This window comes from Paracoccus sp. pheM1 (assembly GCF_018499825.1).
GTDB classification, from domain to species: domain Bacteria; phylum Pseudomonadota; class Alphaproteobacteria; order Rhodobacterales; family Rhodobacteraceae; genus Paracoccus; species Paracoccus versutus.
In genome coordinates this window covers 1885638-2106570 of the sequence record NZ_JAGXCX010000001.1, presented here as the reverse complement: position 1 = coordinate 2106570, position 220933 = coordinate 1885638, and the positions used below count along the sequence as shown (strand labels likewise).

Annotated in this window: 219 protein-coding genes, 2 tRNA genes and 3 pseudogenes (2 of these 224 only partly in view); 136 read left to right on the top strand and 88 right to left on the bottom strand. The window is 68.9% G+C overall.

Annotated features, from left to right (window positions below):
- Positions 1-665, bottom strand: the 5' portion of a protein-coding gene (locus tag KF941_RS10760; RefSeq protein ID WP_114535040.1) for a complex I NDUFA9 subunit family protein. It extends 328 nt beyond the left edge of the window; 665 of the gene's 993 nt are visible here — the first part of the coding sequence; it begins with the start codon at positions 663-665; its stop codon lies beyond the left edge, outside the window.
- A 578-nt stretch (positions 666-1243) separates the two neighbouring features.
- Between KF941_RS10760 and KF941_RS10755 the strand changes: the two genes are divergently transcribed.
- Positions 1244-1328, top strand: a tRNA-Leu gene (locus KF941_RS10755).
- Positions 1329-1536: 208 nt separating this feature from the next.
- Positions 1537-1977 (top strand): NUDIX hydrolase, encoded by a 441-nt coding sequence (locus tag KF941_RS10750; protein WP_214273313.1) that lies wholly within the window; start codon positions 1537-1539, stop codon positions 1975-1977.
- An 11-nt stretch (positions 1978-1988) separates the two neighbouring features.
- Here the strand turns inward: KF941_RS10750 and KF941_RS10745 are convergent, their stop codons facing one another.
- Positions 1989-3260 carry a fused response regulator/phosphatase gene (locus tag KF941_RS10745; RefSeq protein WP_036751898.1) on the bottom strand — a complete coding sequence of 424 codons (1272 nt, stop codon included), beginning with the start codon at positions 3258-3260 and terminating at the stop codon, positions 1989-1991.
- 119 nt (positions 3261-3379) lie between these two features.
- On the opposite strand from KF941_RS10745, the gene KF941_RS10740 reads away from it, so the two are divergent.
- Entirely contained in the window at positions 3380-3730 is a 351-nt protein-coding gene (locus KF941_RS10740) for an Hpt domain-containing protein (RefSeq protein ID WP_036751896.1), read from the top strand.
- 7 nt (positions 3731-3737) lie between these two features.
- Here KF941_RS10740 and ilvA read toward each other — a convergent pair whose 3' ends face one another.
- Together ilvA and KF941_RS10730 are read right to left on the bottom strand one after the other, a co-directional pair.
- Complete coding sequence (gene ilvA, locus KF941_RS10735; protein WP_072461072.1) at positions 3738-4976, bottom strand: threonine ammonia-lyase IlvA; 1239 nt, start codon at positions 4974-4976, stop codon at positions 3738-3740.
- 78 nt (positions 4977-5054) lie between these two features.
- Complete coding sequence (locus tag KF941_RS10730) at positions 5055-5897, bottom strand: hypothetical protein (RefSeq protein WP_214273312.1); 843 nt, start codon at positions 5895-5897, stop codon at positions 5055-5057.
- Positions 5898-5947: 50 nt separating this feature from the next.
- On the opposite strand from KF941_RS10730, the gene KF941_RS10725 reads away from it, so the two are divergent.
- Positions 5948-7174 carry an argininosuccinate synthase gene (locus tag KF941_RS10725; RefSeq protein ID WP_036751889.1) on the top strand — a complete coding sequence of 409 codons (1227 nt, stop codon included), beginning with the start codon at positions 5948-5950 and terminating at the stop codon, positions 7172-7174.
- A gap of 50 nt (positions 7175-7224) precedes the next feature.
- Positions 7225-7758 (top strand): molybdopterin adenylyltransferase, encoded by a 534-nt coding sequence (mog, locus tag KF941_RS10720; protein ID WP_240540281.1) that lies wholly within the window; start codon positions 7225-7227, stop codon positions 7756-7758.
- Here mog and KF941_RS10715 read toward each other — a convergent pair.
- From KF941_RS10715 to KF941_RS10700, 4 genes are all read right to left on the bottom strand, one after another.
- Positions 7748-8347, bottom strand: coding sequence for a nucleoside/nucleotide kinase family protein (locus KF941_RS10715; protein WP_214273310.1), 600 nt, complete (start codon positions 8345-8347; stop codon positions 7748-7750). The genes mog and KF941_RS10715 overlap by 11 nt on opposite strands.
- 61 nt (positions 8348-8408) lie before the next feature.
- Positions 8409-9203, bottom strand: coding sequence for an ATP-binding cassette domain-containing protein (locus tag KF941_RS10710; RefSeq protein ID WP_208021261.1), 795 nt, complete (start codon positions 9201-9203; stop codon positions 8409-8411).
- Positions 9200-10273, bottom strand: a complete 1074-nt coding sequence (locus tag KF941_RS10705; protein ID WP_036751880.1) for an ABC transporter permease — start codon at positions 10271-10273, stop codon at positions 9200-9202. The genes KF941_RS10710 and KF941_RS10705 overlap by 4 nt, the downstream gene beginning before the upstream one ends.
- A gap of 90 nt (positions 10274-10363) precedes the next feature.
- Positions 10364-11383: a sugar ABC transporter substrate-binding protein gene (locus KF941_RS10700; RefSeq protein ID WP_036751878.1), complete on the bottom strand. Its 1020-nt coding sequence runs from the start codon at positions 11381-11383 to the stop codon at positions 10364-10366.
- 118 nt (positions 11384-11501) lie between these two features.
- Here KF941_RS10700 and KF941_RS10695 point away from each other — a divergent pair, with 118 nt between their 5' ends.
- The 3 genes from KF941_RS10695 to KF941_RS10685 are packed head-to-tail and all read left to right on the top strand — an operon-like array spanning position 11502 to position 13969.
- Positions 11502-12692 (top strand): ROK family transcriptional regulator, encoded by a 1191-nt coding sequence (locus KF941_RS10695; RefSeq protein ID WP_214273309.1) that lies wholly within the window; start codon positions 11502-11504, stop codon positions 12690-12692.
- 18 nt (positions 12693-12710) lie between these two features.
- Positions 12711-13625 carry a DnaJ C-terminal domain-containing protein gene (locus KF941_RS10690; RefSeq protein WP_072461067.1) on the top strand — a complete coding sequence of 305 codons (915 nt, stop codon included), beginning with the start codon at positions 12711-12713 and terminating at the stop codon, positions 13623-13625.
- Complete coding sequence (locus KF941_RS10685) at positions 13622-13969, top strand: hypothetical protein (RefSeq protein ID WP_036751871.1); 348 nt, start codon at positions 13622-13624, stop codon at positions 13967-13969. The genes KF941_RS10690 and KF941_RS10685 overlap by 4 nt, the downstream gene beginning before the upstream one ends.
- On the opposite strand, the gene KF941_RS10680 is transcribed toward KF941_RS10685, so the two are convergent.
- From KF941_RS10680 to ccmI, 3 genes are read right to left on the bottom strand one after another with little or no spacing between them, the layout of a single operon-like run.
- Positions 13966-14148 (bottom strand): DUF1289 domain-containing protein, encoded by a 183-nt coding sequence (locus KF941_RS10680; RefSeq protein ID WP_214273308.1) that lies wholly within the window; start codon positions 14146-14148, stop codon positions 13966-13968. The two genes, KF941_RS10685 and KF941_RS10680, sit on opposite strands and share 4 nt — an antisense overlap.
- Positions 14145-14621, bottom strand: a complete 477-nt coding sequence (gene ruvX, locus KF941_RS10675) for a Holliday junction resolvase RuvX (protein WP_036751867.1) — start codon at positions 14619-14621, stop codon at positions 14145-14147. Before ruvX ends, KF941_RS10680 begins: the two co-directional genes overlap by 4 nt.
- A complete protein-coding gene (ccmI, locus tag KF941_RS10670; RefSeq protein ID WP_214273307.1) occupies positions 14618-15865 on the bottom strand; it encodes a c-type cytochrome biogenesis protein CcmI in 1248 nt (415 codons plus the stop codon). Before ccmI ends, ruvX begins: the two co-directional genes overlap by 4 nt.
- Positions 15866-16068: 203 nt before the next feature.
- On the opposite strand from ccmI, the gene KF941_RS10665 reads away from it, so the two are divergent.
- The 8 genes from KF941_RS10665 to KF941_RS10630 all read left to right on the top strand — a co-directional run bounded on the left by KF941_RS10665 (position 16069) and on the right by KF941_RS10630 (position 23646).
- Positions 16069-17340 (top strand): sarcosine oxidase subunit beta family protein, encoded by a 1272-nt coding sequence (locus KF941_RS10665; RefSeq protein WP_036750370.1) that lies wholly within the window; start codon positions 16069-16071, stop codon positions 17338-17340.
- 157 nt (positions 17341-17497) lie between these two features.
- A complete protein-coding gene (locus KF941_RS10660; RefSeq protein ID WP_036750368.1) occupies positions 17498-17752 on the top strand; it encodes a hypothetical protein in 255 nt (84 codons plus the stop codon).
- Between the two features lie 301 nt (positions 17753-18053).
- Positions 18054-18419: a sarcosine oxidase subunit delta gene (locus KF941_RS10655; protein WP_214273306.1), complete on the top strand. Its 366-nt coding sequence runs from the start codon at positions 18054-18056 to the stop codon at positions 18417-18419.
- Positions 18416-21349 carry a sarcosine oxidase subunit alpha family protein gene (locus KF941_RS10650; RefSeq protein WP_214273305.1) on the top strand — a complete coding sequence of 978 codons (2934 nt, stop codon included), beginning with the start codon at positions 18416-18418 and terminating at the stop codon, positions 21347-21349. The genes KF941_RS10655 and KF941_RS10650 overlap by 4 nt, the downstream gene beginning before the upstream one ends.
- On the top strand, positions 21342-21860 hold the full coding sequence (locus KF941_RS10645; protein WP_214273304.1) for a sarcosine oxidase subunit gamma family protein: 519 nt from the start codon (positions 21342-21344) through the stop codon (positions 21858-21860). The genes KF941_RS10650 and KF941_RS10645 overlap by 8 nt, the downstream gene beginning before the upstream one ends.
- Positions 21861-21918: 58 nt before the next feature.
- The gene (locus KF941_RS10640; protein WP_036750353.1) at positions 21919-22371 is read left to right on the top strand and encodes a hypothetical protein; all 453 of its coding nucleotides are present in this window, start codon (positions 21919-21921) and stop codon (positions 22369-22371) included.
- Between the two features lie 107 nt (positions 22372-22478).
- Positions 22479-23078, top strand: a complete 600-nt coding sequence (locus KF941_RS10635) for a superoxide dismutase (protein WP_214273303.1) — start codon at positions 22479-22481, stop codon at positions 23076-23078.
- A gap of 121 nt (positions 23079-23199) precedes the next feature.
- A complete protein-coding gene (locus KF941_RS10630) occupies positions 23200-23646 on the top strand; it encodes a copper chaperone PCu(A)C (protein ID WP_214273302.1) in 447 nt (148 codons plus the stop codon).
- Here KF941_RS10630 and KF941_RS10625 read toward each other — a convergent pair.
- Together KF941_RS10625 and KF941_RS10620 are read right to left on the bottom strand one after the other, a co-directional pair.
- Positions 23643-24284 carry an arylesterase gene (locus KF941_RS10625; RefSeq protein ID WP_072461059.1) on the bottom strand — a complete coding sequence of 214 codons (642 nt, stop codon included), beginning with the start codon at positions 24282-24284 and terminating at the stop codon, positions 23643-23645. The genes KF941_RS10630 and KF941_RS10625 overlap by 4 nt on opposite strands.
- On the bottom strand, positions 24281-26704 hold the full coding sequence (locus KF941_RS10620; RefSeq protein ID WP_214273301.1) for a heavy metal translocating P-type ATPase: 2424 nt from the start codon (positions 26702-26704) through the stop codon (positions 24281-24283). The genes KF941_RS10625 and KF941_RS10620 overlap by 4 nt, the downstream gene beginning before the upstream one ends.
- 428 nt (positions 26705-27132) lie before the next feature.
- On the opposite strand from KF941_RS10620, the gene KF941_RS10615 reads away from it, so the two are divergent.
- Both KF941_RS10615 and mnmH read left to right on the top strand, forming a co-directional pair.
- Complete coding sequence (locus KF941_RS10615) at positions 27133-27717, top strand: L,D-transpeptidase (protein WP_072461056.1); 585 nt, start codon at positions 27133-27135, stop codon at positions 27715-27717.
- Complete coding sequence (mnmH, locus tag KF941_RS10610) at positions 27718-28815, top strand: tRNA 2-selenouridine(34) synthase MnmH (RefSeq protein ID WP_214273300.1); 1098 nt, start codon at positions 27718-27720, stop codon at positions 28813-28815.
- 18 nt (positions 28816-28833) lie between these two features.
- Here mnmH and KF941_RS10605 read toward each other — a convergent pair whose 3' ends face one another.
- From KF941_RS10605 to KF941_RS10565, 9 genes are all read right to left on the bottom strand, one after another.
- Positions 28834-29637 carry a purine-nucleoside phosphorylase gene (locus tag KF941_RS10605; RefSeq protein WP_036750335.1) on the bottom strand — a complete coding sequence of 268 codons (804 nt, stop codon included), beginning with the start codon at positions 29635-29637 and terminating at the stop codon, positions 28834-28836.
- A complete protein-coding gene (locus KF941_RS10600; protein WP_036750333.1) occupies positions 29621-30586 on the bottom strand; it encodes an ABC transporter permease in 966 nt (321 codons plus the stop codon). The genes KF941_RS10605 and KF941_RS10600 overlap by 17 nt, the downstream gene beginning before the upstream one ends.
- Positions 30586-31680, bottom strand: coding sequence for an ABC transporter permease (locus KF941_RS10595; RefSeq protein ID WP_214273299.1), 1095 nt, complete (start codon positions 31678-31680; stop codon positions 30586-30588). Before KF941_RS10595 ends, KF941_RS10600 begins: the two co-directional genes overlap by 1 nt.
- Before the next feature lie 61 nt (positions 31681-31741).
- Positions 31742-33313 carry an ABC transporter ATP-binding protein gene (locus KF941_RS10590; RefSeq protein ID WP_214273298.1) on the bottom strand — a complete coding sequence of 524 codons (1572 nt, stop codon included), beginning with the start codon at positions 33311-33313 and terminating at the stop codon, positions 31742-31744.
- Positions 33314-34300, bottom strand: coding sequence for a BMP family ABC transporter substrate-binding protein (locus tag KF941_RS10585; protein WP_036750325.1), 987 nt, complete (start codon positions 34298-34300; stop codon positions 33314-33316).
- Between the two features lie 91 nt (positions 34301-34391).
- Positions 34392-34793: a GNAT family N-acetyltransferase gene (locus tag KF941_RS10580; protein ID WP_116223041.1), complete on the bottom strand. Its 402-nt coding sequence runs from the start codon at positions 34791-34793 to the stop codon at positions 34392-34394.
- Positions 34790-35383: a tRNA (adenosine(37)-N6)-threonylcarbamoyltransferase complex dimerization subunit type 1 TsaB gene (gene tsaB, locus KF941_RS10575; protein WP_214273297.1), complete on the bottom strand. Its 594-nt coding sequence runs from the start codon at positions 35381-35383 to the stop codon at positions 34790-34792. The genes KF941_RS10580 and tsaB overlap by 4 nt, the downstream gene beginning before the upstream one ends.
- Entirely contained in the window at positions 35376-35930 is a 555-nt protein-coding gene (locus KF941_RS10570; protein WP_036750316.1) for a NifU family protein, read from the bottom strand. Before KF941_RS10570 ends, tsaB begins: the two co-directional genes overlap by 8 nt.
- Positions 35931-36115: 185 nt before the next feature.
- The gene (locus KF941_RS10565; protein WP_036750313.1) at positions 36116-36571 is read right to left on the bottom strand and encodes a universal stress protein; all 456 of its coding nucleotides are present in this window, start codon (positions 36569-36571) and stop codon (positions 36116-36118) included.
- A 157-nt stretch (positions 36572-36728) separates the two neighbouring features.
- Between KF941_RS10565 and KF941_RS10560 the strand changes: the two genes are divergently transcribed.
- Both KF941_RS10560 and KF941_RS10555 read left to right on the top strand, forming a co-directional pair.
- Positions 36729-37478 carry a sugar transferase gene (locus KF941_RS10560; RefSeq protein WP_083538983.1) on the top strand — a complete coding sequence of 250 codons (750 nt, stop codon included), beginning with the start codon at positions 36729-36731 and terminating at the stop codon, positions 37476-37478.
- Positions 37479-37600: 122 nt separating this feature from the next.
- Positions 37601-38539 (top strand): NAD-dependent epimerase/dehydratase family protein, encoded by a 939-nt coding sequence (locus tag KF941_RS10555; RefSeq protein ID WP_214273296.1) that lies wholly within the window; start codon positions 37601-37603, stop codon positions 38537-38539.
- A 775-nt stretch (positions 38540-39314) separates the two neighbouring features.
- On the opposite strand, the gene truA is transcribed toward KF941_RS10555, so the two are convergent.
- The 3 genes from truA to KF941_RS10540 form a co-directional block, all read right to left on the bottom strand.
- Positions 39315-40121, bottom strand: a complete 807-nt coding sequence (truA, locus tag KF941_RS10550; protein WP_214273295.1) for a tRNA pseudouridine(38-40) synthase TruA — start codon at positions 40119-40121, stop codon at positions 39315-39317.
- A gap of 2 nt (positions 40122-40123) precedes the next feature.
- Positions 40124-41107: a 5-bromo-4-chloroindolyl phosphate hydrolysis family protein gene (locus KF941_RS10545; protein ID WP_214273294.1), complete on the bottom strand. Its 984-nt coding sequence runs from the start codon at positions 41105-41107 to the stop codon at positions 40124-40126.
- 297 nt (positions 41108-41404) lie between these two features.
- Positions 41405-41478, bottom strand: a tRNA-Gly gene (locus tag KF941_RS10540).
- Positions 41479-41564: 86 nt separating this feature from the next.
- On the opposite strand from KF941_RS10540, the gene KF941_RS10535 reads away from it, so the two are divergent.
- On the top strand, positions 41565-43013 hold the full coding sequence (locus tag KF941_RS10535; RefSeq protein WP_116171003.1) for a TrkH family potassium uptake protein: 1449 nt from the start codon (positions 41565-41567) through the stop codon (positions 43011-43013).
- On the opposite strand, the gene KF941_RS10530 is transcribed toward KF941_RS10535, so the two are convergent.
- Positions 43010-44449 (bottom strand): peptidoglycan-binding domain-containing protein, encoded by a 1440-nt coding sequence (locus KF941_RS10530; protein WP_240540280.1) that lies wholly within the window; start codon positions 44447-44449, stop codon positions 43010-43012. The genes KF941_RS10535 and KF941_RS10530 overlap by 4 nt on opposite strands.
- Before the next feature lie 86 nt (positions 44450-44535).
- On the opposite strand from KF941_RS10530, the gene KF941_RS10525 reads away from it, so the two are divergent.
- The 8 genes from KF941_RS10525 (at position 44536) to glmM (ending at position 54756) form a co-directional block, all read left to right on the top strand.
- Positions 44536-45486: a glycine--tRNA ligase subunit alpha gene (locus tag KF941_RS10525; protein WP_114535166.1), complete on the top strand. Its 951-nt coding sequence runs from the start codon at positions 44536-44538 to the stop codon at positions 45484-45486.
- Entirely contained in the window at positions 45483-45965 is a 483-nt protein-coding gene (locus KF941_RS10520) for a DUF6446 family protein (protein ID WP_011746884.1), read from the top strand. Before KF941_RS10525 ends, KF941_RS10520 begins: the two co-directional genes overlap by 4 nt.
- On the top strand, positions 45965-48022 hold the full coding sequence (glyS, locus tag KF941_RS10515) for a glycine--tRNA ligase subunit beta (protein ID WP_214273292.1): 2058 nt from the start codon (positions 45965-45967) through the stop codon (positions 48020-48022). Before KF941_RS10520 ends, glyS begins: the two co-directional genes overlap by 1 nt.
- Before the next feature lie 160 nt (positions 48023-48182).
- Entirely contained in the window at positions 48183-50744 is a 2562-nt protein-coding gene (locus tag KF941_RS10510) for a putative PEP-binding protein (protein ID WP_214273290.1), read from the top strand.
- Between the two features lie 308 nt (positions 50745-51052).
- Positions 51053-51511, top strand: a complete 459-nt coding sequence (locus KF941_RS10505) for a cell wall hydrolase (RefSeq protein ID WP_240540279.1) — start codon at positions 51053-51055, stop codon at positions 51509-51511.
- A 91-nt stretch (positions 51512-51602) separates the two neighbouring features.
- Positions 51603-52385, top strand: a complete 783-nt coding sequence (locus KF941_RS10500; protein WP_214273289.1) for a dihydroneopterin aldolase — start codon at positions 51603-51605, stop codon at positions 52383-52385.
- A gap of 45 nt (positions 52386-52430) precedes the next feature.
- Positions 52431-53393, top strand: coding sequence for a dihydropteroate synthase (gene folP / locus KF941_RS10495; protein ID WP_214273288.1), 963 nt, complete (start codon positions 52431-52433; stop codon positions 53391-53393).
- A 19-nt stretch (positions 53394-53412) separates the two neighbouring features.
- Positions 53413-54756 carry a phosphoglucosamine mutase gene (glmM, locus tag KF941_RS10490; protein WP_114535118.1) on the top strand — a complete coding sequence of 448 codons (1344 nt, stop codon included), beginning with the start codon at positions 53413-53415 and terminating at the stop codon, positions 54754-54756.
- Positions 54757-54936: 180 nt separating this feature from the next.
- Here glmM and KF941_RS10485 read toward each other — a convergent pair whose 3' ends face one another.
- The gene (locus tag KF941_RS10485; protein ID WP_346428997.1) at positions 54937-56115 is read right to left on the bottom strand and encodes an FAD-dependent oxidoreductase; all 1179 of its coding nucleotides are present in this window, start codon (positions 56113-56115) and stop codon (positions 54937-54939) included.
- Positions 56102-56524: an RNA polymerase-binding protein DksA gene (dksA, locus tag KF941_RS10480; RefSeq protein ID WP_036750287.1), complete on the bottom strand. Its 423-nt coding sequence runs from the start codon at positions 56522-56524 to the stop codon at positions 56102-56104. The genes KF941_RS10485 and dksA overlap by 14 nt, the downstream gene beginning before the upstream one ends.
- Before the next feature lie 161 nt (positions 56525-56685).
- Between dksA and KF941_RS10475 the strand changes: the two genes are divergently transcribed.
- Positions 56686-57525, top strand: coding sequence for a MoxR family ATPase (locus KF941_RS10475; RefSeq protein ID WP_036750285.1), 840 nt, complete (start codon positions 56686-56688; stop codon positions 57523-57525).
- A complete protein-coding gene (locus tag KF941_RS10470) occupies positions 57522-57962 on the top strand; it encodes a GNAT family N-acetyltransferase (protein ID WP_214273285.1) in 441 nt (146 codons plus the stop codon). Before KF941_RS10475 ends, KF941_RS10470 begins: the two co-directional genes overlap by 4 nt.
- 48 nt (positions 57963-58010) lie before the next feature.
- Here the strand turns inward: KF941_RS10470 and KF941_RS10465 are convergent, their stop codons facing one another.
- The 11 genes from KF941_RS10465 to mdh all read right to left on the bottom strand — a co-directional run bounded on the left by KF941_RS10465 (position 58011) and on the right by mdh (position 70761).
- The gene (locus KF941_RS10465) at positions 58011-58505 is read right to left on the bottom strand and encodes a lytic transglycosylase domain-containing protein (RefSeq protein WP_036750279.1); all 495 of its coding nucleotides are present in this window, start codon (positions 58503-58505) and stop codon (positions 58011-58013) included.
- A gap of 147 nt (positions 58506-58652) precedes the next feature.
- Positions 58653-60047 (bottom strand): dihydrolipoyl dehydrogenase, encoded by a 1395-nt coding sequence (gene lpdA, locus KF941_RS10460; protein ID WP_114535120.1) that lies wholly within the window; start codon positions 60045-60047, stop codon positions 58653-58655.
- Between the two features lie 50 nt (positions 60048-60097).
- On the bottom strand, positions 60098-60490 hold the full coding sequence (locus KF941_RS10455) for an MAPEG family protein (protein ID WP_036750274.1): 393 nt from the start codon (positions 60488-60490) through the stop codon (positions 60098-60100).
- On the bottom strand, positions 60490-60747 hold the full coding sequence (locus tag KF941_RS10450) for a hypothetical protein (RefSeq protein ID WP_036750271.1): 258 nt from the start codon (positions 60745-60747) through the stop codon (positions 60490-60492). The genes KF941_RS10455 and KF941_RS10450 overlap by 1 nt, the downstream gene beginning before the upstream one ends.
- Before the next feature lie 144 nt (positions 60748-60891).
- Positions 60892-62433 (bottom strand): 2-oxoglutarate dehydrogenase complex dihydrolipoyllysine-residue succinyltransferase, encoded by a 1542-nt coding sequence (odhB, locus tag KF941_RS10445; protein ID WP_072461037.1) that lies wholly within the window; start codon positions 62431-62433, stop codon positions 60892-60894.
- A 1-nt stretch (position 62434) separates the two neighbouring features.
- Positions 62435-65401, bottom strand: a complete 2967-nt coding sequence (locus KF941_RS10440; RefSeq protein WP_036750265.1) for a 2-oxoglutarate dehydrogenase E1 component — start codon at positions 65399-65401, stop codon at positions 62435-62437.
- A gap of 20 nt (positions 65402-65421) precedes the next feature.
- Positions 65422-66585 carry a glycosyltransferase family 2 protein gene (locus KF941_RS10435; protein ID WP_214273284.1) on the bottom strand — a complete coding sequence of 388 codons (1164 nt, stop codon included), beginning with the start codon at positions 66583-66585 and terminating at the stop codon, positions 65422-65424.
- A 178-nt stretch (positions 66586-66763) separates the two neighbouring features.
- Positions 66764-67648 (bottom strand): succinate--CoA ligase subunit alpha, encoded by an 885-nt coding sequence (sucD, locus tag KF941_RS10430; RefSeq protein ID WP_214273283.1) that lies wholly within the window; start codon positions 67646-67648, stop codon positions 66764-66766.
- 45 nt (positions 67649-67693) lie between these two features.
- Positions 67694-68239: a hypothetical protein gene (locus tag KF941_RS10425; protein WP_139293895.1), complete on the bottom strand. Its 546-nt coding sequence runs from the start codon at positions 68237-68239 to the stop codon at positions 67694-67696.
- Positions 68239-69432 carry an ADP-forming succinate--CoA ligase subunit beta gene (gene sucC, locus KF941_RS10420; protein ID WP_036750254.1) on the bottom strand — a complete coding sequence of 398 codons (1194 nt, stop codon included), beginning with the start codon at positions 69430-69432 and terminating at the stop codon, positions 68239-68241. The genes KF941_RS10425 and sucC overlap by 1 nt, the downstream gene beginning before the upstream one ends.
- A gap of 366 nt (positions 69433-69798) precedes the next feature.
- The gene (gene mdh, locus KF941_RS10415; protein WP_036750251.1) at positions 69799-70761 is read right to left on the bottom strand and encodes a malate dehydrogenase; all 963 of its coding nucleotides are present in this window, start codon (positions 70759-70761) and stop codon (positions 69799-69801) included.
- A 187-nt stretch (positions 70762-70948) separates the two neighbouring features.
- Between mdh and KF941_RS10410 the strand changes: the two genes are divergently transcribed.
- From KF941_RS10410 to KF941_RS10350, 13 genes are all read left to right on the top strand, one after another.
- A complete protein-coding gene (locus tag KF941_RS10410; RefSeq protein ID WP_072461034.1) occupies positions 70949-71683 on the top strand; it encodes a sulfite exporter TauE/SafE family protein in 735 nt (244 codons plus the stop codon).
- An 80-nt stretch (positions 71684-71763) separates the two neighbouring features.
- Positions 71764-72603 carry a CoA ester lyase gene (locus KF941_RS10405; protein ID WP_072461033.1) on the top strand — a complete coding sequence of 280 codons (840 nt, stop codon included), beginning with the start codon at positions 71764-71766 and terminating at the stop codon, positions 72601-72603.
- Between the two features lie 45 nt (positions 72604-72648).
- Complete coding sequence (locus KF941_RS10400) at positions 72649-73191, top strand: NnrU family protein (protein WP_072461032.1); 543 nt, start codon at positions 72649-72651, stop codon at positions 73189-73191.
- A gap of 1 nt (position 73192) precedes the next feature.
- Positions 73193-73399 carry a DUF1737 domain-containing protein gene (locus tag KF941_RS10395; RefSeq protein WP_036750239.1) on the top strand — a complete coding sequence of 69 codons (207 nt, stop codon included), beginning with the start codon at positions 73193-73195 and terminating at the stop codon, positions 73397-73399.
- Between the two features lie 9 nt (positions 73400-73408).
- Positions 73409-74443 (top strand): MaoC family dehydratase, encoded by a 1035-nt coding sequence (locus KF941_RS10390; protein ID WP_214273282.1) that lies wholly within the window; start codon positions 73409-73411, stop codon positions 74441-74443.
- Positions 74444-74756: 313 nt separating this feature from the next.
- A complete protein-coding gene (gene sdhC, locus KF941_RS10385; protein WP_036750387.1) occupies positions 74757-75149 on the top strand; it encodes a succinate dehydrogenase, cytochrome b556 subunit in 393 nt (130 codons plus the stop codon).
- Positions 75150-75164: 15 nt separating this feature from the next.
- Positions 75165-75554: a succinate dehydrogenase, hydrophobic membrane anchor protein gene (gene sdhD, locus KF941_RS10380; protein ID WP_036750234.1), complete on the top strand. Its 390-nt coding sequence runs from the start codon at positions 75165-75167 to the stop codon at positions 75552-75554.
- Between the two features lie 9 nt (positions 75555-75563).
- On the top strand, positions 75564-77366 hold the full coding sequence (sdhA, locus tag KF941_RS10375) for a succinate dehydrogenase flavoprotein subunit (RefSeq protein ID WP_072461029.1): 1803 nt from the start codon (positions 75564-75566) through the stop codon (positions 77364-77366).
- On the top strand, positions 77366-77731 hold the full coding sequence (locus tag KF941_RS10370; RefSeq protein WP_036750228.1) for a hypothetical protein: 366 nt from the start codon (positions 77366-77368) through the stop codon (positions 77729-77731). Before sdhA ends, KF941_RS10370 begins: the two co-directional genes overlap by 1 nt.
- Positions 77731-78057, top strand: a complete 327-nt coding sequence (locus tag KF941_RS10365) for a hypothetical protein (RefSeq protein ID WP_052095694.1) — start codon at positions 77731-77733, stop codon at positions 78055-78057. Before KF941_RS10370 ends, KF941_RS10365 begins: the two co-directional genes overlap by 1 nt.
- 70 nt (positions 78058-78127) lie before the next feature.
- Positions 78128-78907: a succinate dehydrogenase iron-sulfur subunit gene (locus KF941_RS10360; RefSeq protein ID WP_036750226.1), complete on the top strand. Its 780-nt coding sequence runs from the start codon at positions 78128-78130 to the stop codon at positions 78905-78907.
- A 131-nt stretch (positions 78908-79038) separates the two neighbouring features.
- Positions 79039-79200 carry a hypothetical protein gene (locus KF941_RS10355; RefSeq protein WP_214273281.1) on the top strand — a complete coding sequence of 54 codons (162 nt, stop codon included), beginning with the start codon at positions 79039-79041 and terminating at the stop codon, positions 79198-79200.
- A gap of 200 nt (positions 79201-79400) precedes the next feature.
- A complete protein-coding gene (locus tag KF941_RS10350; RefSeq protein WP_036750223.1) occupies positions 79401-80234 on the top strand; it encodes a DUF1989 domain-containing protein in 834 nt (277 codons plus the stop codon).
- Here KF941_RS10350 and KF941_RS10345 read toward each other — a convergent pair.
- Positions 80231-80923 carry a metal-dependent hydrolase gene (locus KF941_RS10345; RefSeq protein WP_214273280.1) on the bottom strand — a complete coding sequence of 231 codons (693 nt, stop codon included), beginning with the start codon at positions 80921-80923 and terminating at the stop codon, positions 80231-80233. The genes KF941_RS10350 and KF941_RS10345 overlap by 4 nt on opposite strands.
- 143 nt (positions 80924-81066) lie before the next feature.
- Between KF941_RS10345 and gatC the strand changes: the two genes are divergently transcribed.
- From gatC to KF941_RS10325, 4 genes are read left to right on the top strand one after another with little or no spacing between them, the layout of a single operon-like run.
- The gene (gene gatC / locus KF941_RS10340) at positions 81067-81354 is read left to right on the top strand and encodes an Asp-tRNA(Asn)/Glu-tRNA(Gln) amidotransferase subunit GatC (RefSeq protein ID WP_010393062.1); all 288 of its coding nucleotides are present in this window, start codon (positions 81067-81069) and stop codon (positions 81352-81354) included.
- Positions 81351-82832, top strand: a complete 1482-nt coding sequence (gatA, locus tag KF941_RS10335; protein WP_214273279.1) for an Asp-tRNA(Asn)/Glu-tRNA(Gln) amidotransferase subunit GatA — start codon at positions 81351-81353, stop codon at positions 82830-82832. The genes gatC and gatA overlap by 4 nt, the downstream gene beginning before the upstream one ends.
- 20 nt (positions 82833-82852) lie before the next feature.
- On the top strand, positions 82853-83425 hold the full coding sequence (locus KF941_RS10330; protein ID WP_240540278.1) for a hypothetical protein: 573 nt from the start codon (positions 82853-82855) through the stop codon (positions 83423-83425).
- Positions 83422-84144, top strand: coding sequence for an N-acetylmuramoyl-L-alanine amidase (locus tag KF941_RS10325; RefSeq protein ID WP_214273278.1), 723 nt, complete (start codon positions 83422-83424; stop codon positions 84142-84144). The genes KF941_RS10330 and KF941_RS10325 overlap by 4 nt, the downstream gene beginning before the upstream one ends.
- Here the strand turns inward: KF941_RS10325 and rlmJ are convergent.
- The gene (gene rlmJ, locus KF941_RS10320) at positions 84141-84908 is read right to left on the bottom strand and encodes a 23S rRNA (adenine(2030)-N(6))-methyltransferase RlmJ (RefSeq protein ID WP_072461026.1); all 768 of its coding nucleotides are present in this window, start codon (positions 84906-84908) and stop codon (positions 84141-84143) included. The genes KF941_RS10325 and rlmJ overlap by 4 nt on opposite strands.
- Before the next feature lie 545 nt (positions 84909-85453).
- Positions 85454-85684: a DUF1127 domain-containing protein gene (locus tag KF941_RS10315; RefSeq protein ID WP_036750211.1), complete on the bottom strand. Its 231-nt coding sequence runs from the start codon at positions 85682-85684 to the stop codon at positions 85454-85456.
- A gap of 328 nt (positions 85685-86012) precedes the next feature.
- Here KF941_RS10315 and KF941_RS10310 point away from each other — a divergent pair, with 328 nt between their 5' ends.
- From KF941_RS10310 to murD, 9 genes are all read left to right on the top strand, one after another.
- Positions 86013-87116, top strand: coding sequence for an Mrp/NBP35 family ATP-binding protein (locus KF941_RS10310; RefSeq protein ID WP_214273277.1), 1104 nt, complete (start codon positions 86013-86015; stop codon positions 87114-87116).
- 639 nt (positions 87117-87755) lie between these two features.
- Positions 87756-88265, top strand: coding sequence for a division/cell wall cluster transcriptional repressor MraZ (mraZ, locus tag KF941_RS10305; RefSeq protein WP_036750205.1), 510 nt, complete (start codon positions 87756-87758; stop codon positions 88263-88265).
- 3 nt (positions 88266-88268) lie between these two features.
- Positions 88269-89237, top strand: a complete 969-nt coding sequence (gene rsmH, locus KF941_RS10300; protein WP_114535134.1) for a 16S rRNA (cytosine(1402)-N(4))-methyltransferase RsmH — start codon at positions 88269-88271, stop codon at positions 89235-89237.
- Positions 89237-89626 carry a cell division protein FtsL gene (locus tag KF941_RS10295; RefSeq protein WP_036750200.1) on the top strand — a complete coding sequence of 130 codons (390 nt, stop codon included), beginning with the start codon at positions 89237-89239 and terminating at the stop codon, positions 89624-89626. Before rsmH ends, KF941_RS10295 begins: the two co-directional genes overlap by 1 nt.
- On the top strand, positions 89623-91428 hold the full coding sequence (locus KF941_RS10290) for a penicillin-binding protein 2 (protein ID WP_214273276.1): 1806 nt from the start codon (positions 89623-89625) through the stop codon (positions 91426-91428). The genes KF941_RS10295 and KF941_RS10290 overlap by 4 nt, the downstream gene beginning before the upstream one ends.
- 14 nt (positions 91429-91442) lie before the next feature.
- Positions 91443-92927, top strand: a complete 1485-nt coding sequence (locus tag KF941_RS10285; protein WP_175562305.1) for a UDP-N-acetylmuramoyl-L-alanyl-D-glutamate--2,6-diaminopimelate ligase — start codon at positions 91443-91445, stop codon at positions 92925-92927.
- Positions 92924-94309 carry a UDP-N-acetylmuramoyl-tripeptide--D-alanyl-D-alanine ligase gene (murF, locus tag KF941_RS10280; RefSeq protein WP_214273275.1) on the top strand — a complete coding sequence of 462 codons (1386 nt, stop codon included), beginning with the start codon at positions 92924-92926 and terminating at the stop codon, positions 94307-94309. Before KF941_RS10285 ends, murF begins: the two co-directional genes overlap by 4 nt.
- The gene (gene mraY, locus KF941_RS10275) at positions 94309-95391 is read left to right on the top strand and encodes a phospho-N-acetylmuramoyl-pentapeptide-transferase (protein WP_036750191.1); all 1083 of its coding nucleotides are present in this window, start codon (positions 94309-94311) and stop codon (positions 95389-95391) included. Before murF ends, mraY begins: the two co-directional genes overlap by 1 nt.
- Positions 95392-95472: 81 nt before the next feature.
- Positions 95473-96873 carry a UDP-N-acetylmuramoyl-L-alanine--D-glutamate ligase gene (murD, locus tag KF941_RS10270; RefSeq protein WP_214273274.1) on the top strand — a complete coding sequence of 467 codons (1401 nt, stop codon included), beginning with the start codon at positions 95473-95475 and terminating at the stop codon, positions 96871-96873.
- A gap of 138 nt (positions 96874-97011) precedes the next feature.
- On the opposite strand, the gene KF941_RS10265 is transcribed toward murD, so the two are convergent.
- Positions 97012-98160, bottom strand: coding sequence for an outer membrane protein transport protein (locus KF941_RS10265; RefSeq protein ID WP_036750186.1), 1149 nt, complete (start codon positions 98158-98160; stop codon positions 97012-97014).
- 169 nt (positions 98161-98329) lie between these two features.
- Between KF941_RS10265 and KF941_RS10260 the strand changes: the two genes are divergently transcribed.
- From KF941_RS10260 to KF941_RS10240, 5 genes are all read left to right on the top strand, one after another.
- Positions 98330-99301, top strand: a complete 972-nt coding sequence (locus KF941_RS10260) for a tellurium resistance protein (RefSeq protein WP_214273273.1) — start codon at positions 98330-98332, stop codon at positions 99299-99301.
- A gap of 69 nt (positions 99302-99370) precedes the next feature.
- A complete protein-coding gene (gene guaB / locus KF941_RS10255) occupies positions 99371-100819 on the top strand; it encodes an IMP dehydrogenase (RefSeq protein ID WP_036750180.1) in 1449 nt (482 codons plus the stop codon).
- Between the two features lie 96 nt (positions 100820-100915).
- Positions 100916-101722 (top strand): hypothetical protein, encoded by an 807-nt coding sequence (locus KF941_RS10250; protein ID WP_214273272.1) that lies wholly within the window; start codon positions 100916-100918, stop codon positions 101720-101722.
- A 66-nt stretch (positions 101723-101788) separates the two neighbouring features.
- Entirely contained in the window at positions 101789-102940 is a 1152-nt protein-coding gene (locus KF941_RS10245) for an RsmB/NOP family class I SAM-dependent RNA methyltransferase (protein ID WP_214273271.1), read from the top strand.
- Between the two features lie 57 nt (positions 102941-102997).
- On the top strand, positions 102998-105040 hold the full coding sequence (locus tag KF941_RS10240) for a PAS domain-containing hybrid sensor histidine kinase/response regulator (RefSeq protein ID WP_214273270.1): 2043 nt from the start codon (positions 102998-103000) through the stop codon (positions 105038-105040).
- Between the two features lie 21 nt (positions 105041-105061).
- Here the strand turns inward: KF941_RS10240 and KF941_RS10235 are convergent, their stop codons facing one another.
- Complete coding sequence (locus tag KF941_RS10235; RefSeq protein WP_036750169.1) at positions 105062-105646, bottom strand: hypothetical protein; 585 nt, start codon at positions 105644-105646, stop codon at positions 105062-105064.
- Positions 105647-105886: 240 nt separating this feature from the next.
- On the opposite strand from KF941_RS10235, the gene recA reads away from it, so the two are divergent.
- The 5 genes and pseudogenes from recA to KF941_RS10210 all read left to right on the top strand — a co-directional run.
- A complete protein-coding gene (gene recA / locus KF941_RS10230; protein WP_036750166.1) occupies positions 105887-106957 on the top strand; it encodes a recombinase RecA in 1071 nt (356 codons plus the stop codon).
- Between the two features lie 230 nt (positions 106958-107187).
- Positions 107188-109845 (top strand): alanine--tRNA ligase, encoded by a 2658-nt coding sequence (alaS, locus tag KF941_RS10225; RefSeq protein WP_214273269.1) that lies wholly within the window; start codon positions 107188-107190, stop codon positions 109843-109845.
- Entirely contained in the window at positions 109842-110132 is a 291-nt protein-coding gene (locus KF941_RS10220; protein WP_036750161.1) for a DUF1330 domain-containing protein, read from the top strand. Before alaS ends, KF941_RS10220 begins: the two co-directional genes overlap by 4 nt.
- Before the next feature lie 950 nt (positions 110133-111082).
- A pseudogene (locus KF941_RS10215) lies at positions 111083-111250 on the top strand (transposase); the annotation flags it as partial.
- 351 nt (positions 111251-111601) lie between these two features.
- A pseudogene (locus tag KF941_RS10210) lies at positions 111602-111742 on the top strand (IS5/IS1182 family transposase); the annotation flags it as partial.
- A 59-nt stretch (positions 111743-111801) separates the two neighbouring features.
- Here the strand turns inward: KF941_RS10210 and glmS are convergent.
- Both glmS and glmU read right to left on the bottom strand, forming a co-directional pair.
- Positions 111802-113619 (bottom strand): glutamine--fructose-6-phosphate transaminase (isomerizing), encoded by a 1818-nt coding sequence (gene glmS, locus KF941_RS10205; protein ID WP_214273268.1) that lies wholly within the window; start codon positions 113617-113619, stop codon positions 111802-111804.
- A 1-nt stretch (position 113620) separates the two neighbouring features.
- A complete protein-coding gene (gene glmU, locus KF941_RS10200; protein ID WP_214273267.1) occupies positions 113621-114961 on the bottom strand; it encodes a bifunctional UDP-N-acetylglucosamine diphosphorylase/glucosamine-1-phosphate N-acetyltransferase GlmU in 1341 nt (446 codons plus the stop codon).
- Positions 114962-115065: 104 nt separating this feature from the next.
- Here glmU and KF941_RS10195 point away from each other — a divergent pair, with 104 nt between their 5' ends.
- The gene (locus KF941_RS10195) at positions 115066-115740 is read left to right on the top strand and encodes an HAD-IA family hydrolase (protein ID WP_214273266.1); all 675 of its coding nucleotides are present in this window, start codon (positions 115066-115068) and stop codon (positions 115738-115740) included.
- A 43-nt stretch (positions 115741-115783) separates the two neighbouring features.
- Here KF941_RS10195 and bfr read toward each other — a convergent pair whose 3' ends face one another.
- Entirely contained in the window at positions 115784-116269 is a 486-nt protein-coding gene (gene bfr, locus KF941_RS10190) for a bacterioferritin (protein WP_036750146.1), read from the bottom strand.
- Positions 116217-116507 carry a (2Fe-2S)-binding protein gene (locus KF941_RS10185; RefSeq protein WP_072461009.1) on the bottom strand — a complete coding sequence of 97 codons (291 nt, stop codon included), beginning with the start codon at positions 116505-116507 and terminating at the stop codon, positions 116217-116219. The genes bfr and KF941_RS10185 overlap by 53 nt, the downstream gene beginning before the upstream one ends.
- Positions 116508-116627: 120 nt before the next feature.
- On the opposite strand from KF941_RS10185, the gene queA reads away from it, so the two are divergent.
- From queA to lpdA (KF941_RS10165), 4 genes are read left to right on the top strand one after another with little or no spacing between them, the layout of a single operon-like run.
- Positions 116628-117683: a tRNA preQ1(34) S-adenosylmethionine ribosyltransferase-isomerase QueA gene (gene queA / locus KF941_RS10180; RefSeq protein ID WP_214273265.1), complete on the top strand. Its 1056-nt coding sequence runs from the start codon at positions 116628-116630 to the stop codon at positions 117681-117683.
- Positions 117683-118927, top strand: coding sequence for an MFS transporter (locus KF941_RS10175; protein ID WP_214273264.1), 1245 nt, complete (start codon positions 117683-117685; stop codon positions 118925-118927). The genes queA and KF941_RS10175 overlap by 1 nt, the downstream gene beginning before the upstream one ends.
- 57 nt (positions 118928-118984) lie before the next feature.
- Entirely contained in the window at positions 118985-119566 is a 582-nt protein-coding gene (locus KF941_RS10170) for a DUF924 family protein (RefSeq protein WP_214273263.1), read from the top strand.
- A 45-nt stretch (positions 119567-119611) separates the two neighbouring features.
- Entirely contained in the window at positions 119612-121003 is a 1392-nt protein-coding gene (gene lpdA / locus KF941_RS10165) for a dihydrolipoyl dehydrogenase (RefSeq protein ID WP_036750134.1), read from the top strand.
- 87 nt (positions 121004-121090) lie between these two features.
- Here lpdA (KF941_RS10165) and KF941_RS10160 read toward each other — a convergent pair whose 3' ends face one another.
- The 5 genes from KF941_RS10160 to KF941_RS10140 form a co-directional block, all read right to left on the bottom strand.
- Positions 121091-122260, bottom strand: coding sequence for a M20 aminoacylase family protein (locus KF941_RS10160; RefSeq protein ID WP_214273262.1), 1170 nt, complete (start codon positions 122258-122260; stop codon positions 121091-121093).
- A 173-nt stretch (positions 122261-122433) separates the two neighbouring features.
- A complete protein-coding gene (locus KF941_RS10155; RefSeq protein WP_214273261.1) occupies positions 122434-124629 on the bottom strand; it encodes a TonB-dependent siderophore receptor in 2196 nt (731 codons plus the stop codon).
- Positions 124630-125110: 481 nt separating this feature from the next.
- Positions 125111-125752: a thiamine diphosphokinase gene (locus tag KF941_RS10150; protein WP_036750125.1), complete on the bottom strand. Its 642-nt coding sequence runs from the start codon at positions 125750-125752 to the stop codon at positions 125111-125113.
- Positions 125749-125961, bottom strand: coding sequence for a DUF2842 domain-containing protein (locus KF941_RS10145; RefSeq protein WP_011746949.1), 213 nt, complete (start codon positions 125959-125961; stop codon positions 125749-125751). The genes KF941_RS10150 and KF941_RS10145 overlap by 4 nt, the downstream gene beginning before the upstream one ends.
- 12 nt (positions 125962-125973) lie before the next feature.
- On the bottom strand, positions 125974-127266 hold the full coding sequence (locus KF941_RS10140) for an adenylosuccinate synthase (protein ID WP_036750121.1): 1293 nt from the start codon (positions 127264-127266) through the stop codon (positions 125974-125976).
- A gap of 291 nt (positions 127267-127557) precedes the next feature.
- Here KF941_RS10140 and KF941_RS10135 point away from each other — a divergent pair, with 291 nt between their 5' ends.
- On the top strand, positions 127558-127779 hold the full coding sequence (locus KF941_RS10135) for a hypothetical protein (protein ID WP_036750118.1): 222 nt from the start codon (positions 127558-127560) through the stop codon (positions 127777-127779).
- 62 nt (positions 127780-127841) lie between these two features.
- On the opposite strand, the gene KF941_RS10130 is transcribed toward KF941_RS10135, so the two are convergent.
- Positions 127842-128825, bottom strand: a complete 984-nt coding sequence (locus tag KF941_RS10130; RefSeq protein WP_214273260.1) for a P1 family peptidase — start codon at positions 128823-128825, stop codon at positions 127842-127844.
- A 139-nt stretch (positions 128826-128964) separates the two neighbouring features.
- On the opposite strand from KF941_RS10130, the gene msrA reads away from it, so the two are divergent.
- Together msrA and KF941_RS10120 are read left to right on the top strand one after the other, a co-directional pair.
- Positions 128965-129549: a peptide-methionine (S)-S-oxide reductase MsrA gene (gene msrA, locus KF941_RS10125; protein ID WP_214273259.1), complete on the top strand. Its 585-nt coding sequence runs from the start codon at positions 128965-128967 to the stop codon at positions 129547-129549.
- Entirely contained in the window at positions 129550-130419 is an 870-nt protein-coding gene (locus tag KF941_RS10120; protein WP_214273258.1) for a 50S ribosomal protein L11 methyltransferase, read from the top strand.
- A gap of 126 nt (positions 130420-130545) precedes the next feature.
- On the opposite strand, the gene KF941_RS10115 is transcribed toward KF941_RS10120, so the two are convergent.
- The gene (locus KF941_RS10115) at positions 130546-130740 is read right to left on the bottom strand and encodes a DUF1127 domain-containing protein (protein ID WP_036750106.1); all 195 of its coding nucleotides are present in this window, start codon (positions 130738-130740) and stop codon (positions 130546-130548) included.
- A 239-nt stretch (positions 130741-130979) separates the two neighbouring features.
- Entirely contained in the window at positions 130980-131699 is a 720-nt protein-coding gene (locus tag KF941_RS10110; protein WP_214273257.1) for a 16S rRNA (uracil(1498)-N(3))-methyltransferase, read from the bottom strand.
- A gap of 16 nt (positions 131700-131715) precedes the next feature.
- On the opposite strand from KF941_RS10110, the gene ubiA reads away from it, so the two are divergent.
- From ubiA to KF941_RS10095, 3 genes are all read left to right on the top strand, one after another.
- Complete coding sequence (ubiA, locus tag KF941_RS10105; RefSeq protein WP_214273256.1) at positions 131716-132687, top strand: 4-hydroxybenzoate octaprenyltransferase; 972 nt, start codon at positions 131716-131718, stop codon at positions 132685-132687.
- Positions 132688-132749: 62 nt separating this feature from the next.
- Entirely contained in the window at positions 132750-135011 is a 2262-nt protein-coding gene (locus KF941_RS10100; protein ID WP_240540276.1) for an OmpA family protein, read from the top strand.
- A gap of 30 nt (positions 135012-135041) precedes the next feature.
- Positions 135042-135368, top strand: a complete 327-nt coding sequence (locus KF941_RS10095; protein WP_036760896.1) for a hypothetical protein — start codon at positions 135042-135044, stop codon at positions 135366-135368.
- On the opposite strand, the gene KF941_RS10090 is transcribed toward KF941_RS10095, so the two are convergent.
- From KF941_RS10090 to KF941_RS10070, 5 genes are all read right to left on the bottom strand, one after another.
- The gene (locus KF941_RS10090) at positions 135365-135520 is read right to left on the bottom strand and encodes a hypothetical protein (RefSeq protein ID WP_214273254.1); all 156 of its coding nucleotides are present in this window, start codon (positions 135518-135520) and stop codon (positions 135365-135367) included. The genes KF941_RS10095 and KF941_RS10090 overlap by 4 nt on opposite strands.
- A gap of 154 nt (positions 135521-135674) precedes the next feature.
- Positions 135675-136859 carry an amino acid aminotransferase gene (locus KF941_RS10085; RefSeq protein WP_116222976.1) on the bottom strand — a complete coding sequence of 395 codons (1185 nt, stop codon included), beginning with the start codon at positions 136857-136859 and terminating at the stop codon, positions 135675-135677.
- On the bottom strand, positions 136859-137713 hold the full coding sequence (gene sseA, locus KF941_RS10080; protein WP_214273253.1) for a 3-mercaptopyruvate sulfurtransferase: 855 nt from the start codon (positions 137711-137713) through the stop codon (positions 136859-136861). The genes KF941_RS10085 and sseA overlap by 1 nt, the downstream gene beginning before the upstream one ends.
- 65 nt (positions 137714-137778) lie before the next feature.
- Positions 137779-138249 (bottom strand): SsrA-binding protein SmpB, encoded by a 471-nt coding sequence (gene smpB / locus KF941_RS10075; protein WP_036760902.1) that lies wholly within the window; start codon positions 138247-138249, stop codon positions 137779-137781.
- A 48-nt stretch (positions 138250-138297) separates the two neighbouring features.
- On the bottom strand, positions 138298-138765 hold the full coding sequence (locus KF941_RS10070) for a low molecular weight protein-tyrosine-phosphatase (protein WP_214273252.1): 468 nt from the start codon (positions 138763-138765) through the stop codon (positions 138298-138300).
- 88 nt (positions 138766-138853) lie between these two features.
- On the opposite strand from KF941_RS10070, the gene KF941_RS10065 reads away from it, so the two are divergent.
- Complete coding sequence (locus tag KF941_RS10065; RefSeq protein WP_214273251.1) at positions 138854-140515, top strand: thiamine pyrophosphate-binding protein; 1662 nt, start codon at positions 138854-138856, stop codon at positions 140513-140515.
- Between the two features lie 276 nt (positions 140516-140791).
- Here the strand turns inward: KF941_RS10065 and KF941_RS10060 are convergent, their stop codons facing one another.
- From KF941_RS10060 to KF941_RS10035, 6 genes are all read right to left on the bottom strand, one after another.
- Positions 140792-142216 carry an inorganic phosphate transporter gene (locus KF941_RS10060; protein ID WP_072460991.1) on the bottom strand — a complete coding sequence of 475 codons (1425 nt, stop codon included), beginning with the start codon at positions 142214-142216 and terminating at the stop codon, positions 140792-140794.
- Entirely contained in the window at positions 142213-142680 is a 468-nt protein-coding gene (locus KF941_RS10055) for an NUDIX hydrolase (RefSeq protein ID WP_072460990.1), read from the bottom strand. The genes KF941_RS10060 and KF941_RS10055 overlap by 4 nt, the downstream gene beginning before the upstream one ends.
- Positions 142677-143108, bottom strand: coding sequence for an alternative ribosome rescue aminoacyl-tRNA hydrolase ArfB (arfB, locus tag KF941_RS10050; RefSeq protein WP_036760911.1), 432 nt, complete (start codon positions 143106-143108; stop codon positions 142677-142679). Before arfB ends, KF941_RS10055 begins: the two co-directional genes overlap by 4 nt.
- Positions 143109-143174: 66 nt before the next feature.
- Positions 143175-145226, bottom strand: a complete 2052-nt coding sequence (gene pbpC / locus KF941_RS10045; RefSeq protein ID WP_240540275.1) for a penicillin-binding protein 1C — start codon at positions 145224-145226, stop codon at positions 143175-143177.
- 84 nt (positions 145227-145310) lie between these two features.
- Positions 145311-146417 (bottom strand): TIGR01620 family protein, encoded by a 1107-nt coding sequence (locus KF941_RS10040; RefSeq protein ID WP_072460987.1) that lies wholly within the window; start codon positions 146415-146417, stop codon positions 145311-145313.
- A gap of 9 nt (positions 146418-146426) precedes the next feature.
- Positions 146427-147794 (bottom strand): YcjX family protein, encoded by a 1368-nt coding sequence (locus KF941_RS10035; protein ID WP_072460986.1) that lies wholly within the window; start codon positions 147792-147794, stop codon positions 146427-146429.
- Between the two features lie 98 nt (positions 147795-147892).
- Between KF941_RS10035 and hrpB the strand changes: the two genes are divergently transcribed.
- Positions 147893-150304 carry an ATP-dependent helicase HrpB gene (hrpB, locus tag KF941_RS10030; RefSeq protein ID WP_072460985.1) on the top strand — a complete coding sequence of 804 codons (2412 nt, stop codon included), beginning with the start codon at positions 147893-147895 and terminating at the stop codon, positions 150302-150304.
- Positions 150305-150344: 40 nt separating this feature from the next.
- Here hrpB and KF941_RS10025 read toward each other — a convergent pair whose 3' ends face one another.
- From KF941_RS10025 to def (KF941_RS09995), 7 genes are all read right to left on the bottom strand, one after another.
- Positions 150345-150893, bottom strand: a complete 549-nt coding sequence (locus tag KF941_RS10025) for a DUF308 domain-containing protein (RefSeq protein ID WP_214273250.1) — start codon at positions 150891-150893, stop codon at positions 150345-150347.
- Positions 150894-151087: 194 nt separating this feature from the next.
- Positions 151088-151981, bottom strand: a complete 894-nt coding sequence (gene fmt, locus KF941_RS10020) for a methionyl-tRNA formyltransferase (RefSeq protein ID WP_214273249.1) — start codon at positions 151979-151981, stop codon at positions 151088-151090.
- Positions 151982-152005: 24 nt separating this feature from the next.
- Entirely contained in the window at positions 152006-152884 is an 879-nt protein-coding gene (locus KF941_RS10015; RefSeq protein WP_214273248.1) for a dienelactone hydrolase family protein, read from the bottom strand.
- A complete protein-coding gene (locus tag KF941_RS10010; RefSeq protein ID WP_072460982.1) occupies positions 152869-154506 on the bottom strand; it encodes an alpha/beta-hydrolase family protein in 1638 nt (545 codons plus the stop codon). The genes KF941_RS10015 and KF941_RS10010 overlap by 16 nt, the downstream gene beginning before the upstream one ends.
- 851 nt (positions 154507-155357) lie before the next feature.
- Positions 155358-155858, bottom strand: a complete 501-nt coding sequence (gene def / locus KF941_RS10005; RefSeq protein WP_214273247.1) for a peptide deformylase — start codon at positions 155856-155858, stop codon at positions 155358-155360.
- Positions 155859-156083: 225 nt separating this feature from the next.
- Positions 156084-156641 carry a peptide deformylase gene (locus tag KF941_RS10000; RefSeq protein WP_214273246.1) on the bottom strand — a complete coding sequence of 186 codons (558 nt, stop codon included), beginning with the start codon at positions 156639-156641 and terminating at the stop codon, positions 156084-156086.
- The gene (def, locus tag KF941_RS09995; protein ID WP_214273245.1) at positions 156634-157155 is read right to left on the bottom strand and encodes a peptide deformylase; all 522 of its coding nucleotides are present in this window, start codon (positions 157153-157155) and stop codon (positions 156634-156636) included. The genes KF941_RS10000 and def (KF941_RS09995) overlap by 8 nt, the downstream gene beginning before the upstream one ends.
- Before the next feature lie 91 nt (positions 157156-157246).
- Here def (KF941_RS09995) and KF941_RS09990 point away from each other — a divergent pair, with 91 nt between their 5' ends.
- From KF941_RS09990 to KF941_RS09965, 6 genes are all read left to right on the top strand, one after another.
- The gene (locus KF941_RS09990) at positions 157247-158431 is read left to right on the top strand and encodes a MalY/PatB family protein (protein WP_214273244.1); all 1185 of its coding nucleotides are present in this window, start codon (positions 157247-157249) and stop codon (positions 158429-158431) included.
- Positions 158428-159078 carry a L,D-transpeptidase family protein gene (locus KF941_RS09985; protein ID WP_214273243.1) on the top strand — a complete coding sequence of 217 codons (651 nt, stop codon included), beginning with the start codon at positions 158428-158430 and terminating at the stop codon, positions 159076-159078. The genes KF941_RS09990 and KF941_RS09985 overlap by 4 nt, the downstream gene beginning before the upstream one ends.
- 56 nt (positions 159079-159134) lie before the next feature.
- A complete protein-coding gene (locus KF941_RS09980; RefSeq protein WP_116222963.1) occupies positions 159135-160511 on the top strand; it encodes an MATE family efflux transporter in 1377 nt (458 codons plus the stop codon).
- Positions 160512-160542: 31 nt separating this feature from the next.
- On the top strand, positions 160543-160779 hold the full coding sequence (locus KF941_RS09975) for an Lrp/AsnC ligand binding domain-containing protein (RefSeq protein WP_028713408.1): 237 nt from the start codon (positions 160543-160545) through the stop codon (positions 160777-160779).
- A gap of 134 nt (positions 160780-160913) precedes the next feature.
- Positions 160914-162275 carry a transposase gene (locus tag KF941_RS09970; RefSeq protein WP_214272908.1) on the top strand — a complete coding sequence of 454 codons (1362 nt, stop codon included), beginning with the start codon at positions 160914-160916 and terminating at the stop codon, positions 162273-162275.
- Positions 162276-162408: 133 nt separating this feature from the next.
- A complete protein-coding gene (locus KF941_RS09965) occupies positions 162409-163512 on the top strand; it encodes a pyridoxal phosphate-dependent aminotransferase (RefSeq protein ID WP_214273242.1) in 1104 nt (367 codons plus the stop codon).
- A 49-nt stretch (positions 163513-163561) separates the two neighbouring features.
- Here KF941_RS09965 and KF941_RS09960 read toward each other — a convergent pair whose 3' ends face one another.
- Positions 163562-164044, bottom strand: a complete 483-nt coding sequence (locus KF941_RS09960; RefSeq protein ID WP_036760216.1) for an Lrp/AsnC family transcriptional regulator — start codon at positions 164042-164044, stop codon at positions 163562-163564.
- Positions 164045-164166: 122 nt separating this feature from the next.
- Between KF941_RS09960 and KF941_RS09955 the strand changes: the two genes are divergently transcribed.
- The 8 genes from KF941_RS09955 (at position 164167) to ggt (ending at position 172794) form a co-directional block, all read left to right on the top strand.
- Positions 164167-164493, top strand: coding sequence for a DUF2849 domain-containing protein (locus KF941_RS09955; RefSeq protein ID WP_072460978.1), 327 nt, complete (start codon positions 164167-164169; stop codon positions 164491-164493).
- Entirely contained in the window at positions 164486-166150 is a 1665-nt protein-coding gene (locus KF941_RS09950; RefSeq protein ID WP_036760212.1) for a nitrite/sulfite reductase, read from the top strand. The genes KF941_RS09955 and KF941_RS09950 overlap by 8 nt, the downstream gene beginning before the upstream one ends.
- Positions 166143-166874 carry a phosphoadenylyl-sulfate reductase gene (locus KF941_RS09945; RefSeq protein ID WP_036760210.1) on the top strand — a complete coding sequence of 244 codons (732 nt, stop codon included), beginning with the start codon at positions 166143-166145 and terminating at the stop codon, positions 166872-166874. Before KF941_RS09950 ends, KF941_RS09945 begins: the two co-directional genes overlap by 8 nt.
- Positions 166871-167242: a DUF934 domain-containing protein gene (locus tag KF941_RS09940; protein ID WP_036760208.1), complete on the top strand. Its 372-nt coding sequence runs from the start codon at positions 166871-166873 to the stop codon at positions 167240-167242. The genes KF941_RS09945 and KF941_RS09940 overlap by 4 nt, the downstream gene beginning before the upstream one ends.
- Before the next feature lie 55 nt (positions 167243-167297).
- Positions 167298-168134 (top strand): ferredoxin--NADP reductase, encoded by an 837-nt coding sequence (locus tag KF941_RS09935; protein WP_214273241.1) that lies wholly within the window; start codon positions 167298-167300, stop codon positions 168132-168134.
- 158 nt (positions 168135-168292) lie between these two features.
- Positions 168293-170848, top strand: a complete 2556-nt coding sequence (gene topA, locus KF941_RS09930) for a type I DNA topoisomerase (protein ID WP_214273240.1) — start codon at positions 168293-168295, stop codon at positions 170846-170848.
- A gap of 32 nt (positions 170849-170880) precedes the next feature.
- A complete protein-coding gene (locus KF941_RS09925) occupies positions 170881-171042 on the top strand; it encodes a hypothetical protein (RefSeq protein WP_214273239.1) in 162 nt (53 codons plus the stop codon).
- Between the two features lie 12 nt (positions 171043-171054).
- Positions 171055-172794 (top strand): gamma-glutamyltransferase, encoded by a 1740-nt coding sequence (ggt, locus tag KF941_RS09920; RefSeq protein WP_214273238.1) that lies wholly within the window; start codon positions 171055-171057, stop codon positions 172792-172794.
- On the opposite strand, the gene KF941_RS09915 is transcribed toward ggt, so the two are convergent.
- A complete protein-coding gene (locus KF941_RS09915) occupies positions 172788-173138 on the bottom strand; it encodes a DUF488 domain-containing protein (RefSeq protein WP_036751410.1) in 351 nt (116 codons plus the stop codon). The two genes, ggt and KF941_RS09915, sit on opposite strands and share 7 nt — an antisense overlap.
- Positions 173139-173520: 382 nt before the next feature.
- Here KF941_RS09915 and KF941_RS09910 point away from each other — a divergent pair, with 382 nt between their 5' ends.
- The 26 genes and pseudogenes from KF941_RS09910 to aroA all read left to right on the top strand — a co-directional run bounded on the left by KF941_RS09910 (position 173521) and on the right by aroA (position 196538).
- Entirely contained in the window at positions 173521-173886 is a 366-nt protein-coding gene (locus KF941_RS09910; protein WP_036751408.1) for an NADH-quinone oxidoreductase subunit A, read from the top strand.
- Positions 173877-174410, top strand: a complete 534-nt coding sequence (locus KF941_RS09905; RefSeq protein WP_024843170.1) for an NADH-quinone oxidoreductase subunit B — start codon at positions 173877-173879, stop codon at positions 174408-174410. The genes KF941_RS09910 and KF941_RS09905 overlap by 10 nt, the downstream gene beginning before the upstream one ends.
- A 3-nt stretch (positions 174411-174413) precedes the next feature.
- Positions 174414-175040: an NADH-quinone oxidoreductase subunit C gene (locus tag KF941_RS09900; protein WP_036751406.1), complete on the top strand. Its 627-nt coding sequence runs from the start codon at positions 174414-174416 to the stop codon at positions 175038-175040.
- Positions 175041-175092: 52 nt separating this feature from the next.
- Positions 175093-176331 (top strand): NADH-quinone oxidoreductase subunit D, encoded by a 1239-nt coding sequence (locus tag KF941_RS09895; RefSeq protein ID WP_214273237.1) that lies wholly within the window; start codon positions 175093-175095, stop codon positions 176329-176331.
- Positions 176331-177029 (top strand): annotated as a pseudogene (nuoE, locus tag KF941_RS09890) (NADH-quinone oxidoreductase subunit NuoE); the annotation flags it as partial. The gene KF941_RS09895 and the pseudogene nuoE, both read left to right, overlap by 1 nt.
- A 45-nt stretch (positions 177030-177074) precedes the next feature.
- Positions 177075-177722, top strand: coding sequence for a hypothetical protein (locus KF941_RS09885; RefSeq protein WP_214273236.1), 648 nt, complete (start codon positions 177075-177077; stop codon positions 177720-177722).
- The gene (locus KF941_RS09880; protein WP_214273235.1) at positions 177722-177985 is read left to right on the top strand and encodes a DUF5337 domain-containing protein; all 264 of its coding nucleotides are present in this window, start codon (positions 177722-177724) and stop codon (positions 177983-177985) included. The genes KF941_RS09885 and KF941_RS09880 overlap by 1 nt, the downstream gene beginning before the upstream one ends.
- Before the next feature lie 4 nt (positions 177986-177989).
- Positions 177990-179285 carry an NADH-quinone oxidoreductase subunit NuoF gene (gene nuoF, locus KF941_RS09875; RefSeq protein WP_214273234.1) on the top strand — a complete coding sequence of 432 codons (1296 nt, stop codon included), beginning with the start codon at positions 177990-177992 and terminating at the stop codon, positions 179283-179285.
- A 171-nt stretch (positions 179286-179456) separates the two neighbouring features.
- Entirely contained in the window at positions 179457-179855 is a 399-nt protein-coding gene (locus tag KF941_RS09870; protein ID WP_072460972.1) for a DUF5333 domain-containing protein, read from the top strand.
- Positions 179856-179863: 8 nt separating this feature from the next.
- Positions 179864-180004 carry a hypothetical protein gene (locus KF941_RS09865; RefSeq protein WP_166435605.1) on the top strand — a complete coding sequence of 47 codons (141 nt, stop codon included), beginning with the start codon at positions 179864-179866 and terminating at the stop codon, positions 180002-180004.
- A 130-nt stretch (positions 180005-180134) separates the two neighbouring features.
- A complete protein-coding gene (gene nuoG / locus KF941_RS09860; protein ID WP_214273233.1) occupies positions 180135-182153 on the top strand; it encodes an NADH-quinone oxidoreductase subunit NuoG in 2019 nt (672 codons plus the stop codon).
- Positions 182154-182158: 5 nt separating this feature from the next.
- The gene (locus KF941_RS09855) at positions 182159-182926 is read left to right on the top strand and encodes a hypothetical protein (protein ID WP_036751444.1); all 768 of its coding nucleotides are present in this window, start codon (positions 182159-182161) and stop codon (positions 182924-182926) included.
- An 18-nt stretch (positions 182927-182944) separates the two neighbouring features.
- Positions 182945-183982 (top strand): NADH-quinone oxidoreductase subunit NuoH, encoded by a 1038-nt coding sequence (nuoH, locus tag KF941_RS09850; RefSeq protein ID WP_036751391.1) that lies wholly within the window; start codon positions 182945-182947, stop codon positions 183980-183982.
- Between the two features lie 3 nt (positions 183983-183985).
- Complete coding sequence (locus KF941_RS09845) at positions 183986-184168, top strand: hypothetical protein (protein ID WP_036751389.1); 183 nt, start codon at positions 183986-183988, stop codon at positions 184166-184168.
- Entirely contained in the window at positions 184168-184659 is a 492-nt protein-coding gene (nuoI, locus tag KF941_RS09840) for an NADH-quinone oxidoreductase subunit NuoI (RefSeq protein ID WP_011748524.1), read from the top strand. The genes KF941_RS09845 and nuoI overlap by 1 nt, the downstream gene beginning before the upstream one ends.
- The gene (locus tag KF941_RS09835; RefSeq protein ID WP_214273232.1) at positions 184656-185060 is read left to right on the top strand and encodes a carboxymuconolactone decarboxylase family protein; all 405 of its coding nucleotides are present in this window, start codon (positions 184656-184658) and stop codon (positions 185058-185060) included. Before nuoI ends, KF941_RS09835 begins: the two co-directional genes overlap by 4 nt.
- Complete coding sequence (locus KF941_RS09830; RefSeq protein ID WP_036751385.1) at positions 185057-185659, top strand: NADH-quinone oxidoreductase subunit J; 603 nt, start codon at positions 185057-185059, stop codon at positions 185657-185659. The genes KF941_RS09835 and KF941_RS09830 overlap by 4 nt, the downstream gene beginning before the upstream one ends.
- A gap of 99 nt (positions 185660-185758) precedes the next feature.
- Positions 185759-186064 (top strand): NADH-quinone oxidoreductase subunit NuoK, encoded by a 306-nt coding sequence (nuoK, locus tag KF941_RS09825; RefSeq protein ID WP_214273231.1) that lies wholly within the window; start codon positions 185759-185761, stop codon positions 186062-186064.
- A 6-nt stretch (positions 186065-186070) separates the two neighbouring features.
- Positions 186071-188170 (top strand): NADH-quinone oxidoreductase subunit L, encoded by a 2100-nt coding sequence (nuoL, locus tag KF941_RS09820; RefSeq protein ID WP_116222954.1) that lies wholly within the window; start codon positions 186071-186073, stop codon positions 188168-188170.
- Between the two features lies 1 nt (position 188171).
- A complete protein-coding gene (locus KF941_RS09815; protein ID WP_036751381.1) occupies positions 188172-189713 on the top strand; it encodes an NADH-quinone oxidoreductase subunit M in 1542 nt (513 codons plus the stop codon).
- Between the two features lie 9 nt (positions 189714-189722).
- On the top strand, positions 189723-191222 hold the full coding sequence (gene nuoN, locus KF941_RS09810; RefSeq protein ID WP_114534816.1) for an NADH-quinone oxidoreductase subunit NuoN: 1500 nt from the start codon (positions 189723-189725) through the stop codon (positions 191220-191222).
- On the top strand, positions 191215-191973 hold the full coding sequence (locus KF941_RS09805) for a biotin--[acetyl-CoA-carboxylase] ligase (protein WP_214273230.1): 759 nt from the start codon (positions 191215-191217) through the stop codon (positions 191971-191973). Before nuoN ends, KF941_RS09805 begins: the two co-directional genes overlap by 8 nt.
- Positions 191974-191978: 5 nt before the next feature.
- Positions 191979-192758: a type III pantothenate kinase gene (locus tag KF941_RS09800; RefSeq protein WP_214273229.1), complete on the top strand. Its 780-nt coding sequence runs from the start codon at positions 191979-191981 to the stop codon at positions 192756-192758.
- Entirely contained in the window at positions 192751-194427 is a 1677-nt protein-coding gene (locus KF941_RS09795) for a ribonuclease J (RefSeq protein WP_072460967.1), read from the top strand. Before KF941_RS09800 ends, KF941_RS09795 begins: the two co-directional genes overlap by 8 nt.
- Positions 194428-194447: 20 nt before the next feature.
- Positions 194448-195149 (top strand): tRNA (guanine(46)-N(7))-methyltransferase TrmB, encoded by a 702-nt coding sequence (locus KF941_RS09790; RefSeq protein WP_214273228.1) that lies wholly within the window; start codon positions 194448-194450, stop codon positions 195147-195149.
- Between the two features lie 57 nt (positions 195150-195206).
- Positions 195207-196538 (top strand): 3-phosphoshikimate 1-carboxyvinyltransferase, encoded by a 1332-nt coding sequence (gene aroA, locus KF941_RS09785; RefSeq protein WP_036751442.1) that lies wholly within the window; start codon positions 195207-195209, stop codon positions 196536-196538.
- Between the two features lie 146 nt (positions 196539-196684).
- Here aroA and KF941_RS09780 read toward each other — a convergent pair whose 3' ends face one another.
- The gene (locus KF941_RS09780; protein ID WP_036751369.1) at positions 196685-198589 is read right to left on the bottom strand and encodes a propionyl-CoA synthetase; all 1905 of its coding nucleotides are present in this window, start codon (positions 198587-198589) and stop codon (positions 196685-196687) included.
- 243 nt (positions 198590-198832) lie between these two features.
- On the bottom strand, positions 198833-201112 hold the full coding sequence (locus KF941_RS09775) for an NADP-dependent malic enzyme (RefSeq protein WP_116222950.1): 2280 nt from the start codon (positions 201110-201112) through the stop codon (positions 198833-198835).
- A 173-nt stretch (positions 201113-201285) separates the two neighbouring features.
- On the opposite strand from KF941_RS09775, the gene KF941_RS09770 reads away from it, so the two are divergent.
- From KF941_RS09770 to KF941_RS28345, 6 genes are all read left to right on the top strand, one after another.
- Positions 201286-201681, top strand: coding sequence for a cytidine deaminase (locus KF941_RS09770; protein ID WP_036751365.1), 396 nt, complete (start codon positions 201286-201288; stop codon positions 201679-201681).
- A complete protein-coding gene (locus KF941_RS09765) occupies positions 201678-202967 on the top strand; it encodes a thymidine phosphorylase (RefSeq protein ID WP_214273227.1) in 1290 nt (429 codons plus the stop codon). Before KF941_RS09770 ends, KF941_RS09765 begins: the two co-directional genes overlap by 4 nt.
- A complete protein-coding gene (locus KF941_RS09760; protein WP_214273226.1) occupies positions 202964-204148 on the top strand; it encodes a phosphopentomutase in 1185 nt (394 codons plus the stop codon). The genes KF941_RS09765 and KF941_RS09760 overlap by 4 nt, the downstream gene beginning before the upstream one ends.
- Positions 204145-205113: an adenosine deaminase gene (locus KF941_RS09755; protein WP_214273225.1), complete on the top strand. Its 969-nt coding sequence runs from the start codon at positions 204145-204147 to the stop codon at positions 205111-205113. Before KF941_RS09760 ends, KF941_RS09755 begins: the two co-directional genes overlap by 4 nt.
- Positions 205110-205745, top strand: a complete 636-nt coding sequence (gene upp / locus KF941_RS09750; RefSeq protein ID WP_036751358.1) for a uracil phosphoribosyltransferase — start codon at positions 205110-205112, stop codon at positions 205743-205745. Before KF941_RS09755 ends, upp begins: the two co-directional genes overlap by 4 nt.
- A gap of 69 nt (positions 205746-205814) precedes the next feature.
- The gene (locus tag KF941_RS28345; protein ID WP_214273224.1) at positions 205815-206870 is read left to right on the top strand and encodes an SPOR domain-containing protein; all 1056 of its coding nucleotides are present in this window, start codon (positions 205815-205817) and stop codon (positions 206868-206870) included.
- Positions 206871-206877: 7 nt separating this feature from the next.
- Here KF941_RS28345 and KF941_RS09740 read toward each other — a convergent pair whose 3' ends face one another.
- From KF941_RS09740 to KF941_RS09730, 3 genes are all read right to left on the bottom strand, one after another.
- A complete protein-coding gene (locus KF941_RS09740) occupies positions 206878-207897 on the bottom strand; it encodes a hypothetical protein (RefSeq protein ID WP_072460959.1) in 1020 nt (339 codons plus the stop codon).
- Between the two features lie 354 nt (positions 207898-208251).
- Positions 208252-209157 carry an RNA polymerase sigma factor RpoH gene (gene rpoH / locus KF941_RS09735; protein WP_036751355.1) on the bottom strand — a complete coding sequence of 302 codons (906 nt, stop codon included), beginning with the start codon at positions 209155-209157 and terminating at the stop codon, positions 208252-208254.
- Between the two features lie 66 nt (positions 209158-209223).
- The gene (locus KF941_RS09730; RefSeq protein ID WP_083538975.1) at positions 209224-210249 is read right to left on the bottom strand and encodes a pseudouridine synthase; all 1026 of its coding nucleotides are present in this window, start codon (positions 210247-210249) and stop codon (positions 209224-209226) included.
- Between KF941_RS09730 and KF941_RS09725 the strand changes: the two genes are divergently transcribed.
- A complete protein-coding gene (locus KF941_RS09725) occupies positions 210248-210553 on the top strand; it encodes a DUF6476 family protein (protein ID WP_240540274.1) in 306 nt (101 codons plus the stop codon). The genes KF941_RS09730 and KF941_RS09725 overlap by 2 nt on opposite strands.
- On the opposite strand, the gene KF941_RS09720 is transcribed toward KF941_RS09725, so the two are convergent.
- Positions 210544-210837 carry an accessory factor UbiK family protein gene (locus KF941_RS09720; RefSeq protein WP_036751352.1) on the bottom strand — a complete coding sequence of 98 codons (294 nt, stop codon included), beginning with the start codon at positions 210835-210837 and terminating at the stop codon, positions 210544-210546. The two genes, KF941_RS09725 and KF941_RS09720, sit on opposite strands and share 10 nt — an antisense overlap.
- A gap of 126 nt (positions 210838-210963) precedes the next feature.
- On the opposite strand from KF941_RS09720, the gene lgt reads away from it, so the two are divergent.
- Genes lgt through pgeF form a run of 3 tightly spaced genes read left to right on the top strand, consistent with a single transcriptional unit; the run spans position 210964 to position 213663 of the window.
- Entirely contained in the window at positions 210964-211854 is an 891-nt protein-coding gene (gene lgt / locus KF941_RS09715) for a prolipoprotein diacylglyceryl transferase (protein WP_214273223.1), read from the top strand.
- Positions 211851-212915 (top strand): SAM-dependent methyltransferase, encoded by a 1065-nt coding sequence (locus tag KF941_RS09710; protein ID WP_214273222.1) that lies wholly within the window; start codon positions 211851-211853, stop codon positions 212913-212915. Before lgt ends, KF941_RS09710 begins: the two co-directional genes overlap by 4 nt.
- Entirely contained in the window at positions 212899-213663 is a 765-nt protein-coding gene (gene pgeF / locus KF941_RS09705; protein WP_214273221.1) for a peptidoglycan editing factor PgeF, read from the top strand. Before KF941_RS09710 ends, pgeF begins: the two co-directional genes overlap by 17 nt.
- Before the next feature lie 52 nt (positions 213664-213715).
- Here the strand turns inward: pgeF and KF941_RS09700 are convergent, their stop codons facing one another.
- A complete protein-coding gene (locus KF941_RS09700; protein ID WP_214273220.1) occupies positions 213716-213925 on the bottom strand; it encodes a hypothetical protein in 210 nt (69 codons plus the stop codon).
- A gap of 257 nt (positions 213926-214182) precedes the next feature.
- Between KF941_RS09700 and KF941_RS09695 the strand changes: the two genes are divergently transcribed.
- Entirely contained in the window at positions 214183-214806 is a 624-nt protein-coding gene (locus KF941_RS09695; RefSeq protein ID WP_214273219.1) for a recombinase family protein, read from the top strand.
- On the opposite strand, the gene KF941_RS09690 is transcribed toward KF941_RS09695, so the two are convergent.
- Complete coding sequence (locus tag KF941_RS09690) at positions 214803-215303, bottom strand: Lrp/AsnC family transcriptional regulator (RefSeq protein ID WP_036751341.1); 501 nt, start codon at positions 215301-215303, stop codon at positions 214803-214805. The two genes, KF941_RS09695 and KF941_RS09690, sit on opposite strands and share 4 nt — an antisense overlap.
- 163 nt (positions 215304-215466) lie before the next feature.
- On the opposite strand from KF941_RS09690, the gene trxB reads away from it, so the two are divergent.
- On the top strand, positions 215467-216483 hold the full coding sequence (gene trxB, locus KF941_RS09685; RefSeq protein ID WP_072460956.1) for a thioredoxin-disulfide reductase: 1017 nt from the start codon (positions 215467-215469) through the stop codon (positions 216481-216483).
- Positions 216483-217301 carry a transcription antiterminator BlgG gene (locus KF941_RS09680; RefSeq protein ID WP_214273218.1) on the top strand — a complete coding sequence of 273 codons (819 nt, stop codon included), beginning with the start codon at positions 216483-216485 and terminating at the stop codon, positions 217299-217301. The genes trxB and KF941_RS09680 overlap by 1 nt, the downstream gene beginning before the upstream one ends.
- Before the next feature lie 127 nt (positions 217302-217428).
- Here KF941_RS09680 and KF941_RS09675 read toward each other — a convergent pair whose 3' ends face one another.
- The 3 genes from KF941_RS09675 to KF941_RS09665 form a co-directional block, all read right to left on the bottom strand.
- Positions 217429-217656 (bottom strand): DUF1150 domain-containing protein, encoded by a 228-nt coding sequence (locus KF941_RS09675; RefSeq protein WP_036751337.1) that lies wholly within the window; start codon positions 217654-217656, stop codon positions 217429-217431.
- Positions 217657-217669: 13 nt separating this feature from the next.
- Positions 217670-218080 (bottom strand): Hsp20 family protein, encoded by a 411-nt coding sequence (locus tag KF941_RS09670; protein WP_072460954.1) that lies wholly within the window; start codon positions 218078-218080, stop codon positions 217670-217672.
- Between the two features lie 120 nt (positions 218081-218200).
- Positions 218201-218791 carry a hypothetical protein gene (locus tag KF941_RS09665; RefSeq protein ID WP_036751333.1) on the bottom strand — a complete coding sequence of 197 codons (591 nt, stop codon included), beginning with the start codon at positions 218789-218791 and terminating at the stop codon, positions 218201-218203.
- Positions 218792-218954: 163 nt separating this feature from the next.
- Here KF941_RS09665 and KF941_RS09660 point away from each other — a divergent pair, with 163 nt between their 5' ends.
- Genes KF941_RS09660 through KF941_RS09650 form a run of 3 tightly spaced genes read left to right on the top strand, consistent with a single transcriptional unit; the run spans position 218955 to position 220771 of the window.
- Positions 218955-219173 carry a DUF465 domain-containing protein gene (locus tag KF941_RS09660; RefSeq protein ID WP_036751331.1) on the top strand — a complete coding sequence of 73 codons (219 nt, stop codon included), beginning with the start codon at positions 218955-218957 and terminating at the stop codon, positions 219171-219173.
- A gap of 52 nt (positions 219174-219225) precedes the next feature.
- The gene (gene purE / locus KF941_RS09655; protein WP_214273217.1) at positions 219226-219735 is read left to right on the top strand and encodes a 5-(carboxyamino)imidazole ribonucleotide mutase; all 510 of its coding nucleotides are present in this window, start codon (positions 219226-219228) and stop codon (positions 219733-219735) included.
- Positions 219728-220771: a 5-(carboxyamino)imidazole ribonucleotide synthase gene (locus KF941_RS09650; RefSeq protein WP_036751329.1), complete on the top strand. Its 1044-nt coding sequence runs from the start codon at positions 219728-219730 to the stop codon at positions 220769-220771. Before purE ends, KF941_RS09650 begins: the two co-directional genes overlap by 8 nt.
- On the opposite strand, the gene cobD is transcribed toward KF941_RS09650, so the two are convergent.
- Positions 220755-220933 carry the 3' portion of a threonine-phosphate decarboxylase CobD gene (gene cobD / locus KF941_RS09645; protein ID WP_214273216.1) on the bottom strand. 799 nt of this gene lie beyond the right edge of the window, so only the last 179 of its 978 coding nucleotides appear in the window; the start codon falls outside the window, past its right edge; the stop codon is at positions 220755-220757. The two genes, KF941_RS09650 and cobD, sit on opposite strands and share 17 nt — an antisense overlap.

The window sequence follows — 220933 nt, the reverse complement described above, 5'->3', positions numbered from 1 at the left end:
CGCATGGTCAGCACATCGGGGCCGCCCAGCTCATAGATGCCGGGCCGGGCCTGTCCCGCGGCCGCCATGGCGGCGGCCTGGGCCACGTCCTCGACATAGACCGGCTGCATCGGCGTCCTGGCGCCCGGCACCAGCAGGATCGGTCCCAGCCGGGTCATCGAGGCGATGCGGTTGTAGAAATGATCGTCCGGCCCGAACATGACCGAGGGGCGCAGGATCACCGCATCGGGGCGATGCGCCAGCACCGCGGCCTCGCCCCGGCCCTTGGAGGCGGCATAGCGGCTGTCCGAATCCGGGTCCGCGCCGATGGCCGAGACATGCACGAAATGCCGGACGCCGGTTTCGGCGGCGATGCGGGCGATGCGGCCCGCGGCTTCTTCGTGGATGGCGTCGAAGGTGTTCCTGCCTTCGCGCACCATGATGCCGACGCAGTTGATCACCGCATCCGCATCGGCCATGCAGGCGGTCACGGACAGGTCGTCGCGGACGTTGCAGGGCACCGGCTCGACCTGGCCGGGCGCGCCATAGGTGCGCACCACGCCGGCTTCGTTCGGGCGGCGGACGGCGACGCGGATGCGCCAGCCCTGGGCGGCCATGATCCGTGCGATCTGCCGGCCCAGGAATCCAGACCCGCCATAAATGGTGACAAGCTTGGCTGCGGACATGCGGCGCTCCCTTCGTGCGTGCTTGATCGTTCAATACCCAAGCCTTCCGCCAGCGGCAAGCCGTGGCCGCCGGCCTGCGACGATCGGGTCCGCCTTGCCGGCCTGTCCCGGCGTGCGCCGCGCCCCTTCTACGGCCGGGCGAGGGCGGCAAACGGGGTGGCATGAAAGACCTGTCAGGTTGCACTATGGAGGAGGTGCGGCCTCGCTGCCGCGGCCGCTCGCGCAAGGTAGTCGCCATGGGGTCATGGCGACCGACATGGGCAGCCCCTGCTCTCGGTCGCCTGGGCGGGGCTGTGTGGATGACTTCGACCGCGGGAGGATCGAGCGGGTCTGTATAAGGCGAAGGGGGTGGTTCATGCCGGGCCATCCGGCTGAAGGGGGCCGGGGCCGCCTGGCCGGGGCGCGGCTTTCCGGCGCCGCCAGCCCATGGACTGCGGCCCAGAACAAGGCCAGGGCGAGGGCCTGGGCGAGGGCGTGAAACGGGGGCGTGAAAAAGATTTGCGGCCGGGCGCAGATTTTTGTCGATCCCCCGTTGACACCCCCTGCGGCTGGGCTTAATCACCCGGCTCACGCGACCTGCCCAGGTGGCGGAATTGGTAGACGCGCACGGTTCAGGTCCGTGTGCCGCAAGGCGTGGAGGTTCGAGTCCTCTCCTGGGCACCATGAACAAAAGCCGCGCAAGCCCTTGGGTTTGCGCGGCTTTTGCTTTGCGCGGCAGGGGCCCTTTCGGGCGGGCCTTGCCGCCGGTGGCGCGGTTGCATGAGTATTTGGGGAACGAAGAAGCCATGCGGAGCCGCGAAGGGCGTCGCCATGGCCTTCCCGGCCAGGAAGGGTGCCGGCAGGGCGCCGTGGGGAAAGGAAAGCAAGCCGCATGATACCGCGTTTCGGATCGCCGCCGGGGCGTCGTGCCTATCGCCTGCGTCCGGGGGCCTATGGCCTGCTGATCCGCGACGGTGCGGCGCTGCTGACCTTCCAGCAGGCGCCGCAGCCGGAGTTCCAGCTGCCCGGCGGCGGCATCGACCCCGGCGAATCGCCGCTGGCCGCGCTGCATCGCGAGGTGCGCGAGGAGACCGGCTGGAGCATCGGCAATCTGCGCCGCTTCGGCGCCTACCGGCGCTTTTGCCATATGCCGGATTACGGGTTCTGGGCGGAAAAGCTCTGCACCCTCTGGCTGGCGCGTCCGGTGGCGCGGCTGGGCGCCCCCGCCGAACCGGGGCATGAGGCGCATTGGGTGCCCCTGCGGCAGGTCGTGGAACTGTTGCCCGATCCGGGCTCGCGCGCCCTGGTGCGGGCGGCGTTGCGGCGGATCTGAGCCGCGCCTGCTCAGCCCCATGGGTGGTCGCCGTTCCTCTGCCGCTCGACCAGCACGGCCGAGATGTCGTCGCTGCGCCGGCCGCCGGCGTAATGCGCCGCCGACCAGCAGATCGATTCCAGCAGCGCATCGCCGCGCAGCGTCGCATTGGTGCGCAGGATGGCGTTCAGTCCCTCCTCGCCCAGGGGTTCGCCGCGCGCGTTCTCGCTTTCGGTCAGCCCGTCCGAGCTGATGAACAGCCTGTCGCCGGGGCCGAGCGCCAGTTGCACCTCGTCATATGCGGCATCGGGAAAGACCCCCACGGGCAGGCCGCCGCCGCCGATCCGCTCGATGCGGCCGTCGGCGTGTTGCAGCACCGGATGGGGGTGGCCCGCCTGCACCAGCCGCAGTTGGCCGGTCAGGAAGTCCAGGTCGGCATAGACCATGGTGAAATAGGATTCGATGCGCAATTCCTCGATCATCAGCGTGTTCAGGTGGCGCAGGACTTCGGCCGGGGGGCGGGCGTCGTAAAGGCCCAGATCGGTGATGCGCAGCGCGATGTTCTGGTCCGTTCCGCCCGAAAGCAGCGCCGCCAGCCGGGCGCAAAGCAGCGCCGAGGCCACGCCATGGCCCGCCACGTCCAGCGCGAACAGCCCGATGCGGCGGGCGTTGATCGGGAAGAAGCCGACCAGGTCGCCGCCGATATGGCCGGCCGGGCGCATCAGCAGCGAGAGGTCGAAATCGCCGTAGCGGCCATGGCGTTCCCGCACCAGCCCCTGCTGAAGGCGCTGTGCCTCGCGCAGGTCGCGGTCGATCGCGGCCTGGGTTTCGCGCAGCTGGGCCAGGGTGGCGCTGAGCTGGGCATTGGCGCTGCGCAGGCTTTCCTCCATGCGCAGAATGCGTTCGCTGGCGGAAAGCCGCGCCAGCAGTTCGGCGCCCGAGACCGGCTTGGTCAGGAATTCGTCGGCGCCGGCGCGCAGCCCCTGGGCGATGTCCTTCTTGTCGTTGCGCGAGGTCAGCAGGATGAAATAGCCATAGCGGTCCGACTGCATCTCGCGGAAGCGGCGGCAGAATTCCAGCCCGCTTTGCCCCGGCATCATCCAGTCCGAGATCACGATGTCCGGCCGCCGTTCCAGGCAGATGCGCATCGCCTCGTCGCCGCTGGCCGCCTCGACCACCTGGTAGCCGGCGCGGATGAGCTGCACCGCCAGGGTCCGCCTTTGCGCCCGGCTGTCGTCGACAAGCAGCACCAGCCGCATGCTGTGCGGTATCGTCGTCGCGGCCTGGGGATCGAGGATCATCATGCGCCAGGGTCTAGACCACGGGGTCTGAATGTTCCGTTAATCCAGACAATTTTCGCGATTAACACGTCATAGATGAAATTGCTGTTATGAAGGCCGGGTGATTCTTCCGAGGGTTGTCCATGCTGGATTGGAACCGTATCAACGAACTGCGCGGGGAGGTCGGCGATGACGAATTCCAGCTGATCCTGGAGCTGTTTCTGGACGAGGTGGAAGGCGTCATCATGCGCCTGTCGCGCCGGGACGTGCTGCAGCTGGAAACCGACCTGCATTTCCTGAAGGGATGTGCCTGGAACCTGGGCTTTACCGATTTCGGCAATCTTTGTGACGCGGGCGAACGCAAGGCGGCCGGCGGCCGGGCGGCCGAGGTCGATGTCGAATCGCTTCTGGCCAGCTATTCCGCGTCGAAACAGGCGCTGATGCGGCAACTGGACGCGGCGCTGCGCCCCGACAGGCGGGCGCGCCTTGCCTGAGCGCCGGTCAGATCAGGAATTCCGCCAGCACCGGGTCGCGGGTGATGTCGCGATAGCCGATCCCCGCCGCCTCCAGCCTTTCGCACAGCCGGGCGAGGTTTTCCGGCGCGGTGGTCTCGATGCCGATCAGGACCGAGCCGAAGTTGCGCGCCGATTTCTTCAGGTATTCGAAGCGGGCGATATCGTCCTCGGGGCCAAGCAGCTGCAGGAAGTCGCGCAGCGCGCCGGGCCGCTGCGGCATGCGCAGGATGAAATAGCGCTTGAGCCCCGAGAAACGCTGGGCGCGTTCCTTGACCTCGGGCAGGCGTTCGAAGTCGAAATTCCCGCCCGAGCAGATGCAGACCACCCGCTTGCCGGCGAGATCCGGGATGTCGCGCAGCACGTCCACCGCCAGCGCCCCGGCCGGTTCCAGCACGATGCCCTCGATGTTCAGCATCTCGAGCATGGTGGCGCAGATGCGATCCTCGGGCGCGGTATGGACGCGCTCGGCGTCGAAACCGGCAAGCGCGGCAAAGGGCAGGTCGCCGATCCGCGCCACGGCGGCGCCATCGACGAAATTGTCCACGGCGGGCAGGGTCACGGGGGCGCCGGCCAGCAGCGCCTCGCGCAGGCTGGCGCCGCCCTCCGGCTCGGCGAATTCGGCGCGGGTGCCGGGGCCCAGTTCGGCCAGCAGCCGGGTGACGCCGGCGGCCAGCCCGCCGCCGCCGACCGGCAGGACGACGACATCCGGCGCCCCGCCCAGCTGCTCGAGCAGTTCCAGCCCCACCGTGGCCTGCCCCTCGATGATGTCCGGGTCGTCGAAGGGCGACAGGAAGGTGGCGCCCTGCGCGCGGGCGAAATCCTGTGCCGCGGCCAGCGTCTGGTCGAAATAATCCCCGGTCAGCACGATCTCGATGGCGCCATTGCCGAAGATGCGGGTCTTGTCGATCTTTTGCCGGGGCGTGGTGACGGGCATGAAGATCGTGCCGCGGGTGCCGAAATGGCGGCAGGCATAGGCCATGCCCTGCGCGTGGTTGCCGGCGCTGGCGCAGACGAAATGCCCCTGCGGCCCGGCGCCGATCTTGCGCATGGCGTTGAAGGCGCCGCGCAGCTTGTAGCTGCGCACCGGCGTCAGGTCTTCGCGTTTCAGCCAGATCTCGGCACCGTATTTCGCCGAAAGGTGGTCGTTCTTCTGCAAGGGCGTCGGCTCGAAAAGGTCGCGCAGCGCGATCCCGGCCTGGCGGACAGAGGCGGCAAAGTTTTCCATGACCGGCGAATGGCGCGAAAAGCGGCGGTTGGCAAGTGGGGATGGCTTGCCGCCCTGGGCGATGCCCGCCCGCCCTGGCTAGCGGGCGGCGTCCATCTCGCAGGGCAGGACGACGGGCTGCGCGGTATCGGGCATCCAGGCAAGCACCTGCGTATCGGAAAGGAAGGTGACGGCAAGGGGCCGGGACGGCATGGAAGGGAACGCGCATCGGTAGCTTTCCTGCCCATCCAGCGCGCGGACGGTGCCGGGCAGGTCGGGCATGATCGCCAGCGATGATGCCAGCGGCATCGCGATCATCGCGCTGAGCGGCAAGACAAAGGCCATCGACCGCAGGGCTGCGCCGCCGCCCCCCGTCAGCATTTGCAAGGTAAACAGCCCGAACAGCAGCAGCATGAGCAGCGCCCCGACCCCGGCGAAGGTCAGCCAAAGGCTCATGACCGCGGTCAGCACGTCCAGGCTCATCGGAAAGGCGTCGGGCGAAACCCCGAAACTGTGCGCCAGGATGTCGCGCGCGCCCAGCCGGGCAAGCATGGCCATGCCAAGCGGAATGGCGATGGTCAGCCCCAGCCTGAAACCGGGCCAGCGCTGCAGGCTGCCCATGATCGCGATGGCCCAGCCCAGCACCGCGATGCCGAAGGCCAGCGTCAGCACGGCAAGGGCGACGGGATCATGCCAGGCGGGCAGCGGCTCGACCAGCAGCGGCGGCAGGAAAAGGACCGCGGCGATGATCGCGCTGAGCCACCAGCAATCGCGAAAGACGCGCCGCAGCAGCGCGCCCGCCTGGTCCATGAAGGCATCGCGCGCCCGCCGCAGCCTGCGCCGGCACAGGATGACCCTGCTCCGGGCCCCGTGCCGAAATCCCCCCGGTTTGCCGGAAAAGCCCTGCCTGCGGTTGGGCCGCGCCCCGCTCTTGTCGGTCATCGGAAAACATCCTATTGCAACATCAACTCAAAAAACGGGGGCCATATCGCATGTCCGACGCGCCGAAGAAAGTCGTCCTTGCCTATTCGGGCGGGCTCGACACCTCGATCATCCTGAAATGGCTGCAGACCGAATATGGCTGCGAGGTCATCACCTTCACCGCCGACCTGGGCCAGGGCGAGGAGCTGGAGCCGGCGCGCCAGAAGGCCGAACTGCTGGGCATCAAGCCGGAAAACATCCATATCGTCGACGTGCGCGAGGAATTCGTGCGCGATTTCGTCTTCCCGATGTTCCGCGCCAATGCGGTCTACGAGGGGCTTTACCTGCTGGGCACCTCGATCGCCCGCCCGCTGATCTCCAAGCACCTGGTGGAAATCGCGCATCGCCACGGTGCCGATGCCGTGGCCCATGGCGCCACCGGCAAGGGTAACGACCAGGTCCGGTTCGAACTGTCGGCCTATGCGCTCGACCCCTCGATCAAGGTGATCGCGCCCTGGCGGGAATGGGATCTGACCTCGCGCACCCGGCTGATCGAATTCGCCGAAGAACACCAGATCCCGATCGCCAGGGACAAGCGCGGCGAGGCGCCCTTCTCGGTCGATGCCAACCTGCTGCACACCAGCAGCGAGGGCAAGGCGCTGGAAAACCCCGCCGAGGAAGCGCCCGACTACGTCTACCAGCGCACCGTCAGCCCCGAGGACGCGCCCGACCAGCCCGAATACATCGAGATCGGCTTCGAGCGGGGCGACGCGGTCTCGATCAACGGCGAGGCGCTGTCGCCCGCCACCATCCTGACCGCGCTGAACGAATACGGCCGCAGGCACGGCATCGGCCGGCTCGACTTCGTGGAAAACCGCTTCGTCGGCATGAAGTCGCGCGGCATCTACGAGACCCCCGGCGGCACCATCCTGCTCGAGGCGCATCGCGGCATCGAACAGATCACGCTGGACAGCGGCGCCGGCCATCTCAAGGATTCGATCATGCCGCGCTATGCCGAACTGATCTACAACGGCTTCTGGTTCAGCCCCGAGCGCGAGATGCTGCAGGCGCTGATCGACAAGAGCCAGGAACATGTGACCGGCACCGTGCGGCTGAAGCTCTACAAGGGCAGCGTCCACACGGTCGGCCGCTGGTCGGACCATTCGCTCTACAGCGAAAAGCACGTCACCTTCGAGGACGATGCCGGCGCCTATGACCAGAAGGACGCGGCGGGCTTCATCCGGCTCAATGCGCTGCGGCTGAAGCTGGTGGCGAACCGCAACGCCAGGTTCAAGTAAGACCCACCGGCCGCGGGCAGCCCCCCGCGGCCTTTTTCATGAGGCCCGCCATGTCCCGTCCCGCCCATATCGCCATCGTCACCGTCTCGGATCGCGCCGCCAGCGGCGAATACGAGGACAAGGGCGGTCCGGGGGCCGAGGACTGGCTGCGCGCCACCATCACCTCGCCCATGGACATCACGCGCCGCATCATCCCCGACGGGCGCGAGATCGTCGCCGAATGCCTGCGCGACCTGGCCGACGACCAGGGCGCCGACCTGATCCTGATCACCGGCGGCACTGGCCCCGCGCCGCGCGACCAGACGCCCGAGGCCATGGCCGACGTGATCGAAAAGGAATTGCCCGGCTTTGGCGAGGAAATGCGCCGCGCCAGCCTGCGCGAGGTGCCGACCGCCATCCTGTCGCGCCAGACCGCGGGCATCCGCGGCGCCTCGCTCATGATCACCCTGCCGGGCAAGCCCTCGGCCATCGCCACCTGCCTCGACGCGGTTTTCGCGGCGGTGCCCTATTGCCTCGACCTGATCGGCGCGGCCTGGATCGAAACCGACCCCGGCCGCATCAAGGCGTTCCGGCCTAAGAAATAGGCTCGGGCCGGACCCGCAGATCGGCGGGCAGCGATTCGCGCAGCACCAGTTCGGCATTGCCAAGGTCGTTCTCCAGATGCGCCATCACCTCGGCGGGCGAACGCCCCAGCCCCTGCCAGCGCGCGGTCAGGCGCCGGCGCAGCTCCTCGATCGGCACGTCCAGCATGACCGACAGATCCCAAAGCCCGGCCAGTTCGCGCCAGGGCGCGCGGTCCAGCAGCAGGTAGTTGCCCTCGACCACCACCAGCCGATGCCCCGCCTCGACGCGGCCGGCGCCGGCGATGGCCAGGTCCAGGCCGCGGTCGAAGACCGGATGGACCACCTCGCCCCCCGCCTTCAGTCGCCGCACCAGCGCGACGAAACCCGCCGCGTCAAAGGTCTCGGGCGCGCCCTTGCATCCGCGCAGCCCGCCCGCCTCCAGCAGCCGGTTGTCCAGGTGGAACCCGTCCATCGGCACCAGAACCGCATCGTCCAGCCCGGCCACCAGCTGCGCGGCCAGGGTCGATTTCCCCGATCCGGGCGCACCCAGGATGGCCACGATCCGCCGGCCAGGGCCCAGCCTTGCCACAAGGTCCAGTATTTCTTCCATGCAAAAATATCCTGGGGGGAGTCCGAAGGACGGGGGGCAAAGCCCCCCGCAGCCGCGCCGTTCAGGCCGCCGTCGCCACCTCGTCCGGCACCTTCGCCCCGGTCATGAAGGCCACCGCGTCCGACATGGAATAGTCGTCCGGCCGGATCACGCAAAGCCGCCGGCCCAGCCGGTGGATATGGATGCGGTCCGCCACCTCGAAGACATGCGGCATGTTGTGCGAGATCAGGATGATCGGGATCCCGCGCGAGCGCACGTCGCGGATCAGCTCCAGCACGCGCCGGCTTTCCTTGACGCCAAGCGCTGCCGTCGGCTCGTCCAGGATCACCACCTTGGAGCCGAAGGCGGCGGCGCGCGCCACCGCCACGCCCTGGCGCTGGCCGCCCGACAGCGTCTCGACCGCCTGGTTGATGTTCTGGATCGTCATCAGCCCCAGCTCGGTCAGCTTCTCGCGGGCGAATTTCTCCATCGCCGGCCGGTCCAGCTTGCGCAGCCACTTGCCCATGATGCCGGGCTTGCGCAGCTCGCGCCCCATGAACATGTTGTCGGCGATGGACAGGGCCGGCGACATGGCCAGCGTCTGGTAGACGCATTCGATGCCATAGCCGCGCGCATCCAGCGGGCTGGCAAAGCGCACCGGCTTGCCCTCCAGCGTGATCTCGCCCTCGTCGGGCTGGACCGCGCCCGACAGCGCCTTGATCAGCGAGGACTTGCCCGCGCCGTTGTCGCCGATGACGGCCAGGATCTCGCCCGGCATCAGGTCGAAGTCGCAATGGTCCAGCGCGGTGACCTTGCCGTAGCGTTTCACCAGCCCGCGGGCTTTCAGAAGCGGTTCCCCGGAAATGTTCGCGTTCATGCCGATGCCTTTCTGATCCATTGATCCACCGCCACGGCGAGGATGATGAGCAGGCCGATGAGGAAGAAGGTCCATTGCGGATCGGTGCCGACCATCTTCAGCCCCATCTCGAACACGCCGACGATCAGCGCGCCGAAGAACATGCCGACGATGGATCCGCGGCCGCCGAAGAGGCTGATCCCCCCGATCACCACCGCGGTGATGGACTGGATATTGCCCAGCTGCCCGGTCGAGGCCGAGGGCGAGACCGAACCGAAGCGGCCGATCATCACCCAGCCCGCGATGGCGCAGAAGAACCCGGCCAGCGCATAGACCTGGATCAGCACCCGCCGGGTGCGCACGCCGGCCAGTTCCGCCGCATCCGGGTCGTCGCCCACCGCATAGACATGCCGGCCCCAGGCGGTATGGCGCAGGACGTAGGCCAGGATGGCGACCAGCGCGACCATCAGGAACACCGCGTAAAGGATCTTCACCCCGCCGGGCTGGATGGAATAGCCCCAGAATTGCAGCGCCGGCGCCTCGGCGGCGATGGCCGACGAGCGGATGGTCTCGTTCGCGGAATAGATGTAGTTCGCCGCCAGGATGATCTGCCAGGTGCCCAGCGTCACGATGAAGGGCGGCAGCTTGATGCGGGCGACCAGCCAGCCGTTGGCAAAGCCCATGGCGGTGCCCGCCGCCAGCCCCAGCGCGATCGCGACCGGCGCCGGGATGCCATAGCGGAATGTGAACTGCCCCATCAGCACCGAGGAAAACACCGCGATGGCGCCGACCGACAGGTCGATCCCGGCGGTCAGCACCACCAGCGACTGCGCGCAGCCCAGGATGCCGACGATGGCGATCTGCTGCAGGATGGTGGACAGCGTCACTGCCTTGAAGAAGTTCGGCGACAGCAGGCCAAAGACGATGATCGCCGCGACCAGCACGATCATCGGCACGGCCGAGGGCGTCATGTGCAGCCAGTGCTGCAGGCGCTTCAGGGCGGTTTTCTGTTCGTGGAACTCGGCAACCTTGTCCGAGGCGCCTTGCAGGCCCTCCTCGTAGCCGGCGGCCGTCTTGGTGTCGGATGACATGGACGGTCTCCCCCCTTGCAAGACGCCGTGCAGGGCGCCGCTGCCTGTGGTCAGGGCGAGGTTTCCCCCGCCCTGCGGTTCAGTCGAGGCTCAGCCCCAGCAAAGCTCGGCGCCGCGGGCCGAGTCGATGGATTCGATGCCCTCGGCCGGCTTGTCGGTCACCAGTTGCACGCCGGTATCGGTGAAATCCTTGCCCTCGGTCGGCACGGGCTTGGTGCCGTCCTTGGCGAAGGCGGCGATGGCCTCGATGCCCTGCGACGCCATGTCCAGCGGATATTGCTGCGAGGTGGCGCCGATCACGCCGTCCTTGACGTTCTGCACGCCGGGACAGCCGCCATCGACCGAGACGATCAGCACGTCGCCTTCGCGCCCGACGGCCTTCAGCGCCTCATAGGCGCCGGCGGCGGCCGGTTCGTTGATGGTATAGACCAGGTTGATGTCGGGATCCTTGGCCAGCAGCGTCTCCATCGCCTTCAGCCCGCCTTCCTCGTTGCCCGAGGTGACTTCGTGGCCGACGATGCGCGGGTCGGTCTCGTCGCCCCATTTCTCGGGGTCGCCCAGCTCGATGCCGAAGCCCTGCAGGAAGCCCTGGTCGCGCAGCACGTCGACCGAGGGCTGCGAGATCGCCAGGTCCAGAAGTGCGATCTTGGCCTCGGCCGCCGCATCGCCCATGGTGGCCTTGGCCCATTGGCCGATCAGCTCGCCGGCCTTGAAATTGTCGGTGGCGAAGGTCGCGTCCGCCGCATCGACCGGGTCCAGCGGCGTGTCCAGCGCGATGACCAGCAGCCCGGCATCGCGCGCCGCCTGGAGGGAATCGACGATGGCCTTGGTGTCCGAGGCGGTGATCAGGATGCCCTTGGCGCCGTCCGCGATGCAGGCCTCGACCGCCGAGACCTGGCTTTCGTGGTCGCCGTCGATGCGGCCGGCATAGGATTTCAGCTCAAGCCCCAGCTCGGCGGCCTTGGCCTGCGCGCCTTCCTTCATCTTCACGAAGAAGGGGTTGGTGTCGGTCTTGGTGATCAGGCAGGCGCTGTCGGCCTGCGCCATGCCGGCGATCAGGGTCAGGGCCGTGCCCGCCAGCGCCGCGCGCAGCAGTTTGGTCTTGGTCATGATGTCCTTCCTCCTCTGGGCGGGTCTGACCGCCGCCTCCTGTAAAAGGCTGCCGAAGAAACGGGGGCTTGTCAATAAATCAATTTCGTTGATTTAATAGGGGAGGGAGGAAGCGACCATGCCGAACACCAATCCGGCGGCGACGCCGCAGGGGGTCCGCAGCCAGAACGAGCGGCTGATCCTGTGGCTGATTCGCCGCAACGGACCGATGCCGCGCGCCGCGCTGGCCCAGGCCACGGGCCTGTCTGCGCAGGCCGTCACCAACATCACGCGCGAGCTGATCGCCGCGGGCCTGCTGGATGCGGGGGGCGAGCGGCGGCGCGGCAAGGTCGGCCAGCCGCTACTGCCGCTGGCCCTGGCGCCGGAGGGGGCGCTGTTTCTGGGCCTCAAGGTCGGGCGCCGGGTGGCCGAGCTGGTGCTGGTCGATTTCGCCGGGGGCATCCGGCAGATCCGGGTGCTGCCCCATGCCTATCCGCAGCCCGACGCGATTCGCGACTTCGCCGTCGCCGGCGCGGCCGAGATCCTGGCCGAATTGACCCAAGCGCAGCGCGCGCGGCTTTCGGGCATGGGCATCGCCAGCCCCTTCTACCTGTGGGACTGGGCCGAGGAGATGGCCCCCTGGCGCGGCCGCGACCTGCGCGCCGAACTGGCGCAGGCGCTGGACCTGCCGGTCTGGCTGGAGAATGATGGCTCCTGCGCCTGCGGGGCCGAGATGATGTTCGGCACCCAGGAATTGCCGCAGGATTTCCTGTATTTCTATGTCGCGCATTTCGCCGGCGGCGGCGTGGTGCTGGACGGGCGGCTGCGGCTGGGGCCGTCGCGCAACGCGGGGGCGATGGGCTCCTATCCGGTGCCGGGGGGGCGGCAGGTGCTGGACGTGGCCTCGATTTCCGTGCTGGAATCGGCCCTGGGGGGCGACCTGCCGCTGGACGATGCGGCCTGGGATCTGCCGGCCGGTATCGTCCGGGAATGGCTGGACGAATCGGCGCGGGTGCTGTCCCATGCGGCTCTGGGGGCGGTGGCGGTGCTGGACCTGCCGCTGGTGGTGATCGACGGCGCCATGCCGGCCGCGCTGCGGGCCGGGCTGGTGCAGGCGACCGCGGCCAGCCTGGTCGGGATGCGCCACCACGGCGTCACCCTGCCCGAGGTGCGCGCCGGAACCCTGGGCCGCCGGGCCCGCACGCTGGGGGCGGCCGCGCTGCCGCTGGGGGCGGGCTTCTTGCCGGGCGGCAGTTTCTCGGCCCCGCGGCCGGGCCGGAACGGGCATGAAACCCAGGGTGCGCCTGCGCGTTCCCGTGACGACAGGTGAAGAAAGGAAGCCGCGGCCATGGCCGACGATCCATACAAGGCGCTGGGGCTGGGCAAGAACGCCAGCCAGGACGACATCAAGCGGGCCTATCGCCGGATCGCCAAGACCGACCACCCGGACCTCAATCCCGATCCTGCCGCGCATGAACGCTTCAAGGCCGCCTCTTCCGCCTATGACCTGCTGAAAGACCCCGAGCAGCGCGCCCGCTTCGACCGCGGCGAGATCGACGCCCAGGGGCAGGAGCAGCCGCAGCGGCATTACTATCGCGAATATGCCGAATCGGGCGACAACCCCTATCGCCAGCCGCATGGGTTCGACGATCTGTCGGACGTGTTCTCGGACCTGTTCGGCGGCCGTGCCGGCGGCGGCGGCGGCCGGCGCGGCGGGGCGCGCAGCTTCGACATGCGCGGCCCCGACCAGCGTTTCACCCTGGAGATCGACTTCATGACCGCGGCCCGCGGCGGTTCGACCCGGATCACCATGCCCGACGGCAGCGTGCTGGAGGTCAAGATCCCCGAGGGCGCGCATGACGGCCAGGTCATCCGCCTGCGCGGCAAGGGCGGTCCCGGCATGGGCAATGGCGAGCCGGGCGACGCGCTGCTCACGCTGATCGTGGCCGAGGATCCCGACTGGAAGCGCGACGGCAACGACGTCGAGACCACGCTGCCCATCACCATCGACGAGGCCGTGCTGGGCGGCAAGGTCGAGGCGCAGACCATCGACGGCCCGGTGATGCTGACCGTCCCGCGCGGCGCCAGCTCCGGCCAGAAGCTGCGGCTGAAGGGCCGCGGCATCAGGGGCGCGGACGGGCGGCGCGGCGACCAGCATGTCGTGCTGAAGATCGTGATGCCGCCCAGGGTCGACGACGAATTGGCCCGCTTCATCGAAGAGTGGCGCCAGAACCATGCCTATGATCCGAGGAGGGGAAAATGACCCAGCCCCATCATACCCTGGCCGAGACGCTGGAGGCGATCAGCGACCTGACGCCCGAGCAGCTGGAGCGCTATATCCGCGCCGGCGTGGTCGTGCCGGTGCAATCCGAACAGGGTCCGCTGTTTCGCGACATCGACCTGGCGCGGCTGAGCCTGGTCGTCGACCTGGCCGAGGGCTATCACCTGGACGAAGAGGCGCTGGCCCTGGTGCTGTCGCTGGTCGACCAGTTGCACGGGCTCAGGGGCGACATGCGGGCGATCCTGGACGCGGTGGCGCGCGAGCCGGTCGAGACGCGGGTGCGGCTCAAGGCCGCGATCCGCGAGGTGCGGGTGGTGACGCGCTAGTCCGCCCTGCCGCAGGCGGGCAGGGCGCGGGAGGGCAGCTCGGCCATGATCGCCAGCCGCTCGGCCTCGGTCATGCGGCCCCAGCCGGCGATCTCGTCGATGCTGCGCAGGCAGCCGGTGCAAAGCCGGCTTGCCGGCTCGATCCGGCAGATGTTGACGCAAGGCGTCGAGGGCTTCATCCGCCGGCCCCCAGGAAGCGCAGCCGATCCAGCGCGCCTTGCAGGATATAGCCGGCCGCGACCTGGTCGATGACCTCGGCGCGGCGCTTGCGCGAGGTGTCGCCCTCGAGCAGCGCGCGTTCGGCGGCGACGGTCGACAGCCGCTCGTCCCAGAAGGTGATCGGCAGCGGTGTCAGCCGTTCCAGGTTGCGGGCAAAGGCGCGGGTCGATTGCGCCCGCGGCCCCTCGCTGCCGTCCATGTTGCGCGGCAGGCCCAGCACCAGCCCGACCAGCGCCCGGTCGGCGGCGATCTGCAGCAGCGCCTGCGCATCGACGGTGAACTTCGTGCGCCGGATCACCGTCAGCGGCGAGGCGACGCTGCGCAGCCCGTCGCTGACCGCGACGCCGATGGTCTTGGTGCCCAGGTCCAGCCCGGCGACGGCGCCGGTGCGGGGCAGGGCTGCGGCGAAGCTCTCGACGTTCTCGCAGATCATTCCAGCCCGGCCTGTTTTGCCGCCGCCTCGATCACCTCCAGCGCCGCGGCATCGCCGGCGAACTGCTTGCGCGCCTCGCCCAGGATGTCGCCGGCATGGTCCTTTTGCCCGATCACCGGCAGGGACGAGATCAGCCGCGCCCATTCCTCGGGCGTGCCGCCCTGGGTCGCCAGTCGGGTCTCCAGCCCCTTGACCATGCCCTCGACCATCTGCTGGCGCTCTTCGGCGGTCATTTCCTCGGCCGCGGCCATGGTGTCGGCATCCGGGCCGGGCATCGCGGGCAGGCTGGGCATGCCCGGCGTGCCCGAGGCGGCGGGTTCCGGCGGGGTATAGTCCGGGTGGCCGGCAAACCAGGCCAGATCCTGGATCGAGCCGCGGATCGGCGCGATCCAGGGCGCGTCCTCGGGGCCTTCGGCCAGCAGCCGGGCCCAGACCGGAAACGCCTGGTCGGGCCGGCCGTTCTGCAGGTGCAGCAGCCCGGCCATGAAGCGCGCCTGCGGATTGCGGGCATCGCGCGCCAGGGCTTGGGCCACGGTATCCTCGGCCTCGCGGGTGATGATGCCGCCCGCCGCCTCGATCGTCAGCCCGGCCAGCCGCGCCAGATCCTCGGCGCTGGCCTTGTCGCCGCGCAGGGCAACCAGCCGGCGCTGCGCATCCTTGGCGGCGACGAGGTTGCCCAGCCGCTCCTCGTGCTCGGCCAGAAGCTCCAGCCCGCGCGGGTCGTTGGGGTTCTTCATGACCGCCTCGCGCAGCCGCTCGATCAAGGCGACATAGTCGGCATCGGGCTCGGGGCGGGCGGGGCGGGGGGCCTGCGCCTCGGCCTCGGCCTGGCTGGGGCGGGTGTCGTAAAGCTCCTGCGCCTGGGCGATGCGCTGCGCGATGGGGGCGTCGGGCCGGTCGGGCTGGCCCAGGCGCTGGTAGGTCAGGAAGGCCCCGCCCAGCAGCACGGCCAGCAACGCCAGCGCCGCCCAGCCGCCGGCGCTGCGCCGGGTGGTTCCGGCGCGTTCCAGCGCGCGGTCGGCGGCCAGCACCTTGCGCCCGATCTCGACCCGCAGCCGCTCGGCATCCGCCGCGTCGATCACGCCGCGCTCCAGATCGCGCTCGACCTCGCGCAGCTGGTCGCGATAGATTCGCAGGTCATAGGCGGCGGCGGGCTCGGCCGCCTCGCCCTGCCGGCGCAGAAGCGGCGCGGCGATGGCCACGGCCACCACCCCCGCCAGCGCGGCGCAGATGATCCAGAACATCGGCTTCCTCTCTTTGGCTGGTCCGGTGATAGCGGTTTTCCGCTGGCCGAGAAAGTCAAAGCCCTGCGACAAATCGCGAACTGGACCGCGGGACATCTGCGCCGACCCCTGACGCAATTCGACAATCGCCCCGTCGCAACGCGGCTTGCCCGAAAACCGCCCTCGCTTCACTCTGCATGGATCGAGTCGCAAGAGGTTCCCCCATGCCCGCATCTGCAAGTTCCAGCACCGGCCGCTATTCGGTCTTTGCCATCGCGAAAGAGGCGATGCGGCTGCATACCGGCTGGAAACGCGCCTGGGCCAGCCCCGAGCCCAGGAAGAAATACCAGGTCGTCATCGTCGGCGCCGGCGGCCACGGCCTGGCCACCGCCTATTACCTGGGCAAGAATTTCGGCATCACCGATGTCGCGGTGATCGAAAAGGGCTGGCTGGGCGGCGGCAACACCGGCCGCAACACCACCATCATCCGGTCGAACTACCTGCAAGACCCGTCGGCGGCGATCTATGACAAGGCGCTGAAGCTTTATGAAAACCTGTCGCAGGATCTGAACTACAACATCATGTTCAGCCCGCGCGGCCTTCTGATGCTGGCGCAGACCGAGCATGAGGTGCGCGGCTACAAGCGCACCGTCTATGCCAACCAGCTGCAGGGCGTGGCGACCGAATGGGTCAGCCCCAAGCGCATCAAGGACATGCTGCCGATCATCAATATCGAGGGGCCGCGCTATCCGGTCCTGGGCGGGCTTTACCAGGAACGCGGCGGCACCGCCCGCCACGACGCCGTGGCCTGGGGCTATGCCCGCGCCTGCTCGGCCATGGGCATGCATATCATCCAGAACTGCGAAGTGACCGGCATCGAGACCGAAAACGGCCAGGTCAGGGCGGTGAACACCGGCAAGGGCCGGATCGAATGCGACAAGCTGGCGCTGATCGCCGCCGGCCACAGCTCGGTCCTGGCCGAGATGGCGGGCTTCCGCCTGCCCATCGAATCGCTGGCGCTGCAGGCGCTGGTGAGCGAGCCGATCAAGCCCTGCTGCGACCTGGTCATCATGGCCAACACCGTCCACGGCTACCTGTCGCAATCCGACAAGGGCGAGATGGTGATCGGCGGCGGCACCGACGGCTTCAACAACTACACCCAGCGCGGCTCCTGGCACCATGTCGAGGAAACCGTCCGCGCGCTGATCGAGACCTTCCCGATGCTGTCGCGGCTCAAGATGCTGCGGCAATGGGGCGGGATCGTCGACATGACCGGCGACCGCTCGCCCATCCTGTCGGCCACGCCGGTCGGCAACATCTTCGTCAACTGCGGCTGGGGCACCGGCGGCTTCAAGGCCATCCCCGGCTCGGGCTGGGCCATGGCGGAACTGGTGGCCAAGGGCCAGCCGGGCCCGCTGGCCGCCGATTTCGGGCTGAACCGCTTCGTCCAGGGCCGCTTCATCGACGAAAGCGTCGCCGCGGGGGTGGCGCATTGATGCGCAGCGCGGGCATGATCCTGCCGGCGCATGCGGTTTTTGGGCCGATTTTTGCCCAAGTGCCGGTTGCGGCGGAAAATTTTTCGCAAGGGTTGGGAAACTGTTCCTCGTCTGGTGAATTGTTGGATTACGTCACCATGACCAAGGAGTTTTCTTCATGGCCGAACAGAACAAGAGCAACCTCTGGCTCATCGTCGGCGTCGTCGTCGTCGTGCTGGTCGTCATTTACTGGTTCGTGTCTTCAGGCACCGAGCCAACCGCGACCGAGCCGCCGACCGCACCGGCCGTCTCGTCCGAACCCGCACCGGTCGATGACGGCGCCGTCTCGGTCGAGCCGCCGGCCGATGCTGCTCCGGCCGATCCCGCTGCTCCCGCCCCGGCCGAGCCTGCCACCCCGGCTCCGGCCAACTAAGGCGCCCCTTTCGGCGCCTTCGGGCGCCCTCTCTCTCCAGGGCCGGGGGGCGATTTGCCCCTCGGCTTCTGGCCATGCCGTGTTCGGCGGCCGCGCGGGCTGCCCCGGCGATGGCCTGCTGCGCCCAAGCGCGGCGCACCCGCGCCCCCTCTCTGCAAGCCGCAAAGCCCGCGCCGCCGCGCCGGGCATTGCCGGCTGCGCGCCCTTCATCGACCTTTCGCTTTCCATTGCCGCCATGCGCGCCCGGCCGACCCCCTGGGCGCCGGCCCGCCTGCGCGTCCTGCCGCCCAAGGAGTGATCCATGCTGACCCTGACCTGTCCCTATTGCGGCGTCGCGGCCGAGGAAACCGAGCTGCAGCCCGGCGGCGAGGCGCATCTGAAGCGCTTCGGCCCCGGCTCGTCCGATGCCGAGTTCGAGGCCTATCTGTTCGCCCGCAAGAACCCCAAGGGCGTGCATTTCGAGCGCTGGCGCCATGCCTATGGCTGCGGCAAGTGGTTCATGGCGGCGCGTGACACCGCCACGCTGCAGGTCTTTGGCACCTACAGCGCCCAGACCCCGCATCCCACGCCCGAGATCGTCGCCGCAGTCCAGGCCGCCCGCCCGGATTGGCAGCCCGACTGGACGCCCGCCACCGCCGAAACCCCCGCCGAAAGCCTGAACGCATGACCCAGACCGGACCCTTCCGCCTGCCGCGCGGCGGCCGCCTGATCGACCGCGCCTATCAACTGCCCTTCCGCTTCGACGGCCGCCAGATGCGCGGGGTCGCGGGCGACACGCTGGCGTCCGCCCTGCTGGCGAACGGCCAGCTGATGATGGGCCGCAGCTTCAAGTATCACCGCCCGCGCGGCCCGATCGCCTCGGGCGCGGAAGAGCCGAACGCGCTGCTGGGCCTTGGCCAGGGCGGCCGGTTCGAGCCGAACCAGCGCGCCACCACCACGCCGCTGGTCGGCGGCATGGCCACCACCAGCCAGAACTGCTGGCCCAGCCTGAACGCCGACATCGGCGCGATCAACAACTGGATGTATCGCTTTTTCCCGGCGGGCTTCTATTACAAGACCTTCATGCATCCGCGCCCGTTCTGGAAGCATGTGTTCGAGCCGATCATCCGCCGCTCGGCCGGCCTGGGCAAGGCGCCGACCGAGGCCGACCCGGACAAGTACGAACAGGCCTATGCCCATGTGGACGTGGTGGTCGTCGGCGGCGGCATCGCCGGGCTGACCGCCGCCCGCGACGCGGGCCGCGAGGGCAAATCGGTCTGGCTGGTCGAGCAGACGCCGCATTTCGGCGGCCGCACCCCCACCGACCATGCCGAGGGCCAGGCCCGCGTCGAGGCGCTGCTGGCCGAGCTGCGGGGGATGGCCAATGTCACCCTGCGCCGCTCGACCCAGGCGACCGGGCTTTACGACCATGGTTATCTGCTGGTGCGGGAATCGCTGGCCGACCACGACCCGAACGCCGGCATTCCGCGCCAGCGCCTGTGGCGCCTCCGCGCGGGCCATGTGATCGTCGCCACCGGCGCGCTGGAGCGGCCGCTGAGCTTTGCCGGCAACGATGTGCCGGGCGTGATCCTGGCCTCGGCCGTGCGGGATTACATCGACAATTACGGCGTGGCGCCGGGCCGCCGGATCGTCGTCGTCACCAATAACGACGATGCCTATCGCACCGCGCTGGTGGCGCTGGATGCGGGGCTGGAAGTCGCCGTGGTGATCGACGCGCGCAGCACGGCCGAGGGCGCGCTGCCCGCGGCGGTCCGCGCCCGCGGCGTGCGCGTCCTGACCGGCAGCGCCGTTGCCGGCATCAAGGGCGGCCAGGCGGTCGAGGCGGTCAAGATCTGCGCCCATTCCGGTTCGGGCCAAGTGACCGAGACCGTGGATGCCGATTGCGTCGCCATGTCCGGCGGCTGGTCGCCGGTGGTCCACCTGTGGAGCCATTGCGGCGGCAAGCTGAACTGGTCCGACGCGCAGTCGATGTTCGCGCCCGATCCGAACCGCCCCCCGACCGGGGCCGACGGCAAGGCGATGGCCAGTTGCGTGGGGGCGGCGGCAGGCGACCTGCTGGTCTCGGAGTTGACCGGGGCGCAGGCCGAGGCGGCGACCATGCCGGTCTGGGTCATGCCGGCCCACGCCACGCGCAAGATGAAGTTCAAGATGTGGCTCGACTTCCAGAACGACGTGAAGGTCTCGGATGTCGAACTGGCCGCGCAGGAAGGCTATCACAGCGTCGAGCATACCAAGCGCTATACCACGCTGGGCATGGCGACCGACCAGGGCAAGGTCAGCAACATCAACGGCTTGGCCGTGCTGTCCAATGCGCTGAACCAGCCGATCCCGGCCACGGGCACGACGACCTTCCGCCCGCCCTATACGCCGCTGACGCTGGGCACCATCGCCGGCGAGGCGCGGGGCGAGATCTTCCAGCCCTTGCGCAAGACGCCGATGCATGGCTGGCACGAGGCGCAGGGCGCCTTCTTCGAGCCGGTGGGCCATTGGCGCCGCCCCTATTGCTACCCCAAGGGCGGCGAAAGCCATGGCGACGCGGTGGCGCGCGAGATCCGCGCGGTGCGCGCCTCGGTCGGCACGCTCGACGCCTCGACCCTGGGCAAGATCATCGTCAAGGGGCCGGATGCGGGCAAGTTCCTCGACATGATGTATACCGGCATGATGTCCACCCTGCCGGTCGGCAAGTGCCGCTATGGCCTGATCTGCAACGAGAACGGCTTCCTCATCGACGACGGCGTGGCCGCGCGGCTCAGCGAGGACACCTGGCTGGTCCACACCACCACCGGCGGCGCCGACCGCATGCACGGTCATTTCGAGGACTGGCTGCAATGCGAATGGTGGGACTGGAAGGTCTATACCGCCAACGTCACCGAGCAATGGGCGCAGGTCGCCGTGGTCGGTCCCAAGGCCCGCGTGCTGCTGGAACGGCTGGGCGGCCAGATCGACCTGTCGCCCGAGGCGCTGCCCTTCATGGGCTGGATCGAGGGCGAGATCGCCGGCATCCCGGCGCGGGTCTATCGCATCAGCTTCTCGGGCGAGCTTTCCTTCGAGGTGGCGGTGCCCGCGAACCGCGGCCTGGAGCTTTGGGAAAAGCTGCATGAGGCCGGGCGCGACCTGAACATCACCCCCTACGGCACCGAGGCCATGCACGTCATGCGCGCCGAAAAGGGCTTCATCATGATCGGCGACGAAACCGACGGCACGGTGATCCCGCAGGATCTGGGCATGTCCTGGGCGATCAGCAAGAAAAAGACCGATTATATCGGCAAGCGCGCGCAAGAGCGCAGCTTCATGACCGATCCCGGCCGCTGGAAGCTGGTGGGCCTGGAAAGCGTGGACGGGCGGGTGCTGCCCGACGGGGTCTATGCGGTGGCCGACGGGGTGAACCCGAACGGGCAGCGCAACACCCAGGGCCGCGTGACCTCGACCTACATGTCGCCGACGCTCGACCGGCCCATCGCCATGGGCCTGGTGCGGCAGGGGCCGGACCGCATGGGCGAGGTGCTGGAATTCCCCGTCGCGGGTCAGGAAAGCTACAAGGCGCGGATCGTCGATCCGGTCTTCTATGACAAGGAAGGGAGCCGGGCGAATGGCTGAGGCACTGGCGAAGATCTCTCAGGTGCAGGACTGGGGCATGATCCAGATCCGCGCCGACCTGGCGCGGGCGGGCGATGCCATCGCCGGGGCGGCAGGGGTCGCGCTGCCCGAACAGGGCCGCATCACCACCGACGGCAGCCGTTCGCTTGGCTGGATGTCGCCGGACGAGCTGCTGCTGATCCTGCCGCGGGCCGAGACGGCCGAGGCGCTGGCCGCGTTGCAGGACGCGCTTGCGACCGAGCACGCGCTGGCGCTGGATGTCAGCGACATGCGCGCGGTGTTCCGCATCCAGGGCGCCCGCGCGCTGGACGTGCTGATGAAGCTGTGCCCGACCGACCTGGCGGCCATGCCCGCGGACGGGCTGCGCCGCACCCGCGCGGCCCAGGTCGCCTGCGGCATCTGGCGCGAGCCGGGCGGCTATGTGCTGATCGGCTTCCGCTCGGTCACCGACTATCTGCGCGGCATCCTGACCGGCGCGGCGGCGCCGGGCACGCAGCTTAGCCCGCGCTAGGACTTGTAGCCGCGGCCGGGCGGCGTATGGATGGGGTGAAAGCCACCCGGTTGATTCCATGCGCCCCGCCCTGCCTCTGCCCATTCTTCTGGCCGGCCTGATTTTGCCGGTTCCCGCCGCCATGGCGCAGGACTGGGGGCAAGAGCCGCCGGTGGTGATGATGTGCCAGATCATCGACCACAGCGGCACCGGCTGGGTGCCCGAGTTCATCATGATGACCCGCCAGACCTCCGGCCCGCGCCAGGGCCGGATCGAGGTTTTCGACCCGATCCTGCAACGCATCCTCGGCCAGCCGATCGAGGCCAGGATCACCGCCGACGACCGCACCAGCCGCACCTATGGCTGGGCGCTGGCCGGGGTGCGCAATGCCTCGGGGCAGCGGACCGAGCGGCTGGACTACCGGCTGACGGTGCAAAAGGCCGATGGCAGCGCGCGGGTGACGGCGACGGCGCTTGGCTATGACAATGTCATGACCGGGACCGGGGCCTGCGGCTCGCCCGGCGGGGGATAGGGCAGGAACCCGCGCCGCCTTGAAGGCGTTTAGCGGCCGACAGGGCTTTTCCCCGACTGGCTCCTGTGCCAGAACACAATCCGAAACCGTTGGAAAGGAAATCGAAAATGGCCTTCACGCTTCCCGATCTTCCCTATGCTCACGACGCGCTGGCCGCTGGCGGCATGTCCAAGGAGACGCTGGAATACCACCACGACAAGCACCACAAGGCCTATGTCGACAAGCTGAACGAGCTGATCGCCGGCACCGAATGGGAAGGCAAGAGCCTCGAGGACATCGTCAAGGGCACCTACCAGTCGGGGGCCGTGGCGCAGAACGGCATCTTCAACAACGCCAGCCAGCATTGGAACCATGCCCAGTTCTGGGAAATGATGGGTCCGAACCCCGGCGCCATTCCGGGCGAGCTGGAAAAGGCCCTGGCCGAAGCCTTCGGTTCGGTGGACGAGTTCAAGAAGAAATTCGCCGAGGCCGGCGTCGGCCAGTTCGGCTCGGGCTGGGCCTGGCTGGTCAAGGACAAGGACGGCAGCCTCAAGGTCACGAAGACCGAGAACGGGGTGAACCCGCTCTGCTTCGGCCAGACCGCGCTGCTGGGCTGCGACGTGTGGGAACACAGCTATTACATCGACTTCCGCAACGCGCGGCCGAAATACCTGGAAAACTTCCTCGACAAGCTGGTGAACTGGGAAAACGTGGCCTCGCGCCTCTGACCCCGGCAAGACGCCGCATCAAGGCCCGCCCCGTTCGGCGGGCCTTTTCCATGGCGGGCGGAATCGGGTTGCGGCGGGGCGCATCCGGCGCCAGGCTTTGCCCGATGCGCAAGGAGACGAGATGAAACCGCTGCTGCCCGCCCTTTGCCTGGCCCTGATCCCCCTTGCCGCGCCGGCCCAGGATGCGGCGCTGGTCGTCCGCGACGGCTATGCCCGCGCCGCCAATCCGCGCTCCGGCGCCGCCTTCATGGTGATCGAGAATCGCGGCACCGAGGCCTGCACGCTTTCCTCGGTCGCCTCGGACGCGGCCGAGCGGGTCGAATTGCATACCCATCGCGACGAGGGCGGCGTGATGCGGATGGTCAAGGCGGATCCGATCCGCATTCCCGCCGGCGAGTGGCACGCGCTGGCGCGGGGTGGCGATCATGTGATGCTGATGGGGTTGAAGCAACCGCTTGCGGATGGCGACCAGCTGGCGCTGACGCTGGATTTCGGCCCCTGCGGCAGGGTCGAAACCCGCCTGCCGGTGGATAACGGGCGCATGCCGGCCCCCGCTGCGGGGCATTAGCGCCGGCCTTCGGCCTTTTCGATCAGCGCCTCGACCTTGGGGCCCAGCGATTGCACGATCAGCCCGACGCCTTCGGCCGAGGCATGCAGCCCGTCGGCTTGCAGCATGGTCCTGTAGCCTTCGTCCGGCAGGTCGAAAAGCGGCTGATACAGGTTCTCCATCAGCAGCGCGTCGTGCTGCGCGGCCATGCGCGGCCAGATCCCGGCCCAGTCGCGGCTCAGCGGCTCGTCATGGTCGGGCGAGGCGATGCCGACCAGCAGCAGCGGCCGGCCGGTCTTGCCGGCCTGGCCCAGGATCGAATCCAGGTTGTCCTCGACCATGGCGGGGGAAAAGCCCATCAGCAGGTCGTTGCCGCCCAGCTCGACGATCACCGCGTCGGGCTTGTGGCGGGCCAGCGAATAGCCGATCCGCACCCGCCCGCCGGCGGTGGTGTCGCCCGAAAGCCCGCCGTTCAGCACCAGAACGTCATGGCCGCGCGCCCTTAGCCAGTCCTGCAATTGCGGCACCAGCCCGTGCTTGCGCGGCAGGCCGTAGCCCTCGGTCAGGCTGTCGCCGAAGGCCAGGATGCGCAGCGGCGTCGCCGCCGCCATCGGTGCGGCCGCAAGGGCCAGGATCAGGACAAGGGCTTTCAGCTTCATGCGGCACGCCTCAATCGCAACGCGTTACTGACCACGAAGACCGAGGACAGCGCCATCGCCCCGGCCCCCAGCATGGGTGACATCTGCGGCCCGCCAAAGGGCACCAGCGCCCCCATGGCCACGGGAATCAGGGCCACATTGTAACCGAAGGCCCAGAACAGATTCTGCCGGATATTGCGCATGACGCTGCGTGACAGGCGGATGGCCCGCGCCACGCCCATCGGATCGCCGCCGACCAGCACCACCTCGGCCGATTCGATGGCGACGTCGGTGCCGGTGCCGATGGCGATGCCGGTTTCGGCCGCGGCCAGCGCCGGGGCGTCGTTGATGCCGTCGCCGACAAAGACCGTGCCCGGCCCCATCTCGCGGATGGCGGCCAGCTTGCCCTCGGGCAGCACGCCCGCAGTCACGCGGTCGATGCCCAGCTTGCGGCCCACCGCCTCGGCCGTGGCCTGCACGTCGCCCGAGATCATCTCGGTTTGCAGGCCGAGCGCGTGCAGCTCGGCCACGGTCTGGGCCGCCTCGGGGCGGATCGGATCGGCCAGCGCCATGGCGGCGGCGTGCCGGCCGTCCACGGCCAGATGCACCGGGGTCGCGCCATTCGCCGCCCAGCCCTCGGCTGCGGCGATCAGGGCGGGGGCGGCGGGAATGCCCGCCTCGGCCAGCGCGGCGGCATTGCCGATCAGCAGCGCGCGCCCCTCGACCCGCGCCGAAAGCCCGCGCCCGGCATTGGCCGCGACCGCCTCGGCCGGGGGCAGGTCCAGCCCCTTGTCCCGCGCGGCGCCGACGATGGCGGCGGCCAGCGGATGCTCGGAACGCGACTCGGCCGCGGCGGCAAGGCGCAGGGCGTCCAGGGGGCCGATGTCCTCGGCCTCGATGGCGGTCAGGGCGGGGGCGCCCTGGGTCAGCGTGCCGGTCTTGTCGAAGCCGACGATGCGCGCCTCGGCCAGCCTTTGCAGCGCGTCGCCGCGCCGGAACAGCACGCCCAGCTCGGCCCCGCGCCCGGTGCCGACCATGATCGAGACCGGCACCGCCAGCCCCATGGCGCAGGGGCAGGCGATGATCAGGACCGAGATCGCCGCAACCAGTGCCTGTCCCAGCGCGCCGGTGAAGATCATCCACAGCACGAAGGTCAGCAGCGCCAGCCCCATCACCAGCGGCACGAAGACCGCGGTGATGCGGTCGACCAGTGCCTGCACCGGCAGCTTGGTGGCCTGCGCGTCCTCGACCATGCGGATGATGCGGGCGAGCACCGTGTCGCCGCCGGTCGCGGTCACGCGATAGGCCAGCGCCGCATTGCCGTTCACCGTGCCGCCGGTCACGGGATCGCCGGGCTGCTTGGCGACCGGCACCGGCTCGCCCGTCAGCATGGATTCGTCCACCGCGCCGCTGCCCTCGGTCAGCACGCCGTCCACCGCCACCCGCTCGCCGGGGCGCAGATGCACGATGTCGCCGGGGCGCAGCTCGGCCACCGGGACTTCCACGATCTGGCCGCCGCGTTCCACATGGGCGCTGTCGGGCGCAAGTTCGATCAGCCGGCGGATGGCGTCGCCGGCCTGGCCCTTGGCGCGCGCCTCGAGCCAGCGGCCCAGCAGGATCAGCGTCACGATGACGGCGGCGGCCTCGAAATAGACATGCACCGAATCCGGCGGCAGCACGCCCGGCGCAAAGGTCGCCACCGTCGAATAGAGCCAGGCCGCCGAGGCGCCAAGCGCGACCAGGCTGTTCATCTCGGGCGCGCGGCGCATCAGCGCCGGAAAGCCGATGCGGAAGAACATCCGCCCCGGCCCGGCCAGGACCGCCGTGGTCAGCAGGAACTCCAGCACCCACAGCGTGCGCTGGCCAAGCGCCATGTGCAGCCAATGGTGGAAGGCCGGGAAGGCATGGCCGCCCATCTCGGCGACAAAGACCGGCAGGGTCAGCGCAAGGGCGATCAGGAAGTTGCGCTTCAGCGCCGCCGCGTCGCCGCCATGGTCGTGCATGTGATGGCCGGCCTCGGCCTGCACCTGCGCCGGATAGCCCTTGGCGGTCACGGTATCGGCCAGCGCCTGCGGCGCGACGGCGGGGGAATGGCGGATGGTGGCGCTGGCGGTGGCCAGGTTCACCTGCGCCGAATCCACGCCGGGCAGCGCGGCCAGCGCCTTTTCGACCCGGCCCACGCAAGAGGCGCAGCTCATGCCCTCGATGCTCAGGCGGGTTTCAAGCGGCTCGGCCGGGTAGCCGGCGCTTGCCAGCGCCTCGACGGCGCGGGGCAGGGCCTCCGGCGCAGCCAGGCGGAAATGCGCCCGGCCGGTGGCCAGGTTGACCCGCGGCTCCTCGACGCCCGGCACGGCGGCCAGCGCCTTTTCGACGCGGGTCACGCAAGAGGCGCAGCTCATGCCCGAGACGGTCAGCTCGGCATCGTTTGGGTGATGTTTCATCGTTTTGTCCTGTCAGAATGGCGGAAAAGACGCGATTCAGACAGGATGGGGCGGGGCCTGCGGATGTTGCGGCACGTGGTTCAGGCCGGGCTGCCGGGGCGGCCCCTCGCCCGGCGCGGGGCGCCAGCGCAGCGGGTGGCCGTCGCCCGCCAGCACGGGGCGGGCCAGGCGCGGACGGGCCGCGACATGGCAGCGGCAACCGCGACCGCCCCGGCCCCGGCACAGATGCGGGGCGCGCGTGGGCGCGCGGCGCGGCGGGCGGCGGATGGAGGCACAGGTCGCGCAGGTCATGGCGGGGCGGTCCTTTCCCGATGCAAGCTAGGCACGTTTGCCGCGCGTTTCAACCGCGTCACGGCGCTTTGAGTTGATCCCGGACGCCCAAGCGGTTAGGCGCATGGTCAAGAAACGCAAGGATTCAGGACGGACAGATGAACCGCAGACAGATGCTGATGGCTGCCTTGCCGCTGGTGGCCGCGCCTTCGCTGGTTTTCGCACAGGGACAGGCGCAGCCGGCGGCGCTGACCACCCAGGCCGAGCCCAAGCGCGACCCCTATGCCCCGACCGAGGTCTCGATCCGCAACGATTTCGAGGTCGGCAGCATCGTCGTGGTCTCGAAGGACTTCTTCCTCTACCACGTCGTCGCTCCGGGCCGGGCGGTGCGCTATGGCGTCGCCGTCGGCAAGGCCGAGCTGGTCTGGAAGGGCCGCGCCACCGTCGGGCGCAAGACCGAATGGCCCAGCTGGACGCCGACGCCGGCGATGATCAAGCGCAATCCCGGCCAATATGCCCGCTGGGCCGACGGCATGCCGGGCGGCCCCGGCAACCCGCTGGGCGCGCGGGCGCTGTATCTTTACGACGCCAAGGGCAACGACACCTCGATCCGCATCCACGGCACGACCGAGCCCAATTCGATCGGCCGCGCCGTCTCGAACGGCTGCATCCGCATGCGCAACGAGGCGGTGATGGACCTGTTCGAGCAGGTGCCGATCGGAACCCCCGTCTACGTCTACTAAGTGGACATCCGCCTGACATCGCTGTCGGACCCGGCGCTGTCCGGGTTCGATACCGTCATCGATACGCGCTCGCCCTCGGAATATGCCGAGGATCACCTGCCGGGCGCGATCAACCTGCCGGTGCTGTCCGACGAGGAGCGCGCGCAGGTCGGCACGATCTACAAGCAGGTCTCGCCCTTCGACGCCCGCAAGCTGGGCGGCGCCATGGTCGCCGCCAATGCCGCGCGCCATATCGCCGGGCCGCTGGCGGGGCTGGGCGGCGCCTGGCGGCCGCTGGTCTATTGCTGGCGCGGCGGCCAGCGCTCGGGCGCCTTTGCCGGCATCCTGTCGCAGATCGGCTGGCGCGTCGGGCGGCTCGAGGGCGGCTACAAGGCCTGGCGGGCGCTGGTGGTGGCGGGCGTGGCGGCGCCCGTCGCCGCGCCGGTGCTGGTGCTGGACGGCAATACCGGCAGCGCCAAGACCGAGATCCTGGCGCGCCTTGCCGCGCGCGGCCATCAGGTCGTCGACCTGGAGGGGCTGGCGAACCACCGCGGCAGCCTGTTCGGCGCCATGCCGGGCGGCCAGCCGTCGCAGAAGCGCTTCGAAAGCCGCCTTGCCATGGCGCTGGAGGCGCTGGACCCCGCCCGGCCGCTGCTGGTCGAGGCCGAAAGCTCGCGCATCGGCGATCTGAACCTGCCGCGCGGCATCTGGCAGGCGATCACCGCGGCGCCGCGCATCCGCCTGGCCGTGCCGGTCGAGGCCCGCGCCGCCTATACCGCCCGCGCCTATGCCGAGACCTGCGCCGACCCCGAGGCGGTGGCACGGATCGTGGGCCTGTTGCGCCCGCTGCACCCGGCCGACCGGATCGAGGGCTGGCTGCGCATGATCGACGCGGCCGACTGGAGCGGGTTGGCCGAGGGGCTGATGCGCGACCATTACGACCCGCGCTATGAAAAGCACCGCGCGCGTCATGACGACGGGCGCGGGCCGGTGGTGGCGCTGGACGGGCTGGAAGACCTGGAAGCCGCCGCTTCGGCGGTCGAGGCGGCGCTGGCCGGGCTTGACCCTGCCATGCCGGCGCCGGTGGCGCGGCCGGCGGCCTCCGGCGGGGATATTTGAACACGAAAGAAGCCGGGGTCAGGTGCCCTGGGCGAGAAAGCGGCGCAGGATGCGTTCCAGCTTGGCCGCGCCCAGGGGGGCCATGGCCTTGGTGTGTTCATGGCTGATCGATTCGTCCGAGAGCCCCGCGCCCATATTGGTGATGACCGAGACGGCGGCGCAGCGCAGGCCGAGGAAGCGCGCCAGGATCACCTCGGGCACGGTGGACATGCCGACCGCATCGGCGCCCAGGATGCGGGCGGCGCGGATTTCGGCCGGGGTTTCGAACGAAGGCCCCGAGAACCAGCAATAGACCCCCTCGGGCAGCGCGATCCCCTCGGCCTCGGCGGCGGCTTTCAGCCCGGCGCGGATGCCTGGGTCATGGGCTTCGGTCATCGGCACGAAGCGCGCCTCGGACGGCTCGCCGATCAGTGGGTTGGTACCGGCGAAGGCGATGTGGTCCGACAGCAGCATCAGCGAGCCCGGCGGCATCGCGGCGCGCAGGCTGCCGGCCGCATTGGTCAGGATCAACCGTTCTGTGCCGAGCGCCTTGAGCACCTCGAGCGCGGGGCGCATGACATCGGCGCGGCCGGATTCGTAGTAATGCGCCCGCCCGCCGAGGACCGCGACGCGCCGGCCCTCCAGCGCTCCGACGACCAGTTGCGGCACATGGCCCGACACCCCGGCATGGGGAAAGCCCGGCAGGTCGGAATAGGGAATGGCCACGCCCTCGACCGCTGCCGCCAGATGCCCGAGGCCGGAGCCGAGGACCAGCCCGTATTCCGGCGGCGCCGCGCCGGCGCGGTCGCGGATCAGGCGGGCGAGTTCAGCGTTCCTTGACATAGGGCTCTCCTCCCGCACGCGGCGGTATGGCGCGGCCGACGAAACCGGCCAGGATGACGACGGTCAGGATATAGGGCAGGGCGTTCATGAACATCGAAGGCACGGTGACGAAACCCAGATCCAGGTTCGGAAAACGGTTCGCCACCGCCTCGAGCAGGCCGAAGAGGAAGGTCGCCCCCAGCGCCCCCCAGGGCCGCCACTTGGCAAAGATCAGCGCCGCCAGCGCGATGAAGCCGCGCCCGGCGGTCATTTCCTTGACGAAACCGGCCGAGATGCCGGTGGCGAGATAGGCCCCGGCGATGCCGCAAAGCACCCCGCAGATCATCACCGCGGCAAAGCGCAGCCGGACGACCGAGACGCCGGCGGTATCGACCGAGGCCGGGTTCTCGCCCACGGCGCGCAGCCGCAAGCCGAAGCGGGTGCGGTAAAGCACCCACCAGGTCAGCGGCACCATGGCGAAGGCGACATAGACCAGGACGGTGTGGCCCGAGACCAGCTCGGCATAGATCGGCCCGATCACCGGCACCGGGCGCAGGCTGTCGGCGAAGGGCAGGGTGATCTCGCCGAAGCGCGCCGCGCCGGAAAGCGAGGGCGTGCGCCCGCCCAGCCCGAAGATCTTCTGTCCCAGCAGCACCGTCAGCCCCGAGGCGAGGAAGTTGATCGCCACGCCCGAGATCAGCTGGTTGCCGCGAAAGCCGATCGAGGCCACCCCGTGCAGCCCGGCCATGGCCGCCGCGCCGGCGATGCCCGCCAGCAGCCCCAGCCAGGCGCTGCCGGTGGCATAGGCGACCGAGGCCGAGGCAAAGGCCGCCATCAGCATCTTGCCCTCGAGCCCGATGTCGAAGACCCCTGCGCGTTCCGAATAAAGCCCGGCCAGGCAGGCCAGCAGCAGGGGCGTCATCAGCCGCACCGCCGAATCGAGGATCTGGATCAGCGTCGCGAAATCCATCACGCCCCCTTTCGGCGCAGCGCCGCGAACATCCGCTCCAGCGGCATGCGCACCATGTTGTCGAGCGCTCCGGTGAACAGGATCACCAGCGCCTGGATGACCACGATCAGCTCGCGCGGGATCGAGGTCCACAGCGCCAGCTCGCCCCCGCCCTGGTAGAGGAAACCGAAGAGCAGCGCCGCCAGCAGCACGCCAAGGGGATGGTTGCGCCCCATCAGCGCCACGGCGATGCCGATGAAGCCGGCGCCCTCGACCGCGTTCAGCACCAGCCGCTCGGCCTCGCCCATGACGTTGTTCACCGCCATCAGCCCGGCCAGCGCGCCCGAGACCAGCATGGCCAGCACGGTGATGCGCACGGGCGAGATGCCGGCGTAAAGCGCGGCGGGCTCGGACTTGCCGAAGGCGCGGATCTCATAGCCCAGCCGCGTGCGCCAGATCAGCAGCCAGACCAGCAGGCAGGCGGCGATGGCCAGAAAGAAGGTGACGTTGGCGGGGGTGTTGCGGCCCCATTCGACGCCCAGCCCCAGCGCCATCTCGGAAAGCTTCGGCAGATGCGCCGCCTCGGGGAAACGGGCCGAGGCCGGATCCATGCTGCCCACCGGCCGCAGCACGTTCACCAGCATATAGTTCAGGGCCGCGGCGGCGATGAAGTTGAACATGATGGTGGTGATGACGATATGGCTGCCGCGCCGGGCCTGCAACCAGGCCGGGACCAGCGCCCAAAGCGCGCCGAACAGCGCTGCCCCCATGGCCGCCGCCGGCAGCGCCAGCGCCCAATGCGGCCAGGGCAGCGCCAGTACCACCAGCGCCACGCCCAAGCCCCCCATGGCGGCCTGCCCCTCGCCGCCGATGTTGAACAGCCCCGCATGATAGGCAACCATCACCGCCAGGCCGGTAAAGACGAAATTCGTCGTGTAATACAGGGTGAAGCCCCAGCCATAGCTGGACCCCAGCGCGCCCTGCACCATCACCTTCAGCGCCTCGGCCGGGCTTTCGCCGATGGCCAGGATCACCAGCGCCGAGATGGCAAAGGCCAGCACCAGCGAGATCAGCGGCGTCAGGATCACATCCGCCCATTTCGGCATTCGCTCCATCAGCCTGCCTCTCCCGGCTTTCTCCGTTTTCCAAATACCCCCGCCGGAGGCATGCGACGCCTCATCCCGCACCGCCGCCGGCATCGGCGCGCGCCGGTTCCACCCCGGCCATCAGGCAGCCCAGGTCGCCGGTCGTCGCCTCGGCGGGCAGCCGCTCGCCCATGATGCGGCCGTCGAACATCACCAGGATGCGGTCGGACAGCGCCATGATCTCGTCCAGCTCGACCGAGACCAGCAGCATCGCGCGGCCGGCGTCGCGCAAGGCGACGATGCGCTTGTGGATGAATTCGATGGCGCCGATGTCCACCCCGCGCGTCGGCTGGCCGATCAGCAGCAGCTCGGGGTTGCGCTCGACCTCGCGTGCCACCACGATCTTCTGCTGGTTGCCGCCCGAGAAGCTTTTTGCCGCAAGGTCCGGGTTCGGCGGGCGGATGTCGAAACGCTGGATCTTGCCCATCGCATCGGCGCGGATGGCGGCATTGTCCATCAACGGGCCGCGCTGGAACTCCGGCGCATGGTGATAGCCGAAGGCGATGTTTTCCCAGGCGGTGAAATCCATGATCAGCCCCTCGGCCTGCCGGTCCTCGGGGACATGGCCGATGCCGGCGCGGCGGCGGGCGCGGCCGTCGGCCCCCGGACCCTGCAGCGGCAGGGGCCGGCCGCCAAGCCGGATCTCGCCCTGCAGCCTTGCCCCCGCCTCGGGAAAGCCGCCCAGGATCTCCAGCAGCTGCGTCTGGCCGTTGCCGGCGACGCCGGCGATGCCCAGGATCTCGCCGGCGCGGATCTCCAGGTCGATGCCGCGCAGCCGCTCGACGCCCTCGGCATCGACCATGCGCAGGCCCCGCACTTCCAGGACCGGGGCGCCGGGCCGGGCGGGGGGCTTGTCCACCCGCAGCAGCACCTTGCGGCCCACCATCAGCTCGGCCAGCTCGGCCGGGCCGGTCTCGGCGGTCCTGACCGAGGCCACCATCTCGCCCCGCCGCATGACCGAGACATTGTCGGTGATCTCCATGATCTCGCGCAGCTTGTGGGTGATCAGGATGATGGTCTTGCCCTCGTCCTTGAGCCCGCGCAGGATGCGAAACAGGTGGTCGGCCTCGGCGGGGGTCAGCACGCCCGTCGGCTCGTCCAGGATCAGGATGTCGGCCCGGCGATACAGCGCCTTCAGGATCTCGACCCGCTGCTGGTGGCCGACCGACAACTCCTCGACCAGCGCGTCGGGATCGACCTGCAAGCCGTATTCGGCCGCCAGCCGCTTCAGCTCGCCGCGCGCCCGCGACAGCGAGGGGCGCAGCAGGCGGCCGTCCTCGGCGCCCAGGACCACGTTTTCCAGCACGGTGAAGTTCTGCACCAGCTTGAAATGCTGGAACACCATGCCGATGCCGGCGCGGATCGCGGCCTGGCTGTCGGCGATGGCGACGGGCTTGCCGCCGACCAGGATCTCGCCCGCATCCGGGCGATAGAAGCCGTAGAGGATCGACATCAGCGTCGACTTGCCGGCGCCGTTCTCGCCGATGATGCCGTGGATGGTGCCGCGCGGCACCACCAGGTCGATGCCCTTGTTGGCCTGCACCGGCCCGAAAGCCTTGGAGATCCCGCGCAATTCGATCGCCGGGGCGGGCGTGGCCGTCATTCACTGCACCGGGCAGGTGTTGTCGGCCATGTAGTCGTGAACCGTGATCTCGCCCGCCTCGATGGCCTTGGCGGCGGTATCGATGGCGCCGGCGATCTCGTCCGAGATCAGCGGCTTGTTGTTCTCGTCCATGGCCAGCGACACCCCGCCCGAGGCCAGGTCCATGACCCTCACGCCCGGCTCGACCTCGGTCCCGGCCTTGAAGGCCTCGTAGACGGAATTGTCCACGCCCTTGACCATCGAGGTCAGCACCTTGCCCGGATGCAGGTGGTTCTGGTTGCTGTCCACGCCGATCGACAGCACGCCGGCATCCGCCGCCGCCTGCAACACGCCGATGCCGGTGCCGCCCGCCGCGGCATAGACCACGTCCGCGCCTTGCGAGACCTGCGCCTTCAGCAACTCGCTGCCCTTCACCGGGTCGTTCCAGGCCGCCGGCGTGGTGCCGGTATAGTTGATGATCAGCGTGCCGTCCGGCCGGGTGGCCTTGAAGCCCTGGGCATAGCCGCATTCGAACTTGTGGATCAGCGGGATGTCCATGCCGCCGATGAAGCCGACCGTGCCCGATTTCGACGCCAGCGCCGCCGCGACGCCGGCCAGGTACGAGCCCTGCTCTTCGGTAAAGACCACGGATTGCACGTTGGGCTGCTCGACCACCATGTCGATGATGACGAATTTCGTGTCGGGATAGTCCGGCGCGATCTTGGCCAGCACCTCGCCAAAGGCAAAGCCGGTCATCACGATGGGATTGGCCCCGGATTGGGCCAGCCGGCGCAGGGCCTGTTCGCGCTGCGCCTCGGATTGCATCTCCAGTTCCTTGTAGGTGCCGCCGGTCTCGGCCTTCCAGCGCTCGGCCCCGTTATAGGCGGCCTCGTTGAAGGATTTGTCGAACTTGCCGCCGAGGTCGAAGATCAGCGCCGGATCGGCCAGGGCCGCGACGGGCAGCAGGGTCAGGCAGGCGCCGGCGAGCAGGGATTTCATCAGGGACATGTCGGACCTCAGGACGGTTTGCGGGCGAGTCGGCCCAGGATTGTCGGATTAGGGCGCATGGGCCGGAATCCGTCAACAATCTTGTCTGGGGTCAGAGCGCCTGCCGCATCAGCACCGCATCCAGTCCGGGGGCGTAATAATTCCGCCGCTTTCCAAGGGTTTCCCAGCCCGCGCCGGCATAAAGCGCGATGGCGGCCGCGTTGTCCGCGGCGACTTCCAGGAAGGCTTCGCGCGCGCCCCGCGTCCGTGACGTCGCGGCGAATTCGGCCAGCAGCGCCGAGGCCAGCCCGCGGCGGCGCGCCTCGGGCGCGATGGCCAGCGTCAGCAGCTCGGCCTCGTCGGCGATGGCACGGCCCAGCAGGAAGCCCTGCGGCCGGGTCAGCAGGAAATTCGGCGGGCCGGCCAGCAGCGCCTGGAACTCGGCCGCCGTCCAGGGCCGCGGATGCGCGGCAAAGCAGCGGCCATGCAGCGCTGCCAGATCCTCGGGCGTCATGACAGGATCAGCGGGCCGCGGTCGCGCGCCGGCGCGGCATCGGCCGGGCGCAGATAGATCGGCGCCGGGCGCGGCAGGTCCGGCTGGTCGCGCCGTGCGGCGGCGATGCGGGCGATGGCTTCGGCCAGCGGCATGGCCGCGGGCAGCGGCGCGGGGCCGGGCGGCAATTCATGCGCGGGGGCCTGTTGCGGCCGGGTGGCGGCGCCGGTGCCGAAATCCTGCCAGATCACCTCGCCCATGCGCGAGGGCACGGCGACGCGGCAGGGGCGGGGCAGGCCATGCGCGGCCGCCTCGGTCACGCTGACGCCGACGGCGGGGATGCCCAGCGACAGAGCCAGCCCGCGCGCCGCCGCCACCGATATGCGGATGCCGGTGAAATTGCCCGGCCCGATGCCGCAGCCGATGACGGAAAGGTCGCGCCAGCCGACGCCCGCCTCGGCCAGCACCTGGCCAAGCAGCGGAAACAGCCGCTCGGCCTGGCCGCGGGCCATGTCCTCGTGACGCTGGACCAGCAGGCGGTCGCCTTGCAGCAAAGCGGCCGCGCAATGCGCGGCCGATGTGTCGAAGCCCAGCGAGAGCGGCTCAGCCAACGGGACGGACCTCGGTCACTTCCGGGATGTAGTGGCGCAGCAGGTTCTCGATCCCCATCTTCAGCGTCAGCGTGGACGAGGGGCAGCCGGCGCAGGCGCCTTGCATGTGCAGGTAGACCACGCCGCGGTCGAAGCCGTGGAAGGTGATGTCGCCGCCGTCCTGTGCCACGGCCGGGCGCACGCGGGTATCCAGCAGCTCCTTGATCTGGCTGACGATTTCCGCATCCGGTCCGTCCTGGTCGTTATGGCCGCCGGCGGATGCGCCCTCGATGGCCGGGGCGCCGGACTGGTAATGCTCCATGATCGCGCCCAGGACCGAGGGCTTCAGGTGGTCCCAGACCGCGTCGTCGGCCTTGGTCACGGTCACGAAATCCGAGCCGAGGAAGACCCCGGTCACGCCCGGCACGGCAAAGATGCGGCGCGCCAGCGGGCTGGTGGCCGCGGCTTCGGCTGCGGGGAAATCGGCGGTGCCGCTGCCCAGGACGGTTTCGCCCGGCAGGAATTTCAGCGTCGCGGGGTTCGGGGTGGTTTCGGTCTGGATGAACATGGCGCGGGGCTCCTTTGAGGCGGATATGGGGATCGAAGGGCGGACAAGTCAAGTCGGAGGCCGCCCCCATCCCCGCCGGGCGGCCTTGAAAATGCGGCGCAAACCATCGGCGCATGACCCAGGGCCGCGGCCGGGGGGGCGGCGGCATTCGCCAGGTGCCGCGACCATCCGCCGCAGCAGGCGGCTCAGGTGATCTGTTCCAGCCGCTCGCGCGAGATGTCGCCGGGCACGATGGTGACGGGGCAGGGCAGGTTCGCCACCTCGCGCATCAGCCGCGTGACCAGCGGCCCCGGCCCCGCGCTTTCGGTCGAGGCGGCCAGCACCACCACGCCGATCTCGGGGTCGTCGTGGATCTGGGCCAGAAGCTCGGCGCCCGGCTCGCCCTCGCGCACCACCAGCTCGGGCTCGATGCCGGGGCGGTCGCGCATCCATTTGGCGAAGACCTCGTAATGCGCCTCGATCCGCTCATAGGCTTCGGCGCGCATCACGTCGGCGACGCCCATGCCGTGCTGGATGGCCGTGGTGGGGATGACCGCCAGCACCTGCACCCCGCCTCCGGTCTTTGCCGCGCGCAGGGCGGCATAGCGGATGGCGTTCAGGCATTCGCGGGAATCGTCCAGAACCACCAGAAATTTCCGCATGAATCCCGCCCCGGTTGCCTTGGAATGAGCAAAGACTGGCCGAAAGGACACGCTTGCGCAAGTCCGGCACAGTTTTCGCCCTTGCGCTCATTCAAAATTAACGAGTGCTATGGTAGGCGGGAGAAGTAGCCACAGCGCCAAAACGCGGGACGGAATTGTGACGATTCACCAGGACTGGGAAAAAGCCGATATCGCACGGCTCGCCACAGTGGCCCAAGCCGAGATGTCGTGGTTCAAGGACCAGGCGCATGCGCCCGCCATGGCCACCATGCCCCTGTCGAAGCGGGTCTTCGACATCACCCTGGCGCTGGTGGCCCTGGTGCCGCTGTCCATCGTCATGGCGGTCTTTGCCCTGATCCTGCTGGTCTTGCAGGGGCGGCCGATCTTTTATGCGGCGCCGCGGATGGCGGCGCCGGGGCGGACCTTCACCCATCTCAAGTTCCGCACCATGCTGTGCCAGCAGGACGATTTCGGCGTCACCGGCGCGCACAAGGCCTGGCGCATCACGCCGCTCGGCCATTTCATGCGCCGCACCCGCATCGACGAATTGCCGCAGCTGTTCAACATCCTCAAGGGCGACATGAGCTTTGTCGGTCCGCGCCCGACCATCCGCGAATATGTCGAACGCTATCCCGCGGTCTATGGCCAGGTGCTGAAAAGCCGGCCCGGCGTCACCGGGCTGGCGACGCTGATCTATCACCGGCACGAGGACCGCATCCTGCGCCGCTGCAAGAGCGCCGAGGCAACCGAGGCCGCCTATGCCCGGCGCTGCCTGCCGACCAAGCTCAAGATCGACCTGATCTACCAGAAGAACCGGACGCTGGCGCTGGACCTTTGGATCATCTGGCGCACCGTGCTGATCGTGCTTTACAAGGACGAGCGGCCTCGCCGCCGCGGCCGCAAGTAAGGCCCCCGGCGATTTTTCCGATGCGCGCGGATCCCCCGCCCCCGCCGGGCGTTATGGCGGTATATCCATCCTAGGCCTACAGGATTCTGACGCCACCGGCGCGGAAACGGAAAGGGAAATGCTTGCAGCGTAAGGCTCTCGTCACCGGAGGGGCAGGGTTCATCGGCAGCCACCTCGTCGACCGGCTGCTGGCCGCCGGAGAGGAGGTCGTCGTCCTGGACGATCTCTCCAGCGGCAGGATGGACAATCTGCCCGCGGAGGTGCGGCTGGTCCGGGGCGACGTCTGCGATGCCGATCTGGTCGGCAGGCTGCTGGCCGGGGTGGACTGCATCTTTCACCTTGCCGCGCGGGTTTCGGTGCAGCTTTGCATCACCGACTGGATGGCCGCGCATCGCGTCAACCTGGGCGGCACCATGGCCGTGCTGCACGCCGCGCACCGGGCCGGCAACATTCCCGTGGTCCATGCCTCGTCCGCGGCGGTCTATGGCAACCGCGCCGGCGCCACCTGCCGCGAAAGCGACCTGCCCCTGCCGATTTCGCCCTATGCCGCCGACAAGCTGGCCGCCGAGCATCAGGCCGGCGCCATGGCGGCGGTGAACGGTCTTTCTTCGGTCGGGCTGCGGTTCTTCAACGTCTATGGCCCGCGCCAGGACGCGGCCTCGCCCTATGCCGGGGTGATTTCGCGATTCTGCGCCAACCGGCTGGCGGACCGGCCGCATGTGATCTTTGGCGACGGGCAGCAGAGCCGGGATTTCATCTATGTCGCCGATGTGGTCGAGGGCCTGCTTTGCGCCCGCGACCTGGCCGGGAGGGCGCCGGGCGCCCAGGTCTTCAACCTCTGCACCGGGGTCGAAACCACGCTGCTGGATCTGGTGCGCCAGATCGACGCGGTCGCGGGGCGGGGGGCCAGCGCCATCGAACACGCGCCGGCGCCCCCCGGCGACATCCGCGCCTCTTGCGGCTGTCCGCAGGCCGCGCGCGACCGGCTGGGCTTCGTCGCCGCCACGGACATGCGATCGGGGCTGGACATGCTTTGGGACAGGCTGGGTCCGGCTGGCTAGAGGGCATCTGCATCTGAGGATGCCCACCTTGCCCGAACTCTGTTTCAGGATCGAGAAACGGTGCGATCTTGAGCAGGCGAGCCTTGATCGATGGGCAATGGGGGGCGGATTGAACCACCTCTGCCGGGCAAGGCGGGTGACCGGGCCGGCAGCGGGGCTGACAACCGGCTCCCGCATCGACGCGGTTCTGCGGCTGGCGCGTCACGTGGCGCGGCGTGACCTGCCGCCGGAGCCGGGGCGCTGGAGGGGTGCTTGCCCCGATTCCGCCGCGGGCCTCGCGCCAGGGTGTGGGGTTGTCTTTTCAAGGAGTTGAAAGCCGATCTCCGTCGATCGATGCCCCGATCTCAAGGGTCCATGCCGATGCGATCTCGCAGATGGTGCCGTGGCGGGCTGACCACGAGAGTTCATGCCGCGGTGGATGCACCCTGCCCGGCAAGGTTCCCAGTGACGCCTGGGCATGGCGCCGGTAGCCCGCAGGCCAAGGGATTGCTCTGCGGCCTGGCCGGCCCCTGCCAAGCCATCGCCGATGCCGGATGCGGCAGGGATTTGCCGGATGCGGCAGGGATTCCTGCGCCGGTTCATTTTTGGCGATCTGCGCGCCACCGCAGCCGGGCCGGAAGGCACCCCCCGGCCGGAGTCTCCGTAAGAAGCGCCGCACGGTGGCATGTTTTCTTAAACCGGATCAAACCCTTCCGCCGCATCGCGCCCCGCTGCGAGGAAACCGTCGCCTCGTCAAAGGCATTCCCCGACAGCGCCGGCGCAATCGCATGGTTTCCTAAATGAAGGCGCCGGCTTGGTTCAGCGCCTCGGGGAAGGGCGGGGTGCCATAGCCGACCCCGGTCAGGTAAAGCCCCTGCGGCGGGCAGACCGGCCCGCAGGCGGCGCGGTCGCGGGCGACCAGCGCCTCGGCCACGCGTCCGGGCGGCCAGGCGCCGGCGCCGACCCGCTCCAGCGTGCCGACGATCGAGCGCACCTGGTTGTGCAGGAAGGACCGCGCCCGCAGGGTGAAGCGGTATTCGCGGCCCTGCGGGATCGGGGTTTCCTGGATGGTCAGCTCGTCCAGCGTCTTCACCGGGCTCTGCGCCTGGCACATGGTCGAGCGGAAGGTGGTGAAGTCGTGCCGGCCCAGCAGATGCGCCGCGCCCGCGCGCATGGCGGCCAGGTCCAGGGGGTGCTGCACCTGCCAGGCGCGGCCGCGGTCATGGGTCAGCGGCGCGCGGCGCGCGACCAGCCGGAACAGGTAGCGCCGCTCATGCGCCGAGAAGCGGGCGTGGAAGTCGTCCGCCACCCGTGCCGCGGCCAGCACGGCGACGGGGGCGGGCTTCAGGTGCCAGTTCAGCGCCTCGGACAGCCGGAAGGGATCCCAGTCGCGCTGCAGGTCGGCATGCGCGACCTGGCCGGTGGCATGGACCCCGGCATCGGTGCGCCCCGCCGCGGCGATCCGCGCCCCGGCCGTGAAACCGGGATCGAGCCGGCCGAGCGCCGCCTCGATGGCGCCCTGCACGCTGGGCCGGTCGGCCTGGGCCTGCCAGCCGGCAAAGGGGCTGCCGTCATATTCGATCAACAGGGCGAAACGGGGCATGGCTAGCGGCGCGGCTTGTCGGATTCGCGCGGGATCAGCAGGTCGTCGAGCGTCATCGAGCGCGGCAATTCGGCGGGCTCGGCCGGTTCGGCGGGCGCGGGCCGGGGCCGCACGCCTTCCCGTGCCAGCCGGTCGCGCAACACGCCGATCTCGATGTCCAGGTCGCTGCGGCCGCCTTCCAGCAGCTTGGCGCTGCGGGCGGCGAACTCGGTTTCCAGGTCGTCCAGCAGCGTCTCGTAATCCCGGCGCGCGCGCGGGTCGCGGGTCTGGGCGTAGAGGTCGGCGAACTTGACCGTCGCGTCGCGCGCGCCTTGCAGGTAGACGCTGAGATAGCGGCGCAGGGCGGCGATGGTGTCGGGATTGTCCTCGACATGGGCGAAGAGTTCGCGCGCGGTGGCGGCGAACATGCCGACGCGGGCCTCGAGCCGGCGGTCGCCGCTGCGCAGGATGGCGTCCTGCATGGCCTTCAGATGCGCCTCGCCCTCGGCGACGATGCGTTGGGCGCGGTCCTGGCGGACGCCGTCGATGCCCTCCATGCCCTTGTCGCGCATCGGGTCGCCGCCGAAGGCGAGCCAGTGCAGCATGGCCCCGGCGACGCCGATCACCCCGGCGCCGGCCTCGGCCCCCGGCACATAGGCGCCCAGGGCAAGGCCGAGCCCGGTCAGGATGCCGCCGAAGAGCTTGCGCGGGATCGCCGGGCGGCGGGCGATGCGGCGGGCGTCATAGGCGGCCTCGGCCTGCAGCCCCTGGCGTGTCATCCACATGCCCGAGGCGATGGTGCCGAAGGCGATCAGGTGCAGGGCAAGCCCGGCCGGATCCTGCCAGAAGGCGCTGATGAGAAAGGGGGCCGCCATGATCGTGACCCAGCGCGTGCGCGATTCCAGCGGATGCCGGATCTCGCCCGGTGCGGGGCGCGCGGGCGGGCGCGGGCCGGTGCCGTCCGGCCGGGGCTGCGGCGAGAAGCGGCCGCCGAAACGCCTTGCCATCGCCGCGCCCTCAGCCCGCGCCCAGGAAGGAGGCATAGAGCGTCAGGCCCATCAGCAGAAAGAAGGACAGGCGCTGCATGGCTTTCCGGGACATGGGCTTCCTTTCGGCGCGTCGGGCAATGTTGCCCGCAGGATATAGGGCCTTGCGGGCGGGAACGGAAGGGCGCGGCGGTCGGGGGGCTCTGCCCCCCGCGCCTCATGCGCCCCTCGATGGGGCGCGTGAGGCGCTCCCCCCGGAGTATTTGGAAAACGGAGAAAGCCGGTTTCGGGCGGGCGGTGCGGCATGCGGGGAAGGGGTGGAGCGGGTGATGGGAATCGAACCCACGTATTCAGCTTGGAAGGCTGCTGCTCTACCATTGAGCTACACCCGCGTCGCGCCTTTCTATAGGGGGTGGCGCGGGTTCGTGCAAGCGTCGCGCGCTTGACGCCTGCGGGGCGGCGGGGCAAGCAGGGCGGCATGATCGATATCCGTCCCGTGGCCAATATCGTCGGCAAGGTCGTCGTCACGCTGGGGACGGCGATGGCGCTGCCCATGCTGGTCGATTGGTGGCATGGAGACCCGCATTGGCTGATCTTCCTGGAATGCGGCATCCTGACCATGCTGGCCGGCGGGCTGGTGGCGCTGTCCACGCGGCAAAAGGACAAGTCGCTGACCATCCAGCAGGTGTTCCTGCTGACCGCGATGCTGTGGCTGGTGGTGCCGGTGGCCGGTGCGCTGCCCTTCATGCTGGGCGCGCCGCAGGCCGGCTTCACCGACGCCTATTTCGAGGCCATGTCGGGCGTCACCACCACCGGCACCACCGCATTCCCCGACCTCGACAACCTGCCCAAGGGCACCAACCTGTGGCGGGCCTTCCTGAACTGGGCGGGGGGGCTGGGGATCATCGTCGTCGCCATGATCTTCCTGCCGGTGATGAAGGTCGGCGGCATGCAGTTCTTTCGCTCGGAAGGCTTCGACACGCTGGGCAAGATCCTGCCCCGCGCCTTCGACATCGCGCGCGAGATGACCGGGGTCTACATCGCCATGACCGCAAGCTGCATGGTGGTCTATATCCTGCTGGGCATGAAGGGCTTCGATGCGCTGGTGCTGGCGCTGTCCACCTGTTCCACAGGGGGCTTTTCCAATTACGACGCCAGTTTCGCGCCCTTCATCGGGCCGGCGGAATATGCCGCCGCCTTCTTCATGATCCTGGCCTCGATCCCCTTTATCCGCATGGTGCAGCTGATCCGCGGCTCGGCCGAGCCGATCTGGCGCGACATCCAGGTCCGCGCCTATCTGCGCTGGACCTTCTATGCCATCGCGCTGGTGGTGCTGTACCGGCTGTTGTGGCTCGAGGCGAAGAACCCCTTCGACGTGATCCGCGAGACCACGTTCAACGTCGTCTCGACCTTTTCGGGCACCGGCTTCGCCTCGACCGACGTGACGCAATGGGGGCATTTCCCCTTTGTCGTGCTGATCGTGGTCGGGCTGATCGGCGGCTGCACCGGCTCGACCTCGTGTTCGGTCAAGGTGTTCCGCTATCTGGTGCTGTTCCAGGCGGTCAGGGCGCAGCTCAAGCGCATGCAGTCGCCGCACCGGGTGTTTCCGCTGCTTTATGGCGGCCGCCCGCTGGAAGAGGACGTGGTCGATTCGGTGATGGCCTTCTTTACCCTGTTCATCCTCAGCTTCGGCCTGCTGATCGTCGGGCTGGCGCTGACCGGGCTGCATCCGCGCACGGCGCTGACCGCGGCCTGGACCGCCATCGCCAATGTCGGCGTGGTCTGGGGGCCGGAGCTGACGCCCGAGGGGGCGGTGACGAATTTTCCCACCGCCTCGAAATGGCTGATGATCTGGGGGATGTATCTGGGCCGGCTGGAGCTGATCTCGGTGCTGGTGCTGCTGCTGCCGCGGTTCTGGCGCGGCTAGTCCTGCGCGATCGCCGGGGCGATGGCGGGCGCCTCGGGCCGGGCCTCGGTGGCGCCGGGGGCGAAGCGGGCCAGGTTGTCCGAGATCTCGGCCGCCAGCCGGTGCTGGTCCTCGGGGTCCGAGATCGGCCAGATCAGCACGAAGCCCTGCACCCGGCCGTCGACCACCCGGCCTTCGGCATGGCCGATATGGGTCTGGTTGCGCCCGTCCAGCGTGACGCTGCCGCGTTCCACCTTGCGCTCGGGCGCCGGCACCCAGCCGAGCGCGGTGACGAGGCCGGCGAGGTCCAGCATCTCCTGCTGGCCGCCGGGCTGCGAGAACAGGATCAGCGCCGCGCCCGAGCCGTCCTTGGGCCCATAGATCGACAGCGCGCGCTCGGCCCGGTCGAATTGCAGCTTCTCCATCGGCGCGGGCAGCATCAGGCCGGTATGGGCGTCGCGCAGCTCGGCCAGGCCCATCTCGGCCCGCCAGGCTTCGCGGCGGCGGATCAGCTCGGCCATGGCGGTCGCGGTATCGGGCGAGGCGCGCAGGCGCACGATTTCCTCGGCGATGGCGGCGCGGGTCTTGGGGCCGTCCTTGCCGTCGATGCCCCCGTCGTAATGGCCTGCCCAACGCAGGGCGCGCTGGATCTCCTCTAGCGGCGGCATGGGCACCGGCGCCGCGTCCGGGGCAGGGGGGGCGCCCAGGTCCGGCACCTTGCCGATGATCGCGATCTCGCCCATCTCCTCGCCCGGCGCGAGGAAGGCGTCCTTGGGCACCGCGCCCGCATCCCGGAACGCCTGAAGCCAGGCGGTGCCGGTCGCCCGGTCCATCGGGCCAAAGCCGATGGTCAGCCGGCCGCCCGGCAGGGTCCACAGCCCGGCCTCGGGCAGGGTCTCGCGCCATTTCGCCAGCAATTCCTCGGCCCGCGCGCGGTCGGTGGTGGATTCGAGGCGCAGGAAGAACTGCTCGGGCGCGGGTTCGGGCTCTGCCAAGGCGCCGGCATCGGCGGTCGGGGCCGCATCCTCGCCGGGGACGGGCTCGTCCCCTGCGGCCGCGGGCTGGGCCTGGGGGAAGGTCGAGGCATTGCCGCCGGGCGTCGTCGCCTGGGGATCGGCGGGGGGTTCGGCGGGCGCTGCGTCGCCGATCCGGGTCAGCTCGCGCCCCTCGGCGGCGGCCAGGAAGCTGTCGCCCGGCACCTTGCGCTGCTGCTTCAGCTGTTCCAGCCGCGCCGCCGCCTCTTCGCGCGGCATCGGGCCAAGCGCGATCCCGACCCAGCCGTCAGCCAGCGGGAACGTCACGACATCGGGGAACTCCGCGCCCCAGTTCCGGGCGGTGGCGGCCGCGGCTTCCGTGCCGCGCTTGGCCTCGATGCGGATCACTACGTCCTCGGCCTGCGCCGCAAAGCCCAGAGACAGCGGCAGAGCCGCACCGATGACGAATGCAAAGCGCCGCATGGGCATGTCCCTCTCATTGACCCTGCGCCGCCCTCTGCCTAGAAGGCGGCAGACATTTCCTGCCAGTTATGCCGAAGGAAGCCCCGATGACCAGCCCAAAGGACAATCAGACGGCGAAACCCGTCTGCTTCCAGGACGTGATCCTGCGCCTGCAATCCTATTGGGCTGCACAGGGCTGCGCGGTGCTGCAACCCTATGACATGGAGGTCGGCGCCGGCACCTTCCACCCGGCGACCACGCTGCGCAGCCTTGGCGCCCGGCCCTGGGCCGCGGCCTATGTCCAGCCCTCGCGCCGGCCGACCGACGGCCGCTATGGCGAGAACCCGAACCGCCTGCAGCATTACTACCAGTATCAGGTCATCATCAAACCCTCGCCGCCGAACCTGCAGGAGCTTTACCTGGGCAGCCTGGCCGCCATCGGCCTGGACCCGATGATCCACGACGTGCGCTTCGTCGAGGACGACTGGGAAAGCCCGACGCTGGGCGCCTGGGGCCTGGGCTGGGAGGTCTGGTGCGACGGCATGGAGGTCAGCCAGTTCACCTATTTCCAGCAGGTCGGCGGGCATGACTGCCGCCCGGTCTCGGGCGAGCTGACCTATGGCCTGGAGCGGCTGGCCATGTATGTGCTGGGGGTCGAGCATGTGATGGACATGCCCTTCAACCCGCCCGGCAGCCCGATCCCGCTGAGCTATGGCGACGTTTTCCGCCAGGCCGAGCGCGAATATTCCCGCTGGAACTTCGAACAGGCCGATACGGACATGCTGCTGCAGCATTTCAAGGATGCCGAGGCGGAATGCGACCGCATCCTGGCCGCCGCGGACACGGACGGCGCCGGGCGGCGCATCCCGATGGCGCATCCGGCCTATGACCAGGCGATCAAGGCCAGCCACCTGTTCAACCTGCTCGATGCGCGCGGCGTGATCTCGGTCACGGAGCGCCAGGCCTATATCGGCCGCGTCCGGGCGCTGGCGAAACGCTGCGCCGACCTGTTCGTGACCACCGAGGCGGCGGGCGCGGTAGGGGGAGGGGCGGCATGAGTTCGGGCAAGATCGTCGCCTCGATGCTGGTGCTGGTGGCCGTCATGGCCGGCCTGGCCGTCTGGTATCTGCAGGTCTATGGCTTCTACGACCAGGTGGACGAGATCAGCGGCGCGCAGGACATCGTCGTCACCGATGCGCAGGGCGCCACCCATCCGGTCGCGGTCGCGGATTTCAAGGCGATCGACGCCACAAGCTCGCCCATCCGCTATCGCGCCTGCTTCACGCTGGACCCGGCTGAACTGGCCGATGCCGCGCCCTATGCCGGTGCGACGCCGCTGAACGGGCCGGGCTGGTTCAAGTGCTATTCCGCCAGGGCGCTGACCGCCGACCTGGAATCGGGCGCGGCCCGCGCCGTGCTGGGCCAGGCCGAGATCCGCCCCGACGTGGACCGGGTGATCGTGGTCTATCCCGACGGCCGCGCCTTTGCCTGGCACCAATTCAACGACAAGACCCCCGAACGCGGAGTGATGGACTGATGCCCGACCTTCTGATCGAGCTTTTCTCGGAGGAGATCCCGGCGCGGATGCAGGCCCGCGCCCGCGAGGATCTGAAGAAGCGCGTCACCGACGGTCTGGTCGAGGCGGGGCTGACCTATCGCTCGGCCGGCGCCTTCTCGACCCCGCGCCGGCTGGCGCTGGCCGTCGAGGGGCTGACCGCGGAAAGCCCGACCACGCGCGAGGAACGCAAGGGCCCCCGCACCGACGCGCCCCAGGCGGCGCTGGAGGGCTTCCTGCGCTCGACCGGCCTGACCCGCGAGCAGCTGGAGGCGCGCGACGACAAGAAGGGCCAGGTCTGGTTCGCGGTGGTCGCCAAGCCCGGCCGCCCCGCCGCCGAGATCGTGGCCGAGGTGCTGGAGCGCACGATCCGCGATTTCCCCTGGCCCAAGTCGATGCGCTGGGGCTCGGGATCCCTGCGCTGGGTGCGGCCGCTGCATTCGATCATCTGCCTGCTCTCGGACGAATCCGGCGCCAGCGTGGTGCCGCTGGAGATCGAGGGCATCCGCGCCGGTGCCACCACCCGCGGCCACCGCTTCATGGCGCCTGATCAGATCACCGTCTCGGGCTTCGAGGACTACGCCGCCAAGCTGCGCCGCGCCCGCATCATGCTGGACCCCGCCGAACGCGAGGCGGCGATCCGGCAGGAGGCGGCGAACCTCGCCTTCGCCCGCGGCTGGGAGATCGTGCCGGACGAGGGCCTGCTTTCCGAGGTCGCGGGCCTGGTCGAATGGCCGGTGGCCCTGATGGGCGCCATCGAGGACCGTTTCCTGTCCCTGCCGCCCGAGGTGCTGCAAACCTCGATGAAGGAACACCAGAAGTTCTTCTCGGCCCGCAATCCCAGGACCGGCCGCATCGAGGGCTTCGTCACCGTGGCGAATATCGAGAACCCCGACCATGGCGAGACGATCCTGAAAGGCAACCAGCGCGTGCTGGCGGCGCGCCTGTCGGACGCGGCCTTCTTCTGGGACAACGACCTGCGCGAGGCGAAAGCGGGCATGCAGGACTGGGCCGAGGGGCTGCGTTCGGTGACGTTCCAGAGCAAGCTCGGTAGCCAGGCCGACCGCATCGCCCGCATCGCGGCGCTGGCGCGCGAGATCGCGCCGCTGGTCGGTGCCGACCCGGACCAGGCGGAACAGGCGGCCAGGGTGGCCAAGCTCGACCTGCGCTCGGCCATGGTGGGCGAGTTCCCGGAACTGCAGGGCACCATGGGCCGCTATTACGCGCTGGCGGCCGGCCTGCCCGAGCCGGTGGCCGACGCCGCCCGCGACCATTACTCGCCGCTCGGCCCCTCGGACGCGGTGCCCTCGGCGCCGGTGTCGGTGGCGGTGGCGCTGGCCGACAAGCTCGACACGCTGACCGGCTTCTGGGCCATCGACGAAAAGCCCACCGGCTCGAAAGACCCCTTCGCGCTGCGCCGCGCCGCGCTGGGGGTGATCCGGCTGGTGCTGGTGAATGGGGTGCGCGCCAATCTTGGCCAGACCTTCGCCAAGGCCCGGCCCGATGCCGATGCGACGGACCTCCTCGCCTTCTTCCACGACCGCCTGAAAGTCCACCTGCGCGACCAGGGCATCCGCCACGACATCATCGACGCGGTGCTGAACATGCCCGGCAGCGACGACTTGGTGCTGCTGGTCAACCGTGCCACCGCGCTGAACGACGTGCTCCAGACCGCGGACGGCACCAACCTGCTGCAGGGGCTCAAGCGCGCCGGCAACATCCTCGCCCAGGCCGAAGAGAAGGACGGCGTCGAATACAGCTTCGGCGCCGATCCGAAATTCGCCGAGACCGACGAGGAACGCAGCCTGTTCGCCGCTCTCGACAAGGCGGAACCGGCGATCCGCGAGGCGGTGCGGCTCGAGGATTTCCAGGCCGCGACCCAGGGCATCGCCAGCCTGCGCGCGCCCATCGATGCCTTCTTCGAGGCGGTGCAGATCAACACCGACAACCAGATCACCCGCCGCAACCGGCTGAACCTGCTCTCGCGCATCCGCGAAGCCGGCCGGCTGGTCGCGGATTTCGGCCGGATCGAGGGCTGACCCGCTTTTCTCCGTTGCAAAAATACTCCGGGGGGAGCGCCTCCGGCGCCCCGTCGAGGGGCGCAGGAGGCGCGGGGGGCAGAGCCCCCCGGCCCGCCGCACCACCCGCTGTTCTTCGCACTTGCAGCAATGCGCCGGCCATGCCTAATGTGACGGCATCATGACCGCGCTGACAGACCCAGGTGCCATCGTTGAAATCACCCCCTCGGCGGGGATCCAGACCGCACGCCACGGCTGGCGCGCGAAATGCCTGCAGCGCCTGATCCGCATGGAACTGCCTGTGCCGACCAGCTTCGCGCTGTCGGCCGAGGCGGTGCGCGCCATCGCCGCCGGCCAGATGCCCGACCGCGCCCGCCTTGCCGCCATCATCGAGCGCGCCGACGGGCTGGTCAGCGTGCGGCCCTCGGCGATGAACCCGGCCTGGGGCGGGCCGGGCACGGTGCTGAACGTGGGCATCAACCACGAATGCCACGCCCGGCTGGTGAAAAGCCGCGGCCAGGCGGCGGCGGATGCGATCTACCTGGGCTTCGTGCAATCCTATGCCATCCATGTCGCAAGGCTGGACCCCGACATGTTCTCGGACAGCGAGGGCGGGCTTGCCGCCGCCCTGCGCGCCTATGAGGACGAGACCGACGAGGAATTCCCCCAGGACCCGGCCCGGCAGCTGGCCGAGGTGCTGCGCAGCATGGCGCGCGCCTGGGACGGGCCGACTGCGCGGCTTCTGCGCCAGGCCAAGGGCGCGCCGGCCAATGCGCCGCTGGGGCTGGTGGTGCAGGACATGGCGCTGGCCATCGGGCCGGGCGTCACCGGCTCGGGCACCATCCAGTTCATCGACAGCGTGACCGGCGCGCCGCGCCTGACCGGCCGGTTCCGCGGCCAGACCCAGGGCCGCTCCAAGGGCGAGGGGGCGGAAACGCTCTACCTGACCCGCGACCCGCGCGGCCCCTCGCTGGAAGAGGCCGCGCCCGAGGTCTTTGCCGACCTGGTCCGCTTCGGCGTCGCCGCCCGCGAACGCCTGCGCGAAGAGATGCAGATCGAATTCGTCGTCTCGGACAGTCGGCTTGCGATCATCGACGCGGTGCGGGTCAGCCGCAGCTCGCGCGCCAGCGTGCGCATCGCCGTGGCGCTGGCCCGCGATGGCATCATTCCGGCCGAAGAGGCGGTGATGCGGGTCGAGCCGCGGGCGTTGTCGGACCTGCTGCACCACCAGGTCGATCCGCGCGCACCCCGCGACGTGATCGCCCGCGGCATCAATGCCAGCCCCGGCGCCGCCACCGGGCGCATGGTCTTTACCGCCGCCGCCGCCCAGGCCTCCGAGGCGCGGGGCGAGCGCTGCGTGCTGGTGCGCCGCGAGACCGTGCCCGAGGACATCCGCGGCATGCATGCCGCCGTCGCCGTGCTGACCGAGCGCGGCGGCATGACCAGCCATGCCGCGGTGATCGCCCGCGGCATCGGCCTGCCCTGCATCGTCGGCGCCAGCGGCATCTCGATCGACACCCGCGCCCGCACCATGCTGGTCGGCGGAAGGCTGTTCCACGAGGGCGAGGAGATCACCATCGACGGCACCTCGGGCGAGGTGCTGGCTGGCGCCGCCGAGATGCTGGAGCCGGCGCTGGACGAAAGCTTCACCCAGCTTCTGGAATGGGCCGACGCGCATTGCCGCATCAGGATCCGCGCCAATGCCGACACGCCCGAGGACGCCCGCACCGCCCGCATGTTCAACGCCCAGGGCATCGGCCTGTGCCGCACCGAGCACATGTTCTTCGACGACGAGCGCCTACCGGCCATGCGCGAGATGATCTTCGCCGGCAAGCCCGAGGACCGGCGCCTGTCGCTGGAACGGCTGTTGCCGATGCAGCGCAGCGATTTCGCGGCGCTGTTCGAGATCATGGCCGGGCTGCCCGTCACCATCCGCCTGTTCGACCCGCCGCTGCACGAATTTTTGCCACATGACCGCGAAGGCATGCGGGAACTTGCCGAATCGCTGGACCTGCCCTTGTCGGACGTGACCCGCCGGGTCGAGGCGCTGTCGGAATTCAACCCGATGCTGGGCATGCGCGGCGTGCGGCTGGGCATCACCGTGCCCGAGATCTATGACATGCAGGCCCGCGCCATCTTCGAGGCCACCATCGAGGCCAGCCACAACGGCGACCCGGTGGTGCCCGAGATCATGATCCCGCTGGTCAGCGCCCGGCGCGAGGTCGAGCTGGTCAAGAACCGCATCGACGCGGTCGCCGCCGCCGTCAGGAACGAGACGCGCAAGGATTTCACCTATCGCCTGGGCGTGATGGTCGAGACGCCGCGCGCCGCGCTGCGCGCCGGCGACATCGCGGAACATTCGGCCTTCTTGTCCTTTGGCACCAACGACTTGACGCAGATGACCTATGGGCTGTCGCGCGACGACGCCGGCCGCTTCATGGGCACCTATGTCAACCAGGGCGTCTATTCCGAGGATCCGTTCCACATCCTCGACCGCGACGGGGTGGGCGAACTGGTCGCCATCGGCACCGAGCGCGCCCGCAGCCACAAGCCCGACATCACCATTTCGGTCTGCGGCGAACATGGCGGCAACCCCGAATCCATCGCCTTCTGCCTGCGGGCCGGGGTGAACTACGTTTCCTGCTCGCCCTTCCGGGTGCCGGTGGCGCGGCTCGCCGCGGCGCAGGAATCGATTCTCATGGGCCGGGAAGAGGCGGAATCGGCGGCCGGGACGGAGTCCTAGGACCAGCCGGTTTTGGCCGGAATCTGCCCGTTGGCCGTTTTGTCGTCGGCGGGTTTCCGCCAAAATCGTTTGATTTCAAGCGAATCGCATCCCTCACGTCCATGTGGGCTGGATCGGCCCGCCCTGTTTCGGGCCTTTAACGCCAGACCGCCGCCCACGGGGCACCCCTCGGGCGGACCTTCCGACGAACCAGACCGGGCCGGGCCCGGACCGAAAACAGGACCAACATGTCGATTAGCAAGTCATGGCTGGCGCGCGTTTCCGTGTGTGTGGCTGTCGCCCTTTCCCCTGTCGCAACCACTCCGGCCATGGCCGACGGCAAGCACCAGGTCGCTTATGAAACCAAGTCCGGCCGCGCGACGCGCCAGGCGACCGTCCAGATCAATCCCGCCGATCTGCAATGCCTGTCCGAGGCGCTGTATTTCGAGGCCCGCGGCGAGGGCGTGCAGGGCCAGCAGGCCGTGGCCGAGGTGATCCTGAACCGCGTCGATCATCCGCGGTTTCCCAAGACCGTCTGCGGCGTGGTGAACCAGCGCGGCCAGTTCACCTATAACAAGAACGCCCGCATCCGCGAAAAGGGCACCTACGCCAGGGTGCAACGGGTGGCCATGGCGGCCCTGGCCGGTGCGCCGCGCACCCTGACCAACGGCGCGACCTATTTCCACGCCCGCGGCGTCAGCCCCTCCTGGTCCAAGCGGTTCGAGCGCACGATTCGGATCGGCAGCCATACCTTCTACCGTTCGGATCGCCGGCTGGCCTCGAACTGAGGCGGCGACCCAGGGCGGCGACGCAAATCTGCCATGCCATGCGCGGCCCTGTCCCTTGCGGCGGGGCCGTTTTCCTGAAAACACGGGCGGCATGGACCAGCCTGACCGTATCCACCTGCGCGACTATATCCTTTCGGCCGAGATCGGCGCGTTCCAGACCGAACGCGGCCAGCCGCAGCGCCTGCGCTTCAACATCGACGTGGAACTGGCGACCCATGTCGTCGGCGTCAACGACGAGGTGGACCGGATCCTTTCCTATGACATCCTGACCGGCGCCGTGGCGGCCGGGCTGGCGGATCGCCGCTATGACCTGCTCGAGACGCTGGCCGAGAAGATCGCGGCGCAGATCCTGGCGCATCCGCGCGCGGCGCAGGTCTCGGTCACGGTCGAGAAGCTGGACCGCATCCCCGGCGCGCTGGGGGTGACGCTGGTGCGCCGCCAGGCGCGGGTCGAGGCCGACCAGGTCCGGGCGCCGATCCGGGTGGTCTTTCACGGCTGCGACCTGGCCCTGCCCGAGGGCGCGGTGGCGCTGGTTCCCGATGCGCCGGGCCTGCCGCTGCCGCAGGGCGGCAACCTGCGCGAGATCGCGCTGCTGGCGCTGGACCAGGCCGCCTGGGCCTTGGCCGGCCGCCTGGGGCTGACCGTGGCCGACAGCCGCACCGAGCTGGACTGGGCCGCGACCGAAGGCCGCGCCGTGGTCTGGGCGCCCGCGCGCATGGTGCGCGACGTGGCCGGGCTGGCGGCCGAGCCGCAGGCGCTGGCGCTGTGGCTGGCCGAGCGGCTGGGGGCAAGCCGCCTCGACTGGGCGCTGCCCGAGGGCGCCGCCCAGCCGGCGGTGCCGGCAGGTTTTTGCATTCCGACCGCACGTCTTTGATCTTCGTGCTTGAATCGGCCGTGCGCCGGCGTAGAGACGCAAGGCATGACCGATTACTTCCGCCCCATTCCATCTGAGACGGGCCGCTGGCAGCTGGCCGGCGGCTGGGTGCGTTTCTCGCAATGCGAGCTTTTGCGCCGCGGCGAGGCGCCGCGCGTGGTGGACAGCGCCCCCGATGCGGTGCTGGCGGCGCTGACCGCGCCCCGCGCGCCGCTGCTGGGCCTGTCCCTGGACCGGCCGCGCATCATGGGCATCGTCAATGCCACGCCCGACAGCTTCTCGGACGGTGGCGCCTATGACGGGGCCGAGCAGGCGCGGTTGCTGGCCGCACAGGGGGCCGAGATCCTGGACATCGGCGGCGAATCGACCCGGCCCGGCGCGCGCGAGGTGCCGGTGGCCGAGGAAATCGCCCGCCTTGCCCCCGCCATCGCCGCGGGCCGTGGCCTGGCGGCGATCTCGGTCGATACCCGCAAGGCCGAGGTGGCGCGGGCCGCCATCGCAGCCGGGGCGGGGCTGGTCAACGATGTCTCGGGCTTCGACTTCGACCCGGCCATGGCCGGGACGGTGGCCGCGGCGGGCGTGCCGGTCTGCCTGATGCACGCCCAGGGCATCCCCGAGACGATGCAGGACAACCCGAGCTATGGCGACGTGCTGCTGGACGTCTATGACGCGCTGGCCGAGCGCATCGCGCGGGCCGAGGCGGCGGGCATCCCGCGCGACAGGATCGTGATCGATCCGGGCATTGGTTTCGGCAAGACGCAAGAGCATAATCTGGCCATCCTGCGGCGGATCTCGGTCTATCACGGGCTGGGCTGCGCCGTGCTGCTGGGGGTGTCGCGCAAGCGGTTCATCGGCGGCATCGGCGGGGCCGAGCGGCCGGCGGACCGGGTGCCGGGGACGCTGGCGGTGACACTCTACGGGATCGCGCAGGGCATACAGATCCACCGCGTCCATGACGTGGCAGAAACAAGGCAGGGCCTCGCCCTCTGGCGGGCCGTGACCATATAGACAAGATGAGCGGGGCAAGATGAGCAGGAAACTTTTCGGCACCGACGGCGTGAGGGGCCGCGCCAATACCCATCCGATGACGGCCGAGATGGCGCTGCGCCTGGGTGCCGCCGCCGGCCGCTATTTCCGCCGCAACGGCGAGGATCACCACCGCGTCGTCATCGGCAAGGACACGCGCCTGTCGGGCTACATGCTGGAAAACGCGCTGACGGCGGGGCTGACCTCGACCGGCATGAACGTGCTGCTCCTGGGCCCGGTGCCGACGCCGGCAGTGGGCTACCTGACGCGGTCCATGCGGGCGGATGTCGGCATCATGATCTCGGCCAGCCACAACCCGGCGCAGGACAACGGCATCAAGTTCTTCGGCCCCGACGGGTTCAAGCTGTCCGACGAGGCCGAGGCCGAGATCGAATCCATCGTCGCGGGCGAGATCGTCCCGGCCCAGCCGCAGAACATCGGCCGCGCCAAGCGCATCGACGACGGGCGCGGGCGCTATGTCGAATATGCCAAGACCACCTTCCCCTCGGGCCAGCGGCTGGAGGGGCTGAAGGTGGTGGTGGATTGCGCCAACGGTGCCGCCTATCGCGCCGCGCCGGACGTGCTGTGGGAACTGGGCGCCGAGGTGATCCCGCTGGGGGTTTCCCCGAACGGGCACAATATCAACGACGGGCTGGGCTCGACCCATCCCGAGGCCTGCGCCCGCGCGGTGCTGGAACATGGCGCCGACATGGGCATCAGCCTGGACGGCGATGCCGACCGGGTGATGATCGTGGACGAAAAGGGCCAGGTGGCGGATGGCGACCAGATCATGGCGCTGCTGGCCGACCGCTGGGCGGCGCAGGGCCGGCTGCGCGGCGGCGCGCTGGTGGCGACGGTGATGTCGAACCTGGGGCTGGAACGCTTCCTGCAAAGCCGCGGGCTGCGGCTGGAGCGCACCGCCGTCGGCGACCGCTACGTGGTCGAGCGGATGCGCGGCGCAGGCTTCAACCTGGGCGGCGAGCAATCGGGCCATATCGTGATGACCGACTACGCCACCACCGGCGACGGGCTGATCGCCAGCCTGCAATTCCTGGCGGCGCTGGCGGACAGCGGCCGATGCGCCTCGGACCTGGTGGCGCAGTTCGAGCCGGTGCCGCAACTCCTCAAGAACGTGCGCTATGCCCAGGGCGCCGATCCGCTGTCCCAGGATAGCGTGCAGGCCGAGATCGCGCGGGCCGAGGCGCGGCTGAACGGCTGCGGCCGGGTGCTGATCCGCAAGTCCGGCACCGAGCCCTTGATCCGAGTCATGGCCGAGGCCGAGGACGAGACGGTGCTGCGCGAGGTGGTCGAGAACATCGTCGCGGCGGTCGAGAGGGCCGCCTGACCGTCTGCGCCATCGCGTTGGTGGCGGCGTCGGCGGGAGTATTCGAGAAACCGTGAAACAGGCCTGGGCGCGCCATGGGGGCGCGGCCCGGCATTTTCTCTGTTCCCCAAATACCCATGCGACCGTGCCGGCGTCGCTGCCGTATGGGTATTTGGGGAACAGAGAAGTTCGGGCGCCCGGCTAGAGGGCTGTCGGGTCGTGGTCGTAGAGCCAGGCGAAGCGCTCGATCAGCCGGGTCGGGGCGAGGCGCGAGACGGCGCGCAGCCCGGCATGGGCGACCGCGCGGGTCGGGCCGCGCAGGTGGTAGTTGCGGGCATTGGCATTGGCCGCCTCGACGATGCGTCGGCAGCGCGGCTGGCGCAGCGTCTGGAACCGCGCCAGCGCGGCTTCTTGGTCCGGGCCCGCCTCGAGGCAGGCGGCCAGCACCCAGGCATCCTCGACTGCCATGACCGCGCCCTGCGCCATGAAGGGCAGGGTGGGATGGGCCGCGTCGCCGATCAGCGCCCGCCGGCCGTCCTGCCAATGCGCGGCGACCGGGTGGCGGAAGAGGCCCCAGATGCCGACCTGCTCGACCCGGTCCAGCCAGCCGGGCACCGGGCCGCCGAAGCGGGCGAAGGCGGCGCGCAGCTCGGAGGGCTCGCCAGGGATGGACCAGCCTTCCTCCTGCCAGTCCGGCCGTTCGACCACGGCGACGATATTGCGCTGGCCCTGGCCCAGCGGATAGCTGACCAGGTGCCGGCCCGGTCCCATGAAGACCTGCGCCACCGGCGCGGCATCGGGTTCGGCCGGGATCAGCGCGCGCCAGGCGGTCTGGCCGGTGAAGAAGGGGGTCTCGGGGCCGTTCAGCACCGCGCGCAGGCGGCTTTTCACCCCGTCCGCGCCGATCAGCAGCGGCACCTCGGGCAGTTCGGCGACGTCATGGCCCAGTTCGATGCGGGCGCCGGCTTCGCGCGCGGCCTCTTCCAGCAGGGCGACCAGCCGCGCGCGATGCACGAGGCGGAACGGATCTCCGGGGCGATGCCGCGCCAGGTCCAGCCGCGCCACCATGCGGCCGGTCGAATCGCGCAGCTCGACCCGTTCGGAGGGCAGCGAGATCGCCCGGAACCGGGATTCGAGCCCCAGCGCCGCAAGGACCCGGCACGCATTGGGCGAGATCTGCAAGCCTGCGCCCACCTCGCGCAGGGCGCCGGCGCGTTCCAGCACCGTGACCTCTGCCCCGCGCTGCGCCAGGGCGCAGGCCGCGGTCAGGCCGGCCACGCCTGCGCCGATGATGGTGACGGGGTGATGCTTCAGGCCAGACATGGCGCCCTTGGCTGCGAAAGCGGCCCCCGAAGGGGCCGGCGGGTCAGTCGTCGCGATGCACGCGCTCGCGCCGTTCGTGGCGTTCCTGCGCTTCCAGCGTCATGGTGGCGATGGGGCGTGCGTCCAGCCGCTTGAGGCTGATCGGCTCGCCGGTCATTTCGCAATAGCCGTATTCGCCGGTCTCGATGCGGCGCAGGGCCGCGTCGATCTTGGTCACCAGCTTGCGCTGGCGGTCGCGGGTGCGCAGTTCCAGCGAGCGGTCGGTTTCCTCGGAGGCGCGGTCGGCCAGGTCCGGCACGTTGCGGGCGCTGTCCTGAAGACCTTCCAGCGTTTCCGCGGATTGGTCCAGAAGTTCCTGCTTCCATGCGATCAGCTTGCGGCGGAAATACTCCAGTTGCCGTTCATTCATGAAAGGTTCGTCTTCGGCGGGGCGATAATCTTCGGGCAGAAAGGTCTGGGCTTTCATCGTTCCTCCGGGAGCCGGGCGACTGGATGCCCGATCCTTGGCGCCCGCATAAAGTATGGCAGACCAATTGTCACTAGCCCATTCCGACAGGTTTTCCTCGGCGGCTTGCGAAGCCGGCGGGTGCTGGCTAGGGTCGCGCAGATTGCGCAAAGGACAGGCGAATGCAGTTTTCATCGACCGAAACCTATGTGGCTCCTGCCGACCTGGCCATGGCCGTGAACGCGGCGATCACGCTGGAGCGCCCGCTGCTGGTCAAGGGCGAGCCGGGCACCGGCAAGACCGAACTGGCGCGCCAGGTCGCGGCCAGCCTGGACCTGCCCATCGTCGAATGGAACGTGAAATCGACCACCCGCGCGCAGCAGGGGCTTTACGAATACGACGCCGTGTCGCGGCTGCGCGACAGCCAGCTGGGCGAGGCGCGGGTTCACGACATTGCGAACTACATCCGCAAGGGCAAGCTGTGGCAGGCCTTCGAGGCGCCCGGCAAGGTGGTGCTGCTGATCGACGAGATCGACAAGGCCGACATCGAGTTTCCGAACGACCTGCTGCAGGAACTCGACCGCATGGAGTTCCATGTCTACGAGACCGGCGAGATGGTGCGGGCGCGGCACCGGCCCGTTGTCATCATCACCTCGAACAACGAAAAGGAGCTGCCGGACGCCTTCCTGCGCCGCTGCTTCTTCCACTACATCCGCTTTCCCGACGCCGAGACGCTGAAGCGCATCGTCGAGGTGCATTATCCGGGGCTGAAGCCGCGGCTGCTCGATGAGGCGCTGAGCCAGTTCCTGGAACTGCGCGAGGTGCAGGGGCTGAAGAAGAAGCCCTCGACCAGCGAACTCCTGGACTGGCTCAAGCTGATCCTGGCCGAGGATCTGGCGCCCGAGGATCTGCGCCGCCCCGCCGGCGAGATGCTGCCCAAGCTGCATGGCGCGCTGCTGAAGAACGAGCAGGACGTGGCGCTGTTCGAGCGGCTGGCCTTCATGGCGCGGCGGCAGCGATGATCCGCGCCCTGCGTCCCGAGGACCGCAAGGGCTGGCAGCGGCTTTATGAGGGCTACCAGGCCTTCTATGGTTTCGCGGACCGGCCGCCCTCGTTTTACGACCGCGCCTTTGGCAGGCTGATGGTGCGCAATCCGCACGACTTTCACGGGCTGGTGGCCGAGGCGGACGGCCGGCTGCTGGGCCTGACGCATTACGTCTTTCACCCGAACCTGTGGCGCGACGAGGGGGTCTGCTATCTGCAGGATCTGTTCACCGCCCCCGAGGCCCGCGGCCGCGGCATCGCCCGCGCCATGATCGAAGGCGTCTATGCCGAGGCCGATCGCGCCGGCATCCCCGCCGTCTACTGGCTGACGGCCGAGGACAATTATCCGGGGCGGATGCTCTATGACCGGGTGGGGCAGAAGTCGCCCTTCATTCGCTACAACCGCAAGCTGTAATGCAAGGGGCGGCCCGAAGGGCGCCCCCGCGATCTTCTGTCCCTCGCCTCAGCGCAGGCCGGTGGCTTGCAGCAGGCCCTTGCGCTTGGCCTCGTAGTAATAGCCGCGGGAATACCATTTCACCGCGGCGTCCTTGTTGCCGTCGGCGACCATATAGGCGCCGCGGAGGTATTTGACGCCGTATTTCAGGTTCGTCTCGGCATCCAGCAGCCCGGCGGGCTGGCCGCGATAGCCCATGCCGCGCGCGGTGGCGGGCAGGATCTGCATCAGCCCGTAATAGGGGCCGTTGCGGGCGCCCGGCCGATGGGTCGATTCGCGGATGATGACGCGATGCACCAGGTCCACCGGCACGTCGTATTCCGCGGCGTATTTGTTGATCAGCCGGCGCAGTTCCGGCGTCTCGTTGGGGTGCAGCGCGGCGACCTGGGCCGCCGAGGCGCGGGGTTCGACCAGATAGCGGCGGTCGGGATCGACCCGGTTGTCGCCGCAGGCGCCGACGGCCAGCGTGCCGGCCAGCGCCAACAGTCCGATAATGGATTTCATGACTGCCCCTTGTCTTTTCATTGACCAAGGGATTAGCCGCAGCTGCCAGAGTCGGGGAAATCAAAAGAAAGGACCGCCCGGTTCAGGGGCGGTCCATCGGCGGAAACCCGCCGCAACGCAGCGGCGGTTTCGGTGGCGATCCGCCGATCAGGCGTGGATTGCGCCGTCGCCGCAGGCCAGGGCGGCCTCGCGCACCGCTTCCGAGCAGGTCGGATGCGCGTGGCAGGTCAGCGCGATGTCCTGGGCCGAGGCGCCGAATTCCATCGCCACGCAGACCTCGTGGATCATCTCGCCGGCGTTCGGGCCGATGATGTGGCAGCCCAGGATCCGGTCGGTCTCGGCATCGGCGATCATCTTGACGAAGCCTTCGGCCTGGAACAGGGCCTTGGCGCGGGCATTGCCCATGAAGGGGAACTTGCCGACCTTGACCTTGCGGCCGCTTTCCTTTGCGGCTTCCTCGGTCAGGCCGACCGAGGCGACCTCGGGCGTGGTATAGATCACGCCGGGGATCACGTCGTAGTTCACATGGCCATGCTTGCCGGCGATGACCTCGGCCACCGCCATGCCCTCGTCCTCGGCCTTGTGGGCCAGCATCGGGCCGGGCACCGCGTCGCCGATGGCATAGATGCCCTTGACGCTGGTCTGCCAATGTTCGTCGATCTGGACGAAGCCGCGGTCGGTCAGCGCGACGCCGACCTTGTCGAGGCCAAGCCCCGCGACATAGGGGCGGCGGCCGGTGGCGACCAGCACGCATTCGGCCTTGATCTCATGCTCGCTGTCGTCCTTGCGCAGCTTGTAGGTGACCTCGGCCTTGCCCTTTTCGACCTCGACCTCGGACACCGCGGCGCCGAGGACGAATTTCAGCCCCTGCTTCGCCAGGATCTTCTGGAACTGCTTTTGCACCTCGCCGTCCATGCCGGGGGTGATGGCGTCCAGGAACTCGACCACCGTCACCTCGGCCCCCAGGCGGGCATAGGCCGAGCCCAGCTCCAGCCCGATCACCCCGGCGCCGATCACCACCATCGACTTGGGAATCTTGGGCAGGGACAGGGCGCCGGTCGAATCGACCACCACGCCGGCGGCGTTGTCGACCTCGACCCCCTTCAGGCTGGCCGGTTCCGAGCCCGAGGCGATGACGATGTTCTTCGTCTCATGGATCTGGTCGCCGACCTTGACCTTGCCGGGCGCCTCGATGCTGGCCCAGCCCTTGAGCCAGTCGATCTTGTTCTTCTTGAACAGGAACTCGATGCCCTTGGTGTTGCCGGCGACCGTCTCGGCCTTGTAGCCCTGCATCTTTTCCCAATCGACCTTGGGTTTGGCGCCCATCAGGCCCATCTTTTCGAAATTCTCGTGGGTTTCGTGCAGCATGTGGCTGGCATGCAGCAGCGCCTTGGAGGGGATGCAGCCGACGTTCAGGCAGGTTCCGCCCAGCGTCTCGCGCCCCTCGACGCAGGCGACCTTCAGGCCCAGCTGGGCGGCGCGGATCGCACAGACATAGCCGCCGGGACCGGCGCCGATCACGATCAGGTCATAGGTGGACATTCAGGTCTCCTTGCAGTTCGCGGCGCCTTTCGCGGTGCCGCCCGTTCGATTCAGGTGAATAAGGCGATCAGGATCATCGTCAGCGTGGCGACGAACCCCACCCCCCAGATGACCGAGCGCCAGGGCGACCAGCCATAGGCATAGGCGGGAACATAAAGCAGCCGCGCCAGCAGGTAGCTCCAGGCGCAAAGCACGGTCAGGGCCGAGCCGGCATCCGAAAGCACCACCAGCACGACGGCGATGGTAAAGAGGATCAGCCCCTCGAAATGGTTGTCCACCGCGCGGCGCAGCCGGCCGGTCAGGGCGGAAAACTCGGGCTGGCGGTCGCGCGGGCTGGCGTTCCACTTCGCGCCGACATCGCGGTTCATCGAGGCGGCGGCCAGGCCGATCTGCACGGCCTGCAGCAGCGCGGCCAGCGCCAGGGCGGTGGTCTCGGCGGCCATCAGGCGGTCTCGACGAAATGGAATGCGGTGGCCGAGACGCCGGCCTGGCTGTTGAAGACGCCCGCGGCGCCTTCCAGGTAAGCCTTGGCGGCGGCCGCGTCCCCGACCTGGAACAGCGCCCAGGCGCTCTGGTCGCTTTCGCGCCACAGTTGCAGCAGCGACAGGCCGTTATTGCCGCGATCCTCGGCATCCGCGTCGAAGGCGGCGCGGAAGCGGGCGTAATCGGCGATGCTGTAATGGGCGATCATCTGGGTCATGGAAGACTCCTCCGTTTCGGCCCGGCTTCCCGTCGGGATGAGCGGCAAGGCGGCCCCGTGCGGGTCAACGGAAACAGGCCGGAAAGAGTTGCGCGGCGCCTTGGGCTGGCCGGGGGCGGGCCTGCCGCCCCCGGAAGGCAGGGATCACAGATCCATCAGCAGGCGGCGCGGATCCTCCAGCGCTTCCTTGACGCGGACCAGGAAGGTCACGGCGCCCTTGCCGTCGACGATGCGGTGGTCGTAGCTCAGCGCCAGATACATCATCGGCCGGATGACGATCTGCCCGTCCACCACCACGGGGCGGTCCTGGATCTTGTGCATGCCCAGGATGCCCGATTGCGGCGGGTTCAGGATCGGCGAGGACATCAGCGAGCCATAGACGCCGCCGTTCGAGATGGTGAAGGTGCCGCCCTGCATTTCCGCCATGGTCAGCTTGCCGTCGCGGGCGCGCAGGCCCAGCTCGGCGATCTCCTTCTCGATCCGGGCGAAGCTCTTCTGGTCGGCGTCGCGCACCACCGGGACCACCAGGCCGTTCGGCGTGCCCACCGCCACGCCCATGTGGACGAAGTTCTTGTAGACCACGTCGCCGCCGTCGATCTCGGCATTGACCTCGGGCACTTCCTTCAGCGCGTGGCAGCAGGCCTTCACGAAGAAGGACATGAAGCCCAGCTTGACCTTGTGCTTCTTCTCGAACTGGTCCTTGTAGGTGTTGCGCAGGTCCATGATGCCCTTCATGTCCACCTCGTTATAGGTGGTCAGCATCGCGGCGGTGTTCTGCGCGTCCTTGAGCCGGCGGGCGATGGTGGCGCGCAGGCGGGTCATCTTGACGCGCTCCTCGCGGGCGGCGTCCTCGGCGGAACTCGGCGCGCGCGGCGCCTGGGCCGGGGCCGGGGCGGGCGAGGCGGCAGCAGGGGCGGTAGCCGCGCGGGCCACGTCTTCCTTCATCACCCGGCCGTCGCGGCCGGTGCCGGTGACGGCATCGCGGCTGACCCCGGCCTCGGCCATGGCCTTCTTGGCCGAAGGGGCGTCCTCGACATCCTTGCGCGGCGCGGGCGTTTCCGGGCCGGCGCCGGGCGATTGCACGGCGGCTGCGGCGGCCGCGGGGGCCTCGGCCTTGGGGGCCGCGGTCGCGCCTTCGGTGATGATGGCCAGCCTGGCGCTGGCCTCGACCGTCGCGCCCTCGGGGGCGAGGATCTCGGCCAGCACGCCCGCGGCGGGGGCCGGCACCTCGACCGAGACCTTGTCGGTCTCAAGCTCGCACAGCATCTCGTCCTGCGCGACCGCGTCGCCGACCTTCTTGAACCAGGTCGCGACCGTCGCTTCGGTCACGCTTTCGCCCAGGGTGGGCACCATCACGTCGACGGATTTTCCGCTCATCTTCCTCTGTCCTTCCTGAGCCTTGGTGCCCGCATCAGCCTTGGGCAACATTTCTTCCGGGCCGGCATCGCCCTGTTCCATGATCTGCGCGAGCAGCGCGTTCGGCGCGACCACCGTGCCCTCGGGCGCGACGATCTCGGCCAGCTTGCCGGCGACGGGCGAGGGCACCTCGACCGTCACCTTGTCGGTTTCCAGCTCGCACAGCATTTCATCCACGGCGACGCGGTCGCCCGGTTTCTTGAACCAGGTGGCCACCGTCGCCTCGGATACCGATTCCCCAAGCGTGGGGACGCGTAGTTCCACTGCCATGTCAGGCCCCGATGGTGATCGCTTCGTGGACCAGGGCCTCCTGCTCGGCCTTGTGGCGCGAGGCAAGCCCGGTGGCCGGCGAGGCCGCGGCATGGCGGCCGACATAGCGCGGCCGGCCGTGCTTGGCGCCGATGCGCGACAGCACCCATTCGATATTGGGCTCGACGAAGCTCCAGCCGCCCTGGTTCTTGGGTTCTTCCTGGCACCAGACGATCTCGGCATCCTTGAAGCGTTCCAGCTCCTTGGACATGCTCTGGGCCGGGAAGGGATAGAACTGCTCCAGCCGCAGGATATGCACATCCTCGGCACCGGCGGCGTCGCGGGCCTGCGCGAGGTCGTAATAGACCTTGCCCGAGCAGATCACCACGCGGCGGATCTTGTCGTCCGGGGCCAGCTTGAACTCGGACTTGCCGCGGTCGGCATCGTCCACCAGCACGCGGTTGAAGGTCGAGCCGGCCAGGAACTCGTCCGCCGTGGACACCGCCAGCGGGTGGCGCAGCAGCGATTTCGGCGTCATCAGCACCAGCGGCTTGCGGAAGGGCCGCTTCAGCTGCCGGCGCAGGATGTGGAAATAGTTCGCCGGCGTGGTGCAGTTCGCCACGATCCAGTTGTCCTCGGCGCACATCTGCAGCCAGCGCTCCAGCCGGGCCGAGCTGTGTTCCGGGCCCTGGCCCTCATAGCCATGCGGCATCAGCATGACGAGGCCGGACATGCGCAGCCATTTCTTTTCGCCCGAGGTGATGAACTGGTCGAACATGATCTGGGCGCCGTTGGCGAAATCGCCGAACTGGGCCTCCCACATGACCAGGCTGTTCGGCTCGGCCAGCGAATAGCCGTATTCGAAGCCCAGCACCGCATATTCCGACAGCATCGAGTCGATGGCCTCGTAGCGCGCCTGCCCGCCGCGGATGTGGTTCAGCGGGTAGTAGCGTTCCTCGGTCGCCTGGTCGACGAAGGCCGAATGGCGCTGCGAGAAGGTGCCGCGGGTCGAATCCTGCCCGGCGAGGCGCACCGGATGCCCCTCCAGCAGCAGCGAGCCGAAGGCCAGCGCCTCGCCCGTGGCCCAGTCGAAGCCCTGGCCGGTCTCGAACATCTGCTTCTTGGATTCCAGCAGGCGGCCGACGGTCCTGTGCAGGTCGAACCCTTCGGGCACGCGGGTCAGCGCGCCGCCGATCTCGGCCATGGTCTCGGGCGCGATGCCGGTCTGGCCCAGGTTCTCCTCGGCATGCTCGGCCTCGAGCCCCGACCATTTGCCGTCCAGCCAGTCGGCCTTGTTCGGCTTGAAGTTCTTGCCGACCTCGAACTCCTCGTTCAGATGGGCCTGGAAGGCGGCCTTCATCTCCTCGATCTCGCCCTCGGGGACCAGGCCGTCGGCGACCAGCCGCTCGGTATAGCGTTGCAGCGTGGTCTTCTGGCCCTTGATCTTCTTGTACATCACCGGGTTGGTGAACATCGGCTCGTCGCCTTCGTTGTGACCGAAGCGGCGATAGCAGAAGATGTCGATGACCACGTCCTTGTGGAATTTCTGCCGGAACTCGGTCGCGACCTTGGCGGCATGGACCACCGCCTCGGGGTCGTCGCCGTTGACGTGGAAGATCGGCGCCTCGACCATCAGCGCGATGTCGGTCGGATAGGGCGAGGTGCGGCTGAAATGCGGCGCGGTGGTGAAGCCGATCTGGTTGTTCACCACGATATGGATGCAGCCGCCGGTGCGGTGGCCCTTGATGCCGGAAAGCTGGAAGCATTCCGCCACGATGCCCTGGCCGGCAAAGGCCGCGTCGCCATGCAGCAGGATCGGCAGCACCGCCGTGCGATAGGTCTGGTCGGACAGCTGGTCCTGCTTGGCGCGGACCTTGCCCAGCACCACCGGGTTCACCGCCTCGAGGTGCGAGGGGTTCGCGGTCAGCGACAGGTGGACGGTGTTGTCGTCGAAGGTGCGGTCCGACGAGGCGCCGAGGTGATATTTCACGTCGCCCGAGCCGTCCACGTCGTCGGGCTTGTAGCTGCCGCCCTGGAATTCGTGGAAGATGGCGCGATAGGGCTTGCCCATCACATTGGCCAGGACCGACAGGCGGCCGCGGTGCGGCATGCCGATCACCACGTCCTTGACGCCAAGCGCGCCGCCGCGCTTGATGATCTGCTCCATGGCCGGGATCAGCGCCTCGCCGCCGTCAAGGCCGAAGCGCTTGGTGCCCATATACTTGACATGCAGGAACTTCTCGAAGCCCTCGGCCTCGACCAGCTTGTTGAGGATGGCGCGGCGCCCCTCGCGGGTGAAGGCGATCTCCTTGCCGTAGCCCTCGATCCGCTCCTTGAGCCAGCCGGCCTCCTCGGGGTTCGAGATATGCATGAACTGCAGCGCGAAGGTGCCGCAATAGGTGCGGCTCATCAGGTCGACGATCTGGCGGATCGTGGCGATCTGCAGGCCAAGCACGTTGTCGATGAAGATCGGCCGGTCCAGGTCGGCCTCGGTGAAGCCGTAGGTCTTGGGGTCCAGCTCGCCGTGGTCGGGGATCTCGCGCATGCCCAGCGGATCCAGGTCGGCATGCAGGTGGCCGCGGATGCGGAAGGCGCGGATCAGCATGATGGCGCGGACGCTGTCCAGCACGGCGCGCTTGAGCTGCTCGTCGGTCAGGTTCACGCCCTTTTCGCCGGCCTTGGCGGCGATCTTGTCCAGCGCCGCCTTGGCCTCGGACTTGGGCAGCATCGGCCATTCGCCGGTCAGCGCCGCGGTGGTGTCGTCGGCGGGCACCGGCGGCCAGTCGGCGCGCTGCCAGCTTGCGCCCTTGGCCTCGCGGGTGACGACGGTCTCCTCGTCGCCCAGGCTGCGGAAGAAGGCGTCCCACGCCTGATCCACCGCCGCCGGGTTCTGGGCCCATTGGCCGTAAAGCTGCTCGACATAGGCCGCGTTATGGCCCTGCAGGAAGCTCGAATCGTGGAAGGCCGAGTTTGGGGATTGATCGTTCATTGGCTTGCCTCCGGGAAATCCTATCCGTTCGCGCCTTGATCAGGGGCGGTCGTATTGTTCGGGCCATGTCCGGGGGTGGTCCCGGCCATCAGCCTGGTCTGAAGATCCTGATACCATGCCGGCAGCCCGGCGCGCGGCTGGCGCAGCAGGGCGGGCAGGTTGCGGCCGGCCAGCAGGGCGCCACGGAATTGCGGCAGATCCCAGCGGCCTCCGGCGATGTCCTTGGGCAGTTCGGCCAGCGTCATGCGCAGGTACCACAGCGCATAGCGGGCCAGGTCGCGGCCCTGCCGCTCGGAATTGCGGCGGACGAAATAGGCGATGTTGAGCATGGCCAGCATGGTGCTGATCCGGCGCCGGTCGCGGCCTGCCGCTGCCTCGAAATGGTGGATATGCGCATCCGGCGCGATGGCCAGCATCCCGTGCCGGCCAAAGCGATAGCTGGCGTCCAGATCCTCGGCGATCGAACTGCCGGCCAACCCTTCGTCGAAGGGTTCGCGCAGCGCCAGGTGGCGGCGCAGGGTCATGGCGAAGCCGACGATGAAATCGACGCGCAGCAGCCCCTGCGGCAGGGTGGCGTCGCCCTGCCAGCGCCGCTCGGGGCGGTCGTAGCCCAGGAAGCGCTGCTCGGCCGGGATCATCAGCAGGTGGTGCAGGGCAAGGTCGATTCCGCGCTGCACCGGCCCCGCCCGACCCCTGGCCAGCGCGCCGGCGCGGTTGGTCTGCTTGCGTTCGTCCCCGGTCTCCGCGCCGGCCAGCGGCGCATTGCGGGCCGAGATGGCGACGATCCGGCCCTGCGTGTCGGCGCGGTAATGCGCCATGATCTGCGCGGCGCAACCCGAATGCAGCAGCGCGTCGTCGTCGATCATGAACAGGATGTCGGCACGGGCCAGCGCGACCGCCTGGTTGCGCTGCACGGTCAGCGATTTGCGCCGGGCCGGCACATAGGTCAGCGGACAGCCGCCGGCCGCGGCGATCACCGCCTCGACCCCTTCACGGTTCTGCGCCCAGTCGGCGCTGGCATCGACGATGACGATCTCGGCCGGCCGCTCGGTCGAGGCCAGCGCGGCACGCACGCAGTCGCAAAGCAGCTTGCCGCGCTGATAGGTCGAGACGCAAAGCGCCCAGTCCTGCGCCGCCACGGGCGAGGCGGGGCGTTCCGCCGGCGGTTGGGGCTGCGGGATCATGCCGCGCCTCGATTGGGCAGCGGGGCAGGGCCGCAGGCCGGGCAGGGCGCTGCCCCGGCGGTTCTGGCGACGATCTGGCGACGACGGCGGTCCAATCTGGCACCTGCTGGTAAGGTCTGGCGCGGCCCCGGTAAAGGTAGGCAGGGGCCGCGCCCAAGTCAAAAGCCTTGCGGCAAAGTTACCGGCCGAGCGCTTTCAGCACCGCCTCGCCCAGGCCCGCGGGGCTGTCGGCGACGATGATCCCGGCCGATTTCATGGCCTCGATCTTGGATTCCGCGTCGCCCTTGCCGCCCGAGACGATGGCGCCGGCATGGCCCATGCGGCGGCCCTTCGGCGCGGTGCGCCCGGCGATGAAGCCGGCGGTCGGCTTCCACTTGCCCTTGCGCTTCTGCTCGGCCAGGAATTCGGCGGCCTCTTCCTCGGCGGAACCGCCGATCTCGCCGATCATGATGATCGACTCGGTTTCGGGGTCGTCCAGGAACATGCGCAGCACGTCGATATGCTCCATGCCCTTGATCGGGTCGCCGCCGATGCCGACCGCGGTGGACTGGCCCAGGCCGACGTCGGTGGTCTGCTTCACCGCCTCATAGGTCAGCGTGCCCGAGCGCGACACGACGCCCACCGACCCGCGCGAGAAGATCGAGCCCGGCATGATGCCGATCTTGCATTCGCCCGGCGTCAGGATGCCGGGGCAGTTCGGGCCGATCAGCGTGGATTTGCTGTCGATCAGCGCGCGCTTGACCCGCATCATGTCGAGGACCGGGATGCCCTCGGTGATGGCGACGATCAGCGGGATCTCGGCGTCGATGGCTTCCAGGATCGAATCGGCCGCGAAGGGCGGCGGGACATAGATCACGGTCGCATTGGCGCCGGTTTTCTCCACGGCCTCGTGGACCGAGTTGAAGACTGGCAGGTCCAAGTGTTCGGACCCGCCTTTGCCGGGGGTCACGCCGCCGACCATCTGCGTGCCATAGGCGATCGCCTGCTCGGTGTGGAAGGTGCCCTGGGATCCGGTGATCCCCTGGCAGATGACTTTGGTGTCTTTGTTGACGAGAACGGCCATTCAAGCCTCCTGCAAAAATCAAGTTCATGCGGGCCTATGCCCGCATCATTTCGTATCTCGGCTTAGCGTGATGGTCGCCAGCGGCTCGGAATGGCTGTATCTGCCGGAGAGGCTGAAACTGATATCGCCTTTCGTAAAGGTCGAACGCCCTCCATTGTCGGCCACCGGCTGGTAGCCTTGGGCAATCATTTCCGAATGGACCGTGCGGAATGACGAATATCCCACGTCACGCCTGACGTCGATGTCACATGGGATTGGTCCATTAGGGTCGCTGACCTTTATGATGTCGACCTTCTCGAACAGGCCTTTGCCCGCAACAGGTTCCATTCGGGTATAGGAGTAGGCGCCCGTCCATTCCCGCGTGATCGTATAGCCCTGTCCAAGCAGTGATTGCAGGGTTTGTGGCCCCTGCAATTCGCTTGCAAGACAGGCTCGCGTGGCAATTCGTAGCTGTTCAGCCCTGTCAAACGGTGCTTGAGCCGCAGCCGGCACGACTTCAGGCGCATTTTCAGCACCGGCCGGAATGCCTTCGTAGTTCGTGCAGGCAGAAAGACTGGCCGCGCTCAGCATACAAATCACCGCGATCCGCATTAGCCCTTGACCGCCTTCACGATCTTCTGCGCCGCATCCGACAGGTCGTCGGCCGCGATCACGTTCAGGCCCGACTCGCCGATGATCTGCTTGCCCAGCTCCACGTTGGTGCCCTCAAGCCGCACGACCAGCGGGACTTGCAGACCAACTTCCTTCACCGCGGCGATGATGCCTTCCGCGATGATGTCGCAGCGCATGATGCCGCCGAAGATGTTGACCAAGATGCCTTTGACGTTCGGGTCCGAGGTGATGATCTTGAACGCCTCGGTCACTTTCTCCTTGGTGGCGCCGCCGCCGACGTCCAGGAAGTTCGCGGGCTCGGCGCCGAACAGCTTGATGATGTCCATCGTCGCCATCGCCAGGCCGGCGCCGTTGACCATGCAGCCGATCTCGCCGTCCAGCGCGATATAGTTCAGGTCGAATTTCGAGGCGGCGAGTTCCTTGGGGTCTTCCTCGGTCTCGTCGCGCAGCGCCAGGATGTCGGGCTGGCGATAAAGGGCGTTGTTGTCGAAGCCCATCTTCGCGTCCAGCGCCTTGAGGTTGCCGTCCTTCATCACGATCAGCGGGTTGATCTCCAGCATCTCCATGTCCTTCTCGATGAACATGCGATACAGGTTCTTGACCAGCGCCACGCATTGCTTGACCTGCGGGCCCGAAAGACCCAGGGCGAAGGCCACGCGGCGGCCGTGGAAATCCGAAAGCCCCGAGGCCGGATCGACGCTGAAGGTCACGATCTTTTCCGGGGTCGAGGCGGCGACTTCCTCGATGTCCATGCCGCCTTCGGTCGAGGCGACGAAGCTGACGCGCGAGGTGCCGCGGTCGACCAGCAGCGCCAGATACAGCTCGCGCTCGATGTCGCTGCCGTCCTCGATATAGATGCGGTTGACCTGCTTGCCGGTCTCGCCCGTCTGGTGGGTGACGAGGGTGCGGCCCAGCATCTGGCGGGTCAGCTCCTCGGCCTCTTCCACCGATTTGGCCAGGCGGACGCCGCCTTTTTCACCGGCTTCCTTTTCCTTGAAGTGACCCTTGCCACGGCCGCCGGCGTGGATCTGGGCCTTGACGACCCAGAGCGGCCCGTCGAGTTCCCCCGCCGCCGCCTTGGCCTCGTCGGCCTTCATCACCACCCGCCCGTCCGAGACCGGCGCGCCGTATTGGCGCAGCAACGCCTTGGCCTGGTATTCATGGATGTTCATCGTCTTCCCCCGCAGTTGTCGGTTGGCGGGGCTTGTGCCACATTCCAAGCCGGCGCCAAAGCCCCATGAAGGGCGAAATCCCTAAAACTGGCGGTAATCCGCCTTTTGTGATCACAGTTTTCGAGGCTGTGATCGCAAATCCCCGGCTGCCGGGACGGCGGGGCGGGAATCCCCGGCCTGGGCCGGCGCTTTCGCGTCCCGGATCAGGGCGCGCCGGGGGTCAGGCGGGGCCCAGGAGGTCCGCACGGCCAGCGGTTCGTCCGCCGCGGCGCTGGCCTGTCTTATCCTGCGCGGGCCGCGCCTCCGCGCCATGAAAAAGCCCCGCCGCAGCCGGCGGGGCCTGTCCTTGCCGTTGCTGGCCGGCGATCAGGCCAGGGTGGCGTCGATGCCCTTGCAGGCCGCGACCAGCCCCTTCACCGCATCCACGGACTTGTCGAACATCGCCTGCTCGTCCTTGTCCAGGGTGATGTCGATGACGCGCTCGATGCCGCCGGCGCCGATCACGGTCGGCACGCCGACATAGAGCCCGTCCAGCCCATAGGCGCCCTTCACATAGGCCGCGCAGGGCAGCACGCGCTTCTGGTCCTTGAGATAGGCTTCCGCCATCTCGATGGCCGAGGTCGCGGGCGCATAGAAGGCCGAGCCGGTCTTCAGCAGGCCGACGATCTCGGCGCCGCCGTCGCGGGTGCGCTGCACGATGGCGTCCAGCTTGTCCTGGGTGGTCCAGCCCATCTTGACCAGGTCGGGCAGCGGGATGCCGGCCACGGTCGAATAGCGGGTCAGCGGCACCATGGTGTCGCCATGGCCGCCCAGCACGAAGGCGGTCACGTCGCGCATCGAGACGCCGAATTCCAGCGACAGGAAGTGGCGGAAGCGGGCCGAATCGAGCACGCCGGCCATGCCGACGACCTTTTCATGCGGCAGGCCGCTGAACTCGCGCAGCGCCCAGACCATGGCGTCCAGCGGGTTGGTGATGCAGATCACGAAGGCGTTCGGGGCATGCTGCTTGATGCCCTCGCCCACGGATTTCATGACCTTGAGGTTGATGCCCAGCAGGTCGTCGCGGCTCATGCCCGGCTTGCGGGGCACGCCGGCGGTGACGATGCACACATCGGCGCCGGCGATGTCGGCATAATCGTTGGCGCCCTTCATGACGGCGTCGAAACCCTCGGACGGGCCCGATTGCGCGATGTCGAGCGCCTTGCCCTGGGGCGTGCCCTCGGCGATGTCGAACAGGACGACGTCGCCCAGTTCCTTCATCGCGGCCAGATGCGCCAGCGTGCCGCCGATCTGTCCCGCACCGATGAGTGCGATCTTGGGTCGGGCCATGTTAACCTCCGATTTCCATGATGGTTCGCGCGGTGGCCTAGTCCCTCGGGATGAGAATCGCAAGCCTTGGCTGCGGGTCCGGCGCGAAAACCGCTGTTGTCAACCGCTAACATGGAAAAGGCGGCGGCGTATTGCCGCGGTTGCGCCGCTGGATTACTCGGGAGGGGCGGGACACGGGGGCGTGCGGATGGAGATGCTGGGCTGGGTGCTGGCGGTGATCGCCGCCTTTTCGATCGGGCTGGCCAAGGGAGGGCTGTCCATGGTCGGCACCATCTCGGTGCCGCTGCTGGCGCTGGTCATGTCGCCGGTGCAGGCGGCGGGCATCCTGCTGCCGGTCTATATCATCTCGGACATCGGCGGGCTGATCGCCTTTCGCCGCGATTTCGACGCGCGGGTGCTGCGGACGCTGGTGCCGGGCGCGATCACCGGCATCGCCCTGGGCTGGGCCACCGCGCATCACGTCGACGACGCGCAGGTCGGGCTGATCGTCGGCGTGATCGGCCTGGCCTTTGCGCTGAACGCCCTGCTGCGCAGCCGGGTCAGCGCCAGCGCCCGGCCGCCGCGCTGGGGGGCGGGCAGCTTCTGGGGCACGATCTCGGGCTATACCAGCTTCGTGTCGCATTCGGGCGCGGCGCCCTATCAGGTCTATGCCCAGCCCCTGCGCATGACGCCGATGACCTATGCCGGCACCACGACGATCTTCTTTGCCATCTGCAATGCGGTGAAGCTGATTCCCTATGCCATGCTGGGCCAGCTGTCGGCGCATAACCTGTCGGTGGCCGCCGTGCTGATGGTGCCCGGCGTGCTGGGCGTGCTGGCGGGACTGTGGCTGGTGCGGCGGATGTCTGCGCAGGTCTTCTATGGCTTCATCACCTGGGCGCTGATGCTGGTTTCGGCCAAGCTGATCTGGGACGGGATCTGATGCCGCAGTGCGGCAAATCGGTGCTTGCGATTCGCTTCCTTTCGGGGCAGGTTCGCGCAAGATTATTACGCGAGGCCCCGATGACCCGTCCCTATCGTTCCGTCCTCTATATTCCGGCCGCCAATGTGCGGGCCATGGAAAAGGCCCAGGCGCTGGCCGCCGATGCGATCATCTTCGATCTCGAGGATGCGGTGGCGCCCGCCGAGAAGGTGGCGGCGCGGGACTTGCTGGCCAAGGCGCTGCAGGCCGATTACGGCGGCCGGGTGCGGATCGTGCGCATCAACGGCATGGACACCGAATGGGGCGAGGGCGACGCCCGCGCCTTTGCCTCGGGCGCCGATGCGGTGCTGGTGCCCAAGGTCAGCCGCGGCGCCGACCTGGACCGGGTGGCGGCGCTGGTGCCCGACACGCCGCTCTGGGCGATGATGGAGACGGCCGAGGGCATGCTGAACGCCGCCGAGATCGCCGCCCATCCGCGCCTGCAGGGCATGGTGATGGGCACCAACGACCTGGCCAAGGAGCTGAACAGCCGCTTTCGCGCCGACCGGCTGCCGATGATGGCGGGGCTGGGCCTGTGCCTGCTGGCCGCGCGGGCGCATGGCCGGGTCATCGTGGACGGCGTGTTCAACGCCTTCAAGGACGACGAGGGGTTGCGCGCCGAATGCGAGCAGGGCCGCGACATGGGCTTCGACGGCAAGACCCTGATCCACCCGGCGCAGCTGGCCATTGCCAACGAGGTCTTTGCGCCGTCGGAAGCCGAGGTCGATCTGGCCCGCCGCCAGATCGAGGCCTTCGACGAGGCGCAGGCCCAGGGCAAGGGCGTCGCGGTGGTGGACGGCAGGATCGTCGAGAACCTGCATGTCGAGACCGCCCGCGTCACTTTGGCCAAGGCCGCGGCGATTGCCGCGCTGGCAGGGTGATGGCAAAGTAAGCGCCATTTACATCCAGCGAAAGGACAAAGCCAGATGTTGATCCTGATCCTTGGCGTGGCGCTTTGGTGGGCGGCGCATCTTCTCAAGCGGCTGGCACCGGGGCCGCGCGACCGGCTGGGCCGGGGCGGCGTGGCGGGGGCGCTGGCGGTCTCGGTGGTGCTGATGGTGATCGGCTATCGCATGGCGGACGGTCCCCATTGGTGGGGCGCGACCGCACCGCTGAAGGGCGTCAACAACCTGCTGGTGCTGCTGGGCTTCTATCTTTTCGCCGTCGCCGGCATGAAGACCCGCCTGGCCCGCCATATCCGCCACCCGCAGCTGACCGGCTTTGCGCTCTGGGCCCTTGCGCATCTGCTGCCCAATGGCGACCTGCCCAGTTTCGTGCTGTTCGGCGGGCTGCTGCTCTGGTCGCTGGTCGAGATGGCCGTGATCAACCGCGCGCAGCCGGGCTGGACCCCGCCCGCCGGGCCGTTCCCGGTCCGCAAGGAGGCGATGGCCGCGGTCGGCACCGTGGTCCTGTTCGGGGTCGTGGCGCTGGTCCACGCCTGGCTGGGCTATAACCCCTTTGGAGGCTGACATGCCCAAGATCTATCGCCTGCTGACCGAGGACGACACCTCGGCCTTCTGCCACAAGGTCAGCGAGGCGTTGTCGAAGGGCTGGGAGCTGCATGGCGACCCCGCCTATGCCTTCGACGCGGCGCGCGGCGTGATGCGCTGCGCCCAGGCGGTCACCAAGCAGATCGAGGCGGATTATCACCCGGACATGAAACTGGGCCAGCAATAGGAAACCACCATGAGCAAGACCAATCCGGGCCGCTTCTTCGAGGATTACCGCGTCTGCCAGGTGATCCGCCACGCCGTGCCCCGCACCGTGGCCGAGGGCGAGCGCGCGCTTTACCATGCGCTCTACCCGGCGCGGCACGCGCTTTATTCCTCGGACGAGTTCGCGGCCGCCTCGGGTCTGGACGGCAGCCCGCTGGACGACCTGATCGCCTTTCACATCGTCTTCGGCAAGTCGGTCCCCGACATCAGCCTGAACGCGGTGGCGAACCTGGGCTATGCCGAGGGCCGCTGGCTGAAGCCGGTCTGGCCGGGCGACACGCTGCGCTCCGAATCCGAGGTGATCGGGCTCAAGGAGAACTCCAACGGCAAGTCCGGCGTGGTCTGGGTACGCACCCGCGGCCTGAACCAGATGGACGAGGTGGTGCTGGACTATGTGCGCTGGGTCATGGTGCGCAAGGGCGACGACGCGGCGCCGGCGCCCGAGCCGGTGGTGCCGGAACTGGCGAAATCGGTCGCGCCCTCCGATCTGGTGCTGCCCGAGGGGCTGGATTTCCTGCAATACGACTTCGGCCTGGCCGGCGAGACGCACCGCTGGGGCGATTATGAGGTCGGCGAGGTCATCGACCATGTGGACGGCGTCACCATCGAGGAGGCCGAGCATATGCTGGCCACCCGGCTGTGGCAGAACACCGCCAAGGTGCATTTCGACGCCACCTTCCGCGAGGACGGCAAGCGGCTGATCTATGGCGGCCATGTCATCAGCATGGCCCGCGCGCTCAGCTTCAACGGGCTGGCCAATGCGCAGATGATCGTGGCGCTGAACGGCGGGGCCCATGCCAATCCCTGCTTTGCCGGGGACACCATCCGCGCCTGGTCCGAGGTGCTGGACAAGGCCGACACCCATGCGCCGGGCGTCGGCGCGATCCGGCTGCGGCTGGTGGCGCACAAGGGCGCGGCCGGTGATCACGCCCTGCGCGGCGAGGATGGAAAATATGCCCCGCAGGTGCTGCTGGACCTGGATTACTGGGCCCTGATGCCGAAATGACCGCCCTGCGCCCCGGCGCGGCCGGCCCGCGACTCGCGGCCGCGCCGGGGTTGAACATGACCGAATCCCTCGGTTATCCGGGGAAATCCGCCGAGTCCGTCCTGATACCGCAATCATTCGAAAGGGTCGGAGCCTGCCCGTGATCACAGCTGGCGTTTGCGTGATCACAAAAACGGAAAATCTGTCGCATATCCGCCTTACGTCTGGCATCCACCCGTGACAGATGCGACAAGGCGGCTAAAAGCAAACCCAATTTCGGCCAGCCCTCGCCGCCAGCCGTCGCGTGCGGGGCCTGAACGCAGGAGAGCGCATCATGGCTGACGTCAACCGGGGCAACCGGCCATTGTCACCGCATTTGCAGGTCTATCGCCTGCCCATCGCCGCAATCACCTCGATCATGACCCGCATCACCGGGCACGCGCTGGTCGCCGGGATCGTGCTGATCACCTGGTGGCTGGTCGCCGCCGTCACCTCGCCGGGCGCCTTCGCCTGCGCGGACTGGGTGATGCGGTCCTGGCTGGGCTTCATCATCCTGACCGGCTCGATGTGGTCGCTGTGGTATCACCTGCTCGCCGGGCTGCGCCACCTGGCCTATGACGCGGGCTACGGGCTGGAGATCGAGGAAGCGCGCAAATCCAGCCAGGCGCTGATCGCGGGTTCGGTCGTCCTGGCCGTGCTGACGCTGATCATCTTCTTCGCGTTCTGAGGAAAGGGCAGGATCATGCGTTACATCACCCCCCGCAAAGCTGCCGAAGGCCTGGGCTCGGCGCACGAGGGCACCCAGCACCACTGGGCCATGACCGTCTCGGCCGTCGCGCTGACCGTGCTGACGCCGCTGTTCATGATCGTGGTCGCCCGCGCCATCGGCCTGTCGCAGGAACAGCTGCTGGCCTATTTCGGCCGGCCCTTCCCGGCGCTCATCACCGCTCTGTTCGTGATCGTGGGCATGGTCCACTTCATCAAGGGCACGCGGATCATGATCGACGACTATTTCCAGGGTGGCGTGCGCAAGGCCGCCATCATCTTTTCCGTGATCTTCGGCTGGGCGGTCATCGCCGCCGCCGTCTATGCGCTGGCCCGGATGGGCCTTGGCGCGATCGTCGTCCTCTGAGGTTCCGCCATGGCTGCTTACAAATACGAAACGCACGAATATGATGTCGTGGTCGTCGGTGCCGGTGGCGCGGGCCTGCGCGCGACGCTGGGCATGGCCGAACAGGGCCTGCGCACCGCCTGCGTGACCAAGGTCTTTCCGACCCGCTCGCACACGGTCGCGGCCCAGGGCGGCATCGCCGCCAGCCTGTCGAACATGGGCCCGGACAATTGGCAGTGGCACATGTATGACACCGTCAAGGGCTCGGACTGGCTGGGCGACACCGACGCCATGGAATACCTGGCGCGCGAGGCCCCCAAGGCGGTCTACGAGCTGGAACACTACGGCGTGCCCTTCAGCCGGACCGAGGAGGGCAAGATCTACCAGCGCCCCTTCGGCGGCCACACCACCGAATTCGGCGAAGGCCCGCCGGTGCAGCGCACCTGCGCCGCCGCCGACCGCACCGGCCACGCCATCCTGCACACGCTCTATGGCCGGTCGCTGAAGGAAAAGGCCGAGTTCTTCATCGAATATTTCGCGCTGGACCTGATCATCACCGACGGCGCCTGCACCGGCGTGGTGTGCTGGAAGCTGGATGACGGCTCGATCCACGTCTTCAACGCCAAGATGGTGGTGCTGGCGACCGGCGGCTATGGCCGTGCCTATTTCAGCGCCACCTCGGCCCATACCTGCACCGGCGACGGCGGCGGCATGGTGGCCCGTGCCGGCCTGCCGCTTCAGGACATGGAATTCGTGCAGTTCCACCCGACCGGCATCTACGGCTCGGGCTGCCTGATCACCGAGGGCGCGCGCGGCGAGGGCGGCTACCTGACCAACAGCGAGGGCGAGCGCTTCATGGAGCGTTACGCGCCGACCTACAAGGATCTGGCCAGCCGCGACGTGGTCTCGCGCTGCATCACCATCGAGATCCGCGAGGGCCGCGGCGTCGGCCCGCACAAGGATCACATGTTCCTGAACCTGATGCACCTGCCGCCGGAAAGCCTGGCCGAGCGGCTGCCGGGCATCTCGGAATCGGCCAAGATCTTTGCCGGCGTGGACGTGACGCGCGAGCCGATCCCGATCCTGCCGACGGTGCATTACAACATGGGCGGCATCCCCACCAACTACTGGGGCGAGGTGCTGGACCCGACCGCCGAAAGCCCGGATCGGGTCTTCCCCGGCCTGATGGCGGTGGGCGAGGCCGGCTGCGCCTCGGTCCATGGCGCGAACCGGCTGGGATCGAACTCGCTGATCGACCTGGTGGTCTTTGGCCGCGCTGCCGCGATCCGCGCCGGGCAGGTGATCGACCGCAAGGCGGCGATCCCCACCACCAACAAGGAACAGGTGGACAAGGCGCTGGACCGCTTCGACCGCATCCGCAACGCCAACGGCTCGGTGCCGACGGCCGAGCTGCGGCTTGAGATGCAGCGCACCATGCAGGCCGATGCCGCGGTGTTCCGCACCGACAAGACCCTGGCCGAGGGCGTCGAGAAGATGCAGGCGATCGCGGCCAAGATGGACGACCTGAAGGTCACCGACCGCAGCCTGATCTGGAACAGCGACCTGATGGAGACGCTGGAGCTGACCAACCTGATGCCCAACGCGCTGGCGACCATCGTCGGTGCCGAGGCGCGCAAGGAAAGCCGCGGCGCCCATGCCCATGAAGACTACCCCGAGCGGGATGATGCCAACTGGCGCAAGCACTCGCTTGCCTGGGTCGAAGGCAACGATGTTAAACTGGCCTATCGGCCCGTTCATCTTGAACCCCTGACTACCCAGGACGAGGGCGGGATCGACCTGAAAAAGATCGCACCCAAAGCGAGGGTTTATTGATGCGTCTTCCCCTGATCCTGCCCATGGCCCTGACCGCCGCCGCGCTGACCCTTTCGGGCTGCGTGGTCCAGAACCCCGGCATGGCGCCGGCGCCGCTGCCGCCGGTCGCGGCCCCCGCGCCGGATGCGGCGATGCGGTCCTCGGCCCGCGTCATCGTCAACCGCGAGATGGCCCGGCGCCTGCCCGGCGCCAATGTCGCGCCCTATACCGATTGCGTGATGCAGAACGCCACCACGGCGGAACTGTCCAGCATCGCCGCTGCCGGCGCGGCCGGGGCGGGGGATGCGGTGGCCGCCATCGTCGGTCGTCCGTCCACCACGCAATGCATCGCCAGCGCCGCGGCGGCGGCCAAGCAGGCCGCCTGATGGCCGGGCGCGGCGCGCTTGGCCTGCGCCTTGCCCCGGCGCTGCTGGGGCTGGCGGCCTGCGCGCCCGCGCCGGTGCAGATCCCGGTCGCAGAGGCCGAGCGCGTCTGCATGGTCCAGGCGCTCGACGCCCGCGCGCCGCGCACCCAGGTCGGCATCGGCGTCGGCTCGCACGGTTATCGCGGCGGCTTCGTCAGCGTCGACCTGTCCTCGGACCAGATCCTTGGGCGCGATCCGTCCCAGGTCTTCGACCAATGCGTCCAGCGCCGCTCGGGGCAGAAGCCCACGCGGCCGCTTTACGAACAGCCGGGCTGGAGGGTGCATTGACGCCCTCCGCCCAAGCCACCGCATGACGGCCTAGTCGCAAGACGACGGTCTGACCACCAGGAGTTACCCAATGGTCCAACTTACCCTTCCCAAGAACAGCCGCATGCGGGTCGGCAAGACCTGGCCGAAACCCGAAGGCGCGACGAACGTCCGCCGCTTCAACATCTACCGCTGGGATCCCGATACCGGCGAGAACCCGCGCATCGACACCTATTTCGTCGACATGGATAAATGCGGGCCGATGGTGCTGGACGCGCTGATCAAGATCAAGAACGAGATCGACCCGACGCTGACCTTCCGCCGCTCCTGCCGCGAGGGGATCTGCGGCTCCTGCGCGATGAACATCGACGGCGGCAACCATCTTGCCTGCATCTACGGCATGGACGAGATCAAGGGCGACGTGAACATCTATCCGCTGCCGCACATGCCGGTGGTCAAGGACCTGATCCCCGACCTGACGCATTTCTATGCCCAGCACGCCTCGGTGAACCCCTATCTCATCACCGAGACGCCGACCCCCGACAAGGAATGGCGCCAGTCGATCGAGGATCGCAAGAAGCTGGACGGGCTTTACGAATGCGTGATGTGCGCCAGCTGCTCGACCGCCTGCCCGAGCTATTGGTGGAACGGCGACCGCTACCTGGGCCCGGCGGCCCTGCTGCACGCCTATCGCTGGATCATCGATTCGCGCGACGAGGCCACGGGCGAACGCCTGGATGCGCTGGAAGACCCGTTCAAGCTGTATCGCTGCCACACGATCATGAACTGCACCAATACCTGCCCCAAGGGGCTGAACCCGGCCAAGGCCATCGCCTCGATCAAGCACATGATGGTGGACCGTATCGTTTGATTTGCACGGCCGTCATGGCCGGTATGCCGTGATATACCGTTTGACGCCGCGTCGCAGAGGTAGATTTTTCTGCGGCGCGGCATTATCTTTTTCGGCGGGGAAGAGCATCACTTCGACCCGGAGACCTTCGGATGAAAACCCTTGCCGAGACCCAAAAACCCAGCGCCAACCTGGCCGTGCTGAAGCCGGCCAAGTCGGCAGACCGCGCGGCCCTGGCCGTGCTGGAGCAGATGTACGGCTATTTCAGCTTCGATCCGATGCCGATGGAAGCCGACATTCGCCAGGCCGCCTGAAGCGCGGCCACCTTGTCCGCACGCGCGGGCCTTCCAGCGCGGCTTCCCGGCCGCGCTCTTGTTTTTCGGGTATTTGGGAAGCGGTGAAAGGCTGGCCGTTTTTCCGTTTCCCAAACACCCATGCGGCAGGGCCGGCAGGCGCGCTGTGCAAGGTGTGCGCAAGCCTTGCGATGCCGGGGACGCGCGCATAGCATCGCGCCATGATCCGAACCATTCCCGAAGATGCCGCCGAGCGCCGGGCCATTCGCCCGGTCATCTGCTATCCGAACCATACCCTTCCCGATCCCGACCTGCCCGGCTTGCAGGCCGTTCGCCTGACGGCGCGCAAATCCGGGGAATGCCTGGTGCCTCCGCGCGAGGCGCGTTGCTTTCACGTGCCGGCCGGGCATTTCTTTCGCATCACCAGCGTCGAGGGGCCGCAGGTCGGCGACCTGAACCTGTGGTCCGCCGCCGATCCGCGCGAACGGTTCTATTCCGGCAAGACCCGCGCGCTGCACGGCACCCATCTGACGCGCGGCCATCGCATGTGGTCCAGCTTTCCGCATCTGCGCCCGATGGCCACCGTGACCGAGGATACGCTGGAATGGTATGGCATCGACGAATACGGCGGCTCGGTCCATGACGTGATCGGCACGCGTTGCGACCCCTATACCCATCGCCTGCTGAGCGGGCAGGACTATCACCATTGCTGCCATTCCAACCTGGTCAACGCGCTGATGGCCGAGATGGGCCTGTCGCGCGAGGCGGCCGAGCCCCTGGTGCATGACGTGCTGAACGTCTTCATGTGCACGGGCTTCACTCGCGACACCGGGGAATATTTCATGAAGGCAAGCCCGGTGCGCCCCGGCGACCATATCGAGTTCTTTGCCGAGATCGACCTGATCGGCGGGCTTTCGGCCTGTCCGGGCGGCGATTGCGGCAGCGCGCATTCCAGCGACGCCGCCGCCTGCCATCCGCTGCTGGTCGAGATCTTCGCGCCGGCCCGGCCCGCGGGACGGGCAGAGCCGGGGCCGAGCGCCTATCGCTGGCCCTAAAGCGAGATCGGCCGCATCACCTCGGGCTCGATCACCTGCACGCCCGGCAGGCCGGCCTTCAGCACCTCGGCATCCTGCGCCAGCAGCGGGAAGGTCTTGTAATGGCAGGGGATCACGGTCTTGAAGTCGAAATACTTCCGCGCCGCCCAGGCCGCGCGGTCCATGTCCATGGTGAAATGCCCGCCGGTGCAGAGGATGCCGATGTCGGGCCGGTGATATTCGCCCATCCACGCCATGTCGGCCATGATGTCGGTATCGCCCGAGACATAGATCACATGGCCCTCGCCCGCGATCATGAACCCCGACTCGTGGCCGGCATAGACCGGCCCCTCGGCGCCCTCGAAGGACGAGGAATGGCTGGCATTCACCATCGTCACCCTGGCCCCGCCCAGATCGACCGTGCCGCCCTTGTTGAAGCCGATGCCCTCGATGCCCTCGTGCTTCATCCAGGTCGAGACCATGTCGTAGATGCCGACGGCGGGAATCCCCCGTTCCTTGGCGATCGAGACGGTGTCGCCGGTATGGTCGCCGTGGCCATGCGTCACCAGGATATGGGTGGCGCCGGCGATGGCCTCGTCGCGGCTGTCCTCGGGAAACATCGGATTGCCCGAAAGCCAGGGGTCGATCAGGATCACCGCCTGTTCGATCTCCAGCCGGAAGCCGGAATGGCCAAGCCAGGTCAGTTTCATGGAAGGGCTCCTTTTCTTGCGCTGCCGCATCCTGCCAAGCCGTGCGGCGCCCGTAAAGTTCCGCCGCAAGGTTCCGCCTGCGCGGGTGCTTGCCCCGCCCCGGCCGCCCCGGTAAAACCCGGCGCAAGCGAAAGGAGCCTCCCATGGCGATCACCGAGGACGAAGCCCGCAAGGTCGCGCATCTGGCGCGGATTGCGGTCAAGGACGCCGACCTGCCCGCGCTGGCGCAGGAGCTGAACGGCATCCTGCATTTCATGGAACAGCTGAACGAAGTCGATGTCGAGGGCGTCGAGCCGATGACCGGGGTCGAGCCGATGCGCCTCAAGCGCCGCCAGGACGTCGTCACCGATGGCGAGATGCAGGATCTGATCCTGAAGAACGCGCCCGATGCGCGCGAGGGCTTCTTTGCCGTGCCGAAGGTGGTGGAATGAGCGACCTGAACAAACTGACCATCGCCCAGGCCCGCGACGGGCTGCGCAAGGGCGATTTCACCAGCACCGAGCTGACCGAGGCCTGCCTGGGTGCCATCGACGCCGCCGGCGCGCTGAACGCCTATTCTCACAAGACCCCGGAAAAGGCCCGCGAAATGGCGGTGGCGGCCGACAAGCGCATCGCCGCGGGCGACGCGCCCGCCATGTGCGGCATCCCGCTGGGCATCAAGGACCTGTTCTGCACCCGCGACGTGCCGTCCCAGGCCGCGAGCCGGATCCTGGAAGGCTTCCTGCCGCAATATGAATCGACGGTGACGCAGAACCTGTGGGATGCGGGTGCGGTCATGCTGGGCAAGCTCAGCATGGACGAATTCGCCATGGGCTCGTCCAACGAAAGCGCCTGCTATGGCCCGGTGGTCAACCCCTGGAAGGTGGACGACCGGCAGCTGACGCCCGGCGGCTCCTCGGGCGGCTCGGCGGCGGCGGTGGCGGCGGACCTGTGCCTGGCCGCGACCGGCACCGATACCGGCGGCTCGATCCGCCAGCCGGCGGCCTTTACCGGCACCGTGGGGCTGAAGCCGACCTATGGCCGGGTCAGCCGCTGGGGGGTGATCGCCTTTGCCAGCTCGCTGGACCAGGCCGGGCCGATGACCAAGTCGGTCCGCGACGCCGCGATCATGCTGGGCGCCATGGCCTCGGTCGATGCCAAGGATTCGACCAGCGCCGAACGCCCGGTGCCGGATTACGAGGCCGCGCTGAACGGCGACATCCGCGGCCGTCGCATCGGCATTCCGCGCGAATACCGCATGGAGGGCATGTCGGACGAGATCGACGCGCTCTGGCACAAGGCGGCCGAGATGCTGCGCGACGCCGGCGCCGAGGTGGTGGACATCACCCTGCCGCATACGAAATACGCGCTGCCGGCCTATTACGTGATCGCGCCGGCCGAAGCGTCGTCGAACCTCGCGCGCTATGACGGGGTGCGCTATGGCCGCCGCGCCAGGCTGGGCGCCGGCGACGGCGTGGTCGAGATGTATGAAAAGACCCGCGCCGAGGGCTTCGGCCCCGAGGTGCAGCGCCGGGTGATGATCGGCACCTATGTGCTGTCGGCGGGCTTCTACGACGCCTATTACAACCGCGCCCGCAAGGTCCGCGCGCTGATCAAGCGCGACTTCGACCAGGTCTTTGCCGATGGCATCGACGCGATCCTGACGCCGGCCACCCCCAGCGCCGCCTTTGGCCTGGGCGAGATGTCGGGCAAGGATCCGGTCGAGATGTATCTCAACGACGTCTTTACCGTCACGGTGAACCTGGCCGGGCTGCCGGGGATTTCGGTGCCGGTGGGGCTGGATCGGCAGGGCCTGCCGCTGGGAATGCAGCTGATTGGCCGGCCCTGGGACGAAGGCGGGCTCTTGAACCTTGCGCAGAGCCTCGAATCTGCGGCAGGATTTGCGGCGAAACCCTCGCGCTGGTGGTGAGCGGCCTCAAACCGGAGAGAATGATGCGGAACCTGGCGATCCTGGCCCTGCTTGGCCCCGTTCTTGCCCTGGCCGGCTGCGGCGAGAATACGGGCTGGAACCCGAATTACAGCGCCATGCACAATGGTTCGCCCTATGCGGAATACCTGCAAGCGCGCGAGGTCGCGCTGCATGGCAAGGGCCCGGTGCCCAAGGTGATCCCGATCGCCCTGCCGGCGCAGGCGCCCACCGCAGCCCAGATCGCCGGCACGGCGGCAAAGCCGCGCGCCCAGGCAGCCGCCCAAGCCGCGCCTGCCCCCGCCGCAGCAGCGCCCCCGGCCGGGGCACCGGCGGCGACGCAGGCCGCGACGCCCTCGCTGGTGCGTTATGCGCAGCAGGAAACCCAGGCGCCGGGCACGCGGAAATACCAGCGCAGCGGCAGTTCCGAATCGGCGGCGGCGCGGGCCTGCCGCAGCTATGCCAGCGCGGATGTGGCGCAAAGCGCCTTCCTCGCGGCGGGCGGGCCGGTGATCGACCCGCGCGGGCTCGACCCGGACGGCGACGGTTTCGCCTGCGGCTGGGATCCGCGCCCGCTGCGCCAATCCGGGCTTTGAGCCCTTCGCCCAATCACGGCGACCGGCGCGGGCAACAGCCGTCGCTGGTCGTGATCCATTACACCGGCATGGCGGACGGCCCCTCGGCCCGGGCCCGGCTCTGCGATCCCGGCGCCGAGGTCAGCGCGCATTGGCTGGTCCACGAGGACGGGACGACCGAGGCGCTGGTGCCCGAGGACCGCCGCGCCTGGCACGCGGGCGCCGGTGCGTGGCAAGGGCGCGAGGACGTGAATTCGCGCAGCATCGGCATCGAACTGGTCAATCCCGGCGACCGGCCCTTCCCCGAGCCGCAGATGGCGGCGCTCGAGGCGCTGCTCGGCGCCATCATGGCGCGCTGGTCCATCCCGCCCCAGGGCGTGATCGCCCATTCCGACATGGCGCCGGGGCGCAAGATCGACCCCGGCCCGCGTTTCGACTGGCGCCGGCTGGCCCTGCAGGGGCTTGCGGTCTGGCCCGAGGGGACGGGCCCCGACCTGCCGCTGGCCGACAGCCTGGCCCGCATCGGCTATCCCGAGGATCCGGCGCGCCTCGCCGCCTTCCGCCTGCGCTTCCGCCCCTGGGCCGATGGCCCCGAGGACGAAACCGACCGCCGGCTGGCCGCGGCACTGGCTTATCGCGGGCTTCTTTCGTGCCCAAGTATCCCGCAGGGGGAGGCCGCCGCGGCAGCGGCGGACGGGGGACGCGAAGTCCCCCCGCAACGATCCAACAAGCGGTCCTAGAAAAGCGCCTCGATTCGCCGGGCCTCGGTCTCCAGCCCATAGGGCGCATTCAGCACCACCATGCCCGAGCCGACCATGCCATGGCCGGGCCGCGCCGGCGGGAATCGCACCTCCGAGACCAGCGCCTCGGGATGGTTGCGGCGCAGCGCCTCGACCATGGGCGCATGGCGGCCGTCGGCCAGGATCGGATACCACAGCGCGATCACGCCGACGTTCCACTTGCGCGCCAGCTTGGCGACATGGCGCGGGATGGCGTCGTAATCGGCCTTGACCTCATAGCTGGGGTCGATCAGCAGCAATCCGCGCCGCGGCGTGGGCGGGCAGATCGCCTGCGCCATCTGGAACCCGTCCTGCCGGTGCAGATGCGCAAAGCCTGCGACCTCGGCCAGCGCCTGGTGCTCGGCCGGGTGCAGCTCGGCCAGATGCGCCACGTCGCCAGGGCGCAGGAAATGCCGCGCGATCAGCGGCGAGCCGGGATAGGCGGTCGCGCCATGACGGGCGCGCACCGCCTCCAGCGCAAGGCGCAGCGGGTGATCCGTGGGCAGCCAGTTTTCGGAAAGCGCGCGGGTGATGCCGGCGGCCGCCTCGCCGGTCTTTTCCGCCTCGGGCGCCGACAGGTCGTAGAGGCCGCGCCCGGCATGGGTTTCCAGGTAGCTCAGCGGCTTCGGCTTGGCGGTCAGATAGGCCAGCACCCAAGCCAGCAGCGCGTGCTTGTGCAGGTCGGCCAGGTTCCCGGCGTGATAGGCGTGCTGATAGGACAACATGTCCCGCGATTAACCCGATGGCCCGGAAATGAAAAGCGGCGGCGCCCAGGGAGGAGGAGGGGGCACCGCCGCGCAACGCTGGCCCAGGGAGGAGGAGGGGCCGCGTATGGGGTGCGGCAATGGCAGGGAGGAGGAGGCCATTACCGCTAGCTGACAGTCCCAGGGAGGAGGAGAGGACCGTCGCATTCCGTTCCGCCTTGCGGCGGTGTTTTGGCGGCGCCCTCCAGGGAGGAGGAGGGGAGGGCGCCGCGCAGAACGGGAAGCCCAGGGAGGAGGAGGGGCTTCGCCGTGTCGGTTTGGCGGCGCCTCCGGGAGGAGGAAAGAGGCTGCCGCCGGACCGCGAGACCCAGGGAGGAGGAGGGGTCTCGCCGTATGGGGTGGCGGCATCCCCAGGGAGGAGGAGGGGGAGCCGCCGGAACCGTGAAGCCCAGGGAGGAGGAGGGGCTTCACCGTATCTGAGCGGCGGCATCCTCAGGGAGGAGGAGGGAGGATGCCGCCTGAACCCGGACCCAAGGGAGGAGGAGTGGGTCGGGTGTTCTATTCGTTTACTTCGTGCCCCAGGCGGCTTCGTAAGCCACGCTGCGGATGTTGCCGCGGTTCAGGCCCAGGTCGGCCAGTTCGCGGTTGGACAGGTCGCCCAGTTCGCGCAGGGTCTGGCGATAGACCGCCCGGCGGGCCATATGGTCACGGACATTGGCCACGAATTTCGCGATCGCGCCGTTGCCGGCGATGTCGTTGCGGTGCATACCGCCATGGATCAGATCGAGAACAGCCATTTCATTCACTCTTTCGTCTTGCGGATGGCGCGGTCGGTTTTCCCTGTCGCGCTGTTGAGACGAACATGGTCCCTTTTCTGCATCTGCACAATGGCCGCGGGCGAGATGCTGCTATGCAGAATCTACATGGCTGTTTCTGGGACACTGTTACAAAGCGTTAATAATCCGTGAATTTTTCAGCCTTTTTACAAGCTGGATCAAGTTTCCCTAGCAGATCGGTCGTATTTTACGCGGGGTCACAGGGGGTTAGCGGTATCAGCCCGCAAGCCCGGCTTGCCCATCCCCGCGCGAATTGCGATGCTGCGGGCGCTTTGATGCGGGGGTAGCCATGACCATCTCACGGGAACGTGTGCTTCAGGAACTTGCCCAGATCGCGGTTCCGGGGGGCGGCAACCTGGTTTCGGCCGATCTGGTGCGCGCGCTCAACGTCGAATCGGGCGCGGTGCGATTCGTCATCGAGGCGGCCGATGCGGCCTCTGCCCGCGCGCTGGCTCCGGTCGAGGCCGAGGTGCAGCGCCGGCTGTCCGCCCTGCCGGGGGTGGAGAAGGTGCAGATCGTCACCACCGCCCCGACCGCGCCGCGCGGCGGTGCCCCGCAGGTCGCGGCCCGTTCGGGCGGCGAGGCGCCGCCCAGCCTGAAGATCGGCCGCCACCCCACGCCCCAGGCCGGCCCCGCGCCGGTCAGCGGCGTGGCGCGGATCCTGGCCATCGGCTCGGGCAAGGGCGGGGTCGGGAAATCGACGCTGACCTCGAACCTGGCGGTGGCGCTGGCGCGCAAGGGGCGGCGGGTCGGCTTGCTGGACGCCGACATATACGGTCCCTCGCAGCCGCGCATGCTGGGCCTGACCGGGCAGCGCCCCACCAGCGACGGCCAGATGATCGAGCCGCTGCACGCCCATGGCGTCACCGTCATGTCGCTGGGCCTGATGATGAAGGAAGGCGAGGCGGTGGTCTGGCGCGGCCCGATGCTGATGGGCGCGCTGCAGCAGATGCTGAACCAGGTGAAATGGGGCGAGCTGGACGTGCTGCTGGTCGACCTGCCGCCCGGCACGGGCGACGTGCAGCTGTCGCTGTGCCAGAAGGCGCAGGTCAGCGGGGCGATCATCGTCTCGACCCCGCAGGACGTGGCGCTGATCGACGCCCGCCGCGCCATCGACATGTTCGACAAGCTCAAGACCCCGGTGCTGGGGCTGGTCGAGAACATGTCCACCTATATCTGCCCCAATTGCGGCCACGAGGCGCATCTGTTCGGCCATGGCGGCGTCGCCGCCGAGGCCGCGGCGCTGGACCTGCCCTTCCTGGGCGAGATCCCGTTGAACCTGGACCTGCGGCTTGCGGGCGATGCCGGCACGCCGATCGCGGCCGGCGACGGGCCGGTGGCGCAATCCTTCGTCCGGCTGGCCGAGCGGCTGATCGCCGGCGGCATGGCCTGACCTGGCCTTTCGCACCCGGCCGGGAAAACACGGGAAACGGGTCCGGGAAATCATGGGAACGGCCCCTGGATTCCGAATCACCGCGGCGTGATTGCCCGTGAAGGCCGGTCGAATCGGCAAGCTTTCCCCTTTTTCGACGGAAGAATCGCCCCTCCACCCGGTCGCGTGGGACGATTCTGGGAAATGGTGGGATTTATTTGCCACATCGGCGCTCCATACTACATCTAGTGGCTGTTCTATCCCTGCATCCGATACCTTCCCCTGTGATCGCGCCGGTGTGAATTTGTTCGCGCCGCGTTCGCCGGCAATAGCCCGCCTGCGCCCAGGTTCCGACCAAACAAATCCATTGCGTCCCATGAATTCCCATGGCATCCCTTGGCTCACGGAACGGGCTCGAGGGGCGCCAAGACCCCAAAAGGCGACAAGCAGCTTTCATACAGGCAACCCGTTTCCGAATGACCTCTGCGGCGCGCGAGCAGCACCTCCCCCAGGTGGCGCGAAACGCAGGGCGCGATCCCCGAAACTACGGGGCCCAGAGATGGGAACGAGGGCGGCGGATCGGGCAGTGGCAGCAGCCCGGTCCGCCTTTCCTTTTCGGGCAAACCGGAAAGGTCGGGACAGTGAAAGGAGGGCGCGCCGTTGGCACGCCGTTTCAGAGGGTCGGAAGAGGTCAAGGTGGACGCGAAGGGTCGCGTTTCCATCCCGGCCAAGTTCCGCCGGGTCTTTGAAGCCTCCGATCCCGACTGGCAGGCCGGCAAGCGCGCGCAGCTGGTCATCGTCTACGGCACCCGCGACTGGAATTGGCTGCAGCTTTTCACCATTGAGGCGATGGAAGAGATCGAGGACGGCATCGCCCGCATGCCGCGCGGCTCGGCCGCCCGCAACCTTCTGGAAAACATCTATCAGGGCCATGCCGACGAGGCCGAGATCGACGGCGACGGCCGCCTGGTCCTGCCGCAGAAGCTGCGCGAGAAGATCGGCCTGACCGACAGCGCCTTCTTCATCTCGGCCGGCGACAGCCTGAAGGTCTGGACCCCCGAGGCCTATGCCGAGGAAGAGCGCGCGCTGGAAGCCCGCGTGCCGGAACTTGAGCCGGGCGCCGATCCGCTGTCGCTGCTGGCCCCCGCCGCGGCGAAGGACGAGGGCTAGGGCATGGCCGAGGCTCCGCATATCCCCGTCCTGCTTGGCCCGCTGTTGCGGGCCGTTCAGCCTGTGACGGGCACCTGGGTCGACGGCACCTTCGGCGCCGGCGGCTATGCCCGCGGCCTGCTGGAGCAGGGCGCCGACCGGGTGATCGGCATCGACCGCGACCCGGCGGTCTTTCGCATGGCCGAAGCCTGGGCGGGCGAATATGGCGACCGGCTGCGGCTGGTCCAGGGCACGTTCTCGGACCTCGACAGGCTGGCCGGCGGGCCGGTCGACGGCGTGGTGCTGGACCTTGGCGTCAGCTCGATGCAGCTCGACCAGCCCGAGCGCGGCTTTTCCTTTTTGCGCGACGGGCCCTTGGACATGCGCATGGGCGGCGAGGGGCCGACGGCGGCCGACCTGCTGAACAGCGCCCCCGAATCGGTCATCGCCGACGTGCTCTATCTCTACGGCGAGGAGCGCGCCTCGCGCCGCATCGCCAAGGCCATCGTCGCCGCCCGGCCGCTGAGCCGCACCGGCCAGCTTTCGGACATCGTCGCCGGCTGCCTGCCGCGCGCGAAGCCGGGGCAGAGCCATCCCTCGACCCGCGCCTTCCAGGCGATCCGCATCTGGGTGAACGACGAATTCGGCCAGCTGGTCGCCGGGCTTGCGGCGGCCGAACGGGCGCTGCGGCCGGGCGGCAAGCTGGCCGTGGTCAGCTTCCATTCGCTCGAGGACCGGATCGTCAAGCGGTTCATGCAGGCGCGCTCGAACAGCGCCGGCGGCGGCAGCCGCTATGCGCCCGAGGCCGCGCGCGAGGAGCCGGCCTTCACGCTGCCCTTCCGCCGCGCCATCGGCGCGGACGAGGCCGAGCTGGCGGCGAATCCGCGCGCCCGCTCGGCGCTGCTGCGCGTCGGCATCCGCACCGCGGCGCCGGCCGGCCGGGTCGATCCGGCGGGGCTGGGCCTGCCGCTGCTGTCGGAAAGGGGGGCGTGATGCGTTCGGTGCTTTACCTTCTGACCGCGCTTTCGGTGATGGGCCTGGCCTTCTGGGCCTATCGCGAGAATTACCGCACCCAGGCCGCCATCAGCGAGATGAGCGACATCCAGCGCCAGATCGGCCGCCTGCGCGAAGATCTGGGCGTTCTGCGCGCGGAATGGGCCTATCTGAACCGCCCCGAGCGCCTGCGCCAGCTGGTCGATCTGAATTTCGAGCGGCTGAAGCTGGTGCCCTTCGGTTCCGACCAGTTCGTGGACGTGGGGCAGGTGGCCTTCCCGGCACCCCGGTCGCCCGAGCCCGCCCCCGGTTCCGCTGCCGATGCCGATCTGCCGGTCGAACGTCCCGCCGGCTTCCCGCCCCGCAGACCACAGGAGAGCACGCCATGATCCGCACCCCGCTGCGCCCGCTGGCCCGCATCCTTCGCGCCCGCGAAACAGGCGAGAACCCCGATGCCATCGAGGCCGAGAACCGCGCCCAAAGGCATGCCGCAATCCAGGAAAGGGCGCGCGGCAGCGCCCGGACCCGGCTGTTCTTCATGTCCTGCGCCTTTGCGCTGGCCTTTGGCACCGTGGGCGCCAAGATGGGCGTGCTGGCCGCCAGCCAGCCCAGCGAGCCGCGGGTGCAGACCACCGGCGCGCAGATCATCTCGCAGCGCGCCGACATCACCGACCGGCAGGGGCGGGTGCTGGCCACCAACCTGCTGACCCATTCGCTTTACGCCCATCCCCAGCAGATGGTCGAGCCCGAGCGCGCGGCGCGCGAACTGGTCCGCATCTTCCCCGACCTGGAGATCGAGCGGCTGCAAAAGGACTTTACCGGCAAGCGCACCTTCGTCTGGATCAAGAAGAAGATCAGCCCCGAACAGATGCAGGCCGTGCATGACATCGGCGAGCCGGGGCTGCTGTTCGGCCCGCGCGAGATGCGGCTTTACCCGAACGGCCATATCGCCGCGCATATCCTGGGCGGCGCCACCTTCGGCAAGGAAGACGTGGCCAGCGCCGAGGTCGTCGGCGTCGCCGGCGTCGAAAAGGCCTTCGACCACTGGCTGCGCGATCCGGCCAATGACGGCGCGCCGCTGGCGCTTTCGCTGGACCTGACCGTCCAGGCCGCCATGGAGGAGGTGCTGGGCAACGGCATGAAGGTCATGAACGCCAAAGGCGCCACCGGCATCCTGATGGAGGTCAAGACCGGCGAGATCCTGGCCATGGCCAGCCTGCCCGATTTCGACCCCAACGACCGGCCGCGGCCGCTGCTCAAGGGCGATCCCTCGGACAGCCCGCTGTTCAACCGCGCGGTGCAGGGACAGTATGAATTGGGCTCGACCTTCAAGATCTTCCCGGTGGCGCAGGCCATCGACCTCAAGCTGGTCAGCCCGGCCACGATGATCAACGCCAAGGCGCCGATGAAGATCGGCAAATACCTGATCAACGAGTTCCGGGGCCACAATTACGGCACGCTTTCGGTGACGGACATCATCGTGAAGTCGTCGAACGTCGGCACCGTCCGGGTGGCCCAGCTGCTGGGCGCCGAGCGGCAGAGGGATTTCCTGCAGAAGCTGGGCTTCTTCGAGCCGACGCCGATCGAGATGAGCGAGGCGCCGACCGGCAAGCCGCTGGTGCCCAAGCGCTGGCCCGCCGTGACCTCGGCCACCGTGGCCTTCGGGCACGGGCTGGCGGCCAGCCCGCTGCATTTGGCCGCGGCCTATGCGACCGTCGCGAACGGCGGAAAACGGGTGATGCCGACGCTGATCCACGACCGCCGCCCGCGCGGCGGCGAGCAGGTGCTGTCGCCCCAGGCCGCGCAGATCGCCGTGCAGATGCTGCGCCAGGTGGTGGTCCGCGGCAGCGGCCGCAGCGCCAATGTCGAGGGCTACGAGGTCGCGGGCAAGACCGGCACCGCCGACAAGCCGCGCCCGACGGGGGGCTATTACGGCAACAAGGTGGTCTCGACCTTCGCCTCGGTCTTTCCGGCCAGCGATCCGCAATATGTGCTGGTGCTGTCGCTGGACGAGCCCTCGACCATCGGCCCCGGCGGCGAAAGCCGCACCGCGGGCGCGACATCGGCGCCGGTGGCGGCCGAGGTGATCCGCCGCGTCGCGCCGCTCTTGGGCCTGCGCCCGGCCACCGAATCGCAATTGCCGATGGTTGAACGGCCTTTGCCCGATGGGCTAAAGCTCGTCTCGAACTGATGAGCGGAGGCTTCGTGACCGAGCGGGCGATGCGGCTGTCCCTTCTGGGGCTGAGGGGGGACAAGGGGCGCGACCCCGAGATAACGGGCCTTGCCGTGGATTCGCGGCAGGTCAGGCCCGGCCATCTGTTCGCGGCGCTGCCGGGTTCGGCCGCGCATGGGGGCGAGTTCATCCAATATGCGCTGCGCCAGGGCGCGGCCGCGATCCTGACCGACCGCAAGGGCGCCGAGATCGCCGCCGAGGTGCTGGCCGGCGCCGATGCCGCGCTGGTGGTGGCCGAAGATCCCCGCGCCGCGCTGGCGGGCGCGAGCGCCCTGTGGTTCGCCGCCCAGCCCGAGACGATGGTCGCCGTCACCGGCACCTCGGGCAAGACCTCGGTCGCCACCTTCACCCGGCAGATCTGGCAGGCGTTGGGCCACAAGGCGATCAGCCTGGGCACCATGGGCGTGCAGGGCGACTACCAGGCCAAGCTGGCCCATACCACGCCCGAGCCGATCACCCTGCACCGGGTGCTGGCCGAGGCGGCGGCTGCTGGCGTCACCCATGCGGCGATGGAGGCCAGCTCGCACGGGCTCGACCAGCGCCGGCTGGACGGGGTGCGGCTGAAGGCCGGCGCCTTCACCAATTTCAGCCAGGACCACCTGGATTATCACAAGGACTTCGACGAATATTTCGCCGCCAAGGCGCTGCTTTTCGATCATCTGCTGGACGAGGGCGCCGGGGCGGTCGTCAATATCGACGACCCGCGCGGCCGGCAGATGGCGGGGATCGCGCGCGAACGCGGCCTCGATCTGACGACCATCGGCAAGGATGCGGCGGCCGACCTGCGCATCCTGGGCCAGCGCTATGACGCGACCGGGCAGGATTTGCGCTTCAGCCTGCATGGCCAGGCGCATCTGGTGCGGTTGGCGCTGATCGGCGGCTTCCAGGCGGAAAACGTGCTGGCCGCCGCCGGCCTGGCCATTGCCGCCGGCGACGAGGCGCCCCGCGTGATCGAGACCCTGCCGGGGCTGACCACCGTGCGCGGCCGCATGGAACTGGCGGCGATGCGGGAAAACGGTGCTGCGGTCTTCGTCGACTACAGCCACAAGCCGGGCGCGCTGGCCTCGGCCCTGCAAAGCCTGCGCCCGCATGTCATGGGCCGCATCGTCGTGGTCTTTGGCGCCGGCGGCGACCGCGACCGGCTCAAGCGCCCGCTGATGGGCGAGGCGGCGCGGCAATTCGCCGACCTGGTCTATGTGACCGACGACAACCCGCGCAGCGAAGACCCGGCCGCGATCCGCGCCGAAGTGCTGGCCGGCGCCGGCCCCGAGGCCATCGAGGTCGGCGACCGCGCCGAGGCGATCCTGCGCGCCGTCGATGCCTTGCAGCCGGGCGATGCGCTGCTGATCGCCGGCAAGGGCCACGAGACCGGCCAGATCATCGGCAACGACGTTTACCCCTTCGACGATGCCGAGCAGGCCTCGGTGGCCGTCGCGGCGCTGGATGGCAAGATATGACGCTGTGGACCTCGCAGGATGCCGCCGCCGCGACCGGCGGCCGCGCCACCGGTGACTTTGCCGTCGGCGGCGTCTCCATCGACACCCGCACCATCCGGCCGGGCGACCTGTTCGTGGCCCTGCAGGCCGCCCGCGACGGCCACGACTTCGTCGCCCAGGCCCTGGAAAAGGGCGCCGGCGCCGCGCTGGTCAGCCGCATCCCCGAGGGCGTGGCCCCGGATGCGCCGCTGCTGGTCGTCCCCGACGTCCTGCCGGCGCTGGAGGCGCTTGGCCGCGCCGGCCGCGCCCGGATGGGCGGCAAGGTCATCGCCATCACCGGCTCGGTCGGCAAGACCTCGACCAAGGAGATGGCGCGCATCGCGCTTGCCGGGCAGGGCAGCATCCATGCGGCCGAGGCCAGCTACAACAACCATTGGGGCGTGCCCCTGACGCTGGCGCGCATGCCCCAGGACACCGATTTCGCCATCATCGAGATCGGCATGAACCATCCGGGCGAGATCGAGCCGCTGGCCCGCCTCGCCCGCCCGCATGTGGCCATGATCACCACCGTCGCCGCCGCCCACCTGGAGGCTTTCGGCGCCATCGAGGGCATCGCCCGCGAAAAGGGCGCGATCTTTCGCGGTCTCATGCAGCCCGGCACCGCCATCCTGCCCGAGGATCTGCCGGTCACGCAATTGCTGCGCGACTGCGCCGACGAGGCCGGCGCCATCGTCATCGGCTTCGGCCAGCAGGGCATGGCCCGGCCGCTGAAGGCCGAGACGGTGGACGGCATCACCCAGGTCCGCGCCCGCGTGCTGGGCGATGTGGTGGATTTCACCCTGGCGACTCCGGGCACGCATTTCGTCATGAACGCGGTCGGCGTGCTGGCGGCACTGTCGGCCGCGGGGGCCGACGTGGCCCAGGCAGCTGCGCGCCTTTCCGACTGGCGCCCGCCGCTGGGCCGCGGCGCGGTCGAGGATCTGGGCGGCATCCGGCTGATCGACGATGCCTATAACTCCAACCCCACCTCGCTTTCGGCCGGGCTTGCGACGCTGGCGCGGCTGACCGGCGGGCGCCGGGTGGCGATCCTGGGCGACATGCTGGAACTCGGCCCGGACGAGATCGCGCTCCATGCCGGCATGGCTGCCGATCCCGCGATGCCGGCCGTCGACCTGGTCCATACCGCCGGCCCGCGCATGCGCGCCCTGCACGAGGCGCTGCCCCAGGCCCGCCGCGGGCGCCATGCCGAAACCGCCGCAGAACTGGCCGAGAGCGTGGCCGAACTGGTCGCGCCCGGCGATATCGTGCTCGTGAAGGGTTCGAAGTCCTCCAGGGTCTCGACGGTGGTTGACGCGCTGCGGCGGACGCGCCAAAGCACGCCCCCTGGCGAAAGGACAGCGTAATGCTCTATTGGCTCACGAACCTCTCCGACGGCGGGGATTTCTTCAACCTTTTCCGATATATCACCTTCCGGGCCGGGGGCGCCTTCTTCACCGCGCTGCTCTTCGGCTTCTTCTTCGGCCGGCCGCTGATCGACCTGCTGCGCCGCAAGCAGAAAAAGGGCCAGCCGATCCGCGACGACGGGCCGCAGAACCATTTCTCCAAGGCCGGCACCCCGACCATGGGCGGGCTGCTGATCCTCGCCGCGCTCAGCATCGGCACGCTGCTCTGGGCGCGGCTCGACAACGGCTATGTCTGGATCGTGCTTTTGGTCACGCTGGGCTTCGCCGCCATCGGCTTTGCCGACGACTATGCCAAGGTCACGAAGCAGCATCACGCGGGGCTCTCGGGCAAGGTGCGGCTGCTGATCGGGCTCTGCATCGCCGCCGCCGCCGGCGCCGCGGCCGCCTGGCTGCACCCGGCGGCGCTCAGCGGCGAGCTGGCGCTGCCCTTCTTCAAGGATGCGCTGATCAACCTGGGCCTGCTCTACGTGCCCTTCGCCGTGCTGGTGATCCTGGGCGCGGCCAATGCGGTGAACCTGACCGACGGGCTCGACGGGCTGGCGATCATGCCGGTGATGATCGCGGCCGGCAGCTTCGCGGTGATCGCCTATATGGTCGGCAACGCGAATTTCGCCAATTACCTCGGCGTGCATTTCGTGCCCGGCACCGGGGAGCTTGCGGTCTTCGTCGCGGCGCTGATCGGCGGCGGCCTGGGCTTCCTGTGGTATAACGCGCCCCCCGCCGCCGTCTTCATGGGCGATACCGGCAGCCTCGCGCTCGGCGGTGCCCTGGGCGCCATCGCGGTCGTCACCAAGCACGAGATCGTCCTGGCCATCGTCGGCGGTCTCTTCGTGGTCGAGGCGCTGTCGGTCATCATCCAGGTGCTCTATTTCAAGCGCACCGGCAAGCGGGTGTTCCTGATGGCCCCGATCCACCACCATTTCGAAAAGAAGGGCTGGGGCGAGGCGCAGATCGTGATCCGCTTCTGGATCATCGCGCTGATCCTGGCGCTGATCGGGCTTGCTACCCTGAAGCTGCGCTGACAGGCTTTCTCCGTTTTGCAAATACTCTCGGGGGGTCCGGGGGGCGAAGCGCCCCCGGCCTGCAACAGCGAAGGAAACAGCATGATCCCGGTCCAGGGCGTCCAGAACCAGACCATCGCCGTGCTCGGCCTCGGCCGCTCGGGCCGCGCCACCGCCGCCGCGCTCGCCGCGGGCGGCGCTCGGGTCGTGGTCTGGGACGACGGCCTGGACACCCGCGAACAGGCGGCGGCCGACGGCATGATCGTCCTCGACCTGACCCGCGACGCCAACTGGGACGGCATCTCGGCGCTGATCACCAGCCCCGGCATCCCGCATCTCTACCCCAAGCCGCACCCGGTCATCGCGAAAGCCTATGAACTCGGCGTGCCGGTCGACAACGACATCGGCCTGTTCTTCCGCAGCTTCGCCACGGCGGAATGGGAGCGGTTCGACACCACCCCGCGCGTCATCGCCGTGACCGGCTCGAACGGCAAATCCACCACCACCGCGCTGATCCACCATATCCTGAAGGAAGCCGGCCGCCCGACCCAGATCGGCGGCAATATCGGCACCGGCGTGCTGTCGCTGGAACCCGCCCATGACGGCGAGGTGGTGGTGCTGGAACTCTCCAGCTACCAGACCGACCTGGCCCGCGCCCTGACCCCGGATGTCGCCGTCTTCACCAATCTTTCGCCCGACCATCTCGACCGCCACGGCGGCCTGGGCGGCTATTTCGCCGCCAAGCGCCGGCTTTTCGCCGAGGGCGGGCCGGACCGCGCCGTGATCGGCGTCGACGAGCCCGAGGGCTGCTATCTTGCCGGCCAGCTTGCCATGGCCCCTTCGGACGACCGGGTGATCCGCATCTCCTCGGGGCAGAAGCTCGACCATTTCGGCTGGTCGGTCTTTGCCCGCAAGGGCTTCCTTTCGGAATACCGCAAGGGCCGCCAGGCCGGTTCGATCGACTTGCGCGAGGTCAAGGGGCTGCCGGGCGAGCACAACCACCAGAACGCCTGCGCCGCCTATGCCGCGACCCGCGCCGTCGGCATCGCCCCGCGCGAGATCGAGCGCGCCTTCCACAGCTTCCAGGGCCTGCCGCATCGCAGCCAGACCGTGGCCGAGATCGGCGGCGTGGCCTGGGTCAACGACAGCAAGGCCACCAATGTCGATGCCGCCGCCAAGGCGCTGGCCGCCTTCCCGCGCATCCGCTGGATCGCCGGCGGCATGGGCAAGGACGGCGGCATCGAGGCGCTGGCCCCCTTCCTCGGCAATGTCACCAAGGCCTATCTGATCGGCCATTCCGCGCGCGACTTCGCGCTCCAGATCGGCCAGACCCCGCATGAGATCGCCGAGACCATGGAGCAGGCCGTCGCCCGCGCCGCGGCCGAGGCCCAGCCGGGCGAGACGGTGCTGCTTGCCCCCGCCGCCGCCAGCTTCGACCAATACCCGAATTTCGAAAAGCGCGGCGAGCATTTCACGGCCCTGGTCCAGGCGTTGCGGGGCTGATCTTCTCTCCGATCTTCTTTGTTCTGCAAATACTCATGCGACGGCGCCCGCCGGCGCTGTTCCATGGGTATTTAAGCAACGAAGAAGCTGTGAAAATGGCCCCGGCGCGAGCCGGGGCCTTCAAGCTTTCGCCAATCTTCAGAAGGAATAGCCGATGCGGACCCCGATGCCCCAGGCGTCGCCGTCATCCATCCTGGCGACCTCGCGCTTGTTGCCGCTGGGCCCGACGCCAAGGGTCGCGTCGCCCAGCTTGGTATAGTTGATGCCGGTGGTGATCTTGATGTTGTCCATGGTATAGACCGCCGCCAGCGTCACGCCCTTGCGGCCGTTGACCGGGGCCAACGGCGACACGGTGTCGCCTTCGCTCGGCTCATACAGGAACGAGATCGACCCCGACCAGTTCTCGGTGAACTTGCGTCCCACGCCGATGGTGTAGGTGGTCGTGTCCTCGACCTCGACCAGCGGCACGTCGCCCAGCGGGGTGGGCCGCGGGAAAACCAGGTTCTCCACCTTGAACTCGGACCACTTCACCCAGCGGATCGAGCCGAACAGCAACGTGTCGGCAGCAATTCCCGTCTGGCCCTCCAGCGTCCAGCTGCGCGGAGTCTTCACTTCATAATCGTCGGCCGCGATTTCGGTGCCGCTGAACCCCTCGTGCATCTTGAAGTCGTGGGTGATCGGCGAATTATAGGTCAGCGAGACCCGCGCGGCGATCTCTGGCATCTCATAAGCCACCCCCGCGACCCAGCCCATGCCCCAGGCGCCGTCCAGGTCGAGATCATATCCGCTTACGCCTGCCGGCGGGGCGCCGCCATATCCCGTGCCGCGCAGCCGAACCTTACCGTCGGCGTGCGAACCGCGAATGCCGCCATGCACCGAAAAGTTGTTGTCGAACTTGTAGCGCAGCAGCGCGGTGTAGGTGGTCGAATTGACCTCGACCGCCGTGCCGTCCAGCACATCCATCAACGGCGATGGAGCGGCGAGCATGGGATAGCGCACATCCGCGCCGAAGGGCTGCTCGACGATGATCGCGCCGGACAGGTTGTCGGTGAACTGGTGCTTGTAGGCGAGACCGAAGAAGCCGTAGCCCTGCGCCACGTCACCCGTCCCGAAGCCCGCGGCATCCGTGCCCTGCACGTCCGGGTTCACCCCGCCGAAGCTCAGTTCGGCGTAGTTTCCCTGCTCGAACAGCGGCGCCAGCGATTGCGGCGCGCGCTCGATCCCGCCGGCCAGAACGGGCGCGGCGCTTGCCAGCAGGGCGCCGATGCCGGTGACGATCCTTTTCATGGTTTTCCTCCCTAGCCAGGTTCGTGACGAACCCCTTGGTTCAACCTGCGGCAGCCTGCCCGCTTGCGTCAATCGCCGGCGCCCGGTAACGCGGCGTTCTGACGCATCCGGCCGCTCTGGCGTGGCCTGCCGGCAACGCTATGACATGAAGGATCAAGGGAGGTCCGTCATGCGCTTTGCCCCACCCCGGCTCAACCCGCCCGGCCTCTGGCGCCGGGTTCCGCCCGCGATCTTTCCGCCGCTGCTGGGCGCGCTGGGGCTTGCCCTGGCCTGGCGCGCGGCGACGGCGCGCTTCGGCCTGCCGCCGGGGCTTTCGGGGATGATGGTGGGCATGGTCGTCGCCGCCTGGGGCTTTGCGGTCCTGGCCTATGGCAGCAAGCTGTTTCGCCGCCCCGCCGTGCTGGTCGAGGAATTGCGCGTCCTGCCCGGCCGCGCCGGCATCGCGGCGGCGCTGGTCGGCATCTATGTCGCGGCGCAGCTGCTTGCCCCCTTTGCGCCGGCCCTGGCCCAGGGGGTGCTGGTCGCCGGCATGGCGGCGCATCTGGCCTTCTGGGCCGTGGCGATCCCGGTCATGGCCCGCACGCCGGGTCAGGGGCGGGTGACGCCGGTCTGGCAGCTGACCTTCGTCGGGCCCATCGTCGCCGCGCAGGCGGCCGCCGGCTTCGGCTGGACGGCGCTGGCCCAGGCGCTGTGGTGGCCGATGGCGGCCATGGCGGGCTTTGTCTGGGCCGTCAGCCTGTATCAGGCCCTGACCGAGCGGCTGCCGGCGCCTTTGCGCCCGCTGCTGATGATCCACCTGGCCCCCATCGCCATGCTGGGCAATGTCGCCGCCGCGCTTGGCTGGCAGCAGGTGGCGCTGGGGCTGGCCTGGGCCGCGGCCGCGGCGCTGGTCCTGGCCGCCCTGCGCCTGCGCTGGCTGGTCGAGGCGGGGTTCTCGCCGCTTTGGGGCGCCTTCACATTCCCGCTGGCGGCGACGGCGGGGCTGTGGACCGCGGTCTCGGGCCTTGCGCCGGGCTGGGCGCTGCCGGCGCAGATCCTGCTGGTGACGGCAAGCCTGGTGGTGCTGCCGATCCTGTTCCGGGTCTGGCGCGCCTGGGCCAGCGGCGGGCTGGCCATGAAAACCAACGCGGCCATCGCCTGACGGTCTGGACATTCCCGCCGACGCGTGAAATGGGAAACTGCCAAACGAACCCCTGACAAGGATGCTCCCATGCAGATTCGTGAGGCTTTGACCTTCGACGATGTTCTCCTCGTTCCTGCGGCGTCCTCGGTGATGCCCTCGACCGCCGACGTGACGACCTATGTCACCAAGCAGATCCGCATGAACATCCCGCTGCTGTCCAGCGCCATGGATACCGTCACCGAAAGCCGCATGGCCATCGCCATGGCTCAGGCCGGCGGCATCGGCGTGATCCACCGCAACCTGACCGCCGAGCAGCAGGCCGACGAGGTCCGCCGGGTGAAGCGTTTCGAATCGGGTATCGTCTACGACCCGATCACCCTGACCCCCGACCAGACCATCGCCGATGCCAAGGCCCTGCAGGAGCGCTACAACGTCACCGGCTTTCCGGTGGTGGACGCGGCAGGGCGCGTGGTCGGCATCATCACCAACCGCGACATGCGCTTTGCCAACAGCGACGACATGCCGGTGCGGGCGGTGATGACCTCGGGCAACCTCGCCATCCTGCGCGAGCCGGCCGACCGGGCCGAGGCCATCGACCTGATGAAGGCCCGCCGCATCGAGAAGCTGCTGATCACCAATGCCGAAGGCAAGCTGACCGGCCTGCTGACGCTGAAGGATACCGAGAAATCGGTGCTGAACCCCCTGGCCTGCAAGGACGAACTGGGCCGGCTGCGCGTCGCCGCCGCCTCGACCGTCGGCGACGAGGGCTACGAGCGCAGCCTGGCGCTGGTCGAGGCCGGGGTGGACCTGGTGGTGATCGACACCGCGCATGGCCATTCCGAAGGCGTGGCGCGCGCCGTTTCCCGCATCAAGGCGCATTCGAACGCGGTGCAGGTCATCGCCGGCAACGTGGCGACGGCCGATGCCGCGCGGGCGCTGGTCGATGCCGGGGCGGATGCGATCAAGGTCGGCATCGGGCCGGGCTCGATCTGCACCACGCGCATCGTCGCGGGCGTCGGCGTGCCGCAGCTGACCGCGATCATGGACGCGGCGCGCGGCGCGGGCGAGGTGCCGGTGATCGCGGATGGCGGCATCAAGTTCTCGGGCGATTTCGCCAAGGCCATCGCGGCGGGGGCGTCCTGCGCCATGGTCGGCTCGGCCATCGCCGGCACCGACGAAAGCCCCGGCGAGGTGATCCTGTACCAGGGCCGCAGCTTCAAGTCCTATCGCGGCATGGGCTCGCTGGGCGCCATGGCCCGCGGCTCGGCCGACCGCTATTTCCAGAAGGACGCGGCCAGCGACAAGCTGGTGCCCGAGGGGATCGAGGGGCAGGTGCCCTACAAGGGTTCGGCCGCCGCGGTGATCCATCAGCTGGTCGGCGGCCTGCGCGCCGCCATGGGCTATACCGGCAACGCCACCGTGGCCGAGATGCGCGGCGGCTGCCAGTTCGTGCGCATCACCGGCGCCGGGTTGAAGGAAAGCCACGTCCACGACGTGCAGATCACCCGCGAAAGCCCGAACTACCGGCTGGGCTGATCCGGCCTGCGGCGGGGCCGGCCAAGGGCCCCGCTTACCGAATCTTAACCGCCCCGCGCTAGAGACGGCCAGAGAGTCCTTGTCTGTGGCCGTTTCATGTTCCGTCTTGTTGCAATTCTATATGTTCTGGCGCTGGTCCTGGCGCCCATCCGCGCGCTGGCGCTGCCCTCGGCCGATGTGTGCGAATGGGCCGCGCAGCAAGCCGCGGCGGAAAGCGGGGTTCCCGCCGACATCCTGGGCGCGCTGACGCTGACCGAGACCGGGCGCCGCCTGGACGGGCTGGTGCGCCCCTGGGCCTGGAGCGCCAATGCCGAGGGCGAGGGCACCTGGTTCGACGATCCCGCCAGCGCCGTCGCCTTTGCCCAGGATCGTCTGGCGCAGGGGCGCACCAATCTCGACATCGGCTGCTTCCAGCTGAACTATCGCTGGCACGGCGCGCATTTCTCGTCGGTGGCGCAGATGTTCGATCCGCTGGAAAACGCCCGCTATGCCGCCCGCTTCCTGCGCCAGCTGCATGACGAGATGGGCGATTGGCGGCAGGCGGCGGGGGCGTTCCATTCCCGCACCCCGGTCCATGCGCAGCGCTACCTGGCCCGTTTCGACACGCTGCTTCAGATGCTGCGCGAACGGGGATTTTCGGGCATGGCGGATTCGCCCGAGACCTATAACAGCTTCGCCGCGATCGGCACCGCCCGTCGCAGCCGGGTGCGCGAGCGGGTGATGCTGCTTGGCGCGCCCCTTGGCAGCGATGTGACGGGGCGGCCCGGCTCGTTGGCGGTGCTGGCCGCGGGACGTTCGCCCCTGGCGGCGGGGGGTGGGCCGATGATTGCGATCCGCCTGGCCGGGGCCGATGACGAAGGCGCCTTGCTCTGGCAGCCGGGGGCGGTGGCCCGGCGGGATTGACAAAGCCTCGCCGGCACCTTTTCTGGACCCCATCCGCCACCTGCCGCGCCTGGGACGCTGCCTGACATGACGCCCGCCGCCCGTGCCGCCGCGGCCATCGCCATCCTTGACCGCATCCTTGACGGGCAGGCCGCCGAAGCGGCGCTGATCCGCTGGGCGCGCGCCAGCCGCTTTGCCGGCTCGGGCGACCGCGCCGCGGTGCGGGATCTGGTCTTCGACGCCCTGCGCCGGCTGCGGTCGCGCGCCGCCCTGGGCGGGGCGCTGTCCGGGCGCGGGCTGCTGCTTGGCATGTGCCGCGACGAGGGGCTGGACCCGGACGCGCTTTTCACCGGCGAAGGCCACGGGCCGCCTCCGCTTTCGGATGCCGAGCGGGCGGCGGGGCACGCGCCCACGCCGGACGAGGCGCTGGACCTGCCCGACTGGCTGCTGCCGCTGTGGCGCAAGGCGCTTGGCCCGGATGCCGAGCCCGTGGCGCTGGCCATGCGCGAGCGTGCGCCGGTCTGGCTGCGGGTCAACCTGCGCCGCGCCGATCCCGCCCGAGCCGTCGCCGCGTTGGCCGGGGAGGGCATCGCGGCCGTGCCCCATCCCGACCTGCCGACGGCGCTGCGCATCACCAAGGGCGCCCGGCGCCTGGCCGCCAGCCGCGCCTATCGCGAAGGGCTGGTCGAGTTGCAGGATCTGTCGCCGCAGATGGCCTGCGCGGCCCTGCCGGCGCGGGGCAGCCTGCTGGATTTCTGCGCCGGCGGCGGCGGCAAGGCGCTGGCGCTGGCGGCGCGGGGCGCAAGCCCGGTCGTCGCGCATGACATCGACGCGGCGCGCATGGCCGACCTGCCCGCGCGCGCCGAACGGGCGGGGGTGCGCATCCGTCTGGCGGCGCCCGGCCAGGTGGCGGGCCGCTTCGACACGGTCGTCGCGGACGTGCCCTGTTCGGGCAGCGGAACCTGGCGGCGCAGCCCGGATGCCAAATGGCGCCTGACCCGCGACGATCTGGATCGGCTTGCAAGCCGGCAAGCCTTGATCCTGGAGCAGGCGGCGGGCTTCGTCGCCGAAGGCGGGCACCTGGCCTATATGACCTGCTCAGTCCTGGCCGTCGAAAACGACGAGCAGGTGCAGGGTTTCCTGGCGCGCGATCCCCGGTTCGAGCAGATCCTGGCGCGGCATTTTTCCCCGCTTTCGGCCTCGGACGGCTTTTATCTGGCGCTGATGCGCCGCCGTTAACCCTCTGTTAACGCGCATGCGCTATGCAGCGGAAAAATGCGGGTTGCGAGGGGCTGGATGAATTCGGAACGGGCGGAATCCCTGCGTGCGGCGCAAATCCTGTTGCCTTTCCTGACGCTGCCTGCGGTGGTCGGGGCGCTTTGGCTGGCCTTGCAGCCCCAGCATGCCGCGGGGGGCGCGACCTTCCTGGCGGTGGGGGCGGCCGTGACCGCCTGGTATCTGCTGGGGGGCGCGCTCTCGGTCCGCCATCTCTGGCGCGGGCTGGCGGTGCGGCGTGACCTGAACCAGGTGCTGCCGGCCGTCCTGGACCATGACCTGCCGGCCTTTGCCGTCGGGCCTGACGGCCTGGTCCTGGCGCAGAACCAGGTGGGGCTGGACAGGATCGGCGACCTGGTCGGCCGGCATGTGCAGGATGCGCTGGGCCGGCGCCATGCCGATCCGAAGACGCTTTGGAGCGACCTTGGCCTTGGGCTGGCGCGCAGTGGCAAGGTGCGCGCTGATCTGGGCGATGCCGGCGAATATCTGGTGACGCGGCGGGCCGGCTCGGCCATCCAGCTGTGGCAGGCGGCCGCGCCCGAGCGCCCGGCACCGCCCCCCGCCCCGCCGCCGCGGGCGGATGGGGACGATTTCGACCTGCTTCCCGTCTCGCTGCTGATCCTCGATCCGGCCGCCAATATCGTTCGCGCCAATGCCGCCGCCTGCGCCTTGCTGGGGGGGCCGGTGCTGGGCCAGAACCTGGCGACGCTGCTGGACGGGCTGGGGCGGGAACTGGCGGGCTGGATCTCGGATGTCAGCGCCGGCCGCACGGTCGGCGGCAGCGAGGTGCTGCATGTCAGGGCCGAGGGCCCGGACCGTTTCGTGCAGCTTTCGCTGACCCGCGGCCGGGACGAACATGTGACCGCCGTGCTTTCCGATGCCAGCGCGCTCAAGACGCTCGAGGCGCAATTCGTGCAAAGCCAGAAAATGCAGGCCATCGGCCAGCTTGCCGGCGGCATCGCCCATGATTTCAACAACCTGTTGACCGCGATCACCGGGCATTGCGACCTGCTGATGCTGCGCCACGACAAGGCCGATCCCGATTATGCCGACCTGGACCAGATCAGCCAGAACGCGAACCGGGCGGCGGCCCTGGTCCGGCAATTGCTGGCGTTTTCGCGCAAGCAGACGCTCAAGCCGCAGATCATGGACCTGCGCGACACGCTTTCGGAGCTGACGCATTTGCTCAACCGGCTGGTGGGCGAGCGGATCGTGCTGACCTTCGACCATGATCCGGCCCTGCGGATGATCCATGCCGACCGCCGCCAGCTGGAACAGGTGATCATGAACCTGGTGGTGAATGCCCGCGATGCCATGCCCGAGGGCGGCGACATCGCCATCTGCACCGACAATCTCCGGCTGGAGACCAGGACCGAATTCGGCCGCGCCACCCTGCCGGCCGGGGACTATGTCCGCGTCCAGGTCTGCGACCAGGGCTGCGGCATCGCCGCCGACGACCTGGCCAAGATCTTCGAGCCCTTCTTCACCACCAAGCGCACCGGCGAGGGGACGGGGCTTGGCCTGTCCACCGCCTATGGCATCGTGAAGCAGACCGGCGGCTATATCTTCTGCGACAGCACGCCGGGCGAGGGCAGCTGCTTTTCCCTGTTCTTCCCGGCCCATGACCGCGGCAACTCCGAAGAGGTGCAGGCCCCGGCCCCCTCCGGGCCGATTCGCGCGCGCCGCGACGTCGAGGCGACGGTCCTGCTGGTCGAGGACGAGGCGCCGGTGCGGGCCTTTGCCAGCCGGGCGCTCAAGTTGCAGGGCTTCGACGTGCTCGAGGCCGCCTGTGCCGAAGATGCCTTGTCGCTGCTGGCCGACCGGCGGCTTGTGGTCGACGTCTTCGTGACCGACGTGGTGATGCCCGGCATGGACGGGCCGGCCTGGGTGCGCACCGCGCTGCGCGACCGGCCCGGCACGAAGGTCATCTTCATGTCGGGCTATGCCGAGGACATCTTTTCCGAGGGACGGCCGCCGGTGCCGGGTGCGGCCTTCCTTGCAAAGCCGTTCTCGCTTTCGGACCTGACCGCGCTGGTGGCGCGACAATTGGAGGGTGGCAACTAGACCACCTCGGGTGCGGGGGAATCAAAGCGTATCGTAAAGCGCGAAATCCCGCGCCATGACCTTGCGCAGCAGGGATTCCTGCTGGGCATTCAGGCTGACATCGACCGCCGGAGGCACGTTGACGCGGGGCAGGCTGATCGCGCAATCCAGCCGATCCTCGAGGAAATGGGTGAAGGCCTCCATATCCTCGTAGCGAAAGATGCGATCGATGCGATCCGCTTCCGCGGTCAGGAAATCCGCCTGGGCGCCGACGCGGGCGATGTCGGGCCCTGCGGGATCGGCATAGGCCTGCGCGAAATCCGCGAAGTTGAGGCCGATCATGGCGTGGTTCGGGTCTTCGCCGTCGTCGCGCAGGCGAAACCGATACCAGCTGCGCAGCCATCCGATCGGTTCGCGCATCAGGGCGATGGTGGTGAATTTCTCGCCGGTGACGGAATGCAGCCAGGGCTCGATATGGCGGCGATAGGTGCGCAGATCGGCGTGCTTCAGCTCGGCCGGGCGCTGGACGGCGACATTGGCGAGGGGCTCGAGCGCGGTCTCGACCGCGGTTGACCCTGCTTTCGGCGTGGCCAGGAAAACCAGCCGTCTTTCCCAGAATATCAGCATTTCCTGCAAGCTTTCAGCCATTGCGGCATGGCGCGGGATAGCCATTCGCCCTGGGAGTGTAAACCGTTTCTTAATCCTTTTGCGGCATCCTGGCCCAGGAAGAAGAGAGATCTTCCGATTCGCGAAGCAGGACTTGCATTTCCGCGCAATGATGCGCAAATAGGAACATCCCGTGAACAAAAGGGCGGGCGGGCGCTGATTGCCCCGGATGGCGGGGTGTGAAATAAGCATGAGGACCGCATGGCAGGGGCAACACTTTTCGACATGAACGACAAGCGATCCGCAGACAAGCAGAAGGCGCTGGACAGCGCGCTGGCCCAGATCGAACGGCAGTTCGGCAAGGGCTCGATCATGAAGCTGGGCGCCGACAACCCGGTGGCCGAGATCGAGGCCACTTCGACCGGTTCGCTGGGGCTCGACATCGCGCTGGGGATCGGCGGCCTGCCCAAGGGCCGGATCATCGAGATCTTCGGGCCGGAAAGCTCGGGCAAGACCACGCTGACGCTGCATGTCGTGGCCGAGGAGCAGAAGAAGGGCGGCGTCTGCGCCTTCGTCGATGCCGAACACGCGCTGGACCCGCAATACGCCAAGAGGCTGGGCGTCAACCTGGACGAGCTGCTGATCAGCCAGCCCGACACGGGCGAGCAGGCGCTGGAGATCGTCGATACGCTGGTGCGCTCGGGCGCGGTCAGCCTGGTCGTGGTCGATTCGGTGGCGGCGCTGACGCCGAAATCCGAGATCGAGGGCGACATGGGCGACATGCAGATGGGCAGCCAGGCCCGGCTGATGAGCCAGGCGATGCGCAAGCTGACCGCCAGCATCGGGCGGTCGAACTGCATGGTGATCTTCATCAACCAGATTCGCATGAAGATCGGGGTGATGTTCGGCAGCCCCGAGACGACCACCGGCGGCAATGCGCTGAAGTTCTATGCCTCGGTGCGCCTGGACATCCGCCGCACCGGCTCGATCAAGGACCGGGACGAGGTGACCGGCAATGCCACCCGGGTCAAGGTGGTGAAGAACAAGGTCGCGCCCCCCTTCCGCGAGGTCGAATTCGACATCATGTATGGCGAGGGCATCTCGAAGGTCGGCGAGTTGATCGACCTGGGCGTCAAGGCCGGCGTGGTCGAGAAATCGGGATCCTGGTATTCCTATGGCGACGAGCGCATCGGCCAGGGTCGTGAAAATGCCAAGCAGTTCCTGCGCGACCATCCCGACATGGCCTATGCGATCGAGGACAAGATCCGCGCCAGCCATGGGCTGGACTTCGGCGTCAAGGATGACGGGGACGAGGTGATGGCCGAAGACTGACACCCCCGGATCGGGTCGGTGTTCGGGACGAAGCACGGGGGGCTTTGCCCCCACGCTTCCTGCGCCCCTGGATGGGGTGCAGGAAGCGTTCCCCCAGGATATTTGCACAAGGAAGAAATTGCCGTCGGCGCCAGGCCATGCAGGATTGCTGGACAGCCGCCATGGCTGGGGCTAGACCGGGCGGCACACCGGTTCTGGCCGGAAAGACCGCTTTGCGATGAAGGCCCGATATGCCCAGCTTGAATGACATCCGCTCGACCTTCCTGAACTATTTCGAACGCAACGGCCACAGGGTCGTCGAGTCGAGTCCCCTGGTGCCGCGAAACGACCCGACCCTGATGTTCACCAACTCGGGCATGGTGCAGTTCAAGAACCTGTTCACCGGGGTCGAGACCCGCGACTACAAGCGCGCCACCACCGCGCAGAAATGCGTGCGCGCCGGCGGCAAGCACAACGACCTCGACAATGTCGGCTATACCGCGCGCCACCATACCTTCTTCGAGATGCTGGGGAATTTCAGCTTCGGCGATTATTTCAAGGAAGGCGCGATTCCCTTTGCCTGGGAGTTGCTGACCAAGGATTTCGGCATTCCCAGGGACAAGCTGCTGGTCACGGTCTATCACACCGATGACGAGGCGGCGGACATCTGGAAGAAGGTCGCGGGGCTTTCCGACGACCGCATCATCCGCATCCCCACCAGCGACAATTTCTGGCAGATGGGCCCGACCGGCCCCTGCGGCCCCTGCACCGAGATCTTCTATGACCATGGCGAGCAGATCTGGGGCGGCCCGCCCGGCTCGGCCGAGGAAGACGGCGACCGCTTCATCGAGATCTGGAACCTCGTCTTCATGCAGAACGAGCAGTTCGAGGACGGCTCGATGCGGGCGCTGGACATGCAGTCCATCGACACCGGCATGGGGCTGGAGCGGATCGGTGCGCTCTTGCAGGGCAAGCATGACAATTACGACACCGATCTGATGCGCAGCCTGATCGAGGCCAGTGCGCATGCGACCAGCGCCGACCCGGATGGCCCCGGCAAGGTGCATCACCGCGTCATCGCCGACCATCTGCGCTCGACCAGCTTCCTGATCGCCGACGGGGTCATGCCCTCGAACGAGGGGCGCGGCTATGTGCTGCGCCGCATCATGCGCCGCGCCATGCGCCACGCGCATATGCTGGGTGCCAAGGATCCGGTGATGCACCGCCTGGTCCCGGCGCTGGTGCGCGAGATGGGCGCCGCCTATCCAGAGCTTGGCCGCGCACAGGCGCTGATCGAGGAGACGCTGAAGCTGGAGGAGACCCGCTTCAAGCAGACGCTGGACCGCGGCTTGCGGCTGCTGGACGACGAGTTGGCGAAGCTGCCCGAGGGGGCGAACCTGCCGGGCGAGGCGGCCTTCAAGCTTTACGATACCTATGGCTTCCCGCTGGACCTGACCCAGGACGCGTTGCGCGAAAAGGGCCGCGCGGTCGACACGGCCGGCTTCGATTCGGCGATGGCCGAGCAGAAGGCCAAGGCCCGCGCCGCCTGGGCCGGCTCGGGCGAGACCAAGGACGCCACGATCTGGTTCGACATCGCCGAAGAACATGGCGCGACCGAGTTCCTGGGCTATGACACCGAGATCAGCGAAGGCCAGATCCTGGCACTGGTGCAGGACGGTGCCGCCGTCGAGGAGGCGGGCGAGGGCCAGGCGGTGCAGATCGTCGTGAACCAGACGCCCTTCTATGCCGAATCCGGCGGCCAGGTCGGCGATACCGGGCTGATCAAGACCGAGACCGGTGCCGCGCGCGTGACCGACACGAAAAAGACCGGCGGCGTCTTCATCCATATCGCCGAGGTGACGCTGGGCACGATCCAGCGCGGCCAGGGCGCGCAGCTTTCCGTCGACCACGACCGCCGCAGCGCCATTCGCGCCAATCACTCGGCCACGCATCTGCTGCACGAGGCGCTGCGCCGCGCCCTGGGCGAACATGTCGCGCAGCGCGGCAGCCTGAACGCGCCCGACCGGCTGCGTTTCGACTTCAGCCATGCCAAGGCGATGACGCCCGAGGAACTGGTGCGGGTCGAGCGCGAGGTGAACGACTTCATCCGCCAGAACAGCCCGGTCGAGACCCGGATCATGACCCCGGACGACGCCCGCGCCCTGGGGGCGCAGGCGTTGTTCGGCGAGAAATATGGCGACGAGGTGCGCGTGGTCTCGATGGGCGATCTGCCGGGCTCGGGCAAGGGCACCGGCGGCCAGACCTATTCGCTGGAGCTTTGCGGCGGCACGCATGTCGCGCGCACCGGCGACATCGGCATGTTCGCGCTGACCTCGGAAACCGCATCCGCCGCCGGCATCCGCCGCATCGAGGCGCTGACCGGCCAGGCGGCGATGGACGAGTTGCGCCGCGTGGATGGCGAACTCAATGAAATCGCCGGCATCCTCAAGGCGCAGACCGGCGACGTGGTGAACAAGGTTCGCGCCCTGGCCGATGAGCGCAAGGCGCTGGCCAACGAGGTTGCGCAGCTCAAGCGCCAGCTGGCCATGGGCGGCGGCTCCGAGGACAAGCCGCGCGAGATCAACGGCGTCAAGCTGATCGCCCGCCGCGTCGAGGGGGTGAGCGGCAAGGAGCTTGGCCCGCTGGTCGATGAGATGAAGTCGCGGCTTGGTTCGGGCGCAGTGGTGGTGCTGGCCGAGGCGGACGGCAAGGCGACGGTGGCGGCGGGCGTGACCCCTGACCTGACCGGCCGGATCAGCGCCATCGAACTGGTGCAGGCCGCGACGGTTGCGCTTGGCGGCAAGGGCGGCGGCGGCCGGCCCGACCGCGCCCAGGGCGGGGCGCCCAGCCTTGCCGCTGCCGACAGCGCGATCGCTGCCGTCGAAACCCTGATCGGAGAGAAAGCATGACCGCGCTGTGGATCGCCCATGTCAACGTGACCGACCCCGAGGCCTATGGCGAATATGCCCGGCTGGCGGGTCCGGCGATCGCCGCGCATGGCGGGGTCTTTCTTGCCCGCGGCTCGCGCTATGTGCAGCTTGAAGGCAAGGACCGCGCCCGCAACGTGGTGGCGCGCTTTCCCAGCGTCGAGGATGCGGTGGCCTGCTATCGTTCGGCCGAGTATCAGGCGGCGCTGGACCACGCCCGAGAGGCGGCCGAGCGCGATCTTGTCATCGTCGAGGAAAACCCGGCTTAGCCGGTTTAGTCACCGCATTTGGTGGATCGAATCACCGATGAATCCATGTGGGTCCGACCTCCAGGGGTTGCCGATGCATTCGCACGGCGTGAGGCCGCTCAGCGTCATCTTCACGCCCTGACAGTTGCGGAACCCCGCGGCTTCGATCCCGCCTTCGACCGCGGCTAGTTGCAACATGCCGCTGCGCCGGCCCTATGCGGGCAGATAGACGCGCGATGTGATCAGCCCCCGCCTTGATAGAGCCTCGATATAGAGTTCGGTCACGACCCTATAGGGTGCCGTTGAACTCCGCCAAGCCGTGGCAGCTACCCTTTAAAGGGGTGCCCGCCTGTCTGATGCTGGACGCAGGCAGGCATTTCGCGCCGCGGGTTTCGATCTTCTCGATCGGCATGCAGGAGATCCCCTGCGCAGCGCCGGGGCGCGCAAAGTCGGCAAGCGCCAGGCCGATGCCGAACGGCAGGGTCGGAAGCATACGGCTTGGGCGTCACCCGTGGCACAGCGTCCGGGTATCTCTTTCATGAGATCCCGTCGTGCCCTCTGGGCCCTCACGTTGCCGCCAGGTGACGCATGCCCTTTCGGGCGCTCGGAGGGCATGGGCCATGGGCACACCGGTCCTGGCCTTGGCCTGCCAACGAGAATGTTCCCAGCGTTCATCTGCGCCAGCTGGTCGCGCAGGGCGAGCAGCCTCGCGCAAGCGACGCACCGCTGGCCGCGAGGCGAACTTGCAGGCCTCCGCGGCGTCGACTGTGGTTGCCATTCGCATCGGCTGCGGCGTCCATCTGCGTGAGGTGATAGAAACCCGGCGTATTGCCGGCATCGGCCGTATTCTCGAAAGAGCTGAGCATTTTCGCGCTATCTGCGGCGATCCCTGCGGATGCGTCGCCGCTAGGGTCAGGACCCATTGATTTTGCCGTTTTCTCGTGATTCAGCCTCGTTAAGGAGACTCATCGATGAGCAATCTTTTCTGGCTGACGGATGCGCAGATGGCGCGGCTACGGCCGTTCTTTCCAAAGAGCCATGGCGGGCCGTGTGTGGATGACCCAAGTGTTGTCAGCGGCATAATATTCATCAATAACAATGGATTAGGTTGGCGGAACGCACCGAAGGAATACGGACCGCCGACTTGAGGGAAACCGTGACCCCAGTGGGGCCGCGTAAGTTCCCGAAAGGCTCTACAATCGCTGGAAGCGATGGGGCGACATGTGCGGCAGCCCCGCTGATCGAACAGGAGCAGGTCGTAACGCGCGGGATCGAAGAAGCGCCTCTGATCGGGATTGCCCCTGCCGCCCGGCCCGCCATGCAGGAAGACCGCCGTACGCGCGCCTGGGGTGCCGCACAACACACCGGGCAGCTACCTCTCGTGCCGAATCGGTTCTCCCGCCGGGGCGTATCACGCGCTCCCGCTTAAGATGCCTGCCAAAAAAAACTTTCGGGAAAGGTGCATTTCGGGGAGCTTTGCACCGGTTACGCGCTACAAACGCCGCAACCGCATCAAGATCATGTTCGGTCGCCTGAAAGACTGGCGCAGGGTCGCCATCCGATACGACGGATCTCCAAAGGTATTTCTCTCAGCCATCGCCCTCGCTGCAACCGTCATCTTCTGGCTATGACAGATCAATGGGTCCTGACCTAAAAGTAACTTCCCATATACCCCGACTGCCGACCCGCCCTATTCCACCGTCACCGATTTCGCCAGGTTGCGGGGCTGATCTACGTCGGTGCCCTTCGCCACCGCGGTATGATAGGCCAGATATTGCATCGGCACCGCGTAAAGGATGGGCTGGAACAGCCCGCCGCCCGCGGGCATCGCCAGCCCGGCCCGCATGCCATGGCCACCGGTCTCCAGCCCCTCGGCATCCGAGATCAGGAGCACCTGCCCGTGGCGCGCCATCACCTCCTGCATGTTCGAGACGGTCTTTTCGAACAGGGCGTCGCGCGGCGCCAGCACCACCACCGGCACGTTGCGGTCGACCAGCGCGATCGGCCCGTGCTTCAGCTCGCCCGAGGCATAGCCCTCGGCATGGATATAGCTGAGCTCCTTGAGCTTCAGCGCCCCCTCCAGCGCCACCGGGTAAAGCGCGCCGCGGCCCAGATACAGCACGTCCTGCGCCTCGCCGAGCCAGCCGGCCAGGCGGCGGCATTCGTCGCTGACCGCCAGCGCCTGGTTCAGCAGCCCCGGCAGCGCGCGCAGGTCCGCCAGATGCGCGGCCAGCTCGGCCTCCGAGATGCGGCCGCGATCCCGCGCCGCCTTCAAGGCCAGCACCGCCAGCACGGCAAGCTGGCAGGTGAAGGCCTTGGACGAGGCGACGCCGACCTCGATCCCGGCCAGCGTCGGCAGGGCGATGTCGGCATCGCGCGCGATGGCCGAGGTGCCCACGTTCACCACCCCCACGGTGCGCGCCACCTTGTCGCGGGCGTAATGCAGCGCGGCCAGCGTGTCCGCCGTCTCGCCCGACTGGCTGACGAAGAGCGCCCAGCTTTGTGGCGAAAGCGGCGGCTCGCGATAGCGGAACTCGGAGGCCACGTCGAGGTCGCAGGGCAGGCCGGCCAGCCCCTCGAACCAATAGCGGGCGACATGGGCGGCATAGAAGGCGGTGCCGCAGCCGACCAGCACCAGCCGGTCCACGTCGCGGAAATCCAGCGCCTCGGGCAGCACGATCCGGTCGCCCTTGATGTAGTGGTTCAGCGCGTCGCCCAGCACCACCGGCTGCTCGGCGATCTCCTTGGCCATGAAATGCCGGTAGCCGGCCTTGTCGATCTGGGTCGCGCCCACGTCGATCTGCTGGATCTCGCGATTGGCGGGGCGGCCTTCGGCGTCGAAGATCTCGGCCCCCGCGCGGCGGATGATGGCGTGGTCGCCGTCTTCCAGATAGGTGATGCGGTCGGTGAAGGGCGCCAGCGCCACCGCGTCCGAGCCAAGGAACATCTCGCCCGTGCCATGGCCCACGGCCAGCGGGCTGCCCTTGCGGGCGGCGATCATCAGGTCGGGCTCGCCCTCGAACAGGAAGGCCAGCGCAAAGGCGCCGTGCAGGCGCGCCAGCGTGGCCCGCGCCGCCTCGACGGGCGCAAGGCCCTGGTCCATGTGCCAGGCGGTCAGCAGCGCCACGGTCTCGGTATCGGTCTGCGATTCCGGCTGCATCCCCAGCCGCGTGACCTCGTCGCGCAGCTCGCGGAAGTTCTCGATGATGCCGTTATGGACCACGGCGACCGGGCCGCGGCGATGGGGATGGGCATTGGCCTCGGTCGCGGCGCCATGGGTGGCCCAGCGGGTATGGCCGATCCCGGCATGCCCGGTCAGCGGCTCATGCACCAGCCGGTCGGACAGGTTCACCAGCTTGCCCACGGCGCGGCGGCGGTCCAGCCGCCCCGAGGCGTCCACCGTCGCCACCCCGGCGCTGTCATAGCCCCGGTATTCCAGCCGTTTCAGCGCCTCGACCAGTTGCGGCGAAACCTCGTGATCGCCCAGGATTCCGATGATGCCGCACATGTCAGTTCCCCTTTTTCTGGCGCAAGGCCTGCATCAGCCGCGTGGCGAGGCCCGGCTTCACCACCTGCTTGGCGCGTCCCAGCGCCAGCGCGTCGTCCGGCACGTCCTGGGTGATGACCGAGCCCGAGCCGGTCATCGCCCGCGCGCCCACCCGGACCGGCGCGACCAGCATGGTGTCCGAGCCGATGAAGGCATGGGCGCCGATCTCGGTCCGATGCTTGCCGACGCCGTCGTAATTGCAGGTCACGGTGCCGGCGCCGATATTCGTCGCTTCGCCGACATGGGCATCGCCCAGATAGGTCAGGTGGCCGACCTTGACGCCTTCGTCCAGCACCGAATTCTTGATCTCGACGAAATTGCCGACATGCACGTCGCCGCCCAGTTCCGCGCCGGGGCGCAGCCGGGCAAAGGGGCCGACCGTGGCGCCGGCGCTGACATGGCAGCCCTCCAGGTGGCAGAAGGGCAGGATCTCGGCGCCGCTTTCCACGGTCACGCCGGGGCCGAAGACCACGTTCTGCCCGATCACCGCGTCGCGGCCGATGCAGGTGTCCAGCGCGAACCAGACCGTTGCGGGGTCGCTCAGCGTCACGCCGTCCTCCAGCGCCTGGGCGCGGGCGCGGGCCTGGAAGGCGGCCTCGGCCTGCGCCAGTTCGGCGCGGGTGTTGATGCCCAGCGTCTCGGCTTCGTCGCAGGTCACGACCTCGACCCGGTGGCCGGCGGCGCGGGCCAGTCCGGGGATGTCGGTCAGGTAATATTCGCCCGCCGCATTGCGGTTGCCGATCCGGGGCAGGAATTCGCGCAACAAGGCCGCATCCGCCGCCAGCACGCCGGAATTGACCAGGCGGATCGCCCGCGTCGCCTCGTCGGCATCCTTGTATTCGACGATCCGCTCCAGCCCCTCGGGGCCGGTGACGAGGCGGCCGTAGCGGCCGGGGTCGGCAGCCTCGAAGCCCAGCACCACCACATCGGCGGAATGGGCGGCAAGGCTTGCCAGCGTTTCCTGCCCGATGAAGGGGGTGTCGCCGTAAAGCACGATCACCCGGCCCTCGAAGCCCTCCAGCGCCGGCAGGGCCTGGCTGACGGCATGGGCGGTGCCCAGCTGTTCCTGCTGCAGGGCGATCTGCGCCTCGGGGTCGAGCTTGGCCACGGCCTTGGCCACCGCCTCGGCGCCATGGCCGGCGACGACGACCACCGCCTCGGGTTCCAGCGTCCGGCCGGCGGCAAGCGCATGGGCGACCAGCGGCAGGCCGCCCAGCCGGTGCAGCACCTTGGGCAGGTCCGACTGCATGCGGCTGCCCTGTCCGGCGGCCAGCACGATCAGCGCGACGGGTTTCTCGGTCATCTCTGCCCTCTTGCCTGTTCCTTATCCTTGCCGGGCGTTCTACCTAGAGGGCGGCAGCCGGGAAAGACCCCGGCAGATCAAACATCTTGACGGAAGGTTACAGCATGGCGGGAACGGTGGTCTTCGATCTGGACGGCACGCTGGCCGATACCTCGGGCGACCTGATCGCGGCGGCCAATGCCTGCTTTGCGGCGCGCGGCCTGGGCGCGCTGCTGGACCCGGTCGAGGATGCGCTGATCGCCTTTCACGGCGGTCGGGCCATGCTGCGCGCCGGCTATGGCCGCTTGCCCGGCGACAGGCTGCTGCCGCCCGGCGCCGAGGACGAGGATTATCCGTGCCTGCTGGCCCATTACGGCGAGGCGATCGCCGTCCATACCCGGCTTTACCCCGGCGCCGAGGCGGCGCTGGACCGGCTGGCCGCGGCGGGCCACCGGCTTGCGGTCTGCACCAACAAGCCCGAGGCCCTGGCCGAGACATTGCTGCGCGAACTGGGCATCCGCGACCGCTTTGCCGCGATGATCGGCGCCGACACGCTGCCGGTGCGCAAGCCCGACCCGCGACCCTATGCCGCAGCGGTCGAGGCCGCGGGCGGCATGGTGGCGCAATCCTTCCTGGTCGGCGACACCGAAACCGACCGCAGGACCGCCGCCGCCGCCGGCGTGCGGGTGGCCCTGGTCGCCTTCGGTCCCGAGGGCGAGGCGCTGCGCCGGCTGGCGCCCGAGGCGATGCTGGCGCATTTCGACGACCTGCCGGGGCTGGCCGCCGATTGGCTGGGCTGAGCCGGGATCGAAGGGGGCCGCAAAGACCCCCCGGTCCAGGGCCCTATTCCGCCTCGTCGGCGGATTTGGCGTTGAGTTGGCCGTAGTTCTGCGCGCCGATCTCTTCGTAGAGGCCCAGCTGGGTTTCGAGGAAGTCGATATGCCCCTCTTCGTCGGTCAGCAGCGAATCGAACAGGTTCTTGCTGACGTAATCCCCGACCTTGTCGCAATATTCCCGCGCCTCGATGTAAAGCGTGCGGGCGTCGTATTCGGCCGCCAGGTCGGATTCCAGCGTTTCCTTGAGGTTCTGGCCGATCCGCAGGGGATCCAGCTTTTGCAGGTTGGGATGGCCTTCCAGGAAGATGATTCGCTGGATCAGGCGGTCCGCATGATGCATTTCCTCGATGGATTCGCCACGGGACTTGTCGGCGATCTTGCCGTAACCCCAGTCCTCTTGCAGGCGATAATGCAACCAGTACTGGCTGACCGCGGTGAGTTCAGACCGTAGCGCTGCGTTGAGATACTCGATGACCTTTGCGTCGCCCTTCATGGCTTACCCCTGTGCGGTTGGCTTTCAGCCCCCGCAGGATCGGGGGCACAGCCAGATTATCGCATCCGCGCATGGTGTCCAGAAACAATGGCATACAGCCCCCGCAATCGGCCCGCTTGCCGAGTGCGTGGTAGATCTTGCCAGGGGTGATGATCGTCTCGGGGTCGGCGGCACGCATCCAGTCAATCGCGGCCTTGATGTCGTGGTCGGAAATCTGGGTGCAGTGGCAGACGATCATTTACTCACCTCGGTTGGCCAAAACTTACTCATTCCCTCGGATAAGTAAAGCCCGAGTTTTTCACTTTGTGATGACCGCCTGCCTTGACGCCCCTCGGCGGCCCGGACAGAACCTAAGCCCATGAAGCTGGACGATTTCGACTTTCACCTGCCCGAAGGGCTGATCGCGACCCGCCCGGCGCGGCCGCGCACCGCCGCGCGGCTGCTGCTGGCCCAGGGCGATTCGATTCGCGACCTGCACGTGCGCGACCTTGCCGACCTGCTGGGGCCGGGCGACCTGCTGGTGCTGAACGACACCAAGGTCATCCCGGCGCGGCTGACCGGAACCCGCGCGCGCCCGACCCCGCAGGGCAAGGCGGTGGCGAAGGTCGAGGTCACGCTGCTGGAGCCCGCGGCCGATGGCTGGAAGGCGCTGGCCAAGCCGCTGCGCAAGCTGAAGCCCGGCGAGGTGATCCGCTTTGGCGAGGCGCTGTCGGCCGAGGTGGCCGGGATTTCCGAAGGCGAGCTGACCCTGCGCTTCGACGCGACGGGCGCGGCGTTCGACGCCGCGCTGGCCCAGGTCGGCGCCATGCCGCTGCCGCCCTATATCGCCGCGCTGCGCGCCCCGGACGATGCCGACCGCCAGGATTACCAGACCGTCTGGGCGCGGCGCTCGGGCGCCGTTGCCGCGCCGACCGCCAGCCTGCATTTCGACGACGCCCTGCTCGGTCAGCTGGCGGCGCGCGGCGTGCGCTTCGCCCATGTCACCCTGCATGTCGGCGCCGGCACCTTCCTGCCGGTCAAGGTCGAGGACGTGACGACGCACAAGATGCACGGCGAATGGGGCGAGGTCACGCCCGAGGCGGCCGCCGCGATCAACGCCACCCGCGCCCAGGGCGGGCGGGTGATCCCGGTCGGCACCACGGCGCTGCGGCTGATCGAATCGGCCGCCGACCAGGACGGAATCGTGCATCCGTTCCAGGGCGTTACCGAAATCTTCATCTATCCCGGCTATCGCTTTCGCGTGACGGATGCGCTGATGACCAATTTCCACCTGCCGAAATCGACGCTGCTGATGCTGGTCAGCGCCCTGATGGGCCAGGACCGCATCCGCGGCATCTATCATCACGCGGTGGAATCGGGCTATCGCTTCTTCAGCTATGGCGACGCCTCCCTGCTGATTCCGAAGGATCCGTGATGCTGACCGTCCTGCGCACCACCTGGCCGCTGCTTCTGGGCATCCTGCTCTTGATGGTCGGGAACGGGATGCAGGGCACGCTGCTGGGCATCCGCGGCAAGATCGAGGACATCTCGACCACCCAGATGTCGGTGGTGATGGCCGCCTATTTCGGCGGCTTCCTGCTGGGCTCGCGCGTGGTGCCCGAACTGATCCGCAAGGTCGGCCATGTCCGGGTCTTCGCCGCGCTCGGCTCGCTGATCTCGTCGGTGCTGATCCTCTATGCCGCGGCGCCGCACTGGATCGCCTGGGCGCTGATGCGGCTGCTGATCGGCTTCTGCTTCTCGGGGGTCTACATCACCGCGGAAAGCTGGCTGAACGCCGGCACCACCAACGAGAACCGCGGCCAGGCCATGTCGGCCTATATGATCATGCAGATGCTGGGCATCATCACGGCGCAGTTCCTGATGAATACGGCCGACCCGGCGGGCTACCTGCTGTTCGTGATCCCCTCGGTGCTGGTCAGCTTCTCCTTCCTGCCGATCCTGCTTTCGACCCAGCCCGCGCCGCAATTCTCGACGCTGAAGCGGATGAGCTTCGGCAGCCTGTTCCGCGCCTCGCCGCTGGGCTGCATCGGCATCTTCCTGATGGGCGGGGTGTTCTCGGCGCTGTTCGGCATGGCCTCGGTCTGGGGCTCGACCAAGGGGCTCTCGGTGCGCGAGATCTCGGCCTTCGTGGCGGCGATCTATGCCGGCGGGCTGTTGCTGCAATATCCGATCGGCTGGCTTTCGGACCATGGCGACCGGCGCTTCATCGTGCTGGGGCTGTCGGTGCTGGGCGCGGTGGTCAGCCTGGCCACGGTGACGCTGCAACCGGGGATCTGGGGCCTGCTGCTGGCCGCGGCGCTGATCGGCGGCGTGGCCAATCCGGTCTATTCGCTGCTTCTGGCCTATACCAACGACTTCCTGGACCAAAGCGACATGGCCGCCGCATCGGCGGGCCTGCTGTTCATCAACGGCGTCGGCGCCATGGCCGGGCCGCTGATCACCGGCTGGCTGATGTCTCTGCTGGGCCCGGACGGGTTCTGGGTCTATATCGGCCTGCTCCTGGCGATGCTGGCCTTCTATGCCGGCTGGCGCCGCACCCGCCGCCCGACCCCGGTCCTGGACCAGAGCTTCGCCGTCATCGCCCCCTCGGCCACCCCCGTCGCGGTCGAGGCGGCGCTGGAAACCGCCAGTTCCGACGACGGCGACAAACCCGCCTGAACGGCTTGCGACCCGCCCCCGGCTCTGCGACCATCGGTCAAAACGGAGGGCAAGGCCATGACCGACACCGCGACACCCGAGGAGATCAACCGCTTCTGGCTCGAGGAGGTCGGCGAGAAGGGCTGGTATGAGCGCTCGGACGCGCTGGACGAAACCGTCCGCCGGCGCTTCCGGCCGGCCTGGGAACGCGCCGCCGACCTGGTGCCCGGCTGGGCCGCCACGCCCGAGGGGATGCTGGCAGGGCTGATCCTGACCGACCAGTTCCCCCGCAACATGTTCCGCGAGGACGCCCGCGCCTTCGCCACCGATCCCCTGGCCCGCAACCTGGCCCGCGAGGCGGTGGACAGCGGCCTGCACCTGCGCATCGAACCGCCCGCCCGGCAGTTCGTCTACCTGCCTTTCGAACATTCCGAGGATCCGGCGGACCAGGAGCGCGCGGTGGCCCTGTTCGCCGAGTTCATGCCGGGCGAGAACCTGCGCCATGCCGAGCTGCACCGCGACACCATCGCGAAATTCGGCCGCTTCCCCTGGCGCAACGCGGCGCTGAATCGCGTGCCCACGCCGGCGGAAATCCGCGTCATGGAGGCCGGCGGCTATGGCGCGCTGGTCGCGGGCAAGCTGTCGCTTGCTGACGTCTGAAAATTGGTTTAACGCTGAACTATCTTTTCTGAGAGGGGGATTCCCATGGCGCAAAGCTTCGACATGGTGGTGATCGGTTCCGGCCCTGGCGGCTATGTCTGCGCCATCCGCGGCGCGCAACTGGGCCTCAAGGTGGCCTGTATCGAGCGCGAGCATCTGGGCGGCATCTGCCTGAACTGGGGCTGCATCCCGACCAAGGCGCTGTTGCGCTCGGCCGAGGTCTTTCACCTCATGCACCGCGCCAAGGAATTCGGCCTTTCCGCCGACAAGATCGGCTATGACCTCAGTGCCGTGGTGCAGCGTTCGCGCGGCGTGGCCAAGCAGCTCGCCGGCGGCGTCGGCCACCTGCTGAAAAAGAACAAGGTCACCGTCATCATGGGCGAGGCCAGCCTGATCGCCCCCGGCAAGATCAGCGTCAAGACCGACAAGGGCGCCGAGGAAGTGACCGCGAAATCCATCGTGCTGGCCACCGGCGCCCGCGCCCGCGAACTGCCGGGGCTGGAACCCGACGGCGACCTGGTCTGGAACTACAAGCACGCCCTGCAGCCGCCGCGCATGCCCAAGAAGCTCCTGGTGATCGGCTCGGGCGCCATCGGCATCGAATTCGCCAGCTTCTTCAACACGCTGGGGGCCGACACCACCGTGGTCGAGGTGATGGACCGCGTGCTGCCGGTCGAGGATGCGGAAATCTCGGCCCTGGCGAAGAAGCAATTCGTCAAGCAGGGCATGAAGATCCTGGAAAAGGCGGCGGTCAAGAAGCTCGACCGCGCAAAGGGCAAGGTCACCGCCCATATCGAGACCGGCGGCAAGACCGAGACGCATGAATTCGACACGGTGATCTCGGCGGTCGGTATCGTCGGCAACGTGGAAAACCTCGGCCTTGAAAAACTGGGCGCCAAGATCGACCGCACCCATGTCGTCACCGACGAATATTGCCGCACCGGCGTCGAGGGGCTCTATGCCATCGGCGACGTGGCCGGCGCGCCCTGGCTCGCCCACAAGGCCAGCCACGAAGGCGTCATGGTGGCGGAACTGATCGCCGGCGGGCACCCGCATCCGATCAAGCCGAACTCGATCCCCGGCTGCACCTACTGCAACCCGCAGGTGGCCTCGGTCGGCCTGACCGAGGAAAAGGCCAAGGCCGCGGGCCATGAGGTCAAGGTCGGCCGCTTCCCCTTCATCGGCAATGGCAAGGCCATCGCTCTGGGCGAGCCCGAGGGCCTGATCAAGACCGTCTTCGACGCCAAGACCGGCGAGTTGCTGGGCGCCCACATGGTCGGCGCGGAAGTGACCGAGCTGATCCAGGGCTATGTCGTCGGCCGCACGCTGGAGACCACCGAGGCCGAGCTGATGGAGACGGTCTTCCCGCACCCGACGCTGTCCGAGATGCTGCACGAGGCCACGCTCTCGGCCTATGGCCGCGCCATCCACTTCTGAAACGGCAAGGGGGCCTCACGGCCCCCGCTTCTTTCGTGCCCAAATATCCCACGGGGGTCCGGGGGTGTGAAACCCCCGGCGCGACGATCACGCCGGCAGCGGCATCCGCGCCTCGATCATCCCGGCATACCAGCTCGACCCGGCCGGGATCGCATTGTCGTCGAAATCATAGGCCGGGTGATGCACCATCGCCGTGTCGCCGTTGCCGACGAAGATATAGGCGCCGGGGCGTTCGTTCAGCATGTAGCTGAAATCCTCGCCGGCCATCAGCGGCTCCATTTCCATGTCCACCGCGCCCGCCACCTGCCGTGCGACCTCGGCCGCGAAACCCGTCGCTTCGGGATGGTTCATCGTCACCGGATAGCCGCGCTCATAGGTGACCTCGGCCATGGCGCCGAAGGCGGCGGCGGTATGGGTGGCGACGCGGCTGATGCCCTCTTCCAGCTGGTCGCGCACCTCGGGGGCTAGGCTGCGGGCGGTCCCCTTCAGCTTCACCACCTGCGGGATGACGTTATGCGCGGTCGAATCGCTCTGCACCACGCAGACCGAGACGACGCCGCTCTTCAGCGGATCGACATTGCGCGCGACGACGGATTGCAGCGAGACGATGACCTGCGCCGCGACCAGCATGGTGTCGACCGCCTCATGCGGCTTGGCGGCATGGCCGCCCTTGCCGGTGATGACGATGTCGAACTGGTCGGCGGCCGCCATCATCGCGCCCTCGCGGATGGCGAAGCTGCCCACCGGATAGCCGGGCATGTTGTGCATGCCGTAGAATTCCTGGATGCCCCAGCGCTCGACCAGCCCGTCCCGGACCATGGCGAGGCCGCCCGCACCCCCCTCTTCGGCGGGCTGGAAGATCACCACGGCGGTGCCGTCGAAATTGCGCGTCTCGGCCAGGTATTTCGCCGCGCCCAGCAGCATGGCGGTATGGCCGTCATGGCCGCAGGCATGCATGACCCCCGGCGTCTTCGAGGCGTATTCCGCCCCGGTCTGCTCGTTGATCGGCAGCGCGTCCATGTCGGCGCGCAGCCCGATCACCCGGCCGCTGGCATTGCTGCGGCCCCGGATGACGCCGACCACGCCGGTGCGGCCGACGCCCTCGGCGACCTCGTCCAGGCCGAAGCTGCGCAGCAGCTCGGCCACGCGGCCGGCGGTGCGGTGGACCTGGTAGTCGAGTTCGGGGTTCTGGTGAAAGTCGCGGCGCCAGGCGGTGATCTCGGGCAGCAATTCGGCAAAGCGGTTCTTGACGGGCATGGACGATCTCCTTCGGCCCGCAGGTTACGCCTTTCGCCAAGCGCCGCAAGGCCGTGCGGGCGCCCGCGCCCCGCGCGCGCCGGGGAGGAAACGAAAAAACCCCGGCACCTGCCGGGGTTTTCGCCATGACGGCCATATCCGGGGGGTGACGGCCGGAGAGCCGGCCGCCCCGTTCAGAACTTCGCCCGCAGCGTCAGCTCGGCGCTGCGTTCGTCGCCATAGACCACGGTGTCGTAGAAGCCGGTCGTGGCATAGTATTTCTCGTTGAGGATGTTGTTCACGCTGAGCGTCAGCTCGGTCCTGTCCGTCACCTGGTAAGAGGCGTTCAGGTCGAAGACGGCATAGGACCCCTGATGCACGTTGACGTTGACATCCGTGTCGAAATCCATGCTGTCGGTGCCGCTTTGCCAGCGCATCGCCCCGCCCACCGTCAGCTTGTCGTCGAACATGCCCGCCAGTCGATAGTCGGTCGCCAGCTTCAGCGTATGCTTGGGCTGGTCGGCGGCGAAGCGGTTGCCGTCCTTGTCCTTCGAGGTGCGGAAGGTGTAGCCGGCCGAGACGTTCCAGCGGTCGTTGATCGCCCCCGCCGCCTCAAGCTCGAAGCCGCGGGTGGTGGTGCCGTCGATGCTTTCGTAGATGTCGCGCAACCGGGTCTCGTCATAGCCCACCCAGTTCGCCACGTCCTTCTGGTCGGTCTTGAAGATCGCCGCCGAGGCATACATCGCCCCGCCCATCAGGTCGGCCTTGACGCCCAGTTCGTAGTTCCAGCCATAGGTCGGGTCGAGGTAGTCGCCGTTGATGTCCTGGGCGATCTGCGGCTTGTAGATGCTGGTGACGCTGCCGTAGGCGGTATAGGTCGGGTTCAGGTCGTAGGTGAAGCCGAGATAGGGCGTGATCTCGCCGCTATAGCTGTATTCATGTGTCGGGCTGCCCAGCGAGCCCTCGGTGCCCTTCCACCAGTTGGCGCGGGCGCCGGCGATGACCGAGAACGGCTCGGCGACCTGGATCTTGGTGGTGGCATAGAGCCCGTATTGCCGCTGCTTGCTGGTCCAGCTGCTGGTCACCTCGTCCGAGAAGCCGGGTCGGGGATAGCTTCCGTCCCAGTCGAAGACATTGCCGACCGGAGCCAGCGTGTCCAGATCGACCGCGTGGCCGTAGTAGTTGCTCTTGAAATCCGAAGCCATGGCGCCGACGACGAACTGGTGGTCGCGGCCAAAGGCCTGGAAGTCGCCGTTCAGCACCGCGTTCAGCGACGAGACCTTGGTGGTGCCATTGTATTTCGCCGCCCAGGGGCTGAGGCCAAGGCCGGTTTCCCGGTCGGGCGCGCCGGTGATCCAGGCCAGCTCCATATCCGCCTCGCTGCGGATATGGGTGGCGACCACGCGCGCAGTCCAGCCGTTCTGGAATTCGTGCTCGAGCGAGGCGAAGGCCTCGGTCCGCTCGGTATCGACATAGGTCCAGTCCGCGCCCAGGGTCGATCCCCAGTCCCAGTCGATCAGCCCGCCATCGGCATAATAGGGCGGCAGGCCGCCCCAGGTCACGTTGTCGGCCTTGGACTTCTGATAGGTAAGGCCGGTGCTCAGCAGCGTGCTTTCGCCCAGGTCCACGTCCAGCGCGCCGAACAGGACATATTTGTCCTTGTGATAGCCGTCCAGCATGCCGTCGCGGCTGTCCACGACGCTGACCAGCCGGCCGCGCACGCTGCCGGTTTCGTTCAGCGGCCCCGACACGTCGGATTCGGCGCGCGCGCCCTTGGGATAGGCCAGCGAGACGGCGGCCTGGTTCTGGAACTCCTCGGTCGGGCGCTTGCGGATGAAGTTGATCGAGGCGCCCGGCTCGCCCGCGCCCTGCATCAGCCCGGTGGCGCCGCGCACGATTTCGACATGGTCGTAAAGCGCCATGTCGGTGTTGTTGTCGCCAAAGGTCCAGGCGCCGTTGCGCGGTGCCGGCACGCCGTCATATTGGTAGGCGTCGATGTAGAAGCCGCGCGAATAGTAGTTGATGCGGTCGCTTTCGAACGCCTGCACGGTGATGCCGGTCGCCGCGTCCATCGTCTCGGCGACGGTGGTGATGTTGCGGTCCTTCATCTGCGCGTCGGTGATGACGCTGGTGGATTGCGGCGTCTCCTTCTGGCTCAGCACCAGGCCGGTGGCCGAGCGCATCCATTCCGTGGTCCAGCTTTCGGTGCCCTCGGTCTGGGTGCCGGGGGCGGCGGTGATCGTCACCTCGTCCAGGGTGACGGTGCCGGCGGTGCCTTCCTCGGTCTCCTGCGCCATGGCCGGGCTGGCCAGAAGCGCCAGGATGCCGGCGGAAAGCGCCGTCGTCAGCCGCGCATGCGCGGCGAAGGGGATCAGGGGTCGATGTGTCATGGCAAGCCATCCGATAGGGTTCGGGTGCTGACTGGCGCATGGCTGGCTGATATGCCCGCTATTCCCGCCGCGAGGGCCGGCGATCAAGCAGAGTCGGCGGCCGGCAAGGGCTTGTGTCGGCTTGTGACAATCCCGCAACAGGGCGTTCAACCAGGCGTTGCCGGCCCGGCCGGCACCAGATGGCCCCACCTCGCGATGGACCGGAGCGGCGGCAGGTGTCCGGCGGGACGGATCGGCGAGGAGATGGGCCGCGATCAGCCGCGGCTATGGGGGTGCTGCGGGTTCTTGAAGACCTGCCGGCGGCTGCCCGTCTTGACGAAGCGGCCCAGATGCGCGGTGGCCCCTGTCGGCGACGGGTTGCGCGAGGCCATGGACCCGCGGATCCGGGGGCGCCCAACGGCGCGGTCGCAGGAGTATTTGGGGAACAGAGAAGCACCCGCCTGGCGCCTGGGAACGGGTATTTGGGAAACGGTGAAAGCCGTCAGAGCGCGCGCGCGAGCGTCGGCAGTTCCGAGCGCGGCAGGATCAGCAGCATCGGGCCCTCGCATTCCAGCGTGACCGGGCCCGTGGCCTCGTTCGAGGTGCCGCTGAGGCCGGTGGGGGCGAAGGCGAGCCCGTCTAGGGGCCATTTGAGCCCGGAGGAGCGGCCGCTGGCCGGGGCCATCGCGAAGAGCGAGACCCGCGTGCCGGGCGCGAGGTCCAGCGCGAGGCGCGGGGGCGCGAGCGTGATCACGTCCTCGCCGGCGACCAGCAGGCAGGGCGGGCCGATGCGGCGGGCGATGACGCCGAGGGCCGACAGGAAATGGTCGTGGCGCGCGCCGGAGAAGCCGAGCGCGACGACGAAGGGCGCGTCGAGGTTGGACAGGCATTTCTCGAAATCGGTGCTGTCCTGCTCGGCGATGGGGTGCTGGTTCGCCAGGGGGATCTCGGACCGCGCGCGGGCCGAGATGCTGTCGAAATCGCCCCAGACCGCCGCCGGCATCAGCCCGTGACTGAGCGCGGTATCGGCGCCGCTGTCGGCGGCGGCCACCACCGGCGCGAGCCGCAGCGCCAGGTCGAGGTCGGCGCGGCCGACCGGCGCCCCGCCGATCAGCGTGACTGGGCGGGCGCTGCTGAGCCTCATTCGCCCTTGCCGATGCCGGTGAAGACCTTGCGGAAGGGCAGGGCCCAGAGGATGCCCAGGGCGACATAGACCGCAAGCTCGACCAGGATCGGCTGGCGGCCCCAAGTGCGGTCCATCCAGTTCACCAGGCTGACCGCCACCACGATATAGAGCGGCAGCCCGACCAGCAGGATCACCAGCGACCAGCGTTTGCGCGTCTTGAGGTCCATGTCCTGTCCGGGTCAGTCCGCGAAGGGGTCGGTCACGAGGATGGTATCGTCGCGCTCGGGCGAGGTCGAGAGCAGCGCGACGGGGCACTGGATCAGCTCTTCGATGCGGCGGACGTATTTGATCGCATTGGCGGGCAGGTCGGCCCAGCTGCGCGCGCCCTGCGTCGATTCCTGCCAGCCCTCCATCTCCTCGTAGACGGGGGTCGCCCTGGCCTGCAGCGAGGCGGCGGTGGGCAGGTGGTCGTAATGCTGGCCATCCACCTGATAGCCGGTACAGATCTTGAGCGTCTGGAACCCGTCCAGCACGTCGAGCTTGGTCAGCGCGATGCCGTCCACGCCGGAAATGGCGCAGGTCTGGCGCACCAGCACCGCGTCGAACCAGCCGCAGCGGCGCTTGCGGCCGGTGACGGTGCCGAATTCATGGCCGCGCTCGCCCAGGCGCTGGCCGTCGGCATCGTCGAGCTCGGTCGGGAACGGGCCTTCGCCGACGCGGGTGGTATAGGCCTTGACGATGCCCAGCACGAAGCCGATCGCCGAGGGGCCGAGCCCGGTGCCGCTGGCCGCCATGCCCGACATGGTGGTCGAGCTGGTCACATAGGGGTAGGTGCCGAAGTCGATGTCCAGAAGGCTGCCCTGCGCGCCCTCGAACAGGATGCGCTTGCCGGCCTTGCGGTAGTCGTTCATCACCTTCCACACCGGCTGGGCGTATTGCAGCAGCTTCGGCGCGATCTCCAGCAGCTTTGCGCGCAGTTCCGCCCGGTCGATGGGCGCGGCGTCCAGGCCCTGGCGCAGCGCGTCGTGATGGGCCAGCAGGCGGTCGAGGCGCGAATCCAGCGTCTCTTCGTCGCCCAGGTCGGCGACGCGGATGGTGCGGCGGCCGACCTTGTCCTCATAGGCCGGGCCGATGCCGCGGCCGGTGGTGCCGATCTTGCTGGCGCCCGCGGCCTCTTCGCGCAGCTTGTCGAGATCCTGGTGCAGCGGCAGGATCAGCGGCGTATTCTCGGCGATCATCAGGTTGGCGGGCGAGATCTCGACCCCCTGCGCGGCGAGCTTGTCGATTTCCGAAAACAGCGCCCAGGGGTCCAGCACCACGCCATTGCCGATGACCGCCATCTTGCCCTTGCGCACGATGCCCGAGGGCAGGAGCGACAGCTTGAAGACCTGGTTGCCGATGACCAGCGTGTGGCCGGCGTTGTGGCCGCCCTGGAAGCGCGCGATCACATCGGCGCGTTCCGACAGCCAGTCGACGATTTTGCCCTTGCCTTCGTCGCCCCATTGCGCGCCGACGACCACCACATTGGCCATTGTGCTTACCCCTTGCGGTCATGAATGCCGCGAACCGTATAATGGCCGAAGCCCTTGGGGGAAAGCGCATTCCGTTCGGCCGACGGATTCCGCCGGGGCCGCCCTGGGTCTGGCGCAGACCTTGCGCCGGGCGGCGCCGGCCATGCCGGGCCGACCGCCTTTGCGTCGCGCGGCCGGCCACGCCCATGCTGCAATGCAGCGTTGCAAAAGATGCCATGGCGGGCTGGGCGAAACCGCCCTAGATTGAACGGCAGGGGAGGAAACCATTCGCCAATACCGAAAGGGTTTCCCATGGCTATCATTGCAAGCAATCGTCCTCGGATCGGTCTCGCGGCGCTGTATTCCGGCTTTCGCGACTGGCTGGCGCGCGGGACCGAGGCCTATATCCGCCAGCAGTCGCGCCGCGCCGAGATCGAGGTTCTGAAGGCGAAATCCGACGCCGAACTGGCCAAGATGGGCCTGACCCGCGACCGGATCGTGCAATACGTCTTCAGCGACCGCATCTGGTTCTGACCGGCGCGGGCGCGACCAGGCGCCCGGCGGGTTGATCCCTTCGATTCGCCCTGCTGGCGGAATTACCCCTCGCGCCAGCAGGGTTGCAGGTCGCCCGGCCGCGGGCTTGCCGCATGGACGCCGCGCGCGATGGCGCGGGCCAGCGTGCAGGCGGCGGCATGGCCCAGCAGGAACGGCGTCAGCGCCGGCTCGGGCAGGGGCCTGGCCCCCGTCGAGACGGCAAAGACCAGGTCGCCGTCGAAGGGCGTGTGGCTGGGCACGATGGCGCGGGCCATGCCGTCCTGCGCCGCCGTCGCCAGCCGCGTCAGCCCGGCCTTGTCGAGCGCCGCATCGGTGGCGACGATGGCGATGGTCGTGGCCTCGCCCAGCCGTTTCGCCGGGCTTGGCTCATGCCCGGCCGGGTAGGGGCCGGCTAGGCCCAGCCCGCCGAATTCGTCCCCCAGCTCCCAGGGCGCGGCCCAGAACTGCCGGGACTCGCCCGCCGTCACCGATCCTAGCGCGTTCACCACCACCAGCGCGCCGACGGTGATGCCGCCCTCCAGCATTGCCGAGGCCGAGCCGAGCCCGCCCTTCCAGCGATGCGTCATCGCGCCGGTGCCCGCACCCTCGCTGCCCAGGGCGAAATCGGCCCCGGCGGCCTCCAGCGCCGCACGGCCCAGTCCGGGATAGGGGTTGGCGCCCCAATCCTTGTCGCCGCCGTTCAGCAGGTCGAAGACGATGGCGCCGGGCACGATGGGCACCCGCACCGGCCCGATCTCGAAGCCGCGGCCCATGGCGCGCAACCCGTCCGAGACGCCGTCGCAGGCGGCCAGGCCAAAGGCCGAGCCGCCCGACAGCACCAGCGCGTCCACCCCCTGCACCAGCTTGTCGGGGGCCAGCAGTTCGGTCTCGCGCGTGCCGGGGGCGCCGCCCATGACGTTGAAGCCGCAGGCGAAGGGCGCCTCGCCAAGCAGCACCGTCGCACCCGAGCGCAGGGCGTCGTCGCGGGCATTGCCGACCCGCAGGCCGGGCACATCGGTGATCAGGTTTCGCGGTCCGGGTCGCATCGGGGTCTCCTGCGAGGGGGATCGACCTGCAATCTGCACGACGCGCGCCCCCGGCCGCAACCCGCGCCCGCATTCCGGCGTTGCACGGTCGGACCGCCGCGCCTACCTAATGCGGCAGGACATGCGAAAGGACTGCACCATGAGCGCCCCCATCCACAGGATCTTCGGCCGGCCGCTGGATGCCGAAATGCCGAAAGGCTATGACCAGGCGATCTTCGGCATGGGCTGTTACTGGGGCGTCGAGCGGCTGTTCTGGCAGCAGGAGGGCGTCTGGCTGACCGAGGCCGGCTTTGCCGGCGGCACGGCCGAGAACCCGAGCTACAAGCAGGTCTGCGCCGGCGGCACCGGCCATGCCGAGGTGGTGCGCGTGGTCTATGACAGCTCGCGCGTCAGCTATGAGCGGCTGTTGCAGATCTTCTGGGAAAACCACGACCCGACCCAGGGCAACCGCCAGGGCAACGACGTGGGTTCGCAATACCGCTCGCTCGTCATGGTGTTCAACGACAGCCAGAAGGCGGCGGCGGAACTGTCCAAGGCCGATTACGGCAACCGGCTGGCGGTGCAGGGCTATCCCGACATCACCACGCAGATCATCCCCGCCGGTCCCTTCTGGCGGGCCGAGGACGACCACCAGCAATATCTGGACCGCTATCCGAATGGCTATTGCGGCTTGCGCGGCACGGGTGTCAAAGCCCCGCTGACCGATACAGCCGAGGGATATTGAATGGCGACCTGGACCGCGCTGACCCATACCAAAGGCCGCGAGGCGGCCGAGGCACTTGCCGAGGCGGGCGAGGATCTGACCCCCGAGCCCGTCGGCAGCGGCGTCTTCGAGATCGAGGATGGCTCGGACCGCTGGGAGGTGGGGCTTTACTTCACCGAGGCCCCGGACGAGGTGGGGCTGGCGCTGCTGGCCGCCGCCTGGGACGCGCCGCCCTTCGCGGTCTCGGAACTGCCCGAGGTGGACTGGGTCGCCCATGTCCGGCGCGAACTCACGCCGGTCGAGGCCGGGCGCTTCTTCGTCCATGGCGGCCATGACGCCGACAAGGTGCCCGAGGGCGCCGAGGCGCTGCTGATCGAGGCGGCCATGGCCTTCGGCACCGGCCATCACGCCACGACCAAGGGCTGCCTGCTGGCGCTGGACCGCATGATCGCCGAGGGCGCCGCGCCGCGGCGCATCGTCGATGTCGGCTGCGGCACGGCGGTCCTGGCCATGGCGGCGGCGCGGGCGTTCCCGATGATCGTGCTGGCCGGCGACATCGACCCGCAGGCGGTGGACGTGGCCCGCGCCAATGTCATCGCCAACGGGCTGGACGGGCGCGTCGAATGCGTCGAGGCGGTGGGCTTCGACCATCCGCTGATCGAGAGTGCGGCGCCCTTCGACCTGGTCTTTGCCAATATCCTGAAGCAGCCGCTGATCGATCTGGTGCCGGACATGGCGCGCCATGTCGCGCCGGGCGGCAGGGCGATCCTGTCGGGCATCCTCGCCACCCAGGCGGATGAGGTGATCGCGGCCTATGCGGCGGGCGGGTTGGCGCTGGAGCGGCGCGACGACCTGGGCGAATGGTCCACCCTGGTCGTCCGGCGCGGCTGATCGCCGCGAGCGCCCGGCCGAAAATACTGAAGGCGGCCTTGCGGGGCCGCCTGTTCGTCTTGCCCATCCGGGCCGGGAAAGGGCCTGCGGGCTTGCCGCAGCCGTTTTCGCGTCTTCAACCGCTGCTTAGCGGGCGCGCGCAATCCGTTCGATATCGCCGCGGCACAGACCGATATCGTCCAGCTCGCGATCCGAAAGACGGCTCAGCGCGTTCCGTGTCACCCGCGCATCGTTCCAGGCCGACAGCGTCGCCCAGATTTTCGAGCCAATACCGATAGAGCCCGCCCCGCCATGGATGCGGTTCGTGTCAATCGCCGACATAGTTTTTCACCTTGAGATCATTGCCCGCTCATCGGGCGCTTCGTTGATGCATCAGCATATAGGCCGGGCAGTTTGCGAAAACCACGGACAAACCGGCATCTCTGCCATGCAGCTTGTGCATAAGAGACCGGAATTCCTGACTTTTTGCGGCAAGGCTCCGGAAATCATGCTGCGGTGCAATATTCTCCCGCGGGCAGGCGGTTTCCAGCGGGAAGATTGCGCGTTTCAGACCGGATCGTTCAGCGCCAGTCGCCCAGGGCCGCCTGCCAAAGCGCCAGTGACGCGACGGCAGCCGTATCGGCGCGCAGGATTCGCGGCCCCAGGGCGACGGGCGTGACGCAATCCATCGCCGAAAGCCGCCTGCGCTCCGATTCGGACCAGCCGCCTTCGGGGCCGATGAGAATCGCCCAGGGACCGCGCGGCAGGCCGGACAGCACCTGCGCCGGCCCCGCCAGCGCCTCGTCCGCCCACAGGATGCGCCGCCCGGCGTCCCAGCCGTCCAGCAGCCGCGACAGCGGCACCAGGTCGCAGACCTCGGGGACATAGGTGCCGCCGCATTGCTCGGCCGCCTCGACGGCATGGGCTTGCAGGCGGTCCTGGCGGATGCGTTCCGAATTGGTATGGTCGGTCTGGACGGGCAGGATGCGGGCGGCGCCCATCTCGGCCGCCTTTTCCACGATGAAATCGGTGCGCGCCTTCTTGATCGGGGCAAAGACCAGCCACAGGTCGGGCGGGTTCAGCTGCGGCGCGGTTTGCCGCAGCGCCTCCAGCGCGCCGCCGCGCTTGGCGATGCGTTCGATCCGCGCCAGCCATTCGCCGTCGCGGCCGTTGAAGACCAGGATCTCGTCCCTCGCGGCCTGCCGCATGACCGAGGAAAGGTAATGCGCCTGGTCGGGATTGAGCTCGACGCCTTGTCCCTCGGCCAGCGGGTGATCTATGAACAGTCTGATTTTCGCCATGATGGGGCGCAGCCTAATGCAGACCGACCGTCAGACGCCAGAGGGGCAGACGCCAGAGGGCCCAAGCACCGTCGCCGACGCGCCGCCCGACAATTGGGTGGACCGCCATGCGCCGCCGGACTGGAGGCCGTGGCTGCGCCTGTCGCGCGCCGACCGGCCGATCGGCACCTGGCTTTTGCTGCTGCCCTGCTGGTGGGGCATCGGGCTGGCGATGATCGCCGACGGGCCGGAATGGCGCGACCTGTGGATCGCCGTGGCCTGCGGCGTGGGCGCGGTGCTGATGCGCGGCGCCGGCTGCACCTGGAACGACATCACCGACCGCGACATCGACGACAAGGTGGCGCGCACGCGCTCGCGCCCGATCCCCTCGGGGCAGGTGACGGTCCGCGGGGCGCTGGTCTGGCTGGTGGCGCAGTCGCTGGCCGGCCTTGCCATCCTGCTGACGCTGGGGGGCGCGGCCATCGCGCTGGGCGTGGCCTCGCTGGTGCTGGTGGCGGTCTATCCCTTTGCCAAGCGCTTCACCTGGTGGCCGCAGATCTTCCTGGGCCTGGCCTTCAACTGGGGCGCGCTGCTGGCCTGGGCGGCGCATACCGGCAACCTGGCCCCGGCGCCGGTGCTGGCCTATCTGTCGGGCATCGCCTGGACGATCTTCTACGACACCATCTATGCCCACCAGGATGCCGAGGACGACGCGCTGATCGGCGTCAAGTCCACCGCCCGGCTGTTCGGCGCCGACACGCCGCGCTGGCTGGCGGGTTTCGGCACCGCCTCGGTGCTGCTTCTGGGGCTGGCGGTGATGGCGGCCGCGCCCCAGGGGCTGGGCCTGACCTTCGGCCTGCTGGGCGTGGTCGGTTTCGCTGCGCATCTGGCCTGGCAGCTGTGGCGCTTCGACATGACCGACAGCGCCGGCTGCCTGCGGCTGTTTCGCAGCAACCGCGACGCCGGGCTGGTGGTTGCGCTGTTTCTTGCCTTGGCGGGGCTGGTCTGATTGCGAAAACCCGGCGCAGGGTTTACATGCGGCGGGTCGGTAACAGTCCCAAGGTTCCCCGGATGGCTCATCCCCAGCGGCAAGCGCGTCGTGGCCCTGTTCTTGTCGCCAGCCTGATCGCCCTTGCGGCGGCCGCCGGCCTGTCGTTCCTGGGCGCCCGCGCGGCCGCGGATTTCATCCAGACCCGCTCGGCCCAGGATCTGCGCGCCGCCCTGGCCGATTACGAATGGGTAGAGGTCAGCACCGACGGCCTGCAGGTGCGGCTGGAGGGCATCGCGCCCGACGAGGTGCAGCGTTTCCGCGCCCGCGCGCGCGCCGAAACCGTGGTCGATGCCGGCCGGGTGATCGACCGGATGCAGGTCGCCGCCGCCGCCGAACTGGCCACCCCCGCCTTCGAGATCGAGCTTTTGCGCAACGACCGGGGCGTTTCGATCATCGGCCTGGTCCCGGCGACGCTGGACCGCGCCGCGCTGGTCGAGCGGCTGAAGCGCCAGACCGGCGTAGCCCAGGTCTCGGACCTGATGGAAAGCGCCGACTACCCCGTTCCCGAGGCTTGGGAAGATGCCTTTGCCCTCGGCCTCAGGGCCGCGCAGCTGGCCAAGCGGGCCAAGATCTCGATCGCGGCGGGGGCGGTCTCGGTCCGCGCCATCGCCGACAGCCCGCGCGAGAAACGCGACCTGGAGATGGCGCTGAACCGCGCCAGGCCGGCCTCGGTGACGCTGACCGCCGACATCACCGCGCCGCGGCCGGTGATCGCGCCCTTTACCCTGCGCTTCGTCAAGGATGGCGCGGGCGCCCGCTTCGACGCCTGCGCCGCCGACACCGAAAGCGCGCGCGACCGCATCCTGGAGGCCGGGCGCGCAGCCGGCGTGCCGGACGCGGCGCCCTGCACGCTGGGCCTGGGCGCGCCCTCTCCGCGTTGGGCCGATGCCGCCGTCCCTGCCATCCGCGCCGTCGAGGCGCTGGGGGCGGGCTCGGTCACGATCTCTGATACCGATGTGGCGCTGCTTGCCCCCCCCGAGGTCGCGGCGACCGCCTTCGACGAGGCGGTGGGCCGGCTTGAGGCGGCGCTGCCCCCGGCCTTCACGCTGGCCGCCCGGCACGAAAAGCCCGGCGAGGTCCAGGCGGGTCCGGCCGAGTTCTCGGCCATGGTCGATGCAGGCGGCGTCAGCCTGCGCGGCCGCATCACCGACGAGCGGATGCGCGACGCGGTGGAAAGCCTGGCGCGGGCGCGTTTCGGCCAGGTGGACAGCGCGCTGCGCAGCGATGCCTCGGTCCCCGAGGGCTGGACCTTGCGCGCCATCGCCGCGCTCGAGGCGCTGGACGGGCTGGTGCGCGGCGAGGCCAAGGTGACGCCCGAGCTGGTGCGCATCAGCGGCGTCTCGGGCAGCCAGACCGCCTCGGACATGGCGGCGGCGCGGCTGGCGCAGCGGCTGGGTGCGGGCGCGCGCTATGAGCTGGCGATCCGCTACGACCGGCGCATGGACCCGCTCCTGGGCCTGCCCTCGGGCGTCGAATGCGTCGACCGGCTGAACGCGGCGATGCAGCAATCCGAGATCGGCTTCGAGCCGAACAAATCCGTCATCGCCGGCGATCCGGGACCGACCCTGGCGCTTCTGGCCGAGACGATGAAGCTTTGCGCGGATTTCCGCATCGAGATCGGCGGCCATACCGACTCGCAGGGGTCCGAGGGTTTCAACGCCGAATTGTCGCGCGCCCGCTCGCAGGCGGTGCTGGCGGCGATGACCGAGGCCGGGATGGACACCCGCAACATGACCGCCAAGGGCTATGGCGAAAGCCGGCCCATCGCCGATAACGACAGCGATGCCGGGCGCGAGGCGAACCGGCGCATCGAATTCATGCTGCTGGCCGACGATCCGGTCGTGACCGAGGCGCCGGCCCCCGCCGAACTGGTCAAGGGCGTGACCGACAGTCCCGAAAGGGTGGCGGCGCGGGCCGCGCAAGCCGCGCGCCATGCCGCGACCGCCGCCATCGGCCCGGCGCTGGGCGTGCCCACCGACCCCGAGGCGGCGCTGTTCGCCGCGACCGAGCCGGTGCGGCTGCTGCTGTCGGGCGTCGATCCCGCGCGCGTCGCCAGCCGGCCGTCGCAAGCGGCCGTGCTGCCGGAACTGCCGGCGCTGCGGGCCGCGACCCAGCCCGCGGCCAACCTGCTGCCCCCGCCCGCCGAGCCGGTCGATCCCGTCGAGGCCGCCACCCGCCCCGCGCGCGAGGCGCTGGTCGGCGCCGCCACCGAGGCGGCGACCATGCCCGCGCGCGATGCCTTGCACGTGAACCGCCCCCTGCCGCGGCCCGCGGCGCCGTGACCCGCAACCCCTTGCCCTGAAGCCCTTCGCATGAACCGCACCGAATTCATCGTCGCCACCGCGATCATCCTGTTCGCCGCCTTCATGCTGGGCTGGTTCGCAAGCTGGCTGATCCACCGCCTGTCCCGCGTCACCCGCGCCGAGATGGGCGAACTGGAAAGCATGGCCCAGCAGCTGCACGAGGCCGAGGAGGAACGCGACCGCGCCGTGGACGCGCTGGAGACGCGCGAGGCCGACCTGGTCGCCCGGCTGTCCCGCACCGAGGCCGAGCTGCGCGCTCGACAGGCGCAGCTGCACGAAAGCCTGACCGAGATCGAGGAACTGCGCGCCTATATCGACCGCAAGCTGGGCCGCTAGCCTCTGCCCAGGCCGAACCGGCTGCCGATCCAGCCCGCCGCCGAGGAAGCCGCCGCCCCCGTCCCCGAGGCCGCGCGGCCGATCGAGGCGCGGACCGAGTTCTGCTCGTCCAGCGCCCGCAGGATGCGCTCAATGGCCAAATTTTCTTGCATTGCAAGCTTTTGCGCGAATTGTTCCGCGACAACTCCAGCGGTGCGCCTTGGCGCCGCAACCGGGTTTCGCGCAAGGGCGGCCTGTCCAGATCGGCCGGCCAGAACGAAAAAAGGGCGCCGTTTCCGGCGCCCCCCTTGCAGTGGCTGCGGTGGCTTAAACCCCCGCCTCGATGATGGCGCGGGCCAGGATCGGGATGGTGCTGTCGTTCAGACCGGCGATGTTGATGCGCGAATCGCCAACCATGTAGATGCCGAACTCTTCCTTGATGCGCTTGACCTGCTCGGGCGTGGCGCCCAGGCGCGAGAACATGCCGCGATGCTGGGCGACGAAGCCGAAACGGTCCGAGCCGCTGAGGTCGCGCAATTCGCCCGCCAGTTGCTCGCGCAGGCGCAGCATGCCGCCGCGCACCGCTTCCAGCTCGGCCATCCAGTCGGCGCGCAGCTCCGGCGTGTTGAGCACGGTCGAGACGATCTTGGCGCCGTGGAAGGGCGGGAAGGAATAGGTCTGCCGGTTCAGGAAGGCCATGGCGCCCTGCGCCAGCTCGCGCGTCGCCGCATCGGCGCACAGCGCCAGCAGGCAGCCGGTGCGTTCGCGGTAGATGCCGAAGTTCTTGCTGCACGAGGCCGCGACCAGCACCTCGGGGATGCGCGAGGCGATCAGCCGGGTGCCGGCCGCGTCCTCTTCCAGCCCGTCGCCGAAGCCTTGATAGGCCAGGTCGATCAGCGGCAGCGCGCCGGTCTGCTCCAGCACCGAGGCCACCTCGGCCCATTGCTCCAGCGTCAGGTTGGCGCCGGTCGGGTTGTGGCAGCAGCCGTGCAGCAGCACAACGTCGCCCTTTTTCGCCGTGGCGATGTCGGCCTTCATGCCCTCGAAATCCACGCCGCGGGTCTCGGCGTCGAAATAGCGGTAGGTCTGGACCGGCAGGCCCATGAAATTCATGATCGAGACATGGTTCGGCCAGGTCGGGTCGCTGACGAAGACCCGCAGGTCGGGGTTCGCCATGCGCGCCAGCTCCAGCGCCTGGCGGATGGCGCCGGTGCCGCCGACCGTGGCCAGCGTCGCGGTGGTCTCGGGCTTGAGCCCGTCGCCCAGGATCAGCTCGCCCATGGCCTTGTGGAACTCGGGCTCGCCCGACAGGCCGGCATAGGTCTTGGTGGTCTCGGTCTCCAGCATGCGCTGTTCGGCGGCATGGACGGCGCGCATGATCGGGGTGTGGCCGGTCGCGTCCTTGTAGACCCCCACGCCCAGGTCGATCTTGCCCTGGCGGGGATCGGCCCTGAATTCGCCCATCAGGGCCAGGATCTTGTCGGGGGCCTGCGGTTTCAGATTGCCCAGCATCACGCGTCTCCGGTTGCGATTTTAAGGTCGGGGAAGCTGCCCCATTCGGTCCAGCTTCCGTCATAAAGCGAATGGTCCCGGTGCCCGATCCGTTCGAGCGCCAGGAACAGCGAGGCCGCCGTCACCCCCGAGCCGCAGGTGGTGATCACCGGCTTCGACAGGTCCACCCCCGCCGCCTCGGCCCGGAGTTCGGCGGCCGGCTTCAGCGTGCCGTCCGCGTTGTAGAGCCGGCCGAAGGGCAGGCTTTTCGAGCCGGGGATGTGGCCCGAGCGCAGGCCGGGGCGCGGCTCGGGCGCCTCGCCGCGGAAGCGTTCGGCGGAACGGGCATCGACGATCTCGTGATCGGCCAGCTTGCTGGCCGCCGCGACCTGGGTCACGTCGCGCACCAGCGCCGCCTGGCGCTGCACGGTGATGTGGCGGTCGCGCAGGATCGGCGGCATGTCCTCGATCTCGCGGCCCTCGGCCAGCCATTTGCCCAGACCGCCGTCCAGCACCGCCACGTCCTGCTTGCCCATCAGCTTGAAGGTCCACCAGACCCGCGCCGCCGAGCGCACCGGCGAATTGTCGTAGACCACCACCTGATGGCCGTCGCCGATGCCCATGGCGCGCATGCGGCTGATGAACATCTCGGGCTGGGGCGCCATGTGCGGCAGCTCGCTGCGCTTGTCGGCGATCTCGTCGATGTCGAAGAAGCGGGCGCCGGGGATATGCGCGGCCATGTATTCGGCCCGCGCGTCGCGGCCGGGTTCCAGGAACCAGGTGGCGTCGATGATGCGCAGGTCGGGATCGTTCAGATGGGCTGCCAGCCAGCCGGTCGAGACCAGCACCTTGGGATCGTCGGAATCGGTGGACATCGGCCTTCCTCCCGCGCGCGCAGAAACGACACCGATGTAACCGCAGCCGCGCGGGGCGGCAAGGCTTAACCCTGCTTCAGCAAACGCTGTTTTTGCCGGTTCCAGTCGCGCTTGGCCGCGGTTTCGCGCTTGTCGGCGACCTTCTTGCCCTTGGCGACGCCGATCTTCAGCTTCACCTTGCCGCGGTCGTTGAAATACATCACCAGCGGCACCAGCGTCATGCCCTCGCGCCCGATGGCCTGCCACAGGCGGGCCAGTTCCTTGCGCGAGACCAGCAGCTTGCGGCGGCGCCGTTCCTCGTGCCCGAAGACGCCGGCCTGCTTGTAGGCGGCGATATAGGCGTTGATCAGCCACAGCTCGCCCTGTTCCACCGAGGCATAGCTTTCGGCGATGTTGGACTGGCCGGTGCGCAGGCTTTTCACCTCGGACCCGGTCAGCACGATGCCGACCTCGAGGTCGCTTTCGATGAAATAGTCGAAGCGCGCCCGGCGGTTCTCGGCGATGATCTTGTAGTTCGGGTCGGATTTCGTGGCCATGATCGGGCAGAGATAGGGCGGGGGGCCGCGGCTGTAAAGGCCGGGCCTTCACCCTGGCCCCAGGATCAGCCGCAGCAGGGCCTGCGCCCCGGCGGTCACGTCGCGCCAGGTGGCGTCGAAGCCCGTGGCCTCGCCGAAATAGGGATCGGCGACCGCCTGTCCCCTGCGCCCCGGCACATGGTCCAGCAGCAGGGACAGCCGCGCCCGCCCCTCGGGCGGCGCAAGACGGCGCAGGGCGGCCAGGTTTTCGTGGTCCATGGCGACGATATGGTCGAAGCGATGGAAGTCGTCGGGCCCGACCTGCCGGGCGCGCAGGTTCGATATGTCGATGCCGGCCCGTGCCGCCACTGCCTGCGCCCGGCGGTCGGGCGTGCGGCCCAGGTGCCAGTCGCCGGTCCCGGCCGAGTCGACCAGCAGCCGCGCCCCCGCGGCTTCGGCCGCGGCGCGCAGCGCGGCCTCGGCCAGGGGCGAGCGGCAGATATTGCCCAGGCAGACGAAAAGAACCGATTGCGGCATGATCGACCTCGATGGACCGGCACCATCTTGCCAGTCCCGCGCAAGCTGGCCCAGACTGGCCGCAAAGAAAAGCAGGGAGACGGCGGCGATGCGGCATGGCGGGCAGATTCTGGTCGATGCGTTGAAGGCGAACGGGGTCGGGCGGGTGTTCTCGGTCCCCGGCGAAAGCTTCCTGGCGGCGCTGGACGGGCTTTACGCATCCGGCATCCAGAACGTCACCTGCCGGCACGAGGGCGGCGCGGCGATGATGGCCGAGGCGCATGGCAAGCTGACCGGGCGGCCGGGCGTGGCCTTCGTCACCCGCGGTCCCGGTGCCACCAACGCCAGCGCCGGGGTGCATGTGGCGCGGCAGGATTCGACGCCGATGATCCTGTTCGTCGGCCAGATCGCCCGCGCCGACCGCGACCGCGACGCCTTCCAGGAGGTCGATTATCGCGCCATGTTCGGCCCGCTGGCGAAATGGGTGGCCGAGATCGACCAGACCGAGCGCATCCCGGAATATGTCTCGCGCGCCTTTCACCTGGCCATGTCGGGCCGGCCCGGTCCGGTGGTGCTGGCGCTGCCCGAGGACATGCTTTCTGCCCGCGCCGAGGTGCCGGACCTGGCCCCGCCGGCCCCGCCGCTTTCCGCCGTCGCCGCGGAATCGATCAAGGCCATCGCCCAGGCGCTGGCCGGGGCCGAGCGGCCGCTGGTCGTGCCCGGCGCCACGCTGTGGTCGCAGGCCGCCGCCGACGACCTGGCGCGCTTTGCCGAAGGCTGGGGCCTGCCGGTCGCCGTGCCCTTCCGCCGGCAGGGGCATATGGACAATGCGCATCCGAACTATGTCGGCGACCTGGGCGTCGGCATGAATCCGGCGCTGGGGCAGGCGCTGTCGCAGGCGGATTGCGTGCTGTCCCTGGGCTCGCGGCTGGGCGACACGCTGACGCGCGGCTACGAGCTGATGGACCCGGTGCGCCCGCATGCGCGGGTGATCCACATCCACCCCTCGCCCGACGAGCTGGGGCATCTGTGGCGGCCCGATCCGGGGCTGGTCGCCGATCCGCGCGCGGTGGTGGCGGCGCTGGCCGCCTTGCCCGCGCCGCGGCGCTGGGACGATTGGACCGCCGGGCTGCGCGCGGGCTACGAGGCGTGGCAGCAGCCCCGCCCCACCCCCGGCGCGGTGCGGATGGAGGCGGTGGTGCGCTGGCTCTCGGACCACCTGCCGCCGGATGCGATCGTCACCAATGGCGCCGGGAACTACGCGGCCTTCATCCATCGCTATTACCGCTTCCGCCGCTTCGGCACGCAGCTGGCGCCGACCTCGGGCTCGATGGGCTACGGCCTGCCCGCCGCCATCGCCGCCAAGCTGGAACATCCCGGCCGCAGCGTGGTCTGCATGGCCGGCGACGGCTGCCTGCAGATGACAGTGAACGAGCTTTCCACCGCCGCCCAGCATGGCGCCGCCGTCATCGTCATCGTGGCCAACAACGGCCATTACGGCACCATCCGCATGCATCAGGAGCGCAGCTATCCCGGCCGCGTCTCGGGCACGGCGCTGGCCAATCCCGATTTCGCCGCCCTGGCCCGCGCCTATGGCGGCCATGGCGAGCGGGTCGAGCGGCAGGAGGATTTCGCCGAGGCCTTCGCCCGCGCCCAGGCCGCCGGCACCCTGGCGGTGCTGGAGCTGGCGCTGGACCCCGAGGCGCTGAGCACCGGCGCCACGCTGTCCCAGACCCGCGCGGCGGGCGAGGCCGGGCTGCGCCGGGCCTGATGAGCGCGCACGCAGACGGCAAGGGCGGCCGATTGGTTGCGGATCGCGCCCACAGGGGCGGGGCCGTGGCCCGGAGCAAGCGCGGATGGTTTTCCCGGAAAGCGTCGGCCTAGGATCCGCCGATCCAGACCAGCGCGGCGGGCGACGCGGGCTGCGCCGGGCCTGATGAGCGCGCACGCGGACGGCAAGGGCGGTCGATTGGCTGCGGATCGCGCCCACAGGGGCGGGGCCGTGGCCCGGATCAGGCGTGGCTGGTTTTCCCGCAAAGCTCCGCCCCTAGAACCCGCCGATCCAGACCAGCGCGGCCGCCAGCGCGGCGGTGGCGGGCACCGTCACCAGCCAGGCGCCCAGGATCATCCGCATGTAGGACCGGCGCACCAGGTGGCGGCGCCGGCGCTCCTCGGCGGGCAGGGGGGCGTGGCTGGCCGCCAGCCGGCGGTCGCGCCATTCGCGATAGAAGCCGACGCCGAACACGCCCCCCACCGCGACATGCGTGGTCGAAAGCGGCAGGCCCAGAAGCGAGGCCCCCAGCACCGTCGCCGCCGTCGCCAGCGAGACGCAAAGCGCGCGCGACGCGTTCAGCCGGGTGATGCGGCTGCCGACCATATGCACCAGCCGCCGCCCGAAAAGCAGGATCCCCAGCGCGATGCCCAGGCCCCCCAGCAGCAGCACCAGCCGGGCGCGCAGATCGTCGTCCCCCCCGGCCGACAGGCTGTCGAGGATGATGGTCAGCGGCGCGGCCACGTTCGAGGTGTCGTTGGCGCCATGCGCAAAGCCCATGACCAGCGCCGCGGCGATCAGCGGCACCGCCAGCAATTGCTTCATCGCCAGACGCCCGCCGGCCTCGCCGCGCGACTGCCGGTCGATGCGCCGCCGGGTATAGGCCCAGCCGAGCGCGCCGCAGGCCAGGGCCAGGCCCGCATTCGCCGCCAGGCCCGAGCCGTGCCAGGCCAGCTCCGCCACCCCCGCCAGCATGGCCGAGGCCAGCCCGACCACCACCGGCATCCAGGTGCGGGCGGCGGCGACGCGATCCTCGCGGTCCAGCACCAGCGCGCGCAGCAGCGCCATCAGCCCTGCCGCCGCCAGCCCCGAGACCAGCGGCGAGACGATCCAGCCAAAGGCGATCATCCCCATCGCCGGCCAGTTCACCGCGCCCAGGCCAAAGGTCGCCATTCCCGCGCCGGCGATGGCGCCGACCACGGAATGCGTGGTGCTGACCGGCGCGTCGAGCCAGGTGGCAAGGCTGATCCAGCTGCCCGCCGCCAGCAGCGCCGCCAGCATCATCCGGGCCGTCGCCTCGCCCTCGCCCAGGGTGCTGCCGACCAGCCCCTCGGTCAGCGTGGCGGTGACGGCGCTGCCGGCGATGACCGCGCCCAGAACCTCCATCCCCGCGACGAGCATGAGGCCCGCGGTCATGCCGATGGCCCCCGCGCCCACAGCCGGCCCCAGCGCGTTGGCCACGTCGTTGCCGCCGATCGACAGCGCCAGATAGGCCGCGACCGCCAGGCCGGCCGCCAGGATGCCGATGGCCGGCTGGTCGGCGAAGAAGCCGGTGCCGACATAGCTGGCCGCGGCGATGAAGATCAGCGCCAGCCCCAGCCGCATCAGCGGCCGGGCCGAATGCAGCACCGCGCGCTCGGCATTGGTGACGCGGCTCAGATCCTTGTCGAGCGTGCGGTATTCGCGGGGTTCGCGCCTCATTCCGGGGGGTGCCGCCGCTGGGCGGGCAGGCGGCGCAGGATCTGCTTCAGCCCGGTCTCGGCCACCATGCGGGCGGCGTCCTCGGGCGCGAACCAGCGGCGCCTGCGCTCATGCGCCTCGGGGAAATCCTCGTCCAGCCCCTCGACGTAAAGCGGAAAGACCCGCACCTCGACCGGGATGGCGAAGCCGCGGTCCTGGTCCTTGTCATAGTGATAGCGGCCGATCTCGGCCTCGGCGACGCGGCCCTTGACGCCGGCCTCCTCCCAGGCCTCCTGCCGGGCGGCATCGGCCAGGCTGCGGCCGGGCATGGGCCAGCCCTTGGGCACGATCCAGCGCCCGGTGCCGCGGCTCGTCACCAAAAGCACCTCGCCGGTCGCTTGGTTCAGGCACAGCGCCGCGACCTGCATGTCGGGCGGGCGGCGGCCGATCAGCCGCGCCAGCCTTTCGCGGAACTGGACGATCATGCCGGATCCTCCGCGTCGCGGATGCGGCCGCGCCCGGCCTTGACCTCGCCGCGCTGGGTCTTGGCGGCCAGGCGGCGGCGCTGGCTGCCCAGCGTCGGACGGGTCGGGATGCGCTTGCGCGGCGCGACCAGCGCCTGGCGGATCAGCTCGGCCAGCCGCTCGCGCGCAAGCTCGCGGTTGCGGGCCTGGCTGCGGGTCTCCTCGGCCCGGATCAGCAGGGCGCCGTCCTGCGTCCAGCGCCGCCCGGCCAGGCGCTTCAGCCGCGCCTTGACCGGCGGCGACAGGTGCGGCGACCGCTCGGCCTCGAATCGCAGCTCGACGGCGGTCTCGACCTTGTTCACGTTCTGCCCGCCCGGTCCCTGGGACCGGGTGAACTGTTCGGACAGTTCCCATTCCTCGATGGCGATCTGGTCGGTGATGCGCAGCATGGTGCGAATATGTCGCAAATCCCGGCCAAGAAAAGGTCAAGCGAATCACGAAGCGCGCAAATTGTCTCAGTGCAGCCGGATTGCCGCACTGGCCGAGGCGCCATCGGCATCCAGCACCGTCAATTCGGCAAAGCCGGGGCCGGGATGGGGCAGGCTGGCCACCGGCTGCGGCTGGGCGACGGCGGCGGGCGCCCCGTTCACCAGGAAGGTCCAGGGCCCGCGCCCGCCCCGCGCCTTGGCGGTCAGCGGCCCCCGCGCGTCGATCTCGGCCCCGTCGGGCGGATAGGTCAGGCGCAGCGCATCGGGGGCGGCGGGGCCCGCCGCCAGGGCGCTGGCCCGTCCCGGCGGGGCAAAGCGGCGCAAGGGCAGGGGCAGGGCGCTGTTCGGCAGCGTCAGCGCCTGCGGCGGGGGCGGCGGCAGCGCCACCGCGGGCAGCGCGTCGAAGAGGTCGAACAGCACCGGCGCCGCCAGCTCGCCGCCAAAGGCGCCGGGCACGGGCGTCCCGTCAGGCCGCCCCAGCCAGACCGCGGCGACATGCGCGCCGTCGAAGCCCACCGCCAGCGCGTCGCGATGCCCGTAGGAGGTGCCGGTCTTGTAGGCCAGCGGCCGCAGCCGCGTGCCGTGCGGGGCCGGGTTCTGGCCCAGGATATGCCCGACCTGCCAGGCCGCGACCGGGCCGAACATCGGCGCGGCCCGTTCCGTGCCCCCGCCCGGCAGGGGCGACAGGCCGATGCCCCGCCCGCCGCGGGCCAGCGCGCCATAGCCCTCGGCCAGCCCCTCCAGCGTGACGCCGGCGCCGCCCAGCACGATGGCCAGCCCCGGCGCCTCGCCGGTCAGGCGCAGTTCGATCCCGCCGCGGCGCAGGGCCTGGGCGATGCGGTTCGGCCCCACCGCCTCGGCCAGCTTCACCACCGGGATGTTCAGCGACCAGATCAGCGCATTGCGCAGGCTGACGGTGCCGCGGAAATGACGGTCGAAATTCTGCGGCTGCCAGCGGCCGAAGGCGGTCGGGCGGTCCTCGATCAGCGTCTCGGGATGCGCGAGCCCGTCGTCGAAGGCCAGCCCGTAGACAAAGGGCTTCAGCGTCGAGCCGGGGCTGCGCCAGGCCCGCGCCATGTCGACGAAGCCGGCCGATGCACCGTCGGTCCAATCCGCGGCGCCGACCTCGGCCAGGATCTCGCCCGTCCGGTGGTCGGCCAGCACCACGGCCGCCGACAGCCGCCGCCCGGCGCCCTGCACGGCGCGCGCGGCCAACGCCTCGGCCCGGCGTTGCAGGCGCGCGTCGATGGTGGTCTCGATCCGCAGGGCGCCGGGATGCTCGCGCAGCAGCCGCGCGGCCAGCAGCGGCGCCAGCGCCGGAAAGGCGCGCCGCACCCGCGGCACCGGCTCGGCCATCGCCGCCCGCCCGTCGGCGGCCGAGATCAGCCCAGCCCGCACCGCCCGCGCCAGCACCCGGTCCCGCGCCGCCCTGGCGGCTTCGGGGAAACGGTCCGGCCGCCGCGCCTCGGGCGATTGCGGCAGCGCCACCAGCAGCGCGGCCTGGGCCGGGGTCAGCCGCCGCGGCTCCTTGCCGAACCATTGCAGGGACGCCGCCCGGATGCCCTCGACATTGGCGCCATAGGGGGCAAGGCGCAGGTAAAGCGCCAGGATCTCGCGCTTCTCCAGCCGCCGCTCCAGGGCCAGGGCCAGCCGCATCTGCCGGGCCTTGCCGGCCCATTGCCCGGTCGGCCCCTCCTCGATCAGCCGGGCCACCTGCATGGTCAGGGTGGATCCGCCCGAAACCACCCGCCCATGCCGCAGCGCCTGCCAGCCCGCGCGCAACAGCGCCCGCCCGTCGATGCCGGCATGGCCCGCAAACCGCCGGTCCTCCCAGGTCATCAGCATGTCGAGAAACAGCGGATCGACCGGCCCCGCATCCAGCCGCCAGCGCCCGTCCGCGACCTGGAAGGCGCGCAGCAGCGTCCCGTCCCGCGCCACGACCTCGACCCCCACCGGCACGTCCAGCCGGGGCAGGGCGGTGGCATCGACCCAATCGTCAAACCGGTCCCGCAGCCCCGCCCCGATCCCCAGGACCAGGACGCAATTCATCAGAAACAGGGCAAGGCGGCGCGTTCTCATGACCCATCAATACGCCAGGCGCGGCATGGAAAGAACCTTGGCTTCTTCGTTGCCCAAATACCCATGCGGCGGTGCAATCCGCAGCTACTTCGCCTCTTCCTCGCCAAACAGCCCCTTCAGCCCGCGCGCGATCAGGTTGCCGACGCGGGGCCGGGGCTGGTGCAGGAAGGGCAGCGGCCGGCAGACCTCCATCGCCGCGATGCCGACGCGGGCGGTCAGCGCGCCGTTCACCACCCCCTCGCCGAAGCGCTTCGAGACCTTGGCGAGCAGGCCCCCGCCGGCGACGGTATGGATCAGGTCGTCGCCGGCCGCGACCGCGCCAGTGGCGATCAGATGCGTCATCACCGTGCGCGCCAGCCGCCAGCCGCCGACGGCGCCGGCGCGGCCGCCATAGATCTCGGCCATGCGGCGGATCATGCGCAGGTTCGCCGCCAGCGCCGCGATGACGTCGGCCAGCGCCAGCGGGATCAGCGCGGTGGCGGCGGCGACGGTGCGGGCGGCGGCCTCGATCTCGCGCCGGGCCTGCTGGTCCAGGGCGGCCAGCAGCTCGGTTTCGGCCAGGGCGATCAGCGTCTCGGCGTCATAGGCGTCGCCCTTGCGCTCGCGCAGGCGGCCGAGCCCCCATTCCAGCTCGGGTCGGGCGCGATACAGGCCCTCCATCCGCGCCACCACATGCTGCGCGGCCTTCAGGTCGCCCGAGGCCAGCGCCGCCCCGGCCGCGCGGTTGATGCCGTCGATGGCGGCAAAGCGCGACCAGGCGCGGTATTCGCGCCAGGCCATGCCTAGGGCGGCCAGGCAGAACAGCACCATCAGCGCGATGCCGATCCAGCCCAGCAGCGGATAGCTGTTCAGCAGGTCGGTCAGATAGCGCAGCGCCGCTACCGACAAAAGGAAGGTGAACAGCGCCACCCCGGTATTGATGAAGAACCGCGTCAGCCGCGACGGCCCGCGCCCGACCAGCCGCGCCACCAGCTGCATGGTGCGCGGCTGCGGCAGGGGCGGCAGCCCGTCGTCGATCATCGGCGCATCGGCGGGCGAGGGCGCGGGTTCGCCCTCGCGCCACTCGGCGCGCGGCGCCTTGCGGTCGCGCTGGCCGGCTTGGGCGGGCTGGGGGCGGGGCGGCTCGGCCGGTTCGGGTGGCCCGCCCATCTCCATCAGCACCGGCCCGCGCCGTTTCGGGGGTTCAGCCATGGCGCCCTCCTATAGCCTGTCGCCGATCAGGAACTCGGCCGCGCGGTCCAGCCGGATATGCGGCGGCCCGTCGCCCGGCCGCAGCGTGCCCGGCGCCGGGGCGAAATCCATGATCGCATAGTCGCCGTCCAGCCAGCGCGCCGCGCCCTGGCTTGCCGGCACCAAGAGCTCGGCCGGATTGGCCGGCAGCTCGCCCGGATAGAAGGCCGCCTGCCGCCCGTCCATCAGCGTGCCGCGCACCGCGGGCAGTTCCTCGCCGTCCTGGCGGATCATCTCCTCGGTGGTGGTGCGCAGCGAGGCGACGGACATGGCCTCGGTCCGCGCGCCGGAGAAATCGGCGCGGTCGCGCGCCTCGCGCAGCATGGCGGCGGTGATCGCGGTCAGGCGCGGATGCTGAATGTGGTGCAAATGATCGGCCTTGGTGGCGGCGAACAGGATGCGCCCCACCCGGCGCGCGCCCAGAAGCTGCGCCAGCCACCCCGCCCGGCCGGGGCGAAAGGCGCCCAGGATGTCGGCCATGGCGCGGCGCATGTCCTCGACCGCCGGCGGCCCGGCATGGATCGCGCCCAGCACGTCCATCAGCACCACCTGCCGGTCGATGCGGGCGAAATGGTCGCGGAAGAAGGGCTTCACCACCCGCGCCTTGTAGGCGCCGAAGCGGCGCGCGAACTCGCGCCCCAGGGGCGTCGCCCGCATCTCATGCGGCAGCGGCGTGAAGGTCAGCGCCGGCGAGCCCTCCAGCTCCCCCGGCATCAGGAAGCGGCCGGGAGTGCAATCCGACCAGCCCGCGTCGCGCGCCCGGTGCAGGTGGCTCGTATAGGCCGCGGCCAGCGCCTGCGCGGCGGTCTCGTCGAAGCGCTCCGGATCGGTCGCGACCAGCGCGGCGCGGAAGGTCTCGGCGCCGGGGCGGCCGGCCATGCGGTCCAGCACCTCCTGCGACCATTGGTCGAAGTCCTTTTCCATCAGCCGCAGGTCCAGGAGCCACTCGCCCGGATAGTCGACGATGTCGAGATGCAGCACCTGCTGGCCGCGCCAGCCGGCGATCAGCCCGCGCGGCTGCACCCGCAGGGACAGGCGCAGCTGGCTGACATGGCGCGTGCCCTCGGGCCAATGCGGGTCGGGGCCGGTCATGGCGGCCAGGTGGCGCTCATAGTCGAATCGCGGCACGGTGTCGTCGGGCTGCGGCTGCAGCCACGCCGCCTTGAGCGAGCCGTCGGCCGCCGCCCGCAGCGCCGCCATCCGGCCGCGGTCCAGAAGGTTCGCCACCAGCGAGGTGATGAACACGGTCTTGCCCGCCCGCGACAGTCCCGTCACCCCAAGCCGCAGCACCGGGTCGGACATGCCCAGGCCCTGCATCAGATCGTCGGCGATACCCATTCCGTCCCTCGCTTTGGCCGGGTCAAGATAGGCAGGCCGGCGGCGGATGTGTAGGGGCAGGTCTTTTCGCCTGGGCGGCGCTTTGCCATAAGGCGCGAATGCAACTGCCCATCGACGCCGTATTGCCCGAACTGACCGCCGCGCTGGCCGCTCATGGCCGCGCGGTGCTGATGGCGCCGCCCGGCGCGGGCAAGACCACCCGCGTCCCCCTGGCGCTGCTGCCCGTCGTCACCGGCCGCATCCTCATGCTGGAGCCGCGCCGCCTGGCCGCCCGCGCCGCGGCCGAGCGCATGGCCGAGACGCTGGGCGAGCCCCTGGGCCGCACCGTCGGCTATCGCATCCGCGGCGAGGCGGTGCCGGGCAACCGCATCGAGGTCGTGACCGAGGGCATCCTGACCCGGATGATCCAGTCCGACCCCGAGCTTTCGGGCGTCGGCTGCGTGATCTTCGACGAATTCCACGAACGCAGCCTGAATGCCGACCTGGGCCTGGCCCTGGCCTGGGAAGCGCGGCAGGCGCTGCGCCCCGACCTGGCGCTGCTGGTCATGTCGGCGACGCTGGACGCCGAGCCGGTCGCGGCGCTGATGGACGGGGCGCCGGTCATCCGCTCCGAAGGCCGGGCCTTTCCGGTCGAGACGCGCTGGCTTTCCCGCCCGCTGCCCGCAGGCGCCCGGCTGGTGCCCGAGGCGGCGCGGCTGATCACGGATGCCGAGGCGGCGACGCGCGACATCGGCGGCACCATCCTGGCCTTCCTGCCCGGCGAGGGCGAGATCCGCCGGGTGCAGGCCATGCTGGATGTCCCGGCCGAGGTCTTGCCGCTTTACGGCGCCATGGATTTCAAGGCGCAGCGCGCGGCCTTGCAGCCCCAGGGCGGCGGGCGGCGGCGGATCGTGCTGGCGACCGCGATCGCGGAAACCTCGCTGACCATTCCCGACGTGAAGGTGGTGGTCGATGCCGGCCGGGCGCGGCGGGCGCGCTTCGATCCCGGATCGGGCATGTCGCGTCTGGTAACGGAACGCGTCAGCCGCGCCGAGGCAGAACAGCGCCGCGGCCGCGCCGGCCGGGTCGCGCCAGGCATCTGCTATCGGATGTGGGCGCGGGCCGAGGAGGGCGCGCTGCCCGCATTCGCCCCGCCCGAGATCGCCGTGGCCGACCTCGCCGGGCTGGCGCTGGAGCTGGCGATCTGGGGCTCGGACGGGCGCGACCTGGCCTTCCTGACCCCACCGCCCGAGGCCGCGCTTACCGAGGCGCGGGCGCTCTTGCGCGACCTCGGCGCCTTGGACGCGGGCAACCGCATCACCGACCATGGCCGGCGCCTGGCGCCGCTGCCGCTGCATCCGCGGCTGGGGCACATGCTGGTCACGGCGGGGCGCGACGCCGCCGACCTCGCCGCGCTGATGGCCGAGCGCGACCCGCTGACCGGCGCCCCCGCCGACCTGGCCCTGCGCCTGGCGGCGATCCGCGACCTGCGCGCCTATCAGGACCGCCACCCCTGGCCGGCCAACCCCAGCACGCTGCATCGCATCCGCGACGAGGCCAAGCGCCTGCGCCGCATGGCAGCCGAGGGCGCGGGCCTCTCGCCGGGCGCCATGGCGGCGCTGGCCTATCCCGACCGCATCGGGCTGCGCCGCAAGGGCGAGCAACCGCGCTACGTGCTGTCGGGCGGCAAGGGTGCCGCGCTGCCCGAGGGCGACGCGCTGGCGGCGCAGCGGCTGATCGTCGCCACCGACCTCGACGGCGATACGCGCGAGGCGCGCATCCGCATGGCCGCCGTCGTGACCGAGGACGAGATCCGCGCCCTCTTCCCCGGCCGCATCGAGACCGTCGCGCTGGTGGAATGGTCGCGGCGCGAGGGCCGCATCCTTGCCCGCCGCCAGGAACGCTTCGGCGCGCTGGTGCTGGCCGACCGGGCGCTGGACGACCCCGACCCGCAGGCGCTGGCCCGCGCCGCATTCGAGGGACTGCGGGCGAACGGGCTGAACTGGACGCCAGGCGCCGCGCGGCTGCGGGCGCGGATCGCGCTGATCCCGGAACTCGGCCCGGTCGATGACGAAAGCCTGCTCGCCGATCCCGACTGGCTGCTGCCTTACCTGGGCAAGGTGCGGACGCTTTCCGACCTGCGCGGGCTGGACCTGACCGAGGCGCTGAAGGCGCGCATCGGCTGGGACGGCCAGCGCCGGCTGGACCAGGCGGCGCCGGCGCATTTCGTCACGCCGCTCGGCCGCAAGGTGCCCATCGACTACGACCACGAAACCCCCTCGATCGAACTGAAGCTGCAAGAGCTGTTCGGCCTCGCGCGCCACCCGGTCGTCGGCAACCGGCCGCTGCGCATCACCATGCTCTCGCCCGGCGGCAAGCCCGTCGCGGTGACGACCGACCTGCCGGGCTTCTGGGCCGGCGGCTACGGCGATGTCAGGAAGGACATGCGCGGCCGCTACCCGCGCCACCCCTGGCCGGAAGACCCGCTGGAGGCCGACCCGACCACTCGCGCCAAGCCGCGCGGAACCTGATCATTTCTCTGTTCCCCAAATACCCCTGCGGCCGGGCAAGCTAGACCGCCTTCAGCCCCTTGAGCCGCAAGGCCAGCACGATCATCGCCCCGCCGATCAGCAGCGCGAACAGGCCGATCAGCCAGGCGATGCCCAGAAGTCCCGCCGCCGGCACCAGCGCCAGCAGCACGCCCCAGACCACCAGCAAGAGCCCGCTGAGCCCCAGCGCCCATTCGCCATCGATCTCGTGCCGCAGCCGGATCGCGGCGATGATGCGAAAGATGCCGGCGACCACGCCCCAGGCGGCCATCCAGATGATGAAGGCCAGCGCCGTCGCCTCGGGCCAGAACAGCGCCATCAGGCCGATGGCGACGGACAGCGCGCCGTCCAGCGCCCAGGCCCACCAGCGGTCGTCCGCGGGCCTGCGCCGGAAGGCCATGACGATCGCCATCACCCCGTCGAAGATCGCATAGGCGCCAAAGACCAGCAGCAGGGCATAGACGGTCAGCCCCGGCCAGATCAGCGCCATCAGGCCGAACAGGATCGCCGCGATGCCGCGCAAGAGCGGCACCCACCAATGATCGGCCATCACCCGGATCAGGTTTTCCATGATAGTCGTCCCCTTTCAGACCCTTCTCAGGATCGCCGGATCGAAAGCCTCGGACCCGGTCTGACGGGGAAAGGTTAACATGGGGTTGCCCGAAACGGCCTGCGCGCGTTTCAGCAACCGAAAGTTGTGGCGAATTTGCTACAATGCCATCAGCGAGAGGCCACCAGCGAGGGGCCTTCAGTAAGGCGGGGCCTTCAGCCGAGACATGGGGGCAGGCTCATGCCGCGCAGGATCTCGGCCGCGGGCATCGGGCGCTTGCCCTCGCGCTGCGCCTCCAGCACCTCGACCGCGCCCTCGCCGCAGGCGATGGTGAAGCCCGACAGCACCTGGCCCGGCACGCCAGACCCGGCGGCAAGGCGCGAGCGCAGCAGCTTCACCCGCTCGTCGCCGACCAGGCACCAGGCGCCGGGAAAGGGCGACAGGCCGCGGATCTGCCGGTCCACGGCTGCGGCCGGCTGGCTCCAGTCGATCCGCGCCTCGGCCTTGTCGATCTTTTGCGCATAGGTCACGCCCTCGGCCGGCTGCGGCCGGGCGGGCAGGGGCAGGCGGTCCAGCGTCCGGGCGATCAGCGCCGCGCCCATCTCGGCCAGTCGGTCGTGCAGGTCGGCGGTGGTGTCCTCGGGGCCGATGGCGGTGCGCGCCTCGGCCAGGACCGGGCCGGTATCCAGCCCCGCCTCCATCTGCATGATGGCGACGCCGGTCTCGGCATCGCCGGCCATGATGGCGCGATGGATCGGTGCCGCCCCGCGCCAGCGCGGCAGAAGCGAGGCGTGGATGTTCAGGCAGCCCAGGCGCGGCGCCGCCAGCACCGGCGGCGGCAGGATCAGCCCATAGGCCACCACCACCGCCACATCGGCGGCCAGGGCGGCGAAATCCGCCTGCTCCTGCGGCGATTTCAGCCGCTCGGGCGTGCGCACGGGCAGGCCCAGCTCCTCGGCGGCGCGATGCACGGGCGAGGGGCGCGGCTTCTGCCCGCGCCCGGCCGCGCGCGGCGGCTGGGAATAGACCGCGACGACCTGGTGCCGCGCGGCGACGGCCCGCAGCGCCGGGACCGAGAAATCGGGTGTGCCCATGAAGATGACGCGCATCGCTGCCCTCCTTGTGTCGGGGTCTCATATCCCGGTCGCGGGCGCGGCAAAACCCTGCATGAAGGCGCGAATGTCGCGGGTGGCCCGCGCCCGCGCCTGCGCGTCGAACTCCAGCGGCGACAGCGACGAGCGTTCGCGCTGGTCGAAGCCGTGGTTGACGGCGGGATAGGTGGTGACGGCCAGATGCGCGCCCTGGGCGACCAGATCTTCGGCCATCCGGCGGCAATCGGCGGAATCGGTGATCGAATCCAGTTCGGCCAGCAGCATCAGCCCCCGCACATGGCCGGGCCAGGGCCCCTTGGCCGCGCCGTTCAGCAAGCCGCAATAGGGATACAGCAGCACGACCGGGCCAAGCTGCGCGGCAAGGCTGCCGGGCGGCGCGGGCCAGGCGGTCAGGCCGGGCGGCGGCTCGCCTTCGCCCAGCGCGCGCAGCAGCTCCATCGCCGTCCAGCCGCCATGCGAGGCACCAAGCAGCGCCACGTCCGAGCCGTCGATGCCCGGCATCTCGCGCAGCGCCGCCAGCGCCACGGCCAGGTCTCCGGCGCGCTCGGCCCCCGGCAGGACTTGCCCGGCACAAAGCGCGCGCCAGGCCTGCGCCTTGTCCAGAAGCCGCGGCGCGTGGCTGTCCAGGATCAGCGCCGCCCGGCCCATGGCCAGGAACTGCCGCGCCCAATAGTCCATGTTGTCATGCACCCCGTCGCAGCCCGACAGCAGCACCGCGGCGGGATGCGGGCCGGGGCCATCCGGCCGCAGGATGCGCCAATGCGGCTTCAGCCGGGCCAACCGCTCGGCCGGGGTCTCGGTCGCGGGCTGCCAGCCGGCATAGTTGCGCGCCGTGTTCAGCCCCAGCGCCAGGGCCACTAGCGCCGGCAGCGCCAGCGCCAGGATCAGCCGTTTGCGCATCCGAGCCTGCCCTCCTGGCCGCAGATCGCCTTGAGCCTTTCGCTGTCGGCGGCCGTCCAGCCCTCGGGTGCGGTGACGGCGACCCAGCCGTCGATATAGTCGCGGGCGTGATAGCTGTGGCCGAAGCCCGGCGGCGCCGAGGTCGAGACCAGCATGTCCACCGCCAGCTGCAGCTGCGTCACCACCGGGGTAAAGCGCAGCCGTGGCGAGACGTCGGGCGCCGGCGCCTCGTGCATCCATTCCGGCGCCCGCCACAGCGAGGCGGGGTCGTAGAACACGATCGGGTCGCTGGCATATTGCAGGAACAGGATGCGCAGCCGCCCCCAGGGCCGGCCCGAGCGGTCGGGCGGCGCATATTGGCTGGCATAGCGGATCACCTCGCCCTCATCCAGCTCGGGCAGGACGAAGCGGCTGCCGGGCTGGCGCGCGCCATTGGCCTGCCGCCACAGGGTCGAGGTGAAGGGCGGGCCCACCCAGAAGGCGCCGGCCACCGGCTCGTTCATCATCTGGAACGGGTTGAAGGCATACATCGACGACCAGGCGCCCAGCGAGATGCCGTGCAGATACAGGCGCGGCCGGCGGTCCGGGGGCAGGTGGCGCCAATGCTCATAGACCGCGCGCATCAGCGCCGTGGTCTGGTCGAGGCCGGATTCGGTCTCGAAGATCAGGGCCAGCGGGCTTTGCAGATAGGAATATTGCACCGCCACCGTCGCCACGTCGCCGCCATGCATGTATTCCAGCGCGTCGTAGCTGGCCGGGTCCATCCAGCCGGTGCCGGTAGGGCTGGCCAGCACCAGCACCTTGCGGTCGAAGGCGCCCACGCGCAGCATCTCGTCCAGCGCCGCCTGGGCGCGGGCCTGGGGATCCTTGTCCTGGGCCAGGCCGACATAGATGCGCAGCGGCTCCTTGGCCGGGCGGCCGGTAAAGCCCGAGATGGCGCGGGCGCGCGGGCCGCCCAGCACGAAGTCGCGCCCCGGCTTGCCCATCAGCTCCCAGTCGATGCCGGAGGCGGCCGAGCCGGGCTGCCAGGGCTCGGCGGGCGGCGGCACGCTGGGGTCGGTCAGGTGCTGGGCCGCGGCATAGGAGCTGTCGGCGATGCGCATCGCCCCGTTCACCACCCCGTCGCGGGTCAGCGTCACCACGATCAGCACCGCCAGCAGCAGGCCCAGCACATTGGCGCTGCGCACCGGGATATAGCGCGCCAGCCGCAGCCGCAGCAGGTCGAACAGCGCCTGGATCGCCTTGCCGGTCACGAAAAGCACCAGAAAGACCGCCAGCGCCAGGGCCAGCATCTTGGCGGTGTTGTTGACCTCCAGATCCGGCATGCCCATGCGGGCGCGGATGCTGTTCTGCCATGCGCCCGACAGGATCACCCCGCGCCCCAGCAGCACCAGCACCGGCACCGCCAGGACGGCATGGGCGATGCGCGCCGGCCGGCCCCGCAGCACCGGCAGCTCCAGCGCGCGCCACAGCGCCAGCAGGAACTGGGTCATGACATAGCCCGCCGCCATCGAGACCCCGGCCAGCACCCCCTGCATCAGCCAGTCCCGCGGGATCAGCGAGGGCGTGAGCGAGGCGGCCATGAACAGCAGGCCGGCAAGAAGGGGCAGCACGGAAAACATCTCTGGCCTGGCGTCCCTGGGGCTGGGCCCGCGGCGGCGGCGGGCGGGTTTCGGCGGCAACGGCCGCGGGAAGGGGCCGGGCTCTGCCGGACGGCCCGCCCCGCCCCTCCGTTCCGGGCCAAGGTTAAGGGCGGGCCGCGGCAAAGAAAAGCGCTTCCCTTCGCCAGCGGGTTCCCGTTTCCGGCTGGCGCTACGGGGCGCCGGCACCCGCACGCCTGCCGCACGGGCACAGGGCACCGTCGCCGTCCAACGGCGACGGCCGCGACCCAGGGAAGCGTCGCCTGGCTATTTGGAAAACGGAAAGAAGGCGGCCGCGCGAACCATGGCGCGGGCCTGTGTTTCTTCGTTCCACAAATACTCGTCCGGCCGCGCACTATTCCCGAGCGTTGAAAAGGATGCGCAAGGGCCCAGCCCGCCCCAGCGCCGCCCGAACACGCGCGGGGCCCTGTAATGGGTGGGAGGCTGTCGCCGCTTGCAACACGACCGACAAGCGCGGCCGTGCCGATCTTCGCCTGCTGGATCGGCGTCGCGGCGGGACCGCCCCGCCTTCGACTTGCCAGGACCAATCACCAGTCAGTCGTCTCAGGCAGAATGAAATATGGGGTCAGAGAGGGGGTTCCTCCAGGACAGGGATCAGCCTCAGGGTCGAGCCCGATACGACCGAAGCCCAGAACCGCCTTCACCAGCTGGCGAAGCCCATGGATCAGCGCCGACCGTTCTTCGCCACCCGGAGCCGTCACCTGCGGGGGCCTGCGAGGCGCCTTCACCGTTTCCCAATATTCATGCGGCCTTGCAGGCATTCCCACGCCCGAAGCGGGGCGCAGCGGGGTGCAGCCCGCCCCACGCCTTCGTCATCGCCGCGACAGCTTGGCCGATTTCGCCACCAGCATCTTGCGGCGCAGGGGCGAGAGGTGATCGACATAGAGCCGCCCGTCCAGGTGGTCGATCTGGTGCTGCACCGAGGTCGCCCAGAGGCCGACGAAATCCCGTTCCTCGATCTCGCCCTGGGCGTTCAGGAAGCGCACGGTGACGGCGCGCGGCCGCTCGATCCGGGCCGAGACGCCGGGCAGGTTCGGGCTGGCCTCCTCATGCGGGCGCAGCTGCACGCTGGCGTGCAGCACTTCGGGATTGGCCATGCGCACCGCCTGGCCGCGCTTTTCGGATGCGTCCACCACCGCCAGCCGCTGCATGATGCCGATCTGCGGCGCGGCCAGGCCGACGCCGGGCATCGCCTCCATCGTGTCGATCATGTCGTCCCAGATCATCCGCACGGTCTCGGTGATCGCGGGGACCGGCTGGGCCGGGATGTGCAGCCGGCGGTCGGCATAGGGCAGGAAGGGGCGGACGGTCATCGGGCGGCCTTGTCAGGAATGCCCGCCCGGCTATCACGGCGGCGGGCGAAGGTAAATCCGGCCGAAAGCCGCCCGTGCCGGGCATGGGCCGGCCGTCAGGTTCGTGCCGTCGCGCATGGGCAAGCGCCAGCGGCCGGCCAGGCCCGGCGGGAAGGCACGGGATTTCGGAGAGCATGAACAGCGCCGCCCGGCGGTCTGCCCCGGCCTGGCGCCCGACGGGATGGCTCAGCGCCCGCCGGAATCCTCGGGGCCTTCCAGCGCATCGAGGATCAGCCGGCCGTCCAGGTGGTCGGCCTCGTGCTGGGCGATGCGGGCCTCGATCCCGGCCAGGGTCAGGACTTGCATCGCCCCCGTCAGGTCGAAGCAGCGCATCGAGATCGTGACCGGCCGCGTCACCGCGACCGGCCGGCCGGGGATCGAAAGGCAGGCTTCCTCGATCGTCTCGACCTCGCCGCCCAGGGCCAGGATCTCGGGGTCCATGACCACGCGGGGCAGGGGAGCGCCCTCCTTCCAGCCGTGGTCCATGACGAAGATGCGCCAGCCCTCGCCGATCTGCGGCGCGGCAAGGCCGCGGCCGCCGGCGTGATACATGGTCGCCAGCAGGTCGGCCGCCAACTGCGAGACTTCGTCCCAGCCCAGCCGCCCGACCGGCGCGCAGATGCGGCGCAGCGCCGGGTCGGGGTGGATCAGGATCGGGCGGATGCGCCCCTGCGCGGCAAGCCGGGCCGGATCGGGGCCCTGGGACGCCTGCGCGGCATCCTCGCCCGACAGGGGCTCAGGCACGCGCGCGCTCGCGTTTCAGCTTGACCATCTTGCGGGTGATCATCTGCCGCTTGATCGGGCCGAGATAGTCGATGAACAGCTTGCCGTCGAGGTGGTCGATCTCGTGCTGGGCGCAGGTGGCCCAGAGCCCCTCGAAATCGCGCTCATGCGTCTTGCCGTCCAGGCCCAGCCAGCGCACCTTGACCTCGGCCGGGCGGGTCACGTCGGCATATTGCTCGGGGATCGACAGGCAGCCCTCCTCATAGGTGTTCAGCGTCTCGGAACGCCAGGTGATCTCGGGGTTGACCATGACGATGGGGTTGCGCGGCGCCTCGGGATCCTTTTCGCAATCCATGACGTAAAGCCGCGACAGCACGCCCACCTGCGGCGCGGCCAGGCCCACGCCCGGCGCGTCGTACATGGTGGCCAGCATGTCTGCGGCCAGGGTCTCGATCTCGGGGGTGATGCGGGCCACGGGCTCGCAGGGCTTCTTCAGCCGCGGATCGGGATGGAGGATGATGCTGCGCAATGTCATGCCCGTGATCTAGGGCAAGCCTTGGCCTTGCGCAACAAGCCGCTATGCTGCCCCGAACAGAAAGCGCCCGAACGGAAAACAAGGGGAAACCATGGCCCAGCCCGACTTCGACGAGATCATCGACCGCACCGGCACCCATTGCTCGAAATGGGACGACATGCAGGCGATCTACGGCGTCTCGCCCGGCGACGGGATCGCGATGTGGGTCGCGGACATGGACTTCCGCCCGCCGGTCCCGGTGCAGCGCGCGGTCGAGGCGATGGCCGCGCATGGGGTCTATGGCTATCCCGGCGCCAACCCGGACTATGTCGGGGCGATCCGCTGGTGGATGGACAGCCGCCACGGCTGGCAGGTCGAGCCGGAATGGATCCTCTCGGCGCATGGGCTGGTGAACGGCACGGCGATCTGCGTCGATGCCTTCACCCAGCCGGGCGACCGGGTGATCGTCATGACCCCGGTCTATCACGCCTTCGCCCGCGTCATCCGCGCCTCGGGCCGCGAGGTGGCCGAGTTCCCGCTGGCCATCCAGGACGGCCAGTATCGCATGGACTGGGAGGGCTGGCAGCGCCTGCTGACCGGGCGCGAGCGGATGCTGATCCTGTGTTCGCCGCATAACCCCGGCGGAAGGATCTGGAGCGCCGAGGAACTGCGCCAGGTCGCCGATTTCTGCGCCGCCCATGACCTGATCCTGGTCTCGGACGAAATCCACCACGACCTGGTCATGCCCGGCAGCCCGCGCCATCGCGTGCTGGCGACCGTCGTGCCCGAGGCCGCGCCGCGGCTGGTGACGCTGACCGCCGCCACCAAGACCTTCAACATCGCCGGCGCCCATATCGGCAACCTGATCGTCGCCGACGAGGGGCTGCGCAAGCGCCTGCAGGGCCGGCTGATGGCGCTGGGCATCTCGCCCGGCCTGTTCGGGCCGGGCATGGTCGCCGCCGCCTATTCGCCCGAGGGCGCGGCCTGGGTCGATGCGCTGGTGGCCTATCTGGACGGCAACCGGCGGCTGTTCGACGAGGGCGTGAACGCGATCCCCGGCATCCGCTCGATGCCCTTGCAGGCGACCTACCTGGCCTGGGTCGATTTCTCGGGCACCGGCATGGAGCGGGCCGAGTTCACCCGGCGGGTCGAGCAGGGCGCGCGTATCGCTGCCAACCACGGCGGCACCTTCGGCACGGGAGGCGAGGACTTCCTGCGCTTCAACATCGCCACGCCCCGCGCCCGCGTGGCCGAGGCGGTGGCGCGGCTGCAAGAGGCGTTTCGCGACCTGCAATGAGGCGGCTGGGCGGGATCTTCTCGGCGCTGTGCCTGGCGGCGGTCCTTGGGGGGCTGTGGCTGCTTTGGGCGCCGCAGCCCGCGCCCGTCCCGGTGCCGCAGCCGCCGGCGGCGGGCTGGCACTGGCCGGGACTGCCCGATCTGCGCCTGCCCGAGTTCCGGCTGCCGCGCATCACGCTGCCGCCGATCTTCCAACGCCCGCCCCTGCGGCCCGAGGCGCCCATCGCCTCGCCGGTCGAGCGCATCCTGGTCGAGAAATCCGCCCGCCGCATGACGGTGTATCAGGAAAGCGGGCCGCCCCGGACCTTTCGCATCGCGCTGGGCTTTTCACCCCAGGGCGACAAGAGCCGCGAGGGCGACGGCCGCACGCCCGAGGGCATCTTTCGCATCGACCGGCTGAACCGGCAAAGCGCCTATCACCTGTCGCTGGGCATCGACTATCCGCAGCCCCGCCACCGCGAGGCGGCGCGCGCCCTGGGCGTCAGCCCCGGCGGCGACATCATGATCCACGGCCAGCCGAACCAGGTGCCCGAGGGCTTTCGGGTCAAGGGCGACTGGACCGCCGGCTGCATCGCCGTCGACAATGCCGAGATCGCCGAGATCTTCGCCCATGCCCGCATCGGCACCGAGGTCGAGATCCGGCCCTGAGACGCGACCCGGCGCGACGCCTTGCCGCAGCCCTTGCCCAAGGATAAGGCAGGGGCATGACGTCCAATCGCTACGCCCCCCATCTGCGCGCGACGCTCGCGCTCGGCCTGCCGCTGGTCGGCAGCCACCTGGCCCGCATGGCCATCCATGTCGCCGATACCGTCATGGTCGGCTGGTATGGGGTCGAGGAACTGGCGGCGCTGGTCATCGCGGTGTCCTTCTTCAACATCCTGTTCTTCCTGGGCATGGGCTTCGGCATCGGCGTCATGGGGCTGATCGCCACCGCCATCGCGCGGGGCGACGAGGTCGAGGTGCGCCGCTCGGCCCGGATGGCGCTGTGGCTGTCTTTGGCCTTCGCCGTGGCGGTGGTCCCGGCCATGTGGCATTCCGAGCCGATCCTGCTGGCCATCGGGCAGGAGCCGGTGGTGGCGCGGCTGGCGCAGGACTACCTGCGCATCGCCGGCTTCGGCCTGATCGCCGTGCTGTGCCAGCTGACGCTGAACAGCTACCTGGCGGCGATGGAGCGGCCACAGGTGGTGCTGTGGATCACGCTGGCGGGGCTGCCGCTGGTGATCGTGCTGAACTGGCTGCTGATCTTCGGCAATCTGGGCGCGCCGGAACTGGGGGTGCGCGGCGCCGCCATCGCCGCCATCGCGGTGCAGTTTTCGCAGCTTCTGGCGATCGCCGCCTATGCGGCCTGGCTGCCTGCCGCGCGCAAATACCAGCTGTTCCGGCGGTTCTGGCGCCCCGACTGGGCGGGGATGCGGGCGGTCTTCGTGCTGGGCCTGCCGATCGGGCTGACCATGGTGGCCGAGGGCGGGCTTTTCGTCGGCTCGAACGTGATGATGGGCTGGATCGGCACGCGCGAGCTGGCGGCGCACGGGATCGCGCTGCAGCTCGCCTCGCTGACCTTCATGCTGCACCTGGGCATGTCGAACGCGGCCACCGTGCGCATCGGCCAGGCCAAGGGCCGCGGCGACGCCCGCTGGATGCGCGACGCGGGGGTGACGGTGACGGCGGTCTCGGTGGTGATCGCCGCGCTGGCGGTGGCGGCTTTCGAGCTGTTCCCGCGCCAGCTGGTCGGGCTTTACCTGGACGCCTCCCACCCCGAGACCCCGGCCATCGTCGAGATCGCGGCGGGGCTGCTGTTCTATGCCGGGCTGTTCCAGCTGATGGATGCGATGCAGGTGATCGGGCTGGGGCTGCTGCGCGGGGTGCAGGACACGCGCGTGCCCATGGTGATCGCGGCGGTCAGCTATTGGCTGGTCGGCATCCCGGTGGCCTACGGGCTGGCCTTCGTCGCCGGGATCGGCCCGGCCGGCCTGTGGCTGGGGCTGGTCGCGGGCCTCAGCCTGGCCGCGGTGCTGCTGATGCGCCGCTTCTGGCGCGGGCTTGCGCGCGGGGACTGGACCCGCGAGGCGCGCGCGGTCTAGTCTGGCGCCGCAAGAGATCGAGAGGTTCGCCATGCGCCCGGTTTTCGTCCAGTTCCGTTGTTCGCCCGGCAAGACCTACGAGGTCGCCGACGCGATCTATGACCGCGAGATCGTCAGTGAGCTTTACTCGACCTCGGGCGATTACGACCTTCTGGCCAAGATCTATGTGCCCGAGGACCAGGATGTCGGGCATTACCTGTCCGAAAAGCTGTTCGACATCCCGCATATCGTGCGGACGCTGACGACGATCACCTTCAAGGCGTTCTAGCGAGTCTTGGCGTCGCCGCGCCTGCGGCACCATGGGGCTTCGCCCCGCTCGTCGCTGAAAAAGGTCCGGTGGGGGCTGTTGAAGAAGTCCGATGTCTCTGATTCACTTGGCTGAACAGAGATATTGGGGCAGCGATGCTGGGTCGGAAAGAACGCGGGCAACAGGAGCTTTTCATCACGGGGTCGCTGCGGGGGCTGATCCCTGATGACCATGTGCTGGTGAGGGTCGATCAGGTTCTTGATCTTGGATGGCTGCGCGCTGAAGTGGCCGATCTCTATTGTGCCGACAATGGCCGTTCCGGTATCGATCCCGAGGTAGCCATGCGGCTGATGCTGGCGGGTTTCCTGCTTGGGATCGTTCAAGACCGGCGGCTGATGCGTGAAGCGCAGGTCAATCTCGCGATCCGCTGGTTCGTCGGTTACGCCTTGCACGAGGCCTTGCCGGATCACTCCTCGCTGACGCGCATCCGGCAGCGTTGGGGCGCAGATGTTTTCCGCCAGATCTTCATACATGTCGTGCGACAGTGCCAGGCGGCGGGCCTGATTTCGACTGAAACCGTCCACATTGACGCCAGCCTGATCCGGGCGAATGTCAGCATGGACGCACTGGTTTCGCGCCATCTGGATGCGGTCGAGGCCGCCCACGACGACGCCAATGGCGCCGAGCGGGACGCGCGCACGAGCGGCAAGTTCAAGAAGCTCTGCCGCACAGACCCGGACGCGACCATGGCTACATCCTCCAAGGCGCCGCTGCGCCCGGCCTACAAGCAGCACACGGCCGTTGACGATTTTGCGGGCGTCGTCGTCGATGTGGAGATTGTGACCGGCGAAGAACATGACACGGGCCGGTTCGACGAGCGCCTGGAAGCGATCGAAGCGACCCTTGGAGTTACCCCGGGCCGGATCACGGCGGACAGGCTCTATGGCATTGGCCGGATTTACGCCGCCCTTGAAGACCGCAGGATAGCAGCCGTCATCCCGCCTCTTCGTGCCCCCCGTCGCAAGGGGGCGCAGGGCTTTCCGACCGAGCGGTTCAAGTTCGATCCCCATCATGATGTGGTCCGGTGTCCGGCGAGGAGGCGGCTGACCCCGAGAAACGTCACAAAATCCGGGCAATGGTATCGCGCCGACCGGCATGACTGCGCGCGCTGTCCTCTCAAGGCGCAATGCCTGCCCCGGGGCGCGCCATCCCGCAGGGTGCATATCGTGACAAACCACGCGGCCATCTTGCGCGCTCGACGCAAACGGCTGGCATGGGGAAAGGACGGCCATGCGATATACACCCGGCATCGCTGGCGCGTCGAAGGCACCCACGGCACCGCCAAGACGCTCCACGGACTTGCCAGAGCCATCCGCAGGGGGCTCGAGAACATGAGGATACAGGCCCTCCTGACGGCCATCGCCATGAACCTCAAGAAACTGGCAGCCGCAATGATGCTGTTGCTCTGTTCGATCATCGAAATGCGCGCAGTCCGACCAAACCCGGCGGCAGCCTGAAACAACTTTTTCAACAGCCCCCGGGGGACCTTTTTCCGGGCGCTCCTCGCCCCCCAGGATATTTGAACACGAAAGAAGCCGGCAGGCGGGCGCGCCCTTGCGCGGGGGCGGGGTTTGGGGTTTCTGTGGCGCCATGACGCGCTTTCGCTTTGCCCCCATTCCCGCCGCGCTGCCTGCGACGGTCCCCTTCACCGGCCCCGAGGCGCTGGAGCGCCGCCGCGGCGCGCCCTTCCGCGCCAGGCTGGGCGCCAACGAGAACGGCTTCGGCCCCTCGCCCCAGGCGGTGGCGGCCATGGCGCGGGCGGTGGCGGAAGCCTGGAAATACGGCGACCCCGACAGCCACGACCTGCGCCATGCGCTGGCCGCGCATCACGGCGTCGGGCCCGAGAACATCATGGTCGGCGAGGGGATCGACGGGCTCCTGGGGCTGCTCGTGCGGCTGATGGTGGCGCCGGGCGAGGTGGTGGTCAGTTCGGACGGCGCCTATCCGACCTTCAACTATCACGTGGCGGGCTTTGGCGGCCGGCTGGTCAAGGTGCCTTATCGCGACGATGCCGAAGACCCCGAGGCGCTGGCCGCGGCCGCGCATCGCCATGGCGCGCGGCTGGTCTATCTGGCGAACCCGGACAACCCGATGGGCAGCTGGCATCCCGGCCGCCGCATCGAGGCCATGCTGGACGCCCTGCCCGAGACGAGCCTGCTGGTGCTGGACGAGGCCTATGCCGAATTCGCCCCCGCCGACGCCATCCCCCGCATCGATGCCGAGGACGGGCGGGTGATCCGGTTCCGCACCTTTTCCAAGGCCCATGCCATGGCGGGGGCGCGGATCGGCTATGCCATCGGCCCGGCGGAGCTGATCGCCGGCTTCGACCGCATCCGCAACCATTTCGGCATCGGCCGCATCGCCCAGGCCGGCGCGCTGGCCGCGCTGGGGGACGCGGACTGGCTGGCCCATGTCCTGGCCGAAACCGCCGCCGCCCGCGCGCGCATCGCTGCGATCGCGCGCGAGAACGGGCTGGCGGCGCTGCCCTCGGCCACGAATTTCGTCGCCATCGACTGCGGCCGCGACGGCGCCTTCGCCCGCGCCCTGCTGGAGGCGCTGGCGCAGGAGGGCATCTTCGTGCGCATGCCGGGCGTCGCGCCGATGGATCGCTGTATCCGCGTCTCCTGCGGCCCGGAGCCGGAGATGGCCGCCCTGGCCGAGGCCCTGCCCAGGGCGCTTGGGGCGCTGTGCTGAGCGTTTCTCCGTTCTGAAAATACTCCCGCGACCGCGCCGCTCGCGCCGGTCAGTCGAGGGGTAGCGCCGTGGTCGCCTTCAGCTCCTCCATCGAGAGAAGCGCCGTGACGTTGTGGATCCTCACCTCGGAAATCAGCGCCTGGTAGAAGCGGTCATAGGCCCGCGCATTGCGCACCCGCACCTTCAGGATATAGTCGATGTCGCCGGCCAGCCGGTGCGCCTCGATCACCTCGGGGCGGGCGCGCACCGCGGCCAGGAAGCGGCGCGCCCATTCCGGGTCGTGTTCGCTGGTGCGGATGAGCACGAAGAAGCAGGCGTCGAGCCCCAGCGCATCGGGGTCGAGCAGGGCCACCTGGCCGCGGATCACCCCCGCCTCGCGCAGCTTGCGAATCCGGTTCCAGACCGGGGTCTTCGAGGCCCCCACCCGCGCCGCGATGTCGTCGAGCGACAGCGTGGCGTCCTCTTGCAGCAGGGACAGGATTTTGCGGTCGGTGTCGTCGAGCCGGATGGGAGTTTGCCTGTTGTCGCTCATCGTGAAACCTGGTCCTTGCTGTGCCGCTGACATGCGGAGATGTTTCTTATTTTTCCGCCCCACTCGTCAATATGGGGGATTTTTTTCTATATAGATGCCAGAGGAAACGAAAGGCAAAGGCCATGTCCAAAGGCTTCACCCCATCCCCCGCGACCCCCGGCGTCATCACCGCGAATGACCTGCGCATGGGCCATTGCGTGTGGATGCGTGACGGCAAGTGGACCGCAGACCCGCGCGAGGCCGAGCTGTTCGAGGACGAGGCCATCGCCGAGCTGGCGCTGCTCGACGCGACCTCTCAGGCCCATCTCGTCGTCGGCCCCTATCTGGTCGAAGCGAAGCGTGGGGCCGACGGCCGGCCCGAGCCGGCCCATTTCCGCGAGGCGTTCCGCCGCAGCGGCCCCACCCATCGCCATTTCAAGCAAGCCGAGTTCGAGGCCAGCAATGTTTGACGCACGTCCCCAGCACAACGACCAGCATCGCGAATACCTGCGCCACCGCACCCAGCAGTTCCGCCGCCAGGTCGAGCGCCGCCTGGACGGCAGCCTGACCGAAGAGGAATTCCGGCCGCTGCGGCTGAAGAACGGCGTCTACCTGCAACTGCATTCCTACATGTATCGGGTGGCGATCCCCTATGGCGCGCTGACCCCGGACCAGATGCGCATGCTGGGCCATGTGGCCGAGCGCTGGGACCGCGGCTACGGCCATTTCACCACCCGCACCAATATCCAGTTCCACTGGCACAAGCTGGTCGACATCCCCGATTCCATGGAGGCGCTAAATTCGGTCGGCATCCACAGCATCCAGACCTCGGGCAACACCATCCGCAACGTCAATGCCGACGCCTTTGCCGGCGCCGCCGCCGACGAGCTGGAGGATCCGCGTCCCTGGGCCGAGCTGATCCGCATCTGGTCCACCGACCATGCCGAATTCCAGTTCCTGCCGCGCAAGTTCAAGATCTCGGTCTCGGCCGGCAAGCAGGACCGCTCGGCGGTCTCGGCCTATGACATCGGGCTGCGCATCGTCGAGAAGGACGGCCAGCGCGGCTTCCAGGTCTGGGTCGGCGGCGGGCTGGGCCGCACGCCCTACCTGGGCCAGGTGATCCGCGAATTCCTGCCGCAGGCCGACCTGCTGCCCTATCTGGAGGCGATCCTGTCGGTCTACAACCTGACCGGGCGGCGCGACAACAAGTGGAAGGCACGGATCAAGATCACCGTGAACGAGCGCGGTCTTGACGTGTTCCGCGCCGATGTCGAGGAAGAGTTCAAGCACCGCCGCCAGCAGTTCTCGGGGCTGGACCAGGAGATCCTGAACGACCTGCGCGCCCAGTTCGCGCCGCCGGAATTTCTCGACGCCCCGGTCGAGGGCTATGAGGCGGCGCGGGCGGCGAACGGCGCCTTCCGGTCCTGGACCGACACCAACCTGCATCCGCACCGCATTCCGGGCTATGCCAGCGTCATCGTCACGCTGAAGGCGCCGGGTGCCACGCCGGGCGACATGAGCGCCGAGCAGATGCGGCTGGTGGCCGACCTGGCCGAGCGGCTGGCCCATGGCGACATCCGGGTGAACCACGACCAGAACCTGGTCCTGCCCCATGTGCGCAAGGCCGACCTGCCCGAGATCTACGAGGCGCTGCGCGCGGTCGGGCTGGCCACGGCGAATTTCGGCAAGATCACCGACATCATCTCTTGCCCGGGCATGGACTACTGCACCCTGGCCACCGCGCGCTCGATCCCGATCGCGCAGGACATCGCCGCGCATTTCCGCGCCCGCGGCCTGGAGGACGAGATCGGCGAGATGAAGATCCGCATCTCGGGCTGCATCAACGCCTGCGGCCATCACCACCTGGGCCATATCGGCATCCTGGGCCTGGACCGGGCGGGGGTCGAGAACTACCAGATCACGCTGGGCGGCGACGGCTACGAGACCCCGACGCTGGGCCAGCGCGCCGGTGCCGGCTTCCCGGCCGACGAGGTGGTGCCGGCCATCGACCGGCTGGTCGACGCCTATCTGGAACTGCGCGAATCGCCCGAGGAACGCTTCATCGACGCCTATCGCCGTCTGGGGGTGGCTCCGTTCAAGGCGGCGCTGTATCCGGCCGATGCTTGATCAGACGCTGGATGCCCGCGCCGCGCGGCTGAACGACCGCTATCGCCATCACGCCGCGACCGAGGTGCTGCGGCGTGCGCTGCGCGACCCCGACCTGGGCTCGACCACGCTGGTCTCGTCTTTCGGGGCGGAATCGGTGGTGCTGTTGCACATGGTCTCGGTGGTGGCGCCGGGGACGCCGGTGCTGTTCATCGACACGATGATGCTGTTCCAGGAGACGCTGGACTATCAGCTTGAGGTGACGGAAAGGCTGAAGCTGACCGATGTGCGGGTGATCCGCGCCACCGAGCGCGAGGTGGCGCTGAACGACCCGGACGGGACGCTGCACCAGTTCAACACCGACGCCTGCTGCGATTTCCGCAAGACCGTGCCGCTGGAACGCGAGCTGGCAAGGTTCGATGCCTGGATCACCGGCCGCAAGCGCTTCCAGGGCGGCGAGCGCCAGCAGCTGGAGTTCTTCGAATCCGAGCCGCCGTCGCGGCTGCGCATCAACCCGCTGGCCCATTGGCGTCCGCAGGACGTCCAGGACTACATGGCCGAGAACAACCTGCCGCGTCACCCGCTGGTCGCCAGGGGCTATGCCTCGATCGGCTGCGCGCCCTGCACCTCGCCGGTCAAGCCCGGCGAAGACCCGCGCGCCGGTCGCTGGCGGGGCAGCCAGAAGACCGAATGCGGCATCCATTTCATCGGCGGGCGCATGGTCCGCACAGGAGCGAAGGCATGAGCGATTTCTTTCTGGTCCGCGATGACGGCTTCCACCCCCATGACGGAGCCGAGCCCGTCACCCTGGCGCCCGATACGAAGCCGGCCGATCTCGAGGCCTATCTGGCACATGACCTGATCGCCATCGACTTCCCGGCCATGACCGACGGACGCGGCTTCTCGCTGGCCCGCCTCCTGCGCCAGAAGGGCTACAAGGGCCGGCTGCGCGCGGTCGGCAAGCTGATCTCGGACCAATATGCCATGGCCCGCCGCGTCGGCTTCGACGAGGTGCAGATCCCCGCCGCCCTGGCCGAGCGCCAGCCGCAGGACCAATGGCTCTATCGCGCCGATTGGCGCGACTGGGACCATCGGTCGCGGCTCGCCGGCTGAAACCTGGGGTTTCGCCCCGCCCTCCCATGCATTAGATAGACCGGGAATCCCGAACATGACACTGGATCTTTCCGTGGACCTCGCCGCCAAACCCGCCAAGACGTTGCCCGACGCCCAGACCGTGACCTCGGTCAGGCACTGGACGGACCGGCTGTTCTCGTTCCGGGTGACGCGGCCGGCCAGCCTGCGCTTCCGTTCGGGCGAATTCGTGATGATCGGCCTGCCGGACGACAACGGCAAGCCGATCCTGCGCGCCTATTCCATCGCCTCGCCCAACTGGGACGAGGAGCTGGAGTTCTATTCGATCAAGGTGCCGGACGGGCCGCTGACCTCGCGGCTGCAGAACATCCAGCCGGGCGACCAGATCATCCTGCGCCCCAAGCCCGTGGGCACGCTGGTGCTGGACGCGCTCCTGCCCGGCAAGCGCATGTGGTTCCTGGCCACCGGCACCGGCATCGCGCCCTTCGCCAGCCTGATGCGCGACCCCGAGACCTATGAGCGCTACGAGCAGGTGGTGATGATGCATACCTGCCGCACCGCCGACGAGCTGGCCTATGGCCGCGAACTGGTCGAGAACCTGAAGCGTGACCCGCTGCTGGGCGAGCTTTACGGCGAGGAATTCGCCAGCCGGCTGCTGTATTACCCGACGACGACGCGGGAAGAGACGCAATACATGGGCCGGATCACCGACAACCTGACCTCGGGCAAGGTGTTCCGGGATCTGAACCTGCCGCCGATGGATGCGGCAAATGACCGCGCCATGATCTGCGGCAGCCTGGCCTTCAACACCGATGTCAAGGCGGTGCTGGAAGGGTTCGGCCTGCGCGAGGGCGCGAACAGCGATCCCAAGGAGTTCGTGGTCGAGAAGGCGTTCGTGGGCGACGGCATCTGAGCGTCGCGCGGGGGGCTTTGCCCCCCACGCCTCAGGCGCCCCCCGATGGGGCGCATGAGGCGTTCCCCCCAGGATATTTGGACACGGAAGAAGCCCGGCGTTGACAGTTCGCCGGGCGATGCCCATGTTCCGGCGCCGAATCAAGCGAAGGAATCTTCATGCCCGTCGTCGTCGTTGAATCTCCGGCCAAGGCCAAAACGATCAACAAATACCTGGGCGACGACTATACGGTTCTGGCCTCGTTCGGGCATGTGCGCGACCTGCCGCCCAAGGATGGCAGCGTCGATCCCGAGGCGGATTTCGCCATGAAATGGGAAGTCGCCGCGGAATCGAAAAAGCACGTCAAGGCGATCCGGGACGCGCTGGCCTCGGACCCGAACCTGATCCTGGCCACCGACCCCGACCGCGAGGGCGAGGCGATTTCCTGGCACCTGCTGGAAACGCTGGCGCCGGCCCTGAGGAAGGGCGCCGAGGTCAGCCGCGTCACCTTCAACGCCATCACCAAGAATGCCGTGACCGAGGCCATGGCGCGGCCGCGCCAGATCGACCAGCCGCTGGTCGATGCCTATCTGGCGCGCCGGGCGCTGGACTATCTGGTCGGCTTCAACCTGTCGCCGGTCCTGTGGCGCAAGCTGCCGGGCGCCAAGTCGGCGGGCCGGGTGCAATCGGTCGCCTTGCGCATCATCGTCGACCGCGAGATGGAGATCGAGGCCTTCAGGCCGCGCGAATACTGGTCGGTCCATGCCCGGCTGGCGACGCCGCGCGGCGACGAATACGACGCGGCGATGACCGTCTTCGGCGGCAAGAAGCTGGAACGCTTCGACATCGCCACCGAGGAGCAGGCGCAGCTGGCCGTGGCCGCCATCGCCTCGCGCGATCTCAGGGTCGCCAGCGTCGCCGCCAAGCCGGCGAGCCGCAATCCCTGGCCGCCCTTCATGACCTCGACCCTGCAGCAGGAGGCCAGCCGCAAGCTGGGCCTTGGCGCGCGGGCCTGCATGTCGGCGGCGCAGCGCCTCTACGAGGCCGGGCACATCACCTATATGCGGACCGACGGCATCGACATGGCGCCCGAGGCGGTGATGGCGGCGCGCGACGCGATCAAGGCGCGCTTCGGGGCGGAATACCTGCCGAAATCGCCGCGCATGTACAAGAACAAGGCCAAGAATGCGCAGGAGGCGCATGAATGCATCCGGCCGACCGACATGATGCTGTCGCCCGACAGGCTGCCGGTTTCGGACAAGGACCAGAAGGCGCTTTACGACCTGATCTGGAAGCGGACGCTCGCCAGCCAGATGGAATCGGCGCGCATGGAGCGCACCACGGTCGAGATCGCCTCGGCCGACGGCCAGGTCGGCCTGCGCGCCAACGGCCAGGTGATGCTGTTCGACGGTTTTCTGCGGGTCTATGACCAGGGCCGCGACGACGAGGAGGACGAGGACAGCCGCCGCCTGCCGCTGATTCACGAGGGCGAGGCGGCCGAGAAGCGCGCGGTCACGCCCGAGCAGCATTTCACCCAGGCCCCCCCGCGCTATACCGAGGCCACGCTGGTCAAGCGCATGGAAGAGCTGGGGATCGGCCGTCCCTCGACCTATGCCTCGATCATCGGCACGATCCAGGACCGCGACTATGTCCGCAAGGAGCAGAACCGCCTGATCCCCGAGGACAAGGGCCGGCTGGTCACCATCTTCCTGCAGAAATACTTCCCGCGCTACGTCAGCTACGACTTCACCGCCAATCTCGAGGGGGAGCTCGACGACATCTCCTCGGGCGAGCGCGCCTATCGCGAGGTGCTGCGCCGTTTCTGGCGGGATTTCACCGCCGCGCTGGAGGGCACGTCCGAGCTGCGCATCACCGAGGTGCTGGAGGCGATCGACGAGGCGCTGGCGCCGCATCTCTACCCGCCGCGTCCCGACGGCTCGGACCCGCGCGAATGCCCGCTCTGCCACAAGGGGCGGCTGCATCTGAAGACGGCGCGTTCGGGCGGGGCCTTCATCGGCTGCACGAACTATCCCGATTGCCGCTTTACCCGTCCGATCAGCTCGCCGGATGCCGAGGTGGTGGGCGACACCGTGCTCGGCGTGGACAATGGCGACCAGATCAGCCTGAAGAACGGCCGCTTCGGGCCTTACGTCCAGCGCGGCGAGGCCACGGCCGAACAGCCGAAGCCGCCGCGTGCCTCGATCCCCAAGGGCTGGGACCTGGCCTCGGTCGATCTGGAACGGGCGCTGGCGCTTCTGGCCCTGCCGCGCGAGATCGGCCCGCACCCCGAAGACGGCGTGCCGGTCGAGGCCGGGATCGGCCGCTATGGCCCCTATGTGAAGCATGGCGCGAAATACGCCAACCTGCCGGAGGTGGACGAGGTCTTCACCATCGGCATGAACCGCGCGGTCGAGGTGCTGGCCTCCAAGCAGGTGCGGGGCAGGGCGGCTGCCGCCGCGCCGCTGGCGGAACTGGGCGAGCATCCCGAGGGCGGGCCGGTGCAGGTGATGAGCGGCCGCTATGGCCCCTATGTCAAATGGGGCAAGGTCAATGCGACGCTGCCCCGCGACCTGGAGCCCGGCGCGGTCACGCTGGAGCGCGCGCTGGAGTTGATTGCCGAGAAGGCCGCGAAATCCGGCAAGAAGCCGGCGAAGAAGGCTGCCGCGAAAAAGCCCACCGAAAAGAAGACCGCCGCCAGGAAGCCGGCTGCGGCCAAGGCGAAGAAGGCCGGCTAAGACGCCCGGCTGCGCGGTTGCGTCATGGGTATTTGAGCAACGAAGAAGCGGCGATTGCGCTGGAAATCGGGCGCTGCACGGGTCTTCTTTGTTCTTCAAATACCCATGACGCGAGCGGGACGCTGGCGCAGCGCCGCGGTTTTCGCTTTTTGATCCGCGCCGTTCTGCTGCTAGGCTCGACCCGCAAGGGTTGAGCGGAGGGCGCCATGAAGGATCGAATCGTCGGAATGGGCCGTGCGGGGGCCGTCGCGCTGGCGGGCTCTCTCGGGCTGCCCGTCGCGGCGCAGGAGGCTGCGATCTTCGACGCCATGGACCGGATCCATCCGGTCTGGGCGGAAAGCGGCATGGTCTCGGCGCAGGAGCGGCTGGCGGCCGAGATCGGCCGCGACATCATGGCTAGGGGCGGCAATGCGGTCGATGCGGGCGTGGCGGTGGCATTCGCCCTGGCCGTCACCCTGCCGCGCGCCGGCAATATCGGCGGGGGCGGCTTCATGCTGGTCCATGACGCCGAAACCGGCCAGACCCATGCCATCGACTATCGCGAGATGGCGCCGCAGGGCGCCTCGCGCGACATGTTCCTGGACGCGGCGGGCGAGGCCGACAGCGAGAAGTCGCTTTACAGCGGCGCGGCCTCGGGCGTGCCGGGGACGGTGGCGGGGATGAAGCTGGCGCTGGACAGATACGGCAGCATGGGCTGGGCCGAGGTGATCGCCCCGGCGATCCGGCTGGCCGAGGAGGGCATCACCGTCACCCCCGAGCTTGCCGACAGCATCGCGGCCGAGCGCGCGCATCTGGAGAAGTTCCCCTCGAGCGCCGCCATCTTCTTCAAGGAGGGCGGCGCGGTCTATCGGCCCGGCGACCGGCTGGTGCAGGCCGACCTGGCGGCGACGCTGAAGAAGATCGCCGCCGAGGGGCCGGACGGCTTCTACAAGGGCGAGGTGGCCGAAGCCATCGCCCGCGCCGTGCAGGAGGCGGGCGGGCTGATCACGGTCGAGGACATGGCCGCCTACAAGCCCGTCGAACGCGAGCCGGTGCGGGGCAGCTATCGCGGCCATGAGGTGGTCTCGATGCCGCCGCCGTCCTCGGGCGGGGTGCATCTGATCCAGATCCTGAACGCGCTCGAGGGCTATCCGATCGGCGCGCTGGGGCAGAATTCCGGCGAGACCATCCACCTGATGGCCGAGGCGATGAAGCTGGCCTATGCCGACCGCTCGGAATACCTGGGCGACCCGGATTTCGTCGACGTGCCGGTCGCGACGCTGACCAGCAAGGATTATGCGGTCGAGATGCGGCGCAGGATCAGCGCCGATTTCGCCACGCCTTCGGTGATGATCAAGCCGGCGGACCTCGCGCCCTACGAATCCGACCAGACCACGCATTTTTCGGTGGTGGACAAGCAGGGCAATGCGGTCTCGAACACCTATACCATCAACCTGAACTATGGCTCGGGGCTGGTGGCGGGGGGCACGGGCGTTCTGATGAACAACGAGATGGACGATTTCTCGGCCAAGCCCGGCGTGCCCAACGCCTTCGGCCTGGTCGGCGGCGACGCCAACGCGGTCGAGCCGGGCAAGCGGCCGTTGTCGTCGATGACGCCGACCATGGTGCTGAAGGACGGCAAGGTCTGGCTTGTCACCGGCTCGCCCGGCGGGGCGCGGATCATCACCACGGTCCTGCAGGTGGTCATGAACATGATCGACCACGGCATGAACGTGGCCGAGGCCTCGACCGCGCCGCGCGTCCATCACCAATGGCTGCCCGACGAGTTGCGGCTGGAGGAGGGGATCAGCCTCGACACCATCCGCATCCTGCAGGGCAAGGGCCACAGCGTCGCGGTCAAGGAGGCGATGGGCTCGACCCAGTCGATCATGCGCGACCCGCGGACGGGCACGCTTTACGGCGCCTCGGACCCGCGCCGGCCGGATGCGGCGACGCTGGGCTACTGAGCCAGGTAGTCGCGCAGCGCGACGGCGTTGTTGTGCTCGGTGTCCCTGGCGCCGTAGAGCAGCGTCACCGGGCCCTTGCGGATCAGCTGGCGCAGCTCGCGCAGGGGTTCGGGATTGGCGTCCAGTTCCGCGGCATAGCGGCGGCGGAACTCGGGCCATTTCTTCGGGTCGTGGTCGAACCAGTGGCGAAGGTCGTCCGAAGGGGCGATGTCCTTCAGCCACAGATCGGCCCCCAGCGTCTCGCGGCTGATCCCGCGCGGCCAGATGCGGTCCACCAGCACCTTGCGCCCCTCATCCTGCGAGGGGGGCGGGTCATAGGCGCGGCGAAGGAAGATGTCGGTCATGGCAAGCCTCTTTCCAAGGGAAATTCCCCGATGGCCCGCCGGGTTCCCTGTGCCTGGCCGGGTTTTCGGCGGCGGTGCGGCGGGCCGCAGGGCCCGGACCGGGCAGGTCGCGGGTGCGGGTGGGTGCGGGGTTGCCGGCGCGAGTCGGCCCTGCGGGCGGGGCCGAGGGGGTTCGGGCTCGCATCGGCAGGAAAAACCGACTAAAATACCCCGTGATCCGGCGCCGGGGGCGCGCGGTTTTGTCGCGTTGCAGGTGCCGCAAAGCCGGCCTGACGCTGGGTGGCACCGTTGACCATATCCGCGACCGGGGATAAACGGACCTTAGCCAAACCCATCGCGGGACGCCAGTCGGGTTCCTGCGAGCGAAAGGGAGCCCAACCCAGTGGAATACCTGCTGCAAGAATACCTGCCGATCCTGGTTTTTCTGGGAATGGCCTCGGCGCTTGCCATCGTGCTGATTCTGGCGGCCGCGGTCATCGCCGTGCGCAACCCGGACCCGGAGAAGGTCAGCGCCTATGAATGCGGCTTCAACGCTTTCGACGACGCGCGGATGAAGTTCGACGTGCGCTTCTACCTGGTGTCGATCCTGTTCATCATCTTCGACCTGGAAGTCGCTTTCCTGTTCCCCTGGGCGGTCAGCTTTGCCAGCCTGTCGGACGTGGCCTTCTGGGGCATGATGCTGTTCCTGGGCGTCCTGACCGTGGGTTTTGCCTATGAATGGAAGAAGGGGGCGCTGGAATGGGCGTGATGACCGGCCTGAACACCGCAGGCGCCGACCGTGACGTCGCCACGGCCGAGTTGAACCGCGAATTGCAGGACAAGGGCTTCCTGCTGACCACGACCGAGGACATCATCAACTGGGCGCGCAACGGCAGCCTGCACTGGATGACCTTCGGCCTGGCCTGCTGCGCGGTCGAGATGATGCAGACCTCGATGCCGCGCTATGACCTGGAACGCTTCGGCACCGCGCCGCGCGCCAGCCCGCGGCAGTCGGACCTGATGATCGTCGCGGGCACCCTGACCAACAAGATGGCGCCGGCGCTGCGCAAGGTCTATGACCAGATGCCCGAGCCGCGCTATGTCATCTCGATGGGCAGCTGCGCCAACGGCGGCGGCTACTATCACTATTCCTATTCGGTGGTGCGCGGCTGCGACCGCATCGTGCCGGTGGACATCTACGTTCCCGGCTGCCCCCCGACCGCCGAGGCGCTGCTCTACGGCATCCTGCAACTCCAGCGCCGCATCCGGCGCACCGGCACGCTGGTGAGGTGAGCCATGTCCGAAGCCCTCTCTGACGCCGCCCTGCTGGAACTGGCCGAGCATATCGCGCTGCGCCGCGAGAACGACGTGATCTCGACCCAGGTCGCCTTTGGCGAGCTGACGGTGAACGCGACGCTCTCGGGCGTGATCGGCCTGATCGAGTTCCTGCGCAACGATCCGAACTGCCGCTTTTCCACGCTGATCGACATCACAGCGGTGGACAACCCGGCGCGGCCGGCGCGCTTCGACGTGGTCTATCACCTGCTGTCGATGTATCAGAACCAGCGCATCCGGGTGAAGGTCCAGGTGCGCGAGGACGAGCTGGTGCCCAGCCTGACCGGCGTCTTTCCCGGCGCCAACTGGTATGAGCGCGAGGTCTTCGACCTGTTCGGCATCCTGTTCTCGGGCCATGCCGACCTGCGCCGCATCCTGACCGACTACGGCTTCCGCGGCCATCCGCTGCGCAAGGACTTCCCGACGACCGGCTATACCGAGGTGCGCTGGAGCGACATCGAGAAGCGGGTGGTCTACGAGCCGGTGAACCTGGTTCAGGAATACCGCCAGTTCGACTTCCTGTCCCCCTGGGAAGGCGCGAAATACGTGCTTCCGGGCGACGAGAAGGCGCCGGAGGCGAAGAAGTGACCGCAGCCGCGCAGCCTGCCTGCGCGCCACGCATCGGATTTGAGGGCTGACCATGGACGGCGACATCCGCAAGAACAGCTATGACGACGGCTCGATGGACGCCCTGACCGGCGAGCAGAGCATCCGCAACTTCAACATCAACTTCGGCCCCCAGCACCCGGCCGCCCACGGCGTGCTGCGCATGGTGCTGGAGCTGGACGGCGAGATCGTCGAGCGCGCCGACCCGCATATCGGCCTGCTTCACCGCGGCACCGAGAAGCTGATGGAGAGCCGCACCTATCTGCAGAACCTGCCCTATCTGGACCGGCTGGACTATGTGGCGCCGATGAACCAGGAACATGCCTGGTGCCTGGCGATCGAGCGGCTGACCGGCACCACGATTCCGCGCCGCGCCAGCCTGATCCGGGTGCTCTACTCGGAAATCGGCCGCATCCTGAACCACCTGATGGGCATCACCACCGGCGCCATGGACGTGGGCGCGCTGACCCCGCCGCTCTGGGGCTTCGAGGCGCGGGAAGAGCTGATGATCTTCTACGAGCGCGCCTGCGGGGCGCGGCTGCATGCGGCCTATTTCCGGCCCGGCGGCGTGCATCAGGATCTGCCGCCCGACCTTCTGGACGACATCGAGGAATGGTGCGAGCGCTTCCCCAGGCTGGTCGACGACCTCGACACGCTGCTGACGGAAAACCGCATTTTCAAGCAGCGCCTGGTCGACATCGGCATCGTGACCGAGGACGACGCGCTGGACTGGGGCTATAGCGGCGTCATGGTGCGCGGCTCGGGCCTGGCCTGGGATCTGCGGCGGTCGCAGCCCTATGAATGCTATGACGAATTCGACTTCCAGATCCCGGTCGGCAAGAACGGCGATTGCTACGACCGCTATCTGTGCCGCATGGCCGAGATGCGCGAATCCTGCAAGATCATGCAGCAGGCGGTCCGCAAGCTGCGCGCCGAGCCCGCGGGGGACGTGCTGGCCCGCGGCAAGCTGACGCCCCCCAGGCGCGCCGAGATGAAGCGCGACATGGAAAGCCTGATCCATCACTTCAAGCTTTACACCGAGGGCTTCCGGGTCCCGGCCGGCGAGGTCTATGCCGCCGTCGAGGCGCCCAAGGGCGAGTTCGGCGTCTACATCGTCGCCGACGGCACCAACAAGCCCTGGCGCGCCAAGCTGCGTGCGCCCGGCTTCGCGCATCTCCAGTCGATCGACTGGATGTCGCGCGGCCACATGCTGGCCGACGTCCCGGCGATCATCGCCACGCTCGACATCGTTTTCGGAGAGGTTGACCGCTGATGCTGCGCCGTCTGTCCCCCATCCAGCCGGACTCGTTCGAGTTCACGCCCGCCAACCTGGACTGGGCCCGCGCCCAGATGACCAAATACCCGGAAGGCCGCCAGCAATCGGCGATCATCCCGGTCCTGTGGCGCGCCCAGGAACAGGAAGGCTGGCTGAGCCGTCCGGCCATCGAATATTGCGCCGACCTGCTCGGGATGCCCTATATCCGGGCGCTCGAGGTCGCGACCTTCTATTTCATGTTCCAGCTCCAGCCGGTGGGTTCGGTCGCGCATATCCAGATCTGCGGCACCACCACCTGCATGATCTGCGGCGCCGAGGACCTGATCCGGGTCTGCAAGGAAAAGATCGCGGCCGAGCCGCATGCGCTGTCGGCCGACGGCCGCTTTTCCTGGGAAGAGGTCGAATGCCTGGGCGCCTGCACCAATGCGCCCATGGCCCAGATCGGCAAGGATTTCTACGAGGACCTGACGGCCGAGAAACTGTCGGCGCTGATCGACCGCTTCTCGGCGGGCGAGGTGCCGGTGCCGGGTCCGCAGAACGGCCGCTTCTCGGCCGAGGCCCTGGGCGGCCCGACCGCGCTGGCCGATCTCAAGGGCGGCGAGGCGCATAACGCCAGCGTGGCGCGGGCGCTGCGGCTGGGCGACACGATCAAGCGCATCGACGGGACCGAGGTGCCGATCACGACGCCTTGGCTGGCGGCGCAGAACGGCGTCTGATCGAAAGGGGGCGGGCTGGTCGCGATGGAACGGGCAGAGTGCAACAGGAACTGCTGGATCTCGGCGGCAATCGCCGGGGTGGTGGTGCTGCTGTTCACCGCCGGCATCGGCGACCTGCACTGGCTGGCCGGGCTGTTCCTGGGCGTCGTGACCTTCGTGCTGTTCGGGGCGCTGATGGTCTGGCTGGTCTGCCACGAGCGGCCCGAACTGTTCGAGGACGGCCCCGGCCTGACCGGCACCGACTGGCAGCGCGCCGCGGTGGACCGCCAGCCCGAGACGCTGCTGGTCAGCGGCTCTCTGGGGCCCGGGCCCTTCACCTCGGGCACGCAGATGCCCATCGTCGCGGGGACCATGCCCTCTTCGGAGCCGCCGTCCGTAGTCGCGCCCGCAGCCGTGCCTGCAGCCGCCGCCAAGCCCGTGCCGGGCGCCGACGACCTGCAGCGGATCAAGGGGATCGGCCCCAAGATCTCGGACTGGCTGAACGCGCAGGGCGTGACGCGCTATGACCAGATCGCCGCCTGGGATGCCGCCACCGTCGCCGATTTCGCGCAGCGGCTGGGCCGGATGGGCGGGCGGATCGAGGCCGACGACTGGGTCGGCCAGGCGAAATTGCTGGCGGCGGGGGGCGAGACCGGCCATTCCCGCCGCATCGACAAGGGCGGGGCCGCGTGATGGCTCGCCCGGCAGGACATGCGGCGTCGCAGGCGGATAGGGCCGCCGCGGCGGATGCCCGGCAGATGCGTCTGGTGGCGGTGGTGATCGCCGTCGCCATGGCGCTGTGGCTGGGGGTGCAATGGCTGGGGGGCCAGCAGGACTGGCCCGCGAAATATGCCTTTCTCGCCGATCTTGCGGCGATGGGGGCCTTGATCTGGTCGCTTTTGGTGACCTTTCGGATCTGGCGGCGGCGCAAGGCGTCCTCGCAGGGACAAGGATAAGACGATGCTGAACGATCAGGACCGGATCTTTACGAACCTCTACGGCATGGGCGACCGCAGCCTGGCCGGCGCCCGCAAGCGCGGCCATTGGGACGGCACCGCCGCGATCATCCAGCGCGGCCGCGACAAGATCGTCGACGAGATGAAGGCCTCGGGCCTGCGCGGGCGGGGCGGCGCGGGCTTCCCCACCGGCATGAAATGGTCCTTCATGCCCAAGGAATCCGACGGCCGCCCGTCCTATCTGGTCATCAACGCCGACGAATCCGAGCCCGCGACCTGCAAGGACCGCGAGATCATGCGCCACGATCCGCATACGCTGATCGAGGGCGCGCTGATCGCCAGCTTCGCCATGGGCGCGCACGCCGCCTATATCTATATCCGCGGCGAGTTCATCCGCGAGCGCGAGGCGCTGCAAGCCGCCATCGACGAATGCTATGACGCGGGCCTGCTGGGCCGGAACGCGGCCCAGTCGGGCTGGGATTTCGATCTCTACCTGCATCACGGCGCCGGCGCCTATATCTGCGGCGAGGAAACCGCGCTGCTGGAATCGCTGGAAGGCAAGAAGGGCATGCCGCGCATGAAGCCGCCCTTCCCGGCCGGCGCGGGCCTCTATGGCTGCCCGACCACGGTGAACAACGTCGAATCCATCGCCGTGGTGCCGACCATCCTGCGCCGCGGCCCGGAATGGTTCGCAAGCTTCGGCCGCCCGAACAACGCGGGCGTGAAGCTTTTCGGCCTGACCGGCCATGTCAACACCCCCTGCGTGGTCGAAGAGGCCATGTCGATCCCCATGCGCGAGCTGATCGAGAAGCATGGCGGCGGCATCCGCGGCGGCTGGAAGAACCTCAAGGCGGTGATCCCCGGCGGCGCCTCCTGCCCGGTGCTGACGGCCGAGCAATGCGAAAACGCCATCATGGATTATGACGGCATGCGCGAGCTGCGCTCGTCCTTCGGCACGGCCTGCATGATCGTCATGGACCAGTCCACCGATGTGGTGAAGGCGATCTGGCGGCTGTCCAAGTTCTTCAAGCACGAAAGCTGCGGCCAATGCACCCCCTGCCGCGAGGGCACCGGCTGGATGATGCGGGTGATGGAGCGCCTGGTGCGCGGCGACGCCGAGATCGAAGAGATCGACATGCTCTTCGACGTCTCCAAGCGGGTCGAGGGCCACACCATCTGCGCGCTCGGCGATGCGGCCGCCTGGCCGATCCAGGGCCTGATCCGCAATTTCCGCGAAGAGATCGAGGACCGGATCAAGGCCAAGCGCAGCGGCCGCATGGGCGCGATGGCGGCGGAGTAGGCGACGATGGCGACCGGCCCCCTCATCCCGGCATGGCGGACCCCCCAGGGGGAAAGCCCGCGCCTGCGCGCGCGCCGGTGGGGCGGGATCACGGCGCCCTCACGGCTTGGTGCCGAACCTTCGGGGCGGCCGCATGTTATGGCAAAAGGCCATGACAAGGAGGCTATTGCCATGAAGCTGATCCCCGCCGTTCTGATCGCCGCGACGCTTGCCACACCCGCAGCCGCGCTGGAGCCGCTGGCCCAGGAGAAATACATCAACGACCGGCTGATCGCCGCGCGCATCGCCGACCGCATCCGCCGCACCTGCCCCAGCATCGACGGCCGCATCCTTTACGCCTATGGCGAGGCGCGCAAGCTCAAGCGCTATGCCGAGACCAAGGGCTATTCCCGCGCGCAGATCGACGCCTTCCTGGACAGCAAGGCGGACAAGGCGCGCATCTATGCCGTGGCCGAGGACTATCTGGCCCGCCAGGGCGCCAAGGCAGAAGACCCCGAGAGCTTTTGCCGCGTCGGCCGGCAGGAGATCGCGCGCAATACCGTAATCGGCAGCCTTTTGGTGGCGAAATGAAGACGTGGATGAACCGGATCGGCATCGCCCTGATGGCGGCGGCAGCGGCGGCGATGATCGCCGCCGACGGCTTTGCCGCCGAGCGCGCGCCGCAGCCGGGGCAGGATGGCGCCCGCGCGACCGTTCCCGTGCAGGAGGCGCAGCCATGACGCCGGGACGGATGGGATCGACAGGGCCACAGCAAACCGGGCCAGCCTTCGGCCAGCATTTACATCGCGCAAAACCTGCCGGAGATCGTTCCGGCGCGGTTTCCGGGCGCGAGGGATAAGGGAAGACAAGATGGCGGATCTTCGCAAGATCAAGATCGACGACGTGATTATCGAGGTCGATCCCAACATGACCCTGATCCAGGCCTGCGAACTGGCCGGGATCGAGGTGCCGCGTTTCTGCTATCACGAGCGGCTGTCGATCGCCGGCAACTGTCGCATGTGCCTGGTCGAGGTGGTGGGCGGCCCGCCCAAGCCCGCCGCCTCCTGCGCCATGCAGGTCAAGGACTTGCGCCCCGGTCCCGAGGGCGCGCCCTCGGAGATCCGCACCAACAGCCCCATGGTCAAGAAGGCCCGCGAGGGGGTGATGGAGTTCCTGCTCATCAACCATCCCCTGGACTGCCCGATCTGCGACCAGGGCGGCGAATGCGACCTGCAGGACCAGGCCATGGCCTATGGCGTGGATTTCAGCCGCTACCGCGAGCCGAAGCGCGCCTCCGAGGATCTGAACCTCGGCCCGCTGGTCGAGACGCATATGACGCGCTGCATCTCCTGCACCCGCTGCGTGCGCTTCACCACCGAGGTCGCCGGCATCACCCAGATGGGCCAGACCGGCCGCGGCGAGGACAGCGAGATCACCAGCTATCTGAACCAGACGCTGGAATCGAACATGCAGGGCAATATCATCGACCTGTGCCCGGTCGGCGCGCTGGTCTCCAAGCCCTATGCCTTCACCGCCCGGCCCTGGGAGCTGACCAAGACCGAATCCATCGACGTGATGGATGCGCTGGGGTCCAGCATCCGCGTCGACACCAAGGGCCGCGAGGTCATGCGCATCCTGCCGCGCAACCATGACGGCGTGAACGAGGAGTGGATCAGCGACAAGACCCGCTTCGTCTGGGACGGGCTGCGCCGCCAGCGCCTCGACCGGCCCTATATCCGCGAGAACGGCCGCCTGCGCCCGGCCAGCTGGCCCGAGGCGCTGGAGGCTGCCGCCCAGGCGATGAAGGGCAAGAAAGTGGCGGGGCTGATCGGCGACCTGGTCCCGGCCGAAGCCGCCTTCAGCCTCAAGCAGCTGGTCGAGGGGCTGGGCGGTCGCGTCGAATGCCGCACCGACGGCGCCCGGCTGCCCATCGGCAACCGCTCGGCCTATGTCGGCACGGCGCGGATCGAGGACATCGACCATGCCAAGCGCATCCTGCTGATCGGGACCAACCCGCGCGACGAGGCGCCGGTGCTGAACGCCCGCATCCGCAAGGCCTGGGCGCATGGCGCGCAGGTGGCGCTGATCGGCGAGCCGGCGGACCTGACCTATGACTACCACCATTTCGGCAACGACCGCGCCGCGCTGGCCAAGCTGGCGGACGAGGACCTGTCGAACAAGGACGGCACCCCCGGCATCGTCATCGTCGGCCAGGGCGCCCTGCGCGAGGCGGATGGCGAGGCGGTGCTGGCCCATGCCATGCGCATCTGCGAGCGCGGCGACAGCAAGCTTCTGGTGCTGCATACCGCCGCCGGCCGCGTCGGCGCGATGGACGTCGGCGCCGTGACCGAGGGCGGGCTGCCGGCCGCCATCGAAGGGGCCGAGGTGATCTACAACCTTGGCGCGGACGAGGTGGACATCGCCGCCGGGCCGCTGGTGATCTATCAGGGCAGCCATGGCGACCGCGGCGCGCATCGCGCCGACATCATCCTGCCCGGCGCCTGCTATACCGAGGAAAGCGGCCTGTTCGTGAACACCGAAGGCCGGCCTCAGCTGGCCATGCGGGCCAATTTCGCGCCGGGCGAGGGCAAAGAGAACTGGGCGATCCTGCGCGCGCTTTCGGCCGAACTGGGCAAGACCCAACCCTGGGACAGCCTGGCCGGGCTGCGCCGCAAGCTGGTCGAGGCCGTGCCGCATCTGGCGCAGATCGACCAGGTGCCGCAGAACGAATGGCAGCCGCTCGACCGCTTCGACCTGGGGCAGGCGAGCTTCCGCTATGCGGTCAAGGATTTCTACCTGACCAACCCCATCGCCCGCTCGTCGCCGCTGATGGGCGAGCTTTCGGCCATGGCCGCGGCCCGCAGGGCCCCGGCGCTGGCGGCGGAGTGAGCGCGATGCGGGTCCGTCTTGCCCTGCTGGCCGCGACCGGCGCCCTGGCGCTGCTGGCCGGCTGCGGCGCGACCAAGGACGCGCGCCCGCAGCCCAAGCCGGCCGAGCTGGGCGTCGCGGTGCTGCAAAGCGACGCAGGCGCCCCGGACAAGAAGGTGCTGACCAGGGGCCGGATCTCGACCAAGTCGGGCGAGATCCTGATCCTGGAGCCCGACGGCTCGGTCAGCGAAATGGCGCTGGACAGCCCCGAGGGCCGCGACGCCTTTGCCGTGACCGAGGCAGACCTGATGGCGCTGAACGCGAATCTGGACCTGGACCTGTCGGGCCTGCCGGACATGGCGCCGGTGCGCAAGCGCGAGCCCACGGCCCAGGAAAAGGCGCTGGCCGAATTCGCGGCGCGCACGCGGCCGCTGCGACTGAACCTGCCCACCAGTTTCGAGGCCGATCCGCGGGATTTCCAGGGGGCGCAGGTCGCCTCGCTGGCCGGTTCGCGCAAGGGCACGGACAGCCTGGTGGAAGTGACGGCAAACCTGCGCGGCGGGGTGGACGCCGACACCGCCTTCGCCTATGCCACATGCGCGCTGGCCAGCTGGGCCGATGCGAAAGGGGCGCCCTATGCCCGCCACATCCGCACGCTTCGCGACAAGCGGGGCGGGAAGATGGTCGTCGGCTCGGTCTTCACGCTTTCCGAAAGAAAACCGATGGGCCTGACGGTGATGACAACGAAACAGACCTTGCAGGAATGCAAGGCACGCGGCATTCCCGCGGCGTGATGAGAGGGACGAAAGATCATGGCTGAATTCTGGGCCTCGCCCTACGGTTTCGCACTCAGCCTGCTCTTGCAGGGTCTGGCGGTCATCGCCTTCGTCATGGGCTCGCTGATCTTCATGGTCTATGGCGACCGCAAGATCTGGGCGGCGGTGCAGATGCGCCGCGGCCCGAACGTGGTCGGTCCCTGGGGCCTGCTGCAGACCTTTGCCGACGCGCTGAAATATATCGTCAAGGAAATCGTCGTCCCGGCCGGCGCCGACAAGTTCGTCTATTTCCTGGCGCCCTTCCTGTCGATGATGCTGGCGCTGTTCGCCTTCGTCGTCATCCCCTTCGACGAGGGCTGGGTGATGGCGAACATCAACGTGGGCATCCTGTTCATCTTTGCCGCCTCCTCGCTGGAAGTCTACGGCGTCATCATGGGCGGCTGGGCCTCGAACTCGAAATACCCGTTCCTCGCCTCGCTGCGTTCGGCGGCGCAGATGATCTCCTACGAGGTGTCGCTGGGCTTGATCATCATCGGCGTCATCATCTCGACCGGCTCGATGAACCTGACCGCCATCGTCGAGGCGCAGCGCGGCGATTATGGCCTGCTGAACTGGTACTGGCTGCCGCACCTGCCGATGGTGGTGCTGTTCTTCGTCTCGGCCCTGGCCGAGTGCAACCGCCCGCCCTTCGACCTGGTCGAGGCCGAATCCGAACTGGTCGCGGGCTTCATGACCGAATATTCGTCCACGCCCTACCTGCTGTTCATGGCGGGCGAATACATCGCCATGTATCTGATGTGCGCGCTCTTGTCGCTGCTGTTCTTCGGCGGCTGGCTGTCGCCCGTGCCGTTCATCGCCGACGGCTGGTGGTGGATGGTCATCAAGATGTGGTTCTGGTTCTACATGTTCGCCATGGTCAAGGCGATCGTGCCCCGCTATCGCTACGACCAGCTGATGCGGATCGGCTGGAAGGTGTTCCTGCCCCTGTCGCTGGGCTGGGTGGTGCTGGTGGCGATCCTGGCGCGCTACGAAGTGCTGGGCAGCTTCTGGGCCCGCTTCACGGTCGGAGGATAAGCCATGTATTCCAACAAGCTAGCCGAGGCATTTGCCAAAGCCAGTGAGACCGACAAGGTGGAGCTGGCGCATTTCCTCGCCAACAATCTGGACAGTGCGGAACAAGCGCGGGACAGCGCCCGCATCCGCGACTATGTCGCCGCGTTCGACCGTTTCGCGGCGCCGCGGGAAGGGGAGCAGTTCTGATGGCCTTCGATTTCGCCCGTGCCACCAAGTATTTCCTGATGTGGGATTTCATCAAGGGCTTCGGCCTGGGGATGCGCTATTTCGTCTCGCCCAAGCCGACGCTGAACTATCCCCACGAAAAGGGCCCGCTGTCGCCGCGCTTCCGCGGCGAACACGCGCTGCGCCGCTATCCCAACGGCGAGGAACGCTGCATCGCCTGCAAGCTGTGCGAGGCGGTCTGCCCGGCCCAGGCCATCACCATCGACGCCGAACCGCGCGAGGACGGCTCGCGCCGCACCACGCGCTACGACATCGACATGACCAAGTGCATCTATTGCGGCTTCTGCCAGGAAGCCTGCCCGGTCGATGCCATCGTCGAGGGGCCGAACTTCGAATACGCGACCGAAACCCGCGAGGAACTGTTCTACGACAAGCAGAAGCTGCTTGCGAACGGCGAACGCTGGGAGGCCGAGATCGCCCGCAACCTGCAGCTGGATGCGCCCTACCGATGACCGATGCCTTCACCAAGCTTTTCGCACAGATGATGGCCTCGGGGCAGGAGATGGCGCGCGCCTTCAACCCGGCGCTCGAGCATTTCGACATGCACGCCATGGAAAAGCTGGTGCCGACGATTCCCGCCGACATGCTGGAAATGTGGTTCGGCAAGACCTTCAACCGCGAGGGGCTGGACGCCAAGACGCGCCTGCTTCTCACCATCGGCGCGATCACCGTCCAGGGCGCGCTGGCCGAGCCGCAGCTGCGCATGACCGTGCGCCAGGCGCTGGCTGCCGGCGCCACCAAACGCGAGATCGCCGAGACGATCTTTCAGATGAGCATGTTCGGCGGGCTGCCCGCGATGCAGAAGGCGCTGGAAATCGCCCAGAGCGTCTATGCCGAGGAGGACGAGGAATGATGACCTTCGCTTTCTACCTGTTCGCGATCAGCGCCTGCGTCGCGGGCTTCATGGTCGTGATCGGACGCAACCCGGTGCATTCGGTGCTGTGGCTGATCCTGGCCTTCCTGTCCGCGGCGGGGCTGTTCGTGCTGCAGGGTGCGGAATTCGTCGCCATGCTGCTGGTCGTGGTCTATGTCGGCGCGGTGGCGGTGCTGTTCCTGTTCGTCGTCATGATGCTGGACGTGGATTTCGCCGAGCTGAAGGGCGAGCTTGCGCGCTACCTGCCGCTGGCGCTGGTGATCGGCGTCGTGCTGCTGGCGCAGCTGGGCATCGCCTTTTCGGGCTGGACGCCCTCGGACCAGGCGGAAAGCCTGCGCGCCGCGCCGGTGGACTCGGCGGTCGAGAACACCTTCGGCCTGGGCCTGGTGCTGTATGACCGCTATGTGCTGATGTTCCAGCTGGCTGGGCTGGTGCTGCTGGTGGCGATGATCGGGGCGATCGTGCTGACCATGCGCCACCGCAAGGACGTCAAGCGCCAGAACGTGCTGGAGCAGATGTGGCGCGACCCGGCCAAGACGATGGAGCTGAAGGACGTCAAGCCGGGGCAGGGGCTTTGAACGCGGCAAGCTGGACCGCGACAGCCATCGGGATCGCTACTGCGGTCCCAGTAGCAAACGGATATTTCAACGGGTGAACGACCCGGAGGGACCAGGACGATGATCGGATTGACTCATTATCTTGTTGTGGGGGCGATATTGTTCGTCACCGGCATTTTCGGGATCTTCGTGAACCGAAAGAACGTCATCATCATCCTGATGTCGATCGAGCTGATGCTCCTGGCGGTGAACATCAACTTCGTCGCCTTCTCGACCCATCTGGGCGACCTGGCCGGGCAGGTCTTCACCATGTTCGTGCTGACCGTCGCCGCCGCCGAGGCCGCCATCGGCCTGGCGATCCTGGTGGTCTTCTTCCGCAACCGCGGCACCATCGCGGTGGAAGACGTCAACGTGATGAAGGGATAAGCGAGCATGGAAAAATTCGTCCTCTTCGCGCCGCTCATCGCGTCGCTGATCGCCGGGCTGGGCTGGCGCGCGATCGGCGAGAAGGCCGCGCAATACCTGACCACGGGCGTGCTGTTCCTCAGCTGCCTGATCAGCTGGTATCTGTTCTTGTCCTTCGACGGCGTGCCGCGGCACATCCCGGTGCTGGACTGGGTCGTGACCGGCGACTTCCATGCCGAATGGGCCATCCGCATGGACCGGCTGACCGCGATCATGCTGATCGTGGTGACGACGGTCTCGGCGCTCGTCCACATGTATTCGCTGGGCTACATGGCCCATGACGACAACTGGACGCATGACGAGCATTACAAGGCGCGCTTCTTCGCCTATCTCTCGTTCTTCACCTTCGCCATGCTGATGCTGGTGACGGCGGACAACCTGCTGCAGATGTTCTTCGGCTGGGAGGGCGTGGGCGTCGCCTCCTACCTGCTGATCGGCTTCTACTACAAGAAGGCCAGCGCCAATGCCGCGGCGATGAAGGCGTTCATCGTCAACCGCGTCGGCGACTTTGGCTTCCTGCTGGGCATCTTCGGCCTTTACTGGCTGACCGGCTCGGTCCAGTTCGACGAGATCTTCCGCCAGGTGCCCCAGCTTGCGCAGACCGACATGCATTTCCTGTGGCGCGACTGGAACGCGGCGAACCTGCTGGGCTTCCTGCTGTTCGTCGGCGCCATGGGCAAGTCGGCGCAGCTTCTGCTGCACACCTGGCTGCCGGACGCGATGGAAGGCCCGACCCCGGTTTCGGCGCTGATCCACGCCGCGACCATGGTCACGGCGGGCGTGTTCCTGGTCTGCCGCATGTCGCCGCTTTACGAATTCGCGCCGGACGCCAAGAACTTCATCGTCATCATCGGCGCCACCACCGCCTTCTTCGCCGCGACCGTGGGCTTGGTGCAGAACGACATCAAGCGCGTCATCGCCTATTCGACCTGCTCGCAGCTGGGCTACATGTTCGTGGCGGCGGGCGTCGGCGTCTATTCGGCGGCCATGTTCCACCTGCTGACCCACGCCTTCTTCAAGGCCATGCTGTTCCTGGGCGCCGGCTCGGTGATCCATGCCATGCACCATGAACAGGACATGCGGAACTATGGCGCGCTGCGGAAGAAGATTCCCTTGACCTTCTGGGCGATGATGATCGGCACCTTCGCCATCACCGGCGTCGGCATCCCGCTGACCCATCTGGGCTTCGCCGGCTTCCTGTCCAAGGACGCGATCATCGAAAGCGCCTATGCGGGCAGCGGCTATGCCTTCTGGCTGCTGGTCATCGCGGCCTGCTTCACCAGCTTCTACAGCTGGCGGCTGATCTTCCTGACCTTCTACGGCAAGCCGCGCGGCGACCATCATGCCCATGACCATGCGCATGAAAGCCCGCCGGTCATGACCATCCCGCTGGGCGTGCTGGCCGTGGGCGCGGTCTTTGCCGGCATGGTCTGGTATGGTCCCTTCTTCGGCGACCACCACAAGGTCACGGAATATTTCCACATCGCCGGCGCGCAGCATGAGGCCGCCGAGGGCGAGGAGGCCGCGGAACACGCGACTACCGAGGCCCCCGCTGCCGATACGGCCGCCGAGGCCGAGCCCGCCGCCGAGGCCGCCCATGCCGAGGTTGCCGCGCCGGTCGGTGGTGCGATCTACATGCATCCCGACAACCACATCATGGACGAGGCGCATCATGCGCCGGCCTGGGTCAAGGTCTCGCCCTTCATCGCCATGGTTCTGGGGCTGATCACCGCCTGGACCTTCTATATCGCCAACCCGTCGCTGCCCAAGCGGCTGGCGGCGCAGCAGCCGGCGCTGTATCAGTTCCTGCTCAACAAATGGTATTTCGACGAGATCTACGACTTCATCTTCGTCCGGCCGGCGAAATGGCTTGGTCGCGTGCTGTGGAAGGGCGGCGACGGCGCCGTCATCGACGGCACCATCAACGGGGTGGCCATGGGGTTGATCCCGCGGCTGACCCGCGCGGCGGTCCGGGTGCAATCGGGCTATCTGTTCCACTACGCCTTCGCGATGGTTCTGGGCATCGTGGGCTTGCTGATCTGGGTGATGATGCGGGGCGCGCACTGACATGACGAACCTTCTTTCCATCATCACCTTCCTGCCGATCGTCGCCGCCATCATCATGGCGCTGTTCCTGCGCGGCCAGGACGAGGCCGCGGCGCGCAACGCCAAGTGGCTGGCGCTGCTGACCACGACGGCGACCTTCGTGATCTCGCTTTTCGTGCTGTTCCGCTTCGACCCGGCGAACACCGGCTTCCAGTTCGTCGAGGATCACGCCTGGATCATGGGCCTGCGCTACAAGATGGGCGTGGACGGGATCTCGGTGCTGTTCGTGCTGCTGACCACCTTCATGATGCCGCTGACCATCCTTTCGACCTGGCAGGTAGAGGACAAGGTCAAGGAATACATGATCGCCTTCCTGGTGCTGGAAGGGCTGATGATCGGCGTCTTCACCGCGCTCGACCTGGTGCTGTTCTACCTGTTCTTCGAGGCGGGGCTGATCCCGATGTTCCTGATCATCGGCATCTGGGGCGGCAAGGACCGCATCTATGCGTCCTTCAAGTTCTTCCTCTACACCTTCCTCGGCTCGGTGCTGATGCTGGTGGCGATGATCGCCATGTATCGCATGGCGGGCACCACCGACATCCCGACGCTGCTGACCTTCGACTTCCCGTCGGACAACTTCCGCCTGCTGGGCATGACCGTGGTCGGCGGCATGCAGATGCTGCTGTTCCTGGCCTTCTTTGCCAGCTTCGCGGTCAAGATGCCGATGTGGCCGGTCCATACCTGGCTGCCCGACGCGCACGTGCAGGCGCCGACCGCCGGCTCGGTCCTGCTGGCCGCGGTGCTGCTGAAGATGGGCGGCTACGGCTTCCTGCGCTTCAGCCTGCCGATGTTCCCGGTCGCCAGCGGCGTGGCCCAGCCCTATGTCTTCTGGCTGTCGGCCATCGCCATCGTCTACACCTCGCTGGTGGCGCTGGCGCAGTCGGACATGAAGAAGGTCATCGCCTATTCCTCGGTCGCCCACATGGGCTACGTGACCATGGGCGTCTTTGCCGCGAACCAGATCGGCGTCGACGGCGCGATCTTCCAGATGCTGTCGCACGGCTTCATCTCGGGCGCGCTGTTCCTGTGCGTCGGCGTGATCTACGACCGCATGCACACGCGGGAAATCGACGCCTATGGCGGGCTGGTGAACCGGATGCCGGCCTATGCGGCGGTGTTCATGTTCTTCACCATGGCGAACGTGGGCCTGCCCGGCACCTCGGGTTTCGTGGGCGAGTTCCTGACGCTGATGGGGGTCTTCCGGGTCGACACCTGGGTGGCGCTGGTCGCGACGTCGGGGGTGATCCTGTCGGCGGCCTACGCGCTTTGGCTTTATCGCCGGGTGACGCTGGGCCAGCTGATCAAGGAAAGCCTCAAGTCGATCACCGACATGACCCCGCGCGAGCGCTGGGTGTTCATTCCGCTGATCGCGATGACGCTGATCCTGGGCGTCTATCCGCGGTTCGTCACCGACGTGACCGGCCCGGCGGTCGCAGCGCTCGTCCAAGACTACAACCAGAGCCAGCCGGCGGCACCCGTCGCCACGGCCCAAGCCAGCCACTAGGGGACGGACATGACCTCGCTCGATTTCTCGACCATTCTGCCCGAGGTGGTGCTGGCCGGATACGCCCTTGCCGCCCTGATGGCGGGGGCCTATCTCGGCAAGGACAGGCTGGCCCGGACGCTGCTTTGGGTCACGGTCGCGGCCTTCCTGCTTGTCGCGGCGATGGTGGGCCTGGGCAGCCATGCCGACGGCACCGCCTTCCACGGCATGTTCATCGACGACGGCTTCTCGCGCTTTGCCAAGGTGGTGACGCTGGTCGCCGCCGCCGCCGTGCTGGCGATGAGCGCCGATTACATGCAGCGTCGCAACATGCTGCGCTTCGAGTTCCCGATCATCGTGGCGCTGGCGGTGCTGGGCATGATGTTCATGGTCTCGGCAGGCGACCTCTTGACGCTCTACATGGGGCTGGAGCTGCAATCGCTGGCGCTTTACGTCGTCGCCGCCATGCGCCGCGACTCGGTGCGCTCGTCCGAGGCGGGGCTGAAGTATTTCGTCCTCGGCTCGCTTTCCTCGGGCCTGCTGCTCTATGGCGCCTCGCTGGTCTACGGCTTTGCCGGCACCACCGGGTTCGAGGGCATCGTCTCGACCATCCAGGGCGGGCATCTGTCCCTGGGCGTGCTGTTCGGGCTGGTGTTCATGCTGGTCGGCCTGAGCTTCAAGGTCTCGGCCGTGCCCTTCCACATGTGGACGCCCGATGTCTACGAGGGTTCGCCCACGCCGGTGACGGCCTTTTTCGCCACCGCGCCCAAGGTTGCGGCCATGGCGCTGATCGCGCGGCTGGTCTTCGACGCCTTCGGCCATGTCATCGGCGACTGGAGCCAGATCGTCGCGGCGCTGGCGGTGATGTCGATGTTCCTAGGTTCGATCGCCGGGATCGGCCAGACCAACATCAAGCGGCTGATGGCCTATTCCTCGATCGCGCATATGGGCTTTGCCCTGGTCGGCTTGGCCGCCGGCACCGCCATCGGCGTGCAGACCATGCTGCTTTACATGACCATCTATGCGGTGATGAACATCGGCACCTTCGCCTTCATCCTGTCGATGGAGCGCGACGGCGTGCCAGTCACCGACCTCGCTTCGCTGAACCGTTTCGCCTGGACCGATCCGGTCAAGGCGCTGGCCATGCTGGTGCTGATGTTCAGCCTGGCGGGCGTGCCCCCGACGCTGGGCTTCTTTGCCAAGTTCGGCGTGCTGACGGCGGCGGTCGATGCCGGCATGGGCTGGCTGGCGGTGCTGGGCGTCATCGCCTCGGTCATCGGCGCCTTCTATTACCTGCGCATCGTCTATTACATGTATTTCGGCGGCGAATCCGAGGGGATGAGTTCGCGCATGGGCGCGGTGCAATACCTGGCGCTGATGCTGCCGGCCCTGGCCATGCTGGTGGGCGCGATCAGCATGTTCGGCGTCGATGCCGCCGCCGGCCGTGCCGCCGAGACCCTGGTCGGCCCGGTCGCCGCTGTCGAACAGCCCGCCGAGACCCTGCAAGCCGAGCCCGCGCAAGGTGAGTGATGCCTGGCCCGAGCGCGTGGCCCGCCATGTGCTGGCCCGCACCGACAGCACCAATGCCGAGGCGCTGAAGCTGGCGCCCGGCCTTTCCGGTCCCGCCTGGGTGATGGCCCGCGAGCAATTCGCGGGCCGTGGCCGTCGCGGGCGCGAATGGGTCATGCCGGCGGGGAATTTCGCCGGCACGCTGGTCCTGCGCCCGCAGGGCGGGCCGATGGCGGCGGCGCAGCTGTCCTTCGTCGCGGCGCTGGCGCTTTACGATGCGCTTGGCCTGGCCTGCGGGCCGGCCGCGCGGCTGGCGATCAAGTGGCCCAACGACGTGCTGCTGAACGGCGGCAAGGTGGCGGGCATCCTGCTGGAAAGCTCGGGCTCGGGTCCGGGGGTGCAGGCGGTGGCGGTGGGCATCGGCGTCAACCTGGCGGCGGCGCCCGATGCCGGCGCGGTCGAACCCGGCGCGACCCCGCCGGTTTCCGTGCAGGGCGAGACCGGCCACGCCGTCGATCCCGAGGAATTCCTGGACCTGCTGGCCCCGGCCTTCGCGCGCTGGCAGGCGCAGCTGGACGCCTATGGCTTCGCCCCGATCCGCAACGCCTGGCTGGCCCGCGCCGCCCGGCTGGGCGAGCCGATCATCGCCCGCACCGGCGCGACCGAAAGCCGCGGCATCTTCGAGGGCATCGACGACAGCGGCGCGCTGGTCCTGCGCGGTCCGGCGGGGCGGCAGGTCATCCCCGCCGCCGAAGTCTATTTCGGAGGCTGATCGCCATGCTGCTTTGCATCGACACCGGCAACACCAACACGGTCTTTTCCGTCTGGGACGGCGAGAAATTCGTCGGCCTCTGGCGCATCTCGACCGACCACCGCCGCACGGCGGACGAATATTTCGTCTGGCTGTCCACGCTGATTTCCCTGCAGAAGCTGGAACTGAATATCGACGCCTGCATCATCAGCTCGACCGCGCCGCGGGTGGTGTTCAACCTGCGCGTGCTGTGCAACCGCTATTTCGACACCCGTCCGCTGGTGGTGGGCAAGCCGGACTGCCTGCTGCCGGTGGCGCCGCGGGTGGATTTCGGCACCGTGGTCGGCCCCGACCGGCTGGTGAACACCTGGGGCGCCTATGAGCGGCACGGGCCGGACCTGATCGTGGTCGATTTCGGCACCGCGACGACCTTCGACGTGGTGGACACCGACGGCGCCTATGTGGGCGGCGTCATCGCGCCGGGGGTGAACCTGTCGCTCGAGGCGCTGCACATGGGCGCGGCCAGCCTGCCGCATGTCGATGTGACCATGCCGCCCAAGGTGATCGGCACCAATACGGTGGCCTGCATCCAGTCCGGCATCTACTGGGGCTATATCGGCCTGGTGCAGGGCGTGGTGGACAAGATCCGCGAGGAACGCGGGCGGCCGATGAAGGTTATAGCAACGGGCGGGCTTGCACCGCTGTTCGACCAGGGATTTGATTTGTTCGACGTGATCGAGGACGATTTGACCATGCACGGCCTGCGCCTGATCCATGATTACAACAAGGAGATGGGCAATGGCTGAGCGCCTGATCTATCTGCCGCTGGGCGGCGCGGGCGAAATCGGCATGAACGCCTATGTCTACGGCTACGGCCAGCCGGGGCGCGAGCGGCTGATCGTCGTCGACCTGGGCGTGACCTTCGGCGACATGGATTCTGCGCCGGGCATCGACCTGATCATGGCCGATGTCGCCTGGCTGGAGCAGAACCGCGACCGCATCGACGCCATCTTCATCACCCACGGGCACGAGGATCACGTCGGCGCGCTTGGCCTGCTGTGGCCCAAGCTGCAAAAGCCGGTGCATTGCCGCCGCTTCACCGGCGCGCTGGCGCGGCTGAAGCTGGAAGAGGCCGGCCAGCCCGTCGACCAGCTGCATATCCACGCCCCGCGCCCCGCGGTGGTGACGGCCGGTCCCTTCCGGGTGCAATTCGTGCCCGTCAGCCATTCGATCCCGGAAAGCTCGGCGCTGATCATCGACACGCCGGCGGGCCGCATCGTGCATACCGGCGATTTCAAGCTGGACGGCACCCCGGTGGTGGGCGAGCCCTTCGACCCGATCCTGTGGCACGACATCGCGGGCGAAGGGCAGGGGGTCAAGGTTCTGACCTGCGATTCCACCAATGTCTTTTCCCCCCATCCCGGCCGGTCCGAGGCGGTGCTGGCCAATCCGCTATTGGATTTCGTCATGGCGCAGCGGCAGATGGTGGTGGCGACGACCTTCGCCAGCAACATCGCCCGCCTCAAGACCCTGGCCGAGGCCGGCCTTGCCGCCGGCCGCAAGATCTGCCTGCTCGGCCGCGCCATGCGCCGCATGGTGACGGTCGGGGTCGAGACCGGGATCCTGACCAATTTCCCGCCGGTGATCGGCCCCGAGGAGGCCTCGGAACTGCCGCGCGACAAGGTGATGCTGATCGTGACCGGCAGCCAGGGCGAACGCCGCGCCGCCAGCGCCCAGCTGTCGCGCGGCCGCTACCTGGGGATCGAGCTGAAAGAGGGGGACAGCTTCCTCTTCAGCTCGCGCACCATCCCCGGAAATGAGCGCGGGGTGATCCGCATCATGAACGCGCTGTCGGAAATGGGCGTGGACCTCTATGACGGGGACGACGGCACCTATCACGTCTCGGGCCATGCCAACCGCCCGGACATCGAGGCGGTCCACGATCTGTTGAAGCCGCAGATCGTCATCCCGATGCATGGCGAGCATATGCACCTGCGCGAACATGCCAAGCTGGCGCAGGCGCGCGGCATTCCCGCGGCGGTGGCGACCAACGGCACCATGCTGGACCTGACCGGCCCGGTGCCGCGGGTGGTGGACCAGATCGACACCGGCCGGCTTTACCTGGACGGCACGGTGCTGATCGGCGCCATGGACGGTGTGGTGCGCGACCGCATCCGCATGGCGCTGAACGGCCATGCCATGGTCTCGGTCATCATCGACGAGGACGACACGCCCCTGCCCGACGCCTGGGTGGAACTGTCCGGCCTGCCGGAACTGGGCCGCGCCGGCGTGCCGCTGGCCCGCAATATCGAAAGCGAGCTGGCCGAGTTCCTGGAACGCGCCGACGACCGCACGGTGATGGACGACGACCGCCTGGAAGAGGCGATCCGCAAGATCACCCGCCAGGTCTCGATGGAGGAGATCGGCAAGAAGCCCGAGGTGACGGTGGTGATCTCGCGCCTCGCCGCCGAGTGACCGGACCGGCTGGACCAAGCATGAGCGAATTCGACCCGACCCCACCGCGCCGCAATTTCTATGGCCGCCGCCACGGCAAGACCCTGCGCCAGTCGCAAAAGGGCTACCTGTCCGAGGATCTGGGCAGCCTGCGCCCGCGCGGCATCACCGTCCAGGACAACCCCGAGCGCAAGCCCATCGACCCGGCGGCAATCTTCGGCGACGACCGCCCGGTCTGGCTGGAGGTCGGCTTCGGCGGCGGCGAGCACATGGTCCACATGGCCGCCCGCTATCCCGAAATCGGCATCATCGGCTGCGAGCCCTTCATCAACGGCGTCGCCATGCTCCTGGGCAAGATCCGCGCGGCGGGCGTCAGCAATGTCAGCGTGCATCCCGGCGATGCGCGCGACCTGATGGACGTGCTGCCCGATGCTTCGATCTCGCGCGCTTTCCTGAACTATCCCGACCCCTGGCCCAAGGCGCGCCACCACCGCCGCCGCTTCGTCACGCCCGAGCATCTGATCCCGCTGGCCCGCGTCATGCGGCCGGGCGCCGAGTTCCGCGTCGCGACCGACATCCCCGATTACGTTCGCCAGACGCTGGAAGAGGTGCCGCAGGCCGGTTTCGAACTGATCGCCGAGGGGCCTGAGCCCTGGGACGACTGGCCCAGCACCCGCTATGAGCAAAAGGCCCTGCGCGAGGGGCGGGCGCCGCATTACGTCACTTTCCGCCGCAAGGGCTGATTGCAACCCCGGCCCGTGACCGCTATCACCTTGCGCGACACGCACCAGGGGGCCTTCATGTCACATTCCGCCGAACCGCTGCCGATGACCGCCCGCCGCTCGGGCCCCCTGGCCGGCGAGGCCAAGGTGCCGGGCGACAAGTCGATCAGCCACCGCGCGCTGATCCTGGGCGCGCTGGCGGTGGGCGAGACCCATATCACCGGGCTGCTGGAGGGCCAGGACGTGCTGGACACGGCCTCGGCGATGCGGGCCTTCGGCGCGCAGGTCGAGCGCCTGGGCGAGGGGGAATGGCGGGTGAGGGGCGTCGGCGTCGGCGGCTTCGCCGAGCCCGAGGGCGTGATCGACTGCGGCAATTCCGGCACCGGCGTGCGGCTGATCATGGGCGCCATGGCGACGACGCCGATCACCGCCACCTTTACCGGCGACGCCAGCCTGTCGCGCCGGCCGATGGGCCGCGTCACCGACCCGCTGGAGTTGTTCGGCGCTCAGGTGACGGCCCGCGAAGGCAAGCGCCTGCCCCTGACCATCAGGGGCGCGGCCGATCCGGTGCCGGTGCGCTACAAGACCCCGGTCGCCAGCGCCCAGATCAAGTCGGCAGTGCTGCTGGCCGGCCTGAATGCGCCGGGCGAGACGGTGGTGGTCGAATCCGAACCGACCCGCGACCATACCGAACGCATGCTCGCGGGCTTCGGCGCCAGCATCCGCAGCGAGACGACGGATGAAGGCCATGTCATCACCCTGCAAGGCCGGCCGGAACTGAAGCCGCAGCCGGTGGCGGTGCCGCGCGACCCGTCCAGCGCCGCCTTTCCGGTGGCGGCGGCGCTGATCGTGCCCGGCTCGCAGATCCGCGTCCCCGGCGTCAGCCGCAACCCGACCCGCGACGGGCTCTATGTCACCTTGCTGGAAATGGGCGCCGACATCAGCTTCCAGAACCAGCGCGAAGAGGGCGGCGAGCCGGTCGCCGACCTCGTCGTCCGCCATGGCCCGCTGAAGGGCGTGACCGTGCCGCCCGAGCGCGCCGCCAGCATGATCGACGAATTCCCGATCCTCTCGGTCATCGCCTGCTTTGCCGAGGGCACGACCGTCATGCAGGGCGTCCACGAATTGCGCGTCAAGGAAAGCGACCGGATCGAGGCCATGGCCACCGGCCTTGTCGCCAATGGCGCGGCTGTCGAGACCACCCCGGACACCATGACCGTCCATGGCAAGGGCGGGCTGACGGGCGGCGCCACCTGCGCCACGCATCTCGACCACCGCATCGCCATGTCCTTCCTGGTCGCGGGCCTTGCCTCCGAGCAGCCGATCACGGTGGACGACGGCGGCCCGATCGCCACCTCCTTCCCGGATTTCCTGCCGCTGATGCGCGGCCTCGGTGCGCGGATCGACTGAAACCGCGCAGAAGCCGGGGGCTGTCTGCCCCCGGACCCCCGAGGATGCTTATGCACGAAAGAAGCACAGGCGGCGCCGGATGGGGCGCCGCCTGTGGTCTTTCTCCGTTGCACAAATACCCATGCGACAGTGCCGCCGGGCGGGGTCTAGCCCGCCTTGGCGGCTTCGGGATAGCCGATCCCTGCCAGCGCCTCGCGGATCTCGTCCAGGATCGCCGGGTCGTCGATGGTGGCGGGGGTCTTGAAGGGCTCGCCATCGGCGATCTTGGCCATGGTGGCGCGCAGGATCTTGCCCGAACGGGTCTTGGGCAGCCGGTCCACCACGCAGGCCGACTTGAAGGCCGCGACCGGGCCGATCTTGTCGCGCACCAGCTTGACCACCTCGCGCACCACCTGCTCATGCGGCGTCGCGACCCCGGCCTTGAGGCACAGGAAGCCGACGGGCGACTGGCCCTTGAGGCTGTCCGCCACGCCGATCACCGCGCATTCCGCGACGGCGGGATGGCTGGCCAGCACCTCTTCCATGGCGCCGGTCGACAGCCGGTGGCCGGCGACGTTGATCACGTCGTCGGTGCGCGCCATGATGTAGAGATAGCCCTCCTCGTCGATATAGCCGGCATCGCCGGTCTCGTAATAGCCGGGGAAATGGTCGAGATAGGACTTGCGAAAGCGGCTTTCGGCATTCCACAGCCCCGGCAGCGTGCCGGGCGGCAGGGGCAGCTTGACCGCGATGGCGCCCAGCGTGCCTGCGGGCACCGGGTGGCCGGCCTCGTCCAGCACCTGCACGTCATAGCCGGGCATCGGCACCGACGGGCTGCCGAGCTTGGTCGGCAGGGTCTCGATGCCGATGGGATTGGCGGCGATGGCCCAGCCGGTCTCGGTCTGCCACCAGTGATCGACCACCGGCACGCCCAGATGTTCCTGCGCCCATTTCACCGTGTCGGGGTCGGCGCGCTCGCCGGCCAGGAACAGGGCTTGCAGGTCGTGCAGCTTGTAGCGGCGGATCCATTCGCCCTCGGGATCCTCGCGGCGGATGGCGCGCAGGGCGGTGGGGGCGGTGAAGAAGCTCTTGATGCGGTGGTTCTGGATGATGCGCCAGAAGACGCCCGGATGCGGGGTGCCGACCGGCTTGCCCTCGAAGACCACGGTGGTCGCGCCGGCGATCAGCGGCCCGTAGCAGATATAGCTGTGGCCGACGACCCAGCCCACGTCCGAGGCGGCCCAGAAACGGTCGCCGGCGGCGATGTTGTAGATGTTGGTCATCGACCATTGCAGCGCCACCAGATGGCCGGCGGTATGGCGCACCACGCCCTTGGGCTGGCCGGTGGTCCCCGAGGTATAAAGGATATAGGCCGGGTGGTTGCCCTCGACCGGGACGCATTCGGCGGGCTTCACGCCGTATTGGAAGCCGTGCCAGTTGAAGTCGCGGCCCTCGACCAGCTTGGCCACCTCCTGCTCGCGCTGGAAGATCACGCAGAACTCGGGCTTGTGCTGGGCCATGTCGATGGCGGCGTCGAGCAGCGGCTTGTAATGGACGACCCGGTTCGGCTCGAGCCCGCAGGAGGCGGCGATGATCGCCTTGGGCTGGCAATCGTCGATGCGCACCGCCAGCTCGTTCGCCGCAAAGCCGCCGAAGACCACGGAATGGATGGCGCCCAGCCGGGCGCAGGCCAGCATCGCCTCCAGCGCCTCGGGGATCATCGGCATGTAGATGATGACGCGGTCGCCCTTTTCGACGCCGCGCATGCGCAGCGCCCCGGCCAGCGAGGCGACGCGATCCTGCAATTGCTTGTAGGTGATGCCCTTGGACGACAGCGTGATCGGGCTTTCGTGCTGGATGGCGACCTGGTCGCCGCGGCCGGCCAGGACATGGCGGTCCACCGCGTTCCAGCAGGTGTTGACCATCCCGTCCGAGAACCATTCGTAGATGGGGGCCTTGTCGTCGAAAAGCGCCTTCGAGGGCTCGCGCTCCCAGTCGATCGCCCCGGCCGCCTGCATCCAGAAACCCTCGGGATCTGCCTGCCAGGCGGAATAGATCTCACGATATCCCATGAACCAACTCCTCCCCGGATGAATGGGCCGGAGTTATGCGCGCCCGAGGCCAGGGCGCAAGGATGTTATCGCCCACAGTCGCGGGGTGCGACGGAAAGTTTTGCAGAATGCCGCGCCGCGGCGTGAAATAGTTTGCAAAGGGCGCGGGACTTTGCTGCGCGCTGAAAAACCCGTGCCGTTTTGCAAAAACCGGCCGGCCGGGCGGGGCGGCGGCAGAATCACCGCGCCCCCGCCCGCCTGCGCCTAGCGATAATGATCGACCGGGGTGCCGGCGATGGCGCTCATGTTCAGCAGCCCGCGGGTGGTGATCGAGGGGGTGACGATATGGGCGCGGTTGCCCATGCCCATCAGGATCGGCCCGACCTCCAGCCCGTTGGCCTTGAGCTTGAGCGCGTTGCGCACCCCCGAGGCCGAGTCGGTGCCCGAGAACACCAGCGCGTTCGCCGCCCCCTCGATGCGCGAGCGCGGCAGCAGGCGTTCGCGGATCGCGGGGTCGAGCGCGGAATCGACATGCATCTCGCCGTCGAAGATGAAATCGACGCCGCGCGCCTCGAGGATCGCCAGCGCGGCGCGCATCTTGCGCCCCGACTCGGTGTCGAGGTTGCCGAATTGCGAATGGCTGCACAGCGCGACCTTGGGCGTCACGCCGAAGCGGCGGACATGGCGGGCGGCGCCGATGGCGGCCTCGGCCACCTGTTCGGGGGTGGGGGCGTGGTTGACCTGGGTGTCGGCGATGAACAGCGGCCCGTCCTCGAGGATCATCAGCGACAGCGCGCCATGCGGGCGCAGCCCGTCGCGGGCCAGGATCTGGGTGATATAGTTCAGGTGCCAGCTGTATTGGCCAAAGGTGCCGCAGATCAGGCTGTCGGCTTCGCCCCGATGCACCATGACGGCGCCGATGGCGGTGGTGTTGGTGCGCATGATGGCGCGGGCAATGTCCGGCGTCACGCCGCGCCGGGCCATCAGCTCGTGATAGGTGCCCCAGTAGTCGCGATAGCGCGGGTCGTTTTCCGGGTTCACGATCTCGAAGTCGCGGCCGGGGCGGATCGGCAGGCCGGCGCGCTCGGCGCGCATCTCGATCACCTCGGGGCGGCCGATCAGGATCGGCGCGTCGGTGGTTTCCTCGAGCATGGCGTTTGCCGCGCGCAGCACCCGCTCGTCCTCGCCCTCGGCAAAGACGATGCGGCGCTTGGCGGTGGCGGCGGCCTCGAAGACCGGGCGCATGATCAGCGCCGAGCGGAAAACCGAGCCGTCCAGCTTGCGCTTGTAGGCGGCGACGTCCTCCAGCGGCCGGGTGGCGACGCCGGTCTCCATCGCGGCGCGGGCGACGGCGGTGGAGACGACGCCGATCAGCCGCGGGTCGAAGGGCTTGGGGATCAGGTAATCCGCACCGAAGCTCAGCTTCTCGCCGCGATAGGCCATCGCCGCCTCGGCGCTGGTGGTGGCGCGGGCCAGCGCGGCGATGCCCTCGATGCAGGCCAGCTGCATCTCGTCGTTGATCGTGGTCGCGCCCACGTCCAGCGCGCCGCGGAAGATGAAGGGAAAGCACAGGACGTTGTTGACCTGGTTCGGATAGTCGCTGCGCCCGGTGGCGATGATCGCCTCGGGGGCGACGGCACGGGCATCCTCGGGCAGGATCTCGGGCGTGGGGTTGGCCAGCGCAAAGATGATCGGCCGCTTGGCCATCCGGGCCACCATCTCGGGCTTCAGCACGCCGGGGCCGGACAGGCCCAGGAACAGGTCCGCGCCCTCGATCACCTGGTCCAGCGTGCGCAGGTCGGTCTTTTGCGCATATTCCGCCTTTTGCGGCGTCATCTCTTCGGTCCGGCCCTCATGGACCAGGCCGGCGATGTCGCAAAGCCAGACGTTCTCGCGCTTGACGCCCAGCTTCAGCAGCATGTTGAGGCAGGCGATGCCGGCCGCGCCGCCGCCGGTCGAGACCACCTTGATGTCCTCGAAACGCTTGTGGGCGATGTGCAGGGCGTTGGTCGCGGCGGCGCCGACGACGATGGCGGTGCCGTGCTGGTCGTCGTGGAAGACCGGGATGTTCATCCGCTCGCGGCACAGCTTCTCGACGATGAAGCAGTCGGGGGCCTTGATGTCTTCCAGGTTGATCGCGCCGAAGGTCGGCTCCAGCGCGCAGACGATCTCGGCCAGCTTCTCGGGGTCGGGCTCGTTCAGCTCCAGGTCGAAGCAGTCGATATTGGCGAATTTCTTGAACAGGACCGCCTTGCCCTCCATCACCGGCTTCGAGGCCAGCGCGCCGATATTGCCCAGTCCCAGCACGGCGGTGCCGTTCGAGACCACGGCGACGAGGTTGCCGCGCGCGGTATAGCGGGCGGCCGTGGCGGGGTCGGCCTTGATCTCCAGGCAGGCTTCTGCCACGCCGGGCGAATAGGCGCGGCTCAGGTCGCGGCCGTTGGCAAGGGGCTTGGTCGCCCGGACCTCGAGCTTACCGGGGCGCGGATACTCGTGATAATCCAGTGCCGCCTGCCGGGCGTTGTCCTGCCTGCGTTCTTCCATCGCCAGACCCTCTCCTCTCAAGATGGTTCAGCGTTAAACTATTTTTTTGCCGGGGAACAGGGGGCATCGCGGAAGCGGGCGGGGATGCGCCGCTCTTGCGCCGCTCTTGCATCGTGCGGGGCGCGCGCGCAAACTCCTGATCCGGTCGGACGGGCAGGCGAAAGGTGGGGGCTATGGCGCTTCTGGATGCGGCGCGCGAGGTGCGCGAAAGGGCCTATGCGCCCTATTCCAACTTCAAGGTCGGGGCGGCGGTGCGCGGCGCCTCGGGACGGATCTATGCCGGCTGCAACGTCGAGAACGTGGCCTATCCCGAAGGCACTTGCGCCGAGGCCGGCGCCATCGCCGCCATGGTCGCCGCGGGCGAGACCGAGATCGTCGAGGTCGCCGTCATCGCCGACTCGCAAGGCCCGGTGCCGCCCTGCGGCGGCTGCCGGCAGAAGCTGGCCGAGTTCGGCCGCCCCGAGACGCCGGTGCTGCTGGCCACGACCCGCGGCGACGAACTGGCCACGACCATCGGCGAGCTGCTGCCCGGCCGTTTCGGCATCAGCCACATGTCGGGCACCGAATGAGCCTTGCCGGTCCCCGCCCCGATCCGCGTCCGGTGATCGCCGCCGTGCGCGACGGGCGCGGGCTGGACGCGGCGGGGGCCGCGCTGATCGCGCGCGGCCTGGCCGACGGCTCGGTCAGCGACGCGCAGGCCGCGGCCTTTGCCATGGCGGTGCTGCTGCGCGGTCTGGACGAGGCGGGCCGGGTGGCGCTGACCCGCGCCATGCGCGATTCCGGCGACGTGTTGCGCTGGGATCTGCCGGGGCCGGTGGTGGACAAGCATTCGACCGGCGGCATCGGGGACACGGTCAGCCTGGTCCTTGCGCCGCTGGTGGCCTGTTCCGGCGCCTATGTGCCGATGATCTCGGGGCGCGGGCTGGGCCACACCGGCGGCACGCTGGACAAGCTCGAGGCGATCCCCGGTTTCCGCACCGCGCTGCCCGAGGCCGAGTTCCGCCGCGTCACCGGGCAGGTCGGCTGCGCCATCGTCGCGGCGGGGCGCGAGCTTGCGCCGGCCGATGCGCGGCTTTACGCGATCCGCGACGAAAGCGCGACGGTGGGCTCGATCGACCTGATCACCGCCTCGATCCTGTCCAAGAAGCTGGCGGCGGGGCTTGATGCGCTGGTGCTGGACGTCAAGCAGGGCAGCGGCGCCTTTCTGCGCGGCCCCGATGCCGCGCTGGCCCTGGCGCGCGCGCTGGTCGATACCGCGACCGGCGCCGGCTGCCGCACCCGCGCCTATGTCACCGACATGGATCAGCCCCTGGCCCGCGCCGCCGGCAATGCGCTGGAACTGCGCGAGGCCATCGCCGTGCTGACCGGCGGGCAGGGCGCGCTGCGCGACCTGTCGCTGGCGCTCTCCTCGGCCTGCCTGGAGCTGGTCGGGCTGACGGGGGCCCTGCAGGCGCTGGAAAGCGGCGCCGCGGCCGAGCGTTTCGCCCGCATGGTCGCGGCCCAGGGCGGGCCGGCCGACTTGCTGGAGCATCCCGACCGCCACCTGCCGTCCGCGCCGGTGATCCGCGCCGTGCCCGGCCATGGCCGCGTCGCCGCCATCGACACCGAGGCGCTGGGTCATGCCGTGGTCGCGCTTGGCGGCGGGCGGCTGCATGCCCGCGACCGGATCGACCCGCGCGTGGGGCTTGCGCAGATGCTGCGCATCGGCGAAGAGGCGGGCGAGGGGCGGCCGCTGGCGCTGGTCCATGCCGCCTCGGAGGCGGCGGCCGATGCGGCGGCCGCCACCGTCGCGGCCGCCTATCTGCTGGGCGATGGCCCGGAGCCGGGGCCGTTGATCCGCAGCGAGGTAACATGACCGACAGACGCGCCTTCCTGATCGTGATGGATTCGGTCGGCATCGGCGGCGCGCCCGACGCGGGCGCCTATTTCAACGACGGCCTGCCCGATACCGGCGCGAACACGCTGGCCCATATCGCCCAGGCGCGGCCGCTTACCATGCCGCATCTGGACGCGCTTGGCCTTGGCGCCGCGATCCGGCTGGCCAGCGGCGAGGCGGCACCGGGCCTCGGCGCCCGGCCGCAGGGGCTGTGGGGTGCGGCGACCGAGGTTTCGCGCGGCAAGGACACCCCCTCGGGCCATTGGGAGATCGCGGGCGTGCCGGTGCCCTGGGACTGGCACTATTTCCCCGACACCCGCCCGGCCTTTCCGGCCGATCTGGCCCAGCGCATCGCCCAGGCCGCGGGAACCGGGGGCATCCTGGGCAACGAACATGCCTCGGGGACCGAGATCATCGCCCGGCTGGGGGCCGAGCATCTGCGCAGCGGCTGGCCGATCTGCTATACCTCGGCCGACAGCGTGTTGCAGATCGCTGCGCATGAGGACGCCTTCGGTCTAGACCGGCTCTATCGGCTTTGTCAGGATGTGGCCGCCATGGTCCACCCGATGCGCGTCGGCCGGGTCATCGCCCGGCCCTTCCTGGGCGCCGAGGGCAGTTTCGCCCGCACCCCGAACCGCCGCGACTATGCCATCGCCCCGCCGGGCCCGACGCTGCTGGACGTGGCGCAGGAGGCGGGGCGGGCGACCCATGCGGTGGGCAAGATCGGCGACATCTTCTCGCATCGCGGCATCTCGGCCCTGCACAAGGGTCGGTCGGACGCCGACCTGGCCGGCCATCTGCTGGCCTTGGCGGATCAGGCCGAACCGGGCAGCCTGACCTTCGCCAATTTCGTCGAATTCGACAGCCTTTATGGCCATCGCCGCGACGTGGCGGGCTATGCGGCGGCGCTGGAATGGTTCGACGGGGTGGCCGGTGCGCTGATGGCGCGGCTGCGGCCGGGGGATCTGGCGATCTTTACCGCCGACCACGGCAACGACCCGACCTGGCACGGCACCGACCACACCCGCGAGCGCGTGCCGGTGCTGGGCTGGGGTTGTGGCGTGCGCGAAATCGGCCAGGTCGGTTTCGCCGATATCGCCGCCTCGGTCGCCGCGCATCTGGGCCTGCCGCCGGTCGGGCCGGGGAGGTCGTTCCTGTGAAATCGCTCAAGAAGATCGAGTTGCACCTGCATCTGGAGGGCGCGGCGCCCCCCGGCTTCATCCGCGCGCTTGCGGCCGAAAAGCACCGCGACATCGCCGGCATCTTCGACGACCGCGGCGCCTATGCCTATCGCGATTTCAAGGAGTTCCTGCGCGTCTACGAGGCCGCGACCTCGGTCCTGGCGACGCCGCGGGACTATGCCCGGCTGCTGTCCGAGGTGCTGGCGGAATGCGCCGAAGAGGGCGCGATCTATGTCGAGCTATTCGTCTCGCCCGAGTTCTGCGGCGGCGCGGATCTTGCCGCATGGCGCGACTACCTGGCCGCCATGGAGGAGGCCGCGGCCCAGGCCGAGCGCGACGGCATCGCCAGCCGCGCCGTGCTGACCTGCATCCGCCATTTCGGCCCCGAGCGCGCCCGCAAGACCGCGATCTGCGCCGCCGAGACCTCGGGCGGCTGGGTCGCGGGCCTCGGCATCGCCGGGGCCGAGGACGTGGGCGAGCTTGGCGATTTCGCCTGGGCCTTCGATTGCGCGCGCGAGGCCGGGCTGGGCCTGACCGCCCATGCCGGCGAATGGCGCGGGCCGCAATCCATCCGCGATGCGCTGGCCCTGGGCGTCACCCGCATCGGCCACGGCATCCGCGCCGTCGAGGACGTGGCGCTGCTGCGCGACCTGGCCGAACGTGGGATCACGCTGGAGGTCTGCCCCGGCTCGAACGTGGCGCTGGGGCTGGCGCGGGACTGGGCAGCCCATCCCATCGCCCGGCTTGCCGACGCGGGCGTGCGCGTCACCGTCTCGACCGACGATCCGCCGTTCTTCCACACCACGCTGTCGCAGGAATATCAGCGGCTTGCCGATGCCTTCGGCTGGGCCGAGGCCGAGTTTCGCCAGATGAACCTCTGGGCCGTCGACGCGGCCTTCTGCGACCAGACCACCCGAACCCGCCTGCGAAAGGAACTGACATGACCCAAGCGCATCTGACCGTCGTCGATCACCCGCTGGTGCAGCACAAGCTGACGCTCATGCGCGACAGGACCACCTCGACCGCCGGTTTCCGCCGCCTGCTGCGCGAGATCAGCCTGCTTCTGGCCTATGAGGTCACGCGCGAGCTGGAGATGACCACCATCCGCATCGAGACCCCGCTTTGCGAGATGCAGGCGCCGACGCTGGAAGGCAAGAAACTGGCGCTGATCTCGATCCTGCGGGCCGGGAATGGGCTGCTCGATGGTATCCTTGAGCTGATCCCGGCCGCGCGCGTGGGCTTCATCGGGCTTTACCGCGACCCCGAGACTTTGCAGCCCGTGCAGTATTATTCCAAGGTTCCCAGCGCGCTGGACGCACGCATGACCATCGTCGTCGATCCGATGCTGGCGACGGGCAATTCCTCGGTCGCGGCCATCGACCTGCTCAAGGCGGCGGGGGCGCGCAACCTGCGCTTCCTGTGCCTGCTCGCCTCGCCCGAGGGGGTGGCGCGGATGCGCGAGGCCCATCCCGACGTGCCGATCGTGACCGCGGCGCTGGACGAGCGACTGGACGAGCATGGCTATATCGTGCCCGGCCTGGGCGATGCCGGCGACCGCATGTTCGGCACGAAATGAGGCCGCGTTAACCGGGCCTTCAGGGCTTTCGGCCTATCACCGGGTCATGGGTGATTCGAGGATGGGGCCATGCGGGCAATTCTGTGGCTAATGCTGGTGCTGCTGCCGGGGCTTGCGCTGGCGCAATCGCCGCGCCCGGCCGAAGAGCCGCCGGCGGATTTCCCGGCGCGGCAATATATCGACAGCCGCGGCTGCGTCTTCCTGCGCGACGACCTGGGCGGCTGGGCCGCGCGGCTGGCGCGCGACGGCACGCCGATCTGCGGCTATCCGCCGACGCTTTCCGCCCGCGGCGCCCAGGGCGAGCCGAAGCTGCGGGCGCTCGCCCCGGCGGCCGGGCGCAGCCGGGCCGAACTGCTGGAAGAGGCGCTGTCGCAGCAAGTCGTCACCAACCTGCGCCCCGGCGAACTGGCCAGCGATCCCCGGCCGATGGAGCATCTGCCGGATCTGGGCCCCGAGCCGCATTCCCCCGCCCCGGCCGATGCGCTGCGGGCGGCGCTGGCGGCGGCGCCGGCGCTGCGCCAGGGCATGGGCGCCGCCCTGCATCCGAACCGGCGGCTGTGCGAGTTGCTGGGCTATGACGACGGGCCGGGCGCGGCCGGGCTGGACGATCCGACGCAGGGCTATTGCGCGGGGCTGCCGAAGTCCGAACTGTCGCGGCTCAGCTTCATGCGCCCGGTGGGCAGTGCGGCGGAGGCTGGGACGACCGTCGCGCCCGCCAGCGAAACCGCCGCCGGAACCGCCCGGCCGGTGCCGCCTCCTGCCGCAAGGCCGGCGGCGCAAAAGCCGGCTCCCGCCAAGCCTGCACCCGTATCCGCACCCGTGGCCAAGGCGCCCGAGGCGTCGCGCGGCAAGGCGCCGGCATCCCCTGCCGCGCCGCCCGCGGTCGGGATGATCCCCGCCGGGGCGCGCTATGTCCAGGTCGGCACCTTTGCCGATCCGCGCAATGCCGAACGCGCAGCCGCGCGCATCGCGCAGATGGGCTATCCGTTGCTGCGCGGCAAGGACCAGGCCGGCGGGCGCGAGGTGCAGTTCCTTGTCGCCGGCCCCTTCCCGGACCGGGAAAGCATCGTCCGGGCGCTCGACGCCATCCGCAAGGCAGGGTTCCGCGATGCCTTTCCCCGCTGACCGCGGGTCACTGGTCGCAGATCTCCTGCAGCGCGATCCATTCGCGGTCGGCAAGCACGGGGCGCGGTTCGGCCGTGCGAAAGGGATCGGCCTCGATCAGGCCCAGCACCGCCTCTCCGGTCGGGTCGAGCGAGCGGGCATAGGGCTCGCTCGAGATGCCGGCGCGGGTGAAATAGGCTAGCAGCGGCTCGTCCTCGGGGCGGGGCAGGGGGCCGGCCAGCAGTTTCTCGCCATAGCCCGACAGCGATTTCGCCGGCAGCGTCCCGGCGGTCAGCAGGTGAAAGGTGGCGCGCGGCCCGGCATGGCGCAGCGCCGCCAGCAGCGGGTCGTCGCGGACCGCCGCCGCCTGGGCGGCCAGGATATGGCCGGCCGCGACCTCGGGCGTCACCTGGCCCGCGATCAGGTCTTCGCCGATGACGGTGATCGGGCCGGGCAGGCGAAGGGCGCCGCGCAGGCTGGCCGGCACCACCACGATCTGCGCATCCGGGCCGATCAGCCGCATCGCCAGCTTCTGGCGCACCATGTCGCCCGCGGGGCGCGAACAGGGGCTGCCGGTGGTCTTGGCGATCTCGGCCAGCACAATGCGCCCGATCTCGGCCCGCTGCGCCGGGGGGGCGATGTCGGCGGCGTGGCGCACCAGCGCCGGCGGCACCCAGAACACCGCCAGCAGCGCCATGACCCCGGCGGCGCTCAGCATCAGCCCGCCGCGCAGCCGGCCGGGATGCGGCTTGCTGGCCTCGATCACCTGATGCACCTTGGAAATGGCCGAGATCATCAGCTCGTCGTCGATCTCCAGCTCTTCGCCGGCATCGAGGCCGCCCGGCGCATAGCGCGCCGGCAGCTTGCCGGGGTTGAGCCGGGTGACGGCGGGCAGCGACCAATGCGCCAGCGGCACCTCGGAACGCGGATCGGTCAGCACCAAGGTCGCATCCCCGAAGGAAACGATGACGTCGCGCAGCTGCGATCTGGGCGATTCGCGCCAGATTCCTGCGGCTTCCAGCCTTTGATATTGGTTCAGCGCCGTCATTTGCGCGCCATCGGCCCTTGCTGTCCTGTCCTGACCATAAGCCAAGCCGGGCGGCGGTCAACTCTGCCCGCTGTCACGATAATTTCCCCGCCGGGGCCGCGGCTTGCAAGGGGCGTCGCGCCGGAAAACCGACCGGCTTGCGCGGGCATGGCCAGCCCCAGGCGGCGCGCGCCCGGCCGGGACGGGTCCGCGGGCCCGTCCTGCCCGCCGCCCCGCGGCTTTCCGGCACCTTCGGCCGGGAAGGCGGGCGCCGGCAAGAGAGGGCACGGCGCCGAACCCCCTGCGCGGCCTTTGCGCAAGGGGTCGCCAGCGGCTGCGGGGGAAGGGAGCGGGCCGGCCGGCGCCAAGGCCGGGTCAGGCGGTTTCGGGCACGGTCATGCCGCGCTCGCGGGCCAGTTCGCGGATGCGGTTCTGCAGCTTCTCGAAGGCGCGGACCTCGATCTGGCGGATCCGCTCGCGCGAGACCTCGTAGCGCGTCGAAAGATCCTCGAGCGTCATCGGGTCGTCGCGCAACCGGCGCTCCATCAGGATGTCCTTTTCGCGGTCGTTCAGCACGTCCATGGCGGCAAGCAGCATCTCGCGCCGCGCCGAAAGCTCGTCGGCCTCGGCAAAGGCCTGGGCCTGGTCGGCGTCCTCGTCCTCCAGCCAGTCCTGCCATTGCGCGGTCGATTCGCCGTCGCCGGACCCGACCGTGGCGTTCAGCGAGGCATCGCCCCCCGAAAGCCGGCGGTTCATGTCGATGACCTCCTGCTCGGTCACGTTCAGGTCATGGGCGATCTGGGCGACGTTTTCGGGGCGCAGGTCGCCTTCCTCCAGCGCGCCCAGCCGCGACTTGGCCTTGCGCAGGTTGAAGAACAGCTTCTTCTGCGCCGAGGTGGTGCCCATCTTGACCAGCGACCAGGACCGCAGGATGTATTCCTGGATCGAGGCGCGGATCCACCACATCGCATAGGTGGCCAGGCGAAAGCCCTTTTCCGGGTCGAAGCGCTTGACCGCCTGCATCAGGCCCACGTTCGCCTCGGAGATGACCTCGGCCTGCGGCAGGCCATAGCCGCGATAGCCCATGGCGATCTTGGCGGCGAGCCGCAGGTGGCTCGTCACCAGCTTCTGCGCGGCCTCGGCGTCCTGGTGGTCGACCCAGGCCTTGGCCAGCATGTATTCCTCTTCCGGTTCCAGCAGGGGAAACTTGCGGATCTCCTGCAAATAGCGGTTCAGGCCCTGTTCGGGGCTGGGTGCCGGAAGGTTGGTGTAGTTCGCCATCTGAAAATTCCCTGTCCCGCGCTTGGGCGGGTAATTGTGAACGCTGTCGGCGCGCTCCGGGTTCCGTCAGCCCGGTGCCCGGCGCAAGGTCGCCAGCAAGCCGGCCATGTCGGGCGGCAGCGGGCTGGCAAAGGTCAGCGCCTGGCCGCTGACCGGGTGGTCGAAGCCCAGCTCGGCCGCGTGCAGGGCCTGGCGGGGAAAGGCGGCGACGGCCGCGGCGGCATCCGCCCCCAGCGCCCGGACCGAGGCCCGCCTGTTGCCACCATAGACCGGGTCGCCGACCAGGCCCAATCCCGCATGGGCCATATGCACGCGGATTTGATGCGTCCGCCCGGTCTCCAGCCGGCATTCGACCAGCATGGCGGCGGGGGGCGTGCCGAAGGTCTCGATCACGCGGGCGCGGGTCACGGCATGGCGCCCGTTCTGGAAGCTGACCGCCTGGCGCTGCCGGTCGCCGGGATGGCGGCCGATCAGCGTGGCGATGCGCAGCACGCCGCCCGGCTCGAACCCCACGCCCGGCAGGCCGCGCAGCCGCGCATCGGCCGGGTCGATCATGCCATGCGCGACGGCCAGGTAGCGCCGCCGCGCCGTGTGGTCGGCGAATTGCCGCGCCAGCCCCTGGTGCGCGCGGTCGGTCTTGGCCACCACCAGCAGGCCCGAGGTTTCCTTGTCGATGCGATGCACGATGCCGGGCCGGGCCGCGCCGCCGATGCCCGACAGGCTGCCCGCGCAATGCGCCAGCAGCGCATTGACCAGCGTGCCGTTGGGCGCGCCGGGCGCGGGATGGACCACCATGCCGGCGGGCTTGTCCACCACGATCAGGTCGCCGTCCTCATAGGCGATCGACAGCGGGATCGGCTCGGGCTGCGCGTCCAGGGGCTCGGGCGCGCCGATCTCGACCAGGTAGTCGCCGGTCTCGGCCCGCGCCTTGCCGTCCGTGACCGGCCCCGAGGGCCCCCGGACCGCACCCTCGGCGATCAGCCGGGCCAGGCGCGAGCGCGACAGCGCCGCCTGCTCTGGCGCGGCAAGGGCAAGCGCCTTATCAAGGCGCTCGGACAGTCCTTCGGGGATGGTGATGAGGATTTCGGCCATGGCACGGGATGATAGGCTGGATGCGGGACCAGAGGAAGCGTTGCCGATGCTGCGCTGGCTGCGCATCCTGGTGACGGCCCTGGCGGCGGTGATGGGCATCGGCATGCTGGTGATCGCGGCGCTGCTGTGGCTGCGCCTGTCGCAGCCGCCGCTGCCCGAACTGCCCGAGCAGGTCGCCCTGCCCGAGGGCGCGGTGCCCGCCGCCGTCACCTTTGCCCGCGACTGGCTGGTGGTGGTGACCGAGGCGGGCGAGGTGCTGCTTTACGACAGGCAGGGCCGACTGCGCGAAACGGTTCAGCCCTGACCTTCGCCGGTGCCGAGCGGGCCGGTCGAACTGACCGAGGCCACGCCCTTGCCCTCCAGCGCGTCGAGGCGGGCGCGCAGTTCGGCATTCTCGGACCGGGCCTTGATCGCCATTTCGCGCACCGCCTCGAATTCCTCGCGGGTGACGAAATCGCGCTCGGCCAGCCAGCGGTCGATCCAGCCGTTGAAGGCGGTCTGCGCCTCGTCCTTGGCGCCCTGGGCCACGCCCATGGCATTGGTCATCAATTTCGAGAGATCGTCGAGAAAGCGGTTGTTCGCGGTCATGGCGGGCCTTTCGGTTCAGCGAGACCCCCTATATGGCGCTCGGGGCGCGGCTGTTCAATTGCCTGACAGCGCCGGTTGACACCCGGCCGCCCCCGCGTAGCCTGCCCGCGCCGAAACGAGGAGCCCATGATCCCATTTCCCGACATTTCGCCCGAGATCTTCACCATCCATCTTTTCGGCATGGAATTCTCGTTGCGCTGGTATGCGCTGGCCTATCTGGCCGGGCTGCTGATCGGCTGGCGCATCATCGTCGCGCTGATGCGGCGGCCGCGGCTTTGGGGCGACGCGGCGCCCATGCCGCCCGAGCGGGTCGAGGAACTGCTGACTTGGGTGATCGTCGGCGTGGTGCTGGGCGGGCGGCTGGGCTTCGTGCTGTTCTACGAGCCGGGCTATTACCTGGCCAATCCGGGGCAGATCCCGGTGATCTGGCAGGGCGGCATGTCCTTTCACGGCGGCTTCCTGGGTGTGGTTCTGGCCTCCTGGTGGTATTGCCGGCGCCACGGCATCCCGGCGCTGCGGCTGGCGGATGCGCTGTCGGTGGCGACGCCGATCGGCCTGGGCCTGGGCCGGGTGGCGAATTTCATCAATGCCGAGCTGTGGGGCCGGCCGACCGACGCGCCCTGGGGCGTGGTCTTTCCCGGCGAGGCGGCGCAGAACTGCCCCGGCATCACCGGCCCCTGCGCCCGCCACCCGAGCCAGCTTTACGAGGCCGGGCTGGAGGGCGTGCTGCTGGCCGGCCTGCTTCTGCTGCTGGTCCGGGCCGGGGGGCTGCGCCGGCCGGGGCAGGCGCTGGGGCTGTTCCTGACCGGCTATGGCCTGTCGCGTTTCGTCGTCGAGTTCTTCCGCCAGGCCGATGCGCAATTCATCACCCCCGACAATCCGCTGGGCCATGTGCTGGGCGGGGCGGTCTGGGGCGTGACCATGGGCCAGCTGCTGTCGCTGCCGATGGTGCTGGTCGGGCTGGCCTTCCTGGCGCGCGCCCGCGCCCGGCCGGCGGTGCCGCAAGGCGCGGCATGACGCCGCTCGGGCGCCTGATCGCCGCGCAGATCCGGCTGTCGGGGCCCATGGCCCTGGACGAATACATGCGGCTTTGCCTGCTCCATCCCCAGCATGGCTATTACGCCACCCGCGACCCCTTCGGCGCGGGCGGCGATTTCACCACCGCACCCGAGATCAGCCAGATCTTCGGCGAGATGATCGGCCTGGCGCTGGCGCAGGCCTGGCTGGACCAGGGCCGTCCCGTGCCTTTTACCTTGGCGGAAATCGGGCCGGGGCGCGGCACGCTGATGGCCGACATCCTGCGCGCCATCCGCATCGTGCCCGGCATGGCCGAGGCGGCGCGGGTGGCGCTGGTCGAGGTCTCGCCGCACCTGCGCCGGGTGCAGCGCGACAGGCTGGGCGACATCGCCCACCTGGACGATGTGTCGCAGCTGCCGCAGGCGCCGCTGTTCCTGGTCGCGAACGAGTTCTTCGACGCCCTGCCGATCCGCCAGTTCCAGCGCGGCGCGCAGGGCTGGGCCGAGCGGGTGGTGGCGCTGGATGCCCAGGGCGGGCTGGAGATGGGGCTGGTCCCGGCGGCCGATGCCGCGCTGCCTGCCGCGCCCCAGGGCGTGATCCGCGAAACCTGCCCCGAGGCCCTGCCGATCGTCGCGCAGGTTGCCGGGCGGATCGCCGCGCATGGCGGCTGCGCCATCCTTGTCGACTACGGCGGCTGGGACGGGCAGGGCGACACCTTCCAGGCCCTGCGCCGCCACCGGCCCGAAGATCCGCTGGCCAATCCGGGCGAGGCCGACCTGACCGCGCATGTCGATTTCGCCCCCCTGGCCGCGGCGGCGCGCGGCGCGGGCGCGCGCGTCTCGCGCATGGCGACGCAGGGCGACTGGCTGAAGCGGCTGGGGATCGAGGCGCGCGCGCAGCGCCTGGCGCGCCTGGGCGATGCGGGTGCGATGGCCGCGCTTCATCGCTTGACCGCGCCCGATGAAATGGGACACTTGTTCAAGGTGCTGGCCTTATGGGCTCGCCATGCGCCCGTCCCCGCCGGATTCGAGCCCCTGGACGACGATGCAGACGACGCTTGAGATCCTGACCCATCCGCTGCTCGCCTCGGTGCGGCATGGCTTCTTCACCCGGCGCGGCGGCGCCTCCTCGGGGCTGTTTTCGGGGTTGAACTGTGGCTACGGCTCCAGCGACCAGGCCGAGATCGTCAGCATCAACCGCGCCCGCGTGGCCGCGGCGATGGGCGTGCCGCCCGCCGGGCTTGCCACCGTGCATCAGGTCCATTCCGCCGAGATCGCGGTGTTGCGCGCCGGTGACGACCCGGCCGCCGTCGCCGGGATGCGCGCCGACGGCATCGTCACCGACCAGCCCGGCGTGGCGCTGGCGGTGCTGACCGCCGATTGCCAGCCGATCCTGCTGGCCGACCCCGAGGCGGGGGTGATCGGCGCCGTCCATGCCGGCTGGCGCGGGGCGCTTTCCGGCGTGATCGAGGCGGCGGTCGGCGCGATGAACGACCTGGGCGCCAGCCGCATCCGCGCGGTGATCGGCCCCACGATCAGCCAGCGCGCCTATGAGGTCGGCGAGGATTTCATGGACGAGTTCCTGGCCGAGGAACCCGGCTATCACCGCTTCTTCGCCGGCGGGCCCAACGGGCGGCCGATGTTCGACTTGCCTTCGTTCGGCCTGATGCGCCTGCGCGAGGCCGGTGCCGAGGCCGAATGGACGCGGCATTGCACCTATTCCGACCCGGACCGCTTCTTTTCCTATCGCCGCAGCACGCATCAGAACCAGGCGGATTACGGCCGGCTGATCTCGGCGATTGCGTTGTAGGGCGCCGGCCAGGGCTGCCCGGGGCGCTGCACCAAGCCGTCGGCTGCGGCCGTCATTCCTCGGGACGGTATCCGTGCCGGTTGCGCGCCATGGCGATGGCGGTCGAGCGGCGCACCGACCGGGCAAAGGACAGCACCAGCGCCGCGGCCATGACAAAGGCCACCCCGCCCAGCGAGTAGGATAGAAAAATCCAGCCCAGCGACAGCTTGAACCCCAGCGCCAGCCCGGCGCCGGCCAGGCCGCCCACAACCCCGGCGAGCATATAAAAGACGACCTCGCCGCCATGGAAGCGGCCGTTTTCCTCGCCCCCCTCGCATCCGTCCCTGACGGGTGCGGCAAAACGGAACCCTTTGCGCATAATGGACAAAAGGGGAGAAGCCCCGTAAGAAATCCAGCTTTCGCTGGAGTAAATCAGGTTGCGAGGTGCCGTGTCAAAAGGGTTCCGTTTTGTCAATGCGTCCGGGGCGGGCGATGCGGCGGGCGAAACGTATCGCACCGGGCCGAACCTGGGGATTTCGCATGAAAATTGGCTATGCACGGGTGTCGACCGAGGACCAGCGGCTGGATCTTCAACTGACGGCGCTGAAACGCGCGGGATGCGTCAAGGTATTCAAGGACCATGGCCTGTCCGGTTCGGCCATGGCCCGGCCGGGGCTAAAGCGGATGCTGGCCTCGTTGCGGTCCGGGCAGACGCTGGTCGTCTGGCGGCTTGACCGGCTGGGCCGGTCGCTGGTCGGCCTGGTCGAGATCGTCGACGAACTGGGCCGGCGGGGCATCGACTTCCAGTCGCTGACCGAAGAGGTGAATACCGCCTCGCCCGGCGGGCGGCTGGTCTTTCACATCATGGCCGCGCTGGCCGAGTTCGAGCGCACCCTGATCAGCGAGCGCACCAAGGCCGGCATGGCCGAGGCACAGCGCCGCGGCAGCCATGTCGGCCGCCCGCCCATCCTGTCCGAACAGCAGGTGGCCGAGGCGATCCGCGCCGTCGAGACCGAGTCGATCAAGAGCATTGCGGCCCGATACGGCATCCACGCCCGCACCTTGCAGCGCCAGTTCCGCAAGGTGCAGGGAACCGACCGAACTGCGCAGGAAGCGGTGCCGCCGCGGGGAATTTTCGTGCCCGGCCGGTTGCCCCCGCCTTAGCCGACCATCGCCGCGCGTTCCTCGACGATGCTGAAGGGCACGCCTGGCTCGTCCTTGGCGCAGCGGATCACCAGCGAGGTCTTGACCGAGGCCACGTTCGGCGCCGCCGTCAGCTTCTCGGTCAGGAAGCGCTGGAAGCTGGTCAGGTCGGGCGAGACGCATTTCAGGATGAAGTCGATCTCGCCGTTCAGCATGTGGCATTCGCGGACCAGCGGCCATTCGCAGGCCAGCGCCTCGAAGGCGGAAAGGTCGCGCTCGGACTGGCTCATCAGCCGGACCATGGCAAAGACCTGCACCTCGAAGCCCAGCTCGCGCGCGTCGATGTCGGCATGGTAGCCGCGGATATAGCCCATCTCCTCCAGCGCGCGGACGCGGCGCAGGCAGGGCGGGGCGGAAATGCCGACGCGGCGGGCCAGCTCGACATTGGTCATGCGGCCGTCGGCCTGCAACTCTGCCAGAATTTTGCGGTCGATTTCGTCAAGTCTGGCGGCGGTCATCGCATCCCCTGGTTTGCCTTGCGGGCAAAAAACATGCCGGAAACTATCCCGCGGGGCCGGATTGCGCAACATTCTTTCCACCGATGCGCGAAGGGGCCTTATGGATTGCATGCGAGGCCGGCGGTGATTAGCTAAGGCTGCGCCAAGCGAGAGGTTCCCTGCCATGTCCCATGTTCCCGCCGAGATCGCCGCCGATGCCAGCCTGCCCGCCCACAGCCGCGTGCTGATCGTGGGCTCGGGACCGGCCGGCTATACCGCCGCCGTCTATGCCGCGCGCGCGATGCTTTCGCCGGTGCTGATCCAGGGCATGCAGCCGGGCGGCCAGCTGACCATCACCACCGAGGTCGAGAACTGGCCGGGCGAGACCGAGATCCAGGGCCCCGACCTGATGGTCAGGATGGAGGCGCATGCCCGCGCCATGGGCGCGCGCGTCTTCGTCGATACGGTGACGCGGCTGGACCTGGGCCGGCGGCCCTTCGTGGCGGAACTTGATTCGGGCGCGCGCATCACCGCGGATGCGGTGATCCTGGCCACGGGCGCCCAGGCGCGCTGGCTGGGCCTGCCCAGCGAAGAGAAGTTCAAGGGCTTCGGCGTCTCGGCCTGCGCCACCTGCGACGGCTTCTTCTATCGCGGCCGCGAGGTCGTGGTGGTGGGCGGCGGCAATACCGCGGTCGAGGAGGCGCTGTTCCTGACCAATTTCGCCAGCAAGGTGACGCTGGTCCATCGCCGCGACAGCCTGCGGGCCGAAAAGATCCTGCAGGACCGGCTGTTCCGCAATCCCAAGGTCAGCGTGCTGTGGGATCACGAGCTGGTCGAGGTGCAGGGCGAGAGCCAGCCGCCCGGCGTGACCGGCGTCAGGGTGCGCCATGTCCGGCAGGGGACCGAGCAGGTGGTGCCGGCGGACGGCGTCTTCATCGCCATCGGCCATGCGCCGGCCTCGGAACTGGTCAAGGACCAGCTGGAGCTGCATCACGGCGGCTATGTCAAGGTCGAGCCGGGCACGACCCGGACCTCGATCCCCGGCGTCTTTGCCGCCGGCGACCTGACCGACCATGTCTATCGCCAGGCGGTGACCAGCGCCGGCATGGGCTGCATGGCGGCGCTGGACGCCGAGCGCTACCTGGCCGAGCATGACATGGCCGGCGAGCCGAACCCGCACGCGGCCGAGATCCCGGCCTGATGGCCGGGCCCTTGCCGCATCACCAGCCGATCCGCGCGCTTCTGGTCAGCCCCGAGGCCGGGCAGAAGCTGCGGGCCGAGGCGGCGCGCATGGCCGCCTGGGATCTGACGCCCCGGCAATCGGCCGACCTGGGCCTGCTGATCGGCGGCGGCTTCCTTCCGCTGCGGGGCTTTCTGACCCAGGCGGATTACGATTCGGTGCTGGCGGGGATGCGGCTGGCCTCGGGCGCACTCTGGTCCATGCCGCTGGCGCTGGAGGTCGATGCGGATTTCGCGGCCAGGGTCGAGCCGGGCGAGGACATCGCCATGCGCAGTCCCGGCGGCGCGGTCATGGCCATCCTGTCGGTTACGGACAAATGGAGCCCGGACGGGGTCGAAGGCGCGGATCTGCCGGGCGCGGCCGGGCCGGTCTGCCTGGGCGGGCCGGTCAAGGGGCTGCAAGTCGAGGGGCTGCAAGTCGAGGGGCTGGAAGGTGCGGGGCTGGAAGGTGCGGGCGACGCCCATCCTGGGCCGAACGCCTGGCGGGCGCGTTTCCGTGCGCAGGGCTGCGAGCGGGTGCTGGCCTGCGATCCCGCCGATGCGGCCGCGGCGGCGCGGCTGGCCAGCGAGCTTGGCGCCGAACTGCTGACGGTCGGGGCCGAGCCGCGCCATGCCGGCCCGCGCGAGGCGCTGTGGCAGGCGCTGGTCCGGCGCAATCATGGCGCGACGCATCTGCTGCTGCCCGCCGATCCGGCCGCGCAGGCGCTGCTGCGGCAATACCGGGACGAGATCGGGCTGGAGCTGGTCGAGGCCGGGGACGGCCAGGCGCGCAGCCGATAACGGCCCCTGCCGCGCGGCGGGATCGGCATTTCCTGATGCTATCGGAAGGGTGGGAGCCGCCCCGCAGGCGGCGCGCATGTCGCCATCGCCGCCGCCTTGCCCGGCGGCGGCATCGGCATCCTGCGGCTTAGTGGACGCTGACCGGGGTCAGTTCGTTCTGGCGGGCCAGCAGGAAGGCCAGGCTGCGATCCTTGACCAGGGCCAGCCGCTCTCCATCCGCGCCATGCACGGCGTAAAGCGCATCGGCGCCGGGCACCTGGCGGCGCACCTCGTCGGGCAGGCTGTCCATCGCGACGCGGCGGATGTAGACGATGTTGCCCGCGCTTTCCGGGCCGAAATCGAATTTCTCGTTCATTTGCGATCCCCTTTCACTTGCGGCTGATCGGTATGGTCTGCACGATGCTGTCGGGCACCGAGCGGCGCAGGTCGATGTTCAGAAGCCCGTTTTCCAGCCCCGCCGACACCACCTCGACCCCGTCCGCCAGCACGAAGCTGCGCTGGAAGGCGCGGGCCGCGATGCCCCGGTGCAGGAAGACGCGGCCTTCCTCGGCCTCGGCCTGGCGGCCGCGAACCACCAGCTGGCGGTCCTCGAGCGTGATCGACAAGTCGTCCTCGGAAAAGCCGGCCACGGCCAGCGTGATGCGAAAGCCGTTCGGCCCCTGGTGTTCGATGTTGTAGGGCGGATAGCCCTCGGCGCCCTTGGCGGCCCGTTCGGCCAGGCGTTCCAACTGGTCGAACCCCAGCAGGAACGGATGAGCGGCCAGACTGATCTTGGTCATTCCCAAGCCCTTTGCATCAAAGCGACTGTCGGCCGGACCCCGGAACGGCGATCCGGCAAGACCAATATGTGGACGGAGGCCGCCGGAAACAAGGGTTTGCCGCGTCGCAGCCGCGCGGCGTCACGGCCGCAGGCCGCAGGCGGCCATCGCCGCCCGGATCGCCCGGCCCGAGCCGGCCAGCGGCAGGCTGCCGCGGCCGCGGTCGTCCGCAAGCTCGACCCCGCTGCCGCCCAGCAGCCCCGCGAGCATCGCCGAGCCGCGCGCCGCCTGGGTCGCGCGCATGCCGCCGCTTGCAGCAAAGGGCTGCGCCATCCGCCGCCCGTCGATGCGCAGCACCAGCGAGCCGGGCGAGCCGGCCATGCCCTCGACGGCGACCAGCCCCTCGCTGCCGCGCTGGCACATGTAGCTCAGCGCCAACCGCCCGGATTGCACGCGGGCGTAATGCGTCCTGCCGCCATCGGCCGTGCCGTTGCGCCAGCCCGCGCCCTGGCTGGGTGGCTGGGCGGGTTGGCGGCTGGGTGCCGCCTGCTCGCATTGCTCGGCCACGCAGGCGTGATAGCGCGGGTTCGAGGCGGGACCGAAGTGATAGAGGCAGGAATTGACGCAAAGCTGCATCTGCTCGCCCTCGGCTTGCGCATGGGCCGGGGCAAGCGGGGCCAGCAGCAGCGCAAGCGCAAGGGCGCAGGGCCTGAGGGGGGCGGTGCGGGGCATCGGCTTCTCCTGCATGGGGTTCGGCTGCAAGTTTCGGGGCGAAAGCCGCTTCGGGGCAAGCGTTTTTCCGAACCGGCCGGTCCGCGTTAACGCGTTCCCGCAAAACCATTAACAACGCCCGGAGGCCGCGCTATAACCAAGGCGATCCAGCCCGAGGCCCGAGATGAACGCCCAACATGAGATGTCCCATGAAGAGATCACCCGCGCCAAGCTGGAGGTGCTGCGGCGCGAGCATCGGGATCTCGACGAGGCGATCGCCGCGCTGTCGAGCCAGAGCCTGACCCATTCGCTGACCCTGCAACGGCTGAAAAAGCAGAAGCTGGCGCTGAAGGACCGCATCGCCCGGCTCGAGGACGAGCTGACCCCCGACATCATCGCCTGATTGCATGATCCCGCCCGGCGCTGTAGGGCGGGGCGCAAAAGGGGGTCGAGCCATGGAAAAAGCCGCCGAAAAGCCCGCCGGGAAGCCTGTCGGAATCATCATGGGCAGCCAGTCCGACTGGCCGACCATGCGCGAGGCCGCCGCCATCCTGGACGAATTGGGCATCGCCTACGAGGCCCGGATCGTTTCCGCCCATCGCACGCCGGACCGGCTGTGGGACTATGGCAAGACCGCGGTGGCGCGCGGGCTCAAGGTCATCATCGCCGGCGCCGGCGGGGCCGCGCATCTGCCGGGGATGATGGCCAGCAAGACGCGGGTGCCGGTGATCGGCGTGCCGGTGCAGACCAGGGCGCTGTCGGGCGTCGATTCGCTTTATTCCATCCTGCAGATGCCCAGGGGCTATCCGGTCGCCACCATGGCCATCGGCGCGGCAGGTGCCGCCAATGCCGGGCTGATGGCGGCCGGCATCCTGGCGGTGTCCGATCCCGATCTGGCCGCGCGGCTGGATGCCTGGCGCCAGGCGCTGTCCGATTCCATCCCCGAGGAGCCGAAGGATGAGTGAACTGAAACCCGGCGCCACCATCGGCATCCTGGGCGGGGGCCAGCTGGGCCGCATGCTCTCGGTCGCGGCCAGCCGGCTGGGCTATCGCTGCCATGTCTACGAGCCGGGCGCCGCGCCGGCAGGCGACGTGGCGCATCGTCTGACCACCGCGCCCTATGAGGACGAGGCCGCGTTGCGCGCCTTTGCCGAATCGGTCGACGTCATCACCTATGAATTCGAGAACGTGCCGACGGCGGCGCTGGACCTGCTGGAATCGCTGCGCCCGATCCGGCCGAACCGCCGCGCGCTGGCCGTGTCGCAGGACCGGCTGGCGGAAAAGGATTTCCTGGCCGGCATCGGCCTGCGCACCGCCCCCTATCGCAGCGTGGAGACCGAGGCCGACCTGCCCGAGGCGCTGGCGGCGCTGGGTGCGCCCGCGATCCTCAAGACCCGGCGGCTGGGCTATGACGGCAAGGGGCAGATCCGCTTTTCCGATGCGGGGCAGCGGGACTGGACCGGCGCGCCCTCGGTGCTGGAGGGCTTCGTGGATTTCTCGGCCGAGATCAGCGTCATCGTCGCGCGCGGCGCCGACGGGCAGGTCGCGGCCTATGATCCGGGGCTGAACGTCCATCGCGACGGCATCCTGCGCACCACCACCGTGCCCTGCGGCCTTCCGGCCGGCCTCTTGACCGATGCGGTGCTGGTCGCGGGCCGCATCGTCAACGCGCTGGACTATATCGGCGTCATGGGGGTCGAGCTGTTCGTGACCCGCGACGGGCTGGTGGTGAACGAGATCGCGCCGCGCGTGCATAACTCGGGGCATTGGACGCAGGCGGGCTGCGCCGTGGACCAGTTCGAGCAGCATATCCGCGCCGTGGCCGGCCTGCCGCTGGGCGACGGCCAGCGTTACGCCGATGTCGAGATGGAGAACCTGATCGGCGACGACGTGCTGCGCATCCCGGAACTGCTGAAGCAGCCGCGCGTGCAGCTTCATCTTTACGGCAAGGGCGAGGCGCGCCCCGGCCGCAAGATGGGGCATGTCAACCGGCTGCCGTAAAGGCGCCGGCCAGGCGGTCGAATTCCTCGCGATTGCCGGGAATGCCCAGGCGGATCCAGTGCGGATGCCAGGGAAAGATGCGGCTCCAGATGCCGGCACGGGCCAGCAGGTCGCATGCGGCCGGCGCGTCGGGGGTGTCGTAGAGCCGGAACAGATGCGTGC

Excerpts from the sequence above, each read along its gene's own strand:
- nuoF (WP_214273234.1), top strand. The coding sequence starts at position 177,990 with ATGCTGAACGATCAGGACCGGATCTTTACGAACCTCTACGGCATGGGC.
- KF941_RS10090 (WP_214273254.1), bottom strand. The coding sequence starts at position 135,520 with ATGCAAGAAAATTTGGCCATTGAGCGCATCCTGCGGGCGCTGGACGAG.
- KF941_RS10310 (WP_214273277.1), top strand. The coding sequence starts at position 86,013 with ATGACCATCTCACGGGAACGTGTGCTTCAGGAACTTGCCCAGATCGCG.
- KF941_RS10435 (WP_214273284.1), bottom strand. The coding sequence starts at position 66,585 with ATGATCCCGCAGCCCCAACCGCCGGCGGAACGCCCCGCCTCGCCCGTG.
- KF941_RS09790 (WP_214273228.1), top strand. The coding sequence starts at position 194,448 with ATGAGCGAATTCGACCCGACCCCACCGCGCCGCAATTTCTATGGCCGC.
- KF941_RS10730 (WP_214273312.1), bottom strand. The coding sequence starts at position 5,897 with ATGACCGACAAGAGCGGGGCGCGGCCCAACCGCAGGCAGGGCTTTTCC.
- KF941_RS10100 (WP_240540276.1), top strand. The coding sequence starts at position 132,750 with ATGGCTCATCCCCAGCGGCAAGCGCGTCGTGGCCCTGTTCTTGTCGCC.
- pgeF (WP_214273221.1), top strand. The coding sequence starts at position 212,899 with ATGCAGACGACGCTTGAGATCCTGACCCATCCGCTGCTCGCCTCGGTG.
- KF941_RS28345 (WP_214273224.1), top strand. The coding sequence starts at position 205,815 with ATGCGGGCAATTCTGTGGCTAATGCTGGTGCTGCTGCCGGGGCTTGCG.
- dksA (WP_036750287.1), bottom strand. The coding sequence starts at position 56,524 with ATGAAAGCCCAGACCTTTCTGCCCGAAGATTATCGCCCCGCCGAAGAC.
- KF941_RS10565 (WP_036750313.1), bottom strand. The coding sequence starts at position 36,571 with ATGCGGAAATTTCTGGTGGTTCTGGACGATTCCCGCGAATGCCTGAAC.
- KF941_RS10345 (WP_214273280.1), bottom strand. The coding sequence starts at position 80,923 with ATGAAACTGACCTGGCTTGGCCATTCCGGCTTCCGGCTGGAGATCGAA.
- KF941_RS10145 (WP_011746949.1), bottom strand. The coding sequence starts at position 125,961 with ATGGACCTCAAGACGCGCAAACGCTGGTCGCTGGTGATCCTGCTGGTC.
- KF941_RS10235 (WP_036750169.1), bottom strand. The coding sequence starts at position 105,646 with ATGCTGATATTCTGGGAAAGACGGCTGGTTTTCCTGGCCACGCCGAAA.
- lgt (WP_214273223.1), top strand. The coding sequence starts at position 210,964 with ATGATCCCATTTCCCGACATTTCGCCCGAGATCTTCACCATCCATCTT.
- KF941_RS09975 (WP_028713408.1), top strand. The coding sequence starts at position 160,543 with ATGCGCCCGGTTTTCGTCCAGTTCCGTTGTTCGCCCGGCAAGACCTAC.
- KF941_RS10745 (WP_036751898.1), bottom strand. The coding sequence starts at position 3,260 with ATGATGATCCTCGATCCCCAGGCCGCGACGACGATACCGCACAGCATG.
- KF941_RS09700 (WP_214273220.1), bottom strand. The coding sequence starts at position 213,925 with ATGCTCGCCGGGGTTGTGGGCGGCCTGGCCGGCGCCGGGCTGGCGCTG.
- KF941_RS10685 (WP_036751871.1), top strand. The coding sequence starts at position 13,622 with ATGACCCAGCCCCATCATACCCTGGCCGAGACGCTGGAGGCGATCAGC.
- KF941_RS10120 (WP_214273258.1), top strand. The coding sequence starts at position 129,550 with ATGGCGACCTGGACCGCGCTGACCCATACCAAAGGCCGCGAGGCGGCC.
- KF941_RS09720 (WP_036751352.1), bottom strand. The coding sequence starts at position 210,837 with ATGACCGCGAACAACCGCTTTCTCGACGATCTCTCGAAATTGATGACC.
- sdhD (WP_036750234.1), top strand. The coding sequence starts at position 75,165 with ATGCGTTACATCACCCCCCGCAAAGCTGCCGAAGGCCTGGGCTCGGCG.
- KF941_RS10240 (WP_214273270.1), top strand. The coding sequence starts at position 102,998 with ATGAATTCGGAACGGGCGGAATCCCTGCGTGCGGCGCAAATCCTGTTG.
- KF941_RS09730 (WP_083538975.1), bottom strand. The coding sequence starts at position 210,249 with ATGGCCGAAATCCTCATCACCATCCCCGAAGGACTGTCCGAGCGCCTT.
- KF941_RS10505 (WP_240540279.1), top strand. The coding sequence starts at position 51,053 with ATGGCCGACGGCAAGCACCAGGTCGCTTATGAAACCAAGTCCGGCCGC.
- upp (WP_036751358.1), top strand. The coding sequence starts at position 205,110 with ATGACCCAAGCGCATCTGACCGTCGTCGATCACCCGCTGGTGCAGCAC.
- KF941_RS09990 (WP_214273244.1), top strand. The coding sequence starts at position 157,247 with ATGGCCCAGCCCGACTTCGACGAGATCATCGACCGCACCGGCACCCAT.
- KF941_RS10525 (WP_114535166.1), top strand. The coding sequence starts at position 44,536 with ATGACCAGCCCAAAGGACAATCAGACGGCGAAACCCGTCTGCTTCCAG.
- KF941_RS10500 (WP_214273289.1), top strand. The coding sequence starts at position 51,603 with ATGGACCAGCCTGACCGTATCCACCTGCGCGACTATATCCTTTCGGCC.
- KF941_RS10055 (WP_072460990.1), bottom strand. The coding sequence starts at position 142,680 with ATGATCGTCCAGTTCCGCGAAAGGCTGGCGCGGCTGATCGGCCGCCGC.
- KF941_RS09970 (WP_214272908.1), top strand. The coding sequence starts at position 160,914 with ATGCTGGGTCGGAAAGAACGCGGGCAACAGGAGCTTTTCATCACGGGG.
- KF941_RS10570 (WP_036750316.1), bottom strand. The coding sequence starts at position 35,930 with ATGTTCATCCAGACCGAAACCACCCCGAACCCCGCGACGCTGAAATTC.
- KF941_RS10010 (WP_072460982.1), bottom strand. The coding sequence starts at position 154,506 with ATGTTTTCCGTGCTGCCCCTTCTTGCCGGCCTGCTGTTCATGGCCGCC.
- KF941_RS09900 (WP_036751406.1), top strand. The coding sequence starts at position 174,414 with ATGTCCGAAGCCCTCTCTGACGCCGCCCTGCTGGAACTGGCCGAGCAT.
- KF941_RS09885 (WP_214273236.1), top strand. The coding sequence starts at position 177,075 with ATGGAACGGGCAGAGTGCAACAGGAACTGCTGGATCTCGGCGGCAATC.
- gatA (WP_214273279.1), top strand. The coding sequence starts at position 81,351 with ATGAGCGACCTGAACAAACTGACCATCGCCCAGGCCCGCGACGGGCTG.
- KF941_RS10360 (WP_036750226.1), top strand. The coding sequence starts at position 78,128 with ATGGTCCAACTTACCCTTCCCAAGAACAGCCGCATGCGGGTCGGCAAG.
- KF941_RS10750 (WP_214273313.1), top strand. The coding sequence starts at position 1,537 with ATGATACCGCGTTTCGGATCGCCGCCGGGGCGTCGTGCCTATCGCCTG.
- glmM (WP_114535118.1), top strand. The coding sequence starts at position 53,413 with ATGAGCAGGAAACTTTTCGGCACCGACGGCGTGAGGGGCCGCGCCAAT.
- KF941_RS10130 (WP_214273260.1), bottom strand. The coding sequence starts at position 128,825 with ATGCGACCCGGACCGCGAAACCTGATCACCGATGTGCCCGGCCTGCGG.
- KF941_RS09965 (WP_214273242.1), top strand. The coding sequence starts at position 162,409 with ATGACGCGCTTTCGCTTTGCCCCCATTCCCGCCGCGCTGCCTGCGACG.
- KF941_RS10330 (WP_240540278.1), top strand. The coding sequence starts at position 82,853 with ATGATGCGGAACCTGGCGATCCTGGCCCTGCTTGGCCCCGTTCTTGCC.
- KF941_RS10150 (WP_036750125.1), bottom strand. The coding sequence starts at position 125,752 with ATGAGGCTCAGCAGCGCCCGCCCAGTCACGCTGATCGGCGGGGCGCCG.
- KF941_RS10595 (WP_214273299.1), bottom strand. The coding sequence starts at position 31,680 with ATGGAGCGAATGCCGAAATGGGCGGATGTGATCCTGACGCCGCTGATC.
- KF941_RS09650 (WP_036751329.1), top strand. The coding sequence starts at position 219,728 with ATGAGTGAACTGAAACCCGGCGCCACCATCGGCATCCTGGGCGGGGGC.
- def (WP_214273245.1), bottom strand. The coding sequence starts at position 157,155 with ATGACATTGCGCAGCATCATCCTCCATCCCGATCCGCGGCTGAAGAAG.
- KF941_RS10315 (WP_036750211.1), bottom strand. The coding sequence starts at position 85,684 with ATGGCTGTTCTCGATCTGATCCATGGCGGTATGCACCGCAACGACATC.
- KF941_RS09905 (WP_024843170.1), top strand. The coding sequence starts at position 173,877 with ATGGGCGTGATGACCGGCCTGAACACCGCAGGCGCCGACCGTGACGTC.
- KF941_RS09680 (WP_214273218.1), top strand. The coding sequence starts at position 216,483 with ATGGCCGGGCCCTTGCCGCATCACCAGCCGATCCGCGCGCTTCTGGTC.
- KF941_RS09795 (WP_072460967.1), top strand. The coding sequence starts at position 192,751 with ATGGCTGAGCGCCTGATCTATCTGCCGCTGGGCGGCGCGGGCGAAATC.
- nuoL (WP_116222954.1), top strand. The coding sequence starts at position 186,071 with ATGGAAAAATTCGTCCTCTTCGCGCCGCTCATCGCGTCGCTGATCGCC.
- KF941_RS09940 (WP_036760208.1), top strand. The coding sequence starts at position 166,871 with ATGAGCGATTTCTTTCTGGTCCGCGATGACGGCTTCCACCCCCATGAC.
- KF941_RS10660 (WP_036750368.1), top strand. The coding sequence starts at position 17,498 with ATGGCCGAACAGAACAAGAGCAACCTCTGGCTCATCGTCGGCGTCGTC.
- KF941_RS10140 (WP_036750121.1), bottom strand. The coding sequence starts at position 127,266 with ATGGCCAATGTGGTGGTCGTCGGCGCGCAATGGGGCGACGAAGGCAAG.
- KF941_RS10160 (WP_214273262.1), bottom strand. The coding sequence starts at position 122,260 with ATGCCCGTCAAGAACCGCTTTGCCGAATTGCTGCCCGAGATCACCGCC.
- ubiA (WP_214273256.1), top strand. The coding sequence starts at position 131,716 with ATGCAGACCGACCGTCAGACGCCAGAGGGGCAGACGCCAGAGGGCCCA.
- truA (WP_214273295.1), bottom strand. The coding sequence starts at position 40,121 with ATGCCCCGTTTCGCCCTGTTGATCGAATATGACGGCAGCCCCTTTGCC.
- KF941_RS10580 (WP_116223041.1), bottom strand. The coding sequence starts at position 34,793 with ATGACGCCCGAGGATCTGGCAGCGCTGCATGGCCGCTGCTTTGCCGCG.
- KF941_RS09915 (WP_036751410.1), bottom strand. The coding sequence starts at position 173,138 with ATGACCGACATCTTCCTTCGCCGCGCCTATGACCCGCCCCCCTCGCAG.
- KF941_RS10370 (WP_036750228.1), top strand. The coding sequence starts at position 77,366 with ATGCGTCTTCCCCTGATCCTGCCCATGGCCCTGACCGCCGCCGCGCTG.
- mog (WP_240540281.1), top strand. The coding sequence starts at position 7,225 with ATGTCCCGTCCCGCCCATATCGCCATCGTCACCGTCTCGGATCGCGCC.
- KF941_RS10740 (WP_036751896.1), top strand. The coding sequence starts at position 3,380 with ATGCTGGATTGGAACCGTATCAACGAACTGCGCGGGGAGGTCGGCGAT.
- KF941_RS10470 (WP_214273285.1), top strand. The coding sequence starts at position 57,522 with ATGATCCGCGCCCTGCGTCCCGAGGACCGCAAGGGCTGGCAGCGGCTT.
- sucD (WP_214273283.1), bottom strand. The coding sequence starts at position 67,648 with ATGGCCGTTCTCGTCAACAAAGACACCAAAGTCATCTGCCAGGGGATC.
- trxB (WP_072460956.1), top strand. The coding sequence starts at position 215,467 with ATGTCCCATGTTCCCGCCGAGATCGCCGCCGATGCCAGCCTGCCCGCC.
- ccmI (WP_214273307.1), bottom strand. The coding sequence starts at position 15,865 with ATGTTCTGGATCATCTGCGCCGCGCTGGCGGGGGTGGTGGCCGTGGCC.
- ruvX (WP_036751867.1), bottom strand. The coding sequence starts at position 14,621 with ATGATCTGCGAGAACGTCGAGAGCTTCGCCGCAGCCCTGCCCCGCACC.
- aroA (WP_036751442.1), top strand. The coding sequence starts at position 195,207 with ATGTCACATTCCGCCGAACCGCTGCCGATGACCGCCCGCCGCTCGGGC.
- KF941_RS10040 (WP_072460987.1), bottom strand. The coding sequence starts at position 146,417 with ATGGCTGAACCCCCGAAACGGCGCGGGCCGGTGCTGATGGAGATGGGC.
- guaB (WP_036750180.1), top strand. The coding sequence starts at position 99,371 with ATGCAGATTCGTGAGGCTTTGACCTTCGACGATGTTCTCCTCGTTCCT.
- KF941_RS09660 (WP_036751331.1), top strand. The coding sequence starts at position 218,955 with ATGAACGCCCAACATGAGATGTCCCATGAAGAGATCACCCGCGCCAAG.
- KF941_RS10025 (WP_214273250.1), bottom strand. The coding sequence starts at position 150,893 with ATGGAAAACCTGATCCGGGTGATGGCCGATCATTGGTGGGTGCCGCTC.
- KF941_RS10650 (WP_214273305.1), top strand. The coding sequence starts at position 18,416 with ATGACCCAGACCGGACCCTTCCGCCTGCCGCGCGGCGGCCGCCTGATC.
- glyS (WP_214273292.1), top strand. The coding sequence starts at position 45,965 with ATGCCCGACCTTCTGATCGAGCTTTTCTCGGAGGAGATCCCGGCGCGG.
- KF941_RS10475 (WP_036750285.1), top strand. The coding sequence starts at position 56,686 with ATGCAGTTTTCATCGACCGAAACCTATGTGGCTCCTGCCGACCTGGCC.
- KF941_RS10410 (WP_072461034.1), top strand. The coding sequence starts at position 70,949 with ATGGAGATGCTGGGCTGGGTGCTGGCGGTGATCGCCGCCTTTTCGATC.
- KF941_RS09695 (WP_214273219.1), top strand. The coding sequence starts at position 214,183 with ATGAAAATTGGCTATGCACGGGTGTCGACCGAGGACCAGCGGCTGGAT.
- KF941_RS09955 (WP_072460978.1), top strand. The coding sequence starts at position 164,167 with ATGTCCAAAGGCTTCACCCCATCCCCCGCGACCCCCGGCGTCATCACC.
- nuoK (WP_214273231.1), top strand. The coding sequence starts at position 185,759 with ATGATCGGATTGACTCATTATCTTGTTGTGGGGGCGATATTGTTCGTC.
- KF941_RS10220 (WP_036750161.1), top strand. The coding sequence starts at position 109,842 with ATGACCGCGCTGTGGATCGCCCATGTCAACGTGACCGACCCCGAGGCC.
- nuoN (WP_114534816.1), top strand. The coding sequence starts at position 189,723 with ATGACCTCGCTCGATTTCTCGACCATTCTGCCCGAGGTGGTGCTGGCC.
- KF941_RS09895 (WP_214273237.1), top strand. The coding sequence starts at position 175,093 with ATGGACGGCGACATCCGCAAGAACAGCTATGACGACGGCTCGATGGAC.
- KF941_RS10520 (WP_011746884.1), top strand. The coding sequence starts at position 45,483 with ATGAGTTCGGGCAAGATCGTCGCCTCGATGCTGGTGCTGGTGGCCGTC.
- bfr (WP_036750146.1), bottom strand. The coding sequence starts at position 116,269 with ATGAAGGGCGACGCAAAGGTCATCGAGTATCTCAACGCAGCGCTACGG.
- KF941_RS10350 (WP_036750223.1), top strand. The coding sequence starts at position 79,401 with ATGATCCGAACCATTCCCGAAGATGCCGCCGAGCGCCGGGCCATTCGC.
- nuoG (WP_214273233.1), top strand. The coding sequence starts at position 180,135 with ATGGCGGATCTTCGCAAGATCAAGATCGACGACGTGATTATCGAGGTC.
- KF941_RS10615 (WP_072461056.1), top strand. The coding sequence starts at position 27,133 with ATGAACCGCAGACAGATGCTGATGGCTGCCTTGCCGCTGGTGGCCGCG.
- KF941_RS10245 (WP_214273271.1), top strand. The coding sequence starts at position 101,789 with ATGACGCCCGCCGCCCGTGCCGCCGCGGCCATCGCCATCCTTGACCGC.
- rsmH (WP_114535134.1), top strand. The coding sequence starts at position 88,269 with ATGGCCGAGGCTCCGCATATCCCCGTCCTGCTTGGCCCGCTGTTGCGG.
- mdh (WP_036750251.1), bottom strand. The coding sequence starts at position 70,761 with ATGGCCCGACCCAAGATCGCACTCATCGGTGCGGGACAGATCGGCGGC.
- ggt (WP_214273238.1), top strand. The coding sequence starts at position 171,055 with ATGAAGGATCGAATCGTCGGAATGGGCCGTGCGGGGGCCGTCGCGCTG.
- arfB (WP_036760911.1), bottom strand. The coding sequence starts at position 143,108 with ATGCTGCGCATCACCGACCAGATCGCCATCGAGGAATGGGAACTGTCC.
- KF941_RS10625 (WP_072461059.1), bottom strand. The coding sequence starts at position 24,284 with ATGAAGCTGAAAGCCCTTGTCCTGATCCTGGCCCTTGCGGCCGCACCG.
- KF941_RS10185 (WP_072461009.1), bottom strand. The coding sequence starts at position 116,507 with ATGATCGTCTGCCACTGCACCCAGATTTCCGACCACGACATCAAGGCC.
- KF941_RS10725 (WP_036751889.1), top strand. The coding sequence starts at position 5,948 with ATGTCCGACGCGCCGAAGAAAGTCGTCCTTGCCTATTCGGGCGGGCTC.
- KF941_RS10600 (WP_036750333.1), bottom strand. The coding sequence starts at position 30,586 with ATGGATTTCGCGACGCTGATCCAGATCCTCGATTCGGCGGTGCGGCTG.
- KF941_RS10095 (WP_036760896.1), top strand. The coding sequence starts at position 135,042 with ATGAACCGCACCGAATTCATCGTCGCCACCGCGATCATCCTGTTCGCC.
- KF941_RS10070 (WP_214273252.1), bottom strand. The coding sequence starts at position 138,765 with ATGCCGCAATCGGTTCTTTTCGTCTGCCTGGGCAATATCTGCCGCTCG.
- KF941_RS10155 (WP_214273261.1), bottom strand. The coding sequence starts at position 124,629 with ATGACACATCGACCCCTGATCCCCTTCGCCGCGCATGCGCGGCTGACG.
- KF941_RS10630 (WP_214273302.1), top strand. The coding sequence starts at position 23,200 with ATGAAACCGCTGCTGCCCGCCCTTTGCCTGGCCCTGATCCCCCTTGCC.
- KF941_RS09985 (WP_214273243.1), top strand. The coding sequence starts at position 158,428 with ATGAGGCGGCTGGGCGGGATCTTCTCGGCGCTGTGCCTGGCGGCGGTC.
- odhB (WP_072461037.1), bottom strand. The coding sequence starts at position 62,433 with ATGGCAGTGGAACTACGCGTCCCCACGCTTGGGGAATCGGTATCCGAG.
- KF941_RS10405 (WP_072461033.1), top strand. The coding sequence starts at position 71,764 with ATGACCCGTCCCTATCGTTCCGTCCTCTATATTCCGGCCGCCAATGTG.
- KF941_RS09775 (WP_116222950.1), bottom strand. The coding sequence starts at position 201,112 with ATGGAAGAACGCAGGCAGGACAACGCCCGGCAGGCGGCACTGGATTAT.
- KF941_RS10585 (WP_036750325.1), bottom strand. The coding sequence starts at position 34,300 with ATGTCCCTGATGAAATCCCTGCTCGCCGGCGCCTGCCTGACCCTGCTG.
- KF941_RS09725 (WP_240540274.1), top strand. The coding sequence starts at position 210,248 with ATGGCACGGGATGATAGGCTGGATGCGGGACCAGAGGAAGCGTTGCCG.
- lpdA (WP_114535120.1), bottom strand. The coding sequence starts at position 60,047 with ATGTCCACCTATGACCTGATCGTGATCGGCGCCGGTCCCGGCGGCTAT.
- KF941_RS10620 (WP_214273301.1), bottom strand. The coding sequence starts at position 26,704 with ATGAAACATCACCCAAACGATGCCGAGCTGACCGTCTCGGGCATGAGC.
- KF941_RS09835 (WP_214273232.1), top strand. The coding sequence starts at position 184,656 with ATGACCGATGCCTTCACCAAGCTTTTCGCACAGATGATGGCCTCGGGG.
- KF941_RS09870 (WP_072460972.1), top strand. The coding sequence starts at position 179,457 with ATGAAGCTGATCCCCGCCGTTCTGATCGCCGCGACGCTTGCCACACCC.
- KF941_RS09830 (WP_036751385.1), top strand. The coding sequence starts at position 185,057 with ATGATGACCTTCGCTTTCTACCTGTTCGCGATCAGCGCCTGCGTCGCG.
- KF941_RS09665 (WP_036751333.1), bottom strand. The coding sequence starts at position 218,791 with ATGCCCCGCACCGCCCCCCTCAGGCCCTGCGCCCTTGCGCTTGCGCTG.
- KF941_RS10530 (WP_240540280.1), bottom strand. The coding sequence starts at position 44,449 with ATGCGGCGCTTTGCATTCGTCATCGGTGCGGCTCTGCCGCTGTCTCTG.
- KF941_RS10290 (WP_214273276.1), top strand. The coding sequence starts at position 89,623 with ATGATCCGCACCCCGCTGCGCCCGCTGGCCCGCATCCTTCGCGCCCGC.
- glmS (WP_214273268.1), bottom strand. The coding sequence starts at position 113,619 with ATGTGCGGCATCATCGGAATCCTGGGCGATCACGAGGTTTCGCCGCAA.
- KF941_RS10085 (WP_116222976.1), bottom strand. The coding sequence starts at position 136,859 with ATGCTGGGCAATCTGAAACCGCAGGCCCCCGACAAGATCCTGGCCCTG.
- fmt (WP_214273249.1), bottom strand. The coding sequence starts at position 151,981 with ATGCGCGTCATCTTCATGGGCACACCCGATTTCTCGGTCCCGGCGCTG.
- KF941_RS10690 (WP_072461067.1), top strand. The coding sequence starts at position 12,711 with ATGGCCGACGATCCATACAAGGCGCTGGGGCTGGGCAAGAACGCCAGC.
- KF941_RS09960 (WP_036760216.1), bottom strand. The coding sequence starts at position 164,044 with ATGAGCGACAACAGGCAAACTCCCATCCGGCTCGACGACACCGACCGC.
- KF941_RS10680 (WP_214273308.1), bottom strand. The coding sequence starts at position 14,148 with ATGAAGCCCTCGACGCCTTGCGTCAACATCTGCCGGATCGAGCCGGCA.
- pbpC (WP_240540275.1), bottom strand. The coding sequence starts at position 145,226 with ATGAGAACGCGCCGCCTTGCCCTGTTTCTGATGAATTGCGTCCTGGTC.
- KF941_RS10170 (WP_214273263.1), top strand. The coding sequence starts at position 118,985 with ATGACCGACACCGCGACACCCGAGGAGATCAACCGCTTCTGGCTCGAG.
- KF941_RS09880 (WP_214273235.1), top strand. The coding sequence starts at position 177,722 with ATGGCTCGCCCGGCAGGACATGCGGCGTCGCAGGCGGATAGGGCCGCC.
- queA (WP_214273265.1), top strand. The coding sequence starts at position 116,628 with ATGAAGCTGGACGATTTCGACTTTCACCTGCCCGAAGGGCTGATCGCG.
- KF941_RS09815 (WP_036751381.1), top strand. The coding sequence starts at position 188,172 with ATGACGAACCTTCTTTCCATCATCACCTTCCTGCCGATCGTCGCCGCC.
- KF941_RS10655 (WP_214273306.1), top strand. The coding sequence starts at position 18,054 with ATGCTGACCCTGACCTGTCCCTATTGCGGCGTCGCGGCCGAGGAAACC.
- KF941_RS10035 (WP_072460986.1), bottom strand. The coding sequence starts at position 147,794 with ATGGGTATCGCCGACGATCTGATGCAGGGCCTGGGCATGTCCGACCCG.
- nuoH (WP_036751391.1), top strand. The coding sequence starts at position 182,945 with ATGGCTGAATTCTGGGCCTCGCCCTACGGTTTCGCACTCAGCCTGCTC.
- KF941_RS10265 (WP_036750186.1), bottom strand. The coding sequence starts at position 98,160 with ATGAAAAGGATCGTCACCGGCATCGGCGCCCTGCTGGCAAGCGCCGCG.
- nuoI (WP_011748524.1), top strand. The coding sequence starts at position 184,168 with ATGGCCTTCGATTTCGCCCGTGCCACCAAGTATTTCCTGATGTGGGAT.
- murF (WP_214273275.1), top strand. The coding sequence starts at position 92,924 with ATGACGCTGTGGACCTCGCAGGATGCCGCCGCCGCGACCGGCGGCCGC.
- KF941_RS10640 (WP_036750353.1), top strand. The coding sequence starts at position 21,919 with ATGCGCCCCGCCCTGCCTCTGCCCATTCTTCTGGCCGGCCTGATTTTG.
- sucC (WP_036750254.1), bottom strand. The coding sequence starts at position 69,432 with ATGAACATCCATGAATACCAGGCCAAGGCGTTGCTGCGCCAATACGGC.
- purE (WP_214273217.1), top strand. The coding sequence starts at position 219,226 with ATGGAAAAAGCCGCCGAAAAGCCCGCCGGGAAGCCTGTCGGAATCATC.
- rlmJ (WP_072461026.1), bottom strand. The coding sequence starts at position 84,908 with ATGTTGTCCTATCAGCACGCCTATCACGCCGGGAACCTGGCCGACCTG.
- recA (WP_036750166.1), top strand. The coding sequence starts at position 105,887 with ATGGCAGGGGCAACACTTTTCGACATGAACGACAAGCGATCCGCAGAC.
- KF941_RS09770 (WP_036751365.1), top strand. The coding sequence starts at position 201,286 with ATGGCGCTTCTGGATGCGGCGCGCGAGGTGCGCGAAAGGGCCTATGCG.
- KF941_RS10065 (WP_214273251.1), top strand. The coding sequence starts at position 138,854 with ATGCGGCATGGCGGGCAGATTCTGGTCGATGCGTTGAAGGCGAACGGG.
- gatC (WP_010393062.1), top strand. The coding sequence starts at position 81,067 with ATGGCGATCACCGAGGACGAAGCCCGCAAGGTCGCGCATCTGGCGCGG.
- KF941_RS09710 (WP_214273222.1), top strand. The coding sequence starts at position 211,851 with ATGACGCCGCTCGGGCGCCTGATCGCCGCGCAGATCCGGCTGTCGGGG.
- KF941_RS10260 (WP_214273273.1), top strand. The coding sequence starts at position 98,330 with ATGCGCTTTGCCCCACCCCGGCTCAACCCGCCCGGCCTCTGGCGCCGG.
- KF941_RS10590 (WP_214273298.1), bottom strand. The coding sequence starts at position 33,313 with ATGACGGCCACGCCCGCCCCGGCGATCGAATTGCGCGGGATCTCCAAG.
- sseA (WP_214273253.1), bottom strand. The coding sequence starts at position 137,713 with ATGTCCACCGATTCCGACGATCCCAAGGTGCTGGTCTCGACCGGCTGG.
- KF941_RS10115 (WP_036750106.1), bottom strand. The coding sequence starts at position 130,740 with ATGTCGGCGATTGACACGAACCGCATCCATGGCGGGGCGGGCTCTATC.
- KF941_RS10545 (WP_214273294.1), bottom strand. The coding sequence starts at position 41,107 with ATGGCAAGGCGTTTCGGCGGCCGCTTCTCGCCGCAGCCCCGGCCGGAC.
- KF941_RS09740 (WP_072460959.1), bottom strand. The coding sequence starts at position 207,897 with ATGACGGCGCTGAACCAATATCAAAGGCTGGAAGCCGCAGGAATCTGG.
- KF941_RS09675 (WP_036751337.1), bottom strand. The coding sequence starts at position 217,656 with ATGAACGAGAAATTCGATTTCGGCCCGGAAAGCGCGGGCAACATCGTC.
- KF941_RS09800 (WP_214273229.1), top strand. The coding sequence starts at position 191,979 with ATGCTGCTTTGCATCGACACCGGCAACACCAACACGGTCTTTTCCGTC.
- KF941_RS10715 (WP_214273310.1), bottom strand. The coding sequence starts at position 8,347 with ATGGAAGAAATACTGGACCTTGTGGCAAGGCTGGGCCCTGGCCGGCGG.
- KF941_RS09855 (WP_036751444.1), top strand. The coding sequence starts at position 182,159 with ATGCGGGTCCGTCTTGCCCTGCTGGCCGCGACCGGCGCCCTGGCGCTG.
- KF941_RS10195 (WP_214273266.1), top strand. The coding sequence starts at position 115,066 with ATGGCGGGAACGGTGGTCTTCGATCTGGACGGCACGCTGGCCGATACC.
- KF941_RS09945 (WP_036760210.1), top strand. The coding sequence starts at position 166,143 with ATGCTTGATCAGACGCTGGATGCCCGCGCCGCGCGGCTGAACGACCGC.
- alaS (WP_214273269.1), top strand. The coding sequence starts at position 107,188 with ATGCCCAGCTTGAATGACATCCGCTCGACCTTCCTGAACTATTTCGAA.
- KF941_RS10705 (WP_036751880.1), bottom strand. The coding sequence starts at position 10,273 with ATGTCATCCGACACCAAGACGGCCGCCGGCTACGAGGAGGGCCTGCAA.
- murD (WP_214273274.1), top strand. The coding sequence starts at position 95,473 with ATGATCCCGGTCCAGGGCGTCCAGAACCAGACCATCGCCGTGCTCGGC.
- glmU (WP_214273267.1), bottom strand. The coding sequence starts at position 114,961 with ATGACCGAGAAACCCGTCGCGCTGATCGTGCTGGCCGCCGGACAGGGC.
- sdhC (WP_036750387.1), top strand. The coding sequence starts at position 74,757 with ATGGCTGACGTCAACCGGGGCAACCGGCCATTGTCACCGCATTTGCAG.
- hrpB (WP_072460985.1), top strand. The coding sequence starts at position 147,893 with ATGCAACTGCCCATCGACGCCGTATTGCCCGAACTGACCGCCGCGCTG.
- KF941_RS10425 (WP_139293895.1), bottom strand. The coding sequence starts at position 68,239 with ATGCGGATCGCGGTGATTTGTATGCTGAGCGCGGCCAGTCTTTCTGCC.
- rpoH (WP_036751355.1), bottom strand. The coding sequence starts at position 209,157 with ATGGCGAACTACACCAACCTTCCGGCACCCAGCCCCGAACAGGGCCTG.
- KF941_RS10355 (WP_214273281.1), top strand. The coding sequence starts at position 79,039 with ATGAAAACCCTTGCCGAGACCCAAAAACCCAGCGCCAACCTGGCCGTG.
- KF941_RS10700 (WP_036751878.1), bottom strand. The coding sequence starts at position 11,383 with ATGACCAAGACCAAACTGCTGCGCGCGGCGCTGGCGGGCACGGCCCTG.
- KF941_RS10455 (WP_036750274.1), bottom strand. The coding sequence starts at position 60,490 with ATGGCCGCCGAGACCACCGCCCTGGCGCTGGCCGCGCTGCTGCAGGCC.
- KF941_RS10390 (WP_214273282.1), top strand. The coding sequence starts at position 73,409 with ATGAGCAAGACCAATCCGGGCCGCTTCTTCGAGGATTACCGCGTCTGC.
- KF941_RS10665 (WP_036750370.1), top strand. The coding sequence starts at position 16,069 with ATGCCCGCATCTGCAAGTTCCAGCACCGGCCGCTATTCGGTCTTTGCC.
- KF941_RS10015 (WP_214273248.1), bottom strand. The coding sequence starts at position 152,884 with ATGCGCAAACGGCTGATCCTGGCGCTGGCGCTGCCGGCGCTAGTGGCC.
- KF941_RS09980 (WP_116222963.1), top strand. The coding sequence starts at position 159,135 with ATGACGTCCAATCGCTACGCCCCCCATCTGCGCGCGACGCTCGCGCTC.
- KF941_RS10175 (WP_214273264.1), top strand. The coding sequence starts at position 117,683 with ATGCTGACCGTCCTGCGCACCACCTGGCCGCTGCTTCTGGGCATCCTG.
- KF941_RS10395 (WP_036750239.1), top strand. The coding sequence starts at position 73,193 with ATGCCCAAGATCTATCGCCTGCTGACCGAGGACGACACCTCGGCCTTC.
- KF941_RS10110 (WP_214273257.1), bottom strand. The coding sequence starts at position 131,699 with ATGGCGAAAATCAGACTGTTCATAGATCACCCGCTGGCCGAGGGACAA.
- mraY (WP_036750191.1), top strand. The coding sequence starts at position 94,309 with ATGCTCTATTGGCTCACGAACCTCTCCGACGGCGGGGATTTCTTCAAC.
- KF941_RS09670 (WP_072460954.1), bottom strand. The coding sequence starts at position 218,080 with ATGACCAAGATCAGTCTGGCCGCTCATCCGTTCCTGCTGGGGTTCGAC.
- def (WP_214273247.1), bottom strand. The coding sequence starts at position 155,858 with ATGACCGTCCGCCCCTTCCTGCCCTATGCCGACCGCCGGCTGCACATC.
- KF941_RS10295 (WP_036750200.1), top strand. The coding sequence starts at position 89,237 with ATGCGTTCGGTGCTTTACCTTCTGACCGCGCTTTCGGTGATGGGCCTG.
- KF941_RS10635 (WP_214273303.1), top strand. The coding sequence starts at position 22,479 with ATGGCCTTCACGCTTCCCGATCTTCCCTATGCTCACGACGCGCTGGCC.
- KF941_RS10440 (WP_036750265.1), bottom strand. The coding sequence starts at position 65,401 with ATGAACGATCAATCCCCAAACTCGGCCTTCCACGATTCGAGCTTCCTG.
- KF941_RS10605 (WP_036750335.1), bottom strand. The coding sequence starts at position 29,637 with ATGTCAAGGAACGCTGAACTCGCCCGCCTGATCCGCGACCGCGCCGGC.
- KF941_RS10250 (WP_214273272.1), top strand. The coding sequence starts at position 100,916 with ATGTTCCGTCTTGTTGCAATTCTATATGTTCTGGCGCTGGTCCTGGCG.
- folP (WP_214273288.1), top strand. The coding sequence starts at position 52,431 with ATGACCGATTACTTCCGCCCCATTCCATCTGAGACGGGCCGCTGGCAG.
- KF941_RS09760 (WP_214273226.1), top strand. The coding sequence starts at position 202,964 with ATGACCGACAGACGCGCCTTCCTGATCGTGATGGATTCGGTCGGCATC.
- KF941_RS10400 (WP_072461032.1), top strand. The coding sequence starts at position 72,649 with ATGTTGATCCTGATCCTTGGCGTGGCGCTTTGGTGGGCGGCGCATCTT.
- KF941_RS10450 (WP_036750271.1), bottom strand. The coding sequence starts at position 60,747 with ATGACCCAGATGATCGCCCATTACAGCATCGCCGATTACGCCCGCTTC.
- KF941_RS09690 (WP_036751341.1), bottom strand. The coding sequence starts at position 215,303 with ATGACCGCCGCCAGACTTGACGAAATCGACCGCAAAATTCTGGCAGAG.
- KF941_RS10695 (WP_214273309.1), top strand. The coding sequence starts at position 11,502 with ATGCCGAACACCAATCCGGCGGCGACGCCGCAGGGGGTCCGCAGCCAG.
- KF941_RS10710 (WP_208021261.1), bottom strand. The coding sequence starts at position 9,203 with ATGAACGCGAACATTTCCGGGGAACCGCTTCTGAAAGCCCGCGGGCTG.
- KF941_RS10465 (WP_036750279.1), bottom strand. The coding sequence starts at position 58,505 with ATGAAATCCATTATCGGACTGTTGGCGCTGGCCGGCACGCTGGCCGTC.
- KF941_RS09765 (WP_214273227.1), top strand. The coding sequence starts at position 201,678 with ATGAGCCTTGCCGGTCCCCGCCCCGATCCGCGTCCGGTGATCGCCGCC.
- lpdA (WP_036750134.1), top strand. The coding sequence starts at position 119,612 with ATGGCGCAAAGCTTCGACATGGTGGTGATCGGTTCCGGCCCTGGCGGC.
- KF941_RS09845 (WP_036751389.1), top strand. The coding sequence starts at position 183,986 with ATGTATTCCAACAAGCTAGCCGAGGCATTTGCCAAAGCCAGTGAGACC.
- smpB (WP_036760902.1), bottom strand. The coding sequence starts at position 138,249 with ATGGCCACGAAATCCGACCCGAACTACAAGATCATCGCCGAGAACCGC.
- KF941_RS10645 (WP_214273304.1), top strand. The coding sequence starts at position 21,342 with ATGGCTGAGGCACTGGCGAAGATCTCTCAGGTGCAGGACTGGGGCATG.
- KF941_RS09950 (WP_036760212.1), top strand. The coding sequence starts at position 164,486 with ATGTTTGACGCACGTCCCCAGCACAACGACCAGCATCGCGAATACCTG.
- KF941_RS10365 (WP_052095694.1), top strand. The coding sequence starts at position 77,731 with ATGGCCGGGCGCGGCGCGCTTGGCCTGCGCCTTGCCCCGGCGCTGCTG.
- KF941_RS10535 (WP_116171003.1), top strand. The coding sequence starts at position 41,565 with ATGATCGATATCCGTCCCGTGGCCAATATCGTCGGCAAGGTCGTCGTC.
- KF941_RS09935 (WP_214273241.1), top strand. The coding sequence starts at position 167,298 with ATGACACTGGATCTTTCCGTGGACCTCGCCGCCAAACCCGCCAAGACG.
- sdhA (WP_072461029.1), top strand. The coding sequence starts at position 75,564 with ATGGCTGCTTACAAATACGAAACGCACGAATATGATGTCGTGGTCGTC.
- KF941_RS10510 (WP_214273290.1), top strand. The coding sequence starts at position 48,183 with ATGACCGCGCTGACAGACCCAGGTGCCATCGTTGAAATCACCCCCTCG.
- msrA (WP_214273259.1), top strand. The coding sequence starts at position 128,965 with ATGAGCGCCCCCATCCACAGGATCTTCGGCCGGCCGCTGGATGCCGAA.
- topA (WP_214273240.1), top strand. The coding sequence starts at position 168,293 with ATGCCCGTCGTCGTCGTTGAATCTCCGGCCAAGGCCAAAACGATCAAC.
- KF941_RS10060 (WP_072460991.1), bottom strand. The coding sequence starts at position 142,216 with ATGAGGCGCGAACCCCGCGAATACCGCACGCTCGACAAGGATCTGAGC.
- KF941_RS10135 (WP_036750118.1), top strand. The coding sequence starts at position 127,558 with ATGGCTATCATTGCAAGCAATCGTCCTCGGATCGGTCTCGCGGCGCTG.
- KF941_RS09780 (WP_036751369.1), bottom strand. The coding sequence starts at position 198,589 with ATGGGATATCGTGAGATCTATTCCGCCTGGCAGGCAGATCCCGAGGGT.
- KF941_RS09865 (WP_166435605.1), top strand. The coding sequence starts at position 179,864 with ATGAACCGGATCGGCATCGCCCTGATGGCGGCGGCAGCGGCGGCGATG.
- ilvA (WP_072461072.1), bottom strand. The coding sequence starts at position 4,976 with ATGGAAAACTTTGCCGCCTCTGTCCGCCAGGCCGGGATCGCGCTGCGC.